This window comes from Castellaniella sp. UC4447_H14 (genome assembly GCF_052978285.1).
In genome coordinates this window covers 623,197-848,761 of record NZ_CM129666.1, presented here as the reverse complement: position 1 = coordinate 848,761, position 225,565 = coordinate 623,197, and the positions used below count along the sequence as shown (strand labels likewise).

The following is a 225,565-nucleotide window of genomic DNA, read 5'->3' as shown; positions in this document are numbered from 1 at the left end:
GCAGATTGGCCAGTTCACGCCGCAGACGCGCGGGCCCCAGACGCCAGCTGGCGTAGACGAGGAAAAAGAGAGTGGCCGCGAGCAGACGCAACGCCCCCACCCAATACGGTGAGAGGCCCGGCGAAAAGCTCTGGGCCGTGCCGGTGGTGCCCCACAGCAAGCCGGCGCACAGTACCAGCAGCACGCCATGCAAAGGACTGCCGGCAAAGGAGGAGTAAGGGGAGTTCGGCAATGTGCTCATGCTGCTACCGGGCTGGCGCCATTCCCCGGACATGTTCGTGTACCTGGACATTCGTCTGCCGGCCGCAGTGGCGCGGAGAACCGACCGGTTCGGTGAGGGCCATGGTGGGAAACTGGATTCGAGGCGATGGGTGGATATTACAGCGGCTGTTGTCAGGGAGGCTTGGGCAGGCCTGACAGCGGCAGGCGCCAGTTCGGTTGGCTTGCGAGTTGATCTTCGTCAAAGGAATGACATAGGAAGGCGAAGGGAGTCCTCGGCGCGTCCGTTCCAGGGCTATGATCGTGCATGACACGGGCAGCCCCGCCTCCAGGAGAGTTTCTTGAATATCAATACCATTCTCGTCCCAGTAGATGGCTCCGCTTCCTCGTTGCGTGCGGTTGAATTCGCCATTCGGGCGGCCCAGGATCGCGACGATATCACTCTGCATGTCCTGACGGTACAGGCCCCGATCATCTCGGGCAACGTCAAGCGATTCATCTCGGGTGAAATTATCGATGACTATTACCAGGATGAGGGGCGCCAGGCGTTGCGGATTGCCGAGACCATGCTGGGAAAGTCCGGGGTGGCCTACCAGACGCACATCGCGATCGGTCCGATTGCGGAAACCATCCATGGCTTTGCCAAAGAGAATGGATGCGGGCAGATCGCCATGGGCACGCGAGGACTGGGCTCTGTTGCGGGGCTGTTTCTGGGCTCGGTTGCGACCAAGGTGCTGAGCTTGGTCGACGTTCCCGTCACATTGGTGAAATAAGCCCGGCATGAATCAAGAGGTCAACGAGCGCGTTTCGTTTGCGTGGAACCGTAACACGAAAGCGTGGGAGCGTTAGCCGCGCCAAGTGCGCACGCGGCCGGTATCGACGTGCACGAAATTGCTGCCTGGATAATAGCCCACGCCGCCCGCTTTGAGCGCAAGAGCGGCGTCGCGCAGCTCCATGAGTGGAACGCCGGGAAGGCGCAGATCGATTGCCTTTCCATCCACATGCAGACTGTGCCGGGCAACGCCGCCGCCTCGCGTGGTGCGCAACCGCTCGTTGGTTTCCGGGGAGCGGTAGCCTGAAATGATTTCATACGGCGTATGCACCTTCAGCGCCGCGCGCAGCGAGTACATGATGTCGTAGAGGCCGGCGTCCATCCTGCCGATGTGTCCGGAGTAGTGATCGCGCAGAAAGTGGTTAAGATCGGTAAGCGCCTTTGGCACATATCGGGTACCCACCGCGTAGATCAGCTGGATTTTTTCGCGTGTGTGGGTGTTGTCCATCGCCAGATTCCTGGACGAGGACGTGGTTTGAAAGGTGGCCCGCGCGATTGTGGGCAGAGTGCCCAGGACGGCCAAGCCCGAGGCAGCCGAGAGAAAACGTCGGCGTGCGGCGCTGGGAGGAGTCGCCATTGGGAATACCGAAAAATGTGGATGCCCAGTGCGCGGCGCGAGATGGTACGTGTTGCCGCAACCGTCAGTGGGCGAGACCGACATTGCGCAGCGCGCGCTCAAGGCGTGCATCCTGCTGATAGATGTCGGGGTAAAAATACACTTTACCACCGTTTTTGACAACGGCTGTACTGTAGGCGATCAGAACGGGTATGGGTTGCTCGAGCCTTATGGTGCGTGATTGACCGCCTTTCATAGCCTCTTCTATCCGGTTTTCCGGCCATTGGGGGTTGCCGTGCAACACAAAGAGGGCGAGTTGCGCCGGGGACTCGATGCGGATGCAGCCATGGCTGAAGTCCCGGCGCACGCGTGAAAACAGCTCTGGCGCCGGGGTATGGTGAAGGTAGATGTTCTGATCGTTCGGGAAGATAAATTTGATGTCCCCCAGGGCATTACGTGGACCCGGGCGTTGCCGTATCCGCCAGTCCCCCCGCTGGACTTTGTCGATGGCCTCGCTGCTCAGCGAACTCACTATCTTGCCGTCCTGGGTGACAAACTCGAACCCCTGTTGTGCAAAGTACCCCGGGTCGCGGCGTAGCTTCGGCAATGTTTCGCCACGCGCGATTGATCGGGGTACATTCCAATAGGGACTGAATTCGATGAAACGCATGTCTTCCAGGAAAATGGGCGTGCGCGTATCCAGTGCCCGACCCACGATCACCCGCATCTCGAGGTCAAGCTCGACGCGATTGCCCTGAGTTTCGTAGGCGCGCAACACGAACTCGGGAATGTTCACCACAATCATGCGCTGGCCATAGAGCAGCGGCGTCCAGCGCAGACGTTCAAGCGTCAGCGCCATCTGCTTTGCGCGCTGCGCCGGAGTGACTTCAAGTTGGGCCACGGTCATGGGCCCGATCACGCCATCTCTATCCAGTCCGTGGCGGATCTGGAAGCGCTGGACCGCATCGACCAATTCGCCTTCATAGAGTGCAGGAATGATTGCGGAGGAGGGCAGATCGCCCAGCGCACGCAGGCGCGCGGCCAGGGTGGCAAGCCCTGTGTATGCATCGCCTGGCTTGAGTCCGCGGGCGGGCAATGCGGGAAGTGCTCTCTGCCAAGCGGGGGGCAGGCCCATGGCACGGTATGCATTCATGATCGCGCGCAAGGGTTCGTACATGGGCACTTTGGGCATCGCATCGTTCAGGGCCTGCGCGAGGTCGCCAGCGATGCGGGCGTTGGCGATGATGCTCCTGGGGTCGAACGTCGCCGGGGGCGGGACCTTGAAGTGATGTTGAAGGACGTCGGGGTTCAGTCGGCCCTGGTGCAGGTCGCGCAGATACCGGACCAGTGCCTCGGTGAGCTGGTCGTCGAGCCTGCCGGCTATCATGGCGGGCTCTGCGCGGTTGTGGGCAGCCTGCTGAAAGGCTTGCGAGATTTCCGCGACGTGGTAATCCTGCGGGTTCAGGCCCTGCGCCTTCGCATCGGCAAGTGTTTGGAGGGCAAGGAGCGCGTCTGCTCCCGGCCTGCCGCGCTCGAACCACGATGGCATGGGTGCATCTGATGATTGCGCGCCCTCGAAGAGGTCGGGATTGGCGACGTTGACGCCCGGGACCATAAGCGGAGCTTCCGCGTCAGCACGGTGCAAGGCGGAAACTCCGCCTGGTGTCTGGGCGCCGGATGAAAAGGTGACAAGCGCCAGCATGGCGCTACACAGCGCTGTGAATAGGGTTGGCCCCCGGTTTGACGGCGTCATGGGCTTTTCGTGGGTGATCGATGATTCATTGTCCCATAGCCATGCACCGCCTCACATGAAACAGCGGATAGGTGTACGTCTTCCCGGGGAGGCCTGGAAATGGCGACGTAGCCGGCAACAATTGGGCCACCCGTTCAGGTGGCCCAATTGTGCGGAAATCCGCATGAATATCTGGTGGAGACGAGGAGGATCGAACTCCCGACCTTCGCATTGCGAACGCGACGCTCTCCCAGCTGAGCTACGTCCCCGAAAGAGCAGCATTCTAGCATAGAAAATTCCAGCCAGCGGCGCCTTGCCGGCGAGAACCGAGGCGTGGGGCAGGGTGCCCTTCGCTGCGGCGATATAATGCCAGATTGTCTTTTCTCTGGCTATTTCGGAGCCCCATGAGCACAACCATACTCGAGAACCTGCCGGTCGGGCAGAAAGTCGGCATTGCCTTTTCCGGTGGCCTGGATACCAGTGCGGCGCTGCTGTGGATGAAGAACAACGGGGCGCTGCCCTATGCGTACACGGCCAATCTGGGGCAGCCCGATGAGGCCGATTACGACGAAATCCCTCGCAAGGCGCTGCGTTACGGGGCCAAGGGCGCGCGCCTGGTCGACTGTCGGGCCCAACTCGTCTCCGAGGGGATCGCTGCGCTGCAATGCAACGCCTTCCATGTCTCTACCGCCGGGGTGACCTACTTCAACACCACGCCGCTGGGGCGCGCCGTGACGGGCACCATGCTGGTGTCGGCCATGCGCGAAGACGACGTGCACATCTGGGGCGACGGCAGCACATTCAAGGGCAACGACATCGAGCGTTTCTATCGCTACGGGCTGCTGACCAATCCTGATCTCAAGATCTACAAGCCATGGCTGGACCAGCGCTTCATTGATGAATTGGGCGGGCGCGCGGAGATGTCCGTGTACCTGCAGGAAAACGGCTTCGACTACAAGATGTCGAAGGAGAAGGCCTACTCCACGGACTCCAACATGCTGGGCGCGACCCACGAGGCCAAGGACTTGGAACATCTGAATTCCGGCATCCATATCGTGGACCCCATCATGGGCGTGGCATTCTGGAAGCAGGCGACCGATGTCAAGGGCGAAGAGGTCACTGTCCGGTTCCACGAGGGACAGCCCGTGGCGCTCAACGGCGTCGAGTTTTCGGATCCGGTCGCGCTCATGCTGGAGGCCAATCGTATCGGTGGGCGCCATGGGCTGGGCATGAGCGACCAGATCGAGAATCGCATCATCGAGGCCAAGAGCCGCGGCGTGTACGAGGCGCCGGGCATGGCGTTGCTGCACATCGCCTACGAGCGGCTGGTGACCGGCATCCACAACGAGGACACCATCGAGCAGTACCGCATCAACGGCATCCGGCTGGGCCGCCTGCTCTATCAGGGCCGCTGGTTCGACCCGCAGGCCATCATGTTGCGTGAGACCGCGCAGCGCTGGGTCGCACGTGCCATTACGGGCGAGGTCGCACTGGAACTGCGCCGAGGCAACGACTATTCCATTCTGGATACCCGTTCACCCAATCTGACCTATCACCCGGAGCGCCTGACCATGGAGAAGGGTGAATCCATGTTTTCGCCGCTTGACCGCATCGGCCAGTTGACCATGCGCAATCTGGACATCGTGGATACGCGCGAGAAGCTGTTCACCTATACCCAGGTGGGGCTGCTGTCCAAGACCGGCCCGTCGGATATTCCGCAGCTCAAGCGGGACACCCCGAAGGATTGATTGGCGAGTGGCGACGGCCACGCAGGTACGGCGGACAACCTTCGGTCCGCCCGCCGTGCAGCACGGCCGGGGACATGCGGCGGGGCGATATCAGAAAGGAAAGGTCAGGGCGTTGGGGCGGATGCGGCACCGTCCCCGGTGGCGTCCTGCGCCGATTCATCCTGGCTCACGTCTGTGGTCTTCAGGCGATTGCTTTCGGCGAAGTCGCAAGCGAATTTCCAGGCCAGCGGCTCGAGCTGGCGCAGGCGATGGTCGACCAGAACGCAGGGCACGCCCTCTACGACTCGCGGCGTGGCGTAGGGCGAATAGGCAAATGGGTTATGGGTCGAGCCCGCCGGTTTGAATTGGGACAGCACGCCAGCCAGTCGCTCCGCCCAGTCACTGGGCCGGAATCGTTGGCCCTCCAGGGTCCTACCGTGGATGATCAAATGCTGGACAGGGTGGCTCATGTTGTTTCCAAAGGCGGGATGCACCCGGAATCGCCGTGTGGGCTCCTCCGAGGCTGGTGCACGTCTTCCCCTTCGCCGCGCATTGTATCCGATCGAGGTTTTGCGTGCGCCCTGGGCGCACGGTAAGATGAACGTTTTACACAGGGTTTCTCATGTCCAGCGCCAACGCTACCGGGCCTTTGCGGCATTTCCTGCAATTGCGTGATTTTTCCGAAGACGAGATCCATTACGTCATCGAACGCGCACGGCTCATCAAGGACAAGTTCAAGCGCTATCTGCCCCATCACACGCTGCACGACCGGAACCTCGCCATGGTGTTCGAGAAGGCCAGCACGCGCACGCGGGTGTCATTCGAGGCAGGCATGTATCAGTTGGGCGGATCGGTCATCTACTTGACCACCCAGGGATCCCAGTTGGGCCGCTCGGAACCGATCGAGGACACCGCGCGGGTGATTTCGCGCATGGTGGATCTGGTGATGATCCGGACTTTCGAGCAGACCCGCATCGAGCGCTTTGCGGCCCATTCCCGAGTACCGGTCATCAATGGCCTGACCAACGAATACCATCCGTGCCAGATTCTGGCCGATATCCTGACCTTTGTCGAACACCGCGGTCCCATTCGCGGCAAGACCGTGGCCTGGATCGGCGATGCCAACAACATGTCCTACACGTGGATCCAGGCTGCCGAATTGATGGGCTTCACGCTGCATGTGTCGGGGCCGGTCGGCTACAAGCTCGATCCCTTGCGGGTAGGGCCGCTGCCCGCTTCCGTGGTGCGTGAATTCGATGACCCGACCGATGCCTGCAGAGGTGCGGATCTCGTCACGACGGACGTCTGGACCAGCATGGGCTACGAGGCCGAGAACGAGGCCCGCCGGCTGGCCTTTGCCGACTGGTCGGTGGACGGGCGCCTGATGGCGGCCGCTCATCCCGATGCGATCTTCATGCATTGCCTGCCTGCGCACCGCGGGGAAGAGGTCACCGGCGAAGTCATTGACGGGCCCCAAAGCGTGGTCTGGGACGAAGCTGAAAACCGACTGCACGTGCAGAAGGCGCTGATGGAGTTCCTGCTGCTGGGGCGGCAGGGCGCCTGAGGCGCCACGTGCGTCCGCTGGCGGCTTCGCCGCTCGGCGCCGGGTACGGAAGACGGGCGGCTGATGGTGGTCAATGAAAAAGGACGCGCGAGGCGTCCTTTTTTCAGTTCAAGCCGCTCCCGATGATCAGGCAATGGCCTTGATCGCAGCCGACAGGCGGCTCTTGTGACGCGCGGCTTTGTTCTTGTGGATGATCTGCTTGTCGGCCACACGGTCGATCACGCTGCTGGCCTGCTTGAAGACGTCATTGGCGGCAGCCTTGTCGCCGGCGTCCACTGCCTGGCGCACGCGTTTGATCGCAGTGCGCAGCATAGAGCGCATGCTGGCGTTATGTTTGTTGTGGGCAACGGCCTGACGGGCGCGTTTACGAGCTTGTGCAGAATTGGCCATAGAGTGCTATTCGTTAACCTTGGTTGGAAACGGTCGCTTGAACTGAGAAGCAAAGACAAAAGATTCTATCTTAGGTCTGCCTGCGTGTAAAGTCTCTAGGCCGAAAACCGAATAAAAACAAGGTGCTGAAGTAAGCCAGTCCGGCGGCCAGCAGTACCGCCAGCAGCCATGCGACCCGCTCGCCCGGGTGATGTCCGAGCGCAATCCAGTCCAGATGGCGCTGCGCCCAGACGAGTACCAGCCCCAAGGCTGCCAGGGACGGCACGATGCGCATCACGAATCGCGTCCAGCCGGGTAGCGGGACGTACAGGCCGCGCCGGCGCAGAAGGATCACCAGGCAGAGTGCGTTGGCGGTGGCTCCCAGGCCGATCGACAGAGCGAGACCCGCATGGGCGAACCATGGGACCAGCACCACGTTCATGAGCTGGGTGAACGCGAGGACGGCGATGGCAATCTTCACCGGGGTACGGATGTCCTGTTTGGCATAGAAGCCGGGGGCCAGGATCTTGATGGCCAGAAGGCCCAGCAAGCCCACGGAGTAGGCCATGACGGCCAGGCGTGTCTGGGCCACGTCGCGCGCGGCGAAGGCGCCGTAGTTGAACAGCGTGGCAACCAGCCCGTCGGAAAGCAGGGCCATGCCCAGCGCCGCCGGCAGCCCCAGCAGCAGGACCAGGCGGAGTCCCCAGTCGAGCAGGGCGTTGTAGCGGGCCTGATCCTGGCTGGCGTGGGCGGCTGACAGGCTGGGGAGCAGGACGGTCCCCAGCGCTACGCCCAGCAGGGCGGTGGGAAACTCCATGAGCCTGTCGGCAAAGGACAGCCACGTGACGCTGCCGGGAGCCAGCCAGGTGGCAATGTTGGTGTTGATGAGCAGCGAGAGCTGGGCGACCGAAACCCCCAGTGTAGCCGGCAGCATCTGGCGCAGGATCCGGCGCACGGTGGGATCGTGCCAGGCGGTCCGCAGCCCGTCGCCCCAGCGCGGCAGCAGACCCAGCCCGCCGAGCGCGAGCCATTGCACGGAGAGCTGCAGTACGCCACCTATCATGACGCCTGCCGCGAGGGCGTGGATGGGCTGCGACAAGTGAGGCGCCAGCCACAGGCTGGCGCCTATCATGGCCAGGTTCAGCAGGATCGGCGTGACGGCCGGGACCGCGAAGCGGCTGAATGTATTCAGAACGCCCGAGGCAAACGCCACCATCGACATGCAGATGATGTAGGGAAACATCAGTCGCGTCATCCAGACTGCTTCCCGGAACTCATGGGCGCGCGAAGCCTCCCGCATGCCAGTGGCCATGGCGGTCACCACCCAGGACGCGCCCAGGATACCCAGCAGCGTCACCAGGCAGAGCGATGCGAACAGCACGAGCGCCACGCGGTCCAGCAGGCGCCTGAGGGCGGCGTGGTTGCCGCGCTGGCGCACTTCGCCCAGGATGGGAACGAAGGCTTGGGAGAAAGCGCCCTCTGCGAACAGGCGTCGCAATAGGTTCGGAATGCGGAACGCGACCCAGAAGGCGTCGGTGAGCGGCCCAGCCCCAAACACCCCTGCGATGAGCACGTCGCGCACCATGCCGGTGACGCGGGAAAACAGGGTCAGGCCGCTGATCGTGGCCGCCGATCGCAGCAGACTCATGCGGCCTTATCTGGGAGCCATGCGGATGGCCCCGTCCAGGCGAATGGTTTCACCGTTGAGCATCTCGTTGTCGAGGATGCTGAGCACCAGCTTGGCGTAGTCTTCGGGGCGCCCGAGACGGGATGGAAATGGCACGCTGGCGGCCAGCGAGTTCTGTACGTCCTGAGGCATGCCGAACAACATGGGCGTGGCGAAGATGCCGGGGGCAATGGTCATGCAGCGGATCCCCAGCTTTGACAGGTCGCGCGCGATCGCCAGCGTCATACCGACGATGCCCGCCTTGGAGGCTGCGTAGGCCGCCTGGCCGATCTGTCCGTCGTAGGCCGCAACGGACGCCGTATTGATCAGCACGCCTCTTTCCCCCGAGGATTGCGGCGGGTTGTCCGCCATGGCCTGCGCCGCCAAGCGCGCCATATTGAAGCTGCCCACCAGGTTGATATCGATCACACGCCTGAAGAGCGCCAGGTCGTGCGGTCCGTGTTTTCCCACGGTGCGCGAGGCCGGTGCGATGCCGGCACAATTCACCAGTCCCCACAACGGACCCTGGGCGAGCGCGGCATCGACGGCCGTCTGTGCGTCGGCCTCCGCCGTCACGTCGCAGCGAACGTAGGTGCCGCCGAGCTCCCGGGCCAGTGCCTGTCCCGCTTCGTCCTGGATGTCGGCCAGGACAACCCGCGCGCCGTGAGCGACCAGCGCGCGGGCTGTGCCGGCCCCGAGTCCCGAGGCGCCGCCCGTGATGATGAACTGCTTGTCCCGGATGTCCATTGTGTCGAGTTTCAGTCAGGCGGTGTGATAGGAGCGCAGGATATCGAGGATGCGTGCACGGATTTCGTCCACGGTGCCCACGCCCGATATTTTGGCGTAGTGAGGCGCATCCTGATCGCCGGTAGCGGCCCAGCTCGAGTAATAATCCACGAGCGGGCGCGTCTGGTCGCGATAGACCGCCAGGCGGTGGCGCACGGTGTCTTCGTGATCGTCCGCCCGCTGGATCAGCGGTTCGCCGGTCTCGTCGTCCAGCCCCTCGCGTTTGGGCGGGTTGAAGCGGATGTGATAGGTGCGGCCGCTGGCGACGTGGATCCGCCGCCCGCTCATGCGTTCGATGATCTGTTCTTCGGGAACGGCAATTTCGATGACGTAGTCCAGGGTGATGTGGGCTGTCTTCAGGGCATCGGCCTGGGGGATCGTGCGCGGGAAACCATCGAACAGGTAGCCGCGCTTGCAGTCGGGTTGCTGCAGCCGGTCGCGCACCAGTCCGATGATGATGTCGTCGGAAACCAGTCCGCCGCCGTCCATGATCTTTTTCGCCTCTATCCCCAGAGGAGTCTGCGCCTTGACGGCTGCGCGCAGCATGTCACCGGTCGAGATCTGTGGGATCCCGAAGGCCTCAGTAATGAATGCGGCTTGCGTGCCTTTGCCCGCCCCTGGGGGGCCCAGCAGAATCAAACGCATGATTTCCTCCGAAAGATGCTCATTTTTGAAATTTTTTCCGATTATGCCGCAAGGCCGCCGCCCCTGCATGGCATCAGGTCGAATGCCGGGCCTCTCCGTCCCGGAATAGTGCCCGAACACGGGCCAGGTCATTGGCCGTGTCCACGCCGAGTGCCGGCGTGGATGCGGCCTGATGCACCACGATTCGAAATCCCTGCTCGAGTGCGCGCAACTGCTCCAGGGATTCCACCTTCTCCAGTGCGCCTGATGGTAGCGTGGGGAACAGCCGCAGAAAGCCGGCGCGATAGGCGTAGAGCCCGATGTGATGCCAGGCGGGCAATCCCGGGGCCAGCCGTTGCCGACCGTCCGCAAGCGCGTTGCGGTGCCACGGAATGGGCGCCCGCGAAAAGTACAGTGCCTGGCCGCGCGCGTCACAGACGACCTTGACCGCGTTGGGATCAAAGAGCGTGTCCGGATCGTGGATCGGGCTTGCACAGGTGGCAATGGCCGCGTCGGGATGTTGCATCAGCAGCGCGGCGACGGCATCGATGAGCGTGGGGTCGATCAGCGGTTCGTCGCCCTGCACGTTCACGACGATGGCATCGTTCCCCAGCCCCAGCGTGGTGGCGACTTCGGCCAGGCGATCCGTGCCGGTCGGATGATCGGTGCGCGTGAGCAGAGCCTCGATGCCGTGCTGGCGCGCGGCCTGCGCGATGGCTTCGTGGTCGGTGGCGATCAGTACCCGGGTCGCGCCCGAACGGCCCGCCTGGCGAGCCGTACGCACGACCATGGGCAACCCTCCGATATCCAGCAGCGGCTTGCCCGGCAGCCGGGTCGAACCGGCGCGCGCCGGGATGACGACGACGAAGCTCATGCCTCGTGCGCGGATGCGGGATCCAGGGATCTGGCCTCGTCGGGCAGCATGACCGGGACGCCGTCGCGGATGGGGTACGCCAGCCTGTCCGCGGAGCAGCAGAGTTCCTGGTGTTCGCGGTCGAAGCGCAGCGGCCCCTTGCACACGGGGCACACGAGAATCTGCAGCAGGCGGTTTTCCATGGACGGGGCGTCGCAGTCAGTGGCAAAGCCCACAGTTTAATGCCTGCCGCCCGGCTTGTGGGCACTGTGTTCGAGGCCGCGCAGCGTTTCCCGGAGACTGTCCAGCCAGGAGGGGTTATCGAATGCCGGCCTGGCCTGCACGACCCATAGCCTGGGGTCGTGTGGGGCGGCGCATTTGACGGCGTCCTTGGGGGTGATCAGGATGGGCCCGTCGGGCCAGGACTGGAGTTGCGTGGCGGTCAGGCGGCCGTGGTCAGCCAGCCGTAGCGTGCGCGAAAGCACCAGACCGGCCGCTTCCAGCATGTCGAAAAACCGTTCTGGATGCCCGATAGCGGCCGCCGCGCTGCAAGGTCGACCGGCGTGCTTCTCGAACCATTCGGGCCAACCCATTCGGGTTCCCGTCGACAACTGGGTCAAGCTTTGTGGCAGCAGCCTCATGGTGACCCGTCTTTGCCCCGGCCCTTCATGTCCGGTCGCCCGGTCCGCAGCGCCCAGGTTCGTGATCACCCAGTCGGCTCGTTCCAGTCGCGCGGCCGGTTCACGCAGCGGACCGGCCGGCAACAACCGGCCATTGCCCGTGCCACGGCGGTCCTGCACGATGATTTCCAGGTCGCGCGCCAGCGCCCGGTGCTGGAGTCCATCGTCGGCAATCAGGACGTCGATTTCGGGATGGGCTTCCAGCAGCGTACGGGCTGCCAGGGCGCGCCGGGGGTGCACGCCTACCGGCACGCCGGTGGATTGATGCAGCAGGGCGGGTTCGTCTCCCAGGTACTGCGCTGAAGAGTCCTCGTCGCTCAGATGCGGGCCCGTGCCGATGCGGGCGCCGTATCCTCTGCTCACCAGCCCGGGACGCCAGCCGTGGTCCTGCAGGGCCGCGCAGACGGCGGTGCAGACTGGGGTCTTGCCGGTGCCACCCACGAGAATATTGCCAACAACGATGACGGGGACCGGCGCTCTCCATGCGGTGCGCGCCTGGGCGCGCATGTGCCATTCGGTGATCCGGCCGTAGACCCACGCCAGCGGGAGCAGGAGCGTGCTGAGAACGCCGCGCCGGTCCCAGAGGCGGAGCATGAAGTCCTCGGCCGCGCGGCTCATGGCCGGGTCTGCGTCAGGAAGTGCACACGGGCGATATGGGCCAGTCGAGCGGCCTGCAGCGCACGGACCACCGACGCATGGGTCGCAAGCGCATCGGCGTCGATCCGCAGTGCCGCCCCGGGCCGGGCCTGTTCCGCTCGCCGCAGCGCCTCTGCAAGGCTCTCGTCCGTGTCGGCGTCCACGTAGTTGTTGTCCAGCGCGTAGAGGCCGTCCCGGCTGATCGCGAGTGTCAGCACGGGGATCTGGTCGGGGGCATCGGCGCTCGCCTGCGGCAACGAGATGTCGAGCTGGCGCTGCTGGCTGAACGACGTCGAGGCAGCCAGGAAGATCAGGATCACGAGAAGCACATCGATGAGAGGGATCAGGTTGATCTCGGGGTCCTCATGCCCGGCATCGTGACGGAAGTTCATGATGGGCGGTGCCGGCTGATGAGGCGGTTCAGTGTTCCAGCCTCGCGTTCCATGGTGTGCAGGAAGTAGTCGACGCGGGAGCGGAAGTACCGATGAAAGGCCAGCGCAGGCACCGCAATCAGGATGCCGAATCCCGTGTTGTACAGCGCGATCGAGATTCCGTGCGCCAGGAGGCTGGGGTCCCCGCTGTTAGGGGTATACGCGCCGAAGATCTCGATCATGCCGACCACGGTACCGAACAGTCCCAATAGTGGGGCGATGACCGAGATTGTGGCCAGGGCGGGAAGATAGCGGTTCAGGCGCCACGAAATGTCGCGTCCGGTTTCTTCGATCGCCGACAGGCGCCAGGCATCGTCCTGCTGGCGCTGGACGGCGACTTCCGCCAGGATGCGCCCCATCGGGCTGCGCCGGGCGAGCCGCAGGATGGCGTCGGGCTCGTCCTGCTGGCGGCGCATGAGTTCGAGCACCTGCTCGGGCAGTCCCGGCGGCATGACTTGGCCGGTTCGCAGCGCGAGGAAACGTTCTATGATGATGGCCAGTGTGATGACTGAGGTGGCGACGAGCAGCCAGATGGGCCAGCCGGCCGCTTGGATGATATCCAGCACGATCCAGTTCCTTTGTGAGCGGTGCCGCGTTGAGGCGAAGCCCTATTCTAAAGCGACTGGGCCAGTGTTCGGGGTTCGCCGGGGCGCCTTTTGCGGCGCCGTTTTGGCGTCCATATGGTGGAAGTCCGTGGCGGGATTGGGTTTTCTCGGGGTATCCACAATTTCTGTGGATAATTCTGTGCACAAGACCGGCAAAGCGCATGATCCATGCCATCCAGCAGTCGATTGGCTATTTTTTGCACACCTCGAGGTTTCTGTAAATAATCATATAAATCAGTACGTTGCGACTTTTTTTTAATGTGAATTTCGATGTGTTGCGCCGACAGGCCGGAAAATAGGCGGGTTTGACAACGCGAGGCTTTCTGTGGATAGGTTTCAATGAGTTTTGTCCCGCAAAGCCCTTTGGGGTGCGGCGAAGCGACGTCCGAGGAGGTGTTGAGCGTGTCTGCGCTCAATCGCCGCGTGGCGGACGTGCTGGGATCTTCGATTCCGCGCCTGTGGGTCGCTGGAGAGGTCTCCAATTTCACGCGGGCGGCATCCGGCCACTGGTACTTTTCCATCAAGGACGACGCGGCGGCCGTGCGCGCCGTCATGTTCCGCGGGCGCGCCCAAACCGTCGGCTTTGTGCCCAGCGCGGGGGATCGTTTCGAGTTTCGCGTACAGGTGTCCCTCTACGAGCCCAGAGGAGACTATCAGGTACAGGTCGAGGCCATGCGCCGCGCCGGCCGCGGCGACCTGCATGAGGCCTTCCTCAAGTTACGGGACCGTCTGGTCCGCGAGGGGCTCATCGACGCTGCCCGCCGCCGGCCGCTGCCGGCCATGCCCCGCGCCGTGGGCGTCATCACTTCGCTCGCGGCAGCGGCGCTCCAGGATGTGCTCTCGGTCATGGCACGGCGCGCCCCGCACGTGCGTGTCGTCATCTACCCGGCGCAGGTCCAGGGCCGTGAGGCCGCCGGCCAGTTGTGTGCCGCATTGGATGCGGCACTGGACCGCGCCGAGGTCGACACGCTGCTGCTGGTGCGCGGCGGCGGCAGTCTCGAGGACTTGTGGTGCTTCAATGACGAGGTGCTGGCGCGCCGTATGGCGGCAAGCCCCATCCCCATCATCAGCGGCGTGGGCCACGAGACCGATTTCACCATCGCGGATTTCGTGGCCGACCTGCGCGCGCCGACGCCCACGGCGGCTGCGGAGCTGTGCTGTGCGCCCCGTGATCAGGCGCGCAGTCAGGTTCAGGCACTCGTCGAGAGGCTGGCCCGCGCCCAGCAGCGCCGCCTGGAACAGGCCGCACTGCGACTCGACAGGGCAGCGGCCCAACTCGTCTCCCCGGCCCAGCATGTACGGCTTCGCGGGCAGCGCCTGCAATGGGCGGCGCAGCAGTTGCAGTCCGGCTTCCAGCACCGGTTGCGCACGCAGTCGCAGCGCCTGCGGGCGGTACTGGGTACCTTGCAGGTCCTGGACCCCCGGGGCGTCCTTCAGCGAGGGTATGCCATCGTCCACCGAGCTGACGGGTCCATCGCCAAAAATGCGTTAGACTTGGAGGCGGAGGAACCGCTGGATATCGAATTGGCACAGGGCCGGACCATGGCCCGGGTCGTTCGACCCTAAGGCATGTTCCAGGCGTGGGCCCTTCGGGGCCGTCGCCTTTCAGTTCGTTCAATGCTTTTGAAGGAAATGTTATGGCTTTTACTCTGCCGCCGCTTCCCTACGCGCTGGATGCGCTTGCCCCGCATATTTCGAAGGAAACGCTGGAATACCACTATGGCAAACACCATGCGGGCTACGTCGCGAAGTTGAACAAGGCCATCGAAGGCACCGAGCTCGCTTCGCTCAGTCTGGAAGACGTGATCCGTAAATCCACCGGCGGCGTTTTCAATAACGCGGCCCAGGTCTGGAACCACACTTTCTACTGGAACTGCATGTCGCCCAATGGCGGGGGCGAGCCCAACGGTGCGCTGCGCAAGGCTCTGGAAGCCAAATGGGGGAGCGTCGACGCCTTCAAGAAAGCGTTCTCGGACGACGCCGGCGCCAACTTCGGTTCTGGCTGGACGTGGCTGGTGAAGAAACCCGACGGGTCGCTGGACATCGTCAACACCAGCAACGCTGGCACCACCGTCAACACCAACAACAAAGCGCTGCTGACCTGTGACGTGTGGGAACACGCCTACTACATCGATTACCGCAATGCGCGTCCCACGTATCTGGAGCACTTCTGGAAACTGGTGAACTGGGACTTCGCGGCGTCCAATCTGGGCTGATCGCGTTCCCACCTTCCGGGCCCGCCGCCGGGCGGGCCTTTTTATTGTGGCTGCGCGGCGGCCGGCATGGGCGGGATGCCTTGAACGGAATCGCCCACCTGAATCCCTGTGCGGGCGAACCAGCCTTGGGCCATCTCCAGTGCGGTGGTGATGGCGCTGGGGGGGCAGTGGGGCGTGAGGCTGAGGGGCTGCATGTCCTGGATCGAGACGATCCTGCCGCGCTCGTCAATAAAGGCGATCGATAGCGGGAGGAGGGTATTCTTCATCCAGAAGCAATACAGGTCGTCGGGCGGCCCGAGCATGAACAACATCCCGCTGTCCGCAGCGAGGTGCGTACGGTCCATCAGGCCGTCGCGCATGCGACCGGGCGTATCGGCCAGTTCGGCGCGTACGGTGTGCCCGCCGACTTCCAGCGGAATGGCCGGAAGCGGCGGCTGCGCTCCCGCCGGCGCGCCCAGCATACCCAGCACGAAGATCAGTGCTGTCAGCCGGAGGGCCGGTCGCCGACGACAAAATGCAGGGCGCCAACCGGGCCCTGCATCGCGGTAAAATCGCAAATGTGTCCTGCTCAGGCAGCCGTGATATTCAGGGCCTGTTTGCCTTTGGGCCCCTGCGCGATGTCGAACAGAACCTTTTGACCCTCTTTCAGAGTCTTGAAGCCGTTCATCTGAATCGATGAAAAATGCGCGAAAAGGTCTTCCCCCCCGTTGTCGGGAGTAATGAAGCCAAAGCCTTTGGCATCATTGAACCACTTAACCGTCCCGGTCAATTTCTGTGACGCTTCGGTACTTTCGATGGATTCCGACATGCAAACTGCCTCTCTCGACTATAGTGTAGGGTTCATACGTCCCCGGCCATCAGAGTTGACGACCGTAGGAATACGGTGATCATGCTGAATCTGATGTCGTTCAGTCAACTATGGAAACTACTAGGAAAGTCGCTGGCGATAAAGGCCACTTCCCTGTTTTTGATGCATGCCGACCGTCATTCAGACCCAGCGTGAACTGAGCAGCGAAACAACGCCGGTGCGTTTGGCGCCGCCGCCGATGTATCGGGTCATATTGCTCAACGACGACTATACGCCCATGGATTTCGTGGTCCGTGTGCTGGAAGTCGTCTTTCACAAGAATGGAGCCGAAGCGGAGCGCATCATGCTCGAGGTCCATCATCAGGGGCGTGGCGTGTGCGGCATCTATACTCGCGACGTGGCGGCAACCCGCGTCGACAGGGTGTTGCGCATGGCGCACGCCGACCAGCATCCCCTGCAGTGTTTGATGGAACCTGTTCCGGTTCCGTGAGTCTTACCCGGCGGGTAATCCCTGTGGGGAACCCGGTGGCCATTTAGTCATAGAATAGAAGCAACGGATTGGTTCATCCGCTCCGATATGCAATGGAGGAAGCGTGATTTCCGAAGAGCTTGAAGTCAGCCTGCATATGGCGTTCGTTGAAGCCCGCGCGGCACGGCACGAATTCATTACCGTCGAGCACTTGCTCCTGTCCTTGCTGGATAACGCGTCGGCGGTGGAGGTCTTGCGCGCTTGCGGCGCGGACGTCGAGTCGCTGCGCCAGGATCTGCGCAAATTCATTGCAGAGAACACGCCCGTATTCCCGGGCGAGGGCGAGGTCGACACACAGCCCACGCTCGGTTTTCAGCGTGTCATCCAGCGTGCCATCATGCACGTGTCATCCAACGGTTCCAGCAAGGCCGCCGTCACGGGAGCCAATGTGCTGGTGGCCATGTACGGCGAGAAGGACTCCCACGCGGTGTACTTCCTGGTCCAGCAAAGCGTCTCGCGGCTGGACGTGGTCAATTTTCTGTCGCATGGCATCACCAAGGCGCCCGAGGAACCCTCCGTGCCCGATGGCTCTCGCCAGGAGCCACCCGCGGCCGATCCCAAGATCGAGCAGCAGAAGTCGGCGCTGGAAACTTACGCCACCGACCTGAATGCGGAGGCCCTGAAGGGCAACATCGATCCGCTCATCGGCCGCGAGGACGAGGTGGAGCGCGTCATCCAGGTCCTGTGCCGCCGGCGGAAGAACAATCCGCTGCTGGTCGGAGAGGCCGGCGTGGGCAAGACGGCCATCGCAGAGGGCCTGGCGTGGCGCATCACACAGGGCGACGTGCCCGATGTCTTGCATGGCACGCAGGTCTATGCGCTGGACATGGGGGCGTTGCTGGCCGGCACCAAATATCGGGGCGACTTCGAACAGCGCCTGAAACTGGTCTTGAAGTCGCTGCGGGACAACCGCCAGGCGATTCTTTTCATCGACGAGATCCACACCCTGATCGGGGCAGGCTCTGCTTCGGGCGGGACGCTGGACGCTTCCAACCTGCTCAAGCCGGCGCTGTCCTCGGGGCAGCTCAAGTGCATCGGCGCCACCACCTATACCGAGTACCGAGGCATTTTCGAAAAGGACCACGCGCTGGCGCGGCGTTTTCAGAAGATCGATGTGCCTGAACCGTCGGTGGAGCAGACCATTCAGATCTTGCGCGGCCTGAAGGCCCGCTTCGAGGCTCACCATCAGGTGCGTTTCTCCGGCGCGGCGATTACGGCGGCGGCTGAACTGGCGGCGCGCCACATCAGCGATCGCTTTCTGCCGGACAAGGCCATCGACGTGATCGACGAGGCGGGCGCCGCGCAACGGCTGCTTCCGAGGTCGCGCCAGAAAAAACTCATCGGACGCGCGGAAATCCAGGCCACGGTCGCGCGCATTGCGCGCATTCCACCGCAAAACGTCTCTACCGACGACCGCCATCGGCTTGCGACGCTTGAGCGGGACTTGAAGGCGGTGGTCTTTGGTCAGGACAAGGCTATTTCGGCGCTGGCTGCTTCGATCAAGATGGCGCGCTCTGGCTTGGGACGGCCTGACAAGCCCATCGGCTGCTTCCTGTTTTCGGGACCGACCGGCGTGGGCAAGACCGAAGTCGCGCGCCAGTTGGCTTTCGTGCTTGGAATCGAACTGCTGCGTTTCGATATGTCCGAATACATGGAGCGACACACCGTTTCCCGGCTGATCGGTGCGCCTCCCGGGTATGTCGGGTTCGATCAGGGCGGGTTGCTGACCGAAGCCGTTGCCAAGCAGCCGCATTGCGTGCTGTTGCTCGACGAGATCGAAAAGGCCCACCCCGACGTCTACAACATCCTGCTGCAAGTCATGGATCATGGGACGCTCACCGACAACAATGGCCGCAAGACGGACTTCCGCAATGTGATCCTGGTCATGACCACGAACGCCGGCGCGGACACCCTCAACCGCAACGCCATCGGGTTCGCGACGACGGTGCACACGGGCGACGAGATGGCCGAGATCAGGCGTCTGTTCACGCCGGAGTTCCGCAACCGGCTGGATGCCATCATCGGTTTTGCGGCATTGCCGCGCGAAGTCATCATGCAGGTGGTGGACAAATTCCTGATGCAACTCGAAGATCAGCTTCACGAGAAGCGGGTCGAAGTCATCTTCACGCAGGCGCTGCGGGATTATCTCGCCCGCGAAGGCTTCGATCCGGCCATGGGCGCGCGCCCCATGCAGCGGCTGATTCAGGACACCATTCGCCGTGCACTGGCCGACGAATTGCTGTTCGGTCGGCTGACTCATGGTGGACCGGTTGAGGTCGATCTTGACGCCCAGGGCCAGGTGGTGCTGAATTTTCCGGATGCCTCCGCCGACCGCGGGGCTGTCCCCGCGCCGTCGCGCCCTGAGCCCGAGCTCGTGGATTGATGCGGGGCGGGCCTCTGATCGCCTGCGTGCACTGCGGTACCCTGCACCGCCGGGCGCCAGTGGCGCCCGGCGGTCGTGCTCTGTGCCGTTGCTGCCATGCCGAGCTTTATCGACGGGGCTGGCTTTCCCCCGACCAGTGGTATGCGATGGCGTGGGCGACCCTCGTCGTCTTCGTCCTGGCTCAGGCCTTTCCGCTTGCGGATATCTCGGTTCAGGGCGTGGACCTTCAGGTGACCTTCTGGGGGGCGCTCCGTCTGGCATGGGACCGGGGCTATTACGGTGTGTCGATTCTGACGGGGCTGGTGGGATTCTGGTTTCCCCTGATCTGTATCGTGCTCACGCTTCGCGGCATGGAACTCATCCTGTCCCAGGTCGGTACCGGCTCGCTGGCCCGGGCGCTGCGCTGGTTGGAGTGGCTGACGCCCTGGTCCATGGCGTCGGTGCTGGTGCTGGCCATGCTGGTCGCATTCGTGAAGCTGGCGGGGCTTGCCCATGTAGAGGGGGGCCCGGGGCTGTATGCGTTCTTCGTGCTGATCTTCCTGCTGGCCGGACTGGGGCGCTGGGATGCGCCGGCGCTCTGGCGTCTGGCCGAAGATGGGGGCGGTGTCATCGTGTCCGGCTCGCACGGGACCGGCTCGGTCTGTGATCGCTGTGGGTTCGTCCAGGCACCACAGGCGACGGGACGCTGCCTGCGTTGCGGTTCGCGCATTCCGCACTCTGCCGTTCAACACCGGGGCGAGGTCTGGGCCCTGGTGGTGGCAGCCGTCATCTTTTATATTCCTGCCAACGTTCTGCCGGTGATGCAGGTACAGACGTTCCTGGGAAGCAGCGAGCACACGATTCTGGGTGGTGTGGTCGAACTCTGGCGCGCGGGTTCGTGGGATCTGGCCGTGATCGTATTTGTCGCGAGCGTACTGGTTCCCCTGACCAAGTTGCTCGCGTTGGCCTCGCTGCTGCTTCGCGAACATTCCGGGGGCGGCGCCCCCGAGCAACGCCGGCGGACGCGTCTTTATGCCGCTGTGGAACGTATCGGGCAGTGGTCCATGCTGGATGTCTTCGTGGTGGTGCTGCTGGCCGCCATGGCGAACTTCCAGGGCTTGACGCGGGTCGTGATCGGGCCCGCCGCGCTGAACTTCGGCATGGTCGTGATCCTCACCGTGGCCGCCACCCTGCGCTATGATCCCCGCCGCGGATGGGATCCATTACGGGAGCCGATCGATGACTGAAGAAGAGCGCCCGGAAGGCCCTGCGGAGCCCGCTTCGCCGCCGGGGCCGATTCTTGTTCCCGGTCGAGGCCTGCATTGGTCCTGGGTGTGGCTGGTGCCGCTGCTGGCGCTGGCCGTCGGGGTGTCGCTGGTCGCCTCGGTCTGGATTCGTACCGGTCCGGTGATCACGATCAGTTTTCCGACGGCGGCGGGTCTGTCCGTCGGACAGACGAAGCTGCGCTATCGCAATGTCGATATCGGCGAGGTCAGGGACATCCGAGTGGCGCCGGACCGGCAGGAGGTATTGGTCGATGTGCAGCTCAAGCGTGAGGGTGCCGACTACATCACCCAAAAGGGCTCCAAATTCTGGGTAGTGCGCCCGCAGGTGAGTTTGGCCGGGGTCTCCGGGCTGAATACCCTGATCTCGGGGGAGTACCTGAGCGTGGATGCACCCACTCGTGTGGAGGGTCCCCCGGTCTACGAGTTTCAGGGGCTGGAAAACCAGCCCGAGGTGCTCAGCGGTCAAGGCGGCAGCCGCTACACGCTCCACGCCGATGACCTGGGGTCGCTCTCGGTGGGCTCTCGCGTCTATTACCGGCGTGTCGAGGTGGGGCGCGTGGTGAGCTACGCCATGGCCGATGATGGACGGTCCGTGCAGATACAGGTGTTCGTGCGCAAGCCCTATGATCGTTATGTGACTCCCGATACGCGGTTCTGGAATAGCAGCGGGGTGGACATGTCGGTCTCGCCCGACGGCGTGCGGGTGCGTACCGGTGGGTTGTCGGCCATTCTGAATGGCGGCGTGGCCTTTGCCCAGGCGGATGAATCGGCCTCCTATGACGGAGTGGCGGACACGACGCCCGCAAAGCCGGGCAGCGTCTACACACTGTTTGAGACCCGCGACGAGGCTCTTGCTGATCCGGATGGCAAGGCTTCACCCATCGAGTTGCATTTTGATCAGTCGGTCCGCGGGTTGCGGGTCGGCGCCGCAGTCGACTTTCGCGGTCTGGCGATCGGCAAGGTCGTCGACATTGACGTCGAGTACGACGCGGGTCGACGGCGCTTTTATGTCCGGGTGAGAGCGCTGATCTACCCGATGCGCTTCAGCGATGCCTATCGGGCGCTGGTGCGGTCCGAACATGGCAAAGAAGGCGCCGCTCTGCTGGAACCTCTGATCCAGCACGGTCTGCGGGCCCAGTTGCGCTCGGCCAGCCTTCTGACCGGGCAGCAATACGTCGCGATGGACTTCTTCCCCAACGAGAAAACCGTACCCCCGGGCGAGGCTGCCACCACCCAGGGTTACCTGGTACCCACGGTCCCGGGAGATTTCGACCGCCTGCAGGGTCAGTTGGCCAGCATCGTGACAAAACTGGACCGCGTTCCGCTGGACCAGATCGGGCAGGAATTGCAAGGCAACCTGGAGAGTTTGAAATCACTGTTGCAGCGCCTCGATGGCCAGGTGGCCCCTCAGGCCGCCCGGACGCTGCGCTCGGCGCAGCGCTCCCTGGATCGGGTCGGGCAGACACTGGATCCGAATGCGCCCCTCCTGGCCGGCATGCAGGGAACCTTGCAGGAGCTGGACCGCGCCGCCCGCGCCCTGAGGGTGCTGGCCAATGCCTTGCAGGCGCACCCGGAGACCCTGCTGCGCGGACATGCGACCGATCAATTGCACTAGGAGACCTTCATGATACGCACAGCCTGGGCGGCGTTCGGGGTGATGGCGCTGATGGCGGGGTGCGCGGCTCCGGCCATCCACTATTACAGCCTGGCCTCTTCCGCGCTCGGGTCCACGCCAGAAGTCCCGGCTTCGCGGCCAACGTACGGCCTTCGCCTGCAGGTGTCGGAGGTGCCGGCCGAAGTGGATCGGATGCAGCTTGTCGTCCGCGACCCCGCATCGGGTCCGTCGGTTCAGGTGCTCAATCAATCCCTATGGTCCGCGCCGTTGCGCGACCAGATTCAGGAGCGGCTGTCCGGGTCGGTGGCCGGCGCGCTGGGCGTGCCGGATCTGAATCGGATGCCGGGCATGGCAGGCCTTCGGGCGCGTACCGTGACCGTGCGCGTGACGCGTTTTGACCTCGTGTGGGACGAGCGCGCCGTGCTTGAGGCCGACTGGACGGACCATGGTCCTGGCGCGTCGGCGCCCCGGTTGTGCCGCGCGGGGGTTTCCCTGTCGGTCGGTGCCGGGATGGCGGCGCTGGTCGACGGCCAGCGCCGGGCGTTGCAGTCGCTGGGCCGCCTGATAGCCGGCCAGGGGTCCACGCCGGGTTCCACCGGCATCCCAGGGGTTCAATATTCAGGTTGCACCTGATAAGATAACGGGTTAACCATAATGGAAGGGTTGGGTACAACCCGGTAGCATACCCTTCGGGCCGGGACCCCTCCCGGCTCTGGTTTTCTGGCGAATCCTGATATGAGCACGGTTACCCTGGGTGTAAAGGTCGATGAGGCGCTGCGCGGGCGCCTGAAGCAACTGGCGGAATCAATGGGGTGCACGCCTCACTGGTTGCACAAGCAGGCGCTGGTGACTTACATCGAAGCGATCGAGCGGGGCCAGGTCCCTCAGGATATCGATCATCGACCAGGTTCTGACGCCCCTGAGGCATCCGGCGAGTCCGATTCGCAAATGCCTTTCTACGCGTTCGCCCAGGATATTCAGCCGCAATCCGTGCTGCGCTCGGCGATCACGGCCGCCTATAGACGGCCGGAGCCGGAATGCGTAGCCATGTTGCTGGACCAGGCCGAGGTCGAGCAGGCCGAGCCGGTGCGGGCGCTGGCGACGCGCCTGGTCGGGGCGTTGCGCGACAAGCGCACCGGTGGCGGTGTCGAGGGCGTCATCCAGGAGTTTTCCTTGTCCAGCCAGGAAGGCGTGGCCCTGATGTGCCTGGCCGAAGCGCTGCTGCGCATTCCGGATCGTGCCACGCGCGACGCTCTCATTCGTGACAAGATCAGCCGGGGAGACTGGAAGGCGCACATCGGCGAATCGCAGTCATTGTTCGTGAATGCCGCGACCTGGGGCTTGCTGGTCACCGGGAAACTGGTGGGCGTCCACAGTGAACAGAACCTGTCCCGGGCGCTGACCCGACTGATTGCCAAAGGCGGCGAGCCGCTGATCCGCCGCGGGGTGAACATGGCCATGCGGCTCATGGGCGAGCAGTTTGTGGCCGGGCAGACGATCGCCTCGGCGCTGGCCAATGGCCGCAAGCTCGAAGACGTCGGCTTCCGCTATTCCTACGACATGCTGGGCGAAGCGGCGACGACGGCCGAGGATGCTGCCCGCTACCACAAGTCCTATCAGCAGGCCATCCATGCCATCGGCAAGGCTGCCCAGGGGCGGGGCATCTACGAAGGCCCTGGAATCTCGATCAAGCTTTCGGCGCTGCATCCGCGCTATGCCCGTGCACAACGGGATCGTGCCATGGGGGAATTGCTGCCCCGCATGCTGGAGCTTGCCGTTCTGGCCCGCCATTACGACATCGGTTTGAATATCGATGCCGAAGAAGCCGATCGCCTGGAGCTGTCACTGGACCTGCTGGAGGCGATGTGCTTTGACGAGCGCTTGCGCGGTTGGAACGGCATCGGCTTCGTGGTCCAGGCCTATCAGAAGCGCTGTCCCTTCGTGATTGACTTCCTGATCGATCTGGCGCGCCGCAGCAAGCATCGCCTGATGGTCCGACTGGTCAAAGGCGCCTATTGGGACTCGGAGATCAAGCGTGCGCAAGTCGATGGCCTGGAAGGCTATCCGGTCTATACGCGCAAGGTTCACACCGATGTGTCGTATCTCGCCTGTGCCCGCAAGTTGTTGTCGGCTCCCGAGGCGGTCTTTCCGCAGTTTGCGACCCACAACGCGCAGACCATGGCGTCGATCTATTACCTCGCTGGCGAGAATTACTATCCCGGGCAGTATGAATTCCAGTGTCTGCACGGCATGGGCGAGGCGCTGTACGAGGAGGTCGTCGGTCCCGTCTCCAAGGGCAGGCTGAACCGGCCTTGCCGGATCTATGCTCCGGTGGGGACCCATGAAACGCTGCTGGCCTATCTGGTGCGCCGCCTCCTGGAAAACGGCGCCAACACGTCTTTTGTCAACCAGATCGGGGACAGGAGCATTCCGGTCGATGGGCTGGTGGCGGACCCGGTGACCAAGGCGCGCGCCATCCAGCCGCTGGGCGCGGCGCATGATCGGATTCCTCTTCCGCGCGACCTGTATCGGTCGCGAGGTGATCATCGCCTCAACTCGGCCGGCCTGGACCTCAGCAACGAACATCGCCTCGGCTCTCTGGCGGCCGCGCTCCTGGCCAGCGGCACTCAGGAGTGGCGTGCCGCGCCGGCCGGGGACTGGGACCCGGCCGGCGCCCGGCCGGTCCTGAACCCTGCGGATCACCGCGATCAGGTCGGAATGCTGATCGAGGCGAACGACGGCGACGTGCAGACCGCATTGCGCCGCGCCGAGTATGCCGCGCCCATCTGGGCGGCCACCCCCGTGTCCGATCGCGCCCAGTGCCTGCGGCATGCGGCCCAGATCATGGAAGCCGAGATGCAGACCACCATAGGGCTCATCGTGCGCGAGGCCGGGAAGTCCTATCCGAATGCGATTTCCGAAGTACGGGAAGCGGTGGATTTTCTGCGCTACTATGCCGCCCGCATCGAAGCCGAGTTTTCCAACGACACGCATCGGCCGCTGGGGCCGGTGCTGTGCATCAGTCCGTGGAATTTCCCACTGGCGATCTTCACTGGCCAGATCAGTGCGGCTCTGGCCGCCGGGAACGTCGTTCTGGCCAAACCGGCCGAGCAGACCAACCTGATTGCGGCGTACGGGGTATCGGTGCTGCATCGTGCGGGCGTCCCGGCGGCCGCCGTGCAACTGCTGCCCGGACAGGGCGAAACGGTGGGAGCCGCGCTGGTGGCGAGTCCAGCGATTCGCGGCGTCATGTTCACGGGCTCCACAGAGGTCGCGAAACTCATCGCGGCCACCTTGGCAAAACGCCTGGATCCTACAGGTCGTCCAGTCCCGCTGATTGCCGAGACGGGGGGCCAGAATGCCCTTATCGTGGATTCCTCGGCGCTCACCGAGCAGGTCGTCTACGACGTTCTCAGCTCCGCTTTCGATTCGGCGGGCCAGCGCTGCTCGGCCCTCAGAGTGCTGTGCGTGCAGGAAGACTGCGCCGATCGCACACTGACCATGCTGCGCGGCGCGTTGCAGGAGCTGAGGGTAGGGCGGCCGGATCTGCTGTCCACCGATATCGGCCCGGTCATCGATGCCCAGGCACAAAGCGTCATCGAGAAGCACGTGGCGGCCATGCAGACGTCCGGGCACCCCGTGGCGCGACGAGAACTGGAGGCGGAGCAGACGCGCCACGGCACGTTCGTCGCCCCCACCCTGATCGAAATCACCGACGTGGGGGAACTGGAACGCGAGGTCTTCGGCCCAGTGCTGCACGTGCTGCGCTATCAGCGCGAGGACCTGGATCGTGTCATCGATGAGATCAACGGACGTGGCTATGGCCTGACGTTCGGTGTGCATACGCGACTGGACGAAACCGTTCATCATGTGACCGATCGCATCCGGGCGGGAAACATCTACGTCAATCGCAATATCGTAGGCGCCACGGTCGGTGTGCAGCCATTTGGCGGCGAAGGCCTGTCGGGCACCGGCCCCAAGGCCGGCGGGCCGCTCTACCTGCACCGGCTGTTGGCCTCGGGACCGACGGATCTGCCGCTGGCGGGGGTTGGAGATTCCACAGCCGCGCTCGAATTGCCGGGGCCCACCGGTGAGAGCAACCTCTATCGCCTCAAGCCGCGCGGCGTCGTGCTGTGCCAGGCGGCCACACCGGCTGGCGCACGAGCACAGCGCGACGCCTGCCGCCGGAGCGGCAACAGCATGCTGTGTATGGACTCCGCGTCTGCCCGCGCGCTGTATCAGTTCGCGGATGCCGGGCCGACACCGGACTGGGTGGCGGCTGACGAGGTCGCCACGGCGGATTACCAGGCCGTGCTGTTCGAGGGCGATGGCGACGATCTGCTGCATCTGACGCAACACGTGGCCGATCGCGCCGGCCCCATCGTTCCTGTTGTCGCCCGGCGTTCCGACGAGCTGGCCGCCGGTGCGGTATACCCGCTCGAGATGCTGGTACGCGAGGTATCGGTGTGCATCAACACCGCGGCCGCCGGCGGCAACGCCACCCTCATGATGGTGGGGTGAGCCTGGACTAATGAAGGTCCCTGCGGACCTTCATTAGCCTGGCGAACGGGCCGGGCTTGCAAGCCCGGCCCCGGGTGCCTTTACGATCATGGCAAGCCGCTGGCCCTGCGGACCTTCATTAGCCTGGCGAACGGGCCGGGCTTGCAAGCCCGGCCCCGGGTGCCTTTACGATCATGGCAAGCCGCTGGCCCTGCGGACCTTCATTAGCCTGGCGAACGGGCCGGGCTTGCAAGCCCGGCCCTGGGCGCCTTTACCGTCTCGGCCAGCCGGTAGCGCCGCACCTTCAATGCCCCAGATACGCCGCCTGAATCTCCGGGGAGGCCAGCAACTCGCGGGCCGGGCCCTCGTGGGACAGCTTTCCGACTTCCAGCACGTAGCCACGGTCCGCGAGCTTCAGCGCCATGCGGGCGTTCTGTTCCACGATCAGGATGGTGACGCCCGTGTCGCGCACGTCGCGCAGCACCTGAAAAATGTTGCGCACGATAATGGGCGCCAACCCCAGGCTGGGCTCGTCCAGCAGCAGCAGACGGGGCTTTGTGACCAGGGCCCGGCCGATGGCCAGCATCTGCTGTTCGCCACCCGATAGCGTCCCGGCCAGTTGCGCGCGCCGTTCCTGCAGGCGCGGGAAGATCCTGTAGACGTGCTCGCAGCTTTCGCTGATCTCGGCGGGAGGGCGGGTGAAACCGCCCATGCGGAGGTTTTCTTCGACCGACAGCGTTCCGAAGACCCGGCGGCCCTCCGGGGATTGCCCGATGCCCAGCCGCACGATGCGATCAGCGCCCAGGTGCGTGGTCTCGTGGCCCGCAAAGGAAACCTTCCCTGATTTTGGCGCGATCAAGCCGCTCAAGGTGCGCATCAACGTCGTCTTGCCGGCCCCGTTTGCGCCCAGGATGGCCACGACCTCACGTTCATCCACGTGCAGCGAGATGCCCTTGAGTGCCTGAATATGGCCATAGTTGACCCGCAGGTCCTCGATTTCAAGCAAATGCGTCATGGCGTCACCTGGCCTTGATGTACGGCTGTCATCAGCGGATCGTCTTCGTCGTCGTCCTGGCCCAGATAGGCCTCGATCACCAGAGGGTTGGCGCGGATGTCTTCGGGCTTGCCCTCCGCGATCTTCTTGCCGAAATTGATGACCACGATGCTGTCCGTGACGCTCATCACCACGCTCATGTCGTGTTCCACGAGAATGACCGTGATCCCCGCATCACGAATCGCCCGGATCGTGTCGTTCAGGGCGGCAGATTCCAGTTCGTTCAAACCGGCGGCCGGCTCGTCCAGAATGACGAGTTCCGGTTTGGCCACCAGCGTGCGCGCCATCTCGACGCGGCGCTGTGCCCCATAGGGCAGGGAAGTCGCCATTTCATGCGCGACGTCCAGCAGGTCGAGCTGCTGCAGCACGGCATTGGCGCGCTCAATCAGCTCGCGTTCCTCGCGGCGCTGGGCCGCGGTGTTCAGCAGTCCCTGCCACCATTTCTGCCGGATCTGCAGATGTTCGCCGGCGACCACGTTTTCCAGCACGGTCATGTCCGAAAACAGCCGGATCGTCTGGAATGTCCTGCGCACGCCGGCCGCCGCGATCCGGTGCGGCGCCAGGCCGGTGATGTCCTTGCCGTGCCAGCGGATATGGCCGTCGGTGGGGCGGTAGACGCCTGTGATCATGTTGAAGACAGTCGTCTTGCCGGCACCATTGGGGCCAATGAGACCCACGATCTCGCCACGACGCACGCTGAAACTGAGGTCATCGACAGCTCTCAGCCCGCCGAAGCTGATACCGATACCGTCGAGTTCGAGCAGCGTCTCCGGCGCGGACGCCGTCGGGTTTCCGACCGAGGAGGGGGCTTTCATAAGGCCCCCTTGCGGGCGGGCCAGATGCCCTGCGGCCTGAGTATCATGACAAGAATCATGGCGATCCCGAAGGCAAGGTAGCGGTATTGGGCCAGATCGGTGAAGATCTGCGGCACCACGAACATCATGGCGGTACCGAGCAGCACGCCCGGCACGGATGCCTGTCCGCCCACCAGGACGATGGCGAAGAGGACGACCGAGTCCGTGAACTGGAACGAGCCCGGGCTGACGGCCGAGAGCTGCATGGCAAACAGGGTGCCGGCGAGCCCCGCGATTGCGGCCGCCAATGCAAAGGCCGCCACCTTGTAGCCGCGCGCGTTGACCCCCAACGTCGTTGCCGCCAGTTCGTCATACTTGATGTAGCGGAAGGTGCGGCCCAGCGCCGAACGGTCCAGATTTCGCATCAGCCACAGGACGATCGCCAGCACCACCCAATTCAGGTAGAACAGCTCGCTTTGGGAGCCGAACGTCTGGCCAAATACGGAAGGGCCGCTGACGCCGAAGAGGCCGTCGGCTCCGCCGGTGATCCCGAAGACGTTGTTCTGCATGGCCAGCACAAAGATCGCATTGAATCCAATGGTCACTACCAGCAGGTAGTCGCCTCGCAGCTTGACGATGGGTGCCGACAGGATGGCTCCCAGGGCCGCCGACAGGGCGATCGCCACGGGTATCGTCCACAGGATGGGCCAGTTGAAGCTCAGTGACAGGATCGCACTGGTGTAGGCGCCGATCCCGAAGAAGACGGCGTGGCCCATGTCGTACATGCCCGCCCGGCCCAGCACGATGTCCTGCGACAGCGCGACGATGGAATAGATGGCGAAGATGCCGCCGATGGTGATCCACGCGGGCGGAAAGAGCGAGGGAATCGCCAGACCCAGCAACCAGAGCAAAGGGCCGAGGATGCGCAGCGTCCGCGCGACGGTTGAAATCCTGGGGGCCGCGGAAGAGGCAGGGGTCTGGGAATTCACTGGAGTATCCATGACTTACACCTTTTCGGCCACGCGTTCGCCGAGCAGTCCGGAGGGCCGCACCAGCAGGATCGCGATCAGCAGCAGGAACGTGATGGCATCCTGCCAGGAACTGGAGATGTATCCGGCGCCGAAGGCGTTGAACAGGCCCAGGACCAACCCGCCCAGCATGGCGCCCGGGATGTTGCCGATCCCGCCGATGATGGCTGCGATGAAGGCGCTCAGGCCGTAGGACCAGCCCATCGTGAAGTAGGTCTGGCGATAGTAGAGGCCGACGAACAGTCCACCGATGGCACCCAGCACCGGCCCGATGATGAAGACCAGGGCAATCACGCGGTTCACGTTGATGCCCATGAGCCGTGCCGCGTCCTGATCGATGGCCGTGGCGCGGATGGCGGTCCCGAGACGGGTATGATGCACGAAGAAGTACAAGGCGGCCATCAGGATGAAGGCGCCGGCAATGATGACCAGCTGAACGAAACTCAGGTAGGCCCCGCCGATTTGCCACGTGGTCGTGGGCAGGATGTTGCTCGGAAACACCCGCACGTTCGGGCCCCAGATGAGCATCAGCCCATTCTCGATCAGCATCGACGCTCCCAGTGCGGACACGACGGCCGAGAGACGGTGAGCCTTGCGTAGCGGCTTGTAGGCGAGTTGGTCGAGCAGCGTGCCGGCCACACCCACCACGATCATTGCGATCAGGAAAGCCAGCGCCAGCAGTACTGGTGTGGGAAGCCCGCCGAAGACGCCGGAAGTCAGCGTCGTCAGCCCGATGAAGGCGCCCATGATGCAGAGATCACCGTGGGCGAAGTTGATCATCTTCAGCACCCCATAGACCATTGTGTAGCCAAGGGCAATCAGCGCGTAGATGCCGCCGACCGTCACCCCGTTGATGAATTGCTGGAGGACAAAGTCCATGGACGCGTTCCCATAGAGTGCTTGCGGGCCGCGTGGGCCCGGTCAGAGCTGTAGAAAACCGCGCCCGCAATCCGGAGCGGATGCGGGCGCAAGGTCAGGACGAAATCAGTTCGTCGGGTAGATGGTCCGGTAGGTGCCGTCGGATTCGACTTCGAACGCGGACATCGGGCTGCCGATCCGTTCGCCCTTCGCATCCCACTTGAAGGGGCCCGTGAGGCCGGCAAACGGTTCCTTCATGTCATGCAGCCACGGAATGAGCTTGGCCGTGTCGGTGCTCTTCGTGGCTTCGATGGCCGCAAAGACCGCGCGCAGACCGTCTGCGTTGGTGAAGGTGTAGATACTGGGAGGCGCCGAGCCAAAGGTCTTGGTGTAGTCCGCCAGGAATGTCTTGGCTTCCGGGTAAGGCAGGTTTTCCGGGGCGGGCACGTTGATGATCACTGCACCCTGGGCGGCGTTGCCGGCGATCTTGGCAAAGGCGGCGTTCTGATTGGCGTCGCCACCCACGAACACGGCATCCATGCCGAGCTGCTTCATTTGCGCACGGATCAGGCCGCCGTCCGTGTAGTAGCCCGAGAAGTACAGGATGTCGGGGTTCTTGGACTTGACCTTGGTCAGCACGGCGCTGTAGTCCTGAGTGCCCGCGTTGATGAAGTCGTTGGCCACGATGTTGCCATGCAGCGCCTCGATGGACTTCGTCGTGGCTTTTGCCAGACCTGTGGCGTAGCTGGAGTGATCGCTCAGGATGGCGATGCGCTTGTACTGCTTGACGTTGACCAGGTATTTGGCCGTGAATTCGGCTTCGTCGCTGTTGGGCGGCGCATTGCGGAAGAACGTCTTCCAGCCCTTCTGGGTGAGTTCGTCGCTGGTACCGTCGGAAGTCTGGATGACGTTGGCAGCCGAGTAGATCGGAGCGGCAGCCAGTGCCGCGCCGCTGGTATAGGTGCCGATCACGGCGATGACGCCTTCATTGACCAGCTTGCGGCCGCAGATGGCGGCTTGGGCGGCCTTGCCTTCGTCGTCGCATACGGTGACCTGGATCTTGCGCCCCAGCAGGCCGCCCGCTTTGTTCTGCTGGTCGACCAGCAGTTTCACGCCGTTCTGGATGCCCTGGCCTTCGGCCGCGTATTCGCCGGTGATGGGCGCTTGAACGCCGATCTTGATCGGACCGCTTGCGGCCGATGCGGTGCCGGCGCCCATGGCCAGCAAGACCGCTGCCGTCAGGGTCGTGAGTTGTGTCAGCCTGCTCATATTTGGATTCTCCTTTGAACGGATCCAGGAACAACAGATATACAACAAATATATCGGCATGTCGGTAGGCCTGCCATGATGGTCTTCCCGAAGCCGATCGCTAGGGTTAACCGGTTCAACCGGGACCGCGACATAGTGCGCCAGCGGAGTAGAACCTAAAGAACAACCCGGAGAATCCGCGAAGTATAACCAACAGCTAAAAATCAGTACAACCGGTGAAAATACCTAGTGCGTCGCCCCGACGGCCACCAAACGGAAACACGCGATGCCGGTTCGTTGCCGTGTGTCGGGCAGGCCGCGTCAGTGGCGACCGGTGCTGCCGAATCCGCCTTCGCCGCGCTGTGTCGGGGTGTCGAACTGCTCGACCACGTGCAGACGCACCTGGATCACCGGTTGAAAAAGGAGTTGTGCAATACGCTCGCCTGGCTGGATCTCATAAGCAGACGTCCCGTCGTTCGTCAACAGCACGCGGATTTCGCCGTGATAGTCGGCATCGATCACGCCGATACCTTGCGCGACGCGGATGCCGTGTTTCAGCGACAGACCGGAGCGAGAGGCCACGATGGCGACCAGGCCCGGATCGCGCATGTCCAACGCCAGGCCGGTAGGCACCGGCAAGCGCTCGCCCGGCGCCAGCGTGCAGGGCTGTTCCAGACAGGCGCGCAGATCCATGGCGGCCGAACCGTCGGTCGCATAGTCGGGCAAAGGAAGGGCGCTGGAGCCCAGCAGCGGGTTGACGATGCGGGCCTGGATGAGTCGTCGTTGCATGGCGGTGACTGTGCGGGAATAGAGAGGTGGCGGGTGGGCGCCCGGAACGGTCAGCGAGGCATGTGCCCGGCGATCCAGCCCACCAGATCGCGGGCGGCCTGACGTTTGGGCTGTAGCGGCAGCGGGTGTGCGCCTGCGTCGTCAAAGATGGTGAGTGCGGTGTTCTCGGCATTCATGGCCTGCTGCGCCAGATTGCCCACGATCACCGGAATACGCTTGCGCGCCCGTTTGGCTTGTGCGTGCTCGTGCAGGTGGTCCGTTTCGGCGGCGAATCCCACGCACCAGGGGGCGTGGGGAAGCGCAGCGACTTCAGCCAGGATGTCGGGGTTCTGCACGAAATCAATGTGCGGCGGGGTGGAGGCGTCCGATTTCTTCAGCTTGGTCGACGAGGGGTTGGCGATGCCCCAATCTGCCACGGCGGCGACGGCGACGAAGAGGTCCTGGTCTGTGATCCGGGCCATCACGGCGGCATGCATGTCGGTCGCACTGAACACTTCGATGCGCTGGACCTGGTCCGGGCTGGCGAGGGCCGTGGGTCCGGACACCAGCGTGACGCATGCGCCTGCCTCGGCAGCCGCCTGGGCGATCGCGTAGCCCATGCGCCCGGATGAGCGGTTGGTCAACACGCGTACCGGATCGATGGCCTCGCTGGTGGGGCCGGCCGTGATCAACATCCGCTTTCCCGCCAGGACCTTGGGCTGGAAAGAGGCAATGAGCGCCTGCAGGATCCGGTCCGGTTCGACCATGCGGCCCGATCCCGATTCACCGCAGGCCTGCATTCCCGCGGCCGGCCCGATGAGCGTCACGCCGTCGGCCCGCAGTTGGGCCGCGTTGCGCTGCGTGGCCGGGTGGGTCCACATCTCATGATTCATGGCCGGAGCCGCCAGCAGCGGTACCGCGCCGCGCGCCACGCACAACGTCGAGAGCAGGTCGTCGGCCAGGCCGTGGGCCAGCTTTGCCAGAAAGTCGGTGCTGGCTGGCACGATCAGGATGGCGTCCGCGCCCCGGCTCAGGTTGATGTGAGCCATGGCGTTGCCCATGCGCGTGTCGAAGGCGTCCTCCCAGACGGGGCGCCCCGACAGAGCCTGGAAGGTGACGGGAGTGATGAAGCGCGTGGCGGCGTGTGTCATGACCACGTCCACGATGGCACCCTCGTCCTGCATCCGGCGCAGCAGTTCCGCCGATTTGTAGCAGGCGACTCCGCCCGTCAGCCCCAGGATGATGCGTTTGCCGGTCAGCTCCGCCATGAAGCTCTCCTCAGGAAGCGGGTCTGTGCCGCCCGCGCAGGACTTCGTCCAGGATCAGCAGCCCGGCCCCGCAGGTGATGGCAATGTCCGCCACGTTGAATGCTGGAAAAAACCAGTCCCGCCAGTAGAACAGCAGGAAGTCGACCACGTGCCCATGGAGCATCCGGTCGATTCCGTTTCCCAGCGCACCTCCCATGATACTGGCCAGCGCGGTACATAGAAGCGGCTGGCGGGGATGGCGATACAGCCAGCCGGTGATGAAGACGGCCGCCGCCAGCGCCAGGCCGGTGAAGAGCCAGCGTTGCCCGCCTCCGCCGTCGGCCAGGAAGCTGAAGGCCGCGCCGGTGTTGAACAGCAGCGTGATGTCGAAAAACGGCAGCACCGGAATACGCTGAGCGTAACTCAGGGATTGCACGATGAAGAACTTGGCGATCTGGTCCAGGGCAATGACCGCCAGCGCCGCGCACAGCCAGCCCGCCAGACTGCGCAGGCGTTCACCGCGCCCTGGGCCATCCCGATCAGGCGTGCTCACGGGCCTCCCCGCGGCCGAACAGGTTGCTCACGCATCGTCCGCAGAGCTCGGGATGGTCGGCGTCGCGACCGACATCGGCGCGGTGGTGCCAGCAGCGTGCGCACTTTGCATGGGTAGTGGCATGCACGGCCGTGCGCAATGCGCCGTCATCGGCATGCACGTCCGCTCGGGATACCAGCATGACAAAGCGCAGATCGTCTGCCAGGCTTTGCAGCAACGCCAGATCGTCGCCGGAGGCGTAGTAATCAATCTCGGCCGCCAGTGAGGAGCCGAGCTCCCCGCGGCTGCGCACGGCTTCGATCTCGCGGGTGGTTTCGGCGCGAATGTCGCGCAGGCGGCTCCAGCGCCGGACCAGCGCCTCGCCGTCGTCCGGCACCGGAATCACGTGAAACAGCTCGGTGAAGATCGTCGCCGACGCCGGGGTTCCATTCAGGTCCGCCCAGGCTTCTTCGACGGTGAAGGACAAAATCGGCGCCAGCAGTTTCAGCAGAGCGTGTGTGACGTGGTACAGGGCCGTTTGCGCAGCCCGGCGCGCATGGCTGTCCTGGGCGGTCGTATAGAGCCGGTCCTTCAGGATGTCCAGATAGAACGCGCCCAGATCTTCCGAGCAGAAGATTTGCAGACGGTTGATGGCCGTATGGAATTCGTAATGTTCGTATGCAGCGAGAACCTCGGCCTGCATGGCAGCCGTCATCTGGAGCGCATACCGGTCTATTTCCAGCAGCGACTCGGGGGCCACCGCCTGCGACGCAAAGTCGAAATCGGCAAGGTTTCCCAGCAGGAACTTCAGCGTATTCCGGATGCGCCGATACGATTCCACCACGCGGTCCAGGATCTGCTTGGAGATCGAGAGTTCGCCAGAGTAGTCGGTAGATGCGGTCCACAGCCGCAGGATTTCCGCACCCAGTGAATTGGCGATTTCCTGTGGGTAGATCACGTTGCCCACGGATTTGCTCATCTTCTTGCCTTCGCCGTCGACCACGAAACCGTGGGTGAGCAAGGCCTTGTAGGGCGCCCGGCCGTAGAGCATGCAGCCTGTGAGCAGTGAGGAGTGAAACCAGCCGCGATGCTGGTCGGAACCTTCCAGGTAAAGGTCCGCCGGCCAGGCCAGTTGCCGGGCGTGCGAGCCCTTCAGGTCGTGATCCTGGCCCCCGAGCACGGTGGCGTGCGTGGTGCCGGAGTCGAACCACACGTCCAGCGTGTCGCGGTTCTTTTCGTACTGGTCCGCCTCGTCGCCCAGCAGGTCGTGGGGATCCAGGCGCTGCCAGGCCTCGATGCCCTCGCGCTCCACTCGATCGGCGACCTTTTCAAGCAGTTCGGGCGTGTGCGGATGCAGCGCACCGGTTTCTCTGTGTACGAAAAATGCCATGGGGACGCCCCATTGCCGCTGACGCGAGAGCGTCCAGTCGGGGCGGTTGGCGATCATGGCGTGCAGGCGCGCTCGCCCCCAGGCCGGGTAGAACGCGGTATCGTCCACGCCCTTGAGCGCCATTTCCCGCAGGGTCGGCCCGGAGGAGGGTCGGATGTCCATGCCGGCAAACCACTGACTGGTCGCGCGGTAGATGATGGGCGTCTTGTGACGCCAGCAGTGCATGTAGCTGTGGGTATGGGACTGGGCCTGTACCAGGGAGCCGGCCGCGCGCAGCGCATCCACGATGTGGGGGTTTGCCTTCCAGATCAGTTCCCCGCCAAAGAGCGGCAGGCTTTCCGTGTAGTGGCCGTTTCCCATGACCGGGTTCAGGATATCGGCGTCCGCCATCCCGTTTGCCTTGCAGGACTGGAAGTCTTCCACGCCGTAGGCGGGCGAGGAATGGACGACCCCCGTACCCGACTCCAGCGTGACGTAATCGCCCAGATAAACGGGCGAAAGACGCCGGTATCCGGGATCCACGTCATGGAGCGGGTGCCGGAAAGTCAGTCCGGCCAGCGCCTGGCCGGGGGCGCGGGCGATGATGTCCCCCTGGAGGTTCCAGCGCTTCAGGCACGATTCCACCAATTCGGCGGCGAGCAGCAGCAGCGGCCCCGTGGGCAACGGTTGCGCCAGCCGCACCAGCGCGTACTCGTGTTCGGGATGCAGGTTCAGAGCCTGGTTGGCCGGCAGCGTCCACGGTGTGGTAGTCCAGATCACGATGGCACCGGCATCGACTTCGCCGGGCAGGCCAAAAGCCCGCGCCACGGCCGCCCGGTCATCGAAGGCGAAGGCCACGTCCACCGAGGTGTCCTTGCGGTCGGCGTATTCCACTTCGGCTTCCGCCAGCGCCGAGCCGCAGTCGAAGCACCAGTTCACCGGTTTCAATCCGCGGAAGACGAACCCCTTTTCCATGATGCGCGCCAGCGCACGGAGCTCATCGGCCTCGTTGCTGTGGTTCATGGTCAGATAAGGGTTGTCCCATTCGGCCAGGACGCCCAGCCGCTTGAAGTCCTTGCGCTGGCGTTCGATCTGTTCGGATGCGTAGGCGCGGGCCTTGGCCTGCACCTCGGCAACCGGCAGGTGCTTGCCGAACTTCTTTTCGATCTGGATCTCGATCGGCATGCCGTGGCAGTCCCAGCCCGGAATGTACTGGGCGTCGAAACCCGCCATGTCGCGGCTCTTGACGATGATGTCCTTCAGGATCTTGTTCACGGCGTGGCCGATGTGGATGTCGCCGTTGGCATAGGGCGGCCCGTCGTGCAGCACGAATTTCGGGCGGCCGTGCGCGGCGGTCCGGATCGCGGCATAGATTCCGTTTTTCTCCCAGGCGTCGATCCAGCCAGGCTCCCGCTTGGCGAGATTGCCTCGCATCGGGAAGGGGGTATCGGGCAGGTTCAGTGTGTCTCTATAGTCCATGGGAGGCAAAATAGTCACGAGCGCCTTGCGCATCCTGGCGGATCGCGGCGGTCAGGGTCATCAAATCGGGGAATGATTCCTCGTCGCGCAGAAATTCGAGGAATTCGACGCATACCAGTTTACCGTAGGCGTCAACGGACCGATCCAGGATGTGCGTCTCCAGCAACAGGGCTCCATGATCGGCGATCGTTGGGCGCACACCTAGGCTGGCGACGCCGGGCAGGGCCTTCTCGCCCAGGCCGTGGACGCGTACGACGTAGATGCCCGAGCGTGCGGCGCAAGGAGCCGGGACCCGCATGTTCAGTGTGGGGAAACCCAGGTCGCGTCCCAGCTTGCGCCCGTGAATCACGTGGCCGCTGATTCGATAGCTGCGGCCCAACAGCTCCTGGCTGCGCGCCAGATTGCCGACCGCCAGGGCCGTCCTGAGTGCGGAACTCGAAATTCTCTGGCCGTGGACGTCGCCCACGTCGGCCAGCGTCCGGACGGCGAAGCCGCACTCATCGCCCAGGCGCCGCAGCAAGGCGATGTCGCCGGTGCGTTTGTGGCCGTAGCGGAAGTCTTCGCCCACCAGCAGCCAGCGGGTATTCAGGCCCCGGACCAGCAGCTTGCGAATGAAGTCCTCGGCGCTCATGTCGGCCAGGTGCTGATCGAATCGCTGGATCACGACCTGGCCGATTCCCTGTTCGGCCAGCAGCAGGATCTTGTCGCGCAGGCCGCTGATCTGAGTCGGAATGAGTTCGGGACGCTGGCCCCGGTGGGCGAAGAAGGCCCTGGGGTGCGGAGTGAACGTCATCACGGTCGGCAGCAGGCCTCGATCCGAAGCAGCTCGCCGGAGTTCGGACAGGATGGCCTGGTGGCCCCGGTGCACACCGTCGAAGTTGCCGATGGTGACGGCGCTGGGCGCCGTCGAGTCGTGGCGGGGCAGGGTGCGATACAAACGGGGAACGGTAGGCTTCACGCGCAACAGTTTACAATTTCAGCTTTCGTGTGAATTTTATGCCGGAGAGCCTGCGCATGGCGCATCCCACTGCAAACCATCTGGCTGGCGGGCCGTCCGGCCCCGACCGGTCTCGGGTGCGGGTGGCGATTCTGATTTCGGGACGAGGCTCCAACATGCAGTCGCTGGTCCAGGCTGCCCTGGCCGAGGACCTGCCGGTCGAGATCTGCACGGTTCTCTCCAATCGCGCCGATGCGGCTGGGCTGGCCTGGGCGCGCGAACGCGGCCTGCCGACCGATGTGCTGGCCCACGTCGGCTTTGACGGCCGTCCGGCGTTCGATGCGGCCTTGCGTGCCCGTCTGGAGCAGCTCGCGCCGGACTACATTCTGCTTGCGGGATTCATGCGGGTATTGGGCGACGAACTGGTGCGTCGGTTCGAGGGACGCATCGTCAATATCCATCCGTCGTTGTTGCCGGCTTTTCCCGGCCTGCATACGCATGCCCGGGCGCTGGCCCAGGGTGTCCAGTGGCACGGGTGCACGGTGCACTTCGTGACGCCGGAACTGGATCATGGCCCCATCATTGCGCAAGCGACGATTCCGGTGCTGGCTGACGACACGCCGGAGCGCCTGGCCGACCGCCTCTTGCCGGTCGAGCATCGAATCTACACCCAGGTACTGCGCTGGCTCGCCTGGCGGAGAGTGCGCCTGATGCCGGATGGCCGGGTGCTGGTCGAAGGCGAGCCGCATCGGGCCTGGCTGGGCCCCACACAGTTTCACGAACAGGATTGCCATGACCATGGATGACAAGCGAGCAGGCGGGCGACGCCGCGCGTCCTCGCCCCGAAGCTCCGCGAGCGGGGCCGCTTCCCGCCCGCGAACCGGCCCTCGCCCTCGGCCGGATGCGGATCGCCGCCTTTCGGCGGTGGTAGCGCAGGCGCCTGCCCGGCGGCCCTATATCGTGGCGGCCGCACGCATCGAACAGGTGCGGCAGGTGCTGGGCGAGATTCTGCAATGGCAGTATCCGGCCGATGCGGTCCTGTCGCACTGGTTTCGCGGGCACAGCAATGCCGGCCTGAGGGATCGCGGCGAAATCGCGGAGGCGGTATTCGACGTACTGCGGCACTTGCGGCGGTACCGCCACTTGGCCGAGAGCGGCACCGGTGCCGCCGCACGCCGCCTGGCGATACTCGGGCTGGCGTCGGTCTGGCCACGCGAGACGCTGGATACCGGGCTCGACGATCAGGAGCGCCACTGGCTGGACCACATCGAGGCGTTTTCACCGGCGGGTTTGCCTCGGGCCGTGCGCTACAGCGTCCCGGATTGGCTGGAGGCGCGGCTGGCCGATATCGAAAACGTGGAATCGCTGCTGCAGGCCCTCAATCAGCCCGCGCCGCTGGATTTGCGAGTGAATCCGCTGAAGATCGACCGGGCGGCGCTGCTGCAGGCCTGGGAGCAGGGCCCGGAGGCACGTTGGCATGCCCAGCCCACCCGCTATTCGCCCTGGGGGGTGCGCATCCAGGGACGTCCGCCGATCAATCGCTGGGGAGCCTTCGAACGCGGCGAGATTGAAGTCCAGGACGAAGGCAGCCAGTTGCTGGCCGCCCTGGTTTCGCCCCGGCGTGGCGAGATGGTGATCGACTTCTGCGCGGGCGCTGGCGGCAAGACCTTGCTGCTGGGCGCGCTCATGCGTTCGACAGGCCGACTCTATGCCTTTGATGTGTCGGCAGCCCGCCTGGCGCGCGCCAAGCCGCGCTTCGCGCGCAGCGGCCTGTCCAACGTGGTGCCGGTCGTGATTTCCGAACGTCACGATCAACGGGTGCACCGGCTGCGCGGCAAGGCGCATCGCGTCCTGGTGGATGCGCCCTGCAGCGGACTGGGAACGCTGCGGCGCAACCCGGACCTGAAGTGGCGCCAGCATCCTGAAGCGCTGACGCAGTTGTGCGCCACGCAGGCCGCCATCCTGCGCGAGGCGGCCGCCTGCGTGCGTCCGGGCGGGCGCCTGGTGTATGGAAGCTGCAGCGTCCTGCCGGAGGAAAACGAACAGCAGGTTGAAGCCTTTCTGGCCGAGCATCCGGAATTTTCGCTGCTGGATGCGGGCAAGGTGTTGGCCGAACGCGATATCCCGCTGTCGCTGGATGGAACCTATCTGCGCCTGCGTCCGGACGTCCATGGCACGGACGGTTTTTTTGCGGCCGTGATGCAGCGGGCGGAAGCCGCGCCGGTTCAGGCCGGCGGCGAGACCCCTGGCGAAACTCCGGAGGAGCGGTCCGCGGCGCCCGCTGAATCGGATCCCCAGACTGCCTCGGACCCTCAGGATTAACCCGTGCCGCCGTAACGAATCCTGACGGCCGGCTGTCGGCTACGTTAAACTGGAACGTGCATTTTCGAACTTCCTGGACGCTGGCCGGATGGCAATGAATACCTGGTTTTCTCTTCTTCAGGGCGGGGTGCTGCAATTGAGCCCCTGGGTGCTGGTGATCGTCACGCTGGTGCTCACGCACATTACGATCATCGCCGTCACGTTGTATCTGCATCGGTGCCAGGCGCATCGCGGGCTGGATCTGCACCCGGCGCTGGCGCATTTCCTGCGCTTCTGGCTTTGGTTCACCACCGGCATGGTCACCAAGGAATGGGTGGCCATCCACCGCAAGCACCATGCCAAATGCGAACGCGAAGGCGACCCTCACTCGCCGGCGGTCTTTGGCTTGTCCCAGGTATTCTTTCGGGGTGCCGAACTCTATCGCGACGAGGCCAAGAACCAGGAAACACTGAAGCGCTATGGCCACGGCACGCCCGACGACTGGATTGAACGGCGGCTCTATTCCAGGCACAACCTGCTGGGCATCCTTGCCATGTTGGTGATCGACATGGTGCTTTTCGGTGTGGTGGGGCTCACGATCTGGGCCGTGCAGATGGCCTGGATTCCGTTCTGGGCCGCGGGTGTGGTCAACGGCCTGGGACATGCCTGGGGTTATCGGAATTTCGCCTGTCCCGACGACAGCACGAATGTGGTTCCCTGGGGGCTGGTGATTGGAGGCGAAGAACTGCATAACAATCATCATGCCTATGGCACCTCGGCCAAATTCTCGTCCAAATGGTACGAAGTCGACCTGGGGTGGGCCTATATCCGCGTGCTGCGGGCCTTCGGGCTGGTCACCGTGCGCAAGGTCGCGCCGCGCCTGCGTCTCCAAGACAACGGGTCACCCATCGAATCGCTGGGTCCGGACCAGCTCCAGGGCATCATTGCGCATCGCTACGAGGTCCTGGCCCGATATTCCCGCATGGTGCGCGCGACCGTGACAGATGAACTCAAATCCCTCAAGCTGCCGGGCGGCCGGGGTGATCGCGCATTGCTGCGCCGCTGCCGCAAATGGCTGGCCCAAGGCGATGCGCGGCTGGCCCCCGGCGAGCGGGACCAGATGGCTCGCGCCTTGACGCTGGCGCCCGCACTGTTCACGCTGGTTCAGATGCGCCAGGACCTGACCGCTTTGTGGGAGTCTTCCAGCGCCAGCAGCGAGCAACTGCTGGCTGACTTGCGCGCCTGGTGTCAGCGGGCCCAGGCGAGCGGCATCGACGGGCTGGAGCAATTCGCGTATCGGTTGCGCCGCTACGCCCTATGATCGAAGGTCTGAACGAGCAACAGAAGGCGGCAGTCACGCTGCCTGCGGCCCATGCCTTGGTGCTGGCTGGTGCGGGCAGCGGAAAGACCCGGGTCCTCACCACTCGAATGGCCTGGCTCATCCAGACCGGCCAGATCAGCCCGTTCGGGCTGCTGGCGGTGACCTTCACCAACAAGGCGGCGCGGGAAATGCTCACGCGCCTGTCGGCGCTGCTGCCGATCCACACGCATGGCATGTGGGTGGGCACGTTCCATGGCCTTTGCAATCGGCTGCTGCGCGCGCATTTCCGGGAAGCCGGTTTGCCGCAGACGTTCCAGATCCTGGATAGCGCAGATCAGCTTTCGGCCATCAAGCGCATGCTGAAGGCGGCCGGCGTGGACGACGAGCGCTTCGCCCCACGTGACGTGCAGCGCGTGATAAACGGTGCCAAGGAAGACGGCCTGCGCCCCGGGGACATGGACGTGCGCGACGTCCACACGCGTCGCCTGGCGGATCTGTACCAGCGTTATCAGGACCAATGCGAGCGCGAAGGCGTGGTGGACTTCGGCGAACTGCTGCTTCGAGCCTACGAACTGCTGACCCGCGAGGCGTCCATCCGCGAACACTACCAGCGGCGCTTTCGGCATATCCTGGTCGATGAATTCCAGGACACCAACGTGCTGCAGTATCGGTGGCTGATGTTGCTGGCCGGGGCCGATACGCCGGTCTTTGCGGTGGGCGACGATGACCAGTCCATCTATGCGTTTCGCGGCGCCAACGTGGGCAATATGGCTGATTTCGAGCAGCGGTACGCTCAGGGCAATGTCATCCGACTGGAGCAGAACTATCGATCCTTCGGCCATATCCTGGATGCTGCAAACACACTGATCGCTCACAACGAGCATCGTCTGGGCAAGAACCTGTGGACCCAGGCTGGCGAAGGCGAACTGCTGCGGGTGGTGGAGCAGCCGTCCGACGCGCTCGAGGCGCAGTGGCTGGTGGATGAGATCCGCGCTCTGTTGCGCGAGGGTCGCGCGGCGCACCAGATTGCCGTCCTGTATCGCAGCAACGCACAGTCACGGCCCATCGAGCATGCGCTTTTTACGGCCAGCGTTCCATATAGGGTCTATGGTGGCCAGCGCTTCTTCGAGCGCCAGGAAATCAAGCATGTACTGGCGTATCTGCGGCTTGTCGACAATCCGCATGACGACACCTCATGGATGCGAGTGGTGAACTTCCCCACGCGAGGCATTGGCGTACGCACGCTGGAGCAGCAGGCGGATGCGGCTGCCCAGCATGGCATCAGCCTTGCGCAGGCGGCACCTTATGTGGCAGGCAAGGGCGGCGCCAATCTGGGCCGTTTTGCTCAATTGATCCAAGGCTTGGCCCATGATGCGCAGAGCCTGGACTTGCCGGAACTCATCGGCCAGGTCGTGCATTCCAGCGGACTGGAGGCCTTCTATCGCGCGGAGCGCGAGGGTCAGGAGCGGTTGGAGAACCTGCAGGAGCTGGTCAACGCGGCAGCGGCGTTCGTGGCCGAGGCGGGCTACGCCGGGCTGGTGGCGGGGCGCATTCCCGAAGGTCTGGCCGCAGCGGCTACCCTGGCGGCGGACGACCCGGCTGCGGGACCACCCGAGGTGATGTCACCGTTGGGCGCTTTCCTCAGCCACGCCTCTCTGGAGGCGGGCGACAATCAGGCACAGGCGGGCGAAGAGGCGGTGCAGCTCATGACCGTGCACGCCGCCAAGGGCCTGGAGTTCGATGCGGTCTTCATCACGGGCCTGGAAGAGGGGCTCTTCCCGCATGAGAACAGCCTGATGGATCCGGGCGGCCTCGAGGAAGAGCGCCGGCTCATGTATGTGGCCATGACCCGGGCGCGGGAGCGCCTGACGCTCACATTGGCGCAAAGCCGGTTGTTGCACGGCCAGACCCGATATCCCATGCGTTCGCGCTTTCTGGACGAGATTCCGGAAGAGCATCTGAAGTGGCTGACGCCCCGACAGCGCGCCGACCGTGAGCAGCCGGCATGGGCGGGCGCGTTCAGGCGCGGACTGGGCGGCTGGCAGGGAGATCGGGAAAGTGCGTTCGCCCCACGCGCTGTCCGTACGCAGTCGGCCGGGATTACCGTGGGCGGACAGTGTTTCCGCATTGGCGGCAATGTGCGCCACGGCCGCTTTGGCGAGGGCATCGTCGTGTCGCTGAGCGGCAATGGCAGCGAGGCTCAGGCCCGCATCGAATTTCGCGATGCGGGTGTCAAGACGCTGGCGCTCGGGGTGGCGAAGCTCGAGGTCCTGGACTGACCAGTCGTGCCGAACGGAGGTGGCCGCTCAGGCCCGCCCGCGTGCCCAGCGCCGGTGCAGGCGCTGCGCGGTGGCATCCAGCAGGAAGCCCAGGATGCCGATCAGGACGATGACGGCCATGAGCTCGGAGTAGGCGAGACGATCCCGGGTATCCAGGATGAAATAGCCCAGACCCGAGCTGACGCCCAACATTTCGCAGGGTACCAGGATGATCCAGACGATGCCGATGGCCAGACGCAGCCCCGTCAGGATATGGCCCAGCGACCCCGGGATGACGATCCGCCAGAGGATCTCTCGGCGCGTGGCGCTGAGGCTGCGCGCCAGCATGAGCCAGCGCGGGTCCAGAGAACGCACTCCGGCGCTGGTGTTCAGAATAATGGGCCAGACGGCTGCAAAGCTGAGCAGGAAGTAGATGGGTGCGTCGCCGATCCCGAACAGCATGACGGCGATCGGCATCCATGAAAGTGGCGAGATCATCCGCAGAAACTGGAACGCCCCCCCGGTGGCGCATTCCAGCCGGCGCGAGGCGCCCACGGCTAAGCCGATCGGGACTCCGAAGAACAGTGCCCAGAACAGGCCGACCGCCACCCGGCGGAGGCTCACGAGGGTATGTACCGTGAGCTGGTTGTCCGCCAGCAGATGAACGAGGCTGGGCAGCGCCTGGAATGGTGAGAATAGGCGCGCCATGGCAAGATTGTCGCCCAGCAGCGCAATGCCACCTCCCCACAGCAACAGCAGGGCGAGCACGCCGCTCAGGCTCAGTGCGAGCCGCCCTGTCGTGAGCTTCAACGCAAGGCCGCCCAGCCTGAAATGCCCGGCGGGTTTGTCCGGCGTTTCGCCGCCGACCGCCAGCGGGGATAGGCGCGCATCCATCAGGTCACCTCAAAGGTTTCGGTGCGGGTATAGCCGCCGGAGACGCCGAACGCCCCCAGGCCGCCGTGCGATTCGATGGCCTTGCGGACGTACCGCTCGTCCACCAGTTCACGCGCCGCCTGGGCTGGATCCAGCGTCTTGAGGAAATCGTTCTGGCCCAGCACATAAGTGGTCTTGAGGAGTTCCACGAGCTTTTCCGTGTAGCTGGGGAAGGGATACGGCTGAAAGTCGATGCGTTTTTCGTGCCACGCCGTGTGAACGATCGCACCGGTACGCGCGTATTCCGCATCCCGCTCGGGAGAGGGCAGCAGCACACGGGCCAGCGTGGAGCGGTTGTGCGGCGTGTAGGCGGAAGGGTTGTCGCGCGCCAGGATGTCGACCGTTTCCTCGCGATGGCCACGCACCCAGGATTGGGCCTGAACGATTGCATTGACGACCTTCTGGGACCATTCCGGGCGCTTCTGCAAGTCGCTTTCGTGCATGGTGACCACGCAGCAGGCGTGATTGCGCCAGATGTCGCCCGTGAAACGCCAGACTTTGCCGACGCCCAACTCCTCGGCCTTGGCGTTGAAGGGCTCCGCCACGATATAGCCGGAAATCTGTTTAGTGCCCAGCGCGGGCAGCATATCCCCTGGCGACATGACGACCAGCTTGACTTGCTTTTTGGTCGGGGTCCCCTCGCTGATGAATTCCAGGCCGGACTCCCGCAGCAGCGCCTGCAGCACGATGTTGTGCACGGAATACCAGAATGGGATGGCGACGGTGGTCCCGCCCAGGTCGGACACATTCTTCAGGTCCGGGAGGACCGTCAGGCAGGAGCCTTCCATGTGGTTCCAGGCGACGACCTTCGCCGGCGAATGGCTGCCGAAGCGTGACCAGACCGTCATGGGCATGAGCAGGTGCACCACATTGACCTGCCCGGCCAGGAAGGCCTCCACGATCTGCGACCAACTCCGGAAGCGGCGCGGCGTCTCGACCTGAAGGCCTTGTTGGGTGAACAGATCATTGTGGTGGGCCACCAGAAGGGGAGTCGCATCCGTGATGGGCAGATAGCCGATGCGCACGGGCGCATCGGGCTCCGCGGCGCGCGCCACGGAACCCATTTGGAGGAAAGGCAGCGCCCCGCCGGCCGTGAACAGCGCGGAGAGTTTGAGAAATTCGCGACGGCGCGTGCGTGGGCTGTCGTCGGTGGCGCAGCAAAGATCCAGCGGTTTGAATGTCATGATGCCAGTTTTGAAGTGCGTGCGGCCCGCAGGGCCTGGAGAATGTCCACGCGCAGCGTGGTCAGATGAGGGTCCGTTTCATCACGGGGATGGGGACGGTCCGGTTGCCATTGGCCGATCAGGCGGCCGGGCTGGCCGCCGATGAGCAGAATCCGGTCGGCGAGAATGAGAGCCTCGTCGATATCGTGAGTCACCAGGATCGCAGAGGTGTGGTGACGCGTGGTGATTTGCAGCAGCAGCGTCTGCATTTCGCTGCGGGTGACCTCGTCCAGCGCGCTAAAGGGTTCATCGAGCAGCAGAATCTCGGGGGCGCGGGCCAGGCTGCGCGCGAGCGACGTGCGCTGCGCCATCCCGCCCGACAACTCGTCGGGATAGCGTGTGCGCGCCGCCAGCAGTCCGACCTCGGAAATGGCGCGCTGGATCCGCTCGCCGCGTCGTGCCTCGTCCAGGTGGGGCTGATTGCGAAAGTCCAGCCCGAAGCCCACGTTTTCCTCGAGCGTGAGCCACGGCAGCAGGCAAGGGTCCTGGAAGACGAAGCCCAGCATGGGGTCAGGGCCGGTCAGCCGCCTTCCCTGAATGCGGATTTCGCCGCGTTGTGCCGGTTGCAATCCTGCCAGGGTACGCAGCAGTGACGATTTTCCTACCCCACTGGGGCCCAGGATGGCCACGATTTCCCCCGACTGCAGTTCGAGCGAGAAATCTCGCAGGATGCAGGTTGCAGGGGTCTTCCCGGCCCGTGCGTAGCCCAGAGACAGGTCCTGGGCGCTCAGCACGGCCGACAGGGAAGCATCATCCGCGTGCCCGGGCGTCGAAGGAATGGCGGCCATGCTCAGGCTGCCGCCCGGGCGTGTTCCAGCCCGTCGATTTCTTTGCGCAGATGCTTGAGCGCCGGTGTGACGATGGCCACGAACAAGGCTTCGCGCAGTCGCCGCTGCGAAGGGCTGCTCAGCAGGTAGCCGGCTGCGCCTGCGTGCAGCGCCGCCGACTGCGTAGCCCGCAAGGCAAGTTCAGACGACCGGGCGCGAACGCGCAGCACGTCCAGCGGCAGGGCAGCCTGGTCCTGGCTGGCCAGGCGGTCGATCTCACTGTACAAGGCATCCAGGTCATGCTGCAGGGTGTCGGCCTGATCGTCCAGGTAGCGGTTGACGTGAGCAAGGCGCGCGTTGCTGGCCGTGATCGCGTCCACGCTGGCCTGAATCAGGCCCAGTCCCATGCCGGCCTGGGTGAGCAGGAAGCCTGTCTTGATTCGCTTCATGTAAGCGTCGAATTCATCTGGATCGGCCAGGACGTCCTCAACCGGGATGTACGCGTTTTTCAGCCGGACGTTCAGGGTGCCCGTGCCCTCCATGCCCGAGAAGGACGGGCAGGGGCGCAGCGCGAGCGAAGGCGCGTGCGGCGGCACGGCGAACATGATGTAGCCGCCCTCGTCCAGTTCGGCGGCGACGATGAGCAGGTGGTCGTCTCCCAGGTTGGAGACCCAGGGCAGCGCCCCGTTGACGATAAAGCCGGTGCCTTCGCGGCGCCCGCGCAAATTGATGCGTTCGATGCCCGCCAGGTGTTTGACGGCGTTGGACATGCCTGTCCCGGCGAGCAGGGTGCCTGCCGCCACCGGCTTCAGATAGCGTCCGCGGGCCGCGGCATTGTGCGTCTGATGCAGATACCAGGCGCAGATGGCCTGACACCAGACCAGGAAGGCGGTCGAGCCGCAGGTGCGGGCCACCTGAGCCACGAGGTCGATCTGGACCGCCAGGCCCAGGCCCAGGCCGCCTTCAGAGGATGGCAGTGCCGCGGCGAATCCCCCCATCTGGCCTAGTGTGCGCAGGAAATCAGCAGGATAGAGGCCATGGTCGATGGCTTGCGTGCGCGGTGCGAGCTGCGTACGGATCAGCTCGTCCACCGCCTGCAACAGGCCGTCGGGTAATGCGGGGTACGTCATGATTCTGCGCCCATCAAGCCGCGTAGGCCGCCAGTTGCTCGTTGGCGTACGGCTGCAACTCCGCGTTGATCGGCGTGTGCGCCAGATTGTTGCTGTAGTTGCACAGCGATGCCAGGCTGACGCCCAACACGACTTCCAGGACCTGACCGTCGGTGTAGCCGGCCCCGCGGAAGGCGGCCAGGGCTGCATCGGAAACCTGCCCTTTGTGCTCCAGCACCTGCAACGTGAACTGCGCGAGAGCATTGAGTTTGGGGTCGGACAGCGCATGCGTGCCTCGCAGCGCGTCCACCAGTTCCTGAGGAAGCTGCAGCTTCTTGGTGGCAAGCTTGGTGTGTCCTGCGACGCAGAAACCGCAACCGTTGTAGGTCGCCGCGGTGATCTGGATCACCTCGCGTTCGGTTGCCGTGAGGCTGTTGCGGGCGTTGATTGCGCTGACGGTCTGGTAGGTTTCCAGTGCGGTCGGCGCATTGGCCAGCACGCCGAGCAGGTTCGGCAGGAAGCCATTGGCCTGGGCAGCGGCGCGCAGGCGGTCCTGGGCGGCGGAAGGGGCGGATTCGATCGACTGGATGGGGAGGCGGCTCATGGTGTTCAGATCTTCTGTGAGATAACTAAGACCTGAACATTCTAAGAAACCATTCATCTGACCCAAACGAATATAAGCTCATTAAATTATTCGAACGAGTCCTAATGCCTTTCGTTCATTAGTCTATACCGCATCGTCCTAATGACGCCTGCTCATGTAGACATTCCGGAAACCTTTCGAAGCGGCTGTGCCCTGTGGCGACGTCCATGCCCGTGCCGACCGTTGGCGTCGAATGGTCGACGGGGGCATTCGCGCCGATCCGGACGGCGCGGGTCAGACTTCCAGCGTTTCGATTTCAGCCTGCACCTGCAGCCATTCGTCCTCGCTGGCCTGAAGTGCCTTGGTGAGCTCGCCGTGCTCGGCGAGCAGCCCGGGGCGTCGATCGCGCCAGGCGTCGGTGTAGAAGTCCGCTTGGGCCATTAGCGCATTGATCTCCGCCAGGCGCGCCTGGGACTGCGCCATGGCGTCCTCGGCCTTCTTCAGACGTGTCTCCAATGGCTTGCGCCGTGCCGCCAGGAGCTGGCGCGCCTGCGCCTGTTCCCGTCTCTCGGCTTTACGATCCCTTTCAGGGGGCGCTGCCGTGCGGCGGTCCTGATTTCGGTCCGCTGTGCGCTGCTGCAGCCATTCCCGGTAGTCTTCCAGATCCCCCTCGAAGGGTTGTACCCGGCCGTCGGCCACGATCCAGAAGTCGTCCACCGTGGTACGCAGCAGATGGCGGTCGTGAGACACCAGCAGGACGCTCCCCGGAAATTCCGCCAGTGCGCGGGCCAAGGCTTCGCGGGTGTCCACGTCCAGGTGGTTGCTGGGTTCGTCGAGCAGCAGCAGATTGGGTTTGCGCCAGACGATGAGCGCCAGCGCCAGGCGTGCCTTCTCGCCGCCCGAGAACGGGGCGACGGGTTGAGTCACCATGCTGCCGCCAAAGCCGAAGCCGCCCAGCATGTCGCGCAGTTCCTGTTCGCGCGTGTCAGGCGCGATACGCATGAAATGCTGCAGGGGACTGAGTTCGGGATCGAGCAGGTCAAGCTGCTGCTGCGCAAAGTAGCCGACCTCCAGCCCGCGGGCCGGCTGGTAGTGCCCCGCGAGCGGGAGCAGTTCCCGGGCGAGCGTCTTGACCAGCGTGCTCTTGCCGGCACCGTTGACTCCGAGGATGCCCGTGCGGCTGCCTCCCCGCACCATCAAAGTCACGTTTTCGAGTATGGTGCGGGCCGGCGCACCGGCCCCGGCCGGATAGCCCATCGCGGCGTCTTCCAGGCGCAGCAGGACATCCGGCGTGTGATCCGGCTCGGGGAGACGGATGTCGATGCCTGACTCCACGGCCAGCGGGGCAAGGACCTGCATGCGGGCCAGTGCCTTGACCCGGCTCTGGGCCTGTTTGGCTTTGGTGGCTTTGGCTTTGAAGCGGTCGATGAAAGACTGCAAGTGTGCCGCTTCGCGCGTCTGGCGCTGCTGCGCCAGACGGTTCTGTCGCAGGCGCTCGGCGCGCTGCTCCAGGAATGCCTGATAGCCGCCCTTGTAGCGCACCAGCTTGCCCCCCTCGAAATGCAGGATGGCGCGAGCCACTGTGTCCAGAAATTCAGTGTCGTGGGAAATCAGCAGGATGGTGCCCGGGTACCCTGACAACCATCGCTCCAGCCAGAGCATGGCGTCCAGATCCAGGTGGTTCGTTGGTTCGTCCAGCAGCAGCAGATCCGAAGGCGCCATGAGCGCACGCGCCAACGCAATGCGCATCTGCCAGCCGCCTGAGAAGCTGACCACGGGTCGGCTCCATTCGCCGGGCGCAAAACCCAGCCCTGCCAGAAGCTGTTCGGCACGCGAAGGAGCGCTCCAGGCCTCTGCCTCCACCAGCGCCGCTTCCGCTTCGGCGATGGCCTGTCCCTGCTCGGGGCCAAGCGTCGCGCGATGCGCCTGCAATGCCCGCAGATGCCGGTCGCCGTCCATGACGAACTCGCGCGCCGGCCGGTCCGTGTCGTGCACAATCTGCTCGACGGCCGCCATGCGCCAGGAGGCCGGCAGATCCAGTGTGCCCGCGTCCTGGTCGATCTGGTGCTGCAGCAGGGCGAAGAGGGAGGATTTTCCGGCGCCATTGCGCCCGACGATGCCCACCCGTTCTCCGGCGTGCACGGTGAATTCCGCACTGTCCAGCAGAACCTTGACACCCCGCCTGAGCGTGAGACCGGAGGCGCGGATCATTCCGCAAGCTGCGCGCGGCGCAACAGCAGGATCTGGTCGGAGGCCGAATCCGTACTGAGCCAGGTAGGATCGAGCTCGGGGAAAGCCTGCTCGAAGTGTTCCTGTTCGTGGCCGACTTCCAGGACCAGCAGACCCTTGGGCGCCATGAATCGCGGCGCCTGGACAAGGATCTTGCGCACCAGATCCATCCCGTCCGATCCGCCCGCGAGCGCCAGACCCGGCTCATGCCGGTATTCGGCGGGCAGCTCGGCCATGGACCGCGCATTCACGTAGGGGGGGTTGCAGATGATCAGGTCGTAACGGCGGTCGCTCGGGATGCGGGCCAGCAGGTCGCTGCGCAGGAGCGTCACACGTTCCTGCAGGCGGTGCAGTTCAATGTTCGCCTGGGCGACCGTCAGCGCATCGGCTGAAACGTCGGAAGCATCCACACTGGCCTCCGGGAAAGCCAGGGCCGCGAGAATGGCCAGGCAGCCGGAGCCGGTGCACAGGTCCAGCACCTGGTGGACGGCCAGGGGATCCGGAATCCAGGGGGCGAGGTTTTCAGCGAGCAGCTCGGCAATGGGCGAGCGCGGCACGATGACGCGCTCGTCCACGAGAAAGCGTTGGCCTTGGAGCCAGGCTTCACCGGTCAGGTAGGCTGCCGGCTTGCGGCTGGTGACGCGCTCGTGGATCAGGTCCACGCAGCGTTGGCGTTCGCGTTCCAGGAGGCGGGCATCCAGAAAGGGCTCGAGGGTGTCCAGCGGCAGATGCAGACTGTGCAGCAGCAGGTACGCGGCTTCGTCCCAGGCGTTGTCGGTACCGTGCCCGAATACCAGGCCCGCCGCCTGAAAACGGGAAATGGCCCAGCGCAGCAGATCGCGCAGAGTCAGCAATTCGTTGTATGGGGAGGCCATGGCAGTCGCGATAAAAGAAAGAGGCAGGACCGGTGCGGCCCGCACCTGTGATCCTGCCGTGGATGCACTGGATTTTACCTTCTCCCCCGCGCCCTTGCAGATCTTTTGCTGCCGCTGGAGTAGTACCATGGGTCTTGGTCCCCCAGGGGGGTATTCATGGCCCGGTGTGTCTTGATGGTAGAATCGCCGGTCCCCGCGTTTTCAGACGCGCGGGCCGAATGCCTGCCATGCGCTCCGTCTTCGCCGATCAGGCGGTGGCTGCGGGACTTTTGGCACCATGCCCGGATGGTGGAATTGGTAGACACGCTGGTCTTAGAAGCCAGTGCGCAAGCGTGGGGGTTCAAGTCCCCCTCCGGGCACCACTTTCTGTCGCGAACAAGCACATGCCGGCCGCTGGCGCGGCGTCCCCGCCTTCCAGCATTGCGGGCCTGCGGCGGGGCGAATGGCGGCCCGGACCTGGCGCTGGCGGCACCGCGCCGGCTTCGGCGGAGTCACGCGGATTCCGCTAAAATGCCTCGTTTATTGTCTCTCATTTTCCAATAGGTTCCGAATGCAGCCCGTGGTTGAAAAATTGTCCGGCCTGGAGCGCCGCGTCGATCTGACCGTCTCGGTCGCCGATATCGAAAAGGAAGTCCAGGCCCAGCTCAAGCGCGTCGCCAGGACCGCGAAGATCCATGGTTTTCGCCCCGGCAAGGCGCCGCTCTCGGTCATCGAGCGCAGCCACGGACCGTCGGTACGCTACGACGTCATCAACAGCCAGATCGGCAAGACTTTGGACAAGGTCATCTCGGACGCGGAACTGCGCGTGGCCGGCACGCCGAACCTGGAGCCCAAGACCGAAGGCACGGATGAGGGTACTTTGGCCTTCTCGGCCACCTTCGAGGTCTATCCCGACATCCAGCTTCCGGATCTGGCTGGCCTGAAGATCACGCGCAGCACCGTGTCCGTCGGCGACGCCGAAGTACAGAAGACTGTCGACGTCTTGCGCCGCCAGCGTACGATCTTCAAGCCCGCGGCGGGTCGCGCCGCGCAGTCCGGGGACCGCGTGAAGCTGGACTTCAAGGGCACCATCGATGGCGTACCCTTCGAGGGCGGTTCGGCGGAAGACTTCTACTTCGTGCTGGGCCAAGGCCGCATGCTGCCCGAATTCGAGACTGCGACGACGGGGATGAAGGCCGGCGATTCCAAAACTTTCCCGCTCAACTTTCCGGACGATTACGGCAGTGCGGCCGTGGCCGGCAAACAGGCTGAATTCGCCATTACGCTGAAGGAAGTCTCCGAACCCGAGCTCCCGGCGATGGACGCCGATTTCGCCAAGTCGCTGGGTCAGGCCGAGGGCAATGTGGAATCGCTTCTCGCCGATATCCGGGCCAATGTCGAACGCGAGGCCGAGGCGCGTGCCAAGAACCGCACCAAGGCCAGCGTCATGGACGCCCTGGCCGCCGCGTGCACCTTTGATCTGCCCAAGGCGCTGGTCGACGGCGAGATCGCCAACCGTACGGCTGCCGCCCGCGAGGAACTCAAGCAGCGCGGTCTTCCCAATGCCGATACCGTTCCCATCCCCGAAGACACGTTCCGCACGGAATCCGAACGCCGCGTGCGCCTGGGTCTGGTGGTGGGCGAACTGATCAAGTCCAGCGATCTGACGGCCAAGCCGGAACAGGTGCGCGCCCGCATCGAAGAATTCGCCAAGAGCTACGAACAACCCGCCCAGGTGGTCACCTATTACCTGTCGGATCGCCAGCGACGGGCTGAAATAGAATCATTGGTGCTGGAGGACAACGTGGTGGATCACGTTCTGGCCGCCGCCCAGGTGACGGACGAAACCGTCGACTTCGATACCCTGATGGGAACGCATTGATGCCCAGGTTCACCGATTTCTATGCCTCTCTGTATGGTGGGGATTCGGTTGTCCCCACCGGCCTGGGCTATGTGCCCATCGTGATCGAGCAATCGGGCCGGGGTGAGCGGTCCTATGACATCTATTCCCGCCTGCTGCGGGAACGGGTGATCTTTTTCGTGGGACAGGTCAACGACCAGTCGGCCAATCTGGTCGTCGCGCAATTGCTGTTCCTGGAATCGGAGAACCCTGACAAGGACATCTCGCTCTACATCAACTCGCCCGGCGGGTCCGTGTACGCGGGGATGGCGATTTACGACACCATGCAGTTCGTCAAGCCGGCGGTCTCGACGCTTTGTACCGGTCTTGCAGCCAGCATGGGTGCGTTCCTGCTGGCGGCCGGGGCGAAGGGCAAGCGCTATGCCCTGCCCAATTCCCGCATCATGATCCACCAGCCCTCGGGCGGTGCCCAGGGGCAGGCCTCCGACATCCAGATCCAGGCCAAGGAAATCCTCAGCCTGCGCGAGCGCCTGAACGGCATTCTGGCCGAGCGGACGGGCCAGGATATCGAGCGCATCGGCGTGGACACGGAACGTGATAACTTCATGTCCGCCGACGACGCCCAGGCCTACGGGCTGATCGACAAGGTACTGGTTTCGCGCATCGACGAGACCCAATGAGTGGAACGCCATGACGGAAAAAAAAGGTTCCAGTGAGGACAAAACCCTGCACTGCTCCTTCTGCAACAAGAGCCAGCACGAAGTCCACAAGCTGATTGCCGGCCCTTCGGTATTCATCTGCGACGAATGCATCAGCCTGTGCAACGACATCATTCGCGAGGAATCGCAGGATGCCACGCGGGCCGCGGTCCGGACTGAACTGCCGACACCCCAGGAGATCAAGTCCTTCCTGGACGGTTATGTCATTGGGCAGGAAACGCCCAAGCGCAACCTGGCCGTTGCGGTCTACAACCACTACAAGCGCATCCGCTACGCGGACGCCAAGGACGGCGATGTCGAGCTGTCCAAGAGCAATATTCTTTTGATCGGCCCCACGGGATCGGGCAAGACGCTGCTGGCCCAGACGCTGGCGCGGATGCTGGATGTGCCATTCGTGATGGCCGATGCGACCACGCTGACTGAAGCGGGCTACGTGGGTGAGGACGTCGAAAACATCATTCAGAAGCTGCTCCAGAATTGCAACTACGAGGTTGAAAAGGCCCAGCGCGCCATCGTCTATATCGACGAAATCGACAAGATTTCGCGCAAGTCCGACAACCCGTCCATCACTCGTGACGTTTCTGGCGAGGGCGTGCAGCAGGCGCTGCTCAAGCTCATCGAGGGTACCGTGGCCTCAGTGCCGCCCCAGGGGGGGCGCAAGCATCCGAACCAGGATTTCGTCCAGGTCGACACCACCAACATCCTGTTCATCGTGGGCGGTGCCTTCGATGGGCTCGAAAAGATCATTCGTGATCGCAGCGAACGCTCTGGCATCGGCTTTTCGGCGACCGTACACACCCGGTCCGAGCGCGGGGTCGGCGAACTGTTCTCCGAGGTGGAGCCCGAGGACCTCATCAAGTTCGGTCTGATTCCCGAGCTGGTCGGGCGGCTTCCGGTCGTGGCCACGCTCGAGGAATTGGACGAGAGCATGCTGGTCCGCATTCTGACGGAGCCGCGCAATGCGGTCGTCAAGCAGTTCCAGAAGCTCTTCGAGATGGAGTCGGTGGCGCTGGACATTACGCCGGAGGCGTTGAAGGCAATCGCCACGCGGGCCATCAAACGCCGTACGGGCGCTCGTGGTCTGCGTTCCATCCTGGAGCAATCGCTGCTCGGGACCATGTACGAGCTGCCGTCGCGTACCGAGATCAATCGCGTCGTGCTGGACGAGGACGCGGTAAACGGCAAGACCACACCGCACCTCATCAAGGGACCGCGCGCGGCGCGCCGTCCGGAAGAGAAGCCACTCCATTCGGCTGCGGCCTGAACCGACCGCGCGGACATTCTATATACTGTGTCGGAGGCCTCCCGGCTTCCTCACGTCTGTGGGCTTGAAACGGCTGCGGGTGGCACCATATGGATGTCAGGCATCACAAAAAGGGAGCCTGTGCTTCCTTTTTTCATAGACTCAGTTCAAGGAAGCAACCATGTCTGCTAGCCAGATTCTCACTGCGGATCCTGTGGACCTGCCACTGTTGCCGTTGCGCGACGTGGTGGTGTTCCCCCACATGGTCATCCCCCTGTTTGTCGGGCGACCCCGTTCCATCAAGGCGTTGGAGTTGGCCATGGAAGCCGGCAGCAGCGTCATGCTGGTGGCCCAGAAGGCTGCCGGCAAGGACGAGCCGTCCGCCGACGACCTCTTCGACGTAGGATGCGCGGCCAGCATCCTGCAGATGCTCAAGCTCCCCGATGGCACTGTCAAAGTGCTGGTCGAGGGTCTGCAGCGTGCACGCGTCCACGCAGTGGTCGAGGCCGAAACCCACTTCATGGCTCGGGTCTCGGGCATTGCGGAGGATTCCGGTGACCAGGCGGAGGCCGAGGCATTGCGTCGCGCCGTGGTGGCTCAGTTTGACCAGTACGTCAAGTTGAACAAGAAGATCCCCCAGGAAATCCTGACCACGCTCTCGGGTATCGAAGGAGCGGGGCGGCTGGCGGATACCATTGCCGCGCATCTGCCGCTGAAGATCGAGCAGAAACAGACCTTGCTGGACATGCCCAGCGCGACAGGCCGCCTCGAGGCGCTGCTCTCGCAACTCGAATCCGAGATCGATATTCTGCAGGTCGAGAAGCGCATTCGCGGGCGCGTCAAGAAGCAGATGGAGAAGAGCCAGCGCGACTACTATCTGAATGAGCAGGTCAAGGCCATCCAGAAGGAGCTCGGCGAAGGCGAAGAGGGCGCGGATATCGAAGAACTCGAGCGCAAGATCGCCGATGCGCACTTGCCCAAGGAAGCCCGCAAGAAAGCCGAGGGCGAGTTGAAGAAGCTCAAGCTCATGTCGCCCATGTCGGCCGAGGCTACAGTGGTGCGCAACTACATCGATACTTTGGTGGGGTTGCCATGGCGCAAGAAAAGCCGCGTGAACAACTCGCTGGGGAACGCTGAAGAGATCCTGGATGCGGATCACTATGGCCTGGAAAAGGTCAAGGAGCGCATCGTCGAGTATCTGGCCGTGCAGCAGCGTGTGGACAAACTCAAGGCGCCGATTCTATGCCTGGTCGGGCCTCCGGGGGTTGGCAAGACCTCGCTGGGGCAGTCGGTGGCGCGGGCGACCAACCGGAAGTACGTGCGCATGGCGCTGGGCGGCGTGCGCGACGAAGCCGAAATCCGGGGCCACCGCCGGACCTACATTGGTTCCATGCCCGGGAAAATCCTCCAGAACATGGCCAAGGTGGGCGTGCGCAATCCGCTGTTTCTGCTCGACGAAATCGACAAAATGGGCGCGGACTTCCGGGGCGACCCCTCGTCAGCGCTGCTGGAGGTGCTGGATCCGGAACAGAACCACACCTTTCAGGATCACTACATCGAGGTCGATTTCGATCTTTCGGACGTGATGTTCGTCGCCACGAGCAACACGCTGAACATTCCGCCAGCACTGCTGGACCGTATGGAAGTCATTCGTCTGTCGGGCTATACCGAGGACGAAAAGGTCCACATTGCATTCGATCACCTGCTGCCCAAGCAGATGAAGAACAATGGCGTTCATGAAGGGGAGTTTTCGATCACCGAGGCGGCCGTGCGCGATATCGTGCGCTATTACACGCGTGAAGCGGGTGTGCGCGCGCTGGAGCGCGAGATCTCGAAGATCTGCCGCAAAGTCGTGAAGCAAATGCTGGCGGCCAAGGCTGCCACCCAGGCTCGGACCAAGTCCACCAAGCCTTCCGCAAGGGAATCGGTCACGGTCGATGCCGGCAACCTCAACGAGTTTCTCGGGGTGCGCCGATTCAGCTTTGGCATGGCCGAAAAGGAAGACAAGGTAGGGCAGGTCACCGGCCTTGCCTGGACCGAGGTGGGAGGCGATTTGCTGACCATCGAGGTTGCAGACATGCCGGGCAAGGGTGTGGTCCTGCGCACCGGCTCGCTGGGCGATGTCATGAAGGAATCTGTGGAGGCGGCGCGCACCGTCGTGCGCTCTCGGGCGCGGCGCTGGGGCATTGCCGACCAGGTCTTCGAAAAGCGGGATTTGCACGTGCACTTCCCCGAAGGCGCGGTTCCCAAGGACGGCCCATCGGCGGGGATTGCCATTACCAGCGCACTGGTTTCGGCGCTGACCGGCATCCCGGTGCGGGCAGACGTCGCCATGACAGGTGAAATCACGCTTCGTGGCGAGGTCCTGGAGATCGGCGGGCTGAAGGAAAAGCTGCTGGCCGCGCACCGTGGCGGCATCAAGACCGTGATGATCCCCGAGGGTAACGTCAAGGATCTGGCCGAGATCCCCGATAACGTGAAGAACCACCTGGAGATCATTCCGGTTCGCTGGATCGATCGGGTCTTGGAGGTCGCCTTGCAGCACATGCCTACCCCGTTGTCGGACGAAGAGGTCGCCCGACTGGCGGCTGACGCGGCCGCAGCGGCTGCGGCCAAACCGGCAGCCCCGGGCGCGGAAGGGCTGATGAAGCACTGATCAGTGCAGCCCTGAGCAGGCATAAGCTCCCATGCGTCGCCCGTGGAGGCATGGGAGCTGCTGAATCAGTCGTGGGTCAGTGCAGCGGGGTGGTGCGGATGAGCCCCACGGCGACGCCTTCAATGGCGAACCCGTCGCCCGCACCAACCTCGATCGGCTCGAAATCCGGGTTTTCCGGCAGGAGCCTGATGGTCTGGCCCAAATGTTCGAGCCGCTTTACGGTGACGTCGTCGCCCAGGCGGGCAACCACGATCTGGCCGTTGCGGGCTTCGGGCGTGCTGCGCACGGCCAGCAGGTCACCGTCGAGAATGCCCACATCGCGCATGCTGCTGCCGCGCACGCGCAACAGATAGTCCGGGCTGGAAGTGAACAGTTGTGGTGCCACTGCGACTTCGCGTTCCACGTGCTCCGCCGCCAAGATGGGGTGGCCCGCCGCGACGCGGCCGATCAGGGGGATGAGCAGGCTTCCGGTGGCCTCGAACCAGCCTGGTGTTTCGGAAGGTCGTTTCCCGGCGGATGCGCCCGACGGCTGTGAAGCCGCATCGTCCAGCAGCTGGATGCCGCGCGAGGTGCCGGCTGTCAGGCGGATGTGGCCCTTGCGCTCCAGCGCGCGCAGATGGTCCTCGGCGGCATTGGCCGAGCGAAATCCCAGCTCGTGGGCGATTTCCGCGCGGGTCGGAGGCCGGCCCGTCCGGCTGATGGCCTGGCGGATGAGATCCAGAATCTGGGATTGGCGTGCGGTGAGTTTCAGAGCCATGACACACTACTGGATGAAAAACCAGTTTGTATTGTCTCTGAAGTGGACACCGAAATCAAGGGGACCACGCCGGCACGCCACCGCAGCGCCTGCTTTACGTCCGCTTTATCCAGAGGGCTTCAGCGTATCGGCCGGCCCCGGACTGTTCCGGGGCCCCACGCACTAGGCTTTTTTCAGGACTTTGGCAATGGATTGCGCAACGTAGTCGATATTGCCGCTGTTCAGCGCCGCCACGCAGATGCGGCCGCTGCTCACGGCGTAGATCCCGAAATCGTCGCGCAGGCGGTCGACGTGCGCCTTGGTCAGGCCGGAGTAGGAGAACATCCCGCGCTGGGCCTCCACGAAGTGGAAGTCCTGCGCCACCCCCTGCGCGTGGAGTTTTTCCACGAGCTGGTGGCGCATTGTGCGAATGCGATCGCGCATGCCGGCGAGTTCATTGGCCCAGAGTGCCCGCAGTTCCGGCGTATTGAGCACGGTGGATACGATGGCTCCGCCATGGGTCGGGGGGTTGGAATAGTTGGTGCGGATGACGCGCTTGAGCTGGCTCAGGACGCGGGTGCTTTCCTCGTCGCCACTGGTGATCAGCGTCAGCGCCCCGACCCGTTCGCCATACAGCGAAAAGGATTTGGAGAAGGAGGAACTGATGAACATGGTCATGCCCAGCCCGGCAAACAGCCGCACCACGGCGGCGTCTTCTTCGAGGCCCGCACCGAAACCCTGGTAGGCGATGTCCAGGAAAGGAACGAGCCGGCAGGATTGCAGCGTCTTGGCGATTTCCCGCCATTGCTCCGTGGTGGGGTCCACGCCTGTGGGGTTGTGGCAGCAGGCATGCAACACGACGATGCTGCCCGCCGGCAGCGCGCGCAGCGATGCCAGCATGGCATCGAAGTTCAGGCCATGGGTGGCGGCATCGTAGTAGTCGTACTGGACGATCGGGAAACCAGCCGCTGAAAAAAGCGCCTGATGGTTGGCCCAACTGGGGTTGCTGATGGCCACCCGTGCGTCGGGCAGGATGCGCTTGAGGAAATCAGCACCGACCTTCAGTGCCCCCGTCCCGCCCAGCGCCTGCACCGTGACGGAACGGTGTTCGGCGATCAACGGCGAATCGGCCCCCAGCAGCAGGGCGCGCGCTCCGGCGTTGTAGCCCGGGAGGCCGTCGATGGGCAGGTAGCTTCGCGGCGCCGCCTGTTCGAACAGTTTCGCCTCGGCCTGCCGGACCGACTTCAGCAGCGGAATGTGACCATTGTCATCGTAGTAGATCCCCACGCCCAGGTTCACCTTGGTGGAACGGGTATCGGCCTTGAACTGTTCGTTCAGGCCCAAAATGGGATCACGGGGGGCAAGCTCGACGGAAGCGAATAGGGAGGACATGGAGGCAATGGGAGGAAAGGAAATGAGGTCTTGGTCTTGTCGGCCAACGATGGGATAATAAGGGGTTTACCCGTAGGGTGTCTAGCATCCGCTCCATGGCCGATACCAACGCGCGATTCATACAGTACCCTGATAGCCCGTTCCAGTTGTATGAACCCTATCCCCCTGCCGGCGACCAGCCGGCTGCGATCGCTGCGCTCGAGGAAGGCCTGCGTGATGGGCTCATGTCCCAGACCCTGCTGGGCGTCACGGGGTCGGGCAAGACCTATACCATGGCCAATGTGATTGCGCGACTGGGGCGCCCGGCCATCGTGCTCGCACCCAACAAGACGCTCGCGGCTCAGCTTTATGCCGAAATGCGCGAGTTCTTTCCGCGCAACGCGGTGGAGTATTTCGTCTCGTACTACGATTACTACCAGCCCGAGGCCTACGTGCCGTCGCGCGACCTGTTCATCGAAAAGGATTCGTCCATCAACGAGCATATCGAGCAGATGCGGCTTTCGGCCACCAAGAGCCTGCTCGAGCGCCAGGACACCGTCATCGTGGGGACGGTGTCCTGCATTTACGGTATCGGCAACCCTGGCGACTATCACGCGATGGTGCTCACCCTGCGCAACGGCGATCGGATGGCGCGCCAGGAAATCCTGGCCCGTCTCGTCTCCATGCAGTACGAGCGCAACGACATGGACTTTGCGCGGGGGACGTTTCGCGCCCGCGGCGAGATCATCGACGTATTCCCGGCCGAGCATGCCGAGTATGCGTTGCGTATCACGCTGTTCGACGACGAGATCGAGTCCCTGGACCTGTTTGATCCTTTGACGGGGAAGCTCGTGCAGAATCTGGTGCGGTTCACTGTGTTCCCAAGCTCCCATTATGTGACGCCGCGCGAGACGGTCCTCAGGGCCATCGGGACCATCAAGGAAGAACTGCGCGATCGACTGGAGGAACTGACCGCCGCCGGCAAGCTGGTCGAGGCGCAGCGGCTGGAACAGCGCACCCGATTCGATCTGGAGATGCTCCAGGAACTGGGCTTCTGCAAGGGGATCGAGAATTACTCGCGGCACTTGTCCGGCGCGGCGCCCGGTGAGCCGCCTCCCACGCTCATTGACTATCTGCCGGCGCGCTCCCTGATGTTCATCGACGAAAGCCACGTCACCGTCGGCCAGCTGGGCGGCATGTACCGCGGCGACCGGTCGCGCAAGGAAACGCTGGTGCAGTTCGGGTTTCGGCTACCCTCGGCGCTGGACAACCGGCCGTTGCGGCTCGAGGAGTTCGAAGCTCGCATGCCGCAGTGTGTGTTCGTGTCCGCCACGCCGGCGGCCTATGAAACCGAGCATGCCGATCAGGTGGTGGAACAGGTGGTCCGCCCGACGGGGCTGGTGGACCCCGAAGTCGACGTCAGGCCGGCCACCACGCAGGTGGACGACCTGCTGGGCGAGGCCAAGAAGTGCATCGCGCGCCATGAGCGGGTGCTGGTGACGACGCTCACCAAGCGCATGGCGGAAGACCTCACCGAATATCTGCAGGAAAGTGGCCTGAAGGTGCGCTACCTGCATTCGGACATCGATACCGTCGAGCGCGTTGAGATCATCCGCGACCTGCGGCTGGGCGCTTTCGACGTGCTGGTGGGGATCAACCTCCTGCGCGAGGGACTGGACATCCCCGAGGTCTCGCTGGTTGCGATCCTGGACGCCGACAAGGAGGGCTTCCTGCGGTCCGAACGCAGCCTGATCCAGACCATCGGGCGGGCGGCGCGCAATTTGCATGGCCGGGCAATCCTGTATGCGGATCGGGTGACCGACTCCATGCGGCGCGCCATGGACGAGACGCAGCGACGGCGGGAGAAGCAGCAGGCATTCAATGAGGCCAACGGGATTACCGCCCGCGGCGTCAGCAAGGCCGTTCGCGACCTGATCGACGGGGTGGGGATGGCTCCGGCCCCCGCGCCCTCCGAGGAACCGGCTTTCGACACGGCCGCTCTGCGGGACGAAAAAGCGCTGGCCCGCGAAATCCGCCGCCTGGAGCAGAAAATGAACGAACACGCGCGCAATCTGGAGTTCGAACAGGCCGCCGCGGCACGGGACGCGCTGCACGCGCTGAAGGACAGGGCACTATGGGCGGCAAACTTTTGACTGGGGGCCGTTTTTTCCGATTTCCCGCTGAAAATGCTTGCCAATTTCGGGGTTTTCCCGCACACTTTCACCTATCATGCATAAGGTACTTTTCGTCTGTACGGGCAATATCTGCCGGTCTCCCACCGCTCAGGGCGTGTTTCAGCATCTGGTTGACGAGGCCGGCCTCACCGACGTAGTCTGCGTCGATTCCGTGGCTACCCATCACTTCCATGTGGGCGAAGCGCCCGACGCGCGGGCGCAGGCTGCTGCCCGCAAGCGCGGTTACGACCTGTCCGGTCATGTGGCCCGCCAGATCGGCGCGGACGATTTCCGGGATGCGGATCTGATCCTGGCCATGGACTGGGAAAACCTGTCGGCCTTGCAACAGCAGTGCCCGAAGATCTACCAGCACAAGCTGATGCTGCTCATGCGCTTCTCCAACGAATTCGAGGAAGCCACGGTGCCGGATCCTTACTATGGCGGCCCCGAGGGCTTCGCAAAAGTCCTGGACTACATCGAGGACTCCTGCCAGGGCGTCCTCGAACTGGTGCGCAAGCGCGCCCTGCAGTATCAGGCTGCCTGACACGGGCCTCCTGCGGTGGTCCCGTACTGGCGCCTTCTCGGCGCCTTTTCATTGGCTTCAACGCCGGAATCCTCGCCGGCTTGACCTTCGTCAAGTTTCCCCGCTGCCCGAGCTGAGAACATCGGTCATTCGTTCGGGTACGTTGATATACTTGACTCAATTAGTCGGGTATCCGACCTGCTCAATGACTAGCATCGAATAGTGAGGCCTATCATGCGTTTGACGACCAAGGGACGTTTTGCAGTGACTGCGATGATCGATCTGGCTTTGCGGGCGCATAGCGGACCGGTCACGCTGGCCGCGATCAGCGAACGGCAGAACATCTCGCTGTCCTATCTCGAACAGCTTTTTGGCAAGCTGCGCCGCCATGAGCTGGTCGATAGCGTCCGGGGGCCCGGCGGGGGTTACACACTGGCGCGTCATGCGCGCAATATTTCCGTGGCCAGCATCATATTTGCGGTGGACGAGCCGCTGGATGCAACGAGCTGCGGCGGCAAGGAAAACTGCAACATCGGCCGCAACGGCCGTTCCGGAAAGTGCATGACGCATGACCTCTGGGCGACGCTGAGCCGAAAGATGGTAGAGTATCTCGATTCGGTGTCGCTGCAGGATCTGGTGGATCAGCAGCGTCTGCGCGAATGGCAGGAATCGGGTCAGCTGCGGACGGGTCTGAATTCCGCAGGCAGCAACGCGCCCGCGCGCCAGGCGGAGCCTCTAGCGGAGACCGTTTCGGCCTGATTGTCCGGCCCAAGGAGTCTGAATGTCGCTGCGCCCATCCGTCTATCTCGATTATTCCGCCACCACGCCGGTGGACGAGCGGGTGGTGCAGGCGATGCTGCCGTGGCTTGGCCAGCGGTTCGGCAACGCGGCCTCCACCAGCCACGCTTGGGGGTGGGATGCCAGCGAGGCCGTGGAGCAGGCCCGAACGCAGGTGGCGGATCTCATTCATGCCGATCCGCGCGAGATCGTCTGGACCTCGGGCGCCACGGAATCCGACAATCTGGCGATCAAGGGCGTAGCGCAGTTCCATGGCGGGCGCGGCCGCCACATCGTCACGGCGCGCACGGAGCACAAAGCCGTGCTGGATACCTGCCATGCGCTGGAGCAGAGCGGCTTCGAAGTCACCTATCTGGACGTGGATGCCGGCGGACTGGTCGCGCCGGATGCGCTGGCGGCGGCATTGCGCCCCGATACCATCCTGGCGTCGATCATGCTCGTGAATAACGAGATCGGGGTCATTCAGGATGTCGCGGCCCTGGCCGCCGTGTGTCACCGGCAAGGCGTCCTGTTTCACACGGATGCCGCGCAGGCTACCGGGAAGATTCCGGTCGATGTGCGCGCACTGGACGTGGACCTGATGTCCCTCTCGGCGCACAAGACCTATGGCCCGAAAGGCATTGGCGCGCTGTATGTGCGGCGCAAGCCGCGCATCCGCCTCGAGGCGCAGATGCATGGTGGCGGACACGAGCGGGGGCTGCGCTCCGGGACTCTGCCGACGCATCAGATTGTGGGCATGGGCGCCTCGTACGCATTGGCTGGCGAGCTCATGGAGACCGAAGTCCCCGCCATTCGCGCGCTGCGTGACCGCCTCTGGGAGGGTCTGCGAGAGCTGCCCGACGTTTTCCTCAATGGCGATCCCCGCCGGCGCGTCGCTCACAACCTGAACGTCAGCGTGGCGCACGTCGAGGGCGAGGCGCTGCTCATGTCCGTGCCGGAACTGGCTCTTTCGTCGGGCTCCGCCTGTACGTCGGCAAGCCTGGAGCCATCCCATGTGTTGCGTGCGCTGGGACGCAGCGATCTCCTGGCCCACAGTTCACTGCGCATGACGATTGGACGCTATACCTCTGCCGCCGATGTGGATTTGGCGCTCCGCGTGTTGCGGGCTCAGATCCAGCGCTTGCGCGAGCTGTCCCCTCTCTGGGAGATGCGCGAGCAGGGCACGCTGGGGGCCTGGATGGAGACTTGCTGATGGCCGGCCTGCCGTACGGTCCCGTGGTTCTGGATCACTACCTGCACCCGCGCAATGTCGGATCGCTGGACCCGGCGGATGCCCGGGTAGGGTCCGCAGTGGTCGGGTCGCCGATGCTGGGCGAGGTATTGAAGCTGCAGATTTTCCTGCACGGCGAAACCATCGTGCAGGCTCGCTTTCGCGCGTTTGGCGGCGGTTCGGCCATTGCCGCCGGTTCCTGGGTGACCGAGCGGTTGCAAGGCCATAGCCTGGGCGAGGCGTTGGACATCCGTAGCCAGGACATCATGAATGCGCTGGAGCTGCCGCCCGTGAAGATGCATTCCGCGCTGCTGGCCGAAGACGCCATCCGGGCGGCGGTCGCCGACTACACGCAAAAACACCTTCAATAACCCCCACAAGCGAGTTGCATCATGGGAATTACATTGACGTCTCAAGCCGCTGAACACATTCAGCGAAACCTGGAAAAGCGGGGCAAGGGCCTGGGGCTGCGCCTTGGGGTAAAACCCTCGGGGTGCTCGGGCCTGTCCTATCAGCTCGAATACGTGGACGATCCAGCCGCCGAGGACCAGGTGTTCGAGCAGTTCGGCGCGCGCATCTATGTCGGGCCGGACAGCCTTCAATATCTCCAGGGGACGGAGCTCGATTACGCCCGCGAAGGCCTGAACGAAGGATTCCGCTTCAACAATCCGAACGAAAAGGCGGCTTGCGGCTGCGGGGATTCGTTTACGGTCTGAGCTTCACGTTGTGAAAGAAGGGCCCGGGGATCGAACCGATTCCCGGGCCCTGGCCTTCGGGCGGTGTCGTCAGTCTTCGCGCCGCAGGTGCGGAAAGAGGATGACGTCGCGGATGTTGGCACTGTCGGTGAGCATCATGACCAGCCGGTCGATGCCGATCCCGCATCCGCCCGTCGGCGGCATGCCGTATTCCAGCGCGCGCACATAGTCGGCATCGTAGTACATGGCTTCTTCGTCGCCCGCGTCCTTGGCCGCGACCTGCGCCTGGAATCGCGCCGCCTGGTCCTCGGGATCGTTCAGCTCCGAAAAGCCGTTGGCGATTTCACGGCCGCAGGCGAACAGCTCGAATCGCTCCGTGATGCCCGCCTCGGTATCCGAGGCTCGAGCCAGGGGCGACACCTCGACCGGATAGTCGATGATGTAGGTGGGGTGCCACAACTGCGTCTCGGTCGTCTCCTCGAAGAGTGCAAGCTGCAGGGCACCCAGGCCCGCGTGGGCGAGCACCGGACCGTCGATTTCGGCCCCCAGCCGGCGCAATTCCGTCCGCAGGTAGTCGGCATCCCGCAGTTGGCTGTCGTCATAGGCCGGCGCATATTTGCGAATGGCCTGGGTGATGGTCAACCGGTCGAAGGCGCAGCCCAGTTCCAGCGGCTTGCCTTGATAGCTCAGGTTCGTGGTACCGCACACGCTCAGGGCGGTGTTCCGAATCAGCGCCTCTGTGTAGTCCATCAGCCATCGATAGTCGGTGTAGGCGGCGTAGAACTCCATCATCGTGAATTCGGGATTGTGACGCGGACTCACGCCTTCATTACGGAAGTTGCGGTTGATCTCGAAGACGCGTTCGAACCCGCCCACGACCAGCCGCTTCAGGTAGAGTTCCGGTGCGATGCGCAGGTACATCTCCATGTCGAGCGCGTTGTGGTGGGTGATGAAAGGCTTGGCCGAGGCGCCCCCCGGGATGGGATGCAGCATGGGCGTCTCGACCTCCAGGAAGTCGGCGTCCGACATGAGCTGGCGGATGGTCGAGACGATGCGGCTTCGCGCCAGGAACGTCTGCCGGCTTTCCTCGGTGACGATGAGGTCCACATAGCGGCGGCGGTAGCGGAGTTCCTGGTCGGCCATGCCGTGGAACTTGTCCGGCAGCGGCCGCAATGACTTCGCCAGCAGGCGCAAGGATCGCACTCGCAGCGAGAGTTCGCCCTTGTGCGTCTTGAAGACCTCGCCTTCGGCAGCGACGATGTCGCCGATGTCCCAGGATTTGAACGCTGCATAGGCCTCGTCCCCGAGAACGCTCCGGTCCAGGTAAAGCTGCAAGCGTCCGCTGGTGTCCTGCAGCGTCGCAAAGCTGGCTTTGCCCATGACGCGCTTGAGCATCATGCGTCCGGCCACTTTTGCGTGGCGGTTCAGCGCCTGCAAGGCCTCGTCGTCGAGCGCATCGCAGTCCTTGTGCAGGGCTGCTGCGTGGCTGTCGGGGCGGAAATCGTTCGGGTAGGCCGGGCCCGCCGCGCGCAGGGCGTCGAGCTTGCTGCGTCGTTCGGCAATGAGACGGTTCTCGTCCAGGGCTGGTGAATCGTTTTGAGCGGTCATGTCTTCGGGAATAGGGGCCTGGGATCAGTCGGTCTGCTTCAGGCTGGCGGTGATGAAAGCGTCCAGGTCGCCATCGAGGACCTTTTGCGTGTTCGAGATTTCCACCCCGGTGCGCAGGTCCTTGATGCGGCTCTGGTCCAGCACGTAGGAGCGGATCTGGTGGCCCCAGCCCACATCGCTCTTCGTGTCCTCGAGCTTCTGTTGTTCGGCCATGCGCTTGCGCATCTCGAGCTCATACAGGCGCGACTTCAGCATCTGCATGGCTTCCGCGCGGTTGCGGTGCTGCGAACGGTCGTTCTGGCACTGCACCACGATTCCGGTCGGGATGTGCGTGATGCGTACGGCCGAATCGGTCTTGTTGATGTGCTGACCGCCGGCGCCGCTGGCGCGGTACGTATCGATGCGCAAATCAGCCGGGTTGATTTCGATTTCGAAGGAGTCGTCGATTTCCGGGTACACAAATACGCTGGCAAACGAGGTGTGCCGGCCGTTGGAGGAGTCGAAGGGACTCTTGCGTACCAGGCGGTGCACGCCGGTTTCAGTGCGCAGCAGGCCATAGGCATATTCGCCCTCGAATTTGATCGTCGCGGATTTGATGCCGGCGACTTCGCCTTCGGAGATTTCCAGTACCTCGGTCTTGAATTCCTTGCGTTCCCCGTAGTGCAGGTATTGGCGCAACAACATCGAGGCCCAGTCCTGGGCTTCCGTGCCGCCGGCACCCGCCTGGATGTCCACGAAACAGTTCAGCGGGTCGGCCGGATTCGAGAACATGCGCCGGAATTCCAGCGCTTCGAGACGCTGACCCAGCGCGGCACAGTCCTTTTCGATCGCGGCCAGCGTGGCGTCGTCGTCGTCCTCGCTGGCCAGCTCATAGAGATCGTGCGCGTCGTTCAGGCCGCGCTCCAGCTCGCTCAGTGTGTGGACGACCGTTTCCAGGGATTTCTTTTCGCGCCCCAGTTCCTGGGCGTGTTGCGGGTTGCTCCAGATATCGGGGTTTTCGAGTTCCGCATTGACGACGAGCAGGCGTTCAGCCTTGGCATCGTAGTCAAAGATACCTCCGTAGCGCTGCCTGACGTTCCTGATAATCGTCGATGCAGGCGCTGATGTGGTTCTGGCGTTCGGCTTCCATGGTGTGATCCGCATTAATCTTGAAGACAATCCAGCATTCTAACGCGGCGCAGTGCAGCCGTGCGTGGGAATGCCGCACGACGCGGACTATAATGCTTGGCTGCGCAGCGCCGCCTATGTCCGCCCATACCGGATGCGGGCATCGCCAGTATCTGTCTGCGGTTTGACCCGCACCGTTGCACAAAACACTTATCGACTCTTTTCCCGGGCGGGATCTGGCCCCCGTCGGGAACCTGGAATTTGGAATGGCGAAACGCACCCCCGCAAACCCGACAGCATCGGTCATCACGTCAGGTAGCCCGGGTGCGGTTCCGATCGCCCCGGGGCTCGACGCCACGATGGACGAAGCGCACGTCGAGCGCAAATCGACCCTGATGAGCCACCGGACTGTCTGGATCGGATTGCTGTCCATCCTGCTGGGCGTGGTTGCGGCGGAGATCGCGCAGCTGCTGATGTTCATGATCAACATCATCACCGACATCACTTTCTACGGCCGGATATCCGACGTCACCGCGGTGAAACATACCGGTTCGTTCGTCCTGTCGCCCGCCGATCACCACCTGGGGCTCTGGGTGATCCTGATGCCCGCGATCGGCGGCCTGATTGCGGGTGCCATGGCGCGCTGGGGCTCGCGCGCCATCCAGGGGCACGGCATCCCTGAAGCGATGGAACAGATCCTCAAAAATGATGCCAACATTCCGCCCCGGATCACCTGGCTGAAGCCGGTGTCGTCGGCGTTTGCCATTGGCACTGGCGGCCCGTTCGGTGCCGAGGGCCCGATCATTTCCACCGGTGGTGCGCTGGGTTCCCTCCTGGGTCAACTGCTGTCGGTCACCGCCACGGAACGCAAGACGCTGCTCGCGGCGGGTGCCGCTGCCGGGATGGCGGCCGTCTTCGGCGCTCCCGTATCTTCCCTGACCCTGGCGGTCGAATTGCTGCTCTTCGAGTTGCGTCCCCGCTCACTGATCCCTGTTGCGCTGGCCGCGGTGTCGGCGACGGGGGTGCGCTATGCGACCTACGGCGCCGGCGCGGTGTTTTCCATGCCCGCGGTGCTCGAACCGGGGAGTTCGGCCCTTGCCAGCTTCATCCTGTTGGGAGCGATCGTCGGGGTGCTCAGCGTGCTGGTGACGAAGGCGGTGTATGGCATCGAGGACGCCTTCTCGAAGCTGCCGATCCACTGGATATGGTGGCCGGCCCTCGGTGGCCTCGTGGCCGGGGCCATCGGCTGGATCGAGCCTCGCACGATGGGCGTGGGGTACGACAATATCGACGCGATCATATCGGGCAGCTTCGGCGTGAAGATGCTGATTGTGATGTGCGTGCTGAAATTCGCGGCCTGGTCGATCGCACTGGGCAGCGGCACCTCGGGAGGAACGCTGGCGCCGCTGTTCATCATCGGAGGTTCCTTCGGCGCCCTGCTGGGCATGGGGGCGGACCATATCCTGCCTCAGCTCGGAATCGATCCGCGCATCGCGGCCCTGGTGGGGATGGCCGCGATCTTTGCCGGTTCGTCGCGTGCCCTCTTGACGGCGGTCGTGTTCGCCTTCGAAACGACCCGCCAGGCAGCCGTGCTGTTGCCGTTGTTGGGCGGATGTACCGCCGCCTATGTCGTGTCCGCCCTGATCATGCGCAACACCATCATGACGGAGAAGATCGTCCGCCGGGGGGTCCGGGTACCCCTGGAATATTCGGCCGATTTCCTTCAACGGGTGGCGGTCGGACAGGTGTACACCCGCGATGCGGTGACGCTGAAAGCCGAGGACACGCTGGAGCGGGTTCAACACTGGCTGCAGAGCGAATCCAGCGACCACCACCACGGCTATCCGGTCGTTGGAGCGGACGGTACCGTCAATGGTGTCGTGACCATGCGTGAACTGTTCAATCCGGCCTTCGTCCCCACGACTCCCATCGGCGAATTGGTGCAGCGGACGCCGGTCATGGTGACCGAGGACTATTCGGTGCGGGAAGCGTGCGACCTGATGGTCAATTCAAGTGTCGGGCAATTGCTCGTGATGAGCCGTACGCAGCCTCGCAAGCTTCTCGGCATCCTCACCCGTGGCGACGTATTCAAGGCAAATGTCTACCGGCTGCAAGAGAACCGGGATGCCCAGCGCCAGTTGCGCGTCAATCTGCGGCGTCCGCTCAGGCCGCTGCGGCCGGTGCGGCAGCACAGGGCGCGTCCACAACCCGGCAAGTCCCCCGTCCGGACGTCTTAAGTATCCGCCCCGGTCGGGGCCGATGGATGGACCTCGCACAGCGAGACTCTGCAAGCCCGGCCGAGTGCGTCCAGCGCTTCATCGTCCAGCAAGCGGGGGATCATCGGGAGCAGTTCATCGTCGATGCGCCGCAGGTGGCCCTCGAACGCGGAGATCCATGCCTGTAGCTCCGCGCCGCCGGATGCCCCCGTCGCCAGTTGCGGGCGCATCTTGGCGCGCCAGCAGCGGTCCAGCTGACTGCGTTCGTTTGCCAGTCTCTCGGCCAGATCCCTCAGACACACCGCGTCCGATCCGGCCATGGCCTCCACCAGCGCGGGCAGCACCCGGTCTTCCAGGAGGCACCGTTGTGCCTGGGCGGGACCCTCCAGCCAGTCGATCGCCGCCTGCATCGCGAGTCGCCCGGAGCGGTCGGCCGCCCCGCCAGTGCCTGCCCGAAGCCCACGCAAGTGGTTCCGCGTGGTGGCGTCGGCATCCAGCAACATAGAGGCAGGGTCGGTGACATCCGGGGGGACCATGGCTGTTCGCTCCACGAGGCAGACGGAGATCATGGTACGGCGATTCCGCACTGGATGCTGCATATTATTTTCAGAAATATAAAAATCGAAAATATATCGTTGTTCCTTATTTAAGGAAATCGTTAAAGTGCAGTCAGTGACATTACTTTCAGCTATGACGCGCAACGGCGGGCGTACGGGCACCGGGCCATGAATCTTTCCTTTCAGCATATACAAAAGCAGTTCGGCGACCTGCCTGTGGTTGCCGAATTTCAGCGCGAGGTGCAGGCTGGCGAACTCGTCGCACTGGTGGGGCCGTCGGGGTGCGGCAAATCGACCTTGCTGCACATCGCGGCAGGGCTGGAGCATCCCAGCCGGGGGCAGGTGCTGGCCGATGGAAAACCGGTCACACGGCCCGACCCCAGCCGCATGCTGATGTTTCAGGAAAACGCCCTGTACCCCTGGCTGACCCTTGCCCAGAACGTATCGATGGCGCTGGAGCTCCAGAAGGTCCGCAGCGCGCCGGCACGCGAGCAGGCCCGGATCTGGCTGGACAAGGTTCAACTGAAGGGATTCGAGGATTATTTCCCTCATCAGGTTTCGGGCGGCATGCGCCAGCGCTGTGCGCTCGCCCGCGCCTTCATCACGCATCCCGAGGTGCTTCTGCTCGACGAGCCGTTCGGGGCACTGGATGCGCTGACGCGCATGACGCTGCAAGATGCCTTGCGCGCGCTGATCCGGGAGACCCGGCCCACCGTGCTCCTGGTGACGCACGACGTGGACGAGGCGCTCTTTCTGGCCGATCGCATTCTGGTCTTCAGCCCGCGCCCGTCGCGCGTCTTGAAGGAATTCCATCTGTCGGCCGCCGACAAGACCCACGATCTGTCCAATTTCGCCAACATGCGGCGCGAAATCCTGGGCTTGCTGGGTATCGTGGCCGATGGCGCAAAACCCACTTTTGATATTGCCGAGGAACTCGCAGCATGAAATTGAATCGCTTTCTGATCCCTGTCCTGGCCGCCCTGACGGTGGCGTCCCAGGCCGTGGCCGCCGAACCCTTCAAGGTCGGCTATATCCGCGTGATGGACGATGCCCAGGCCATTGCGGCATACGAGGGCAAGCTTTACGAAAAGCAGGGGCTGGACGTCCAGTTGGTGGAGTTCAAGTCTGGCACGGATCTGATCAAGGCCATCGTCGGCGGGCAGCTCGATACGGGTGTGCTCGGGTTCACCAACGCCGCATCGTGGTCGTCACGCGGCGCCGATCTGAAGGTGGTGAGTGGCGCGCAGCGGGGCTTTCACGCCTTGGTGGTGCGCGATGATGCCGGCATCAACAAGGTGGCGGATCTGAAGGGCCACACGCTGGCGTCGCAGAAGGAGGGCAGTACCGCTGATGTGGTGCTCAAGGGTGTCGTGCTGAAGGACGCCGGAATCAAGCCCGATGACCTGTCGATCCTGGGTGTGAGCCCCCAGGTCGCCGTGCAGTCGTTGGTGGGCAAGCGAGTCGACGCGGCGTTCCTGTTCGAGCCGCAGGCCAGCATTGCCGAGCAGATCGCCCCGGTCAAGCAGATTTATGAAATCGGAGAGGTCTGGCCATTTCCGTGCATGGTGACCATTACATCCGGTGAAACCTTGAAGGCGAAGAAGGATCTGGTCTGGAAATCGCTGGATGCGCAGCGCCAGGCAATCGAGCTGCTGCAACAGAAGCCCGACGAGGCCGCCAAGCTGATCGCCGGCTACTTCATTTCCGAACCGACGCTGAAAACGCTCAAGCACGGCGACGTGCCGCGTGAGAAAATCATCGCCGATGCCATCCGGACCCAGACCTACAGCGCCGCGCTGACCCCCAAGGACTTGTCCCGCATGCAGGAGGTCGCCGACATCATGCAGTCCCAGGGAACGCTGAAGACGCGTGACGGCAAGCCGTTCAATGTGAGCACGATCGTGGATCTGGATTGGCAGCATGCGCGCAAGCTCTAGAATCGGCCGTGCATTCGCTCGGGCGCAAAGCCGGCGATCGATAGGTTGGTGACGTCTTCGTCTCACTCGTTGGCGGCCGGGTTTGCCCCGGCCGCCTCATTTCAGCGATCATGAGTAAAAAACAACGACTTTCGCCCGCTGCGCGCAAGCTGGCCATGCTGATTGCAGTGGCCGCCATCCTTCTGTTCTGGCAGTTGGCCGCCTGGACGCTGCCGGATTTCCTGATGCCCGGCGTTCCCAAGGTGCTGGCGCGAATCTGGCATGACATCCAGACCGCCCAGTTTCGCAGCATCCTGGCCGGCAGCATGGGGCGGCTGGGGGTGGGCTACGGATTCGCGCTGCTGTTTGGCATCGGATTTGGCCTGGCGGGGGGGCTGCTGACTTTCTTCCGCGAGATCCTGAAATCCGCCATCATCGTCCTGCAGTCGATTCCGTCGATCGCGTGGGTGCCGCTGTTCCTGATTCTGATGGGCTTCGGGAACCTGCCGATCGTCGTCGTCATCGCGCTGGCGGCCTTCTTTCCCGCGGCGCTTTCAGTCATGAACGCCACTGAAAGCGTGCTGCAGACGCATGTGTCGGCGGCAAGGGTCATGGGGGCCAATCCGTGGGACATGCTGCGTCGGGTGTATTTGCCGGCGGTCATGCCCGAACTCATCACGGGCGCGCAGCTTGCCTTCGGCAACGCCTGGCGTGCCCTGATTTCAGCGGAGATGCTGATCGGCTTCGGCCAGGGGCTGGGTCGGTCGCTTGCGTATGCCGGCGAGACCGCTGACATGATAGGCGTGATGGCCGACATCCTGACGATTGCCATCCTGGCCACGCTGATCGATCAAGTGCTGCTGGAAAACATCAAGCGCAAGGTGCTGCGCTATCAATATGTCTGAGTCGTTCTGGAGCGTGGCCTTCGCGGCATGCGCAGCCGTGGGGTTGGGAGTATCGATGCCCGCCCAAGCCGCTTCGGGGCCGGATGCCGCGTTGCATGTCGGGATTGCGCAACTTCCCGCGCCCCCGGTACCGGGGGCCAAGGTGCGTACACCTGTCCGGCTGGAAACTGTGGTGATACCGGCCGGTACGGACGGGATGCAGCTGCGAGAGGTGTCCGGCGATCAGGCGGCCGACCAGATTCAGGGCGGGGCGCTGGATGCCTGGGTCGGAGCCCTGCCGACACAGTCGCCTTTGCCCGCAGGTGTGGAGCGTGCGTCGCTGGGCTGGTCAGCCAGTCCCATGGCCATCATGCGGTCCGACACCCATGTGGCTGCCTGGGGCGAATTGAAAGACCGCACGGTGTGTCTGGCGGCCGATGGTCGCTATCGTGGCGAGTTGGCAGCGCGTTTTGGGGCCATCGAGCAGGTCTATCCGTCGGCGACCGACGCGCTTCTGGCGTTGCGCACGGGACGGTGCGATGCGACGGTGCAGGATGAGGGTTTTCTGCGCGAGCTATTGAAATTCCCGGAGTGGCACAAGTTTTCGGCCACTCTGGAGCCTTATCGGCACCAGGATCTGGTGCGCTTGGTGCGACCCGGCCTACCACCGGCGCAGAGGCTGGCGCTGAACCGGATGACGGGCATTGCGACGCTGCGGGCTGCCGTGAAGCAACAGGCTCGGGATATCGCTTTTGAAGTTTATCTGGATCAGACGGTTCCCGACTGTCACTAGAAAGCCGCAGGCACGAGAACGCTGCGGTGCCCCATGGCACCGCAGGATGATCAATGGCGCCGGCGTACGGGGCTGCTGGGCCCCGACGTGGGTCGGCTGTTCAGATGGCGGAAGGTGATGCGGCCTTTGGTCAGGTCGTAAGGCGACATCTCCAGAGTGACCTGGTCGCCCGCCAGGATGCGGATATGGTGCTTGCGCATTTTGCCGCCCGTGTATGCGATGACCGGGTGCCCGTTATCCAGCGTCACGCGGAAGCGCGAGTCGGGGAGGACTTCAGTCACCGACCCATGCATTTCGAGTAGTTCTTCTTTAGCCATTTTTGCTCCGTTCAATCAACGAGGGCCAGCCGGCGCGCGCCAATCGTGGGAACACTGGTGTGCTCCACGCGCGAGATCAATCGAAAATCAGGTAGGGCGAAGGCCCCAAAAGACAGAACACCGGAAAGACGCCCGGGTCTGCGTTGGCTGACCCGCAGGGCCAGATCTGAAAACCGCTGACTGACAACTGTTCCATGGTAATGGGTGGACCGTATTATGTCAATAAGCTTGGGTATCTGAGGGCTTTCCCCATCCGGATTAGAATGCGCTCTGATCAATGGAGCGGGCTCTGTCATGAAGAACCGGTTGACCACCGGCACGGTGGTGCTGCTGCTCGTCCCGCCAGCGATGTGGGCGGGCAACGCCGTGGTCGGGCGTGCCGTGGTCGGCATGGTGCCGCCGCTGACGCTGAATTTCCTGCGCTGGGCCATGGCGCTCTTGTTGTTGCTGCCCATGGGCTGGCGGATGCTGCGGCCTGGCAGCGGTCTTTGGTCGTCGTGGCGCCGCTACGCGATCCTGGGCTTGCTCGGAGTCGGACTCTACAACTCGCTGCAGTACCTGGCCCTGCATACCTCCACCGCGGTGAACGTGACGCTGGTGGCCGCCAGCATGCCGGTCTGGATGCTATTGGTCGGACGCCTCTTTTATAGTGCCGGCATCGACGTGATGCAGGTCGCGGGTGCCATCCTCTCGCTCGCGGGTGTCGCGGTGGTGCTCTCGCAGGGAGATTGGGCGCATTTGCTTGCCCTGCGCTTCGTGGCGGGCGATCTGCTCATGGTTCTGGCCACCATCCTCTGGGCGTTCTATAGCTGGCAACTGGTCCGTATTGCGGCGAATGCCAAGTCGCGCATGCCATGGGCCGATTTCCTTTTCGCCCAGGTCCTGTATGGTGTCGGCTGGTCGGGGCTGCTTGTGGCGGCGGAGTGGCAGGTGGGCGAGCCTGCCATCGCCTGGGGGTGGCCGCTTGCGTTGACGGTCCTTTTCGTGTCGGTGGGGCCCTCCGTTGTGGCGTACCGCTGCTGGGGTGTGGGGGTGCAGCGGGTAGGGCCGACCATCGCAGGCTTCTTTTTCAATCTCACACCGCTATTTGCGGCCGTGCTGTCCCAAGGAGTCCTGCACGAAAGTCCGCACCTCTACCATGCGCTGGCGTTCGCGCTGATTCTGGGAGGCATCGTGCTGTCGTCGCGTTCCGCTCCGGCATGAAGGCGTCGGGGGTGCGGGCCACAGGCCTGGCCGGCCTGGTACCGTACGGGTACCTTGCCAGCGCCATGTTCGTCGTGGGAGTCTACGTCGCACTGAGCAAGCCGCTGGCGGCCGCGTTTCCGGTGTTTTTGCTGGGGTGGCTGCGTTTTGGCATTGCCGGGGTCGTCACGCTGCGCTGGCTGCGCAAGCCATCGGCCGAACCCCGGTTGAGCTGGCGCCTGAAGGGCCTGCTCTTCTTGAGTTCCTTCATCGGCAGCTTTCTCTTCACCATCTGCATGGTGCTGGGTGTCAGCCGCAGCGGTGCCGTCGCGGCCGGAGTCATCATGTCGGCCGTTCCCGCGTCGGTGGCCATCCTGAGCCGCATCGTCCTGCATGAGGTGATTCGTGCGCGGGTGGTTGCGGCCATCGCCTGCGGTGTACTGGGAATCGCCCTGCTGGCCCTGGCGCAGCCCGCCGATGCGCAGGGCACCAAGGGCGACTGGATCGGCTATCTGCTGCTGAGCGCCACCGTGTTGTGCGAAGCCTGCTATGTCGTCATCGGCAAGCAGTTGACGGCCGTTCTGTCATCCAAGCGCATCAGCGCGCTCGTCAACCTGTGGGGGTTCGTGCTGATGCTGCCCGCGGGGGCCTGGATCGCCTGGCGCTTTGATTTTGGCGCGGTGGCGCTCTCGAGCTGGCTGCTGCTGGTGTTCTACGCGATGGCCGCCAGCGTATGGACCGTGTGGTTGTGGATGACGGGCCTGCGAAGCGTCCCGGCTTCCCGCGCAGGGGTATTCGCGGTCATGCTGCCGGTGGGTTCGGCCTTTATCGGTGTGGTCGCACTGGGTGAACCGTTCGGCTGGCAGCATGCCCTGGCCTTTGCGCTGGCGCTCATCGGGCTGCTGCTGGCGGCGTGGCCCTCGCGTGCTCGATCATGAGTTGCATCGTGGTTCGGCCGCCCCAGGTGTTGCGCTCGAGGCGATAGACGGCTTCGATGGTTTCCGGCAACGGCTCGGCGTGGTTGAACCAGATTGCATCCATTCTCTGCCCGTCGCGCTCCAGGAACAGCTTCAGGTGGCGGTCTTTCAGCAACCGCTGGTGCACGACCCGGAAGGTGTCCTGGAACGACGGCGCCGGGAAACCGGCCCCCCAGATTTGAGCGGCCAGCAACTCGGCGGTTTCCGCCGACAGGTAATCCGGTTCCAGCGAACCATCGGTCAGTATCGTCTGGTCGAATCCTTCACAGCCGGTGAGCGTGCGCACGGATTCATCGAATTGCCGCGAGAAGTCCTCGAAGGCCGCTGCGCGCAAGGTCAACCCGGCCGCCATTGCGTGCCCGCCAAACTGCAGAATGGCGCCAGGTAGCCGTTTGCTGACCAGATCCAGGGCATCGCGCAGGTGCGCGTCGGGAATCGAACGCCCCGAGCCGCGCAGCGTGTCGTGTGCGTCAGGCGCGAAGGCGATCGCCGGCCGCCAGTAGGTCTCTTTGAGGCGCGAGGCCACCAGGCCGACGATGCCGGGATGCCAGCCGGGCTGCCAGACGCACACGCTGGCGGCCTGGGCCAGCGGCTGCATGTCCAGCTGGGCCAGCGCCTCGTCACGCATGGTCGTTTCGCGCTCGCGCCGTTCGCGGTTGATGGCGTCCAGCGCCTGAGCGAGCGGCATCGCCTGCGCGGGATCGTCTTCGAGCAGGCAGTGGATGCCCAGGCTCATGTCGGACATGCGTCCCGCGGCATTGATGCGTGGCCCCAGGGCAAAGCCCAGGTCGGCGGCCGTGGCCTCGCGCGGGTCCCGTCCGGCGATCTGGAAGAGTGCGGCAATGCCGGCCTGCATGTGGCCCTGGCGAATGCGCTGCAGGCCCTGGCTCACCAGCAGCCGGTTGTTGGCGTCCAGCCGCACCACGTCGGCCACAGTTCCCAGCGCGACCAGGTCGGCGTAGTGGTCCAGCCTGGGGCCCCGGCCTCCCGAAAACGCCCCGCGCGCGCGAAGGACGGCCCGTACCGCGAGCAGCACGTAAAAGATCACCCCTACACCGGCCAAATGCTTCGACGGAAAGCTGCACCCCGCCTGGTTCGGGTTGACGATGGCCAGCGCCTGCGGCAATGCCGCTCCGGGCAGATGGTGGTCCGTGACGATCACGTCCATGCCGGCAGCCCGCGCGGCAGCCACACCGTCCACGCTCGCGATGCCGTTGTCGACCGTGATGAGCAGATCGGGCTTGCCGGCGGGATGCCGCAGCGCGAGATCCACAACCGCCGGCGAGAGCCCGTAGCCGGTCTCGAACCGGTTCGGTACCAGGAAATCCACGCAGGCGCCCATGTCGCGCAGGCCACGAACGGCTACGGCGCAAGCCGTTGCGCCATCGCAGTCGTAGTCCGCCACGATCATCAGCCGCTTGTGCGCCGCGATGGCGTCAGCCAGAAGCGCGGCGGCCTGCTCGACCTGGCTCAGGCGTTGCGGCGGAATCAGCGCATTCCATTCGGTGGACGAGGCCTGGCTGACGCCCCGCGCCGCCCACAGCCTCGCGAGAAGCGGATGGATGCCCGCGCCGATCAGCCCCAGCGTCCGGTCGGGATCGGGTTGCCGCGCCTGAATCAGCGGTTGCACCACCAGCGCCTCCAGTCGCGGGACTTCAGGCGCATCCACCAATGGGCTGGAACCGTCAGTGTGATGAACCGGTCCCGGCCCGTCAGCACCAGTATGGGTGCCGTCCTTGCGCTGGGGGCGAAGCAAGTCTCTTCCAGTTGGTCCAGTGCCTGGATCCATCCTCCCCAGTCCTGCCGAGTCGCGGCGTCCAGCAGCGCCGGTTCGATCACGCTGTCGGCGGGCAGCGGCCGGGTCAACTGGCTGGCGCGGGCTCCGCCGTAGAGCCACAGGCTATTGATGGGCGCCAGTCCCGCCTGTGCCCGTTGGAGGTTGACCGGATGTTCGAACCAGGCCATCTGCAGCGTGTTGACCAGGCGCCTCCACGGCCGTGCCGCAGCGTCCTGAGGCCACCAGTCGTTGACGGCGCTCGAGGCGACCAGGGCCGGGCTGGCGCAGCCAATCCCGGCCAGTGCCGGCGATCGGACGCGCCACGTCGTGGTCGAATCGGGGTCGAGCTCGATGCCGCTTTCGGCGGCAAGTTCGCGGGCGCTGCCCAGCAGCGCCGCAGACTGTTCTTCGGTGATGTCCAGCCGGTCGGCGGGCAGCAGCGCGGCGCCGTCGCGGGAAGGCGCCATATGGACGAGTTCGGCAAGCCAGACGGACTCGTCGCCAGAGGTCCGAGCGCGCAGCGGTCCCAGACCTGCGCTAACATGCTCGCCTTGTGCAGGCTGAAAGCCGCGCGCCTGCAGCAGCCAGTGTTCCAGGGGGGTGCACCAAGTCTCCGCAACAGGGCTGGACGTCAGCTGTGCCGTCGCGTACAGGAACCACCACGCCAGCGTGGGCGCATGTTGCGTGAGGTGCGGCGCCAGTTCGCCGGCAACCTCCGGATCGGGCAAAGCCCCGGGCAGTACGATGTGCATGGCCGGATTGTAGAGTCATTCAGACAGGGCGATGAATTGACATGAGTTATGAATGGTGGATTGGAGTCCGTTATGCGGGGCTCGCGCATGTGGGTCGAGGAGGGCGCCGCGGTGATCGCTTTGTGTCGTTCGTGGCTGCAAGCTCCATGGCGGGCATTGCGCTGGGCGTGGCAGCACTCATCATCGTGCTGTCGGTCATGAATGGCTTCCAGACTCAGGTCCGCGACCGCATGCTTTCGGTGCTGCCACACATCGAGCTCTATGTGCCGGGAGCGAACCACGAGCAGGTACTGGCCCATTGGCAGGATCTGGCCCAGGATGCCCGCCGCGATCCGGAAGTGCGCGGTGCTGCGCCGTTCGTCGCGGCGCAGGGGATGCTGGCGCGCGGTCAGGGGCTGAGCGGCGTGCAGGTGCGCGGGATCGATCCCTCCATCGAGCCGCACGTCTCTGATCTGGCCGGACAGATGCAGTCGGGTGCGCTGGACAGCCTGGTCCCAGGCTCGTTTCACATGATTGTGGGAAGCCAGATCGCCCAGTCGCTGGGCCTGGCGGTCGGAGATACAGCGCTGCTGCTGGCACCCCAGGGCTCGATTTCGCCGGCGGGCTTTGCGCCGCGCATGCGCCAATTCACGGTAACGGGAATCTTCTCAACCGGCTATTACGAGTATGACGCCTCGCTCGTGTTTGTCGACGACGAGGACGCGGCGCGCGTTTTCCGCGATAGCGGGGTGAGCGGCGTGCGGCTGCGCATCGCCGACATGCAGCGTGCCCCCGAAGTGGCGCGCAGCCTGCTCGGCCTGATGCCCCCCGGCGTGCAGGCGACGGATTGGACGCAGAACAATCGCACCTGGTTTGCCGCCGTGCAGACCGAAAAGCGCATGATGTTCCTGATCCTCGCGTTGATCGTCGCGGTGGCTGCGTTCAACCTCCTGTCTTCTCTGGTCATGGCGGTGAAAGACAAGCAATCGGACGTGGCCATCCTGCGCACGCTGGGAGCGACGCCCGTCGAAGTGGCGCGGATCTTCCTGGTTCAGGGGGCGCTCATCGGCGTGGTGGGGACGGCCGCCGGCGTCTTCCTTGGAACGCTGGCGGCCTACAACATCGACGTCATCGTGCCCTGGATCGAGCACCTGCTGGGCATCCATTTTCTGCCGCAACAGATCTATTTCATCAGCGAACTGCCTTCCAGTCCGGAGGTGGGCGACATCGTCACCATCGGGGTGACTTCCCTGGTCCTGTCACTGCTGGCCACCCTTTATCCGAGCTGGCGCGCATCGCGCCTGCAGCCCGCACAGGTACTGCGCCATGACTGATCATGTCTCCGGAGCCTCCGAGGTGCTGCGCGCCGAACACCTGGCCAAGACCTACGACGAAGGCGCCGACCGGGTCGAGGTGTTGCGGGACGTCAGCCTGTCGGTCAATGCGCATGAGATGGTGGCGGTGGTCGGCGCATCCGGCTCGGGGAAGAGCACCCTGCTGCATGTGCTGGGGCTGCTCGACCAGCCCGACGGCGGGCGGCTTTGGGTGGCCGGCGAACCGGCCGATCATCTGGGCGAGCGCAAGCGCAGCCGCCTGCGCAACCGGGCACTGGGTTTCGTCTACCAGTTTCACCACCTGTTGCCGGAATTTTCGGCGCTGGACAACGTGGCCATGCCGCTTATCGTGCGCCGGCTGACGCGCCGCGAGGCCCGCGCGCAGGCCCGCGACTTGCTCGAGCAAGTCGGCCTGAGCCATCGAGCCACCCATTTTCCGGGGCAGCTCTCGGGCGGGGAGCGGCAGCGCGTGGCGCTGGCCCGCGCGCTGGTGACGCAGCCGGCGTGTGTCCTGGCGGACGAACCCACCGGCAACCTGGACCGCCACACGGCGGATGCGATGTTCGAGCTGTTGCGGCGCATCAATTCGACGCTGGGAACGGCTTTTGTGATTGTGACGCACGATCCCGCGCTGGCGGCACTTGCGCATCGCCGTTTGAACATGGTCGCGGGGACTCTGACGGCCGGATAATCCGCCTGGGGCCGCCGGTGCCGGGCGAGTGATTGCCACGGAGACAACATGCTGGTCGATACCCATTGCCATCTGGATGCGAGCGAGTTCAACGACGACAGAGACCGGGTCATCCAGCGCGCCGCGGATGCGGGCGTGGGGTGCATCGTGATCCCCTCGGTGAGCCGGGGCAACTTCGAGGCCGTGCGCACACTGGCCCATGCCTTTCCCGGCGGAGCCTACGCGTTGGGGATTCACCCCCTCTATGTGGCGGACGCTTCCGAAGACGATCTGGATGCCCTGGATGCCTGCGTGCAGGCGGCGCGCGACGATTCCCGCCTGGTGGCCATCGGAGAAATCGGGCTGGACCACTTCGTCCCGGCCATCAATACGCCGGAACTGCGAACACGCCAGGAATATTTCTACACGCGCCAATTGGCGCTGGCGCAGCGCTATGGGCTGCCCGTCTTGCTCCATGTGCGCCGGTCCCAGGACGATGTGCTCAAGCATCTGCGGCGCCTTCCGGGGATAGGGGGCATCGCGCATGCATTCAACGGCAGCTTTCAGCAGGCCGGGCAGTTTCTGGAACTAGGCTTCGCGCTGGGTTTTGGGGGCGCCATGACCTTTGAGCGGTCGCTCCAGATCCGGCGGCTGGCTGCACGATTGCCATTGGCAGCGCCGGTGCTGGAGACCGATGCGCCCGATATTCCGCCCGCATGGCTGGGGCGCGACGGATCCGGGCGCAAGATCCGGGCTCGCAACGAGCCCGCCGAGGTGAGCGGCGTCGCGCGCGTGCTGGGAGAGCTGCGCCAGATGTCGCAACAGGCAGTCGCCGATGAGTGCCTGCGAAATGCCTGCCGGGTCCTTCCAAGGCTTGCGGCGCGCCTGGACGGCTGAGTCGTTCTTATCGCTGCTGGATTTCCCGGGCGGGCACAAGATGCATGCCTTCGCTCCCGCCAGCCTGCGGCTGCCTTACCGTGATGGGGTGCAAATTCGGGAGCAGCCATGTGGGGGCGCGGGCTGGTGGCGGCAGGTGTGCTGGGGGTGATGGCGGTCCATCGCCTGTCCGATCTGCCGGCCGCTCCCGCCCTGCTGGTGGGGACGCTCACGGCCCTCCTGGTGGGGGTCGCCGTGTGGCGGCTACGCGGACGCCGCTGCATCGGCTGGGCTCGCGGCGCGCTGCTGGCAGTCCTGGCCGGATGGGGCGCCTTTTGCGCGACGGCGCTTCAGGCGCACCATCGGCTGGACCAGATGCTGGCCGAACAAAATGTCGATCGCGTCACCCGGGTCGAGCTTCGGATCGAAAGCCTGCCAAAGCTGGAGCCGGACCGGGTGAGCTTCGAGGCGCGTGTCCTGCGAGCCCATCCTGCTGGGGTGCCCGAGCGCATCCGGGTGACGTGGGCCGCCAGCGGCTGGCGCGGTCCCTATGCGCCGCCAAGTCCCCCCGATCCGCCGTTTCCGGAACTGTACGCGGGTCAAGTCTGGTCAATGGCTTTGCTGCTGCGCCCCATTCACGCGTCCCGGAATCTTCATGGTTTCGACTTCGAGCGGCATCTGTTCGTCGACGGAGTTCGGGCCCAGGGCAGGGTGCGCGGCCAGCCCCAGTGGCTGCGCACCGACCGCTGGGCCAGCCTGTCGGTGCTCGCCGGGCGCGCGCGCCACGAAATCCGCAAAGCCATGGAGCCCCACCTTCAAGGGCTGCGATACGGTCCGGTGCTGCGGGCATTGGCCATCGGCGACCAGGATGGCGTGGACGATGCGGACTGGCTGGTCTTCAACCGGGCTGGACTCACACACCTGGTTTCCATTTCCGGCTCCCACATCACGATGCTGGCGGGGTTTGCGGCTCTGGCAAGCGCCGCGATCTGGCGGCGGCTGCGCTGGCAGGGCCGGCTCCTGGCCGAACGCTGGCCGGCACGGCGAGCCGCCGCGTGTGCGGCGCTTGTCGTGGCGTGGCTATATTGTCTCCTGGCCGGCTGGGGGGTGCCCGCGCAGCGCACCTTCATGATGCTGGCTGTGGTGGCCGCCGCGCAGGCCCTGCAGTTGCGGTTGAGCGGGTCACGTGTACTGGCACTGGCTGCGGTGGCCGTGCTGGTCCTGGATCCCTGGGCGGTCCTTACCAGCGGCTTTTGGTTGTCCTTCATGGCGGTGGGGGTGTTGCTGGCGGTGTCGGCCGGCGAGCGATCCCGCGACCTGTCCATGGAGCGTTCCGGCGCTGGCAGCTCGGGTGTCCCGGCCCCCGATAGCGTGCGGGCGCGATGGTGGCGGGGCGTCTGGCTCGCGGCGCGTCTGCAGTGGGCGGTGACGTGGGCGCTTGCCCCCGCTCTTGCTTGGCTGTTTCATGAAGTCTCGCTGGTGTCGCCTTTGGCCAATGCCTACGCGATACCGGTCGTCGAGCTGGTGGTGACGCCGCTGTCGTTGCTTCTGGCCGTCGCCGCTCTGGTCCCGGGGGGCGACTTGCCGGCGTCGGGCCTTGCCTGGCTGGCCCATGGCGCACTGGGCCTGATGATGCGGCCGACCGAATGGCTGGCCCGTTGGCCGGCGATCCCGGTGGCGGCCGCACCGGATTGGCTGTATTTACTGGCCGTCGCCGGCGTGGCGGCGGCGCTCTGGCCCGGCCCGCGTGGCCTTCGCGCCCGGATGCTCTGGGGACGGCGGCTGCCGCTGCCGCATCCTGCCTGGGGCTGGCTGGCGCTGGTCCCCCTGGTGTTCTGGGTTCCGGCCGCGCCGGCCGAAGGCGAGTGGGATCTGCATGCGTTGGACGTGGGGCAGGGCAGCGCGTTGCTGCTGCGCACCGCCCACCATGCGGTGCTGTTCGACGCGGGTGCGCGCCACACCCGCGAGTCGGATGAAGGCGCGCGGACCGTCGTGCCCGCACTGCGCGCTCTCGGCGTCCGGCGCCTGGATGCCTTGGTCGTGTCCCACGCGGACCTGGACCATGCGGGCGGAGTCCGCAGCGTGCTCTCGGGCATGCCGGTGGAGCAGACCTTCAGCTCTTTCGATCTGGCCTCGTGGCTGCGAAAGGAGGCGCGTCTGCTGGGTGAATCGCAGATCCCGGCGGCCCTGGCTGCCAGTCCTTGTCAGTTCGGCACCCGTTGGCGTATCGATGGCGTGAGTTTCGAGTTCCTGTGGCCCCTGGATGTGCAGCACACTCGCCGAACCCGGGAAACCAACGATGGCAGTTGCGTGCTGCGGGTCCGCGGGGCGCACCACAGCCTGTTGCTCACGGGCGACATCGAGGCAAAAACCGAGGCCGCCCTGGTGTCGCGCGGCCTGACACCCGTGGACGTGGCCGTCGCGGCCCACCATGGGTCGCGAACTTCGTCTTCGGCCGGCTTCACCCAGACGGTCGCTCCCGGGCATGTGATCGTGCAGGTGGGGCGATGGAACCGGCACGGTCACCCGCATGCGGGTGTGCTGGCGCGTTGGGATGAAGCCGGGGCGCGCCTCTGGCGCACCGACTGGCAGGGTGGAATCGGCGTCCATTCGCGTCCGGAGGGGCTGACGATGTACAGTGTCCTAGAGTCGTCCCGACGATACTGGCACGGGCGGCGCCCGTAGTGGTTTACGCGGTCTTGCGCGGCATGGCGGGATAGGCGATGATGCGGCACCCGTCCACAAGACGATCGCTGTTCCCCTATGGGGTTTGCCAAAAATCCACGAGATTTTTACGTCCATGACACAGACACCACTCGAGTTCTATGTGCCCGAACCGTCGGGCCGCCCTGGTCAGGCCACCGATTTTTCCTACCTGCGCCTGCAGCCGGCAGGCGAAGCCCGCAGACCACCCATCGACACAGTCCCCTACGACACCCGCGATCTGGCAATGGGCCTGATTCGCGTGCTCGACGACCAGGGCCAGGCTGTCGGCCCCTGGGCTGAGGTCCTGCCCGACGACGAAGTCCTCCGAAAGGGCATGCTGGCGATGATCAAGACGCGCATCCTGGATGCGCGCATGGTGATTGCGCAACGGCAGAAGAAGACATCGTTCTACATGCAGAGCCTGGGTGAAGAGGCCATCTGCATCGGGCAGTCGCTGGCGATGCTGCCCGGAGACATGCATTTCCCGTCGTACCGACAGCAGGGCTTGCTCGTCGTGCGCGACTATCCGCTGTTCGACATGATGTGCCAGATTTTCTCCAACGACAAGGATCCGCTCAAGGGTCGCCAGCTTCCCGTGCTGTACTCGGTGCCGGAGAAGGACTTTTTCACCTTGTCGGGCAACCTGGGCACGCAGATGCCGCAGGCGGTCGGTTGGGCCATGGCGTCGGCCATCAAAGGCGACACGCGGATTTCGGCGGCCTGGGTGGGCGACGGCGCCACAGCTGAATCCGACTACCAGACTGCGCTGCTGTTTGCCCACGTCTATCGGGCGCCGGTCATTCTGAACGTCATCAATAATCAATGGGCCATCTCCACCTTCCAGGGCGTGGCAGGCGGTGAAGGCATCACGCTTGCCGCGCGCGGCATCGGATCGGGCGTGGCGTCGCTGCGCGTCGACGGCAACGATTTCCTGGCTGTGTACGCGGTCTCGCGATGGGCTGCCGACCGGGCCCGCAACAACTATGGTCCCACCTTGATCGAGTGGGTCAGCTATCGAGCCGGCCCGCACTCCACGTCGGATGATCCTTCGAAATACCGGCCGGCGGACGACTGGTCTCGTTACCCACTGGGCGATCCCATCGCCCGCCTGAAGCAGTACATGATCCTGCGGGGCATCTGGTCGGAGGATGAGCACCAGGCCACCCAGAAGGCATGCGAGGCGGAGGTCGTCGCTGCCCAGAAAAAGGCGGAGGCGCACGGGACGCTGGCCACGGGACGTACCAGCAGTGTGGCCACCATGTTCGAGGACGTCTTCAAGGAAATGCCGGCACACCTGCGTCACCAGCGTCAGGAATTGGGAGTCTGATCATGGCAGAAGAAAAGCTCAGGACGAAGCCCATGACCATGATCCAGGCGCTGCGGTCGGCCATGGACATCATGCTCGAACGCGACGATGACATCGTCGTCTTCGGCGAGGATGTCGGCTATTTTGGCGGCGTCTTCCGTTGTACCGAGGGCCTTCAGGCGAAATATGGCGCCTCGCGCGTATTCGATACGCCGATCTCCGAGAGCGGCATTGTGGCGGCCGCCATCGGCATGGGCGCCTATGGCTTGCGGCCCGTGGTGGAGATTCAGTTTGCCGATTATTTCTATCCGGCAGCGGATCAGATCTACTCCGAAGCGGCGCGGCTGCGTTATCGATCGGCGGGCGGGTTCACCGCGCCGTTGACGATCCGCATGCCCTGCGGCGGGGGCATTTTTGGGGGGCAGACCCACAGCCAGAGTCCCGAGGCGCTCTTCACGCATTGCGCCGGGCTGCGTACGGTGATGCCGTCCAATCCGTATGACGCCAAGGGACTGCTGATCAGCTCGATCGAATGTGATGATCCGGTGATCTTCCTCGAACCCAAGCGTCTCTACAACGGGCCTTTCGACGGGCACCACGATCAGCCGGTGGTCCCGTGGTCCAAGCACCCGCTGGGCAACGTTCCGGAGGGCTACTACCATGTGCCGCTGGATTCGGCCTCGCTGTATCGCGAAGGCAAGGATCTGACGGTGCTGACCTACGGCACCATGGTCTACGTTGCCGAGGTTGCCGCGCGTGATGCGGGTATCGAAGCCGACATCATCGATCTTCGCTGCCTCTGGCCGCTGGACCTGGACACCATCACGGCTTCGGTGCGCAAGACGGGGCGTTGCGTGGTGCTGCATGAAGCCACGCGCACGAGCGGCTTTGGTGCCGAGCTCGCCGCGCTGGTCCAGGAGCACTGTTTCTATCATCTCGAAGCTCCCATCGAACGCATCACCGGTTGGGATACGCCATATCCGCACTCGCACGAGTGGGCCTATTTTCCGGGCCCCAAGCGGGTGGCAGAGGCGTTCAAGCGCGCATTTCGGGAGGCATGATGGGCATTCACATCATCAAGATGCCGGATATCGGAGAGGGCATCGCAGAGGTCGAGCTGGCGGAATGGCACGTCCAGGTGGGCGACGCAGTGGTCGAAGACCAGGTGCTCGCCGACGTGATGACGGACAAGGCTACGGTTCAGGTTCCCTCGCCGGTTCACGGGCGCGTCGTGGCGCTCGGTGGCAAGGCGGGCGATGTCATGGCCGTAGGGACCGAGCTCATCCGCCTAGAGGTCGAGGGCGCCGGGAACGAGGATACGGTTGCGGCCGCCCCGGCATCGCGCGCCGGCGTGGCCTCGGGGGCTGCGGCATCCGCCGAACCGTCGGCCGACAGTGCTGCGGCTGCGCTTGCGGAATCGGCTGAAACCGTCGTGAAGCAGACGCAGGTTCCGGCCAGAATGGCTGCGCCCGCGGCTTCCGCATCGCCAGCGCCCTCGGGTAACGGCCGCGGCCCGCAGCACTCGGCATTCCACACGCCGGCGCGCGCTGAAGGGCAGCGCCCGCTGGCATCGCCCGCCGTGCGTCGCCGGGCATGGGACCTGGGCATTACGCTGCAATATGTACCGGGCACCGGACCCGCGGGGCGCATCACGCACGGGGATCTGGATGCCTGGCTGGCGCGGGATCGCAACGAGACCTCGCACCGCACGACGGCATCGCTCTACACGGCCCACAGCGAAGAAACCCAGGTTCCTGTCGTGGGCCTGCGGCGCAAGATAGCCCAGAAGATGCAGGAATCGAAGCGTCACATCCCGCATTTTGCGTACGTCGAAGAAACCGATGTGACGGAGCTCGAGTCCCTGCGCGCACGCCTGAATGCACTTCATGGCACGGAGCGTGGCAAGCTGACGCTGCTGCCGTTCCTGGTGCGCGCGCTGGTGTTGGCGCTGCGCGATTTCCCCCAGATCAACGCCCGTTACGATGACGAAGCCGGGGTCGTGACCCGGTATGGCGCTGTTCACCTCGGGATTGCGGCGCAGACGCCTTCCGGTCTCATGGTGCCGGTCGTACACCACGCCGAAACGCTGGATCTGTGGTCCTGCGCCTCCGAGATCTCGCGGTTGGCCGATGCGGCCCGCCAGGGCAAGGCCGCGCGTGATGAATTGACGGGTTCCACGATCACGATCACCAGTCTGGGTCCTTTGGGGGGGATCGTCTCCACCCCGATCATCAATTGGCCCGAGGTGGCCATCGTCGGCATCAATCGGGTGGTCGAGCGGCCGGTCTTCCAGGGCAACCAGATCGTGGCGCGCAAGCTCATGAACCTGTCCTCGTCTTTCGATCATCGTGTGGTCGACGGCATGGATGCCGCCGAGTTCATCCAGTGCATCCGGCGCTATCTGGAATGCCCGGCGCTGCTGTTTGTGGAGTAAGCATGCCCAGTCCCATCAATACCACTTTGCTCATCATCGGCGGTGGACCCGGCGGCTATGTCGCCGCCATCCGGGCCGCCAAGCTGGGTGTGCCCACCGTGCTGGTCGAGGGCGCGACGCCGGGCGGCACCTGCCTGAACATCGGTTGCATCCCGTCGAAGGCGCTCATTCACGTCGCCGAGCAATTCCACGCGCTGCAGGGCTACGCCGGCGACTCCGAGCTGGGCCTTCGTGTCCAGGCCCCGGAGCTGGATCTGGCGCGCAGCGTGGCCTGGAAGGATGCCATCGTAAAACGCCTGACCGGCGGGGTGGCGACACTGCTGAAGCGCCACAAGGTCACTGTGGTCCAGGGCTGGGCCCACATCGTGGATGGCAAGACGGTGGATGTGTCCTCCGATGCGGTCAAGGGCAAGGCCGGCGCCCCGCAGCGCATCCGCTGCGAGCACCTGCTGCTGGCCACGGGCTCCGAACCGGTGGCTTTGCCTTTCATGCCTTTTGGCGGCAAGGTCATTTCATCCACCGAGGCCCTGTCGCCCGCCGCGCTGCCTGACTCGCTGGCGATCGTGGGGGCCGGCTACATCGGTCTGGAACTGGGTACGGTCTATCGCAAGCTCGGCGTCAAGGTGGATGTGGTCGAGGCCCAGGACCGCATCCTGCCCGCCTACGACGCTGATCTGACCAAACCCGTCGAGGCGTCCCTCAAGGCGCTGGGCGTGGGGTTGCATCTGCACACCAAGGTTCTGGGACTGTCGGAAGACGGCAAGGGCATCCGTATCCAGCCGCCAAAGTCCGAGGAGCATGTGCTGGCCGCCGATCAGGTGTTGGTGGCCGTCGGCCGCAAGCCGTGTAGCCGTGGATTCGGGCTCAGTTCCCTCGTGCTCGACATGAACGGCCTGGCCGTTCGCGTGGATGATCGCTGCCGTACCTCCATGAAGGGAGTGTGGGCCATTGGCGATCTGACGGGCGAACCGATGTTGGCTCATCGTGCCATGGCCCAGGGAGAATGTGTGGCCGAGCAAGTCGCCGGCCAGACGCGGCGCTTCATGCCGCAGGCGATTCCAGCCGTGTGCTTCACGGACCCCGAAGTCGTGACGGCGGGGCTCTCGCCGGAGCAGGCCGCAAAAGAGGGCGTGGATGCGATCGAGGGCGTGTTTCCGCTGGCGGCCAACGGCCGTGCCATGACGCTCGGGTCCACCGACGGCTTCGTGCGTGTGGTGGCCCGGCGTGACAATCATCTCATCGTTGGCTGGCAGGCGGTGGGGCGCGGAGTGTCCGAGTTTGCGGCGGCGTTTGGCCAGTCCATCGAGATGGGTGCGCGCCTTGAGGACGTGGGCCATACCATCCACGCGCATCCGACCCAGGGTGAGGCCATTCAGGAGGCCGCCTTGCGGGCGTTGGGCGAGGCCATTCATATCTGATCGACTGCCCTCCCGTGGAGGCCGACTCGTCGGGCGGCGGCATCCCGGGCAGCGACTACAATCAAGGCGTCAGTCGTCTTTTCGTTCGGAGTGCCGCATGCCCGCCATGGATTCCTCTGCCTCGCACCCGGCCGACGCGCCGCATCTGGGTTACGTCGCCTGTGCCGACCCCGCCGGCCTGCACCGCATGGCCTATTGGCAGTGGGGCGATCCGGATAATGACCGCGTGCTGGTCTGCGTTCATGGGCTCACGCGCACGGGGCGGGACTTCGATCGCCTGGCCCAGGCCTTGCAACATGACTATTGCGTGATCTGCCCGGACGTAGTGGGCCGGGGGCGATCCGATTGGCTCATCAACCCGGCCGGATACGCAGTCCCGCAGTACGTGGCCGACATGGTGACGCTGATTGCGCGGTTGCAGCCCGTGCGGCTGGATTGGGTCGGTACGTCCATGGGCGGGCTGATCGGGCTGGCGCTGGCCGGGACGCTGGCGGCGTCACCCGTCCTGCGTCCGCCGCGCGGCGCCTGGGGGCTGGGGGAAGCGGCGGATATTCCGTTGGGCCGGATGGTCTTCAACGACATCGGTCCCGAACTGGGTACGTCGGGGCTTGCTCGCATTGCGGGTTACGTGGGGCGGGATGAGCGGTTCAGCAATTTCCAGGATGCGGTTGCCTATGTGCGAGCCGTGTCTTCGGGCTTCGGGTCCCACGATTCGAGCGAGTGGGAGGACCTGACCCGCTTCGTTTTTCATGAGCAGGATGGGCAGTGGGTCAAGCACTATGATCTGCGCATTGCGCAACCTTTTGGCGCCCAGACACCCCAGGAGCTGGAGGCTGCCGAACAGCTGCTGTGGCGGGCCTGGGCTCACCTGCCGGGACCGGCACTGGTCCTGCGAGGGGCCCAGTCGGACATCCTGAGCCAACCTGCGCTGGCACGCATGATGGCGCGAAACCCCTCCGCCCGCAGTGTGGAATTCGCGGGAGTGGGCCACGCGCCGACGCTTCGCGGGGCCGACCAGATTGCAGCCGTGCGGGATTTCCTGCTGGCGGCTTAGTGACACCCTCAAGACGGATGACCATGGCGTTGAATGTAGACCTGCACAGCCACTCCACCCAATCCGACGGTGCGATCCGCCCGGCAGAGGTCGCCCGTCGGGCGCATGATCGGGGGGTCCAGGGGTGGGCCCTCAGCGATCACGACACGGTGGCCGGACTGGCGGAAGCGGCGGCCGCGGCCAGCGAGCTCGGGATGAAGTTCGTGCCAGGCGTCGAGATCTCGGTCAACTTCCTGGGGGCTAGCGTCCACATCCTGGGTCTTCACATCGACCCGGACAACACCCGGCTTCAGGCGGGGCTCGCCGGCATCCGGAGCGCGCGCCTGGGACGTGCCCGGGAAATCGGCGATCGGCTTCAGGCCTGCGGTGTCGGGGGCGCCTTCGAGGGTGCCCTGCGTCAGGCCGCCAATCCGAGCCTGGTCGGACGCGTGCATTTTGCGCGCTTTCTGGTGGACGGCGGCATTTGCGGGACGATGCAGCAGGCATTTGAGCGCTACCTGGGAGACGGGAAGCGCGCCTGTGTCGTCATGCCGGGCACCTCTCTCGAAGACGCCGTGGCGTGGATCCGGGGCGCCGGCGGCAAGGCGGTCATTGCGCATCCGGGGCGTTATCCCTACAAGCCCGCCCAGCGCAAATCGTTGTTCGGGCTCTTCAAGGATCTGGGCGGGCAGGGGATGGAAGTGGTCACTGGCAGCCATACGCCCGAACAGTATCGCCAATACGCCCGCGTGGCCCGCGAGTACGGCTTCGAGGCCTCGCGCGGGTCCGATTTTCATGCGCCGGGTGCCGGGCGTGTCGATCTGGGCGGCCTTCCCGATTTGCCGCCTGACCTGGTTCCCGTCTGGCATGATTGGGTAGGAGCTTGAGATGAACAAGGCTTTCGTCAAGGAAAACGATTCGGACGAGGACGAGGATCTGGAGCCGGCCAAAGCGCTTCCCGCAGGCACCAAGAACTACATGACGGTGCAGGGCTATCGGGCGCTGAACGATGAACTCATGCGCCTCATGAATGTCGAGCGCCCCGAAGTCGTATCTGTCGTCTCCTGGGCCGCCTCGAACGGCGATCGATCGGAAAACGGGGACTACATCTACGGCAAGAAGCGCCTGCGCGAGATCGATCGTAGAATGCGATTCCTGACCCGCCGCCTGGCGAGCGCCGAGGTGGTGGATCCCGCGCAGCAACCCAATCGCGACCAGGTGTTTTTCGGCGCCACCGTCCATTATTGTGACAGCCGCGGGCAGGAATTTACCGTGACCATCGTCGGGGTTGACGAGGCGGAGCCTCTTGCGGGGCGCATCAGCTGGATTTCACCCGTGGCGCGGGCCCTGCTCAAGGCTCATGAAGGCGACACCATCAGCCTGCACACTCCCGCCGGCGTCGAGGAACTCGACATCCTGGAAGTGCGCTATCCCGAGCCGTAACCCGCACTGATCCCACAGTTACTGGGCCGGTTCGGCCCCTGTTCCCGGCTAAAATGAACGCCTTTCAATCTGTCCGCGTTTAGGCCTGTACCGTCGTGACCACTGTCCTTCTCATTCCCGGCTCGTCCACCCTGTCCGACTTCCGGCGGGATCGCTTGTTGCACACACTGGAGGCGCGGCAGCTTCCCGTGGCGGACGTGCAGGCGTGCGCCTGCTATTTTGTGGCTGTGCGGGGCGAGCTCACGGCCGCGGAACACGACAGGCTGGTGGCACTGCTGGATGATGGTCGATCCGAGCCATGGGCCTCCCCGGAGCGCCATGCCGCGTCCTTCCTGGTCATTCCGCGTCCGGGCACCATTTCGCCATGGGCCAGCAAGGCGACCGACATTGCGCGGCATTGCGGCCTGTCGCAGATCATTCGAATCGAACGTGCCATACGCTACGTGATCATGCCGCAGCGCCATCTGCTGGCGGCGCGGACGCTGGATGCCCGGCAGGTACACGCGGTGGCCGCGCTCGTCCACGATCGGATGACACAGTCCGTGGTGGCGTCCGACTTCGACGGCCAGGCTCTGTTCGCGTCCGTGCCCGGGCAGCCAGTGCGTGGCGTGCCTGTCCTGGCCGAGGGCCGCGCCGCACTCGGCGCCTGCAACGAACGGCTGGGCCTGGCGCTGTCGGCCGACGAGATCGACTACCTGCTGCGAGCCTACCAAGACCTGGGCCGCGACCCGACGGACGTCGAGCTCATGATGTTCGCGCAAGCCAACAGCGAACACTGCCGCCACAAGATCTTCAACGCGCGCTGGACGATCGATGGCAAAGCGCAGGCGTCCACGCTGTTCGACATGATTCGTGCCACGCATGCCGCCCAGCCGGAAGGCACGATCATCGCGTATTCGGACAATGCCGCCGTGATGGAGGGGGGGGCGGCTGCCCTGTTTCATGCGGCGGCCACGGGGGAACGCGCTTACGGGCGTGATGACCGGTTGCTGCACACGCTGATGAAGGTCGAGACCCACAATCACCCGACGGCGATTGCGCCGTTCCCGGGGGCCGCGACCGGCTCCGGAGGAGAAATCCGCGACGAAGGCGCGACGGGCCGCGGGTCCAAGCCCAAGGCCGGGTTGACGGGCTTCACTGTCTCGAACCTGCGGGTGGATGATGCGCCAGAACCCTGGGAGGGCGCTCCCAGCGCGCCCGATCGCATCGCCACGCCGCTGGAAATCATGATCGAGGGGCCGATCGGGGCCGCCGCGTTCAACAACGAGTTCGGGCGGCCCAACCTTCTGGGGTATTTCCGCAGCTTCGAGCTGGCGGCGGGGGGCGTGCACTGGGGCTATCACAAGCCCATCATGCTGGCCGGCGGTCTGGGCCAGATCGATGCCGGACTGGTGCACAAGGACCCTTTGCCGCCCGGTGCGCTGCTGGTGCAACTGGGAGGACCGGGCATGCGCATCGGCATGGGCGGGGGCGCGGCCTCCAGCCTGGGGGCGGGGATCAATCAGGCGGAGCTCGATTTCGACTCCGTGCAGCGGGGCAATCCGGAGATGCAGCGCCGTGCCCAGGAAGTCATCGACCGGTGCTGGCAGCAGGGGCCGTCCAATCCCATCCTGGCGATCCATGACGTGGGCGCGGGCGGGTTGTCGAACGCTTTTCCGGAACTGGTCAATGATGCCGGCCGGGGTGCCGACTTCGAGCTCCAGCGGGTCCCGCTGGAGGCGTCGGGCCTGTCTCCCGCGGAAATCTGGAGCAACGAGTCCCAGGAGCGATACGTCCTGGCGCTCCTGCCGGAAGACCTGCAGCGATTCGCCGATATCGCCGACCGGGAACGCTGCCCGTACGCGGTGGTGGGCGTGGCTACCGAAGATCGCCGTCTGCGCGTGACCATGGGCGAGGGTCTGCCGGGGCTGGATGAGCCGTCCGCCGAACCGCCTTCGACAGCACTGCGGCCCGTCGATGTGCCACTGGATGTCATTCTGGGCAAACCGCCGCGCATGCAGCGCGACGTCCGGCGCAGCTCCACAGAGGGACAGCCACTGGAGCTGATCGATATCGAATTGGCCCAGGCCGTCGATCGGGTGCTGCGCCATCCCACGGTGGCCAACAAGTCGTTTCTCATTACTCTGGGTGACCGCACGGTGGGCGGCCTGACGGCCCGTGACCAGATGGTCGGTCCCTGGCAGGTTCCGGTGTCGGATTGCGCCGTGACCTTGCGCGACTACGAGGCAGTCGCGGGCGAAGCCATGGCGATGGGCGAGCGATCGCCGCTTGCCGTTCTGAACCCGGCTGCCTCGGGCCGGATGGCAGTGACCGAGGCCCTGACCAATCTGGTCGCGGCGGATGTCGCCCGGCTGGAGGACATCAAATTGTCCGCCAACTGGATGGCGGCGTGCGGCGTTCCTGGACAGGATGCGGCTCTGTTCGATACGGTGTCGGCGGTGAGCGACTGGTGCGAATCGCTGGGGTTGTCCATTCCGGTGGGCAAGGACTCCCTGTCCATGCGTACGGCATGGCGGGACGATCAGGGCGAGCATCAAGTGGTGTCTCCGATATCGCTGGTGGTGACGGCCTTTGCGCCCGTCGCCGATGTTCGCCGCACGTTGACGCCGCAGCTTCGGACCGATGCGGGAGACAGCATCCTGTTGCTGATCGATCTGGGCGAGGGTCGGCAACGGCTCGGCGGCTCCGTGCTGGGTCAGGTGTACGGCAGCATCGGCACCGAGACGCCCGACATGCGCGACGCCACGCTGTTGCGCACCGCTTTCCTGGCGGTGCGGAACCTGGCGCGCGAGGGGCTGGTGCTGGCCTGCCACGATCGGTCCGATGGCGGACTGCTGGCGACTGCCGCCGAAATGGCGTTTGCCAGCCGCATGGGCGTGTCCTTGAATCTGGACATGCTGACCTTCGATCCCCATACTGCCGATGCCGGCGATTACAAGATCCACATCGATCAGGTCGCGATCCAGCACCGTGAGCGGTGCCTGACGGCGCTGTTCAACGAAGAAGCCGGCTGGCTGTTGCAGATCCCGCGTGCCCGACGCGACGATGTGCTGCACGCCTTGCGCCAGGCGGGACTGTCCGCGTGCTCGAATGTGGTGGGCATGCTCAACAGCCAGAAGGAGCTGCAGATCTTTGCGGACGGCTCCATCATTTATCGCCGGGCATTGTCCGAATTGGGACAGGTCTGGAGCGAAACCACCCGCCGCATCCGGATTCGGCGGGACCGTCCCGACTGTGCCCAGGCGGAATTCGACACCTGGCTGGATACCGAGGCCCCCGGGCTGTCGGCGCGCGTGGCGTTCGATCCACAGGACGACGTGGCGGCTCCCTTCATTGCCACCGGTGTGCGCCCCCGGATCGCCGTGCTGCGTGAGCAGGGTTGCAACAGCCAGGTGGAAATGGCCTGGGCGTTCGACGTGGCCGGTTTCCAGGCCGTCGATGTCCATATGACGGATCTGCTGACGGGCCGGGCCCGCCTGTCCGACGTACAGGGATTGGTGGCGGTCGGCGGTTTCAGTTATGGCGATGTCCTGGGGGCGGGTGAAGGGTGGGCGCGTACCATCCGGTTCAATTCAGGCCTCGCGGACCAGTTTGCGGCGTTCTTTGCCCGACCCGACGTCTTTGCGTTGGGCGTATGCAACGGTTGCCAGATGATGGCCGCCCTGGCGGACATGATTCCCGGCGCCCAGGACTGGCCGCGCTTCACCCGCAATCGCTCGGAACAGTACGAGTCGCGTCTGTCGCTGGTCGAGGTTCTGGATTCGCCGTCGATCCTGTTGGCCGGCATGGCGGGCACGAGAGCACCCATCGCGGTTGCGCATGGGGAAGGTTTTGCGGACTTCACCCGCCAGGGCGACGCCGCGAAAGTGGTATCCGCGATGGCATTCACCGATCATGACGGCGCCCGCACCGAGGCCTATCCGGCTAACCCGAACGGCAGCCCGGATGGCCTGACGGCCGTCACGACGGCCGACGGCCGCTTCACGGCCATGATGCCGCATCCGGAGCGGGTCACGCGCAATGTCGCAATGTCGTGGCGCCCCGAACGTTGGGGCGCCGCCGATCGCGGGGGCGATGAGGTCGCGCACGGCGGTTTCACGCCGTGGATGCGGCTGTTCCGGAACGCCAGGGCCTGGCTGGGGTAGCGGGCCCGCTCCAAAAGACGGTACGGGCGCCCTGCGCGGCATTGGGGGTTGCCCGTATAATCTACTTTTGCCTGGAGCACAATCGTTTATGCGGCTCATCAAAAAAGCACTGACCTTCGACGATGTTCTGCTGGTCCCTGCCTACTCCCGGATTCTGCCCCGTGACGCTCAGCTGGCCACCCAGTTCACGCGCGGCATTCAGCTCAATATCCCGCTGGTTTCCGCCGCCATGGACACGGTCACCGAATCCGGCCTGGCCATTGCCATGGCCCAGGAAGGCGGGATCGGCATCATCCACAAAAATCTTTCCGCAGATGAGCAGGCGCGTGAAGTCTCCCGCGTCAAGCGCCACGAATTCGGCATCGTCATCGACCCCATCACGGTCACTCCCACGATGAAGGTGCGCGACGCGATTGCGTTGCAGCGCCAGCACGGGATTTCCGGTTTGCCGGTGGTCGAGGCGGGCAAGCTGGTCGGTATCGTCACCAACCGCGACCTGCGTTTCGAGGATCGCCTGGACGAGTCGCTGCGCGAGGTCATGACTCCCCAGGAGCGCCTGGTCACCCTGCACGAGGGTGCAACGCTGGAAGAGGCGCAGACGCTCATGCATCAGCACCGCCTGGAGCGCGTACTGATCGTCAACGACAAATTCCAGCTCCGTGGGCTGGCGACCGTGAAGGACATCGTCAAGAACACCGAACACCCGATGGCCTCCAAAGACGCCCAGGGCCAATTGCGCGTGGGCGCGGCTGTGGGGGTGGGCGAGGGTACCGACGAGCGCGTCGAGAAGCTCGCGGCGGCGGGCGTTGACGTGATCGTGGTGGATACCGCGCATGGCCATTCCGCCGGGGTGATCGAGCGCGTCCATTGGGTCAAGAAGCATTACCCGCACATTCAGGTCATCGGTGGCAACATCGCGACCGCGGCGGCGGCGCTGGCGCTCGTGGAAGCGGGTGCCGACGGCGTGAAGGTCGGCATCGGCCCGGGCTCGATCTGCACGACCCGCATCGTGTCCGGGGTGGGCGTGCCCCAGATGACCGCCATATCGGATGTGGCGGACGCTTTGCGCGGCACCGGTGTGCCGTTCATCGCAGACGGCGGGATCCGCTATTCGGGGGACGTGTCCAAGGCGCTCGCCGCCGGGGCGTCCGCCTGCATGATGGGCAGCATGTTCGCGGGCACCGAGGAGGCCCCCGGCGAGGTCGTGCTCTTCCAGGGCCGGTCGTATAAATCCTATCGCGGCATGGGCAGCCTGGGCGCGATGGCGGCTGGTTCGGCCGACCGCTATTTCCAGGACCCGAACAACAACGTGGACAAGCTCGTGCCGGAGGGCATCGAGGCGCGTGTTCCCTACAAGGGCAGCGTGATTGCCATCATCTTCCAGTTGATCGGCGGCATTCGCGCGTCCATGGGATACTGCGGCTGCGCCACCATTGCGGAACTTCACGAGAAAGCGGAATTCGTGGAGATTACCGCAGCCGGGGTTCGTGAATCGCACGTGCATGACGTGCAGATCACCAAGGAAGCGCCGAACTATCGCGCGGACTGATTCGCCTCGTGATCGTTGACGAGGCCCCGGTATCGGGGCCTCGTCGTTTAGTGAAGGCGCGGTGCGTGAACTCTATACCCGGCGCTCTGCGTCGGGTGCCAGGTATCGGGCTGTCAGCCCAGCGCCATCAGCGATTCGGCAACCAGGTCGGGAGCAGCCACCATGGCATCGTGGCCGCAATCCAGGTCCTTCCAGTCCCATTGTGTCCCGAACGTCGTCCACGCCCAGTCCCTGGCGTCCTGGACGGAGGGAAATATCGGCCGCACGCATCGCCAATAGCTGGCCGGCAGGCCATTGCCCAGCGGGTGCGCCAGCCGCATCGCCTCGCGGTACGTCCCCACGGGATGCGGCGTCAGCCTGCCTTGCACGAACGCGATGTCATCGGGTGCCTCCAGTCCCAGATTGGCAGGCCTGGGCGGTGCGATGCCGCCGGCCTTCGTCGTCTTTTCCTCCAGCTTGGCCACGACTGCGGCGGGCAGGGTATCGAAGGCTGATACCCCAGGGGGCAGGAGAAAGGCGTCCAGATAAACCAGTCGCCGGATCCGTTCGGGCATCCGGTCGGCAGCACCCGATATGGCCAGCCCCCCGAAGCTGTGACCGACCAGCACGACATCGCGCAAGTCCTCCCAGGTCAGCACGTTGCAGATGTCCTGCATGAAGGTTTCCAGGCCGATAGCGGGCGAGAGCAGGTGGCTGCGCTCGCCCAGGCCGGTCAGCGTGGGGGTATGGACGCGATGGCCGGCTGCACGCAGGCGTTCCGCTACCCGCGACCAGCACCAGCCGCCATGCCACGCGCCGTGGACGAGGACGTAAGTAGTTGGATTTTTCATTGCAGTCTCCGAATGGGTATTGCGCCGATCAGCAATCCCAGTGCGCCCAGAACGAGTGCGAACTCAAGCGGTGCCCCAAACCAGGTATGCGTCAGGCTGAAGAACAGCGGTCCAATCAATTGCCCCAGTGCAAACGAGGCCGTCATGGCCGCCATCTGCTGTTTCGCGCCCGCCGCGCCGGCCCGGTGCTGGGCCTCTTGCAGGCCCACCATCGTGATGACCATGAACGTGCTGCCCACGCAACAGGCCGCGACCAGAATGGCCGCCAAGCTATGCCAGACAGCGGGCAGGAAGACGCCCAGCGCCATGATCACCTGTGCGCTGGCCCACATCCCGGGCCGGCTGAAGCGCCGCGCCAGGCGGCTTGCGACCAGTGTGGAGACGGCCCCCGCGATTCCGAACAGTGGCCAGGCCAAGCTGAAGAGCAGGGGATCGGGGACCAGCAACCGCGCCTGCGCGGGGAGGAAAGTGGCGGGCAGGATATAGCCGAATCCATAGACCCCGTAGCACCAGATGAGCCCCCAGTGCAGCGGCGGGCTGACTTCCTGGCCCAGAGTGCCTGCGATCGTTGTCGTCTCCGTGCCGGGGTCGCCTGTGCCGGGCGCGCCCGGAGCACCGGTGGCTGGATTCGAGGGGATTTCGGCCGACCCCGGATTCCGCCAAAGCATGGAGGCGCCCATCAGCCCGAGGAGCGCGGCCAATGCCAGCCACAACCAGGCGTGGGGCGAAGAGGTGCCCGCGAGCGCCATTCCCATGCAGGCCAGCCCCGCAAAGGCAATCCCGCAGCCTACGCCCGCAAAGACAATGCCGCTGCGCTCGGACCGGCCCATTGCGTTCAGCCGTGCAATGCATAGCGCCGCAGTTCCGATGAGCACGAATGCGCTGGCGATGCCGGCCACCAACCGCCATACCAGCCACGCTAGCCACAGGTTCCCCAGTCCCATGGCCGCTGTCGTGATCACGACCAGCCACAGTCCCCGGCGCAGCAGCGTGGCCGGCGACCAGCTCAGATGCGTCACAACGAGCGCACCGACCAGATAGCCCAGGTAATTGGCGCTGGCGAGCCAGCCCCCCTGGGCCAGGCTCATGCCCTGATCGGCCTGCATCATGGGAAGAATCGGTGTAAAGGCAAAACGGCCAATGCCCATGGCAACCGCCAATGCGAGCAGGCCGGCCACCGGCAGCGGGACTAACGCGGTTCGTGACATGCAGATCCTGGTTTCTTGAGAGCTGTCATTTAACCACTTGGCGACTGCCCGGCCAATGCGGCTTCGCCACCCCATGGGTTACCATTACGCCTTGTCAGGCCAATCCCGATTTTTCGACCCATCATGCACGAACGCATCCTCATCCTGGACTACGGCTCCCAGGTCACGCAGCTCATTGCCCGGCGCGTGCGCGACGCCGGCGTGTATTGCGAGATCCATCCGGGGGACGTGAGCGACGACTTCATCCGCGCGCAGCAAGGGGTGAAAGGCATCATCCTGTCGGGCAGCCACGCGTCCGCCTACGCCGACGAATCGCCGAAGGTGCCGGGCATGGTTTTCCAGATCGGCGTGCCCGTCCTGGGCATCTGCTACGGCATGCAGTCCATGGCGCTGCAACTGGGCGGGCGGGTAGAGTTCTCCGACCACCGGGAGTTCGGCTACGCCGAGGTCCGCGCGCACGGCCATACCCGTTTGCTGGACGGTATCCAGGATTTCCAGACGCCGGACGGGCACGGGATGCTCAAGGCCTGGATGAGCCATGGTGATCGTGTCACGGCCTTGCCACCCGGCTTCAAACGCATGGCATCGACGCCGACGTGCGAGTTTGCCGGGATGGCGGACGAGACCCGGGGCTTCTACGCCTTGCAGTTCCACCCCGAGGTGACGCATACCGTCCAGGGGCAGGCCATCCTGCGGCGCTTCGTGACCGAAATCTGCGGGTGCGCGCAGGACTGGAACATGCCCGACTACGTGACCGAAGCCGTGGCGCGCATTCGCGAGCAGGTCGGTTCCGACGAGGTGATCCTTGGGCTGTCGGGCGGCGTGGATTCGTCCGTCGCGGCTGCCCTGATCCACAAAGCCATCGGTGATCAGCTGACCTGTGTGTTCGTGGACCATGGCCTGCTGCGCCTGAACGAGGCCGAACAGGTCATGCAGACCATGGCCGACAACCTGGGCATCCGCGTGATTCACGTCGATGCCAGCGCCCAGTTCATGGGCAAGCTCGCAGGCGTGGCGGATCCCGAGGCCAAGCGCAAGATCATCGGCCGTGAGTTCATCGAAGTTTTTCACGCGGAATCGGCCAAGCTGAAGTCTGCCAAGTGGCTCGCACAGGGCACGATCTACCCGGACGTGATTGAATCAGCCGCTTCGAAGACTGGCAAGGCAGTTGCCATCAAATCCCATCACAACGTGGGCGGCCTGCCTGATACTCTGAATTTGAAGTTGCTGGAACCCTTGCGCGAGCTGTTCAAGGACGAAGTCCGCAAGCTCGGCCTGGCGCTGGGCTTGCCGCCCGCCATGGTGTTTCGCCACCCGTTCCCGGGACCGGGGCTGGGCGTGCGTATCCTGGGCGAGGTCAAACAGGAATATGCCGATCTGTTGCGGCGTGCCGATGACATTTTCATCCAGGAGCTGCGCGGAACCGTGGATCCCGAGTCAGGAAAGTCCTGGTACGACCTGACCGCGCAGGCGTTTGCGGTGTTCTTGCCGGTGAAATCCGTGGGCGTCATGGGCGACGGCCGGACTTATGACTATGTCGTCGCGCTGCGTGCCGTGCAAACCACGGATTTCATGACGGCGGACTGGGCTGAATTGCCGTATTCGCTGCTGAAGAGGGTATCGTCGCGCATCATCAACGAGGTGCAAGGGATCAACCGAGTCACGTACGACGTGTCGAGCAAGCCACCTGCGACGATTGAGTGGGAGTGAAAAGACGTCCTTCGGGGACTATCGCCCACCCTGTCGGGAATTGTCCTCTGCATCTTTTTCAAGCTGCTGCGGCTGAGGGAGCCCCCACCATCACGACGCGATTGCCGCCCTGCTCCTTAGCCGTATACAGAGCGTGATCGACCCGCTGTAACGCGGTATCGAAGTCGTCTGCGCGGTCGAGCATCGTGGCGCCGAACGAGGCGGTGACCTGAGGCACCGGCGCCACCGATAGCTGCGCGACCGCCAGTTGCAGGCGCTCAGCCACCGCGTGAAGGCCAGCCGCGTCAATGCCGGGCACGAGCACCAGGAATTCTTCGCCACCCCACCGTGAGATGCATTCGTCCGGGCGCAGCAACGACTTGCAGCGTTCGGCGACCGCCTGCAGCACCAGGTCGCCGACCGGGTGGCCATGGGTGTCGTTGACAGCCTTGAAGTGATCCAGGTCCAGCATGATCAAGCCGGCCGGGCGCGCGCCGTTGAGCAGGTCCCTGAGCACACGCTCGCCCAGACGGCGGTTGTGGATACCGGTAACCGGGTCACGGTGCAGCATGATCTCCATGCGTACGCGCTCGGATGCCATCCGTTCGATCGTATCGGTCAGCCCGCGCTGCATCGGCAACAGCACCACCACCAGGATGCTCACCGGCCCATATGCCATCAGCAGGTCCATGCCGCGCGGCGTCCACATCTCATCGGTATGAACCGCCAGGTAAGTCAGTACCGGCAGTGCGATCAGCAGCCAGCACAGCAGCGCCACCATGAAAGCCCGGCGACCAGGGACGAAGATCATCACCATCGTCAGCAGTATCACGAACAGCGACCCTACCGGTGGCAATATGTCGATCAGGCGTAGGGCAGGCGTAGATGCCGCCTGCAAGGTATAGAGCCATGCCGGGGCGATCAACATCAACGCCCCGAACGCCAGCGACACGCGCACGATGGCCTGCAACCACCAAGGGCGTAGCATCAGGGCGATGATCAGGCCGGCAAAGATCACGGCGCCGGAGGGCGGCACGATCAGATCCATCAACTGATGGACCGGGCCAAGCCAGTGGATCAACGTGGCGCTGATAGACGCGAACAACGTCAGCCACAGCATGATCAGGACGGCAACGCGTACGTAACTGTCTTCGGACTCGTGCATGGGCAAGGTCAGGCGGCTGCGAAGCGGGGAGGCCAGTGTAGCATTCGGCCCAGCGGGGCTAGCCACGGCATAGGCCGCTCAAGGCTCAGGATTCCTGCAGCCGCAAGCGGCACCGCCTGGAATATCAATACCATCACAAAGCTCGCTGAACTCGCAGCCAAGATTTGGGGTGGGACCCTGCCTGCAATTACCTTACAAATGCAAGTCAGAGCCACATTCTAGACAACAAACAGTTGGGACATGCTGCACCCTGCCGAGTAAAATTTTGGGGCAGGGAGTCGTCAAGAAATGACGCTCCGCAAGGAGAAATAGCCTCTATGGATATCTGGAAAATCGCGGCGTTTACGGAAAATGGTGTGGGCGGAAATCCGGCGGGCGTCGTGCTTTGTGAAGCCTTGCCGGACAACAAGGCCATGCAGGAGATTGCCGCCGAGGTCGGCTACTCGGAAACCGCATTTGCCGCGCTTGATGGCGATCATTGGAAAACCCGGTATTTCTCGCCAGAATCCGAAGTACCTTTCTGCGGGCATGCCACCATCGCGCTCGGGTCGGTGTTGGCGCAGCAAAAAGGAGAAGGCCGGTATCGCCTCTCGCTGTCCAACGGCGACATCGAACTCGACGCGCGGCTAGTGGAGGGAGCGGGATACGTCGCCCTGCGCTCGCTGCCGACCAGCAATGCGCCCGTCTCAAGCTCCCTGGTCGATGAAGCGCTCGCGCTGTTTGGGTATCCCCACGACGCGCTTGATGAACGCCTTCCGCCGATACGGATGAACGCCGGCAACGATCACTTGTTCATTGCGCTGAAGAGCCGCGAGCTGCTACGCGCGATGTACTACGACCTTGATGAAGGCCGGTCGTTCATGCTCCGCCACGGTTTCGTGACCGTCGCCTTCGTATGGCGCGAATCGGACAAGCTGTTCCACGCGCGCAACGCTTTCGCCTCTGGCGGCGTGATCGAAGACCCCGCAACAGGCGCCGCAGCCGCTGCTCTGGCGGGAATGCTCAGGGATCAAGGATTTCTGACGAGCGGGCAATTGACCATCTTGCAGGGCTTCGACATGGGCCGCCCCTCACGCATCCTCGTGCGCTACGCCGAACCTGCGGGCAGCCCCGTGTGGGTGACCGGCTCATCCACTGAAATCGTCTAGAACGACAAGCATGGGTCGCCGAAGCCGGGTGGTGACCAGTGCAAGAAGCACCCCTCACCCCCGCCGTGCCGCCTCGATCGCAGCTACATCGATCTTTTGCATCTGCATCATTGCTTCGAATACCCGTTTTGCGGCAGCCCGGTCGGGATCGGAAAATGCATCGGTCAGGACAGTCGGTGTGATTTGCCAGGACAGGCCCCACTTGTCCTTGCACCAGCCGCACTCGCTTTCCTGGCCGCCGTTGCCGACAATCGCGTTCCAGTAGCGATCGGTCTCGGCCTGATTGATGGTCGCGACCTGGAACGAGAAGGCTTCGCTGTGCTTGAAGGCAGGTCCTCCGTTGAGCCCCAGGCATGGAATCCCCATGACAGTGAATTCGACGGTCAGCACATCGCCTTCCTTGCCGGATGGATAGTCCGCCGGGGCATGATGGACGGCGTCCACCGATGAGTCGGGAAAGATGCCGGCGTAAAAGCGTGCCGCCTCTTCCGCGTCGCCGTCATACCAAAGGCAGACAGTGTTCTTGGCGGGCCTCATTGCGCGGCTTCCATCACATTGACCATCCAGGGCGTGCCGAAACGATCCTTGACCATCCCGAAGCCCGCGGACCAGAACGTGGCCGCGAACGGCATGATCGTCTGTCCGCCTTCCGCAAGGGCATCAAACATCCGTCGGCCCTCGGCCACGTTGGCGGGCTGGACGGATACCCACAGGCCTTGTGCCGGCTGGTACCCGCCGCAGCTGGGGTCCGCGCCGGGCATGGCGTCCGAACCCATCAGCGACTGCTCGCCCGCCTTCAGATGCACGTGCATGATGCGCTGTCGGGCGGATTCGGGGATTGAAGGCGTGCCCTCGGAAGCCGGCATCTCGCCGTAGGTGCCTTGATAGTCGATGGTGCCGTTGAACAGCTTGGCGTAGAAGGCGAAAGCCTCGGCGCAGTTGCCGTCGAAATTGAGATAGGGGGTGAATTGCATCAGAGTCTCCCGTGTGTGCCGCTTTGTGGACGATGTACGGCTTGAAGGAAAAACAACGATCGGGCCCGTGGCCCTGGGCCCTTGTTCCGGCTTTCAATCCTGCGCGAAATCGCCGGTGCCCAGTTCGGTGACGCCATCCGTCGGCATATTCAGCGATTGCTCCACCGCGCGCACAATCCGGTCACGGCCGTGTTCGAATGCGTTGAGCAAGGCGGCGCCGGTGGCATCCGCAGCGCCAAAGGATTCCTGCAGCGCGTCGGCGGAAATCACGTAGGCTCGTTTTTCGTCCCCGTTATTCCAGTAGAAGCGAACATATCCGTCCGCATATTTGGCGTCGGTCATCTTTGCGAATGTGCTCATCCCTGCCTCATGGAAGTGGGTCACCAGACACTTCCATGGTAGGCCCAGGCTTGCATCGCAGAAGATAAGGAGTGAAAGCGCCGGTTACCGCACCTCTGCCGAGGGGCGTCGCGCTGCCACCGTCGGCTCGTACGCGCGGACTGTCCGACCTTCGAACCCGCTTGGTTACGCGCCGGCGCCGGCGGTGGGAAATGCCTGGCCGCGCCGCGTCATGATGCGGATGATGGCGTTCAGTGCCACGCCGTACATCGGCACGAACAGCAGCAGGCTGACGGTCAGTTTGATGGCGTAGTCCACCGCGGCGATTTCCACCCAGTGCTCCGCCATGAAGGGATTGCTGCTGTGCCAGAAGGCAATGCTGAAAAAGGTGACAGTGTCCAGCGCCTGTCCCAGGACAGCCGACGCGGCCGGTGCCGGCCACCACTGACGGCAACTGCGCCGCATGCGGTCAAATACCAGGATATCCAGCAACTGGCCCAGGGCATAGGCGGCAAAGCTGGCGAACGCGATCCGGAATACGAGGGTATTGAATTCGGCGAGAGCCGCTAGGTGATTGAATCGGCCTTCGTGGAACAGGACGGACACGATGTAGGAGACCACCAGCGCGGGCACCATGGCGCGCATGATCACACGGCGCGCGTTGGTTTTACCGATGAGACGAACGGTCAGGTCAGTGGCCAGGAAGATGAAGGGAAAACTGAAGGCCCCCCAAGTGCTGTGGAAGCCCAGCAGGTCGATCGGCAACTGCACCAAGTAATTGCTGGCGATGATGACCAGAATGTGAAAAGCGACCAGCAGCTTCAGGTAGAACGACGCCCGTGATGACGGGAGGGTGGCGGAGATCATGTGAGCCTTTTTGGTAAATGGGGTTAGGGAACCCATTGACGAAATATGCCGGCGGATTATACGCCGGCCTTTTGCATTGTATGCGGACTGCCCGACCGCCCGTTCGCCTTTCCGAAGCCGGAGTCAGGCTTCGCTGGATGCGGGACCCCAGCGACGCGGGTCGGCCTTTTGCAGGTCGCGCAGGCGGCCGAGCTGACTGACCGGGAGCGTGATGCCTGTACGGGCGATGCGGCCTACCGGCTCGAAATCCCAGTCGGGATTCAGGCCCTCGTGGCGCAGCCACCCGTACATGTCTTCCGCCTGCGGGCGGAATCCGGCGAAGAAGTTGTAAACGACTTTGCGGGGTTCGCCGCGCTTGTGGGTCGTCATGGTGGGTCCTCGGAATGCTGGATTCGATGCGCGGATCATAGTGCCGGCCGATCGGAAATTAGGGTAAACCCATACTCGCCGTAAGCCTTAACGACGGAGTTACAATTCCCCGCTTGAGCTTTCACCCTGTGCTAATTTCCAGCATGTTCCTTCCCCTGACCTCCGGCTCCCTTGATTCACGCTAGCCACCAGCCTCGAGCACGCCGCGCGATCATGGCCACGGGTCTGTTGGCGGTCATGCTGCTCGCGTTCGTCGCTGCTCCAGCGACCACCGTCACGGGCGACATTCCGCTATTTCTGCCGCTGCATTCGGCACTGGAAATCTTCTCGGTCGTCATGGCCGCGTTGATTTTTGCGGTCGTCTGGGCGTCTCGCCACGAGCATCCCGGAGACAATCTCATCATCCTGGCGACCGCGTTCCTGGGGGTGGCGCTGCTGGACTTTTCCCATGCCATGTCGGTTCGAGGCATGCCCGTGATGGTGACGCCCAGCTCACCCGAAAAGGGCATCCTGTTCTGGCTGGCCGGACGCATGCTGAGCGCCGCGGCCATGCTGGCGGCGGTTTGGCTGCGCTGGGGCGCTCGCCATTTGCGCTGGCCAGCGGGCCTGCAACTGACCGGAGTACTCGCCGTCGTGGCAGGCGTGTATGTCATGGTCTTGGGGCACCCGGAGGTCCTGCCTCGGATGTACGTGCCCGGCGAGGGCGTGACGCGATTCAGGGTCCTGACGGGGTGCGGGCTGATTGCCGCCTATCTGCTGGTGGCCGTCAGACTCGTCTGGTATTGGCGCCGGCCGCGCGAATTCGGTGCGAGCAGTCTGTTTGCATCAGCCTGCATCATGGCCCAGAGCGAGGTCTTCTTCATGCTCGACATGGGCGTCTCCGACTTCTACAACCTGTTGGGACATGCCTACAAGATGATCGCCTACCTGTATTTATACAGGGCGGTATTCATGGACTCGGTCCAGCGCCCTTACCGCCTGCTGGACAGGTCCCAGCGCCGGCTCAGCGCGACGCTGGACGCCGTGCCGGATTTGCTGTTCGAAATGGACGCCAAGGGCCGCTATCTGGAGGTTCATAGCGGACTTCTGGGCGGCATGACGACGCCGCTTCTGCAGTTGCTGGGGCGCACCGTGCATGACGTGCTGCCGGCCAAGGACGCCGCCGTGGTGCTGTCCGCGCTAGAGGAGGCGCAAGCGCGAGGCTGGTCCAGGGGCAAAGTCATCGCCTTCGACCTCGCGGACAAGGGGCGGCGCTGGTTCGAGCTGTCCGTTGCGCCGAAACCCGTGGAGAAGGGGGCCGAACCACAGTTCGTCCTGGTTTCGCGCGATGTCACGGATCGTTTCGAAAGCGAGCAGGCGTTGTATGCGCTTTCAAATTTCGATCAGCTCACCGGGCTGCCCAACCGCATGTCGCTGCTCAATACTCTGGGGCGCATGACGGCGACGAATGACAGGGTGGCGATTTTCTGGGTGGACCTGGACCGCTTCAAGGACATCAATGACGTCATGGGGCACTTGGCGGGGGACCAGTTGCTGCTCGAGACCGCCCGCCGCTTGCGTTCCCAGCTTCGCAGCCAGGACGTGCTGTCGCGCCATTCCGGCGACAGTTTCGTGGCGGTCGCGCATGGCTTCGGCCGCGCCCAGGCCGCGGCGCTGGCGGGGAACCTGCTGGCCGCGGTCTCGGAACCCGTCTCGCTCTCCGGCCATGAATTGTCGATCACGGCCTCCATTGGAGTGGCCATGTGTCCCGAAGATGCTCAGGCCCCGACTGCGCTGCTGAAGAATGCCGAGGCGGCCATGTATCGTGTCAAGGACGAGGGCCGCAATCACTACGAGTTTTATGTGTCGGAGGTGCAGACGCGTGTCACGCACGCGGCGGAGCTGGGCGCGGCGCTCAAGCTGGCGTTCCAGCGCCATGAGTTTCGGTTGGTGTACCAGCCGCAGGTGTCACTGGACGATGGCCGGGTCATCGGTGCCGAGGCGCTGCTGCGCTGGGACTCGCCGCAGTTCGGGGAAGTATCCCCGGCCGAGTTCATTCCACTGGCCGAAGCCAACGGCCTCATTGTGCCGATTGGCGAATGGGTGATTCAACACGCGCTGGTGCAACTGCGGGACTGGCTGGCGGCAGGCATGCCGAAGATGGTTCTGGCGATCAACCTTTCGGCCACGCAATTCATGCAGGCGGGATTCATCGAGCAGGCCGGCCGGATTCTGGATGCAACGGGAGCGCCACCGGACTGCGTGGAGTTCGAGATTACCGAAGCTGTCGCCATGCGGGCGCCCGAGGCCGCGGTCGCGACCATGCAAAAGCTGAGCGAGCGCGGGATCCGTTTCGCGATCGACGACTTTGGCACGGGCTATTCGTCGCTCAGCTATCTGAAACGCTTCCGGATCAACAAGCTGAAGATCGACCAGTCTTTCGTGCGTGATATCTTCACGGACGCCGACGATCAGGCGATCGTGATGGCCGTCATCCAGGTCGCACAGAGCCTGGGCATCACCACGATAGCCGAAGGCGTGGAAACCGTGGAACAGATCCGGTTCCTGAAGGCGCAGGGCTGCCACGAGGCGCAAGGCTATTATTTCAGCCGACCGCTGACGGCCGATCGGTTCGAGCATTACATGCGGGACCAGCGGTATGATTTCCCCCAACCCCAATCTTAAAGGAGACCACCCATGTCCACTCGTTCGATACCGCCGTTTCGCGCCGACCATGTGGGAAGCCTGTTGCGGCCCAGATTCCTGCTGGACGCCCGCGACCGGCACGCCCGGGGCGAGATCGATGCAGCGGCGCTGCGTCGGGTCGAGGACCGCGCGATTGCCGAAGCCGTGCGCTTCCAGGAGGACATCGGTCTGAAGTCCATCACGGACGGAGAGTTCCGCCGAACCTATTTCCACCTGGACTTCCTGCGGCACCTGGGTGGCGTGGCGACCGACGACCCGAAGCTCGTCGTCGGCGAGGATGGCAAGGAGCACTTGTTGCCTCCCGGTATCCGGGTGGTGGACAAGGTCCGGCATGTGCGTGATATCCAGCGCGCCGATTTCGAATATCTTGCCAGCCAGGTCTCGGCTGGCCATACGCCCAAGGTCTCGATCCCGTCGCCCACCATGCTGCACTTCCGCGGCGGGCGTGCCGGCATCAATGCGCAGGCCTATCCGGAGCTCGAACCGGAATTCTACGAGGATGTGGCCAAGGCCTACGGGCAGGAGCTCCACAGCCTGTACGAGGCCGGCTGCCGCTACGTCCAGATGGACGACACCAATCTCGCGTATCTGTGCGACGAGCACATGCGGGAAGCGGCCCGTTCGCGGGGCGACGACCCGAATGAACTGCCGCATCGCTATGCCAAATTCATCAATCGCGTCGTGGCCTACAAGCCCAAGGACATGGTGTTGTCCATGCACCTGTGCCGGGGCAACTTCAAGAGCACCTATGCGGCGGAAGGCAACTACGAGCCGGTGGCTGAAGCGCTGTTGTCCGAAATGCATCTGGACGCGTATTTCATGGAATACGACGATGACCGCAGCGGAGACTTCCGCCCCCTGCGCTTCCTGCCGGCGAACAAGATCGTGGTGCTCGGCCTGGTGACGACGAAGTTCAGCCCGCTGGAATCCAAGGACGATCTGAAGCGCCGTATCGATGAAGCGTCCAAATATGCGCCGTTGGAGCAACTCGCGCTGTCTCCCCAGTGCGGCTTTTCCAGCACGGTCCATGGCAACAAGATTTCGGTGGACGATGAGCGGGCGAAACTGCGCCTTGTCGTCGAAGTCGCGCGCGACGTCTGGGGTGACGCCTGAAACCTGGCAAACGTAGCCTCTGACCGGAAACCAACGCGGCCTTCGTGCCGGGAGCAGCAGCCATGCAGATCGGATTTGCCAGGCGGCACGCGGGACTCGTGCCGGGGCTTTTGTTTGGACTCGCGGTACTGTGTTCCGGTCTGGTGCCGCGGACCGTCCAGGCGCAGGATGCGGCGAAATCTTCCCCTATGACGCTGCAGGTGGGGCAGATCAGCGATTCCATCGCCTTCTTTCCGATCTTCGTGGCCAAAAAGCAGGGCTTCTTTGCCCGGCAAGGTCTTCAGGTCGGAGACATCCCGTTGCTGGGGACGGGCGCCAAGCTGGCGGCCGCGCTGCAATCGGGCAGCATCGACGTCGCTGGTGGAAACGGTACGGATCCGCTGAATCTGTACCGCGTCAACAAGAGCACCCGGATGATTGCACAGTTGGTGAACACCTACTATGTGGACGTCATCACGGGGCCGTCCTTTGCGGGGCCTTCGGAGACCGCGCCGCTGGCCGATCGGATCAAGGCGCTGCGAGGCAAGAAGATCGGCGTTACCGGCCCTGGCAGCGGTACCCAGGCACTGGTCGATTTTCTCCGCGGCACGCAGGGGATGCGATCCGCCACCGACGTCACGCTCGTGTCGCTGGGGTCCAACATGACCGGTGCACTGGGGGCGCTCAAGACAGGCCGCGTGGATGCGCTGTCCTTCCCGCAGCCGGTGGGTCAACAGGCCGAGGCTACACACTCCGGCAGCATCTATATTTCTCCCGCCCGGGGCGATATCCCGCAGCTCAAGCAGGTCGTCCACGGCGTGGTGTTCACCGCCCAGCCGGTGCTGGACCACAAGGGTCCGGCCGTTATCGCTTTCGTGCGCGGGATCGCGGATGCGGAGCAATTCATCCACAGCGCGGATGCATCATCCGTCCGTGCGTTGTTCAAGGCCTACCGGCCCACGATGGGCGACGCGACCGTGGACAGGCTCCTCACCATCCTGCGGGCCGAGATTCCAGCCGATCCTGGCATCAGCCAGGCAGAATTCGAGGGCGAGGTGCAATTCAATCTCAAGTCGGGGTTGATCAAGGAAGCGCCCCATTACGCCACCATGGTGCCGTCCCAGTGGCTGAATACGGCGCTGGGCCGGCATTGATGGCGACGGTCTATAGCGTAAGGGATGTCCATAAACACTTTCGCAAGGGCGATCAGGAACTCGTCGCTTTGCGGGGCGCCAATCTGAGGGTCGAGGAGGGCAATTTCCTCGTGCTGTTGGGGCGCAGCGGCTGTGGGAAGTCGACGCTGCTCAACCTGCTGGCCGGCCTCGCGGCGGTGACATCGGGAGAAATCCGCTATCGGGGCGATCCCGTGACGGGCCCCCAGACTCGTGTGGGTTACCTCACACAGCAGGACACCGTGATGCCGTGGCGCACGGTCTTGAACAACGTGGAAATGCCCCTGGAAGTTCGCGGCGTGGACAAGCCTGCACGCACGGCTGAAGCCATGCGCTTGATCGAACAGGTAGGACTCGGCGGCTTCGAGCACCATTATCCGCGTGAGTTGTCCGGAGGCATGCGCCGGCGTGTGAGCATCGCCCGCATGCTGTGCAGCGGGCCCGAGACGCTGCTGCTGGATGAACCATTTGGCGCGCTGGACGCGCAGCTTCGTGGCGACCTCCAGCGCCAGCTCCTGGACCTCTGGGCCGGCAGCGGCCGTACGGTGGTGTTCGTGACCCACGACATCGAAGAGGCGCTCATTCTGGCCGATCGGGTGGTGGTGCTGGGGCCGCTGGGCGCCATCATGCTGGACCTGGCCGTTGATCTGCCAAGGCCTCGCGATGGCGACGAGATCCGCATTCAACCCGGCTATCTGCACCTTTACCGTGCATTGGCCGACGCCATCCGGCAGGCCAGTCGATGACCGCCGACAAATCGCTTTCATCAAGCCCGCCTTCTCCGGGCCCCGAAGGCCCAGGCCGTGGGCTGGCCGCGCATGGGCCCCTGCTCCTCCCGCTCGAACAGACGTGGTGGGAACGCCATCGGCGCATGGTGGGGATCCACGGGGCCAGACTCGCAGTCCTCGCCGCCTTGCTCGGAATCTGGGCGGCGCTTTCGGGGAACGTGCTCGATCCGCAGTTCTTCGGATCGCCTGAAGGCGTCGCCAAGTCCTTGATCGATTGGTCGGTGGACGGCACCTTGTGGCGCAATTCCTGGATCACGATCCAGGAGGTGGTGCTGGGCTTCGTGCTGGGAGCCACCTCGGGAGCGATCCTGGCTTATCTGATTGCGGCCATCAAGCCTCTTTGGGAGGTGCTGATTCCCTACATGCTGGCGCTGTATTCAGTCCCGAAGGTCGCCGTTGCGCCCTTGTTCATCATCTGGTTCGGCATCGGTCTGAGCATGAAAGTGCTGCTGGCGGCGATCTCGGTGTTTTTCCTGGTGTTCCTGAGCACCGCCGCGGGCGTGCAGAACGTCGATGAAGGCTTGAAGAATGCCGTGCGCATGATGGGGGGTTCGCGCCGCGATGTGGCGCTGAAAGTCACGCTGCCGGCCTCCATGGCCGGCCTGCTCACGGGTCTGCGGATGTCGATCCCCTATGCGCTGATCGGCGCGGTCATTGGCGAACTGGTGGCGTCGAACAGAGGGCTTGGATTCTTGATCAGCGACTCGTCCGCGCAGTTCAATACCAGCGGCGTGTTCGCGGCCCTGGTCGTGCTGGCGGTGATCGCCGGCGTGCTGAACATGCTGGTCAATGTATTCGACCGCTGGGCCAATCGCTGGAAACCGCTGGATTCGGGCGACTAGCGGCGAAATCTGGTGGGCCCCCCGAGAGTCGAACTCGGCACCAATGGATTATGAGTCCACTGCTCTAACCAGGCATGAGCTAGAGGCCCGTACCCGCTGCGGGACGAGGATGCCCTGCGTCGGGAGAGCTCGGATTATCGCATAGGTTGCCTGTTGCACGGGCTTGCACTGTCGCGCGGGCATGCGCACCGGCGATGGGCCGACCGTGATAAGGTTCCTGCACGGCACTCTTGGAGATCCAGGGATGGAAATCGTCGATCGACTGCGCTTCTGGGGCCTCGCCCTGGTCCTGATGACCCTGGCGGGCTGCCAATCGGGGAGCTTTCCGGGGGGGCCCTCGTCCGGCATGGTGACGGCGCCCGGTGGTCGCGTCGCCCACGCTGGCCCTCGTCAGACGGTAGACGCCAGCCGCGAAGCCGAAAACATTCGCGTGTTCCTGGCGGATACCCGGCCGCGCGCCGGATGGACGCCCGTGCACCTCAAGCCGTCCGGGGTCCTGTATGTGCGCACGGAGGCGATCATCGACCGTCGCGACCTGATCGGCATTCAGTCGGCCACGGATCAATCGGGGGGCGGCATCCTGGTGCTGATCTTGAGCGACGCGGGATTTCGGAAGATGCGTGAGGCGACGGCCGCAAATCCGGGCTTGCGGCTGGCGCTTGTAGTGGGACAGACGATGCTGGCGGCGCCGGCGTACGCAGCGCCGGTCCGGGAGCACCAGCTGGCCTTTGGGGTGGGTTCCGCACGCAACGCGGAACTCGCCGCGCATGCCGTGGCCGGCGTGCGCTGATCGTCGACCCGCGCGGAGTTACTATAGGCGGTCAACAGAAAAGTCCGCCGCTCGCCCTCCGGCCATCCTGGCTTGCCGTGCGCAACAGACGGAGCACATCCCAAAGGAGCACCATTCATGTTGCCGTCATCCCCGCGCAGCTACGCAGACGCCTGCGAGCGGTTCCAATGGCAAATTCCGGAGCATTACAATATCGGCCACGATGTGTGTGGCAAGTGGGCCGACTCCGAGCCCGATCGCCTGGCACTGATCTTCGTCGATGATGAGGGCAGGGCGAAGCACTTCACGTTCGGTCAGATCCACGAGCGTTCCGGCCAGTTCGGGCGCCTGCTGCAGGCGCATGGCGTCCAGCCGGGCGACCGTGTCGGCATCCTGTTGCCGCAGGCACCCGAGACCGCGTTCGCGCATGTGGGAGCCTACCGCGCCGGCTGCATCGCATTGCCGCTGTTCACGCTGTTCGGTGCTGAGGCGCTTAAGTTCCGCCTGTCCGACAGCGGCACCCGGGTGGTCGTGACCAACGCAGAAGGGGCGGCGAAGATCGCCGGCATCCGCGAGGCGTTGCCGCAGCTGGAGGTGGTATTCACGATCGATGGTGCCCAAACCGGCACGCTGGATCTATACCGCGAGATGGACCGCCACAATTCTGATCTGAAGACGATCGACACGCGCGCAGACGATCCAGCCGTCATCATCTACACGTCGGGAACAACCGGCCAGCCAAAAGGCGCATTGCATGCGCACCGCGTACTGCTCGGACATCTTCCGGGGGTCGAGATCTCGCATAATCTGCTGCCCCAGGAAGACGACCGCCTGTGGACGCCGGCCGACTGGGCCTGGATTGGCGGGCTGTTCGACGTGCTGATGCCGGCCTGGCATCACGGAATACCCGTGGTGGCGCACCGCTTCAAGAAATTCACGCCCGAAGCTGCCTTCCAGCTGCTTCAGGACTTCGAGGTTCGCAACACCTTCCTGCCTCCTACCGCGCTGAAAATGATGCGCACCGTCGACAGCCCCGAAAAGCGCTGGAATTTCCGGCTCAGATCCGTCGCCAGCGGAGGCGAGTCGCTGGGTCACGAGCTGTTGGAGTGGGGGCAGCGTACGTTCGGCCTGACCATCAATGAGTTCTATGGCCAGACGGAATGCAACATGACAGTCTCGTCGTGTGCGGATCTCATGCCCATTTGCCCCGGTGCAATCGGCAAGCCGGTTCCAGGCCACACGGTGGCCATCGTGGACGACGAGGGAAGCCGGCTGGCTCCAGGTGAGCAGGGCCATATCGCGGTCCGTGCCCCCGACCCAGTTCAGTTCCTGCGCTATTGGAATAACGAGGCGGCCACGCAACGCAAATACATTGGTGACTGGCTCATCACGGGTGACACCGGGACGGTGGACCCCGAGGGTTACGTGCATTTCGTGGGGCGCAGCGACGATGTCATCACCTCGGCCGGTTATCGCATCGGCCCGGGAGAAATCGAAGATTGCATTTTGCAGCACCCGGCCGTGAAAATGGTCGCGGTGGTCGGCGCGCCGGATGCGCAACGCACCGAGATCGTGGTGGCTGTCGTGGTGCTGAAGGATGGTGTGAAGGGAGACCCCGCCTTGCGTCGGGAGATCCAGGATCACGTGAGGACACGGCTCGCTGCCCACGAATACCCGCGCGAGGTCTATTTCGTGGAAGAACTTCCCATGACGACGACCGGGAAGGTCATTCGCAAGGAACTGCGCACTTTGGTGACCCGCTGGCGCGAGAATGCCTGAGGTGCCCGCCGCATCGCGTGGTGCGGTGCGGCATGGCGCGCAACGACGGCGCGGTCGCCGGTGTCAGAACGCCTCTTTTACGCCGCTTCCGTCCGCTGCGTGGGTCCGCAGCAGTAAATGCTCGACCAGCCAGGCACAGCCCAATAGCGTGATGTTGATCGCCAGATAGAGCAGGCCGGCGACGACGAAGGTTTCCACAATCAGGAAACTCTGGCTCATGAGCCGTCGCGCAAAGCCGGTCAGTTCCATGACGGCAATGGTGGAGGCCAGACTGGTCCCCTTGATCGCGAGCACCAGTTCGTTGCTATAGGCTGGGAAGGCCTGGCGGATGGCGAGCGGGAAGTGCACGCGGCGGAATGCCTGGAAACGGCTCATGCCAAAGGTCCGCGCCGCGTCCAGTTGCCCGTCCGGCACGGATTGCAGGCCGCCTCGGATGGCCTCGCTCATGTACGCGCCACTGTTCAGCGCAATCGCCAGGACGGCGCACCGCGCCCCGTCACTGAACAGCCACCACAGCGCCGCATGATGGCGCACGGCTTCCAGTGTGCCGATCCCGTAATACAGCAGGAATAGCTGAATCAGGAGAGGTGTCCCGCGGAATACCGTGCTGTAGGCGAAAGCCAGCCACGACACGCTGCGATGGGATGACAGACGCATCAGCGCCGCGCCCAGCCCCAGCAACGATCCGAACAGGATGGCGAAAAGGCCGATGCGCAGGGTCACCCAGAAGCCCTGGACCAGCACGGGGAGCGCCTGCTCGATGAGCGGAATCATCGCTCGGCTCTCCGCATTCCCGGCCCCAACCGGCGTTCGGCCAGCGCGAACAATGCCTGGCTGCAGGCCCCGATGATGAAGTACAAAGCCCCCGCCAACGCGTACAGGAGCAGGGGAGCGCGGGTCGCGGCCGCCCCCAGTACGGCTGCACGCATGAGCTCCACCAGGCCCACCAGCGAGATCAGGGCCGTGTCTTTCAGCGCAGCCTGCCAGACGTTGTTTGCGCCCGGCAAGGCGTACCAGAAGAGTTGGGGCAAAGTGATTCGCCTCAGGCACTGGCTGCGGCTCATACCCACCGCGCGGGCGGCTTCGAGCTGGCCGGGGTCGATCGCCTTGAAGGCCCCCCGAAAAACCTCAACGCTGTACGATCCCGAGATCAGGGCGATGGCGAGGATCCCGACCAGCACCGGAAAGACCGTGCTCGTCAGGTCGTCCCACTCCAGCCAGTCGGCAGCGCCGGAGGCCAGCCCCACGGTTCCGAAAAACAGCAGGTAGATGATCAATAGCTCCGGCACGCTGCGAACGATCAGGGTATAGACGGCGACCGAACCGCGAACCAGAATGTTGCCTCTGGTTTTCAGCGTGGCGCCCGCAACCCCGATCGCCATGCCCAGACTGATGCCGCACAGGCTGATGAACACCGTCATGCCGGCGCCGCGCAGCAGCATGCCGCCCCAGCCGGCGCCCAGGATGTCAATCAAGGATGGATGCATGGCGGGAAACAGGCTGGGACGTGCGGCCGCCAGCCCGGGGATACGGAGTTATTTGCAGGCCTGATAGTTCGACAGATCGACGCCGAACCATTTCTCGCTGGAGGCCTTGATCGTCCCGTCGGCGATCAGATCGCAAAGGATCTTGTCGACCTTCTGCTTGAGCGGGGCGTTCTTCTGGTTGATGCCCACCCCGATGCCCTGTCCCAGCACGGCCGGATCAGCGCTGCTCTTGATCACCACGTGGGTCATTGCGAACTTGCCCTTGCCGGCGGTGTCCAGGAACTGGCTTTGCGGAGTGACTTCGGAGAAGCTCGCGTCCAGCCGTCCCGCCGACAGGTCCATCTGCATCTGGTCCTGCGTTTCGTAAGTCTTGAGCTTCAGGTCGGGCGCGTGCTTCTGCAGAAAGGCACCCTGCGTGGTGCCGCCCTGGACGCCCACGGTCTTGCCGGCCAGACCTTTGAAGAGCGTCGCCTGATCCGCAACCGTGACGAGCGGGCTGCCGGCCGGCACGACGAATGCCGAGTCTTCCGTCGCATAAGGAATGCTGAAGGCAATCACCTTCGCTCGCTCGGCGGTGACCGACAGGCCGGAAATCACCAAATCGAAGCGATCGGCTTGTAGCGAAGGAATCAGGCTGTCGAACGCCTGCACCACGAATCGGCACTTCGTGGCAAGTTTTTGGCAGATCGCATGGCCCACGTCGGCATCGAATCCGGTCACCTTGCCGCTGGCGTCCACCATGCTCCAAGGCGGGTAGCCGCCCTCGGTGCCGATTTTCAGGGTTGCGGCGGTTGCGGCGGTGGCCGCGCCGGCAAGCGCCAGGGCAGCGCAGCAGGCCGCCTGACGTGCAATGGAAATCACCATGGACTGAATCCTTGTGAGAAACGAACCGGGAAGCGGCAATTATTGCACGAGGTCCCGAATTCCCAGCCGAGAGTAGGGAGAACGCTTGAGCCTGCACTCCGCCTGTGGCATAGTCATCCTGTTGAAAATCTGGTAAAAACCCTGATGGATTTTCTTTAATTTTCGATGTTGCGGTTGTGCGTTGCAACAAAATTTGCGCGGGCGTGCCGTTTCTTCCTTGTTTTCACCGCATGATATGACAAGTTTGCTTGACCCGTTGCAGATGGGCGATGTGAAGATGAGCAATCGCATCGTCATGGCACCGACGGCCTGTTCGCGAGCCGTCCGGCGACGCGTCCCGGGCGATGAGGCGCGAGTGTATTACGCGAGGCGTGCCTCCGCCGGTCTGATCATCACCGATGCCACGTCGGTGTCGCCTTTGGGCATCGGATACCCGGATACCCCCGGAATCTGGAACTCCGCCCAGGTTCAGGGATGGCGCGCCGTCACTGATGCGGTCCACGACCATGGCGGCCGGATTTTTCTCAGGCTGTGGCATGCCGGACGGGTATCCGATCCGGAGTACCTGTGTGGCGAGATGCCGGTGGCCCCGAGCGCCATTGCCTGCTCAGGCCCAGGCGCCTTCGTAGTCCCTCGCAGCCTCCATCCGGCCGAGATCCACCGGGTCGTGGCCGATTTCGACCAGGCCGCCCGCCACGCCCGGCAGGCGGGCTTCGATGGCGTGCAGATTCATGCGGGAGATGGTTATCTGATCGACCAGTTTCTGCACGATGGTTCCAACCGGCGCCAGGACGAATACGGCGGGACGGTAGCCAATCGGTCTCGCTTCCTGCTGGAAATCGTGGACGCCTGCATTGGCGTCTGGGGCCCCGGCTGCGTGGGCCTGCACCTATCCCCGCGGGGGGACCGCCACGACATGCGCGACTCCGATCCGCAGGCGCTCTTCCGGCATGTCGCCCAGGAGCTGGGTCGCCGCCAGGTTGCATTCGTGTGCGTGCGCGAGCATAGCGGGCAGGACGCCCTGACGCCGGTGATTCGTGAGTCCTTTCGTGGACCGCTGGTGCTCAATGAAGGCTACGACGCGGATTCGGCCTTGCGAGCCATCGATGCGGGGCGCGGGGAGGCCGTCGCGTTTGGCAAGGCGTTTGTCAGCAACCCGGATCTGGTGGAGCGGCTGCGCATCGGAGAGCCGTTGCGCCCGAGCGAACTGCACGAGGCAGTTGCCGGGTAACATCAGGGGTCCTCGGTCGGTGCAGGATCACCTCGTGACCGGTGGCTCGTCCGAAAGGGCTCATTGAGCCAATCGCTTCTTCACCTGCGCGGACACGGCGGCCATATCCACGCGGCCGGCGAGCGCAGCCTTGAGCTGCCCCATGATGGCCCCCATGGCCGGGCCGCCCTGCAGCCCCTTGCCCCGCGCCTGTTCGATGGCGCCGTCGATGGCAAGGTCGATCTCTTCCGCACTGGCCGCTAGCGGCAGAAATTCCTTCAGGATCTCCAGTTCCGCCTGTTCCTGCGCCACATGATCGGGCCGCCCAGCTGCTTCATACGCGGCGATGGATTCGCGCCGCTGCTTGGCTTGCTTTTCGATGATGGCCAGAATGGCGGTATCGTCGGGATCAACCCGTTCGTCCACCGCTTTCTGTTTGATGGCCGCCTGGAGCAGCCGCAACGTACCCAGGCGGGTGCTGTCGTGTGCCCGCATGGCGGATTTGACGGCTTCGGTGATGCGGCTGGCAAGGCCTGCGCTCATGGCGATTTCCTAATGGTCAGTAAGAGTGCCATTCTAATCCGCTGGCGGATTCGGTCGGCGCACGGATCCGGTGTTTCAGGCCTGCAGGCGCCAGTCGTGGCGCTCGTGGGGACGGCCATCCGGGTCGTAGCTTTGTTCGCAAAGCAGCGTTTCGCCCGTCCTCGCCATCGCGACGATTGTCGAGCAGCGCGTGCCATAGTCCGGACTGATGATGAAAGGGCTGCTGAGCAGTCGCTCGAAGTCAGGCGCCAGGCCTGTCCGCGGCAGTTCATCTTCCGAGGCCTGGGTGGTATCTTGCAGTGCAGCAAAAACAGCATCCGGATCCGCGACCCATTGCCCCGGCGGCAGTGCATCCAGTCGGGCGCGCACGCGCCTGGCCTTGGGCCAGGGCGTGTTCAACAGATGGTTGGACAGCACATGCTGTCCCGCAGGCAAGCGGTGCGCGTCGCCGCTCGGATCGCGGTTGCTGAGATACCAGACGCCCTCGATGTCGCCCACGACGAGATTGAAACCCGCCCAATCCTGCGCGTGGGTGGCGAGATCCTGCAGATAGTCCTGGGCGGTGTCGCGGCCGAGCAGAAAATCGCGCACCAGCGTACCGCGAGAGGGTGTGTGGGGCAGCGGAACAGCGCCGGGCTCCCGGTAATTGGTCAGGAAGCCGAAGCGGCCCGGCTGGGACCAGCCCAGCCAAGTGCCGCCGGCCATCAGGTCCCGCCCCGCCATGACCTCCGGATGGCCCGGCCAGGGAGCCAAGGCGGCGCTGGCCCGGTGGTGGAATTCGTCGCGATTGGCGGCAATCAGCACAGGCCATTCAGGATGGCCGACGGACAGGTAGGCAATGCACATCGCTTTCAAATGATAAATTGAGATGAACGGCGGATTTCAAGGAGACGGGCTATCGTGGGCCGAGTACCCCAAACAAGGATGCAAGGTCTCAGGGCAGCACTCTCATTGTGCCTGATGCTGACGGGGACGGCAGCGGCGGCCGGTGGCAACCGCCTCGCCTGGACCCGCGACGTGACCAGCACAGGCCTGCAATCGGCCGGGACACCGGTCGCCGTTGCCTTCGGGCCGGCACGCCATTCCGTCGTGCCGACGGGTGCGGTCATTACCGGCGTTTACGCATCGCGCCAATATGATGGAGCGGCGGTGGTGGCGACCGATCTCTGTTGGGGGTCGCCGGACGGGCCCTGCGTACCTGTGGGCGGCGCCAGCCTCAATACGCACGCTTTCGATGGGCGCCGGGCCGCCGGGCCCATGTGGCTGGTGCACCGGGTTCTGAACTGGAGGTCGGGTCATGCACCCCTTTTCGTCCGCGGCACCGTGACGGTCTGGTTCTCCCGTCTCCCCCATCCATGATGGGGATATCACGAAGGGGGGCGACCGATTCCGACGGGTTATACTTGTCGGCTTACTATCATGGATAGCAGGAGGGGAGCCATTGATCTCCCCCATTTTGACGGGAAACCATGGAAAAGAACAGCTATAGCTACGATGAACTGCTGGCATGTGGCCGGGGGGAACTCTTTGGCCCCGGCAATGCGCAGCTACCGCTGCCACCCATGTTGATGTTCGACCGGATTGCCCATATCGACGACAAGGGTGGTTCACACGGAAAGGGCGAAATCATCGCCGAACTCGACATCCGCCCCGACCTGTGGTTTTTTGGGTGCCATTTCCAGGGTGACCCCGTCATGCCGGGCTGCTTGGGCCTGGATGCCATGTGGCAACTGGTGGGTTTCTTTCTCGGGTGTTGTGGGGGACAGGGACGGGGACGCGCACTGGGCGTCAGCGAAGTCAAATTCACCGGCCAGGTTCTACCCACGGCGCATCTGGTCCGGTACCGGATCGACATGAAGCGCGTGATGATGCGCAAACTCGTGATGGGGTTTGCGGATGCCAGCATGGAAGTCGATGGCCACGAAATCTACGTGGCCCATGACCTGCGCGTCGGGCTGTTCACGCGCACCGACAATTTCTAGGAGGTTCGATCATGCGTCGTGTGGTCGTCACCGGCATGGGTATCGTGTCCAGCCTGGGCAACAATCAGGCTGAAGTTCTCGATAGCTTGCGCCATGGCCGATCCGGCATCACGTTTCAGCCGGAATACGCCCAGCAGGGGTTGCGCTCGCAGGTTGCGGGGTCCATCCACCTGAATGCCCTGGAACTCATCGATCGAAAGCTGGCACGCTTCATGGCGAATGGCCACGCGTACGCTTGGCTCGCGATGCAGGAGGCCATCCGGGAAGCCGGGTTGACTCCCGACCAGGTCTCCAATCCCCGAACGGGGCTGATCGTGGGGGCAGGGGGAGCTTCGCATTCCTCGATCCACGATGGCATCCAGACGCTGCACGACAAGGGCGTGCGCCGCGTAGGGCCCTATATGGTGACGAAGGCCATGGCCAGCGGCGTGTCGGCGTGCCTGGCCACGGGCGCGCAGATCAAGGGCGTCAATTACTCGATCAGCTCGGCCTGCTCGACCAGTGCGCACTGCATCGGAAATGCCGTGGAACAGATCCAGCTGGGTCGCCAGGACATCGTTTTTGCGGGCGGCGCCGAAGAAGAACACTGGTCGCTGTCTTTCATGTTCGATGCCATGGGTGCGCTCTCCACGCGGTACAACGACACGCCCGAACGAGCCTCTCGCCCTTATGATGCCGACCGCGATGGCTTCGTGATCTCCGGTGGCGGCGGCATCGTGGTGGTCGAGGACTACGAACACGCCAAGGCGCGGGGGGCCCATATTCTGGCCGAGATCGTGGGCTACGGCGCCACTTCCGATGGCTATGACATGGTGGCGCCGTCCGGCGAAGGCGCGGTACGTTGCATGCGCGAGGCGCTGAGCACCGTGCACACGAAAATCGACTATATCAATACACACGGCACCAGCACACCGGTCGGCGACGTCAAAGAACTCGAAGCCATTCGGGAGGTGTTCGGGGAAGACCAGCCGTGGATAGCTTCGACGAAATCGCTGTCCGGCCATGCCTTGGGGGCCGCTGGCGTCAACGAGGCCATTTACTCGCTTCTCATGATGAACCATGGCTTCGTAGCCGCTTCCGCCAACATCGAAAGGCTCGATCCCGTTGCAGAAGGCATGAACATTCTTAGCGAGCCGGTGGCACAGGCCGACGTTCAGACGGCGTTGTCCAACAGCTTCGGCTTCGGCGGCACCAACGCCACCTTGGTATTTTCGCGCGCGGGTCTGTAGGGGGCGGCGAAGCGCCCGGGCCTCCGCAGGCATTTGGCAGGCGGGGGCACGGCCAGGTCGGTGCAGCCCCGTTGCGCCGCATCAGCGGGGTGATGGGCCGGGCGCGTTCCTGGTGGCCGGTGCGCGGGGTTCGACAACCTGAGCATTGACGAGGGCATTGCGGCCCGCGAACCATCCCGCCACGCCCGAAACGGCTCCCAGGACGCCCATCAGGATCGACGCCCCGTGAAAGCCGCCTGTCCATTGATGCAGCAGCCCTATCAACAACGGTCCCAGGCACGCCAGGAGATAGCCGCTGGTCTGCGACATGCCTGACAGGTGCGCGGCGACGTGGGAATCCCGTGACCGCAACACGATCAGCATCACCGCAAGCGCAAACATGCCGCCTTGGCCGATGCCCTGGAGGAAAGCCAATGGCCAGACCAGCGACAGTGGCCCCACCGTCATGCCGATCAGCGACAGGGTTGCGATCAGCGTCAGCAGGACTGCAAGCAGGCGCTGATCCCGGAAGCGGCCTGCCAGGATCGGGACCAACAAACAGGAGAGAACCTGTACCACGATGGAAATCGAGGTCACCAGGCCAGCTTCCGTGCCGCTCAGCCCACGATCCCGCAGAATCGGCGCCATCCAGCCCATGACGCTATAGGCCAGGGCGGACTGCAGCCCCATGAATACCGTGACGGCCCACGCCAGGCCGTCACGATACAAGCCGCGCACTGGCAGGATGCGCTGGACGCTGCTCGTGCCGGAATTCCCGGCGCAGGCAGCCACAGGCGCCCAGGCGAGCAGTGCGAGAAGGGCGGGAATCGCCCACAGCGCCAGGCCGCCGGCCCAGCTCAGACCCAGACCGTGCACCAGCGGCAGTGTGGCAGCGGCGCCCAAGGCGGCTCCGCCGACCAGACTCATGGTGTAGAGGCCCGTCATCAGGGCGGCATGGGACGCGTAGTCGCGCTTGACCAGGCTAGGCAGCAGGACGTTGCCGAGTGCGATGCCGGCGCCTGCCAGCGCCGTCCCCGTAAACAGCCCCGCGACGCCTATGGAACCGCGTAGAGCCGTCCCCAGCCAAATGCAAATCAGAACCAGAAACAGCGTGCGCTCGATGCCGATGCGCCAGGCCAGGCGAGGGGCGAGCGGGGCGAACAGCCCCATGCACAGGACCGGCAGCGTTGTCAGGTAGCCCGCCTGTGCGTTGTTCAGGCCGAGTCCTCGTGTCAGGTCGGGCAGCAGCACCGACATGCTGGAGAACAGCGGGCGGAGGTTGGCCGCCAGCAGCAGCAGGCTGGCTGCTGTCAACCAGAGCGCGAGACGCGCAGGGTGTCGGCCGCCGCTCATGCCCGGGCTTGGTGCTGTCGCATATCAGGCAACAGGAAGGCGGCTAGACCGAGCAATGGCAGGAATGCGCAGACGTGGTAGACGAAGGTAATGCTGGTCGCGTCGGCCAGCTTGCCGAGGATGGCTGCGCCAATCCCGCCCAGACCGAACGCCAGACCAAAGAACAGGCCGGAAACGGTGCCCGTCTTGCCTGGCATGAGTTCCTGCGCGTAGACGATGATGGCCGGGAAAGCCGATGCGATCATGAAGCCGGCGCAAAAGACCAGGATCAGCGTCCATTGCAGACTGGCGTAGGGCAGAATCAGCGAAAAGGGCGCCGTGCCAAGAATGGACCATAGGATGACGCGCTTGCGGCCCAGATGGTCGCCGATCGGCCCGCCCACCAACGTCCCGATCGCCACGCCGGCGAAGAAGACGAAAAGGGCGTATTGAGCCTGCTGGATGCCCAGTGCGAAGCGCTCCATCAGGAAAAAGGTGAAATAGCTGCCCAGGCTGGCCAGATAGAAGTATTTGCTGAAGAGCAGCACCATCAGCACGCTCATGGCGCGGCGAACTTCGCGGCTGCCCAGGCCGTTATCGGTCCTGCGCAACGAACTGCGCCCGCGCGCGCCGTTCAGGTTGGCTGCATACCAGCGGCTGACGCCCACCAGGATGCAGATTCCGACCAGCGCCGCCAGCGCCACCCAGGCGACGCTGCCTTGACCGTGCGGCACGACGAGGAGGGCGGCGATGAGCGGTCCGATTGAGGTTCCCACGTTGCCCCCGACCTGGAAGAGGGCCTGCGCCAATCCCGGATGTCCGGAAGAAGCCATGCGCGCCACGCGCGATGATTCCGGATGAAATACGGACGACCCCGCACCCACCATCATGGCAGCCAGCAGGACGGCCGGGAAACTGCCCGCCAAGGACAGCAGAATCAGCCCGCAGCACGTCGAACTCATGCCCACCGGCAGCGAATACGGTAGCGGGCGCCGGTCGGTATAGCGCCCCACCAGGGGCTGAAGCAGCGACGCCGAGAACTGGTAGGCCAGCGTGATGAGGCCGACCTGGACGAAACTGAGATCGAAGTTTCCCTGGAGGACCGGATAAATCGCCACCAGCACCGACTGCATCATGTCGTTGATCATGTGGGTCGCGCTGATGGCGCCCAGTACCCGGAAGGCGACGCCCTCCTGATGGGGCGTCGCGCGCCCAGGCGTTGGTGGCAGCGCGGCCCCAGGGTCCTGGGCAAGACTGTCTTTCATGGTTCCGAACGGGCAAATGGCGTTGAGGGGATTGTACGCTGTGGTCCGCACGTCCGCGGCTTTGGGCTACTCGATGTTCTGCGCCTGCTCGCGCATTTGTTCGATGAGGAGCTTCAGGTCGATGGCGGCTCGCGTGACGCTCAGCGAAGCCGCCTTGGATCCCAGTGTGTTGGCCTCGCGGTTCATCTCCTGGAACAGAAAATCCAGCCGCTTGCCGCTGCCGCGCGAATGCTGGGAACGGGGATCGGACAGGATGCCCTCCAGCTCCTGCAGATGAGAACGCAGGCGTGTGAGCTCCTCGGCGACGTCCACCCGCAATCCGAAGAGACTCGCTTCCTGTGCGATGCGGGCGGTGAGCTCGGCGCCGCTGATCGACGAGAAGCCCTCGGGGCTCGCAGCCAGCAAGGCCTCGCGCAGCCGCTGCGCCACCCGCTCCTGGTGTTGGACCACCAGCGACGGCAGCTCGGCATCCACCTGATCGACGATGCGACGAACGGATGCGGCCAGTTCGAGCATGGCCTGAGCCAGGCGCGCGCCTTCGCGTTCCCGGTTGTCCGAGAATTCGCCCAGCGCCTGGGTGCAGGCCCGCTCGCACAGCGGCAGCCAGACCTCTGGATCGAGGCCGCTGCGCAAGGTGCCTTCGCGCGGCAGGTCGGCCAGGGAAGGCGCCGGGATGTCGGGGATGATCGCCCTGGCCTGGGCGAGCTGCTGAGACAATGAGCGCAGCCCCTGGAGATCAAAAGGACGCAGTCCCTGGGTTTCGGGCACGGCGTAGCTCAGTTTCAGCTCGATCTTCCCTCGGACCACGTGCTGGCCCAGCAATTCCCGGATCCGCGATTCGGCGAAGCGCAGGTCTTCCGGCACGCGCAGATTCAGGTCCAGATAGCGATTGTTGACGCTGCGGATCTCCGCACTCAGCGCGCCAGCTTCGGAGTCCAGGCGGCTTGCGCCGAATGCGGTCATGCTGCGGATCATCGGGCTGGCCTCGCGTTGTTCTCTACAATAGAGCCGTATTGTAGTCTGCCGTTTTTCTGGAAAAACCCTATGTCTGAAGCTTTTTCTCCACGGAGCGGATACCGCCCCAGCGGGCGCTCTGTGGATGCCTTGCGCCCGGCCCAGCTTGTCACGGGCTATACCCGCCATGCCGAGGGCTCCGTGCTCGCCTGCATGGGCGACACAAAAGTCCTTTGCAATTGCAGTGTCCTGGATCGGGTGCCGCCCTTTCTCAAAGGGCAGGGAAAAGGCTGGGTGACGGCCGAGTATGGAATGCTGCCCCGCGCCACCCATACGCGGGGGGACCGTGAGGCCGCGCGCGGCAAGCAAAGCGGCCGCACGCAGGAAATCCAGAGGTTGATCGGCCGCAGCTTGCGGGCCGTCTTCGACCTGTCGCTGCTGGGCGAGCGTACGCTGCAGATCGATTGCGATGTGCTGCAGGCCGACGGTGGAACACGCTGCGCCAGCATTACCGGCGCCTGGGTGGCAGCCGCTCTGGCCGTACGCACCTTGAGACACCAGGGCGTGCTGGCCGCCGACCCGCTGATCGGGCAGGTCGCCGCCGTTTCGGTCGGAATTTTCAAGGGGACTCCGGTCCTGGACCTGGATTATGCCGAAGACTCGGCGTGCGACACCGACATGAACGTGGTCATGACGGCTGCGGGCGACTTCGTCGAAGTGCAGGGGACCGGAGAGGGCGGCAGCTTCCAGCGCAATGAACTGGATGCCCTGCTGGATCTGGCGGGGGCCGGTATCGACCGGCTGATCGATCTGCAGCAGCACGCGTTGGAGGCGGCATGAATCGGCGCGTCGTACTGGCCTCGAACAACGCCGGCAAGCTACGGGAGTTTTCGGCCATCCTCGGGACCGCGGGCATTGAAATGGTGCCCCAGGGCGCCCTGGGTGTCCCGGAGGCGCCGGAGCCCTACCTCACGTTTGTCGAGAACGCGCTGGCCAAGGCCCGGCATGCGAGCCAGGTCACCGGTCTGCCCGCACTGGCCGATGATTCGGGTTTGTGCGTCAGTGCACTCGGCGGTGCGCCTGGCGTACATTCGGCGCGCTATGCCCAGAGAGCCGATGGCACGCGTTCCGATGCGGACAACAACGCAAAACTGGTGGCGGCGCTGTCGGGCGTGGCCGATCGGCGCGGTTCCTATGTCGCGGTCCTGGTCTATGTGCGCAGCGCCGATGACCCCCGCCCCATCGTGGTCGAAGGGATCTGGAATGGCGAAGTACTGGATACTCCCAGGGGTGACCAGGGGTTTGGCTACGATCCGTATTTTTTCCTCCCCGACTTGGGCAGGACCGCGGCCGAATTGTCGCTGGCGCAGAAAAACCGGGTGAGCCACCGGGCGCGGGCGCTGCAAAGCCTGCTGCGTTCGTTGCATGATCTGATGGAATGAAGGACTCGTGAGAAAGCTGGTATCCGTGCCCATGCCGGGCGACGAAATCTCCACGGAGGGCCGCCCGGGCGTGCGCGGTCGCCCCGGTCTTGTGGCGTTGCCGCCGCTTTCCTTGTACGTGCATGTGCCCTGGTGCGTGCACAAGTGCCCCTATTGCGATTTCAACTCACATGAGAGAACCGGCGAGGTCCCGGAGGCCGAGTACCTGGCCGCCCTGGAGGCCGACCTCGAACAGGCCGTCCCGGACGTGTGGGGCCGGCCCATCACCACCGTGTTCTTCGGGGGCGGAACGCCCAGCCTTCTGTCCGCCGATGCGGTGGATCGAATCATCACTTTGTTCCGGGCCTATCTGAACTTGCCGCCGGGGGTGGAGATCACCCTGGAAGCCAACCCGGGCACCGCCGAGGCTGCGCGCTTCCACGGCTACGCTCAGGCGGGTGTGAACCGCATCTCTCTTGGGATACAGAGTTTCAATGACGCGAAGCTCAAACGCCTGGGACGTATTCACGATGCGGACCAGGCGCGTGCGGCCATCGCCATGGCCCAGGAAGCGGTAAGCCGGGTGAATCTGGACCTGATGTTCGCACTGCCGGATCAGACGCTGGATCAGTGTGAGCGCGACGTGCGCGAGGCACTGTCATACGGCACCGGTCATCTGTCGCTCTACCACTTGACGCTGGAACCCAACACCGTTTTCGCCAAGTTTCCGCCGCGGGTACCGGATGATGACCTCAGCGCCTCCATGCAGGACCGTGTCGCAGAGCTTGCGGAGTTGGCCGGGTTCGAGCGCTACGAGGTCTCGGCTTATGCCAGGCCGGGCCAAGCCTGCCAGCACAATCTGAACTACTGGCAATTCGGCGACTATCTGGGGTTGGGGCCCGGTGCGCACTCCAAGATCTCGTTCCAGCACCGGATCACCCGGCAGGTGCGGGCCCGGATGCCGGATTCCTGGATGCGGCTCGCCGGTCAGAGGGATGGATCGCATATCGTGGAGCGGCGGGAACTGACTCACGGCGACCTGGGCTTCGAGTTCATGCTGAACGCCTTGCGTCTGAAGAATGGAGTGGACGGCGGGTTGTTCATCGAACGCACCGGCTTATCGCTGATGTCATTGCTACCGACCATGCGGCGCGCGTCGGAGCGGGGTCTTCTGGAACCAGGACTGGAGCGCATCTGCGCGACTCCGCAGGGTTGGCGTTTCCTCAATGAGCTCCAGATGGAGTTCCTCCCCTCCTGAAGGGGTTCCCGCCGCCTCCTCACTGCACTACACTGGTGCGTCATGCACTGTAGTGGTGCTTGATCGCTCCGGCACGCCGGCCCGGTGCAGTTCCTGCACCGCTTCGTGCCAAACCCGCCGCGCTGCCGTCCCGCCCTCAGCCTAGAAGCTGGCATGGTCTTTGCTTAGCTGTGAGGGACGGCTCGCGAAATCCGGAGCCACCCATGAATCGTCATTCGCCAAGAGCAGACACAGGAGCTTTTATGTCCACCCCTGAAAATGTTGTACATATGATTGCGGAGCGGGAAGTCGCCTTCGTCGACTTCCGTTTTACCGACACGCTGGGCCGTGAGCACCACCTGACGGTGCCGGCCGGGTTGGTGGACGAGGATCGGATGGAGTCGGGGGTGGCTTTTGACGGCTCGTCGCTGCCGGGCTGGAAGGGCATCGAGGCGTCCGACATGCTGCTGGTTCCGGATGCATCCACGGCCCGCATGGATCCGTTCCGCGAGGAAACCACGCTGGTGCTCACCTGCGACGTCGTGGAGCCTTCCGATCTCAAGGGCTACGATCGCGATCCGCGTTCGCTGGCGCGCCGGGCAGAGGCCTATCTGAAATCCAGCGGGCTGGGAGATACGGCCTATTTCGGTCCGGAGCCGGAGTTCTTCGTCTTTGACGGCGTGAGCTGGCAGAACGAAATGTCGGGCTGCTTCGTCAAGATCAATTCCAACGAAGCCGCGTGGTCCAATGCGGACGATGCCAACGGTTCGAACCATGGCCATCATCAGTCGGTGAAAGGCGGCTATGTTCCCGTTCCGCCCGTCGATTCGCTCATGGACATCCGTTCCGAAATGTGCCTGCTGATGGAGCAGATGGGCGTTCCCGTCGAGGTCCATCACCACGAGGTCGGGAACGCCGGCCAGCTCGAAATCGGTACGCGGTTCAGCACATTGGTGCAGCGTGCGGACTGGACCCAGACGCTGAAATACGTCGTACGGAACGTGGCTCACACCTATGGCAAGACGGCTACGTTCATGCCCAAGCCCATCGTCGGCGACAACGGCTCGGGCATGCACGTGCACCAGTCCATCTGGAAAGGCGGCCAGAACCTGTTCTCCGGCAATGGCTACGGCGGACTTTCCGAATTCGCCCTGTACTACATCGGCGGCATCATTCATCATGCGCGTGCGTTGAATGCCATTACGAACCCGGGCACGAATTCGTACAAGCGTCTGGTTCCGCACTATGAGGCTCCGGTCAAGCTCGCCTATTCGGCGCGCAACCGGTCCGCATCGATCCGTATCCCGTACGTCGGCAACCCCAAGGCGCGCCGCGTCGAGACCCGCTTCCCGGACCCCCTGGCCAATCCGTATCTGGCATTCTCGGCGCTCATGATGGCCGGGCTGGACGGAGTGCAAAACAAAATTCACCCGGGCGATCCCGCCGACAAGAACCTCTACGACCTGCCGCCCGAAGAAGACGCGAAGATTCCGACCGTGTGTTCCTCGCTGGATCAGGCGCTGGAAGCCCTGGATCGGGATCGTGAGTTCCTGACGCGCGGGGGCGTATTCAGCCATGAGCTGCTCGATGCGTACCTGGAGTTGAAGGCGCGCGAGCTGGACCGTCTGCGCGTGGCGCCTCACCCGGTCGAGTTCGACATGTACTACACGCTGTAGGGCGCCTGCGCCATGGATACGTCCGGCTTCGACTTGCTGCAGACGGCCGTTCTGCTGCTGGACGACGCGTTCTGTATCCAGCACGCGAATGCCGCTGCGGAAGAGCGGTTGGGGACCTCCCTCAAGCAGTTGGTCGGGCGTTCGGCTGTCCCTCTCCTGGCCGACATCCCCAGCGCGCTGAAGACGCCGCTGCACAGCCTGCCCTGGGCGTGGCTGCTTGAGATTCCGGTGCACCAGGCGGGGCGGCTGGACGATCTGCAGCAGGCGAGTTCGGACCAGGCTGCGCAGCGTGAGACGCTGCGTAACCTGGCCCACGAGGTCCGCAATCCCCTGGCGGGTTTGCGTGCCGCCGCCCAGTTGCTCGAAATGGAACTGCCGCGGGAAGACCTGCGGGAGTACACCCGGGTCATCGTCGCGGAATCGGACCGGCTGGCGCACCTGGTCGACCGGCTGGCCTCGCCAGGCCCCGCAGCCATGACGCTGCAGACGTTCAACGTCCATGAAGTCTGTGAGCGCGTGCTGGCGCTGGTCGGCATGGAGTTCGGTCAGGACCTGATCCTGGTCCGGGACTATGACGCGTCCGTGCCCGACGTCCGGCTGGATCGGGACGGCCTGCTGCAGGCGTTGCTCAACGTGGCGCGCAACGGCGCCCAGGCTTTGATGGAAGCCGGGCTCCAACGATCGCCGACCCTGACGCTGCGGACCCGGATCCTGCACCAACCCGTGCTGATGCGGGGCCAGCCGCGCATGGGCCTCCTGATTGCAGTCGCGGACAACGGTCCCGGGGTTCCGCCGGGATTGCGCGACAAGCTGTTTCATCCGCTGGTGACGGGGCGCCCCACAGGCACCGGGTTGGGGCTGAGCCTCGCGCAAGAGTCCTTGCAGCACATGGGAGGGCTGCTGGAGTTCGATTCCCGGCCGGGCCACACGGAGTTCCGCCTGCTGCTGCCTCTGGGGGCGTCATGAGACCGGTCTGGATCCTGGACGATGAGCCCGGCATGCGCTGGGTGCTTGAAAAGGCGCTGGGCAAAGAGGGTTGGGCGGTGCGCTGTTTCGCGGAGAGCAGTGCGCTGATGGAGGCGCTGGAGGCCTTGGACGAGTCCGACATCTCGCAAGTTCCGGCGGTGCTGGTGTCCGACGTGCGGATGCCGGGGCTGGATGGCCTGGGCGTGCTGACCGCGGTGCGGGAGCGGCTGCCGCGAATGCCGGTCATCATGATGACCGCCTTCACGGATCTGAAAACCACCGTGGCCGCGTTCGAACAAGGCGCTTTTGATTATCTGGCCAAGCCGTTCGACATTCGCACGGCAGTGGACCTGATCAGTCGGGCCGCACAGTTCGGGACACAGGCGGCGGCCGACCCGGCCGTACCAGCGAGTGAAGAGCCGGGCGTGGAAGCCGGCATGGTGTTGTCGCATTCACCCACCATGCAACCGGTATTTCGGGCGATTGGCCGCCTGTCTGCTTCCAGTGCCACCGTGCTCATCACGGGGGAATCGGGCACCGGCAAGGAGCTCATTGCCCGCGCGCTGCATCATCACAGCCGGCGGGCGTCCCGGCCTTTCGTCGCCGTCAACGCCGCCGCCATCCCCCGGGACCTGCTGGAGGCGGAACTTTTCGGTCATGAACGGGGCGCTTTCACCGGCGCGGTGCAGGCCCGCCGGGGGCGATTCGAGGAGGCGGAAGGCGGCACTCTGTTCCTGGACGAGATTGGCGACATGCCGGCAGAACTGCAGACGCGCCTGTTGCGGGTCCTGGCCGAAGGCTGTTTCTACCGGGTAGGCGGCACGCGGCCGGTCCAAGTGGACGTGCGCGTGATCGCTGCGACGCACCAGCCGCTGGAACAGCGTGTGACCGATGGCCTGTTTCGGGCCGACCTGTTTCATCGGCTGAATGTCATCCGCCTGAGGCTGCCGGCATTGCGCGAGCGACGCGAGGACATCGCTGCGCTGGCGCAGCACTTCCTGCGATCGAGCGCTGCGGAATTGGGCGTTCCGGTACGTCAGTTGAGACCTGCCGCCCTGGAGGCCTTGCAGCGCTTCGACTACCCCGGCAACATTCGTCAACTGGAGAACATCTGCCAATGGCTGACGGTCATGGCGCCGAGCCCGCGTGTCGAGCCGGACGACCTCCCACCGGAATTGGGCTCGGGAAGAGCGGCGCCTCCTCCAGAGAAGAGGCGCTTGCTCGCCGACGACAGGCTGAACGATGCCGATCCGTCGGTCGCGCAGCCCGAGCGGGCACCCGACGCCGAGCCCTGGCGTGAAGCGCTGTCCCTCGAAGTCGCCAGCCGCCTTCGGCGGGGCGAGCCGGGCCTCATGGAGACGTTCCAGCGCGACTTCGATCGCGTGCTGGTCCAGGCCGCGCTGGAGGCATCGCGGGGGCGCCGGGGCGAGGCCGCATCGCGTCTGGGTATCGGCCGCAACACCTTGACCCGGAAATGTCACACGCTCGGTATCAGCGAAGCCGACATGGACGGGCCGGATTGACCTCCAACGGCGATCGCGGGGTTTCCTCGTCATCGCGGGCAGACTTTACCGTGAACCGTGGTTGAACCGCGTACAATGACAAGTTTGACCGATTTTCCGCCAGGCTTTCTCCGCCGGGCCGAATTCATGTGATGGCTGCCTTCCTTTCCGAACAAGTTCTGAGTGTCCGACACTGGAACGACACGCTGTTTTCCTTCAAGACCACGCGCGACCCGGGCCTGCGCTTCCATAATGGCCACTTCGTGATGCTGGGCCTGGAGGTCGACGGAAAGCCGCTCATGCGCGCCTACAGCATTGCCAGCGCCAATCACGAGGACAATCTCGAGTTTTTCAGCATCAAGGTCCAGAACGGGCCATTGACGTCGCGCCTGCAGCATTTGCAGCCCGGGGATTCCATCCTCATCAGCCGCAAGCCCGTGGGGACCCTGGTCACGGATGACCTGAAGCCGGGCAGGCACCTCTATCTGTTTGCCACCGGCACCGGCCTGGCTCCGTTCCTGAGCATCGTCAAGGACCCGGAGGCCTACGAGCGCTTCGACCGCATCGTCCTGATGCACGGGGTGCGATTCGTCAGTGAACTGGCCTACGGCGACTATCTGCGGGACGAACTGCCGAAGAATGAATACCTGGGCGACCTGGTGCGCGAGAAGCTCATTTACTATCCGACCGTCACACGGGAACCCTTTGAGCACCAGGGCCGGCTGACCACGTTGATCGAAACAGGGCAGGTTTTCCGCGACGTCGGACTGCCGCCCCTCGATGCGGCGTTCGATCGCGCCATGATCTGCGGCAGTCCCGCCATGCTGGTTGACCTGCGCAAACTGCTGGATGCCCGCGGTTTCCACGTGTCACCCAGTGTGGGCGAACCGGGGGATTATGTCTACGAACGAGCGTTCGCCGACAAGTAGCGCGGCTTTACTTTCTGCTATTGATCGGTAAACTCTGATAGTTCGAGCAACTTTCTTCAGGGAAGCGCATCATGAGCAAGGCAATCATCCGCACCGATGCCGCACCGGCAGCCGTGGGCCCGTATTCGCAGGCCGTTGGCGCCCAAGGCGGCCGCCTCGTATTTCTTTCGGGGCAGATCGGGCTGGAGCCCGGTACCGGCGAGCTGGTGTCGGAGAATTTCGAAGGCCAGGTCCGTCAGTCCTTTGCCAACATGAAGGCGGTGGTCGAGGCTGCCGGGGGGACGCTGGACGACGTCGTCAAGCTCACGCTCTTCCTGACGGATCTGAGCAAGTTCGCGAGCGCCAATGCGATCATGTCGGAGATCATTCCTCAACCCTATCCGGCGCGCTCCACGCTGGGAGTGGCGAGCCTGCCCAAGGGCGCTCAGTTCGAGGTCGAAGCTATCCTGGCTTTGTAATCTCTGGCGGGATACGGGGCCGTGGCTGCCAAAGCAGGCGCTCGATCGGACGTGCATGCCCGGACGAGCGCAATCACGCGGGCCTTTGAACGCCTCGGGTTGCGCACACCCGACGATTTCGTGGTTCATCTGCCGTTGCGCTACGACGACGAGACGCATGTCACGCCCGTGGTTGACGCTCACCCCGGGCAATGGGGGCTCTTCGAGGGCGAGATCGTTGAGGCGCAGTCCCACTTCCGGCCCCGCCGCGAGCTTCAGGCCACGCTGCAGGATGCGACCGGTCGTCTGAATTTGCGCTGGCTGCATGTCTACCCGGGCCAGCAATCCAGAATCTCCGTGGGGCGCAGGATCCGGGCACGGGGCGAAGTCCGTCCCGGATACCGGGGTCTGGAACTCGTCCATCCGCTCGTGACTGAGCCTGACGGGGCGCTGCCCGATACGTTGACGCCGATCTATCCGACCACGCAGGGGTTGTCCCAGGCGAGCCTGCGCAAGGCCATTGGACAGGCCCTTGATGAGGTCGATCTGACGGATACGCTTCCGTCGGCCATTCGCCAACGCTACGATCTGGCCGAATTTTCATCGTCCTTGCGCCTGCTGCACCATCCCACGCCGGATATTTCGCTGGAGTCGCTGGCGCGGCACGACCATCCGGCCTGGCGGCGCATCAAATTCGATGAGCTTTTGGCTCAGCAGCTGGCGCTGGCGCAGGCTCGCGCGGCTCGCCGCGCGCAGCACGCCCGGCCGCTTGCCCCCGACAGCGCCCTGGTGGCCCAGCTGCTTGCCGCCTTGCCGTTCTCGCCCACGGGTGCACAGCAGCGCGCCGCTGGAGAGATCCGCGCGGATCTGGCGCAATCCCACCCCATGCACCGGCTGCTGCAAGGCGACGTGGGCAGCGGCAAGACATTGGTTGCGGCGCTGGCGGCCGCCCAGGCGCTCGAGGCGGGGGTGCAGGTGGCCGTCATGGCCCCCACCGAAACGCTCGCCGAACAGCTTTGGCGCAAGCTCTCGGAATGGCTGGAGCCCCTGGGCGTGACCGTGGTCTGGCTCGGCGGCAACATGGGGGCCGGAGCGCGCCGGGAGGCCGCTCATGCCATCGCAACGGGACGGGCCAAGCTGGCAGTCGGCACGCAGGCCCTGATTCAGGACAAGATCGTCTTCGACGAGCTGGGGCTGGTCATCAGCGACGAGCAGCACCGGTTCGGAGTCAACCAGCGGTTGGCCCTGAACCGCAAGGGTGACCAGGACGGCCTGCATCCCCATCAACTGAGCATGAGTGCAACACCGATTCCCCGGACCTTGGCGATGGCGTTCTTTGCCGATATGGATGTTTCCGTACTGGACGAATCGCCGCCGGGCCGCTCGCCGGTCCGGACCCGGCTTTTCGACGATCGCCGACGTGAGGATGTGCTTGCCCGCGTGGCCCGGGCGGTACGTGCCGGCGAGCAGGCCTATTGGGTATGCCCGCTGGTCGAGGAAAGCGAGGCGCTGCAGCTCCAGACGGCGGTCGATACCTGGGAGCATCTCTGCGAATCCCTTCCGGATCTGCACATCGGCCTCATGCATGGGCGGCTGCCTCACCAGGAAAAATCCTCGACCATGCAAGCCTTCCGTTCGGGAGAACTGGACGTGCTGGTCAGCACGACGGTGATCGAAGTGGGTGTGGATGTCCCCAATGCCAGCCTGATGATCGTCGAGCATGCCGAGCGCTTCGGTCTCGCACAGCTTCATCAGTTGCGCGGGCGGGTAGGGCGCGGTCCCCGGGCCTCCACCTGCGTGCTGCTGTATCAATCCCCTTTGTCGGCTGTCGCGCGCGAGCGTCTACGGGCGATGTTCGAGACCTGTGACGGATTCGAGATCGCGCGCCGCGATCTGGCGCAACGCGGTCCGGGTGAATTGCTGGGGCTGCGCCAGTCCGGCCAGTCCCTGCTGCGTTTTGCCGACCTGAATACCGACAGTCACCTGCTGGCCCAGGCGCGCGACGCTGCCGCCCTGATGGCCAGCGATTATCCGGATCAAGCCCGGCTGCACCAAAGGCGCTGGATGGCGGGTGCCTCCCAGTATCTGCGGATCTGATCGGTCCGATTGCGCTGACCCTTTCATGGAGTTGAGTTCATGACCCTCACCGAGTTGAAGTACATCGTCGCTGTTGCCCGCGAACGCCATTTCGGCCGGGCTGCGGAGGCGTGCTTCGTGAGCCAGCCGACGCTTTCGGTGGCGATTCGCAAGCTCGAGGACGAACTGGGCGTGGTCCTTTTCGAGCGCGGCGGTGTCGAGGTCGGCATCACCCCCATTGGCCTGCGAGTCGTGAGCCAGGCCCAGAGAGTCCTCGAAGAAGGCGCCAAGCTGCGCGAGATCGCGCATCAGGGCCATGATCCTCTGGAAGGGCCGCTGCGGGTCGGTGTCATTTATACCGTGGGGCCGTATCTGCTGCCCTATCTGGTGCCCGAACAGATCCGGAGCACGCCCCAGATGCCATTGCTGCTCCAGGAAAATTACACGACGCGCCTGCTGGAACTGCTGCGCCAGGGCGAAATCGATTGCGCCATCGTGGCCTTGCCCTTGCCCGAAAGCGGTTTTGTGCAATGTGGGCTGTTCGATGAGCCGTTTTTCGTGGCGCTGCCGCGTCATCACCCCTGGGCCAAGGAAAAGGAAATCGACTCGCGACGACTGAAGGAAGAAACCATGCTGCTGCTGGGTGCCGGCCACTGCTTTCGCGATCAGGTGCTGGAGGTGTGTCCCGAATTGTCCCGCTATTCCGCGTCCAGCGAAGGCATCCAGCGCACCTTCGAGGGCTCCTCTCTCGAGACCATCCGGCACATGGTGGCGGCAGGAATCGGCATTACGGTGCTTCCGGCCAGCGCGCTTGGGATCCAGGGGGCCGAGAGCAAGCTGCTGAAATTCATCCCGTTCAAGCCGCCGGCGCCGGACCGGCGGGTCGTTCTGGTATGGCGCAAGAGCTTTCCGCGCCTGGCAGCCATCGAGGCGCTGGTTCATGCCGTGGTCCGATGCGGCATGCCCGGTGTCACCATGCTTGAGGACGCCGTTCAGGCCGCTGACTGAAGCGCGGGCCGACCCTCCGTCCGCGCCCGTCCAGCCTTGCTGGCAGCCATCCATCGGGAAAACCCCTGTGCGGCCATGGACCCCATTCAGAAATGTTTCGTGTATTCTTTTCTAGGTCTTTCACAGGAGGTTCTATGAACATTCGCTTGACGCCGATGGCAGCCGCACTAGGCTTGGCCGCCGGCATGGTGCTTTCTTCCGCTGCGAACGCTGCCACAATCAAGATCGCAATCGCGGGGCCCTTTACCGGGGCTTTGACCCAGTACGGTGACATGGTCAAGGAAGGCGTGGACACGGCCATCGAAACCATCAACGCCAAAGGCGGCGTGCTGGGGAACAAGCTTCAGGCCGTCATCATGGACGATGCCTGCGAACCCAAGCAGGGCCCGGTAGTGGCGAATCGCGTGGTCAATGAGAAGATTCATTACGTCGTGGGCCACGTGTGCTCCGGCGCGACGATTGCGGCCACGCCCATCTACAACAACGAAGGTGTGGTCATGGTGTCGCCTTCCGCCACGTCGCCGCTGGTGACCGACGGCAAGAACTACGACACGATCTTCCGCACCATCGGTCGCGATGACCAGCAAGGTCCCGCCGCCGCGAAGTTCATCGAGCAGCATATTCATCCCAAGGCGGTTGCCGTGCTGCACGACAAGCAGTCTTACGGTCAGGGTATCGCCACTGCCGTCAAGAACGACCTGGAAAAGGCGGGCGTGAAAATCGTGATGTTCGAAGGCATCAACGCCGGTGACAGCGATTATTCCGCCGTCATCACCAAGCTCAAATCCTCCGGCGCCGACTTCGTGTACTACGGCGGCTATCATCCCGAAATGGGTCTGCTGCTGCGCCAGGGCGCCGAACAGGGCCTGAAGGCCAAGTTCATGGGCCCGGAAGGCGTGGGCAACCCCGACATCAACGCCATTGCCGGTCCTTCAGTCGAGGGCATGCTGGTCACGTTGCCGGCAGACCATACGAATGATCCGGGCAACGCCGCGGTCGTGAAGGCCTTCAAGGACAAGAAGCGGAATCCGGGTGGCGCGTTCCAGTTGACGGCCTACTCGGCGGTCGAGGCAATCGCCGCCGGGATCAAGGGCGTCGGCAAGGATGACCCGATCAAGGTCGCCGCGTGGCTGCACAGCCATTCGGTCGAGACCCCAATCGGCGATCTGGCCTGGAACAAGCAGGGCGACCTGAAGTCGTTCAAGTTCGACGTGTTCACCTGGCACGCGGACGGCAGCAAGACGGTATTCAAGTAAACCGTTTTGCGGCGGTGGCGCCCGTGCTGGCGCCACCAAAGAGGCACCCCAAAGGCCGGAGTGGCATCCAGCCTTTGGGGTGCAGTGCTATACAGCGCTGTCTTTTATGGCAGTGCCACAGCTTCCCGATAGGCCGCGCTGTCGTCGATGCGCCGGCCGGTCTGCGGCTCGAACCAGTGCGCCCGATGCTCTCCATCGAGCCCCACAACGATTCTGTCGCCGATGGCCAAAGGCCTGTCGCGCGTCTCCGAAACCGTGCAACGCAGCACCAGGGGCTGTGGTCCCCAGCGCATGTGGATGAGCTGTTCGGATCCCAGGATTTCGATCATCTCGACGCTCGCGTTCAACCCGTTGGCAGCGTGCAGGCGCAGATGCTCGGGGCGCAGGCCGAGAATCAGTTTCCCGACGCGATTCTCCGGCGTCAGGAAGGGCAGCGTGCGCCCCTCGGGATCCAGCGGGCGCCCCTGTGCGTCGATGGTGACCTCGAGCAGATTCATGGGGGGCGCGCCAATGAAGCCGGCGACGAAGAGCGACGCAGGGCGCTCGAAGACCTCCGCAGGAGTCCCGATCTGCTCTGGAATGCCCTGATTCATCACGATCATGCGATGGGCGAGCGTCATCGCTTCGATTTGGTCGTGCGTGACGTACAGGCTGGTGGTGCCCAGGCGCTGGTGCAGTTTCTGTATTTCCAGGCGCATCTGCACCCTCAGTTTGGCATCCAGATTGGATAGCGGCTCGTCGAACAGGAAAACGGCGGGCTCGCGTACGATGGCCCGGCCCATCGCGACCCGCTGACGCTGGCCGCCGGAGAGCTGGCGTGGGCGCCGTTCCAGTAGCTGTTCCAGCTCCAGGATGCGAGCGGCATCCTCGACTCTGCGCCGGATTTCGGCGCGGCCCAGCTTACGGATCTTCAGCCCATAGGCCATGTTGTCGAAGACGCTCATGTGCGGATAGAGCGCGTAATTCTGGAACACCATGGCGATGTCGCGCTCGGCGGGCTCCAGATCATTGACCACACGGTCACCGATCCGGATCTGACCGCCTGTGACGGATTCCAGGCCCGCGACCATGCGCATCAAGGTGGATTTTCCGCAGCCCGAGGGCCCCACGATGACGACGAACTCGCCATCCCGAACGGCCATGGAGATGCCGTGGATGACTTCGGCGCCGCCGGGGTAGGTTTTGCGGACATCCTGGAAGCTCAGTGTAGCCATGAAAAGCGATTTCCTATTTCTCGGTGTCGACCAGACCCTTGACGAACCACCTTTGCATCAGGATCACCACCGCAGCCGGCGGCAGCATGGCCAGTATCGCGGTCGCCATGACCAGGTTCCATTCCGTCACGCTGTCACCGCCCGCGATCATGCGCTGGATGCCGACCACGATGGGATACATGTTTTCGTGCGTGGTGATGATGAGCGGCCAGAGGTATTGGTTCCACCCGTAGATGAACTGGATCACGAACAGGGCTGCAATGCTGGTCCGTGACAAGGGCAGCAGAATGTCCTTGAAAAAGCGCATGGGGCCGGCGCCATCGATCCGGGCGGCCTCCACCAGCTCGTCAGGCACTGTGAGAAAGAATTGGCGGAAGAGGAACGTGGCGGTCGCTGAAGCAATGAGCGGCAGGGTGAGCCCGGCGTAAGTATTCAGCATGCCGAGATTGGCGACCACCGCATAGGTCGGCGCGATGCGGACCTCGACGGGCAGCATCAGCGTGACGAAAATCATCCAGAAGCACAGCATGCGGAAGCGGAAGCGGAAGTACACCACCGCAAAGGCCGACAGCATTGAGATGAAAATCTTGCCGACTGCGATCGCCAGGGCCATGAAGCTGCTGATCCACAGCATGCGACCCACCGGCGGGGCGTTGCTGCCCCCACTGGTCAGCACGGCCCAGTAGTTGTGCAGAAAATGCCCGCCAGGAAGTAGTGACATGGGGGCTTGGGCGACCTCCTGTGCGGTCTGCGTGGAGGCGATGATGGCGACGTAGATCGGGAAGGCCACGACCACTACCCCCGCGATCAGCACCACGTGCGTCACGAGATCCAGCAGGGGACGGCGTTCAACCACGATCGGGGCTCCGGCGAGACAGGGTGCGCAGCATCAGTAATTCACCTTGCGGTCCACGTAGCGGAACTGCAGCGCCGTCAGGACGATGACGATCAGCATGAGCACGACGGATTGAGCTGCCGAAGACCCCAGGTCAAGCCCCTTGAAGCCGGCGTTGTAGACCTTGTAGACCAGGATATCGGTGGCGTGGCCCGGGCCGCCCTGGGTCACTACGTCGATGACGGCGAAGGTATCGAAGAACGCGTAGATGAAATTGATGATGAGCAGGAAGAACGTCGTGGGCGACAGCAGCGGAAAGACGATGGTCCAGAAGCGTCGGCCCGGGCCCGCGCCGTCGATGGAGGCGGCCTCGATGAGCGAGCGCGGGATGGATTGAAGGCCAGCCAGGAAGAACAGGAAGTTATATGAAATTTGTTTCCAGACCGAGGCGAAGACAACCAGCGCCATCGCGTCAGTCCCGTTCAGCCGCGGATTCCACTGCAATCCGGCCTTCACCATGAAGACCGCCAGGATACCCACCGACGGCGAAAACAGGAACAACCACAGCACCCCCGCCACGGCAGCCGCCACCGCGTAAGGCCAGATGAGGAGTGTCTTGTAGAAGGCGGCCGCACGCATCACGCGATCGGCCATCACCGCCAGCAGCAACGAAATCGACAGGCCAAAGAACGCTACCAGGGCCGAGAACCAGGCCGTGGTGCGAAACGAATCGAGATATTCGGAATTGGAGAACAGATCAATGAAATTGGCCAGTCCGACGAACTGCGACGATAGCCCGAAAGGATCTTCCAGGCGAAAGGACTGCCACATGGCCTGGCCGGCCGGCCAGAAGAAGAAGATCAGCGTAATGGCGAGCTGTGGCGCAAGCAGCAGCCATGGCAGGGTCCGGTGATGAAAGACAACGCGTTTTTCCATGGGCGACAAAGGTTCTGCGAGATGGACTGCCGGCCGTCCCTCGAAGCCACCGGCAGTCCGGACCCGCGATCGGGGACGCGGCGTTAACGCACGCTCTTCTGGAATCTCCCCAGCAGTTCGTTGCCGCCGCTGACCATCTTCTTCAGTCCGTCCTCGGGGCTGACCTTGCCGGCGAAGATCTGTTCCATCGTGGCGTCCTCGATGTCGCGGATCTGCGGCAGGTAGCCCAGACGAATCCCGCGGGAGCTTTCGGTCGTCGTCGCGTCGAGCTGCTTGACGGCGATTTCCGTGCCCGGGTTTTTATCATAAAAACCGGACTCCTTCGTGAGCTGATAACCGGCCTTGGTCACCGGCACGTAGCCTGTGCCCTGATGCCAGGCGGCAGCCTGCTGGGGACTGGAAAGATATTTGAAGAACTTGATGACGCCCTTGTAGACGGTGTCCGATTTGCCTGCGAATACCCACAGAGATGCGCCGCCAATAATGGAATTTTGTGGAGCGCCTTTCACATCCGGATAATAGGGAAGGGTGGTGGTGCCGAATTTGAACTGCCCGGTCTTCAGGATCGTCGAACGCAGGCCGCTGGAACCCGTATACATGCCGCATTTTCCGGTGGTGAACAAGGCATTACCGGCATCGCCGCGCCCACCGTAGGTAAAGGTCCCCGCCTTGGCCATATCCGCCAGGAAGGTCATGTGCTTCTTGAAGAGGGGAGTGTCCAGTTGCAAACGCGCATCCAGACCGCCGAACCCGTTGTTTTCGGAGGCATAGGGCACATTGTGCCAGGCCGCGAAGTTCTCCAGTTGTACCCACGAAGGCCACGCCGTGGAGTAACCGCACTCCATACCGGCCGCCCGCAGCTTCTTGGCGGCGTCGGCCACTTCCGGCCAGGTCTTGGGCGGCTGATCAGGGTTCAGTCCCGCTTTCTGGAAGGCGTCCTTGTTGTAGTACATGACCGGGGTGGAGCTGTTGAACGGCATCGACACCAGCTTGCCCGAGCTGGACGAATAATATCCGGCCACGGCGCCCAGAAAGTCGGACGGTTTGATCGGATCGCCCACCGCCTCGGACAGGTCCTGGACCGGCTTGATGGCGCCCTTGGCGTACATCATGGTGGCTGTTCCGACCTCGAAGACCTGCAGGATGTCGGGCGCGTTTCCCGCCCGGAACGCCGCGATGCCCGCGTTCATGGACTCCCCATAGTTGCCTTTGTAGACGGCATGCACCACATAGTCGGACTGACTGGCGTTGAAGTCCTGGGCGATCTTGGTCACGCGCTCGCCCAGAGGGCCTTCCATGGAGTGCCAGAACGTGATGTCCGTGGCGGCCTGTGCGACGCCGGCGCCGGCGATCATGGCGGCCAGGACGGTCAGACGGGGAATCATGTGAGTCATCAGTCTTCTCCTGTGAGGATCGCCCGAGCGAAACGGGCGATTGCGGCGGGATTGTACGGAACCCGCACGACCGTTCCGTGAACCCTGAAACCCGACGTTTCGTTTGCCGAGGATACCCGCTTGGCGCCGTTCCGGATATCCGTTTCAATCCTTATTCACGCGGCGGTCACTGCCCACGGCACGCCGTCTGATCGTACAATGTTGCCCCATGAAAGAACGACTGACTCTTGCACTCATTGGCGGCGGAAACATGGCGAGCGCCCTGGCCAGCGGGCTGATCGGGCGGCGCTGTGCCGCAGCCGATGTCCATGTGATCGACCCGGGCGCGGAAAAACGCGCGCACTGGGAAGAACTCGGGACCACCGCCGCAGGCGCTCCCGACGCGCGGCTGTCGGACTGCCGCGTCTGGTTCTTCGCGGTGAAGCCCCAGGTCATGCCCGAGGTCGTCCGGCAATGCCGCCCCTGGCTGCGGCCGGACACGCTGATCATCAGCATCGCGGCCGGCATCCCTGGGGAGGCCATCGCCCGATGGCTGGGCGACGATGCCCGGCCCTACACGCGCGTCGTGCGGTGCATGCCCAATACGCCCGCCCTGATCGGCTGCGGGATCACCGGCATGACTGCACTGGCGGGAGTCGATGAAGCGGATCGCGCCCAGGCCGAGGAATTGCTGCGGGCGGTGGGCGATGTGCTCTGGGTCCCGGACGATGCGGCGATCGATGCGGTGACGGCCGTATCCGGAAGTGGCCCGGCCTACGTATTCCTGTTCATCGAGGCACTGATGGCCGCCGCCCAGGAGCAGGGCCTGTCGGCCGAACAGGCGCGCCAGCTCGCGTTGGGCACCTTTCATGGTGCCACGCAGCTTGCGACCCTGTCGCCGGACGCCCCCTCGGTATTGCGTGAACGCGTGACCTCGAAGGGCGGCACGACAGCCGCGGCGTTGTCCGTGTTTCGGGATAAGCACCTGAGCGACACCATAGGCAAGGCTGTCGCAGCCGCCGCGCGCCGCGCCAAGGAACTGGCCCGCGAATTTTCGACCTGATTCCCGCCATAGGGATTAACCGTAGTGACAGGGGTGGGGTGAGTCGTCAGAATACGGCCTGCCGCTCAGGGTGGAGGCGCACAACCTGCGCCCGGTGCCCTTGCCAACTGACCCCGACAGGGGGTCATCGTCACCATCAGCCAGCGGCGCCTCTACCGGAGACTTTTTGAATGAATCTGAAATTGCGTATCATCCCCGCCGCACTGGCGCTGGGGGCGTTGTCCTTGGCCACCGCCGCACAGGGGAACACCCTGAAGATCGGCATCCCCCAGCCAATGACCGGCCCCAACACTCAATACGGCGACCAGATCCAGGCCGGCGCACTGACGGCCATCGATGCGCTCAACGAGAAAGGCGGCATCAAGGGCATGAAGATCGAGCCCCTGTTGATCGATGACGGCTGCGAACCCAAGCAGTCGGTACCGGCCGCCAACCGCGTGGTGAATTCGGGCGCCCGGTTTGCCGTGGCGCATGCCTGCTCGGGCACGACGGTGCCAGCCGTGAACGTCTACGAACAGGAAGGCATCGTCGCGATCACCCCGGGTGCAACGTCGCCGCTGGTGACCGACACGATCAAGCCGCACTATTTCTTCCGCACCATAGGGCGCGACGACCAGCAGGGTCCGTTTGCCGCCGACTACATCGCCCAGCAACTCAAGCCGAAGAAGGTCGCAATCCTCCACGACAAGCAGACCTACGGTTCGGGGGTGGCCACACAGGTTCAGAAGTCCCTGCAGAAGGATGGGGTGAATGTCGCCCTGTTCGAAGGCATCAATGTCGGCGACAGCGATTACTCGGCGGTGATTTCGAAGCTGAAGGCGCTGGGACCCGACCTGATCTATTTCGGAGGCTATCATCCCGAGCTCGGCTTGCTGCTGCGCCAGGCGCGCGAGCAGGGTCTGAAGACGCAGTTCATGGGGCCGGAGGGCGTGGCCAACAAGGATCTGCTCGCCATTGCCGGTCCCGCCGTGGACCATCTGTTGGTCACGCTGCCGGCGGATTTCACCAAGCGCAAGGGCAATGAACATATCCTCGAGGACTTCAAGAAGTACAAGCGCAGTCCGGACGGCGCCTTTACCATCACGTCTTACGCCGCCGTTCAAGTGCTGGCCGACAGCATCAATGCGGTAGGTCCGGACGCTGACAAGGTCGCCGATTACATGCACTCGCATACGTTCAAGACGGCCATTGGCGACGTGGATTACGACGCGAAGGGAGACCTGAAGCACTTCGAGTTTGCCGTGTTCCGCTGGGATGCCAACGGCAACATGACCCAGATCCAGCCCTGACCGGCTGGCCGGCCCCGATGCCCGTCGGGGCTCCGCCTGCCCGGGTGGCCGCACCCGGGCCCTCTTCAGAAACATCTTCGATTATGTCCGACCTGCTTCCTCTACTGACGCAACAGTTGTTCAACGGCTTGTCGCTCGGTGCGATCTATGCCTTGATCGCCATCGGCTACACCATGGTCTACGGCATCATCGGCCTCATCAATTTCGCGCACGGCGAAATCTACATGATCGGTGCCTATACCGGCTTGGTGACGCTGTCGGCCATCGGGCTTGGCAGCGGCCTGCCGTTGCCGATGATGGTGCTGGCCATGCTGGTCGTGGCCGCAGCCGTGACGGCGGTCTATGGCTACGCGGTCGAGAAGATCGCCTATGCCCCGCTGCGCAGCAGCCCGCGGTTGGTGCCGCTGATCTCCGCCATCGGAATGTCGATTTTCCTGCAGAACTGGGTCGCGACGGGGCAGGGGGCCCGCGACATGGCCGTCCCCGCGCTGATCACCGGTTCCATCGATTTCACGCTAGGCACCAGCAATTTCACGGTCACCGCGCCTTATTCGCGCATCATGATCATTATCGTCACGGTCGTGGCCATGGTCGGACTGTGGATGTTCATCAAGTATTCCCGCACGGGGCAGGCATCCCGCGCCTGCGCGCAGGACATCCACATGGCCAACCTGCTCGGGATCAATACTGACAGGATCATCTCCTTCACCTTCATGATCGGCGCCATGCTCGCGGCCGTAGGCGGCGTGCTGATCGCGCTGGCGATCGGCAAGCTCAATCCCTTCATCGGGTTCATGGCGGGCATCAAGGCCTTCACGGCGGCCGTACTGGGCGGTATCGGGAGCATCCCGGGCGCGATGCTGGGCGGGATTCTCCTGGGGCTCGCCGAAACCTTCGCTGCCGCCTTCATTTCGTCGCAGTACAAGGACATTGTCGCCTTCCTGCTGCTTGTCTTCATCCTGCTGTTCCGGCCCACAGGGCTGCTGGGCAAACCCGAAGTGGAAAAAGTCTGATGGCAACCAATATCAAGAATGCGGTGATCGCAGCCCTGATGGCTGGCGTCATCATTGCCCCCGTCTACGGCCTGCAGATTCTGCGCCGAGGCCAGGAAACCTATCTGCAGCCCGACTGGAAGATGATCCTGGGTGGCATGCTGGTGGTGTTCGTCGGGCACCTGCTGCGGCCGCTGCTGCATCGCCGCAAACCGTCGACACAGCGTTTCAAGATTCCGCCCATGACGGATAAAGTGCGCCAGAAAGTCATCCTGGTGCTGATCCTGTTCGCCGTCGCCTGGCCGTTCTTCACGGGCCGCGCGCAGGTGGATATCGCGACGCTGGTGCTCATCTACATCATGCTGGGCCTGGGCCTGAACGTCGTGGTCGGGTACGCGGGCCTGCTGGACCTGGGATTCGTGGGCTTTTACGCCACCGGAGCCTACACCTATGCGCTGCTGTATCACTGGGCCGGGTGGGGATTCTGGGAGGCACTGCCATTTTCGGGCATGATGTCGGCTCTTTTCGGGTTCCTGCTGGGCTTTCCCGTGCTGCGGCTGCGGGGCGACTATCTCGCCATCGTGACGCTGGGCTTCGGTGAAATCATCCGCCTCATGCTGATCAACCTGTACGGCCTCACCGGCGGGCCGGACGGCATCTCGGGGATCCCCAAGCCTTCATTCTTCGGCTACCAGATGGCGCGGCGCTCAACCAACGGCCTGCCGACCTTCCATGAGCTCATGGGCTGGAGTTTCAACAGCGACGACGTGGTGATCTACCTTTACCTCACGGCGTTCGTGCTGGTCCTGCTGACGCTGTTCTTCACCAGCCGACTCATCCGCATGCCGATCGGGCGGGCCTGGGAGGCCCTGCGCGAAGACGAGATTGCCTGCCGTTCGCTGGGCCTGAATCCCACGACAATCAAGCTCTCGGCCTTCACCATGGGAGCCATGTTCGCCGGCTTCGGCGGAGCCTTTTTCGCGGCCCGCCAGGGCTTGGTGAATCCAGAGTCCTTCACCTTCATCGAGTCGGCGCTGATCCTGTCCATCGTCGTTCTGGGAGGCATGGGCTCGCAGGTCGGGGTGATCCTGGCGGCGACCCTGCTGACTGTCGTACCGGAACTGGCGCGTGAATTTGCCCAGTACCGCATGCTGATCTTCGGTCTGGTCATGGTCGTCATGATGGTGTGGCGCCCGCAAGGTCTGCTGCCGATGAAACGTCCGCAAGTGGAATTGGAATCATGAGTGATGTGTTGCTGACGGTCAGCGGACTGACCATGCGCTTCGGCGGCCTGCTGGCCGTCGACCAGGTGGAATTCGAAGTGGGACGCGACGAGGTCTTTGCCATCATCGGCCCCAACGGCGCCGGCAAGACCACGGTCTTCAACTGTGTCGGCGGCTTCTACAAGCCCTCCACAGGGACAATCCGCCTGGAAGGGACGGACATCACGGGTCAGCCCAGCCATAAAGTCGCGCGGCATGGCCTGGTGCGGACATTCCAGAACGTCCGGCTGTTCAAGAACCTGACGGTGCTCGAAAACCTGCTGGTTGCCCAGCACACTCAGATGAAGACCGGGCTGATCAGCGGCGTGCTGCGGCTGCCGTCCTTCCGCCGTTCGGAATCCGAGGCCAAGAAGCGCGCCGCCCAGTGGCTGGACTTCATGGGGATCCGCCAATATGCCAATCGCGAAGCAGGCAATCTGGCGTACGGCCACCAGCGCAGGCTGGAAATCGCACGCTGCATGATCACCAAGCCGCGGCTCCTCATGCTGGACGAACCGGCCGCCGGCCTGAATCCGCAGGAGAAGCGTGATCTCCAGGCCCTCATTGACCAGTTGCGGCGCGAATTCGGCGTGGCCGTCCTGCTGATCGAACATGACATGAGCCTTGTGATGGGAGTGTCCGACCGCATCCTGGTCATGGAACACGGCAAGCCCATCACCACCGGGCTGCCCGAGGCGATTCGCACGGATCCACGCGTCATCAAAGCTTATCTGGGGGAATGACCGTGCTCAAACTGGAAAACATCAGCACGTTCTATGGTGCGATTCAGGCGTTGAACAACGTCTCGGTGGAAGTCAACGAAGGCGAAATCGTCACCCTGATCGGCGCCAACGGTGCCGGCAAAACGACGCTGCTCATGACGACCTGCGGCAACCCCAGGGCGCGCTCGGGCAAGATCAGCTTTCTCGGCCAGGACATCACAGGCGCTCCGACACACGACATCATGCAGCGCGGGATCGCCATCTCCCCCGAAGGGCGCCGCGTCTTTTCGGATCTGACCGTCACGGAAAACCTCAACATGGGGGCGTTTTTCCTGGACCGGGCGCAGACCGAAGAAAGCATGGCGCACGTGTTCGAGCTGTTTCCGCGACTGAAGGAACGCGCGGCCCAACGCGCCGGCACCATGTCGGGCGGCGAGCAGCAGATGCTGGCCATCGGTCGGGCACTCATGACGCGCCCCAAGCTCCTGCTGCTGGATGAGCCTACACTGGGCCTCGCGCCGCTCATCATCGCCCAGATTTTCGACATCATCCGCACTATTCGGGATGAGGGCGTCACCGTATTTTTGGTCGAACAGAATGCGAACAAGGCCCTTCAGGTGGCCGACCGGGGCTACGTGCTGGAAACGGGCAAGGTCGTGCTGCATGACAGTGGCGCCAACCTGCTGAAAAACGACGACGTCCGCAAAGCGTATCTTGGGGGGTGATCCAGGACATGCAAGGGTCCCTGCGGACCCTTGCGTGCCTGGATCACCGGCGTCGCCTGCAGGCGACGCCGTGGGCAAGGTGTTCCGACCCAAGACGGACCCGTGCCTGGATCACCGGCGTCGCCTGCAGGCGACGCCGTGGGCCACTCAGGCCAGCCCTTGCGCCTTCAAGGCGGCCTGGACGCCTTTGTCCGCGGCCATCTTTTTCTGGAAACGACGCAGGTCATCCATCCCGGAGAGGTCCAGCTTCTTCGCATCTGCCCATGTCAGCAGCACGAACAGGTAGGGGTCGGCGACCGACCGCTGGCCCGTGAGCCAGTCACGCCCCTTCAGGTCGTCGTTGACGATCTTGAAAAAGGTCTTCAGCTTCGCGAGCGCATTGTCGGTCAGGACCTTCGCAAGGGATTCATCTCCGCCGGCGAAGTACGAGGCGGCGAACACCAGCCCGAACGTGCGGTGAATGTCGGAGTTGCACATCGACAGCCAGCGGCGCGTCTCCGCGCGGCCTCGGACGTCCGATCCCATGAGCTTGGCTTCGGGATGCAGTTCGGCCAGATATTCCAGAATGGCGGCGCTCTGGGTCAGGACAAAGTCACCGTCGACCAGCGTCGGAACGGCACCGGTGGGGTTGAGCGCCAGATAGGGCGGTTCCTTCGTCTGCTCCCATGTCAGGCGCTCTGTTTCGTAGGGTTTGCCAATCCATTCGAGCACAATATGGGTTGCCAGCGGGCAGGCACCCGGACAGTAATACAGTTTCATGTTGTTCCTTGAATGAGGACTGAAGGTCTTTGTCCGTTATAACACCGGAGCGGCCCTGGCCGATGCCGGCAATTCGGCAGAGTGCCGCCTTTCCTCGCTGAATCCGGACCCCCGATGCATGCGGTAGACTATGAGCCGACAAATCAGTGGAGAAGCCTGCATATGGATACGCGGCGCGTCGTCTTTCTCGATCGTGAAGCTTTGCCCGACTGGCTGGATTTCGACGGGCTTTCGGTGCCGCACGAATTCGTATTCCATCCGCACACTGCACGTGAAGAGGTCGCCGAGCGCATCCGTGATGCCGATATCGTCATCGTGAACAAAGTGAAGATGGACGCTCCGGCCCTGCAGCAAGCCCGCCACCTCGGCATGATCGCACTGGCCGCCACGGGTTCCGACAACATCGACCTCGAGACCTGCAACCGACTGGGAATCATCGTCTCCAATGTGCGGGACTATGCCAGCCACGCGGTTCCCGAACACGTATTTGCGCTCATACTGGCATTGCAGCGCAGCCTGCTGGCGTATCGCCAGTCCGTCCGGGACGGCCGCTGGCAGCAAAGCGGACAGTTCTGCTACTTCGATTTTCCGGTGCGCGACCTGGCGGGTTCCACGCTCGGTATCGTGGGACGAGGGGCGCTCGGAGAAGCCGTCGCCCAGATCGCCCGGGCCTTCGGCATGAAGGTCCAGTTCGCGGCGCGGCGCGATGCCGGCGCCCCGGCCGAGGATTACACCGACTTCGGGCACTTTTTGCGCAGCAGCGACGTCATCAGCCTGCACTGCCCGCTCAATGAGCAGACACGCGGCATGATCGGTGCTCCCGAGTTCGCGCTGATGGAGCGCCAACCCTTGCTCATCAACACGGCACGCGGTGGACTGGTGGATGAGTTGGCGCTGGAACAGGCGCTGCGCTCGGGCCAGATCTGCGGTGCGGGCTTCGATGTGGCATCCCAGGAGCCGCCCGGCCGGGACCATCCGTTGATGCGCCTGCTGGCCTACCCGAACTTCATCCTGACGCCGCATGTCGCCTGGTCCAGCCGGGACGCCGCCCAGGCCATGGCCCGTCAGGTCATCCATAATATCGAGGCTTACTGCCGCGACGAGCCGCGCAACGTGGTGGCCGGTTTCCGCAGCTGAGCTTTCCTGAATATCTGGATCATCATTCATGTCCCGCTGCCTGCGCGTTGCCATCAATGGCTATGGCCGTATCGGCCGCTGCGTCCTGCGCGCATTGATGGAATCCCCCCATAGGGAGTCCATCAAGATCGTGGCCATCAACGAGCCAGCCGACCTGGAATCCATGGTTTACCTGACCCAGTACGATTCCACGCACGGGGTATTTCCGGGCCGGGTTGAGGCGGGGGAGGGCGGCCTGTCCATCGAGGGCTGCGACATTCCAGTCTTCCATGCCAGCGAGCCCGCCAGAGGCCCGTGGGCGGCACTGGACTTTGACCTGCTGCTGGAATGCTCCGGCGCATTTTCGACTCGGGCAAGCCTGCAGCCGTTCATCGATGCGGGATGTCCCCGCGTTCTGGTATCACACCCGGGGCGAGGCGCCTCCGAGGTGGATTTCACCGTCGTCTATGGCGTCAATGACGCGGGTCTGAAGGCGGACCAGCACATCGTCTCGGCCGCGTCCTGCACCACCAATGCGATCGTGCCGATTCTGGACGTGCTGGACCGGAACCTGGGGGTGTCCAGCGCGTTCTTGACCACGTTGCATTCTGTCATGAATGATCAGCCCATGATCGATGGCTACCATCATGCCGACTTGAGGCGCACGCGCTCCGCGATGCAGTCCATCGTGCCGGTGGCGACAGGACTCGCGCAAGGCGTGGAGCGCCTGTTGCCGGGCTTGGCGGGAAGGATCCAGGCAAAGGCCGTCCGCGTCCCCATCCTGAACGTGTCGGCCATCGATGTATCGGTCAACCTGAGTCGGTCGACCGACCCTCAAGCTCTGAAAGCGCTGTTTCTGGCGGCTGCCCGCGCCCAGCCGTCGCTGCTGGCCTGCACGGATCAGCCCCACGCTTCGGTGGACTTCAACCACAACACGCACTCAGCCATCGTGGATCTTGAGCAGATCAGGGTCAACAATCAGAACTTTGCCAGTCTGCTGGTCTGGTTCGACAACGAATGGGGGTTCGCCAACCGCATGCTGGACGTGGCGCGCGCATGGTACGACCAATTCAGCGATAATCCACCCGCGCGGGTTGCGGGAACCCCCGAATTTCATTCTTAGGAGCATGACTCATGGCCGACAGCCGCACTGAAACCGATTCCATGGGCGCCATCGAGGTGCCCGTGTCTCATTACTGGGGGGCTCAGACGCAGCGTTCGATCCAGAACTTCCCGATTGGCGTGGACCGCTTTCGCTGGACCGCACCCATCATCCGCGCGCTGGGAGTCCTGAAGAAGGCCGCCGCTCAGGCCAATTCCGAACTCGGCGAACTGCCGGCCGATATTGCACAGCTCGTCGTGCGAGCCGCTGACGAAGTCATCGAGGGCAAGCACAACAGCGAATTCCCGCTGGTGGTGTTCCAGACAGGCTCGGGCACCCAGTCCAACATGAACGCCAACGAAGTGATCTCCAATCGGGCGATCGAACTGGCTGGCGGAGCCATGGGAACGAAAAAGCCGGTACACCCCAACGATCACGTCAACCGCGGGCAATCATCGAACGACACCTTTCCGACCGCCATGCACATTGCGGTGGCCACGGAACTTTCGCGTCGGCTCTTCCCGGCAGTGGGGCGCCTGCGCGAAACGCTGGACGCCAAGGCCCGCGCCTACCAGGGGATCGTGAAGACCGGTCGCACGCACCTCCAGGATGCAACACCCATCACGGTTGGACAGGAAATCAGCGGCTGGGTGGCACAGCTCGATTTCGCGCTGGACGCCGTGCAAGCGGCGCTGCCCGGAATCTACAGCCTCGCCATCGGTGGCACGGCCGTGGGCACGGGGCTGAACGCCCATCCGCGATTCGGCGAACTGGCAGCGGCGCGCATCGCCGACATCACGGGCCTGCCGTTTCGCAGCGCCGAGAACAAGTTCTTCGCGCTCTCGGCTCACGATGCATTGGTGAACCTTTCGGCCGCGTTGCGCACGCTGGCGGCGGCACTCATGAAGATCGCCAACGACGTCCGCTGGTTGGCGAGCGGGCCGCGCTGCGGCATCGGCGAGCTGACCATCCCCGAAAACGAGCCGGGTTCTTCCATCATGCCGGGCAAGGTCAATCCCACGCAATGCGAGGCGATGACCATGGTGTGCGTCCAGGTGTACGGCAACGACACCGCGGTGGCGTTTGCAGGGTCCCAGGGCAATTTCCAGTTGAACGTCTACAAGCCCGTCATGGTGCACAATGTGCTCGAGAGCATCGGGCTGCTGGCCGACGCGTGCCTGTCCTTCGACGAGCATTGCGCTGCCGGAATTGAACCCAACCTGCCGCGCATCCAGGAGAACCTCGAGAAGAACCTGATGCTGGTGACTGCGCTGAATCGCCACATTGGCTACGACAAGGCGGCGGCCATCGCCAAGAAGGCGCACCACGAACACACCACGCTGCGCGCGGCCGCGCTGGCGCTGGGATTCCTGACTGATGCGCAGTACGATGAATGGATCATCCCCCTGGACATGACGCATCCCAGCAAAGGCTGAACCATGACTGTCTCTGTGCACATCAAGCGCGCCTATGAGGCATCCGCCGATAGCGACGGGTTTCGTGTGCTCGTGGACCGGCTCTGGCCGCGTGGCCTGTCCAAGGCCACGCTTAAGTACGACAGATGGTGCAAGGACCTGGCGCCCAGCTCGGAGCTGCGCAAATGGTTCGGGCACCAGACCGACCGGTGGGAAGATTTCCGGCGAGACTACGTGACCGAGCTGAAAAGCGAGCAGGCACAGGCCCTGATGGGTGAAATCCTGGACGAGGCGCAGGGCAGGCCCATCACACTGGTGTATGGGGCCCGCGATCCGGAGCACAACCAGGCGGTCGTGCTCGCGGAGCTCCTGGCAGCCCGCGCCAGACACCACTGATCCTGAACGGGCGGACAGCCATGCTGCTGGTCTACTTCAGCTCCCAATCGACCTGGGCGTTGATCATGCTGGGCCTGATCATCCTGCTGGCGGTCGTGCTGGCGATTCAAGCGCATCGCCACCGTGCCCGCGCCGGCAACGAAGAGCTTCCGGGCATGACGGGTGAAGTCACGCAAGCATCCGACTCGCGGGGCCGGGCCTGGGCACAAGTCCGGGGCGAGGCCTGGCAGGTACGTGCCGATCAGCCGCTGGCAATGGGCCAATCCGTACGGGTCCGATCGGTGCACGGCCTGATCCTCGAAGTCGCCCCCCTTCCGGAACCTGAAGGTTCCACTGGAGAACCACCATGATGTTTCTCGATCTGGGCTCGGGCGTGAGCCTTCTGGTACTCATCTTCCTGCTCGTCGTGCTCTTCCGACTGTTTCATGTCCTGCGGGAATACGAGCGTGCCGTGCTCTTCACCTTGGGCCGGTTTTCGGGCTCCAAGGGGCCGGGCCTCATCGTGGTCATCCCGTTCCTGCAGCATGTGGTGCGGGTGGACATGCGGGTCGTGACGCTGGACATCCCCCCACAGGCGGTGATCTCCCGCGACAACGTGTCGGTGCAGGTCAACGCGGTCGTATATTTCCGCGTCGTGGACCCCGGCAAGGCCATCATCCAGGTAGAGCACTTCCTGGAGGCCACCAGCCAGCTTGCGCAGACCACGTTGCGAGCGGTGTTGGGCAAGCACGAACTGGACGAGATGCTGTCCGAACGCGAGAAGCTCAATCTGGATATCCAGACCATCCTGGATGCGCAGACTGACGGCTGGGGGATCAAGGTCACCAACGTCGAAATCAAGGACATTGGTCTCAATGACACCATGGTTCGGGCCATGGCGCGCCAGGCGGAAGCCGAGCGCGACCGGCGGGCGAAGGTCATTCATGCCGAGGGCGAGCGGCAAGCCGCACAGGCGCTGGCCGATGCGGCGCGCACGCTGGCGCAGGAACCCACATCCATGCAGCTTCGGTACCTGGAAACCCTGACTCAGGTGGCCGGCGACAAGTCGTCCACGCTGGTATTGCCCGTCCCCATTGATCTGTTGACCAACCTCATGGGACAGTTGCCGAAAAGCCCGCGTCCGCCTCAGCCATGAGCTGACCGATGACTGCGCCCGTGCGCAGATCGTCGAGCTGGCCGAAATGCTGCAAGCGGATGCGACCTTGCGCGTCCAGGATGAGCAGCGTCGGCGTACCCTCCAGATGCCAGGCCTGCATGGTGACGGGCAACGGGTTGCCGCGCGGGTCAGGTCGGTCGATGCCGACAGGAAACCGGATACGGTACTCGTACAGGAACGCCTTCAGCGCCGTCTCGTTCATGGATTCGTGGTGTTCGAACACCGTATGCAGTCCGACGACTTGGACCCGGCTCGGCGGAAAGGCCTGCTGGATGGCCTTCGCTTGTGGAATGCCGTGCGAGACGCATCCCGGGCAAAGCATCTGGAAAGCGTGCATGACCACGACACGGCCGCGCAAGTCGTCCAGCGAAAGCGGGTTGTCGGTATTGAGCCAGGCCTGCACGTCCCACGCGGGCGGCTGGTGACCATTGATCATGATGCAAGACTCCAGAATCTGATCGCCTCATGATAGGCCTATTTGACGCCAGTGCCCGACGCCAGCGATCAGTATAATCGGCCATCCCGCTTCCCCCACTGTGAAAAGCGCCTTCTGCGGGGCCGGGGGCATGGACCGAGACATGACGCTGCTGGCGCTGAGCATTTTCATCTTCACGCTCGCACTCGTGATCTGGCGCCCGGCAGGTCTGGGCATTGGCTGGAGCGCCACCCTGGGGGCGACGCTGGCACTCGCCACCGGCGTCGTTCATCTCTCCGACATTCCCATCGTCTGGGACATCGTCTGGAACGCCACCGCAAGCTTCGTGGCCGTGGTCCTCATCAGTCTGCTGCTGGATGCCGCGGGCTTCTTCCAGTGGATCGCGCTATGGGTCGCCCATTGGGGCGCGGGCGACGGGCGGCGATTGTTCGGCCTGATCGTATTGCTTGGGGCCGCCGTCTCGGCACTTTTCAATAACGACGGCGCGGCCCTCATTCTCACGCCCATCGTGGTGGCCATGCTGGCGGCTCTCCGATTTTCGGCGCCAGCCATGCTCGCGTTCGTAATGGCTGCCGGCTTCGTGTCCGATGCGGCAAGCCTGCCGCTCGCGGTCTCCAATCTGGTCAATATCGTGACCGCCGACTTCTTCTCCATCGGCTTTGCACGCTTCGCCGCCGTCATGGTGCCTGTCGACCTGGTCGTCGTCTTCACGGCCCTGATGCTGCTGTCGTGGCTTTTTCGGCATGAGGTGCCCGCCCGCTACGAGAGGCAACGGCTCCAGGCGCCCGCCACGGCGATCCGCGACCGGCCGACTTTTCGCGCCGGCTGGTTTGTCATGGGTTGGTTGCTGGTGGGATTCTTCGGTCTGGAACCGCTGGGAATCCCGGTGAGCCTGACGGCGGCCGCAGGAGCTGCCGTCCTCACGACTGTGGCCGCCGCCGGCGGTAGGCTGCCGATTCGCAGGATCCTGCGCGGAGCGCCCTGGCACATCATCGTCTTCGCGCTGGCGATGTACCTGGTCGTCTATGGACTGCGCAACGCCGGACTGACGCAGTTCCTGACCGGCGCACTGAACTGGCTGGCGGGGCAGGGAATCTGGACCGCAACACTGGGTACGGGCCTGATCAGCGCCGTACTGTCGTCACTGATGAACAACTTGCCCACGGTGCTGGTTGGAGCGCTGGCCATCGACGCGTCCGCCGCCACGGGAGCCGTCCGGGAGGCCATGGTCTACGCCCACATCGTCGGATGCGATCTCGGCCCCAAGTTGACTCCCATCGGCAGCCTGGCGACGCTGCTATGGCTGCATGTCCTGGACCGTCGGGGCGTGCATATAGGTTGGGGCCGATATTGCCGCGTCGGACTGGTGTTGACAGTTCCTGTGCTGCTGGCCGGCCTGTCGGCGCTGGCCTGGCGCCTCGCGGGCCCCATGGCGTGACGCGCCGAAATGCCATCATTGTGTCCCGCCGGCCGCCACGTCGCCGCGGGCCGGGACTTATACTCGACCTGTTATTGATCCAAAGATGAAAAGGAGTTGCATGATGACGATTGCCCAGCGGCTTGACATCCGGAAGGTGGATCCTGAAGCCTACAAACCCATGATGGCGCTCGAAAAGTACGTCCACTCGGGTTCTCTCGGAGAGGCCCTGATCGGTTTGATGAAATTCAGGGCCTCCCAGATCAATGGCTGCGCCTACTGTCTGGACATGCATGGGCAGGAGGCCCGCGCTGCCGGAGTGGATCAGCGCAAGCTCGATGTCGTCTCGGGATGGCACGAAGCGCCGGCGCTGTATTCGGCCCGCGAGCAGGCCGCCCTGGCGCTGACCGAGGAAGTCACCCGCATTGGTGAACAGGGTGTGACCGATGCGACCTGGCAACGGGTGCAATCCGCCTTCAGTGAACAGGAAACGGTTCAGCTTTTGATGGGAATCTGCGCCATCAACGCATGGAATCGCTTGGCGATCACGGTCCATCTGGAGCTGCCGCCCGCGGCGAAGGCCTGACCTCGACGCGTCACAGACAACAACGGGCCGGCCCCCGTTCCAGCGAGACCGGCCCGTTTCCGGTCAGACGTTCGGGTCAGGAGTAGGACACCAGGCTCTTGATCTTGTCCTGGTCGTAGCCCGACCAGATGCCATGGTCGGTTTCCACCACCGGGGCGCTGCGGTATCCGAGCGCGGTCAGACGCTGCAGTTGCTCCTGGTGCTGCGTGATGTCGACGCTCTCGTATTCGATGCCGAGAATGTCCATGTCGCGTTTGGTCAGTTCGCATTGGGGGCAGTTAGGCTTCGAATAGACGGTCACTGGCATAAAGGTGTCCTTGAGGTTGGTTGCTGCAAAAGAGTGGAGCGTACGAACCTGGCCGATGGCCTGGAGCCGCACCGAAGGCCGGCTGGGAAAGATCCCGGCCGGGCATTGCGTCAGAAGTCCACCGCGAAGATCTCGTTCTCGTCGTCGCGCTTCATCACGCCGACCTTGTACTGGGCGGTGTCTTCTTCCTGGTTGGAGGCCTGGACCTTGCTCATGTTGAGCCAGTTCTCCATGTATTTCAGCGGGTTTTCCTCGATGATGGGGAACGCGACCGCATCTTCCAGGCCGAAGAACTTGGCCACGTCGGTGGAACTGAAGTGGACCCAGTCCTTCATCATGTCGGACGTCACGCCGGTCAGTTCGCGCCCTTCTGAAAAGGCGTAGTCGGTCCACTCGATTTCGCTGGCGTTGACCTCGTTCAGGATCTGGACGATCTTTTCCCGGTTCTGCTCGAACGCCACGCGCCCGCGCTCCGTCTTGAACATGGCGCGCAGCACTTCCTTGCCATATTGCACGTGGACCTCGAATTCGTCCTGCGCGATCTTCTGGATCGCTTTGCCAATGGGCTGGAAGAGGCCCGTCCCATCGCAAATACCGAAGGTCACCGCAAACGATGCCAGGAACTGGACGCGCTCCATGCACAGCATGGCGACGATGAACAAATAAATTGCGTTGTACGTGTCCTGGTCGTTGGCACGCTGGCCGCGCGCATAGTCGAGGCTGACTTTGGATGCCCGATGGAAAACTTCGCTGACCACCCGCAAGCGGCTGATGGCTTCCTTGACCGAGAGAATCTCGGACAAGATGTCGTCCGGATTGTCAAAGCTGTTGCGCACAATCTCGGAATAGGTCGCCGCGTGAACGATTTCGTTCTTGGTGATCTCCACCCAACCCGACCAGGCTTCGGAGCTGGTGCAGACCGGCGCCATCACGGCAGCCAGCGAACGGGAGGCCACGCTGTCTGCCTCCCACTGCCAGGCCAGCGTCTTCACCATCATGTCGTAGGTGTGCCGGTCGCAGATCTTGAACTGCACATTGCAACTGGAGTAATCGAATTCGTTCTCGTCCCAGTCCTGGTTCTTCAGCGTTTTATACAGTTTCCAGATCTCGGGGTAGAACTTATTGATGGTATCGAACAGGCCAAGATCCTGGCCCAGAATGATTTCGGGGAAGGCGTAATCGGTCTTTTCAGTGTTGAAGATCTTGGAGGGAAGTGGGGCGCTCATTGTGCGGTGGTACCAGTGCAATCGGGAAGGAAAGCCACGGCGGACGACCGCCGCGACCCGTGGAAATCACATCGTGCAGGCTTCGCACTCGACCTTGTCGACGCCGCCGTTGATGCTGCCGGCGTTTTCGAGCGACTTGTCTGAAGCGACGTTCGAGTTGTAGTAGTAGCGCGTCTTCATGCCGTACTTCACCATGGTGAAGTAATGGGTGAGCAGCTCGCTGCTGGAAACCTTGTCGTCGTCCTTGATGCGGCGCCAGAGGTCGGCCGAAATCCCCTGATCGGTGAATTTCTGGAACACGGCATAGGCCTTGATCATGTCGACCTCCGAGACGTCCCAGGCCGATTGATAGTGGAAGCTCGGATCGTCCCCGCCGGGTGCGGCCCAGCGGATGGTGACGGAGCCGTCGGTCTTGTTCAGGGTGACGTCGCGAACCGGATAAATGGAGTTGGGCTTGCCCAGCGCCTTGGATGAAGATTCACCGGGCATGTAGGCGATCAGGCACGAGTGTCCGATGCCGCCGTTTTGCACGATCTCGGCACGCAGGGCCTCCCAATCGTACTGGTAGTGGAAGTCGCCCAGCTCGTCCACGTTTCGGTTGTAGGTGTCGATGGGCAGCCAGCCGTCCGGCCACCGGGTCTTGTGCATCCAGCGAGCGACGCCTCGTTCCTTCGCGATCCGAAGCGATGCCCGGATGGCATGGTACATGTGGCGCTCGGCGATGCGATGCAGCTCCTCGCGGCCTTCCTTGGTGTCGTAGCGCAGTCCTTTCCGGGCCATGTGGGTGGCCACCCCCATGAGGCCCACCCCCGCGTTCATCCGCGCCTTGGCCGTCACGGCCACGTGCGGCAGCACATAATGGGAATTCTCGATGCAGTAATCGATCATCTTCAGCGTCAGGTACATCGCCTCCTGGTAGGCCTCGTCGTCATGCTCGCCAATGGCGTCGTACGCAATGGCTCCCAGCGAGCAGAGCGCGATTTCCGGTTCCCCATGGACCTCGACGACCTTTCGAACCCGGCCGCCGCCCGCGTCGGCCACGACCACGTCGCCTGCCTTGAGTTCACCGGCAAAGACGGTCCGCGGCACCATCGAATCCACCACGGCCACAGTGAGCGGCTCATTGAAGCTGAAGGTCTTGAGGCTGCCATCTTCGTCGTACTGGACGGTGATGAAGCCCACTTCCTGGTCCGAATACAGATCACGCATGTCCTCGTAGGGACGGTTCGGCTCGCTGATTTCCAGGCACAGATTGCTGGAGTGGATGGGCTCCTTGAAGGGGGTGTGGCGATTCATCTCGTCGACGTTGGCGAGATACGCCACGCCGGTCTCCAGCGCCTCGTTCAACGACGTGAGGATCAGGTCGCGCGGCTTGAAGTATTCCTTCTTGAAGGCAGGATCCGCTTCGAGCCGCAGGTATTCCCGCTTGAATGCATCGGTATCCGGGCTGAAGAACAGCCGCGTGAGTTCCGGGGCGGTCCATACGTTGAAGGAGAACGCCGATTCATTGCGAGCTACTTTTTCGGCAAAGAACTTGTTCGTGACCAGCGCATAGTGGAGGTCGCGGTTCTTCCGGTCTTCGGTGCTGCGCGGATTGCGCAGGTAAGCGATGACCTCGGCCTCCGGATCGAAGCCGGAGTAGTAGGTCGTGCAGGCTCCGCCGCGGCCCGCCTGCATGTTGGCGTGAACCGCCTTGCCCAGCGAGGCCAGATAGGGCAGCTTTCCCTGGTGCTGAATGAGACCACCGCGCACCGGATTGCCCTTGCTGCGGGTGATGAGGTGGCTGCCGATGCCGGCGGAGGCGGCCGTCATGCGATAGGCGATGTGGTCGCCCACCGCCAGCGACGCCTCATTGTCGTCGACGACATAGACGCAGCACGACGCGAAGCCGCGCAGTGTGGTGCCGAGGTTCACATAATTGGGCGTAGGCGCCGACATGCGCTTGGCGGAAAACTCGGTATAGAACCGCCGCACCAGGTCGATGCGCTTGTCCCTGGGTTCGGTTTCAGCCAGCGCCATGGCCATGCGCATGTAGACGAATTGCTGGGTTTCGTATTCCTGGCCGGTCGCTCGATTCTGCAGGCTGTACTTCTTGCGGATGTAATGCAGCGAAAAGTGCGGCGTGTCGTAGTCGAGCTCATGATTGATGAAGGACTCGACCCGCGCATAGTCTTCATCGTCGTAGTCCATGCGAACCATCACGTGGTCGGCGACCATGCGATCGTGCAGCGCGCGAACGGACGGAATGGATTCCCCGTGGATGATCTTGTGCAGGTGGGAGGCATACAGCCGACCGGCCATCAGATAGTAGGACCACGTGCCCTTGTCCAGGCAGTTCTGAATCAGTTTTTCCTGCAAATCGGAGGTGGCCACCGTGTCCGGCATCGTGCTGACAGCCTGGATGACGATGCTGCTCCAATCGACCTTGTGGCCCAGGGTGGCCGCGGCCCACCGGCCCCATCCGTTCAGCTTGCTGGGGATATAGGGTTCGATCCTGCCGTCCCGCTTGACGATATTCTTAATCATGATCCATCCTCTGGTTGTCGAATTCGCATGACCCGAATCGCGCCGTCCGTCGTTAGGCGGGGCAGTCAGGTGCAGGGGCAATCAGACACTGATTACATTGCATCAACTACATGTAGTGTCCGGAGCCGATTGTAGACACAATGGATGGTACCGTAAAGCGATTTGCGCGTTCAAGGGCGGGGTGGCGTGAACGTCTGTCATCGTGCCGTTTCCAGCGGCGAAATCGGCCGTCTGGGGGATAGCGCGATTATCACGGCACGACAGGTCCCGACACAAACTGAAGCGACCGGATCAGTGCCGCCCTGTGAGCGGGTGACATACAATGGATAGTAGAAATTCGATCAGCGACCACTACTGGTTGTGTGTGTCGCCTCTCTTGCTGAGGAGCTTTCATGAAGCGAGCAGACGCCATCGCGGGCCTGGAGCCGCAATCCATTTCCACCGAAGTCCTGTTGGAAAAGTACGCCAAGGGCACCGAAACCACCATTGACGAGATACAGCGGCGGGTGGCCCACGCTCTGGCCGCCGTCGAACCCGCCCGCAAACGGGCCCACTTCGAGACACTCTTTCGGGACGCCCAACGGCGTGGCTTCATTCCTGCGGGACGCATCAATTCGGCGGCGGGCACGGACCTCGAGGCCACACTGATCAATTGCTTCGTGCAACCCGTGGGCGACTCCGTGTCCAGCGTGGTGGACGGCCGGCCGGGCATCTACGATGCGCTCCAGAAGGCTGCGGAGACCATGCGCCGTGGGGGAGGGGTGGGCTACAACTTCAGCCACATCAGGCCGGCCGGCGCCAAGGTAAAGGGCACGGCTTCCAAGGCATCGGGACCCGTCTCCTACATGCGCGTTTTCGACCGTTCCTGCGAAACCGTCGAATCGGCCGGCGCACGGCGCGGCGCCCAGATGGCGGTCCTGTCGGTCACGCACCCCGACATCGAGGCGTTCGTCCAGGCCAAGCAGACGGCCGGCGAACTGACCAACTTCAACGTGTCCGTGAGCGTGACCGACGCGTTCATGCAGGCCGTGGAGGAGGACGCGGCATTCCCGCTGACGCACCCGGCTGAGCCCTCTGAGGAGCTCAAGGCCGCAGGCGCGCGGCAGCGCGAGGACGGGCTGTGGGTATATCGGGAAATCCGCGCGCGGACGCTCTGGGATGAGATCATGCGCTCGACCTACGACTATGCGGAGCCGGGCGTGCTGTTCCACGACCAGATCAACCGTGAGAACAACCTGCACTACATGGAAACGCTGGAGGCTACCAATCCCTGCGGCGAGCAGCCGCTGCCGGCTTATGGGTGCTGCTGCCTCGGGTCCATCGACCTGACACGCTTCGTGCAGCACCCCTTCGGCCTGCAGGACACCCCCGAAGTTGACTGGCAAGGGCTGGCCGAGGTCACGGCCATCGCCGTCCGCATGCTCGACAACGTACTGGAGGCCACGGTGTGGCCATTGCCTGAACAGGCGGCGGAAGCCGCCCTGAAGCGACGCGTCGGACTGGGCGTCACCGGACTGGGCGATGCCCTCATCATGCTGGGCATGGCCTACGACAGTGACGAGGCGCGTTCCTTGGCCTCGCGGTTTGCCCGCGAAGTGGCCCACGCCGCCTATCGCGCGTCAGTGGACCTCGCCCGCGAACGCGGGGCATTCCCGGGGTTCAAGGCAGAACAATACCTGAAGAGCGGATTCGCCCAGCGCCTGCCGGAAGACATCCGCGCGGCGATCGCCGAGCACGGCATTCGCAACAGCCACCTGACGTCCATCGCGCCCACTGGCACCATCTCGCTTGCCTTCGCCGACAACGCCTCCAATGGCATCGAACCGCCGTTCTCCTGGACCTATACACGCACCAAACGCATGGCCGACGGCACCCGCCAGGACTATCCTGTGGAGGACCACGCGTACCGTCTCTACCGGTTGATGGGCGGCGACGTGTCCGGCGCATTGCCGCCGTACTTCCGCACGGCGCTGGAAATCTCCGCACGGGACCACGCACTGATGGTAGCGGCCGTCAAGGACCATGTCGACGCCGCCATTTCCAAGACCGTGAACGTCGCCGTCAGCTATCCGTACGAGGACTTCAAGGACCTGTACATGCAGGCCTGGAGACTCGGACTGAAAGGCATCACGACCTATCGGCCCAGCGGCAAGCGGGGAGCTGTGCTGTCGGCCGCCCCGGCGCAGGACGACAGGCTTTCGCAGCCCGAGGCCATATCGCTGTCCGAAGCGGACCGCCGTCTCGTGCTCGAGCGCACCATCGAGCCCGTGCTCAATAGCCTGCGCTGGCCCAATCGACCGCGCCTGCCGCGCGGTGCATCATGCTGGGCGTCGGATGCCATCGAGACGCCGGAGGGCAGCTTCGTGGTCTTCGTGTCCGATCTGCAGAACCGGCCCTTCGAGATCTGGGTCAATGGGGCACGGCCGCCACGTGGTCTGGGATCAGTGGCCAAGATGCTCAGCCTCGATATGTACACCGACGATTTCCCATGGCTCAATCGTAATCTGCAGGTGCTGGCGGCCACCAACGGCGGGGCGGAGTTCCAGATCACTGATCCGGAGACGGGCGATCCCCTCTGGATGCCGTCGACCGTTGCCGCCATGGCACGCCTGGTGGCGTTTCGCCACCGCACCCTGGGCATCGCCGCATCGGCTGACTCCCGTTCGGCCATGATGGAGGCGCTGATTGCCCCGCGAGAACCCAAGACAGGCACGGACGGGACGATGGGCTGGATCTGCGATGTCCTCAATCCGGTGACCGGGGACGATTTTGTACTCATGGTCAAGGAACTGAGAATGCCCGACGGTTCCACGCGTCCGTACTCTGTGTGGGGGGCCGGGAAGTTCCCGCGGGCCTTCGAAGGTCTGTTCAAGCTGCTCAGCCTGGACATGCGCATCGTGGATCCCGCCTGGATTGCCATGAAACTGCGCAAGCTCATGAACTACGCCGAGCCTCAGGGCGACTTTCTGGCCCGAATCCCCGGCAGCGACAAGTCCCGGGCGTTCCCGTCCACCGAGGCCTACATCGCCAGGCTGCTCATCCACCGCTACGCCATGCTGGGCATTCTGGACGAACAGGGCGATCCGATCGAACAAATGGGTGTGGTGCAGGCGGAAACCGCGCAGCCGGCCGTGCCTGAATCGGGCGGAAGGAACGCGGCGCTGGCCATGGAAGGTGCCGAATGCCCGGAATGCCACCTGCACCGCATCATCAGGAAGGACGGCTGCCAGTTCTGCACAAACTGCGGCTACCAGGGCTCCTGCGGCTGAAGCGCCATTTGCCGGTGACGAGCGGCGCGACGATGGGGCGGTACCCCATCACACCGCCGTCAACCCCACGAACAGCGCGAAGACGCCGTAGAGGCCACCCACGGACGCCAGGACTCTGGCATCCGCGGCACCGCGGTGGAACAGGAGCAGCAGGAATGCAATCGCGGCCATGGTGACGAGTCCGGACACAATCAAAGGTCCGTCGAAATGCCATGGCGTGAAGAAGATGCCGAGCGCGCTCGGGATGGTGGCCTGGATCATCATGGCCCCGGAAATGTTCGCCAGCGCCAGCCGTTCCTTGCCCTGACGCACCCAGATGAGCGCGTTCATGGTCTCCGGCAGTTCCGTTGCCACGGGGCTCAGAATCAGGGCGACCAACTGAGGCGACCAGTGGAATGCCCGACCCAACGCCCCCAGCTGCGCGACGAACGTGTGCGACGCAATGGCGATGACGATCACCGCCAGTACCGTCTGCAGGGCGGCCCAGCCCAGGGAAGGTTCCGCTACCGACGGCCGGATCTTCAGCGGCTCCAAGGCGTCCTCGCCGGGCGCCGTGTCGGCGCTTCGAATTTCGCGCAAGACGTAGATCCCGTACGCGGCCAAAAACAGCACGCCTAGCCACGGTTTGAAGGTGAAGACGACGAGGCCGAGCCCCACCTTGAGCGCGAAAACGAGCAGGAAATCCACTTGGTCCCTGCGTAGACGCCTGTAATTGACCTCTACCCGATACGAGGTCCGCTTCAGGCGCCCGTGGTTGGCCATCAACGCCAGTCCGACCACGGCGTAGGCGAGGGTGGAGAGCACCAGAGGGCCGCCCATGGCAGCACCGACCCCCAGGTTCTTCTGGGCGGGATCGTCGCCAAAAGCGACCGCGAAAAGAGTCACCGCGCTTTCAGGGAGCGCTGTGCCAAACGCGGCCAGCACGGAACCGACCGCAGTGGCGCCCAGATTCAGGCGCCGCCCGAACCACTCGATGCCATTGACGAAATATTCGCTGGCAACGTAGATCGCGCCCGCCGAGAGGAAAAAAAGGCTGAAAGTGAGCAGCATGCAGACAAGGGGCCGGGCAAGCGAGATCTCATGGCGCAGCGACACGGCTTGCCCGGCTGGCAAAGCACGTCGCGGCCAAAGGTCTTGCCTGGCCGGCCCGTTGCTCGCGCAGCGGCGGCTGTCCACACCATGGGGTGGAACCCCAAGCATGTTGGTATGGACTCCCCGGGGGGCCCGGGAATAGCTACTCCCCTATGACAGGTGGGCCGTATTCTATCAAGATGTGGAGCAGGAAGGAACTCCATGGTGATCGGGCGCAGGGACCGGGATTTCCTTCCAACGTCCCGTTCGATCCACGGCTTCAGCCATCGCCTGGGCACGCCGTTTGCTGCCTCCGCTCGGAACCGGATGGACAAAGGAGTGGTCGCAGAAATGGACGATCCGCACAATGCGCCGCAAGTCGAAGCACGCAAGGCCCCCAACATGATCGATCTGGCCGGCCAGTCCGCCCTGGTGACAGGCGCCAACTCGGGGATTGGCCGGGCCATCGCATTGGGGCTTGCACAGGCCGGTGCCGATGTGGCGGTCAATTTCATCGATCACCGCGAGGCGGCGGACGAAGTGGCCGGACTCATCGAGCAGATGGGCCGCCGGGCCATGGTCATCCACGGCGACGTGAGCCGTGAGGAAGACGTCGAGAGCATGTACGCCCTGGCCATCCAGCATTTCGGCACGCTGCATATCTCGGTGAGCAACGCGGGCCTGCAACGGGATGCGCCCTTCGAGACCATGACGCTGCGAGATTGGAATACCGTCATCGGGGTCAATCTCACCGGACAGTTCCTCTGCTGCCGTGCGGCCATCCGAGAATTTCTGCGGCGTGGTGTCGTCCCCTCGGTGTCTGCCGCCGCGGGCAAGATCCTCTGCATCAGTTCGGTGCACCAAGCCATCCCATGGGCGGGCCACGCCAACTATGCCGGTTCCAAGGGCGGAGTCATGCAGCTCATGCAGAGCATCGCGCAGGAATTCGCTCCCCGCCACATTCGCGTCAATTCCATTGCTCCCGGGGCGATACGCACCCCGATCAACACCTTGGCATGGAGCACCGAAGAAGCCTACCGGAGCCTGATGACGCTGGTGCCCTACAAGCGTATCGGCGAACCATCGGATATCGCGTGCGCGGCTGCCTGGCTGGTCTCCGACTCTGCCGATTACGTGACCGGGACCACATTGTTCGTGGATGGGGGGATGATGCTGTATCCGGGGTTTTCTTCAGGAGGCTGAACCATGATGAGACATTGTTCCGCAGAGTTTCCTTTGGGCGAAGCACGATGATGACGACGTCCAGACTCACCGGCTGTATGGCATGGCAGTCATGACGGCGGCCCATTCGTCGCCGGAAGCGGTGGAACAGCGCGAAATGTCCCCCATCAAGGGCGCGGGCATTGAAGACTACGCGATCATCAGCAATTCGCAGACGCTGGCCTTGGTGTGCCGCAGCGGCTCCATTGACTGGCTTTGCTTGCCTCGATTCGACTCGGATGCCTGCTTCGCGAGCCTGCTGGGGACGCCGGCCAATGGCTGCTGGCGTCTCGCCCCCGTCGACGAAGTAGTGCATTGTGCCCGTTCATACCGCGACGGGACGTTGGTGCTCGAGACTGAATTGACCTGCGCCGAGGGATGCGTGCGGCTGATCGACTGCATGCATACGGAAGAGGGCGGATATCCCCAGCTTCTGCGCCTGGTTCAGGGCGTGGAAGGCCAAGTGCGGATGCACATGCACCTCTGTTTTCGCTTTGGCTACGGCCATATCGTCCCCTGGGTGACCCACGCGACGGACAATCGCCTGCAGGCGATTGCCGGACCGGATCGGGTCGTCCTGGACACGCCGATTGAACTCGTCGGGAAGGATCTCACGACCCAGGCGGACTTCACCGTTTCACCGGGCGACAGCGTGCCCTTCGCGCTGACCTGGACGCCGTCGTGGTCGCCCCGACTCCCGTCCGTGCCGGACGTTCCAGCCGCCATAGAAAGTGAAACGGGGGTGCTTCGCTCATGGTCCGACCGCTGCCGCAAGGCCGGACCCTGGACCGATCTGGTCAAACGCTCGCTGATCACGCTCCGGGCACTGACCAATCGGGACACCGGAGGCATCGTGGCGGCCGGCACGACCTCGTTGCCGGAGGAAATCGGCGGAACGCGCAACTGGGACTATCGCTATTGCTGGCTGCGCGACGCAACCTTGACGCTGCGCGCACTGGTCGAAGCAGGGTTTACGGGCGAGGCGGGGGCGTGGCGGGACTGGCTGTTGCGCGCTGTGGCGGGTGACGCGACACAGCTGCGCATCATGTATGGCATTGCGGGCGAACAACGGCTGGCCGAATACGAACTTCCCTGGCTGCAAGGTTATGAGGGAAGCGTACCGGTGCGCGTCGGCAACGCCGCCAGCAATCAGTTGCAGCTCGATGTTTACGGCGAGGTCATCAACGCCCTCCATCTGGCGCGGCGACATGGGCTGGCAGAAAGCGCCGACGGGTGGCGGCTGCAGTGCCTGCTGGTCCGTCATCTGGAGAAGATATGGGGGGAACCGGACGAGGGCATCTGGGAAATTCGAGGTCCGCGACGCCACTTCACCTATTCGAAGGTCATGGTATGGGTGGCCTTCGACCGCATGATCCGCAGCGCCGAACAGTTCGGCCTCGAAGGGCCATTGGACCACTGGCGCGAGATCCGCAGCAATATACATGAAAATGTTTGCCAAAACGGCTTCAATGCCGCTCATGGCAGTTTCATGCAGTACTACGGTGCCAAGGACGAGCTCGATGCGAGCCTGCTGCAGATACCGCTCGTCGGCTTCCTGCCGATCACGGACGAAAGGGTCATCGGAACGATCGCAGCCATCGAGAAAGGCCTGACCAGAGACGGGTTCGTGCGCCGCTACGCCAACGAATCGGATGTGGACGGCCTGGCTGGCATCGAGGGCGTGTTCCTGGCCTGCAGCTTCTGGCTGGTGGATTGCATGGTTCTGCAGAAGCGTCTGGGCGAGGCACGCACGCTGTTCGAACGGCTGCTGGCGCTCTGCAATGACGTCGGGTTGCTGTCCGAGGAGTACGACACGGGGCTGCGCCGCCATGTGGGGAATACGCCGCAGGCCTTTTCCCACGTGGGGCTGGTCAATGCAGCGTACAACCTGAGCGAAGCCTTGTGGCCGGAACAGTACCGGCGCAAGTCGCCACATCGCGACCGATGATCGGCCCGCTGCCCGTCTCTCTGAACCGCTCACACAGTTGAAAGTAATCGATCGTGCTGCCGAATCCATCCATTGAAGCCGGGTTGGTGGGAAAGCTCGGAACCAGTAGACCTTCCCCCCGTGTCAACGGATAGGCTGTGGGCGTTGTTGTCCGGGAATCGTATCGGCACTCTGTGCAGCTTGGGCGGGGCGGCTCATGATGACATCAGATGTACTGGGGCATTGTCCTCTTTGTGAAAGGTGGCCGCCGTTGGGCTGCTGTCCGGCAGTGCGCGGGCACAGGTGATGCAGGGCTCGATGATGGGCGGAGGACGGGCTGTTTTGGGCTGCCCATCGTCGCTGCGCCCGTGCTTGCAAGTGCAGGAATTGTTAAAAATCTCTTCAAGAAGTAATGGCCGTTCAGGCCTGTCTGTTCTACGTTCAGGAGCGAACTATGACTGCGAAAACGATACTTGTGGCCTCCCTTGCTACGCTGGCGATCGGTGTGGCCGCACCCGGCGTTGCCGCCACCGCAACCCAGAGCGATTCCGGGGGCTCGGGCATGATGCAACAGGATGCTGGATCAGGCCAAAATTCATCCACGATGGGAGATGCCGGCGCGCAAGGTGCCACGGGCGGTGGCATGATGGGAATGCACGGTGGCGGGCAGGGCGATGAAGGTGCTTCTCATGCAGGCATGAGGGAGGGCTGGCGTATGCACGGCGGCATGATGGGCATGATGGGTAGAGGGGGCGCCATGGGCAGTGGCATGATGGGCATGATGGAGGGTTGCTCGATGGCAATGGACGCGGGCCTGGATCGCAAGACCGCGATGAAGATGCACGGCGAAATGATGCGCGCGATGGGAGACATTCTCATCAAGTACGCAGACAAGGTTCAAGAGCCGGCGACAAAACAGTGAGCGCCTCAAGGCATAAACACGATCCCATCAACTGAACAGGGCCCGGCCCAGCTCAAACTATGACATTTCTTCAATTCAATAAAGATTGAGCTGTGGCAGCCGCCGGTGCTGGAGCGTCAACTGGAGCTGCTTCCATGTGAAGGAGTAGCGCCTCGGCAGGCGCGTGTGCCGAAAGGCACTCGGGCTTGCCGGTATACGCATCAGAGCCTCTTTCAGTAACTTTACATAATATACATTATGCGAATTACTGACAGGAAGATCCGAGCCGAAAACCCCTGTTGTTCTCGCGGTGGCAAGCACGCCTCCACGGTAAGATGCATCATCGTTCCAGCTCCGGTTTTCTGCAATGACCGTTCGCGTCAATCCATCCACTCTGATCGGCATCGTCGCCAGCATCGTCCTGCTCGGAATCGTCCTGATTTTTTCGGCGCAGGACGCCAGCCTGTTCGTGGATCTTCCGGGTCTGGGCATCGTACTGGTGGGCACTGCAGCCGCCACGTTCATCGCCTATCCTTTGCGCGAGGTCACGCGAATCTTCGGATCGATCCGCAACGTGCTGCACAGCGAGCGGCTGCCGATTGACCAGGATCTCGAAGATCTGAGCGAGATCGCCCGCATCTGGATGCAAAGCGACATCCATGCCGTCGAAAAAGTACTGGAGAAGGTGTCCAATCCATTCCTGCGCAACGGAGTGCAGTTCGTCATCGACAACGTGCCCGAGCAGGACATCATGGATCTGCTGCAATGGCGTATCGCCCGCATGAGAGCCAAGGAGCATGCCGAGGCCCAGCTTTTCCGCGTGATGGCAGGCTTCGCTCCCGCTTTCGGCATGGTCGGGACGCTGGTCGGCCTGGTCAACTTGCTGTTCCTGCTCGGAGACGGCGACATCACGGCGATCGGCCGCCAGATGGGGCTAGCCTTGATGACGACCTTCTATGGCGTGCTGCTGGCCAATCTGATTTTCAAGCCGGTCGCCGTCAAGCTCGAACGGCGCACGGAGCAGCGGTTGATCCTGATGAATACCCTGATGCAGGGCATTTCCATGATGAGCCAGAAGCGCAGCCCGGCCTTGATGCGCGAAACGCTCAGAGCGTTCGTGGCCGAGGTGCGTGATGAAATACGCGACCGGGACGGCGCGGATGCCCGCTCCGCACCCGGCGCCGAGCCCGGAACGCCGTGAGACGGATTACCGCCGAACTGCAACCGGCTCAGGCCGTTGCACAACGCATGCAGGCGCTTCAGGTCGACCTGCAGCGAGCGCGACAGCACCTGCGCCGCGAACGTCGCGGCCACGGCGGTGTGACAGACCGATGGGGACTGGAGCAGGCCGGAACCGCACCCCAGGACGAGGACTGGCTCATCACTTATCTGGACATGATCACGCTGTTGATGGTGGCCATGATCGTGATGCTTGCCTTCGCGGGTCCTATCAGCAAACAGATCAAGGCTGCGGCACACCGCGAATCCACAGCCACCGAAGCGGCGCCCCTTGCTGCGCTTGACCCGCCGCGCCCCGCCGCCGCCGTACAGATTCCGGCCCCCGAAGGACCCGCCCCTTATCCGGCGGCCACTGCCGAGGAATTCGAGCGCTCCGCCCTGACTTCCGCCCCCGCCCGGGCACCCCTGGCCGGCACATTCCCGGAACCGGCCGTCGTGCCGGTGCCCAGCGCGACGACACCCTTCCACGCTCCGCCGACACAGACGCCGGAACCGGCTTTGCCGGGCACTGGAGCAAGGCGGCCTGCCGGGGCGCCCGGGACGGAAGCCGCCTCTGGGGAAGCTCCGTTCAGCCAGAAGGACATTGCCCTGTCCACACGGTTGGACAGTGCCCGTGTCGCCGGCATGCGGTCGCGCACCGCATCTGCCGCCCTGGCGCCCGAGGTCGCTCCCGCGGATGCGCCACGATCGCCCGCGATACCAATCCACAACGTCCCCATCGACACGCCCGCGACCCCACCCGCATCCGGGGGCTCGCCTTCGGAAGGCGAAGCCATGGCTGCTTCGCTGCCGTTGGCCGAACTGGGCAAGGACGTCGAGGTGATCGTCAACAAGCGGTCCGTGAGCTTCCGCGTGAACAGCGAGATCCTGTTCGACACGGGCCAGACGGAGCTCAGTCGCGAAGGCCTGGCGCTCCTCAAGCGCATGGCCCGCGTACTGGTCAGCGCGGGCTACGACATCACTGTCGAAGGCCATACGGATTCAGTGCCCGTGCGAAGTTCGGCTCCCTACCCGTCGAACTGGGAGCTTTCCAGCGCGCGCGCGGGAAGCGTCGTACGCTACCTCCAGGCCAACGGCATTCCAAAGTCTCACTTGAGGGCTGTCGGCTTTGCCGATTCGCGGCCGATCGCGGACAACGGCACACCGGAAGGCCGCGCCCGTAATCGCCGCGTAGAGCTGGTAGTATCCAAGCACCACGAAGAGTGAGGTCCAGTTCCGCGCGGTTGCGGTCACACCTGCTCGAAACGATCGAAGAGGCGCCCGGTGGAGACCTCTTCGTGAGAGACGCCGGTGACGTTTGCCATCGGAGGCCCCCGCAACAGCCAGGAGAGCATGCGGTCCACTGCGTCGTGCTCTCCCTGCAACAACACCTGCACCCGCCCATCGGACAGGTTGCGGACCCAGCCGCCCAGCTTCAGCAGATGGGCTTGCCTGACGGTGGCCGCCCGGAACCCCACTCCCTGGACCTTTCCCGAAACGACGGCTGAAAGAGTTTCGACGGATTGTCTGGCGGAAAGCGATTTCATGGTTAGGACATCAGCGGCTCGATATCACGCGCCGCCGCAGCGGTTGTGGTAGATTTTGATCATGATAGCCTGAGGTTGGGCGCGCTGCAGGGCCTCCGGCATTGCGCATGACACAGCAAAAACGACCACCTCGACTGGATGACGATGATTCATTTCGCACTCCCCTTCCCCTCACGGCCGGTCATGGCTGCGTTGGCGGCCGCACTGCTTCTGAGCGCATGCGCCAGCGGCCCAAAAGGCGACCTGAGCCTGGTTCCCGCCGAACTCAATGCGCAGACCCAGAAGGAAGGACTGTTTTCGCAGCCCATCAAGTGGAACCTGAAAAAGCCGGGCTGCAAAGGCGAATGCCCGATCCTGGTGGTGAATTCCCTGGTGTTTCCCGGGCACCAGCGCCTGACTGAGCTGGTGGATCACGCACTCGCCCTCATGACGTGGCTGGACAACGAACGTCCTGCCCCGTACGACACCGTCGCCGGGCTGCGGGACTACTTCTGGAAAACGGCCGCGCCCCGCGACGAAATCGACCTGAACGCGAAAACGCGCTACCGGAACACGCACCTGACGGTGGTCGAACTCGAGGCCGGTCAATACCGGACCGGGATGGCCCACGGCCTGTCAGGCTCGCAGTTCCTGATCTGGCGCAATGACCTGCAAAAGGCGCTTACCCTCGACAGTCTGCTGCAGCCCGGCGCACGCCCGGCCTTCGACGCTGCCGTGCGGAAAGTCCACGCCCATTGGGTGAACACCAACGAGGCGGTCCGTGAAGACCCGGAAAACTTCCGCCGCATGTGGCCGTTTGTCCCGAGTGACAATGTAGGCCTCACGGACACAGGCATCGTCGTGAAATACCAACCCTATGAAATCGCTCCGTATTCCTTTGGCCAGCCCGAATTGCTGGTCCCCTACTCTGACCTGCAAGGCATTCTCAGGCCGGAATACCTGCCGCCCGCCTGAACCCCCGGGCGCGATGGCTTCTACCGAGCGGGCTGATCAAATCGCCCCAGGTCGAAGTAGCGGGAAAATGAACCCTGGTCGTCGGCCTGCGGGGCCTTTGGCTGCGACGAAGCCGCGGGCGTCGGCGCTGCGGCTGGAGCGGGCGCACCGGACGGGCTTGGCGATGCCGGCGCAGGGGAGCCGCTATCCACACCCAGCTGACGCTCGGCCGCGCGCTGGGAAGCCGCGTCGTCCAGCCGCTCGGCAATGGCGGTGTTCTTGCGTTTGCGGGCCCAGTCAGCCGCCGTCTCATGAGCGAGGTTGAACATGGTGGGGTCTGCCCCGTGTGCCAGCAGCAAGTCCACCATGGGTTGGCTGCCGGCCAGGGCAGCCATCATGAGCGGCGTAGTGCCATCCGGCCCGGGAGCGTTGATGATCGCACCGTGGCTGATCAGGAGCTTGGCAGTCTCGACGCGGGCCTTGGACGCGGCATAGTGCAGCGGCGTCCAGCCCAGCCGATTGACCTGCGCGCCCGCTGAAATCAGATCAGCCGCCCGCTCGGTCTGCCCGACAATGCACAGGTACATGAGGGCCGTTTCGTTATGCGCGTTGGGCTCGTCGATCCGCACTCCCGGTGCTGCTCGCAAGGCGTCGAAGACTTTCCAGGATTGATCCCGGGCGGCTTGGACCAGAGCCGGGTTGCCCTTTTTGTTGAAGGCGTTGGGATCCACATTGCGCAGCAGCAAGCCCCGCACGGCGGAAGCATCGTCGCGGTCGATGGCCGACCACCAATCCGCTTGGGGCGCCTGCTGCGCCCAGGCGGCACCGCCGGGGACCAACAGCGACGCACCCAGAGCGAATACCAGCAGCCACGCACGCAGCACAGAGGGGGCCGAATCGATCTTGACCATGATGGTGCTCCTTCAGGAATGGGGGGTATTGGCCTTGGCGAACAGCGAGAAGTAATTTTCTTCGGTTGCATGTTCTATGGCGGACACTGGCACGCCACGCAACTCGGCAATCTTCTCCGCCACGTGAATCACCCGCGACGGGTCATTGAGTTTTCCACGGTACGGGACTGGAGACAGATAAGGCGAATCCGTCTCGATGAGCATGCGGTCCAGGGGAACCTTGCGGGCCACGTCCTGAAGCGCCGCAGCGTTCTTGAAGGTGACGATTCCCGAAAACGAGATATGGAATCCCAGGTCCAGGGCAGCCTGAGCGATTTCCCACGATTCGGTGAAGCAATGCATGACGCCGCGCGCGGCGCCTTCTTCGCGCATGATGCGAATGGTGTCCTCAGCGGCTGCCCGGGTGTGAATGATGAGCGGCAGCCGGCTGTCATGTGCCGCGCGGATATGGAGCCGGAACCGATCCCGCTGCCATTCCAGCGGCTCTGACTGTCGTGAATAGTCGAGCCCGGTCTCGCCGATGGCGACGACTTTCGGGTGTTGCGTCCGCGTGAGCAGGTCCTGCAGCATCGGTTCCACGCCGTCATCATCGAAGGGGTCATTATCAGGGTGCACCCCGACAGACGCGCGCAAATGCGGATGCTGTTCCACCAGCTCGATCAACCCGGGCCAATCCCTAAGGTTGACCGCCACCACGAGCGCGTGCCCGACTCCGGCTGCCTGCATGCGCGACAGCACATCCGGAAGCTGAGCAGCCAGCTCCGGCAAATTCAGATGGCAGTGGGAGTCAATATACATATCAGAGCGGAAATGAAAAAGGCGCGGTATCGCTCAACGAGCCGCCCGGGCGGGCTAGCCAAACGTCCCCAGCAGCACCCGGGCCGCATGGTCGGCCAGGAACTTGGGATTCAGGGTATGTTGGGCAAGACGCCGCTGGTCCTGCAACCAGTGCGCAGTCCGCGCCAGGCGCGCCGGGTTCGAGGCCCGGCTCAGCCGCTGGATGGCGGATGCCTGCGAAGGATAATACCGCAGCGGCAAGCCGTTGGCAGCGAGACTCAGGTCGGTCCAGAGGCGCTGTGCGGCATCGATCCACACCGGGGGGTCCTGAGCGAGCAGCGCATCGGCCAGCACCGCCGGCGCACCGCCTTGACAGGCGAGGTCCAACAAGGCGGCCAGCCAATAGGGCAACGGTCTGCCGCCCTCTTGCGCCGCTTGCAGCGCCAACAGGGGAGCACCACCTGCGGCGGCCAGCCGGGCGGCGGGATCATCCACGCCTTGTTGCGAGAGCCAGCTCAGCGCCTCATCGCGGGCCGGGGTGGGCAACGGCAGACGGCGGCAGCGCGAGACCAGTGTCGGAAGGAGCCGATCCGGAGCCTGCCCCACCAACAGAAACACGGTGCGGCCCGGCGGCTCCTCCAGAATCTTCAGCAAGGCGTTGGCCGAAATCGTATTGAGCGTCTCGGCGGGATAAAGCAGCGCGACTCGCCATCCTCCGCGATGCGGAGCCATATTGAACCAGGGCATCAGCCCACGGATCTGCTCGACGCGGATCTCTTTGGAAGCCTGTTTCTTGCTGCCGCCCTCCTCCTCGCTTTCGCCTTCGCGAAGAGCGATTGCGTCGGGCCGCAAGCGGCGCAGATCAGGATGATTGCCGGCTGCGAACCAACGGCAGGCCTGGCAATGGCCGCAAGCCAGCCCCATCTCGGGTGTTTCGCACAGCAAGCTGGCGGCTCCTGCCTGTGCGAACTCCAGTTGCCCGACGCCGGGCATCCCATGGATCAGCCAGGCGTGCGCGAAGCGGTCCTTCTCGTTCAGCCAGTGCTGCGCCAGGGCGATCTGCCAGGGCAAAGGTCTGGGGAAGACGCTCACGACAAAGCCCCTGTCCTTCCGTGAGAACGCAGGAGGCCCTGGAAAAAGTCGGCGAGGTCTGTCCGAATCTCGGATAGGCTGCGGGAGGCATCCACGACATGAAAGCGCCCGGGGTCGGCCGCCACGCGGTCCAGATAAGCTCGTCGCGTACGCTCGAAGAACGCGGAGCCCTCCCGTTCGAAGCGGTCGGCCTGATCGCGCGTCCTGCCCAGCCGCTCGCGGGCGATCTCGAGGGGCACGTCGAAGAGCACCGTGCAATCCGGGCCCTGGCCTCGTTGCACCCAGTCTTCGAGGATGGCGACGGCCGCGCCGCCCAACTCGCGACCACCGCCCTGGTAGGCGTACGACGCATCCGTGTACCGATCACACAGTACCCACTGCCCCCGTTCCAGGGCCGGAAGAATGCGGGTCTGCCAATGCTCGTTGCGGGCCGCAAACATCAACAGCGCTTCGGTGCGGAGGTCCATGGTCCGATGCAGCAGCAAGTTGCGCAGCTCCTCGCCCAAGGGCGTACCACCGGGCTCCCGGGTGCACAGAAGCTCGACGCCGGCCGAGCGCAGGATTTCTTCGATCCAGGAGATGTGCGTGCTCTTGCCCGCGCCATCCAGGCCTTCCAGAGTGATGAAGCAGCCGCGCGCCGTCATGAAATCAGTTCCGGTTCAGGATGTATTTGCCCACCGCGCGATTGTGGTCGGACAGCGTAGTGGAAAACTCGCTGGTGCCGTCGCCCCGGGACACGAAGTAAAGGTATGGATGATGATCTGGGTGTAGCGCCGCGAGCAGGGCCGCCTTGCCAGGGTTGGCGATAGGCGTGGGCGGCAGGCCCGGGCGCGTATAGGTATTCCAGGGCGTATCGCGCTCCAGATCCTTTTTGCGTAAACGCCCCTGGTAGTCCGTCCCCAGCCCGTAAATTACTGTGGGATCCGTCTGCAAAGGCATGTTTTGGCGCAACCGGTTGATGAAGACCCCCGCGACCTTGGCCCGGTCCGCCCCATGCCCGGTTTCCTTCTCGATGATGGATGCCAGAATCAGCGCTTGATACGGGTCGGTGAACGGCAGATCAGGGGATCTTTGTGCCCACGCCTTTTCCAATATCTGGTGGGCGGCGAGTGCCGCGCGGCGGAGGATCTCGAGGTCCGAGGAGCCCGGCGCGAAAACGTATGTGTCGGGATAGAACAGACCTTCCAGATGACTGGTGTCGAGGCCCAGACGCAAGGCGATGGCCGCGTCGCTCATGCCCAGCGTGTCGTGGCGGAGCTGAGGATCGGCATCCAGTGCCGCTCGCATCTGTGCCACTGTCCAGCCCTCGGGGAAGGTCAGCCGCGTCTGCGTCATGTCGCCATTGGCCATGCGCTCGAGCAGCAGCCATGGCGTGTCGCCAGTCCGGGCTTCATAGGCGCCGGCCTTCAGGAGCTTGTCGCGGCCGCTGAGCCGGGCCAGCCAGACAAAGCCGCGTGGCGAAAGATCGATGCCGGCCGACTGCATGGCCAGTGCAATCTGGCGCGGTGAACTGCCCACATCAATGGTGTAGTCCACGACAGGCGCCTGCATGGGGACGGGGCGCTTCCACCCCCACCATGCCGCCCCGGCAATGGTGACCGCCACAGCCGTCAGGCCGAGGATCAGCAGCCAGAGCAGCCATCGCAGAGATTTTTTCATGCCCGCCAGTTTAACTGGAACAGCCCGCGAAGAGCCGCATCGGTTGTTACTTTTCGCACGGCTCCCGGCGGGAACGCCATTCCCCTCCTCCTCTCTGCGGCCGCCGGTTCACCCGGCCGGAAAGAAGCGCGTGGAGATTCGCCTGAGGGTCAGAGGCTCCCCAGCAGAAGCTGCATGCCCAGGCTGCTGAGCGACACCGCCACCCACACACCCAGCCCCAGCAGGATCGGGCGCGCGCCCGCCGCGGCCATGCGGCGCAGATCGGACGACAGCCCAATGGCGGTCAGGGCCATGACGATGAGAAATTGCGACACGGCATGCAAGGGCTCGAGCAATATGCCAGGGATCAGATCCAGACTGCGGATTCCAGAGGCCACGAGAAACCAGAGAATGAACCACGGAAAGACCCGGGCCAGGGATATTTCCGTCGCACCCCGCCGATTCCGCCCCGCCACCCAAAGCGCGATGATGATGCAGACCGGAATGATGAGCGTCGCACGTGTGAGCTTCACGATGGTGGCGATGTCGCCAGCGGCGACGCTGTAACTGTAACCCGCCGCGACCACGGAAGACGTGTCGTTGATGGCGGTGCCCGCCCACAGGCCGAAGCCTTGATCACTCAGTCCCATCCAGTGGCCCAGCAGGGGAAACAGCAGCACGGCAATCACATTGAAGAGGAAGATCGTCGAAATCGACAGCGCCGTCTCGTGGTCATCGGACCTGATGATGGGTGCGACCGCGGCGATCGCCGAACCGCCGCAGATGGCCGTCCCCACGCCGATCAGGGTACACAGCGATCCGCGCAGCTTCAGCCAGCGCCCCAGCAGCCAGGCCGCCATGAACGCGGTACCGAGCGTAACCAGCGTCACGGCGAGCGACGACGCACCCGTTTTCAACACCTGGCCGAGGCTCAAGCCGAACCCCAGGCCCACGATGGAAGCCTTCAAGACCTGACGGCTGCTGAAGACGACTCCCGGAGTGAAGACCGGCGAGAGCCCGACTCCATTGCGCCAGGCCATGCCGATCACAATGCCGAAGACCGGACCGCCAATCAGCGGAACCCGGGTTCCCAGCCACCACGCCGCGAGACCCAATCCTCCCGCCAGCAACATGCCGTACCAGACGGAGGGAGTACGCGGCGCGCCCGCGCGGCGCGCACGCAGTTCACGCCCGGAGATCGAGGATGGAAGCGGAATGGCGGACGATGGCGGCATGACGAGCTTGCGAGCACATGGAAGAGTCCGATCATTCTAAGAAGAAGTTATAAATAAATAAATTCAAGTGATTTTAGCTGTCACATAAGAAAAATTGAATTGGTCGGCGCGAATTGCGACCAAAGCGCGCCACGCCGGGCTGACCGATCCCTGAAGCGAACGTGGCGTGCAGTATCATTCCATAGGCAACCTTCAGCAATGGACTGTCTCTTCGATCCATGACCAAGATACTCCGCATTGGAATCGCCGGCGCCGGCGTCCTGGGCCGTCTGCTGGCGTGGCGGCTCGGCCGCGCCGGGCATCAGGTCACGGTGTTTGACCCCGCCAGCGGTCCGCTGGGTCGAGGCGCCGCTGGCTGGACGGCCGCCGGCATGCTGTCGCCCTCGGCAGAACTCGAGTGTGCGGACCTGCAGGTGTTCCAGGATGGCGTCGATTCCATCCCAATGTGGGATGCCATCATTCGGGAACTGCCGGGAGCCCCGGATTTCGACAATAGAGGCAGCCTGCTGCTCGCCCACCGCAGCGATGCAGGCGCGGCCCACCGCCTGGTGGATCTGATTGCCCATAAGGCGCCTGACGGGTACCGGCCGCAGAGCCTGACACCCGAGGCGCTGGCCGACCTGGAGCCGGACATTCACGGGCCCGCTCTGGCGTGGTTCCTGCCCTATGAAGGCGCCGTGAATCCGGTGCAGCTGATGCAGGCGCTGCAGGAAGGCGCGGCTGGAGTCAACTGGGCTTGGGGCCGGCGCGTGGACACCCTGGGACCGGGCCGCATCGAGTGCTCCGACGGGACCTACGATTTCGACCATGTCTTTGATGCTCGCGGCCTGGGTCAGCGGCCCGCCGGGGCCCAGGGTGTGGGATGCACCGATGTGCGGGGCGTACGCGGCGAGATCTTCCTGGTGCAGGCGCCCGACGTGAACCTCGGGCGCCCGATGCGGCTGCTGCACCCCCGCCATCGCGTCTACGTCGTGCCGCGCCGGGATCATCACTTCATCATTGGGGCCAGCGAAATCGAAAGTGAAGACCGTTCACCCGTCTCGCTTCGCACCACGGTGGAACTGCTGGCAACTGCACACAGCGCCCTGCCCGGCTTGGCCGAGGCCCGCTTGGTACACACGGAAACGAACCTCAGGCCGGCTCTGCGTGACAATCTGCCTCGCATCGAACAAACGCCCGGGTTGACCCGGATCAATGGCCTCTTTCGCCACGGCTGGATGATCGCGCCCGCCATGACGGCGCGCGCCATCCAGGGCTCAGGAATCGCAGGATGACCACCACTCTCACGGACACCATCATCGTCCACATCAACGGTCGGCCACTGGCGGTGCCTGCCGGCTGTTCACTTCAGGAGGCGTTGGCGCTTCCGGCCGCCGGAATGCAACCGGATGGACCTGGCGTGATTGCCACTGCCCTGAACGGCCAGCACATCGCACGCGGGACGCGCGGACAGACCGTGCTGTCCAGCGGAGACCAGATCACCACATTCGAACCCATCACGGGAGGTTGACAGCATGACGTGGCAAGTCGCCGAGACCGAGCTGAGCAGCCGCTTTCTGCTCGGCACAGCCGGTTACCCTTCTCCCCAAATCATGATGGACGCCGTACGGACCTCCGGCACGGAAGTCGTGACCGTCAGCCTCCGGCGCCAGGCAGCCGCACGCCCCGAGGAAGGTGGCGGCAAGTCCTATTTCTCCATCCTGAAGGAAGCGGGATGCCATCTGCTGCCCAACACGGCCGGCTGCCACACGGCGGCGGAAGCCGTGACGCTGGCCCATATGGCGCGAGAGGTATTCGATACCCCCTGGATAAAACTCGAAGTCATCGGCGATGCACACACGCTCCAGCCGGATGTCTTTGAACTGGTTGCCGCAGCGCGTACGCTGGTGCGGGACGGCTTTCAGGTCTTCCCTTACTGCACGGACGACATGATCGCGTGCCAGCGATTGCTGGACGCCGGCTGCACGTTGCTCATGCCTTGGGCAGCTCCCATAGGCTCCGGCCAGGGGCTGATCCATTTGTCGGCCCTTCGCACACTGCGAGAACGTCTCCCGGATGTCCCACTCATCATCGACGCCGGTATCGGTTCGCCGATGGACGCGACGCAAGCCATGGAGCTGGGCTTTGATGGCGTGCTGCTCAACTCGGCCGTGTCCCGGGCGCTGGATCCCGTCCGCATGGCGGAAGCGTTCCGATGGGCTATTTACGCCGGTCGCCTGGCCTGGGAAGCGGGAATCATGGCTGAGCAGGAAATGGCCGTGGCGACCACCCCCGTGACCGGCCGGCCGTTCGTGTTGGGTTAGAAAATGGCAGTCCCCGCAACGGAAGGCTGCTGGCCTCTGTCCCAGGCTATCGTACGGGTCCAGGGTGCCGACGCCAGGGCCTTTCTGCATGGCCAATTCACGAATGCCGCCGTCGGTCCGGATCCGGCATCGGCCCGGCCTGCCGCCTGGTGTACGGCACAAGGACGGCTGCTGGCCAGCGGCATACTCTGGCAAACGGGCGATGAACAGTTCGAATGGATGGTGTCGCGTGATCTGGTTGAACCGCTGACGCGCCGGTTGCGCCTGTTCGTGCTGCGCGCGCGAGTTTCGATCTCCGATGCGCCGCGCGATCGCGTGCTCGGAGCGTTGGGCGCCCCCCACGTACCCCGGTCCCTGCATTCACGCGTCCCCTGGTCGATGGCCGTTGTGGAGGAGCGCCACTGGATCGTCGCCCCGATGTCCACGGCCAGCCGGCCAGCCGCATGGTGCGTGACCCGGGAGGCTGCCGAAAAAGCCGCCGAGGAAGCCCCGGACGCCGGTGCGTGGGCGGCGGCGCGCCTGGCCAGCGGCTGGCCCTGCATTGACGCTTCCACCACCGGCCTGTTCCTGCCCAGCACGCTGGACATGGACCTGAACGGCACCATCGACTTCAGGAAAGGCTGTTACCCTGGGCAGGAAGTCATTGCCCGGAGCCACTATCGCGGCATCGTCAAGCGACGGCTCGCATATGGGACGCTGGCGTGGCGCTCCGACGCACCGGTCGACCGCAACGCCCGGGACATCCATGCCGCGGGAGAGCCGGACCGCGGCCCCGTCGGCCGGGTGATCGAATCGGCCCTGCATGCACAGACCCTGCACGTTGCGGCGGAAATCACGCTGTCCGACTGGCCCGGCACCCGCTACGCTCTGGGAAGCGCCGCCGGACCCTTGGTGGATCTGCGACCCCTGCACCCGCAGGCGGCTCCTGCCTGACGCCCGGTCCGCAACCGCCCGCGAACCAGGACTGCAGGCCGGGAGCGAGTCAGTTTCCCTGGCGATACAGCTTCAGAATGCTGGAGAAATCCAGCTTCCCGTTGCCCTGAGCGCTATGCAAGGCAAACAGATTGCGGGCCAGCTCGCCCAGCGGCGTGGTGGCCCTGACCTGCATGGACGCCTCGGTGGCGAGCCCAAGATCCTTGAGCATCAGATCCACGCCAAAGCCGCCGGCGTAGTCGTGCGATGCCGGTGCATTCTCCATGACGCCGGGCCAGGGGTTGTAGAGTTCGGTCGCCCAATTGCGGCCTGAACTTTTGGCAATGATGTCTGACAGGGTCCTGGGATCCAGCCCATTGGCCACGCCGAGCGCCAGGGCTTCCGCCGTACCGGCCATCTGGATGCCGAGAATCATGTTGTTGCAGATCTTCGCAACCTGCCCCGCCCCGGCGGCGCCAGCATGAAAGATGTTCTTGCCCATCACCTCCAGATAAGGCCGCGCGGCTTCCAGATCCCTGGATTCACCGCCGACGATGAATGTCAGCGTGCCGGCCGCCGCGCCGCCCGTCCCGCCGGACACCGGCGCATCGAGCATGGAAATGCCGCGCTCCGCCGCAGCCCGGGAAACCTTGCGTGCGGACTCGGGAGCGATGGTGCTGCATTCAAGCACCAGTGTGCCCTCGGCGATCGACTCCAGCAGGCCCCCCCCGCCCAGATACAGGTTCTCGACGTGCCGGCTGGCTGGCAACATAGTGACGACCAGATCGACGCCAGCCACGGCTTCGGCCGCCGATGGTGCGGCCGAAGCCCCCGCATCGGTCAGCGACCGGAGGGCCTCCGGCACCAGATCGAAGACCTGCAGGCGGTGTCCCGCCTTCAAAAGGTTTTTGGCCATGGGGCCGCCCATGTGGCCCAGTCCGATGAATCCTACCGTGCTGCTCATTGATTGTCTCCTGGTGATATTTTTGAAAAGCGGTGCGTAGTACTCAGGTAGCCAGATCGGCCAGCGGGTGAGGCTGCCCCGCCGGCCACGGCGCCACCAGAAACCGCTGCACCCATTCCGCGGATGCCTGACCGAGCGTGGCCGGATTCCAGCGGGGGGCCTTGTCCTTGTCTACGAGCAGGGCGCGTATGCCCTCGCGGAAATCCGGCTCCGCGCAGCAATGCAGGGAGGCGATGTATTCCGCCTGGAAAGCCTCCGCCAGGGATCGATTGCGCGCGAGCGACACCAGGGTATGGCCCAGACGCGCCGACCCGGGGGAGCCAGCAAGAAAGGTCGCCGCCGCGTGTGCAAGCCAGGGATCGTCATGCGTCTTCCAACTGGCGATCGCCTGGCCGACCCGTTCAAAGTCCGCCTGGCCACATGCGGCCCTGATTTCGCCGCAATGGCGCTGGAGAGGACCGCATTCAGGGTCCGGCACCCGAAGCGCTCGCAGCACCGCGTCGACCTGGGCGCCATGGCGTTCCGGATCGGCAGCCCAGTCAGTCTCGGTCAGGCCGGTCAGTACCGCATCCAGGTCAGAGGGCTTGCACAGCCAGTCGGCCAGCCCGAAATGCAGGCAGTCCGCCGCACCCAGTGGCGCCCCCGTCATGGCCAGAAACGTGCCCAGCCCCCGCGGCAGTCGGCTCAGCATCCAGGTACCTGCCACATCAGGATAAAGGCCGATCGTGACTTCCGGCATGGCGAAGCGTGTCGTGCTGGTGGCGATCCGATGGCTGGCTCCCAGCATCAGGCCCACCCCTCCGCCCATCACAATGCCGCTTCCCCAGCACAGGACAGGTTTGGGATAGCCATGGATGCGAAAGTCCAGGCGGTACTCGGCCTCGAAAAACTCGCGCGCAGGAACGTTGGCCCAGGCATCCCCCGAGGGATATGCCAGCATGCTGCGATAGAGGGCATGCAGATCGCCGCCCGCACAGAAGGCCTTTTCTCCAGCTCCGTGCAGCACGATGGCCACGATCCGGCGATCGTCCGCCCAGTCGGCCAACCTGGGCTCGAGCAGTTGGCACATGGGCAGCGACAGGCCGTTCAACGTCTGGGGGCTGTTGAGCATCGCCACGCCGATGCACCGCCCTTGGCGGGCGGGGATCTCCCGGAAAAGAACGGGATCGCTCATCGCAAATCCGCCCCGTGGGCCAGGATGTGGCGCGCGACGATGAGGCGCATGATTTCGTTGGTGCCTTCCAGGATCTGATGGACACGCGTATCTCGCACGAGCCGCTCCAGCGGGTAGTCTTTCAGATAGCCATACCCGCCGTGAATCTGCTGGGCATCCAGGCACGATTGGAAGCACAGATCGGTCGCCAGGCGCTTGGCCATGGCACAGTAGGCCGACGCCTGAGGATCGCCATCGTCCAGCTTGCAGGCCGCCAGCCGGACCATTTGACGAGAGGCCACGACGTTGCTCAACAAGTCGACCAGCTTGAACTGCAGCGCCTGGAAGTCCGCCAGCGGTTTCCCGAACTGTCGGCGTTCCCCCATGTAGCGGCGCGCCGCGTCGTAAGCGCCCTGCGCGGCGCCCACCGAGCAGGTGGCGATGTTGATGCGCCCGCCGTCCAGGCCCTTCATCGCGAAGCGGAAACCTTCGCCTTCCTCGCCCAGTCGGTTTTCCACCGGAACACGGACGTTCTCGAAAGTAATGGAACGTGTGGACTGGCTGTTCCAGCCCATCTTGTTCTCTTTGCGGCCATAGGTGATGCCCTCGCTATCGGCGGGAACCAAAAGTGCGGAAATGCCGCGCGGACCCGAATCACCCGTGCGGGCCATCACCACCAGAACATCGGTATCACCAGCGCCCGAAATGAAAGCCTTCGAGCCGTTGAGGACGTAGGTGCCACCCTCTCGTCGCGCACTGGTCGCCAGGGAGGCCGCATCCGAACCCGAACCGGGTTCCGTCAGGCAGTAGGAAGCCAGCTTTTCGCCGGTCGACAGCAAAGGCCCCCAATGATCCCGGACGGCGGGCTGTGCCCAGCTCCCGACCATCCAGGTGGCCATGTTGTGAATGGTGATGAAGGCCGTGGTGGATGGATCGACCGCCGCCATTTCCTCGAAGACCAGCGTGGCGTCGAGCCGGGGCAGCCCAAGGCCCCCAATGGATTCTGGCGCATACATCGCGCAGAAGCCGAGTTCCCCGGCCCTGGCGAAAGCCGTGCGTGGAAAGATATGTTCCTCGTCCCATTGGGCCGCATGAGGAGCGAGTTCGCCCTGGGCGAATTCGCGGGCGGCCTGTGCAAAAGCCTGTTGTTCTTCGCTGAGGCGAAAATCCATGGTGCAAAGTCTCCGGACTGGGAACATGGCGATCGTGCCCGCTTGTGGCATGGCACGACGCAGTATGACTGGGGTAGCGGTCAACCGAAACGCTGCTGCCCTACTGTAGCACCACCGGATGCCGCTCGACGCCCCACCTTAGCGCAGCCTGCAGGTCCCGGGCTGTCGTGCACGCGACAATCAGCCGTCTCCCCGGGCGTGCCCGGCCCGGCTCTTGCGATGCACGGCCCGACGCCGGCGCGATTCCTGTGGATCGAACACCAGCGGGCGGTAAAGCTCCACGCGATCCGCCTCGTGGAGCACGCGGGAGGGCTCACAGCGTTCGCCGTAGACCCCCAGCACAGGCAAGTGGTCGGTGAACTCCGGAAACTCGCGTGCAAAGGCGCTGAGCGACAGCGCCTCGCCGACGGTGGTGCCCGCCGGGACTTGCAGCTGCTGGCGCCACGGCCCCGAAGGGGCGGCAAAGGCGATCGTCACCTGCATCAATGTCGCACCGTTCCGACCGGAAAATCAGCGTGGGCTGCCATATACGGCGCGCGCCCGCTGGGTGAAGGAATCGATGAAGCTGGTCGCAATACGATTGAAGACGGGGCCGATCACCGCCGACATGGCCCGGCTGGAAAATGCGTATTCCATGGTATAGACAACCTTGCAGCCGTCCTCTCCGAGCGCCTGGAAATCCCAGTCGCCCGTCAGACTGGAGAAGGGCCCGTCAACCAGGTGAAACACGATTCGATGCGGGTAGCTATGGTCGTTGCGGGTCGTGAAGCTCTGGCGGATTCCCGCAAAGCGGATCTGCACGGTGGCCTGCATGCCGTGCTCGTTCTGCCATTGCACGTCGGTCCCGCCGCACCACGGCATGAACTCCGGATACCGCGCCACGTCGGCGACCAGGTCGAACATCTGCTCACAGCGATAGGGCACGAGGACGGAACGTTGGATCGAATGCATGGGCAGGTCGGGAGGATAAGATAGAATTGTTGGATTTTACTGACCCTGACATCAGCAACCCATGAGTATTGTAGAGAATCGCAAGGCCACGCACGATTACTTCATCGAAGATCGTTTCGAGGCGGGCCTTGTGCTGGAAGGCTGGGAAGTCAAGGCAATCCGTGCGGGCCACGTCCAGATCAAGGAAAGCTACGTCATCGTACGCGATGGTGCCCTATGGATACTGGGCATGCACATCAGCCCGCTGCCCACCGCATCCACACACATCCACCCCAGCGCTACCCGCACCCGCAAGCTGCTGCTGCATGGTGAGGAAATCAGCAAGCTGATCGGCAAGGTGGAACAGCGCGGCTACGCTTTGGTGCCGCTCAACCTGCACTACAAGAACGGGCGCATCAAGCTGGATTTCGGACTGGGCCGCGGCAAAAAACTGCACGACAAGCGAGATAGCCAGCGTGACAAGGACTGGGCTCGCGAAAAAGAGCGCTTGATGAAGCACGATACCCGGCAGCCTGCCAAAGAGTGACGGCGCCGGTCGCCGCTACCGGATATCGAAGCCTTCGAGCTGCAGCAAGCGCACCTTGCGGGGCAACCCGCCGCCGTAGCCGTTCAGTGTACGGTTGCGGGCCAGAATCCGATGACAGGGGATGATGATGCTGATGGGGTTGCTGCCCACAGCGGTACCGACTGCCCGTCCATGGCCGGCACCCAGGCCGGCCCGCTCGCCCAGCTCGCCGTACGACAGAGTCGATCCGAATGGGACCGCCAGCAGCGCAGCCCAGATCTTCCGTTGAAAGTCGGTGCCACGAGGCGACAGCGGAACGTCGAACGACCGCCGATCGCCCCGCCAATAGTCCTGCAGTTCATGCTGCGCCTGGCGCAGGATCCGTCGGGCTTCCGAAGGGCTGTCACCCTGTAGAAACCGCGGAAGGTCGAGGTCGGCAGACGGCCGGGCGTCGGGCGGCTTGGGCGCCCCGCTCGCGAAGAGATCGCCACTGGCTCCGTCTCCCGACCGCTGGGCCTTGAACAAGCGGATGGGCCGCCCGCTCTGCCGCCCGGCGGACGGATCCGAAACAATCGCCACAGTGGCTTCCAAGCCCGCAACGCGGGGGCAATCCCGCTGGTCCGTGAAGTACAGCCCGGCCAAGCCGGCTTCTTCGGCCGCCAGGAGAATGGGGCCGAGGGGGGAACCGATGATCGCATGAAACAGCATCGTGTCCCCGCCCCCGCTCACCGCTTCCAGTCCCGATCAGGCCGCGAGGGCCGTATCCGCCAGCCGCTGCCAGGTGTCCACCACAGTGTCAGGGTTCAGCGATATCGAAAGAATACCCTCGTCCCGCAGCCACTGCGCCAGGTCGGGATGATCGCTGGGGCCCTGTCCGCAGATGCCGACGTACTTGCCGGCCTTCAGGCAGGCCTGGATGGCACGGCGCAACATGAATTGCACTGCGGCATCGCGCTCGTCGAAATCGGCGGCCAGCAGTTCCAGGCCCGAATCCCGATCCAGCCCCAGGGTGAGCTGCGTCATGTCGTTCGAGCCGATCGAGAAGCCGTCGAAAAACTGCAGGAACTCGTCAGCCAGAATGGCGTTCGAGGGAACCTCGCACATCATGATCAACCGCAAGCCGTTCTCGCCGCGCTTCAGGCCGTGCTCTGCCAGCAGTTCGACCACGCGGCGCGCCTGTTCCAGCGTGCGTACGAAAGGCACCATGATTTCGACATTGGTCAGGCCCATTTCGTCACGGACTTTCTTCAGCGCTTCGCATTCCATGCGGAAGCATTCGGCGAAGTCATCCGAGATATAGCGCGACGCACCGCGGAACCCCAGCATCGGGTTTTCCTCGTCGGGCTCGTAGCGTGAACCGCCCACCAGCTTTCGGTACTCGTTCGACTTGAAGTCGGACAGGCGCACGATGACGGACTTGGGATAGAAGGCGGCGCCGATGGTGGCAATGCCTTCGGCCAGTTTCTCGACAAAGAATGCACGCGGGCTGGCGTACCCGCGCGCCGCCGACTCCACCGCCTTCTTCAGATCGCCGTCCACGTTGGGGTAGTCCAGAATCGCCTTGGGATGGACGTTGATGTTGTTGTTGATGATGAATTCCAGACGCGCCAGCCCCACGCCCGCATTCGGGATCTGCGAGAAATCGAAGGCAAGCTGGGGGTTGCCGACGTTCATCATGACCTTGAGCCCGATGTCGGGCATCTGACCCCAGCGCACTTCTTCGACTTCGGTTTCGATCAGGCCGTCGTAGATCCGGCCCTCGTCGCCCTCGGCGCAGGATACCGTCACCTCGCGCCCGTTGGTCAGAACGTCGGTCGCATCCGCGCACCCCACGACCGCGGGGATGCCGAGTTCGCGCGCGATGATGGCCGCGTGGCAGGTACGGCCCCCCCGGTTGGTGACAATGGCCGAAGCGAGCTTCATGACCGGCTCCCAGTTGGGATCCGTCATGTCGGTCACCAGGATGTCGCCGGAGCGCACACGATCCATCTCCGAGGCGTCGCCGACGATACGGACCGTACCCGAGCCGATTTTCTGGCCGATGGCCCGACCGCGAACCAGGACTTCGCCGGTCGCCTTCAGCCGATAGCGCTCCTGAACATCGTGGTGGCCTTGTTGCGACTTGACCGTCTCGGGGCGCGCCTGAAGGATGTAGAGCTTGCCATCGATGCCATCCCGTCCCCATTCGATGTCCATGGGCCGCTTGTAGTGAGTCTCGATGATGGTCGCGTAGCGGGCCAGTTCGATGATCTCGCTATCGGTCAGCGAATAACGGTTGCGTTCGGAAGCCGGGACCTCGACGGTGCGCACGGCGTGCCCCGACGCGCGGCTCGCGTCGAACTCCATCTTGATGAGCTTGGATCCGATCCGGCGGCTGATGATGGGATAGCGGCCGGAAGCGAGCGTAGGCTTGAAGACGTAGAACTCGTCCGGATTGACCGCGCCCTGCACTACCGTTTCGCCCAGCCCGTAGGACGAGGTGATGAAGACCACGTCCTTGAAGCCCGATTCGGTGTCGAGCGTGAACATCACCCCGGCGCTGCCCTTGTCGGAGCGCACCATTCGCTGGATCCCGGCCGACAGCGCGACCTCGGCATGGGCGTAGCCTTTGTGGACGCGATAGGAAATCGCACGGTCGTTGTAGAGCGACGCGAACACATGGCGGATCTTTTCGAGCACGTCATCGATGCCGACGACGTTCAGGTAGGTTTCCTGCTGACCCGCGAACGACGCATCGGGCAGATCCTCCGCCGTGGCGGACGAGCGCACCGCGAAAGAGCCCTTGCCATCCTCGTCGAGCTCGGCAAAGGCGGTGCGCACGGCGGATTCGAAATCAGCGGGAAACGGCGCGTCGATTACCCACTGGCGGATCTCCGCGCCCGCGGCGGCCAGCTCGCGCACGTCTTCGGCGTTGAGTGTGGCGAGGCGGGCGTTGATCCGATCGTCCAGGCCAGAAGCCTTCAGGAAGGCGCGGAACGCCTCTGCCGTCGTGGCAAAGCCGCCCGGCACCCGGACGCCTGCGCCCGTCAACTGACTGATCATTTCCCCTAGGGAAGCGTTTTTACCTCCGACCGAGTCCACGTCCGTCATGCGGAGCTGCTCGAATGGTACAACGTAAGACATGGTGTCACCTTTGAGATAGAGAAAGCGTGTTTGCCCGACGCACGAATTTCAGACCGGAAACGCGGCCATGCCGCAGTCTGAGAATGCGTCCGGCAAACCAGCCTTGCCTTGCTGGGCAGGTGACTGGTAACCTTTGCGGATTGTACCGTTTCTGATGCTCGATGGCGTAACAGTTCATGGATGTCACCCCCCCGGAACGCACCGTTTTCATCGTTTCCGACAGCACCGGCATTACGGCTGAAACCTTCAGTCACGCCGTCCTTTCGCAGTTTGAAACCATTGTCTTTCAGGCCATTCGGCTGCCCTTTATCGACTCCATCGAAAAGGCGGATGCCGCTGCCCACAAGATCGCGCAGAAGTCCCTTCTGGGGGGGCCCCCGCCGCTGGTCTTCAGTACGCTGGTGGACCCCGAAATCGCCAGCCACATCCGCTCGGCCCCCTGCATCTTCCTGGACCTGTTCGGCGCCTTCGTCCATCGCCTGGAAAAGATCCTGAACGCCAGCGCCAACCGATCGGTCGGGCGCTCGCACACCAATGGCCTGAGCAAGCAGTACAACAATCGCATCGAAGCAATCAACTTCAGCCTGGCGCACGATGACGGCCAATACGTCCAAGGCCTGGAACAGGCGGACGTGATCCTGGTGGGCGTGTCGCGTTGCGGAAAGACGCCAACCAGCCTTTATCTGGCCATGCAATATGCGGTCAAGGCCGCCAATTTTCCGCTGATCCCCGAAGACTTCGATCGCGCTGCGCTGCCGGCCACGCTGGTGCCCTTTCGCCACAAGCTCTTCGGGCTGTCCATCCAGCCCGAGCGTCTGGCCGAGGTCCGCAACGAACGCAGACCCAACAGCATCTACGCCTCACTGAAACAGTGCCGCGACGAGGTCGCCAACGCCGAGCGCCTGATGCGAATGGAAAATATTCCGTGGCTATCCACTACCACCCGCTCCATCGAGGAAATCTCGACCAAGATCATGGATGAAGTGGGGCTGGACCGGCTCAGCTACCAGTAGCCCAACGCCAGACAGAGGTCAGAGTCCCTGGACCCGCTGCTGGCGACGCTGTTCGAACAAGCAGATGGCAGCCGCGGCGGCCACGTTCAGAGACTCGACGGCCCGATCTTGAGGAATGCGAATCCGGGTCGTCGCACACGCCAGCAGATCGGCGGCGACGCCCTGCCCTTCGTTCCCGAAAAGCCAGACACAGGGCCTGCGCAGGTCGACGTCGTACAGCGATCGGCCACGCTCCAGGGTCGTGACGGCCAGCGGCACGTCCAGTCTCTGGACCAGTGACGCAAGATCAGCATGTTCGTGGACCCGCAGTGCAAAATGGGCCCCCTGGCCACTGCGCAAGACCTTGGGCGACCATGCCTGCGCACAGCCCTGAGATAGCATGGCACAGCCCAGGCCGGCGGCGGCTGCCGTGCGCAACAGAGTCCCCAGGTTCCCGGGGTCCTGCACGCGATCCAGCCAAAGGCAGGCCTGCGCAATCCGGTCCGGCAAGGCGGGTCGCGGGGGTGCCACCACACAATAAACCGCCGGTCCGTGTTCGACCTGCGACAACAGGCGCGCCAGGGCATCCTGCAGCACGATTCGGCGAGAGGGTTCGCAGGCCTGCCAGAGCTCACGCACCCACTGTTCGGCCTGCATGGACTCGCCCACGATCAGCACCAGAGGTGGTCCGTTGTGGTCGTACCAGGCCTCGCACAAGTGCTGTCCTTCGAGCAGCACGCGGTCCACGTCGGTGCGGCCGACCCTCGCCTGGGCCAGGCGCAGCCAGAAGCGGAAATCGGGATTTTCGCGCGATGTGATGGTGCGAATAGGGATGTTCACATAGATTCCCGAGTCGAATGGACCTCATACCAGGTCCGCACCGGGGCAAAGTTGCGGCGGTGCGCCAGGCATGGCCCGAACGCTTCCAGACGGGCCAGGTGAAGTGCCGTTCCATAGCCCTTGTGCTGATCAAACGCATAGTGCGGATAACGGGCGTGCAGTTCCAGACAGTAGGCATCCCGCGATGTCTTGGCCAGGATGGAAGCGGCTGAAATGGCGGGCTCCCGCGCATCTCCGCCGACAATGGCCCTGGCCGGGGCTGACAGCCGCCGTGGCAGGCGGTTGCCATCGACCAGAATCATCCGGGGTGTCCGCTGCAACGATCGACAAGCCCGTTCCATGGCAAGGAAGGTGGCCTGCAAGATGTTCATGCGATCGATCTCTTCGACGGTGGCGCTGGCCACCGCCCAGCCCAGCGCATACTCCCGGATCTGCAGGGCGAGTTCTTCGCGGCGGGATGGGCTGAGCTTCTTCGAATCATCCAGCCCGGCGATCGGATGCCCGGGGTCCAGAATGACTGCGGCCGCAAAGACAGGACCCGCCAGCGGCCCGCGGCCAGCCTCGTCCACACCGGCCAGCCACGCTTCGGCCGGGCGGGCCGACAAGAACAGGTCCGGCTGCTCAAAAGAGGTATCCAATGTGATCTTAGACACCCGACACCTCCCGAATGGCCTGCGCGGCGAGCCGGGGAGTGTCGCGGCTCAACAGCGCGTGCAGCGCCGCGAAGCGGCCGGATACCCGGGACGCCAGTTCGGCGTCCGTGAGGGCCCTCCAGGTATGCTCAGCCAACGCCTCGGGCGTGGCGGCTTCCTGCAAGAGCTCCGGTACCACGAAATCGCGCGCCAGGATATTGGGGAGGCCAACCCACGGAAGGCTGGGTGCGCTTTGCCCCGACCGCCACGCCATGAGCCGCCGCATCCAGGGTGTGATGGCATACGAAATGACCATGGGTCGTTTGAACAACGCAGCCTCCAGCGTCGCCGTCCCGCTGGCGACCAGCACCGCATCGGCCGCTTCCATCGCATGCCAGGCGATGGGCCACCGTGCATTGTCCATGCCGTCGGCACGCCCCGCCACCGCCGCTGGAGGGTTCACAGGCAGATCCTGGAGGACCCTGCAGTTCGCCAGCGGCTGCTGCGAGAGAATCGCCTCGAACTGCCGCCGCCGCTGCTCATTGACGACCGGAACGATTACCTGGAGCGTGGGATCCTGTTCGATCAGGAGTCGTACCGCCTGGAGAAAGCGGGGCGCCAGCAAACGGACTTCGGATTCGCGGCTGCCGGGCAGCAAAGCGAGCACGCGCCGTCCCAGTTCCAGTCCAAGCGCAGCCCGGGCCGCATTCCGATCAGGCACTGCGGGAATCAGCTCAGCCAGCGGGTGCCCCACGTAAGTGACCGGTACGCCCTGCTCTCGATACAGATCTTCCTCAAAGGGGAACAATACCAGCATGTGTGACACCGCCCGGCGGATCTGATGAATGCGCGCAAAGCGCCAGGCCCAGATCGACGGACTGACGAAATGCACCGTCGGGATGCCGGATGCGCGCAACCGCTCCTCCAGCCGCAGGTTGAAATCTGGAGCATCCACGCCGACGAAGACGTCGGGCCGCTCCGCAAGCACGCGCCGGCGGGTATCCCGCCAGATCCGGATCAGGCCGGGAGCCCGACGCAGGGCATCCGCATATCCGAATACCGCCAGGGCGTCCATGGGGTGCCAGGCCTGAAAGCCCGTGCGAGCCATGGCCGGCCCCCCGACGCCCACGGTACGGACATCGGAATCATGTGCCTTCAGCCCCTGAATCATGCGGGCCGCCAGCAGATCTCCAGATGGCTCGCCCGCCACGATGGCGGCGCGCAACGTCATGGGCGGGCGATGCCGCGGCTGGCGCCACGCAGAAATTCGACCAGTGTCTGCACGGCTTGATGCTCGGCAGGGTGCTCCCGCTGCAGCCCGATCAACGCTTCGATGGCCTGGTCGATCTGGAGCTTGCGCCGGTAAACGATTTTGTAGGCCTCCCGGAGGACCTGCACATCCTGTTCGGTAAAGCCCCGCCGGGAGAGCCCTTCCGAATTGATGCCGATGGGCCGGAACGAATCGCCCGCACCGATCATGTATGGCGGCACGTCCTGACGCACCGAGCTGGTGCCTCCGATCATCACGTGCGCACCGATATGCACGAACTGGTGCACCGCCGTCAGGCCCCCCAGAATGGCCCAGTCGCCAATCTGCGTATGGCCTCCCATCTGGACGCTGTTGGCGATCACGACATGGCTGCCCACCTGGCAGTCGTGCGCGACGTGGACATACGCCATGATCCAGTTATCGTCGCCGATCCGCGTCGTGCCGACATCCTGGACCGTTCCGGTATTGACGGTGACAAATTCCCGGAATGTATTGCCCTGGCCGATGGTGAGCGCCGTGGGTTCCCCGGCGTATTTCTTGTCCTGGGGAATGCCGCCTATGGAACAGTATCCGTAGAAATGATTGTCCGGGCCAACGGTCGTATGACCGTCGATCACGCAATGCGGTCCGACGCGGGTGCCGGCTCCCAGGAGAACGTGTTCACCGATGATGCTGTAAGGCCCCACGGTGACGCCGTCTTCCAGTGTGGCCCCTGGCGCGACGATCGCGGTGGAATGGATCTGCGCTACCGCCATCATTCCTCCAGAATGCGGACCGCACACATGATCTTGGCTTCGGCGGCGATCTGGTCACCGACCTTGGCCACCGCCGTGTACTTGCAGATCGACCGGCTCAGCTTGTCGGCAGACACTTCCATGCGGAGTTGATCCCCAGGCACGACCGGACGGCGAAACCGGGCGCCGTCGACGCCAACCAGATAGTAGGCGATCTTGGTGCTGGCCAGATTGGGTGCGCCGGCGTCCGCGAAGGAAAACAGAGCCGCAGCCTGCGCAAGCGCCTCGATGATCAGAACACCCGGCATGACCGGGTGGTGGGCAAAGTGACCCTGAAAGAACGGCTCGTTGTAGGTGACATTCTTGATGGCCACGATGCTCTTGCCGGGGTCCATTTCCAGGACGCGGTCCACGAGCAGCATCGGCTGCCGGTGTGGCAACCGCTCCATGATGTCCTTGATATCGAGTTCCATTATTTGTCCTGCTTGTTGTTCGCCGGCTCATCGGCGGCATCCGAAGGGCCCTGCCGTTCTGTCGCGCGCACGCGCCTGCGAAGCTGCGCCAACTGGCCAATCACCGCTGCATTATGTTGCCAGGCGGAATGCTCGGCCACCGGAAACACCCCGGTATAGCGGCCCGCCTTCAGAATATCGGAAGTGACGGCCGTGCCGCCCGAAATATGCACATCGTCGCCCAGCGTGAGATGGCCGCCGAACATGGCGGCGCCACCGATCACACAGCGCTGACCCATGGTGGTGGAACCCGCAACTCCGACACAGGCCGCCATCGCAGTATGATCGCCGATGCGGCAATTATGGCCGATCATGATCTGATTATCGAGCTTGACACCATTACCTAGAACCGTGTCCTCGACGGCGCCCCTGTCCACGGTGGTATTGGCGCCGATTTCCACGTCATCGCCAATGCACACGCCTCCGAGCTGCGCGATCTTCGCCCAAGCGCCAGGCGTGCGCGGATCAGGCGCGAAGCCGAAGCCATCCGCACCCAGCACCACCCCCGAGTGGAGAATGGCCCGCGCGCCGACCCGGACGCCATGATAAAGCGTGACATGCGCGTGCAGCAGGCTGTCGCGCCCGATCCTGCAATCCGGCCCTATGGTGCAGCCCGCACCGATACGCACTCCCGCTTCCAGGTGCACTCTGGCCTCGATGACGGCCAGAGGGCCTATGGTGACGTTCTCGTCCAGCACGGCATCCGCAGCGACCACCGCGCTGGGATGGACGCCGCCCGGCAGCCCGGACAGTCGGTGCCGGTCGAACCATTGCGCCAGCAGCGCATACATCAGATAGGGCTGCGGGCACAGAACCGCGACCCACGGTACCGACGCAGGATGCCGCTCACGAAACGATTTCCAATCCTGAGGCCGCAGAATCACGGCCGCCGCCTGGCAATCATCCAGCTGAGCGTGCAATTTCGGATTGGACAGGAAGCTGATCTCGCTGGCACCCGCTGCCGACAGCGAGCCGATGCCGGCGATGCGAGGATCGATGCCGCCATCGGGCGCCTGGAGCGTGCACCCCAGGCCGACGGTGTCAGCGGTTTTGAGAAGTTGCGAGAGTGCAGGAGCCCTCTCGGGCGCGAGCAGCACAGGCATCGGCGATCAACTGCCCAGGGCTTTGATGACCTGGTCGGTGATATCGACGCGGGGGCTCACGGTCACTGCGTCCTGGATGATCAGATCGTAGTTCTGCTGCTGCGCGATTTTCTTGATGGCGGCGTCCGCCTTTTCCACGATCGCCGAGAACTCTTCGTTCCGGCGGCGATTGAAGTCTTCCTGGAATTCGCGGCGTTTGCGCTGGAGCTCCGAATCCATGTCCTGAAGCTGGCGCTGACGCTTGATGCGATCGGCCTCGGACAGCACCGGGGCGTCCTTGTCCAGCTTTTGGGCCTGGGCCCGCAGATCGTCGGAGAGCTTCTGCAGATCCTGGTTACGCTTCTTGAATTCGGCCTCGATCTTGGCCTGCGCGGCCTTCGCAGGCTTTGAATCGCGCAGGATGCGCTCGGTGCTGACGAACCCGATCTTGGTGCCTTGTGCATAAGAGGGCGCGACTGGCAGCGCCCCGAGGCCGATCACAGCCGCCACTGCGATGACAAGCGGCCCGCGCACAACGCGACGGGTCATAACCGAAACATTCAAACCTGAGAGAAACATGATGTGGAATCCACCTGGGACGAGCTGCTACAAAAGGGGTTATTGTGCCATCAAACGGCGCGACCGGGTTCAGAAACCGGTACCAATCTGGAACTGGAAGACCTGTTTCTGGTCGCCTTCCTTGGCGTTCAGCGCCTGGCCGAACGACAGTTGCAGCGGTCCCAGCGGGGATTCCCAGGACAGCCCCAGGCCGGCGGAATATTTCCAGCCGCAGGGGTCGACCGATGGCGACGAGGCGTATCCGGCCGGGCAGCCAAACCCGTCGGTCGTGGAAATCTGGCCGGCATCCGTGAAGATGAACCAGCGCAGCGTGCGATCACGCGAGGCGCCCGGGAACGGCAGATAGAGCTGCGCGTTGGCCACCATCCGGCGCGAGCCGCCCAGATTGGTGCCGGTAACCGTGTCCACCGGGCCCAGGGACGCGCCCCGGAAGCCGCGCACTGATCCAATGCCGCCGGCATACATGTTCTTGATGACAGGGAATGGCTTGCCGGCCTCGCCGTACGTCTTTTCCCAATCGACCTGCCCGTTCAAAGCAAACGTGAAGGCGCGCCCAAGGGGCCAGAAAAACTGCTGCTGGCCGCTGAGCTTGTAGTATTTCAGGTCGATCGTGGACACGTCGCTGGACACGCGGGTGTAGCTGCCTTTGTGCGGCGCCAGCGCGCTGTCCCGGGTGTCCTTGGCCCAGCCCAGGCTGAAGATTGCCGAATTCGTCGTGTCGCCGTAAAACTTTTGCACATAATCGACATAGGCCTGAGGGGCCTGGAAAGGCCCCGAGAGGTTGATGTCGTTGATGGAATTGTGCTCAAACGTGACGCCGGCAAAAACGCGGTCGGTCTCGGAGATCGGAACGCCGAAGTTCAGGCCTGCGCCCAGCGACTCCACCGAATACCATCCCAGGGAACCGCTGCCATCCACGTTGTACGGCGTGGTGCGCCGGTAATACAGCGACGTGGTCTTGCTGATGCCGTCCTGGGTCCAGTACGGGTTGGTGTGCGACAGGACCGCCGCCCGGTTCGTGGCGCTGGTGTTGACATTCAACGACAGGGAATTGCCGCTGCCAAAGACATTGTCCTGGCTGATTCCGGCTGACAGCATGAGCTTGTCGGTCGTGCCGTAGCCAATCCCCAGATTGACCATCCCGGTGGGCTTTTCCTTCACACCGACGTTGACGTCCACCTGGTCGGGCGTGCCCGGCACTGGCTCGGTCTTCACGTCGACATCCGTGAAGTAGCCCAGGCGATCGATGCGTTCCTTGGATGTCTTGATGCTCGAGGCGTCATACCAGGCGGCCTCCTGCTGGCGCATCTCCCGGCGCACCACCTCGTCCCGGGTGCGTGTATTGCCGCCCACGTTGATCCGGCGCACATAGACTCGCCGGCCGGGATCCACGTAGAAAGTCAGGCTTGCAACGTGATGGTCCCGATCCAGTACGGGATTGGGGTTCACGTTGGCAAACGCATAACCCAAGGTGCCCAGATAATCAGTGATGGACTTGGCTACCGCGTTGGTCTTCTCGGCCGAGAACGTCTGGCCTTCCTTGACGGTCACGAGCGGCTTGAGCTTGTCGTCCAGCCCCAGCAGGTCGCCCGCAAGATCGACCTTCCCCAGCTTGTAGGGTTGGCCCTCGTGCACCGTCATGGTGATGTAGATGGACTTGCGATCCGGCGAAATCGTGACCTGGGGCGACTCCATGGAAAACTCCAAGTAGCCGCGGTCCAGGTAGTAGGAACGGATGCGTTCCACATCGCCTTCGAGTTTCTCCCGGGAATACTTGTTGGTGCCGGTGTACCAGGTCATGACGCCACCGGTCGTCAGTTCCATCTGGTCTTCCAGCGTCCCGGACGAGAACGCCTTGTTGCCGATGAACTCGATCCTGGAGATCGTCGCCACGCCACCTTCGAAGATGTCGAAGCTCACGCCCACGCGGTTGCGCGGCAGCGGCGTGATGACGGGATTGATCTGTACCCCGTACTTGCCCTTGGACAGATACTGCTGCTTGATCTCGAAGACCGCTCGGTCCAGCATGGCCTGGTCAAAGACGCGCCCCTGCCCGAAGCCTACCTGGGACAACGATTTCGACAGCGCTTTCACGTCGAATTCGCGCATGCCGTTGAAATTGATCGACGCGATGGTGGGCCGTTCCTGGACCGATACCACCAGCACATCGCCGCGCGCGTCGATCTTGACGTCGTTGAAGAACCCGGTTCCGTAAAGTTTCTGGATGGCGGTGGAGGCCTGTTCTTCTGTAAACGTCTGGCCGATCTTGACGGGCAGATAGGTGAAGATAGTCCCTGGATCGACACGCTCCAGTCCCTGAACCTGAATGTCATGCACCACGAAAGGCGTAAAGGCCGCTGCCACGGCCGGTGCCAGCAAGGTTGCCAGCATCAGCGAAATGGCACGCTTGGACAAACGAAACTTCCGGGGAGACGACATCCTGGCAATCCTTTTCAAGCCGCGAGGGGATAAGGCATCAACGATGCGCGATTGTAAGTCACAACGTCGTCAACTGAAAAGCCGCTCAAAATCGTTGAATAGCGCCAGAACCATCAGTCCCATCACCGTCGCGAGCCCCAGGCGGAAGCCCACGTCCCGGATGCGCTCCGGAACGGGCCGCCCCCCGCGCAACGCCTCCGCCACATAGAACAACAGGTGGCCCCCATCCAGCATGGGAATGGGCAGCAGATTCAGCACACCGATGCTGATACTGATGAGGGCCAGGAAATCCAGATAAGCCTCCAGGCCGATACGAGCCGTTCGTCCCGCATATTCCGCGATGGTCACCGGCCCGCTGATGGTCCGCCAGGAAGCCTCGCCGACCAGCATGCGCCCCAGCATGCGCAGCGTGAACACACTCATGTCCGCGGTTCGCCCGATCCCCGTGACAAGGCTGTCCACCAGCCCCTGCCTCACCAGTACCCGCTGCTGCCGTCCCCGGACCAGAGCGCCAATTCGCCCGACTGACGTGCGCGCGGCATCCGCCTCCGGCCGGGGGGTGACCACCAGAGAGATCTCGGCGCCCTGGCGCGAGACGACCAGGGTCAGAGGCCGGCCAGCATGATCCTGGATGATCGACACGAATTGCTGGATCGACGGGTGCTCGACGGCAGCAATGGAACGAACCTCGTCCCCCGGCCGCAACCCGGCTTGCTCGGCTGCCCCACCGGGCGTGAGCGTCCCGATGACCGGAACCGGAGGGGCAAGGCCCAGTCCGGCGGCGGACAACGGATCTGTCTGGCTCGAGGAACTCGTCTCAGGCGCAGGAATTTGCAAGGTGACGCTCCGGAGGCCACCGCTCGGTGCTTGCACTCCGAGCGAAACCGTGCCCCCCACGGTCGCCGGCTGCATGAGATGCCAGCGAGCCTGTGTCCACGACGCGACGGGCTGGCCATCCACGGATTTCAGGATCTCGCCCGCAGACAATCCGGCCACTGCGGCAGGCGTGTGCGCCGCCGGTGCCGCCAGCACCGCCACTGGTTGCTGGGTGCCCCACACTCCCAGAAAGGCATAGAGGATCGCGGCCAGCACGAGGTTGGCGAACGGCCCGGCGAGCACGATGGCCACCCGGCGCACGAGCGGTTGTTGATTGAAGGCCTGGCGGCGTGTTGCCGCGTCAGCACCGGCGGGTGCATCGTCCAGCATCTTCACGTACCCACCCAACGGTATGGCGGACAACGCCCATTCCGTGCCATGCCGATCGACATGGCGCAGCAGCACCGGACCGAATCCCACTGAAAAACGCACGATGGGCACGCCGCACAGGCGCGCAACGGAATAATGCCCCCATTCGTGAAAGGTCACGAGCAGGCCCAACGCGACGGCAAACGCAAGCAGGGTCAGCAGCATGGGCGAAGCATGTCAAACAGGAAATTGGCAGAAACCAGCCGCCAGGCGGCGGGCTTCCGCATCGATCGCCAGCACATCGTCCAGCGATCCTGGCGACGTTGCTTTCCGCCGGACGGAATCGTTCAGGCAACGCTCGATGATACGGGCAATCTGGGTGTAACGCAGCCGGCCCTTCAGGAATCCGTCGACCGCGACTTCATTGGCCGCGTTCAGGGTGATGCAAGCGGCTTGTCCCTGGCCCAGCGCATCCAGGGACAGCCGGAGGCAGGGAAACCGCAACAGGTCCGGCGCCTCGAAGTCCAGGTGCCCCAGCCGGGTGAGCTCCAGCAGCCCTACCCCGCTGGCAATGCGGTCCGGAAAACCCAGTCCGTACGCAATGGGCGTGCGCATGTCCGGCTGTCCCAACTGGGCCAGCACCGATCCGTCATCGTATTCGACCATGGAATGCACCACGCTCTGGGGATGCACGACCACCTGAATCCGATCCATGGGCATGGAAAACAGCCAGTGTGCCTCGATGACTTCCAGGCCCTTGTTCAGCATGGTGGCCGAATCCACGGATATCTTCCGGCCCATTCGCCAGTTGGGATGGGCGCAGGCCTGGTCCGGCGTCACGGAATCAAGCTGATCCAGCGCGGTACGTCGAAACGGGCCGCCGGAAGCCGTCAGGAGCAGACGCCGGACGCCGGGCGCCGGATGGTCGGGCGCCAATGCACGGTCGGCGGTCTGGGGCAGGCACTGGAAGATCGCGTTGTGCTCACTGTCGATCGGCAAAAGCTGCGCTCCGCAGTCTCGCACCGCGCGCATGAACAGGCCCCCTGCCGCCACCAATGCCTCCTTGTTGGCGAGCAGCACCCGTTTGCCGGCACGGGCGGCAGCCAGTGCCCCCGGAAGGCCGGCGGCGCCCACGATGGCCGCCATCACGGCAGTGACTTCCGGGTCCGCCGCCGTGTCTGCCAGGGCCTGTGCCCCCTGCCGGATTTCCGGCAGCGGCCGGCCCGCCGGCCAGGCGGCGACGAACCGGCCGCGGGCGGCGTCGTCCGGGACGATCACGACACGGGCGGAATGCCGCGCAGCCTGCGCAGCCAAGGCCTCGATACGGGTATGGGCGCTCAGCGCATGCACGACGAAACGATCCGGATGTCGTGCCACGACATCCAGGGTGCTGGCACCGATGGACCCCGTCGAACCGAGGATGCAGAGATGATGCAGAACAGCCATGAACAGTGATCAGAGAAGCAAAAGAAGGACAGCGGCCGGTGCGACCGGCAGCACTGCGTCGATCCGATCGTACACCCCGCCATGGCCGGGCAACAGACGGCTGGAGTCTTTCACCCCGGCACGGCGCTTGAGCAGCGACTCGAACAGGTCCCCCACGATGGACCACGCAGCCAGCACAACACCCGACAGAAGCAGCCCGGGCCACCCCAGTCGATTCAGCAGCAGCGCGCCAAAACTGTCGGGCCACCACACGGCCGTGGCCGCCAGCCACAGGACGGCGGCCACGACGCCGCCCACGGCGCCCTCCCGGCTCTTGCCGGGACTGACCTGGGGCGCGAGCTTGTGCCGCCCCAGCGTACGCCCGACCGCGTACGCGGCAATGTCGGCGCACCAGACCAGCGCCCAAAGGCTGATCAATGCACCCGCGCCGTGCGTCAGGAACACCCATGCCAGGGCGTACCAGGTGGCTGCGAGCAGCCATGCCCCGAGCACCGCCAGCGGCAGGGCCCGCCAATACCCCGGCAACCCGGCGCGGACCACGGCCCGGGGCGCGCCCATCACCCAGAAGAGAACCGCCAGTGGCAGAACAACGGCCCTCATCCATGGATACGCCCCAGCCGGGCCCTGCAGCAAACCAGCCGAGGCGGCCAGCATCACGACGGCGGCCGCAACGGCCAGCCAGCCCGCGGATCGCGATTCGCAGGGCACCAGGCGGAGCCATTCCCACCAGGCGCAGGCGCACATGACGGCCAGAAGGGCCAGCATGGGCCACGGGCTGGCCACCGATACCGCTGCGGCGACGATCAGCAACAGCACCAGTGCCGTGAGAATGCGCGTGCGCAGCATGGAGATCCCTGTCAGGTTCCGGTCCGGATTTCAGGTAGGCGAGGCCAATTGCTCGCTGGTGCGGCCAAAGCGCCGTTCGCGGCCACGATACCACGCGAAGGCCTGCTCGACATCGTCCGCCCCGAAATCGGGCCAATAGCGATCGGTGAAGTACAGCTCGGTGTAGGCAAGCTGCCAGATCAGGAAGTTGGAGATGCGCTGCTCGCCGCCGGTGCGGATGAACAGGTCCGGCTCTGGCGCGTAAGCCATCGCCAGCCAGGGATCCAGGGCCTTCTCGTCGATCCGCTCGGGCTCGGCGGCGAGACTGGGGTGCGCGGCGAGCAAGGCGCGCATGGCCTGCAGGATATCCCACCGGCCGCCATAGTTTGCAGCGATGGTCAGGACCAGGGTGGACTGGCCGGCGGTGCGCGCCTCGGCGGATTCGATCAGCCCGCGCAGCTTGGCGTCGAAGGCGCCCAGATCGCCCACCACCCTGAGTCGAACGCCTTGTGCCACCAGGCGATCCACCTCTTTTTCGAGGGTGCGCACGAACAGGCGCATCAGCAGCGAGACTTCCTGAGCCGGGCGGCGCCAGTTCTCGGAGCTGAAGGCAAAGAGGGTGAGGTACTCGACGCCACGTCGGCCGCAGGCCTCGACCACGCGCCGCACGGCCTGAACGCCCCGGACATGTCCTGCAGTCCGCGGCAATCGCCGCTGTGTCGCCCAGCGCCCATTGCCATCCATGATGATGGCCACATGGCGAGGCGTCTGACTGGTCGCCGGAATCGTGAGAGTGGAACTGATCGGACTCATGCCGCCTGTGCCGACTCCGGTCGTCAGACCGTCATGATCTCGGCTTCTTTCTGGGCGACGAGCTTATCGATGTCGGCCACAAAGCGGTCCGTGAGCTTCTGGACTTCGTCCTGGCCGCGACGCTCTTCGTCCTCGGAAATATCCTTTTCCTTCAGAAGCTTCTTCAGCGTTTCGTTGGCCTCTCGGCGAAGATTGCGCACCGCGATCTTGGCGTCCTCGCCTTCCCCGCGCACGACCTTGGTCAGATCGCGGCGGCGCTCTTCCGTGAGGGCCGGCATCGGAACCCGGATATTGTCGCCCATGGCAATGGGATTCAAGCCCAGATCGGACTCGCGAATGGCCCTGTCAACGGCGCTCGCCATGGTTTTTTCCCAGACCTGGACGCTGAGAGTCCGGGCGTCGATCACCGTCACGTTGGCGACCTGGCTCACCGGAACCGGAGAACCGTAGTATTCCACCATGACGTGATCCAGAATCCCCGCATGGGCGCGGCCGGTACGGATCTTGCCCAAGCTGGTCTTCAGGGATTCGATGGTCTTGCCCATGCGCTCGTCGGCCGAGCGGCGAATGTCGGAGAGACTCATACAGGCTCCTATACCTGGACCAGGGTGCCCTCGTCTTCACCGCAGACGACGCGTCGAAGAGCTCCCGGCTTGTTGATTGAAAAGACCTTGATCGGCAGCTTCTGATCGCGGCACAGTGCAAAAGCTGTCGCGTCCATGACTTCCAGGCGACGAATGATGGCTTCGTCGAAACTGATGTGGGAGTAGCGCGTGGCGTTCGGATCCTTGTTGGGATCGGCGCTGTAGATGCCGTCAACCTTGGTCGCCTTCAGGACCACCTCGGCCCCCACCTCGGCGCCGCGCAATGCGGCCGCCGTATCCGTCGTGAAAAACGGATTGCCGGTGCCTGCGGCAAAGATCACGACCTTGCCCTCTTCCAGGTACCGCAAAGCCTTGGGGCGAATATAGCGTTCCACCACTTGATCGATGTTCAAGGCCGACTGCACGCGGGCGTCCACCCCGTGGTTCTTCAGGGCGTCCTGCAGGGCAAGGCCGTTCATTACGGTCGCAAGCATCCCCATGTAGTCCGCCGTCGCCCGATCCATGCCCTGGGCGCCAGGCGCCACGCCCCTGAAGATGTTTCCGCCGCCAATGACGACCGCCAGCTGCACCCCCAGCGACACCACACCATGAATTTCCTCGGTCATGCGAAGAATGGTCGCACGGTTGATGCCAAACGCGTCGGAGCCCATCAGGGCCTCGCCTGACAGTTTCAGGAGGACACGCTTGTAGGCCGGATGAGTCATGCAGAAGATTCCTGGAAGGTGGGGAGCACAGGATGGGGTCCTCCGTGCGTCGGCAGGCACCTGCACCGATCCGGTGCGGATGCCATCGTACCTGAATCGCGAAAGGTCAGGAGCCGCTGGCGGCGGCAGCAACCTCGGCGGCGAAATCTTCGGACTTCTTCTCGATGCCTTCGCCCACGACGTACAAGACAAAGCGATTCACGCGAGCGCCATTCGCCTTGAGCATCTGTTCAACGGACTGCTTGTCGTTCTTGATGAACGGCTGGGACAACAGTGTCACTTCCTTCAGGAATTTCTGCACGGAACCTTCGACCATGCGGGTCACGATGTCGGCCGGCTTGCCGGACTCGGCAGCCTTCTGCTCGGCCACGGAACGTTCCGTGGCGATCAGGGCCGGATCCACACCGCCGGCGTCGAGCGCCTTGGGCTTGGAAGCCACGACATGCATCGCCAGGTCCTTGCCGATTTCTTCGCTGCCGGCGAAGTCCACGAGCGCACCGATGCGCCCGCCATGCACATAGCTGTTCAGGCCGTCGGCCGTCTCGAACCGCTGGAAGCGGCGCACCGACATGTTTTCGCCGATCCTGCCCACCAGAGCAGTCCGGGTGGATTCAACGGTGCCCTCGCCCAGGGTCAGCGCGCTCAAGGCCGCGACATCGGCCGGATTGCGCTCCGTCACGAGCCGGGCGAGCGTGTCGACAAAACCGATGAAGTCCTGGTTCTTGGCCACGAAGTCGGTTTCGCAATTGACTTCGACCAGGGCGCCGGAGCGACGATCAGCCGCAATATACACGCCGACCAGGCCTTCGGCCGTGATGCGACTGGCCGCCTTGGAGGCCTTGCTGCCGAGCTTGACGCGCAGCAGTTCCTCGGCATGCGCCATATCGCCAGCCGCTTCGGTGAGCGCCTTCTTGCACTCCATCATGGGCGCGTCCGTCTTTTCGCGCAGTTCCTTCACCATGGAAGCAGTAATTTGAGCCATCAGATTCTCCTGTTCAATCAATGCGCACACCGGCAAAAGCCGGTGCACGGCGGGCGCCCGCATCGCGGGCACCCGGGTCTGGGCCAAGCCGGAAGCGGATTTACTCCTGCTCCTGGTCCTGCTCGACTTCGATGAATTCCTCGTTCTCGGCCAGTTCTTCAGTCAGGCCATTGAGAGCCTGCTCACGACCGGCCAGGACAGCATCCGCCATGCCACGGGCGTACAGCGCGATGGCCTTGGACGAGTCGTCGTTTCCGGGAATGACATAGTCGATCCCCTCGGGCGAGTGATTGGTATCCACCACCCCTACCACGGGAATGCCCAGCGTACGCGCCTCCGCCACGGCGATCTTGTGATAACCCACATCGATCACGAACAAGGCGTCCGGCAGCGTGGTCATTTCCTTGATGCCGCCGATGGACTTGTTGAACTTGGCCATTTCGCGCTCGAACATCAGCGCTTCTTTCTTGGTCATGTGCTCGGTGGCACCCTCGGCCTGCTGGGCTTCCATGTCCTTCAGGCGCTTGATCGAGGTCTTGACCGTCTTGAAGTTGGTCATCATGCCGCCCAGCCAGCGGCTATCCACGAACGGCATGCCGCAGCGTTGAGCCTCGGCGGCCACCAGTTCACGAGCGGACCGCTTGGTGCCCACGAAAAGCACGGTTCCACGGCGGGCGGCGACCTGGCGCAGATACTGGCTGGCTTCGAGATATTTCTCGACCGTGCGCTCCAGATTGACGATGTGGATCTTGTTGCGCTGACCGAAGATGTACTCGGCCATCTTCGGGTTCCAATACCGGGTCTGGTGGCCAAAATGGACACCGGCCTCTAACATTTCGCGCATGAGTGACATGAAGTTCTCCTGAGGGTTCGGTCTTGTACAGGGCCAGTATCCAGGTCTAACATGGGCGCAAACCCAAACCCCAGACACCCTTTTAGTGGCCAAGCACGCGATTTTCAAAACAAAAGTAAGCCTATAATTCTACTATTCTTTTCATAGACACATCAAGCCTCACCCATGAGCCAAATCGTCACCAATCCTCAGGACCTTGACCGGATGCGTGCCGCCTGCAAGGACGCCGCCAGTATCCTGGACTACCTCACGCCCTTCGTTCAACCAGGCGTCACGACAGGCGAACTGGACCGTCTCTGCATGGAGTACCTGACCGACGAGCTGAATGTCAAATCAGCGACGGTCGGCTACGCCCCTCCGGGCTATCCGCCCTATCCGGCGTCCATCTGCACCTCGGTGAATCACGTGATCTGCCACGGCATCCCAGGCGACAAGGTCCTGAAGAATGGGGACATCCTGAACATGGACGTCACCATCATCAAGGACGGATGGTTCGGCGACACCAGCCGCATGTACTGTGTCGGCGAGCCTTCCATCCTGGCGCGCCGCCTGATCGACACGACCTACGAATGCATGTGGCTGGGCATTGAACAGGTCCGCCCGGGTGCCACTCTGGGCGACGTGGGGCATGCGATCCAGAAGCACGCCGAAAACGCGGGCTTTTCCGTCGTGCGCGAATATTGCGGTCACGGCGTGGGACGCAAGTTCCACGACGACCCGCAAGTCCTGCATTACGGTCGGGCAGGAACCGGCGTGCGTCTGGAGCCCGGCATGATGTTCACCATCGAGCCCATGATCAACGCCGGCCGCCGTGAAATCCGGACACTGGCCGACCAATGGACCGTCGTCACGCGAGACCACAGCCTGTCGGCTCAATGGGAACACAGCATGGTGGTCACCGAGACGGGCTGCGAGGTCCTGACGGTCTCGCCGGGCATGCCCGCTCCTCCCGACTTCGCGACGGCGGCTCTTGCCTCTGTATGAGCGTTCCCCGTCTGGGTAGTGTCGCTGCGCTGCGCGCCCATCTGCAGCAGCGCCGCACCCAGGCCATTCAATCGTACCGGGGGCATCTGCGCCCCGAAGTCCTGCTGGCGTCGTTGTGCCAGGTTGCCGACGAACTGGTACTGGCGCTGCTGCGCCTCTACCCGGCCCCCGAGGGGGCCTGCATCGCCGCAGTGGGCGGATACGGACGCGGGGAACTCTATCCGGGGTCCGACCTGGATATCCTGATTCTCCTGAGCGCTCCCCCGGACGCCGCCAGCCGCGAACGCATCGAACAATTCATCGCCGCGCTCTGGGATGCCGGCCTTGAGCCGGGCCACGGCGTACGTACGCTGGAACAGTGCCGCCATGAGGCTGCCGCCGACATCACCGTACAGACCTCTCTGCTGGAGGCTCGCTGGCTGGCGGGCGACAAGGCACTGTTCGGGCAGTTCCAGGAACAGATGCAGGCGGACCTCAATCCGCGAGAATTTTTTCTGGCCAAGCGCACCGAGATGCAGCAGCGCCATGCACATCACCAGGACACTCCCTACGCGCTGGAACCGAATTGCAAGGAGGCTCCCGGCGGGCTGCGCGATCTGCAGGTCCTGCTTTGGCTGGCACGAGCCTCCGGCCTGGGCAGCGACTGGCCTACCGTGGCCCGGACAGACCTGCTCACCGCGGCGGAATTCCGTTCGCTGCGCCGCGCGGAACTGGCGTTCAAACGTCTGCGTATCGAGCTCCACCTGCTGACGGGTCGCCGCGAGGATCGGCTCCTGTTCGACCTGCAGCCGCGGCTGGCCCGAGTCTACGGCTTCGTCGACCAACCGCATCGTCGGGCCAGCGAATTGCTGATGCAGCGCTATTACTGGGCCGCGCGCGTCGTGTGCCAGATGAACCGCCTGCTGATGCAAAGTCTCGAAGAGCGCCTGTTTCCGCAGCCTGAGGCCGCCACCGTGTCCATCGACGCGGATTTCTGTGCGCATCGCGACCGGCTGGCGCTGGTGCACCCCGATGGATTCGAGCGGACGCCGGCGCTCCTGTTGCGTGTATTCCTTGTCAAGCAGCAACACCCGGAATTGCAGGCCATGGCAGCCGGCACGCTTCGCGCGCTCTGGCATGCCCGGCGCAGGATAGACCGCGCCTTCCGGGACGATCCGGTCAACCGCCGCCTGTTCCTGCAGATCCTTCAACAGCCCCAGGGAGTCGTGCATGCGCTGCGCGACATGACCATGTGGAACATCCTGCCGCGATATCTCCCGGTGTTCAGACGCATCGTCGGGCAAATGCAGCACGATCTCTTCCATGTGTACACGGTGGACCAGCACATCCTGATGGTCATCCGCAACATCCGGCGCTTCACCATGCCGGAACATGCGCAGGAATATCCGCTCGCCAGCCAGTTGATCGCCGGCCTGGACAAACACTGGCTCCTCTACATCGGCGCCCTTTTCCACGACATTGCCAAAGGCCGCGGGGGCGACCATTCCCAATTGGGTGCGCGCGAAGTACGCCGGTTCGGGCAGGCCCACGATCTGCCTCGTGAGGACGTCCTGTTCCTGGAATTCCTGGTACGGGAGCATCTGACCATGTCACAGGTCGCCCAGAAGCGGGACCTGAGCGACCCGAAGGTCATCCATGAATTCGCGACGCGGGTGTCCTCTCAGCGCCGGCTGGCTGCCCTGTATCTGCTGACGGTCGCCGATATCCGGGGAACCAGCCCCAAAGTCTGGAACGCCTGGAAGGGCAAGCTGCTGGAAGATCTGTACCATCTGACGCTGGCGGCACTTGGTGGCGAGCAGCCCGACACCGGCACGATCCTGGCCCTGCGCAAGGAAGCGGCCGCCGCGGAGACGCGGCGAATGGGGCTGCGGGACGAAAGCCGCGAGGCGTTCTGGGCGCAGCTCGACGTAGCCTACTTCCTGCGCCACGATGCCAGCGAAATTGCCTGGCATACGCGAGTGCTGTACCACCGATTCCAGGGACCGGACCCCGTGGTCCGGGCGCGCGTTCTGGCGCAAAGCGAAGCGTTGCAGGTACTGGCCTACGCACCGGACCGTGTCGACCTGTTCATGACCATCTGTGCCTGCTTCGACAATCATGGACTGAGCATTCAGGATGCGCGCATCCACACGACCCGCCAGGGGCGGGCTCTGGACAGCTTCATTGTGCTGCTGCCCGATCACGAAACCGATTACCGCGCCCACGCGACGCTCATTGAACATGAGCTGTTCGCAGCGCTGGCGTCTCCGGGGGCGCCCGCGCAGAGGCGCCCCTATGCCTCTCGCAGCTCGCGGCGCTCGCGGACGTTCCCGATCCTCCCTACGGTCGCTCTCCAGGCTGATGAACAAGGCGGCAACTGGCGCCTGTCGGTCACCACCGCCGACCGGGTCGGTTTGCTGCGCGATCTGGCACAGGTCTTCACTCGCCATGGGATCGACCTGAAAATGGCCAAGATCATGACGCTCGGTGACCGTGTCGAGGACATCTTCATCCTGGAAGGCGAGGTGCTGAGCCACGTCCGGGGTCAATTGCAGTTCGAGCGGCACGTGCTCGACGCACTGGCAACCCCGGCCTCCCAGGTTTCTCCGCCCACTCTTCTCCCTCAGTGACCACACTCATGATGAAAACCACCCGCTCCGACCGCTTGCTTCGTTTCATTGCCTTCCTGTCCCTGGCGGCGGTGTTCATTGCGCTGATCTCGCAACACATCTTCGGCATGGAGCCCTGCGCCTGGTGCGTGCTGCAGCGCCTTATCCTGCTGGTGATTGCGGTGGTTTGCCTGGTCACGGGCGCCGGATGGGGGACGGCTGCAATACGTCGTCTCGGAGCAGTACTGGCGCTGCTGCTGTCGGTCTCCGGCGTCGTGGCGGCGTGGTATCAGTACAGCGTGGCGTCCCACTCCTTTTCATGCGCGCAGACTTTTGCCGACCGCTTCATTTCGGGCATCGGCGCCGACGCAACCATGCCGTGGCTCTTTGGCATCTACGCGAGCTGCATGGACGCCCGCCGGACGCTGCTCGGCATCGAATACAGCCTCTGGGGCCTCATGACGTTCGTGGCCTGCGGCCTGCTGGCCCTGTGGGCCCTGATGCGCGCCAAGCGCCAGTAGCGCCTACAGGGCGCCCAATGGCGCTCTCGGTCCGCGGGCACGGGCCCCGGAGGGGGAAGCCGGTCCCTCAGGCCTCTTCCGCAGGCGCCACCATGGCTCCCGAGCGGGCGGCGAGCCCACGGGTTTGGCCCAGTCGCTCCAGGTAGGCGGCGTCAATGTCCCCTGTCACGTACTGGCCATTGAAGCACGACGATTCGAACGCCGTCAGCGCCGGGTTCAGGTCCTGCAACGAACGCTCCAGATCGCCGAGATCCTGGTACACCAGCCCGTCGGCGCCGATTTCCCGGGCGATCTGTTCGGTATCCCGCCCGGTGGCAATCAGCTCGGTTTGGGTGGGCATGTCTATCCCGTACACATTCGGGTAGCGCACTGCGGGGGCCGCCGAAGCGAAGTAGACCTTGTGCGCACCCGCGGCACGGGCCATTTCCACGATTTCTCGGCTCGTGGTGCCGCGCACGATGGAATCATCGACCAGCAGCACGTTCTTGCCGCGAAATTCTCGTTCGATGGCACTCAGCTTCTGCTGCACGGATTTTTTGCGCACTGCCTGGCCCGGCATGATGAAGGTGCGGCCCACATAGCGGTTCTTGATGAAACCTTCCCGATAGTTCAGGCCCAGGTGGGAAGCCAGTTGCATGGCCGACGGGCGCGACGAATCAGGGATGGGCATCACGACATCCACATCGCCCAGGCGCAGGGACCGGGCCACCCGATCAGCCAGGTATTCGCCCATGTGCAGCCGAGCGTCATAGATGGAAATGCCGTTCATCACCGAATCGGGGCGCGCAAAATAGACATACTCGAAGGTGCAAGGCGTCTGTGCGAGCCCGGGTTCGGCGCAGAATGCCTGGCAGAGTTCGCCGCCCTCGGTGATGACGATGGCTTCCCCGGGCGCCACGTCGCGCACCAGCGAGAAGCCATTCCCCGTCAGCGCCACGGACTCCGAGGCCAGCATCCATTCGGCGCCCGCCTCGGTGTCCCGCCGCCCCAGGCATAGCGGGCGAATGCCGTGCGGATCCCGAAAGCCGATCAGACCAAAGCTGCTGATGTCGGCAATCACCGCGTATGCGCCTTTGGCTCGATGGTGAACCGCCCGAACGGCCTGGAATACCGCCCCGGCATCCAGCGTACCGCCATTGGCGGCCTGCTGCAGCTCGTGCGCAAAGACATTCAGCAGGACTTCGGAGTCCGAGTTCGTATTGATGTGGCGCCGATCATGCTTGAACAGCGACTCCCGAAGCTCTCGCCAATTGGTCAGGTTGCCGTTATGCACGAACGTGATCCCGAACGGCGCGTTCACGTAGAACGGCTGCGCCTCGTCCACGCTGGCGCTCGATCCGGCAGTGGGATAACGCACCTGGCCCAGGCCGCTGTTCCCCCGAAGGGCTCGCATGTTGCGCGTGCGGAACACATCCCTCACCAGGCCGTGGGCCTTGTGCATGCTGAAGAACTGATCATGCGCCGTAGCGATGCCGGCAGCATCCTGTCCTCGGTGCTGCAGCAGCAGGAGGCTGTCATAAATCAGTTGATTGACGGGGCTTCGCCCCATCACGCCGACGACACCACACATAAATGAAAATCCCGCCCAAGGGCTCAATAGGGAAGCAATTCCGCCACCCCTGCGGGCAGCACCGATTTGATATGTTGAAAGCCCTTGACGAAAGCTTCAGCCGTCTTGGCCTGCCGCCACCAGGGCTCCTGGGGAAGCTGGGTGTAACCGGCCATGCCGACCAGCACCATCGCCAGGAGAAGTCCACGCACTGTGCCGAAAACCGCGCCCAGTCCATGGTCGGCCGGCGTGAGGCCGGTCCTGTCCACCAGGGCTCCCAGCGCCATGTTGAGCAGCCCCACCCCCACGAGCGCCACGATGAAGACCGAGCCATACGCCGCCAGCGTCCGCAGCAGACCGTTATCGATCAGGCCGGCCAGCCAGTTCGATACCGTCGGCCCCCACCAGACTGCGGCAACAAAGGCCACGAGGTACGCGATCAGCGACAAGACCTCGCGCAAAAACCCGCGCAACAGTCCGATGAGGGCGGAGATTGCCACGACCGCCAGCATGATGTAATCGAAACTGGTCACTGGATGGATGAAGGCTCAGGAATAATCAGTTGGCGGAAATAAGTCCGTTCTGATAGCCAAGGGCCCGCAGGCGGGCTTGTGCTGCCTGGGCAGCCTCGTGGGACTCGAACGGCCCGACCCTCAGACGATAGACGGTGCGGCCAGCCGACTGGCCCTTTTCCACGTATGCATCCGTCACGCCGGCCTGCCGGAGACTGCCTCGCCGGGATTGTGCGTCCTGCTCGGTGGTGTAGGCAGCCACCTGGAGGAAATAACGGCCCGCGCCCGACGCCGCTTTGGCTGGAGCGGCCGACTTCGCAGGCGCCTTTCCGGCGAGCAGCGCGAGCGCCACCGAGCCATCGTCCGTACGCCCCGCGGGCTTTTTGGCGGGCTTTGGAGTCGGCGCGGGCTCCGCCGCCCGTTCCTCGGTCGCGGGTGTCCTGGGTGCCGGCTTCGCGGCAGCAGGTTCGGAGTCATGCATGGGAGGCTGAGGCGCGGAAGTCTCCGAGACAGCACCAGACGACTGCTGGGAACCGGACGGAGCGACCGGCTGCGGCGGCTGCATCGGTCCTTGGGCGGCCGAAGTGCCCTCCCCCGGCGCCGGTGCCGTGATGGTACCCGAAGATGCCACGGAATCCGTCGGCGACGAGCTACCGGAAGCCGAGGCAGCCACTGGCGGAAGTCCCGCCGGCGTCGCGGGGACGACGACGGGCGCCTTCAGGTCGTCCCTCACCGGTTCCTGAAACAGCCATGGCACGACGATGACAGCCGCCAGCACCAGCGCCAGCGCACCGATGAGGCGACGGCGGGCCTTGGCGCGCAACTCCTTGAGCTGGGCTTCGTTGGTTCCGCGGGTGCGTACTGGCGCACGCTTTTCAGAATCGGCCCCATGGCGAAAAAACATCGTGCCCAACCCCCTGAGAAGGCGGGTCAGCGGCCCCGCCCGACATACGCTGCGGTGTCCCTGCCTTCCTGGCGCAGGACCTCGAGAACCGGGCCTACTGTTGCAAAGGACCCGAAAACGAGAATTCTATCATTGTCGGTTGCCTGCTTACGCGCTTCTGCAAAGGCTTGCTGCGGAGTGTCAAATGTTGAAACCTGCACGTCACGATGCGCAACCGCCGGGCGTGGCGCCGTGCGCACGCCCGGCTTTTTGGCCCGGGTGATTTCGCTGGTATGCTCGATAAAGGCGTCCGCGGGGACCTCTCCACCGCTGACCCGGCGCGCCACCTCGGCCAGCTCCTGGGCGCTCGTGCCGCGCGGCCCCCCGAGCGATGTACACATCCAGCGGTCAATGCGCCGCGCCATGCGCTCCAACGTGTGTTCTATGTCCTTGTCATGCAGCATGCCCACGACCGCGTATGTATGCGGATAATGCCCCATGGCGTCCAGGCTCTGCCCCAGGGCGGCAGCTGCGTGGGGATTGTGTGCCACGTCCAGGATGATGTGCGGCAGCCCGGGGAGAATCTGTACCCGACCGGGCAGGTTCACGTTCAGGAGTCCCTCCCGCACGTCCTGCTGGGTGACCACCAACCGATCCCCCAACGCCTCGAGGGCGGCCAGCGCGGCGGACGCATTGATGAGCTGATTGGCGCCGCGCAGGGCCGGATAGCCGAGTGCCGCGCGCCGCTGGCCGCGCCCACCATACGCCCACTGCTGGCGATCGCCCGAGTAGTTGAAGTCCACCGCAAAGCGCCACAGATCAGCGCCGATGTCCCGCGCGTGATCGAGCACAGTCTGCGGGGGCAGCGGATCGGCGCAGATCGCCGGACGGCCCGGGCGAAACACGTGGGCCTTTTCGAAACCGATCGCTTCACGGGTGTTGCCCAGCCACTGCATGTGGTCCAGGTCCACGCTGGTCAGAATGGAACAGTCGGCATCGATGATGTTGACCGCATCCAGGCGCCCCCCCATGCCGATCTCGAGTACCACCGCGTCCAGGCGCGCCGACTGAAAGAGCAGGAACGCCGCCAGGGTTGTCGTTTCGAAATAAGTAAGCGAAATGTCACCGCGCGCGGCCTGCACCCGCTGAAGCTGCTCGATGATGGCTTCGTCGCTGGCTTCTTCGCCGTTGATGCGAATGCGTTCATTGAAACGCAGCAAATGGGGTGAGGTATAGAGACCGACGCGGTAACCGGCGGTGCGCAGGATGGAGTCCAGCATGGCGCACGTCGAACCCTTGCCGTTGGTGCCCGCCACCACGATCTTGACGCAATCCAGCGAGATGCCGAGCCGTTCGGCCACGGCTCGGACACGATCCAGACCGAGGTCGATGGCCTTGGGGTGCAGGGTTTCCAGGTAATGCAGCCAGTCCGCCAAACAGGCGTCCCCGGCGGGAGCAGTTCGAGTCATGAGCGTACGTCAAATCCAGACATGAAAATGGCAGGTGCCGATGTTAGCACCTGCCATCGCTCGTCAAGCCGGCATCCCTGTCCGCCGTAACGGTACTGGCCTATTTGCGCCGGGCCGGCGGGACGTCCGTGCAGTGGCCGTCCGCAATTTCGGCCGCCATGCCCACCGACTCGCCCAGCGTCGGGTGAGGGTGGATCGTCCGGCCGATGTCCACGGAATCCGCGCCCATCTCGATGGCGAGGGCCACCTCGCTGATCAGATCGCCGGCATGGGTGCCGACGATGCCGCCCCCCAGGATGCGCCCCGTTTCCGCGTCGAACAGCAGCTTGGTGAAGCCCTCGTCCCGGCCATTGGCAATGGCGCGGCCAGACGCCTGCCACGGGAACAGACCTTTCTTGACGGCGATACCTTGCTGCTTGGCCGCGTCCTCCGTCAGCCCAACCCACGCGACCTCCGGGTCCGTATAAGCCACCGAGGGGATCACGCGTGCATCAAAGAAGGACTTCTCGCCCGCGATCACTTCAGCCGCCACGTGCGCTTCATGCACGGCCTTGTGCGCCAGCATGGGCTGTCCGACGATGTCGCCAATAGCGTATATGTGGGGCACATTGGTGCGCATCTGTCGGTCCACGGCGATGAAACCGCGATCACTGACCGCGACCCCTGCTTTTTCAGCACCGATCTTCTTGCCGTTGGGGGAGCGCCCGACTGCCTGCAGCACCAGATCGTAGCGCTGGGGATCCCGGGGTGCCGACTCGCCCTCGAAGCGCACCCAGATGCCATCGTCCTTGGCTTCCGCACCCACCGTCTTGGTATTCAACATGACATGATCGAAGCGCCGCGCATTCATCTTGTCCCAGACCTTGACCAGGTCGCGGTCGGCGCCCGTCATGATCGTGGGCAGCATCTCGACCACGTCCAGGCGCGCGCCCAGCGCTGAGTACACCGTGCCCATCTCGAGCCCGATGATGCCACCGCCAATGATCAGCATCCGCTGAGGAATGGCCGTCAAGGCGAGCGCACCCGTGGAATCGACGATGCGCGTATCATCGGGCAGGAAAGGCAGTTTCACGGACTGGCTGCCCGCCGCAATGATTGCCGAAGCGAACTTCACGGTGGTCTGGCCGCCATCCGCCTGCGCGACCGCCAGGTGATGCGGATCGGCGAACGTTCCGACTCCCCGGATGACCGTGACCTTCCGTGCCTTGGCCATGCCAGCCAGACCGCCAGTGAGTTTCCCGACCACCGAATCCTTGAAGCCGCGAAGCTTGTCCAGATCGATCGAGGGCTCGCCAAAACTGATGCCGTGCGCCGCCAGGGATTTCGCCTCCTCGAGCACGCTGACCGAATGCAGCAGGGCCTTGGACGGGATACAGCCCACGTTCAGACACACCCCGCCCAGAGTGGCGTAGCGCTCGACGAGCACGACACTGAGCCCCAGGTCGGCAGCCCGGAAGGCTGCCGAATAGCCGCCAGGGCCGGCGCCCAGCACCAACACGTCGCATTCCGCACCTGCCTCGCCCGAGAATACGGCGGCCGCCGGGGCTTGCGCCGATGGCGCGGCGGACGATGATGGCGCTTTGCTCGCAGGCGCGGCAGCCCGGGCCGGTTCGGCCGGCGCAGCAGGCGCGGCCGCATCGGCCGGTTCGACGGTCAGAATCACGGAACCTTGCGAAACCTTGTCGCCCACCTTCACCTTCAGCGACTTGACGACGCCGCCCTGCTCGGCCGGAATCTCCATGGAAGCCTTGTCGGACTCCACCGTGATGAGGCTCTGCTCCGCCTGAATGGTATCGCCCTCGCCCACCAGGACCTCGATGATCTCGACTGCATCGAAATCGCCAATGTCGGGAACCTTCAGTTCGACGGTAGCCATGCGCGCCCCTTACAGAATGATGCGGCGGAAATCCGCCAGAAGACCGGTCAGATAAGCATTGAACCGCGCGGCCGCCGCGCCATCGATGACCCGATGATCGTAGGACAGCGACAAGGGCAGCATCAGCCGCGGCTGGAACGACTTGCCATCCCAGACAGGCTGCATGGAGGACCGCGACACCCCCAGGATGGCGACCTCGGGCGCGTTGATGATGGGTGTGAAGTCCGTCCCTCCGATGCCTCCCAGCGACGAGATCGAGAAGCACCCACCCTGCATCTGGGAGGGCGAAAGCTTGCCCTCGCGGGCCACTTTGGCCAGATCAGCCGTTTCAGCCGCGAGTTCCAGCACGCCCTTGCGATCGGCATCGCGAATCACCGGCACGACCAGCCCGTTGGGCGTATCCGCGGCAAATCCAATATGGAAGTAATGCTTGTAGACGAGATTGTCTCCATCCAGTGAAGCATTGAACTCCGGGTACTTCCGAAGCGCCGCCACCACGGCCTTTATCAGGAAGGCCAGCATGGTGACCTTGGGGCCGCCCGCCTTCTTGTTTTCGCTGTTGAGCTGCTGACGAAGCGCCTCGAGTTCGGTGATGTCGGCCACGTCATTGTTGGTGACGTGAGGAATCATAACCCAGTTGCGATGCAGGTTCGCGCCCGAAATCTTCTTGATCCGCGACAAGGGCTTGGCTTCGATATCCCCGAATTTGGCGAAATCGACTTTTGGCCACCCCAGGACGCTGAAGCCCTCGCCGGAAGGCAACGCGGAGCCCACCGGACTTGCCCCGCCCGTGGCCAGGGCCTGCTTGACGTAGCCGCGGACATCGTCGGCCGTGATCCGGTTCTTGGGTCCGCTGCCTGTCACCTGGGCGAGGTTCACGCCCAATTCCCGTGCGAATCTGCGCACCGATGGCGAGGCATGCGGAAGGTTGCGCAAGGGCACATCGGACTCGGCGAACGCGGCCGTCGGAGACGTGCGCGTCGGGGACGCCGGCGCCACCGGAGCGGCCTTTGGCGCGGGCGCCGCAGCTGCAGGAGCGCTAGCAGGCGCTTGCGCCGCTGGCGCAGCGGGAACGGATGCCGCGGCAGGCGCCGGTGCTGGTGCGGCTGGGGCGGATGCCCCCGACGTCTGCACCACCAGGATTGCGGCTCCCTGGGAAACCTTGTCGCCGACCTTCACCTTCAGCGATTTCACCACCCCCCCCACGGACGCCGGAATTTCCATGGAGGCTTTGTCGGATTCCACCGTGATCAGGCTTTGCTCGGCCTGAATGGTGTCGCCCTCGGCCACCAGCACCTCGATGACTTCGACAGCATCGAAATCACCGATATCCGGCACCACGACGGTCTGCTCGCCGCCCGAGGCGGGCGCCGTATCCGGCGCGGGAGCGGCCGTCTCGGGCGCGGGCGCAGCCTGGGGCGCTGACGCCTGTTCAGCGGGAGCCGGAGCCGGTGCCGAAGCCTCGGCATCGACCCCCGAATCGGTGGATTCAACCTCGAGGATCACGGAACCCTGCGACACCTTGTCGCCGACCTTGACCTTCACGGACTTGACGACGCCACCGTGAGAGGCGGGGATCTCCATGGACGCCTTGTCGGATTCCACCGTGATCAGGCTCTGCTCGGCCTGAATGGTGTCGCCCTCGGCCACCAGCACCTCGATGACTTCAACGGCATCGAAATCGCCGATATCCGGAACCTTGATTTCCACGATATTGCTCATGTCGGTCGCCTTCCTCAGTCGTGATGCGGGTTGGCCTTTTCGGGATCGATCCCGTACTTGGCGATGGCCTGCTTGCATTTCTTCATGTCGATGCTGCCTTCGTCGGCCAGGGCGCGCAGCGCCGACAGCACGACGAAGTGGCGGTCGATCTCAAAGAATTCGCGAAGCTGCGAGCGGTAATCCGAACGGCCGAATCCATCGGTTCCGAGCACACGGTAATCACGGCCCTTGGGCAGGAAGGGCCGGATCTGCTCCGCCCAGGACTTGACATAGTCCGTGGACGCCACGACGGGACCCCGCGTGCCCTTCAGCATGCCGGTCACGTAGGCCTCGCGCTGCGGCTCATCCGGATGCAGCAGATTCCAGCGCGCCACGTCCATGCCGTCGCGGCTGAGTTCGCTGAAGCTGGTCATGCTCCAGAGATCCGAAGAAACGCCCCAGTCCTTTTCCAGCAACTCCTGCGCTTCCATGACCTCGCGCAGAATGGTGCCCGAGCCCATCAACTGGACGTGCGCCTTGTTCTTGGCCTTGCCCAGGGAGCGCAGTTTGTACATGCCGCGGCGGATGCCGGCTTCGTCTCCCGGCGTCAGACCCGGCTGAGCATAGTTCTCATTCATGACGGTCATGTAGAAGAACACGTCTTCCTGATCCTGCACCATGCGTTGCAGGCCGCTCTGGATGATGACTGCGACTTCATGCGCGAACGTAGGGTCATAGGCGACACAATTCGGGATCAGCGATGCGTGCACCAGGCTGTCACCGTCCTCGTGCTGCAGGCCTTCACCATTCAGCGTGGTGCGCCCGGCGGTTCCGCCCAGCAGGAAGCCGCGAGCGAGCATGTCGCCCGCCGCCCATGACAGGCCGCCAAACCGCTGGAACCCGAACATCGAGTAATAGATGAAGAACGGGATCATGATGCGGTTGCTGGTGGAGTACGACGTGGCCGCCGCAATCCAGGAGCACACGCCGCCCGCCTCGTTGATGCCTTCCTGCAGAAGCTGGCCATCGGCCGCTTCGCGGTAGTACATCACCTGTCCCTTGTCCACGGGAACGTATTTCTGGCCACCCGGCGCGTAGATCCCGATCTGGCGGAACAAGCCCTCCATGCCGAAGGTGCGTGATTCGTCCACCAGGATGGGGACCACGCGGGGAGCAAGGGTCTTGTCGCGCAGCAGTTGATTGAGCACCCGCACGAAGGCCTGAGTCGTAGAGATCTCGCGCCCTTCGATGGTGGGCTCCAGCACTGCCTTGAACGTATCCAGGCTGGGCGCAGGGAGATGCTCGTCGGCCTTTTGCCGGCGATGGGGCAGGTAGCCGCCCAGCGCCTTGCGCCGCTCGTGCATGTACTTCATTTCCGGCGACTCTTCAGCCGGCTTGAAGAACGGAATCTCGTCGACCTTGTCGTCCGGAACGGGAATATTGAAGCGATCGCGGAATTCGCGCACCGACTCGGTATCCAGCTTCTTCTGCTGGTGCGTCGGATTCTTGGCCTGGCCTACGTGGCCCATGCCGTAGCCTTTGATGGTCTTGGCCAGGATCACGGACGGCTGGCCCGCGTGATTGGCGGCCGACGCGAATGCAGCGTAGACCTTGTGGGGATCATGTCCCCCGCGGTTCAGGCGCCAGACGTCCTCGTCGCTCATGCGGCTGACCATTTCCAGCAGCTTCGGGTGCTTGCCGAAAAACTTTTCACGCACGAATTTGCCGTCATTCGCCTTGTAGGCCTGGTATTCCCCGTCGACGGTTTCCTCCATGACGCGCCGGAGGATGCCTTCCTTGTCCCGCGCAAAGAGCGGATCCCAATAACCGCCCCAGATGAGCTTGACGACATTCCAGCCGGCACCGCGGAAACTGCCTTCCAGTTCCTGGATGATCTTGCCGTTGCCGCGCACCGGGCCGTCCAGGCGCTGCAGGTTGCAGTTGACGATGAAGATCAGATTGTCGAGATGCTCGCGGGCGGCCAGGCCGATCGCGCCCAGCGACTCGGGTTCGTCGATTTCGCCATCGCCCAGAAACACCCAGACCTTGCGCTGGCTGGTGTCGGCGATGCCTCGGGCGTGCAGATATTTCAGGAACCGAGCCTGGTAGATCGCCATCAGGGGCCCCAGGCCCATGGACACGGTCGAGAACTGCCAGAAATTGGGCATCAGCTTGGGGTGGGGATAGGAAGTCAGTCCCTTGCCCTTGCCGCCCACATCCTGACGGAAATAATTGAGGTTTTCCTCGGTCAGCCGACCCTCGAGGAAGGCGCGGGAATACATCCCCGGAGACGAGTGCCCCTGGAAGAACACCAGGTCCCCGCCATGATCGGGCGTCTCGGCATGCCAGAAGTGATTCTGGCCGCATTCGACCATGGTCGCCTGCGAGGCAAAGGACGCGATGTGCCCCCCCAGGCTCCCGCCGTCGGCCGGCGTATGCTTGTTGGCCCGCACCACCATGGCCATGGCGTTCCAGCGGATGTAAGAACGGATGCGTTCCTCGAGCACCAGGTTGCCCGGATAGACGGGTTCCAGCCCGGGCGGAATGGTGTTGACGTACGCCGTATTGGGCGAATAAGGGATATGGGCGCCACTGCGGCGTGCCTTGTCGATAAGGCTTTCGATCAGATAGTGGGCGCGTTCGGCGCCCTCGCGATCCAGTACGGCCTCCAGGGCGTCCAGCCACTCCTGAGTTTCCTGTTGATCGACATCCGCCGGCGCGAGGCCGGTTGGTTCAAGAGAGGACATGGCGTGTCTCCTGTGAGGTGATTCGGGGGGCAGGACCGTCGAGTGTCCCGCCTGTGACTGAGCCGTGCATTCAGAAACCCGGATATCCCCGGGCGCCGGCGACTGCCGACATTCTAGGTAAGTCCCGCCCGGGAGCACAAGCAAAATTTCATTCTGTGAACTGTATTTTTACTATGTGAAAAATTGACCTCTACATTCGCGTCTAAAATGGCCAGATCGCGATATCCTCCCGTCTATGGCAACTCCCAACCGCAAGTCCCTGATTCCAACGACGTTCTATGAGCATGCCCGCCATAGCCGCCGCGGTCTGTACTGGTTGACGCCGGCCATCGTCCTGGTGCTGTATCTCTGCGTCATGGGGGCTTTCATCTGGCTGCAGCGCCTGCAGAGCGACAGCGTGATGTTTGTCACGATCGACCAGGAGACCCGTCAGCAGCGGCTGATGATGGTCGTGTTCGCCTTGTCGCTGGTCATTGTATTCAGTTTGCTGGCTCTCTGGCGGTACACCCGGTTTCGCACCCAGGCGGAAGCCGCACTGCTCGCCGAGACCGGGTTCAGGCGCGCCATGGAAAACTCCATGTCCACCGGAATGCGGGTCTTCGACATGCAGGGCCGTATCGCCTATGTGAATCCCGCCTTCTGCCGCATGATTGGCTGGAACGAGGCCGACCTGATCGGACGCACTGCTCCCTTCCCCTACTGGTTGCCGGGCCGCCATGACCACCACCGCGAGACCCTGGCTCAGCTTCTGTCGGGACGCACTCCCAGCAGCGGGCTGGAAATCGAGGCCCAGCGCCGGGACGGCTCCCGATTCACCGCGCGGATGTATGTATCGCCGCTGCGCGACCCCAAGGGCGAGCAGATCGGCTGGATGACGTCCATGACCGACATCACGGAGCCCAAGCGCATCCGCGAAGCGCTGACCGCCGCGCACGAACGGTTCATGACCGTGCTCGAAGGCCTCGATGACGCAATTTCGGTGGTCGCGGACACTCCCGAAGGACTGGAGCTGCTGTTCGCCAACCGCACCTACCGGCGTCTGTTCGGTGCCCAGACCAACGGTCACGCCGAGCTGCTGGGCGGCCGCCTGGGACGCTTTACCGACGAGACCATGGAAATCTTTTCGCCGTCGGCACAGCGCTGGTTCGAGGTCCACCACCGGATGCTGGCATGGACGGATTCGCGGCGCGTGCGGCTTCAGGTTGCCCGCGACATCACCGAACGCCGGCGCCATGAGGAAGAATCCCGTGTCCAGCAGGAGAAGGCGCAACTCACAAGCCGCCTGACCACCATGGGCGAGATGGCTTCGTCGCTCGCTCACGAACTGAACCAGCCGCTGACAGCCATCAGCAACTACAACATGGCGGCAGTGGCCATGCTCAAGTCGGGCAAGGCGCCCATGGAGTCCCTGTTGCAGGCGCTGGAGAAAGCCTCCCGGCAGGCCGAGCGCGCCGGGAAGATCATCAGCCGCATCCGGGAATTCGTCAAACGCAGCGAACCGCGCCGCCAAGCGGTCGGGCTCGCACGGATCGTGGAAAACGCCGTAGGCTTTGCGGACATCGATGCTCGCAAGCGCCAGATCGATATTGCGCTGGATGTGCCCGATCCTATGCCGGCGGTGCTCGCCGACCCCATCCTCATCGAACAGGTATTGCTCAACCTTCTGAAGAACGGCGTCGAGGCCATGGAGCACAGCGAATACCGTACGCTGCACGTCAGGATCGTGGACCAGGATCCGCAGGTCGAGATCGAGGTCGTCGACCGGGGCCACGGTCTGCGCAATCCGGACCGGTTGTTCGAGCCGTTCTACAGCACCAAGTCCGAAGGGCTGGGGATGGGGCTGAACATCTGTCGTACGATCATTGAATCGCACCACGGGCGCCTGTGGGCCAGTGCCAACCCCGAAGGTGGCACCATCTTTCGTTTCACGCTGCCCAAGGCCGTGCCTGACGCGCAGTCCCAAGAACTTACGGAGGTACACACCGCATGATCGATCATCAAGCTTCCAGCATGATCTACATCGTCGACGACGACGAAGCCGTCCGCGACTCGCTGCGCTGGCTGCTCGAGGCCAACGGCTACACCGTCCGCAGCTACGCCGGTGCCGAGGAATTCCTGTCCGCGTATGACTCCGACCAGGTGGGCGTGCTCATCGCCGACGTGCGCATGCCGGGTATGAGCGGGCTCGAATTGCAGGAAACCTTGATTGCCCGCAAGGCGCCATTGCCCATCGTGTTCATCACCGGCCACGGAGATGTTCCCATGGCGGTCTCCACCATGAAAAAGGGTGCCGTGGACTTCCTGGAAAAGCCTTTCAATGAGGCCGACCTGCGCAATATCGTGGCCGGAATGCTGAATGAGGCCTACGAGCGCGTGCACGAGGCGCAGATGCAGCGCGACCAGCAGGCCGTGCTCAGCCGCCTGACGGCGCGCGAGCAGCAAGTGCTGGAACGCATCGTGGCCGGCCGTCTGAACAAGCAGATCGCGGGCGATCTGAACATCAGCATCAAGACAGTGGAGGCCCACCGCGCCAACATCATGGAGAAGCTGGAGGTCACCACGGTAGCGGACCTGATGAAGATCGCGCTCACACGTGCCGAGGAAGCCTGACATGGCCGCCCACATCATTGACGGCAAGATTCTTTCCGCAAAGGTCCGCACCGAGATCGCCGAGCGCGTCCAACGGCTGAAGTCCAGGAACATCACGCCGGGCCTGGTCGTGGTGCTGGTCGGAGAAGACCCTGCCTCCCAGATCTACGTCCGCAACAAGGCTGCGGCTTGCGAAGCCGCGGGCATGCTGTCGCGCATCATTCCAATGGGAACCGACACCGCCGAGGACGAATTGCTCGACGTCATCGACGCCCTGAACAACGATCCGGCGATTCACGGAATCCTGGTGCAGCTGCCGCTGCCCGGCCACATCGATACGGGCTCGGTGATCGAGGCGATTTCACCCGACAAGGATGTGGACGGCTTCCACGTCAGCAACGCCGGACTGCTGATGACCGGACGCCCCCGGTTCCGGCCTTGCACGCCCTACGGCA

At 63.9% G+C, this 225,565-nt stretch carries 205 protein-coding genes, 3 tRNA genes and 1 riboswitch (2 of these 209 running past the window's edge); of the genes, 103 read left to right on the top strand and 105 right to left on the bottom strand.

Annotation, left to right across the window (positions count from 1 at the left end; all coding sequences use genetic code 11):
- On the bottom strand, positions 1 to 241 hold the beginning of the coding sequence (locus tag ACVCMJ_RS04130) for a DMT family transporter (RefSeq protein ID WP_447080180.1). It extends 686 nt beyond the left edge of the window; 241 of the gene's 927 nt are visible here — the first part of the coding sequence; it begins with the start codon at positions 239 to 241; its stop codon lies off the left edge, out of view.
- 319 nt (positions 242 to 560) lie between these two features.
- Here ACVCMJ_RS04130 and ACVCMJ_RS04125 point away from each other — a divergent pair, with 319 nt between their 5' ends.
- Positions 561 to 992: a universal stress protein gene (locus ACVCMJ_RS04125; RefSeq protein WP_447080179.1), complete on the top strand. Its 432-nt coding sequence runs from the start codon at positions 561 to 563 to the stop codon at positions 990 to 992.
- A 72-nt stretch (positions 993 to 1,064) separates the two neighbouring features.
- Here ACVCMJ_RS04125 and ACVCMJ_RS04120 read toward each other — a convergent pair whose 3' ends face one another.
- The 3 genes from ACVCMJ_RS04120 to ACVCMJ_RS04110 form a co-directional block, all read right to left on the bottom strand.
- Complete coding sequence (locus ACVCMJ_RS04120) at positions 1,065 to 1,628, bottom strand: YcbK family protein (protein WP_447080178.1); 564 nt, start codon at positions 1,626 to 1,628, stop codon at positions 1,065 to 1,067.
- A gap of 64 nt (positions 1,629 to 1,692) precedes the next feature.
- Positions 1,693 to 3,309, bottom strand: a complete 1,617-nt coding sequence (locus tag ACVCMJ_RS04115) for a L,D-transpeptidase family protein (RefSeq protein WP_447080177.1) — start codon at positions 3,307 to 3,309, stop codon at positions 1,693 to 1,695.
- Between the two features lie 223 nt (positions 3,310 to 3,532).
- Positions 3,533 to 3,608: transfer RNA gene (locus tag ACVCMJ_RS04110), tRNA-Ala, on the bottom strand.
- Positions 3,609 to 3,743: 135 nt separating this feature from the next.
- Between ACVCMJ_RS04110 and argG the strand changes: the two genes are divergently transcribed.
- Positions 3,744 to 5,087, top strand: coding sequence for an argininosuccinate synthase (argG, locus tag ACVCMJ_RS04105; RefSeq protein WP_447080176.1), 1,344 nt, complete (start codon positions 3,744 to 3,746; stop codon positions 5,085 to 5,087).
- A gap of 104 nt (positions 5,088 to 5,191) precedes the next feature.
- Here the strand turns inward: argG and ACVCMJ_RS04100 are convergent, their stop codons facing one another.
- Positions 5,192 to 5,536 carry a DUF3579 domain-containing protein gene (locus tag ACVCMJ_RS04100; RefSeq protein ID WP_447080175.1) on the bottom strand — a complete coding sequence of 115 codons (345 nt, stop codon included), beginning with the start codon at positions 5,534 to 5,536 and terminating at the stop codon, positions 5,192 to 5,194.
- A gap of 152 nt (positions 5,537 to 5,688) precedes the next feature.
- Between ACVCMJ_RS04100 and argF the strand changes: the two genes are divergently transcribed.
- Positions 5,689 to 6,630, top strand: a complete 942-nt coding sequence (gene argF / locus ACVCMJ_RS04095) for an ornithine carbamoyltransferase (protein WP_447080174.1) — start codon at positions 5,689 to 5,691, stop codon at positions 6,628 to 6,630.
- Positions 6,631 to 6,756: 126 nt separating this feature from the next.
- Here the strand turns inward: argF and rpsT are convergent, their stop codons facing one another.
- From rpsT to ACVCMJ_RS04050, 9 genes are all read right to left on the bottom strand, one after another.
- Entirely contained in the window at positions 6,757 to 7,020 is a 264-nt protein-coding gene (gene rpsT, locus ACVCMJ_RS04090; RefSeq protein WP_447080173.1) for a 30S ribosomal protein S20, read from the bottom strand.
- 70 nt (positions 7,021 to 7,090) lie between these two features.
- Positions 7,091 to 8,647, bottom strand: a complete 1,557-nt coding sequence (murJ, locus tag ACVCMJ_RS04085) for a murein biosynthesis integral membrane protein MurJ (RefSeq protein ID WP_447080172.1) — start codon at positions 8,645 to 8,647, stop codon at positions 7,091 to 7,093.
- Between the two features lie 6 nt (positions 8,648 to 8,653).
- Complete coding sequence (locus tag ACVCMJ_RS04080; RefSeq protein WP_447080171.1) at positions 8,654 to 9,412, bottom strand: 3-hydroxyacyl-CoA dehydrogenase; 759 nt, start codon at positions 9,410 to 9,412, stop codon at positions 8,654 to 8,656.
- Between the two features lie 15 nt (positions 9,413 to 9,427).
- Positions 9,428 to 10,096, bottom strand: coding sequence for an adenylate kinase (gene adk / locus ACVCMJ_RS04075; RefSeq protein ID WP_447080170.1), 669 nt, complete (start codon positions 10,094 to 10,096; stop codon positions 9,428 to 9,430).
- Positions 10,097 to 10,169: 73 nt separating this feature from the next.
- Positions 10,170 to 10,949, bottom strand: coding sequence for a 3-deoxy-manno-octulosonate cytidylyltransferase (gene kdsB, locus ACVCMJ_RS04070; RefSeq protein WP_447080169.1), 780 nt, complete (start codon positions 10,947 to 10,949; stop codon positions 10,170 to 10,172).
- The gene (locus ACVCMJ_RS04065) at positions 10,946 to 11,131 is read right to left on the bottom strand and encodes a Trm112 family protein (protein WP_447080168.1); all 186 of its coding nucleotides are present in this window, start codon (positions 11,129 to 11,131) and stop codon (positions 10,946 to 10,948) included. Before ACVCMJ_RS04065 ends, kdsB begins: the two co-directional genes overlap by 4 nt.
- Before the next feature lie 36 nt (positions 11,132 to 11,167).
- Positions 11,168 to 12,226 (bottom strand): tetraacyldisaccharide 4'-kinase, encoded by a 1,059-nt coding sequence (gene lpxK / locus ACVCMJ_RS04060; RefSeq protein WP_447080167.1) that lies wholly within the window; start codon positions 12,224 to 12,226, stop codon positions 11,168 to 11,170.
- Positions 12,223 to 12,636, bottom strand: a complete 414-nt coding sequence (locus ACVCMJ_RS04055) for an ExbD/TolR family protein (protein ID WP_447080166.1) — start codon at positions 12,634 to 12,636, stop codon at positions 12,223 to 12,225. Before ACVCMJ_RS04055 ends, lpxK begins: the two co-directional genes overlap by 4 nt.
- On the bottom strand, positions 12,633 to 13,241 hold the full coding sequence (locus ACVCMJ_RS04050) for a MotA/TolQ/ExbB proton channel family protein (protein ID WP_447080165.1): 609 nt from the start codon (positions 13,239 to 13,241) through the stop codon (positions 12,633 to 12,635). Before ACVCMJ_RS04050 ends, ACVCMJ_RS04055 begins: the two co-directional genes overlap by 4 nt.
- 378 nt (positions 13,242 to 13,619) lie before the next feature.
- Between ACVCMJ_RS04050 and xseA the strand changes: the two genes are divergently transcribed.
- Together xseA and ACVCMJ_RS04040 are read left to right on the top strand one after the other, a co-directional pair.
- Positions 13,620 to 14,846 (top strand): exodeoxyribonuclease VII large subunit, encoded by a 1,227-nt coding sequence (gene xseA, locus ACVCMJ_RS04045; protein WP_447080164.1) that lies wholly within the window; start codon positions 13,620 to 13,622, stop codon positions 14,844 to 14,846.
- 71 nt (positions 14,847 to 14,917) lie between these two features.
- A complete protein-coding gene (locus ACVCMJ_RS04040; RefSeq protein ID WP_447080163.1) occupies positions 14,918 to 15,496 on the top strand; it encodes a superoxide dismutase in 579 nt (192 codons plus the stop codon).
- Between the two features lie 41 nt (positions 15,497 to 15,537).
- Here the strand turns inward: ACVCMJ_RS04040 and ACVCMJ_RS04035 are convergent, their stop codons facing one another.
- Both ACVCMJ_RS04035 and ACVCMJ_RS04030 read right to left on the bottom strand, forming a co-directional pair.
- Positions 15,538 to 15,957 carry a DUF192 domain-containing protein gene (locus tag ACVCMJ_RS04035; protein WP_447082668.1) on the bottom strand — a complete coding sequence of 140 codons (420 nt, stop codon included), beginning with the start codon at positions 15,955 to 15,957 and terminating at the stop codon, positions 15,538 to 15,540.
- Between the two features lie 107 nt (positions 15,958 to 16,064).
- On the bottom strand, positions 16,065 to 16,304 hold the full coding sequence (locus tag ACVCMJ_RS04030) for a cold-shock protein (RefSeq protein WP_447080162.1): 240 nt from the start codon (positions 16,302 to 16,304) through the stop codon (positions 16,065 to 16,067).
- 166 nt (positions 16,305 to 16,470) lie between these two features.
- Between ACVCMJ_RS04030 and clpS the strand changes: the two genes are divergently transcribed.
- The 6 genes from clpS to putA all read left to right on the top strand — a co-directional run bounded on the left by clpS (position 16,471) and on the right by putA (position 26,617).
- Positions 16,471 to 16,794 carry an ATP-dependent Clp protease adapter ClpS gene (gene clpS, locus ACVCMJ_RS04025; RefSeq protein ID WP_447080161.1) on the top strand — a complete coding sequence of 108 codons (324 nt, stop codon included), beginning with the start codon at positions 16,471 to 16,473 and terminating at the stop codon, positions 16,792 to 16,794.
- Positions 16,795 to 16,897: 103 nt separating this feature from the next.
- On the top strand, positions 16,898 to 19,216 hold the full coding sequence (gene clpA / locus ACVCMJ_RS04020; RefSeq protein WP_447080160.1) for an ATP-dependent Clp protease ATP-binding subunit ClpA: 2,319 nt from the start codon (positions 16,898 to 16,900) through the stop codon (positions 19,214 to 19,216).
- 146 nt (positions 19,217 to 19,362) lie between these two features.
- Entirely contained in the window at positions 19,363 to 20,442 is a 1,080-nt protein-coding gene (locus tag ACVCMJ_RS04015; protein WP_447080159.1) for a paraquat-inducible protein A, read from the top strand.
- On the top strand, positions 20,435 to 22,096 hold the full coding sequence (locus ACVCMJ_RS04010) for a PqiB family protein (protein ID WP_447080158.1): 1,662 nt from the start codon (positions 20,435 to 20,437) through the stop codon (positions 22,094 to 22,096). The genes ACVCMJ_RS04015 and ACVCMJ_RS04010 overlap by 8 nt, the downstream gene beginning before the upstream one ends.
- 9 nt (positions 22,097 to 22,105) lie before the next feature.
- Positions 22,106 to 22,729 carry a PqiC family protein gene (locus ACVCMJ_RS04005; RefSeq protein WP_447080157.1) on the top strand — a complete coding sequence of 208 codons (624 nt, stop codon included), beginning with the start codon at positions 22,106 to 22,108 and terminating at the stop codon, positions 22,727 to 22,729.
- 102 nt (positions 22,730 to 22,831) lie between these two features.
- A complete protein-coding gene (putA, locus tag ACVCMJ_RS04000; protein ID WP_447080156.1) occupies positions 22,832 to 26,617 on the top strand; it encodes a trifunctional transcriptional regulator/proline dehydrogenase/L-glutamate gamma-semialdehyde dehydrogenase in 3,786 nt (1,261 codons plus the stop codon).
- A gap of 283 nt (positions 26,618 to 26,900) precedes the next feature.
- Here the strand turns inward: putA and ACVCMJ_RS03995 are convergent, their stop codons facing one another.
- The 10 genes from ACVCMJ_RS03995 to ACVCMJ_RS03950 form a co-directional block, all read right to left on the bottom strand.
- Entirely contained in the window at positions 26,901 to 27,611 is a 711-nt protein-coding gene (locus ACVCMJ_RS03995) for an ABC transporter ATP-binding protein (protein WP_447080155.1), read from the bottom strand.
- Positions 27,608 to 28,465, bottom strand: a complete 858-nt coding sequence (locus ACVCMJ_RS03990; protein ID WP_447080154.1) for an ABC transporter ATP-binding protein — start codon at positions 28,463 to 28,465, stop codon at positions 27,608 to 27,610. Before ACVCMJ_RS03990 ends, ACVCMJ_RS03995 begins: the two co-directional genes overlap by 4 nt.
- Entirely contained in the window at positions 28,462 to 29,445 is a 984-nt protein-coding gene (locus ACVCMJ_RS03985; RefSeq protein WP_447080153.1) for a branched-chain amino acid ABC transporter permease, read from the bottom strand. The genes ACVCMJ_RS03990 and ACVCMJ_RS03985 overlap by 4 nt, the downstream gene beginning before the upstream one ends.
- A 3-nt stretch (positions 29,446 to 29,448) precedes the next feature.
- Positions 29,449 to 30,351, bottom strand: coding sequence for a branched-chain amino acid ABC transporter permease (locus tag ACVCMJ_RS03980; protein ID WP_447080152.1), 903 nt, complete (start codon positions 30,349 to 30,351; stop codon positions 29,449 to 29,451).
- Positions 30,352 to 30,456: 105 nt separating this feature from the next.
- Positions 30,457 to 31,599: a branched-chain amino acid ABC transporter substrate-binding protein gene (locus ACVCMJ_RS03975; RefSeq protein ID WP_447080151.1), complete on the bottom strand. Its 1,143-nt coding sequence runs from the start codon at positions 31,597 to 31,599 to the stop codon at positions 30,457 to 30,459.
- A gap of 300 nt (positions 31,600 to 31,899) precedes the next feature.
- Positions 31,900 to 32,367, bottom strand: coding sequence for a dUTP diphosphatase (dut, locus tag ACVCMJ_RS03970; RefSeq protein ID WP_447080150.1), 468 nt, complete (start codon positions 32,365 to 32,367; stop codon positions 31,900 to 31,902).
- A gap of 50 nt (positions 32,368 to 32,417) precedes the next feature.
- Positions 32,418 to 33,614, bottom strand: a complete 1,197-nt coding sequence (gene coaBC, locus ACVCMJ_RS03965; protein WP_447080149.1) for a bifunctional phosphopantothenoylcysteine decarboxylase/phosphopantothenate--cysteine ligase CoaBC — start codon at positions 33,612 to 33,614, stop codon at positions 32,418 to 32,420.
- A gap of 10 nt (positions 33,615 to 33,624) precedes the next feature.
- Complete coding sequence (gene lspA / locus ACVCMJ_RS03960; protein ID WP_447080148.1) at positions 33,625 to 34,146, bottom strand: signal peptidase II; 522 nt, start codon at positions 34,144 to 34,146, stop codon at positions 33,625 to 33,627.
- Positions 34,133 to 36,973 (bottom strand): isoleucine--tRNA ligase, encoded by a 2,841-nt coding sequence (ileS, locus tag ACVCMJ_RS03955; RefSeq protein ID WP_447082667.1) that lies wholly within the window; start codon positions 36,971 to 36,973, stop codon positions 34,133 to 34,135. The genes lspA and ileS overlap by 14 nt, the downstream gene beginning before the upstream one ends.
- The gene (locus tag ACVCMJ_RS03950) at positions 36,963 to 37,931 is read right to left on the bottom strand and encodes a bifunctional riboflavin kinase/FAD synthetase (protein WP_447080147.1); all 969 of its coding nucleotides are present in this window, start codon (positions 37,929 to 37,931) and stop codon (positions 36,963 to 36,965) included. Before ACVCMJ_RS03950 ends, ileS begins: the two co-directional genes overlap by 11 nt.
- A 155-nt stretch (positions 37,932 to 38,086) precedes the next feature.
- Between ACVCMJ_RS03950 and purN the strand changes: the two genes are divergently transcribed.
- From purN to ACVCMJ_RS03930, 4 genes are all read left to right on the top strand, one after another.
- Entirely contained in the window at positions 38,087 to 38,716 is a 630-nt protein-coding gene (purN, locus tag ACVCMJ_RS03945; protein ID WP_447082666.1) for a phosphoribosylglycinamide formyltransferase, read from the top strand.
- Between the two features lie 187 nt (positions 38,717 to 38,903).
- Positions 38,904 to 40,232, top strand: coding sequence for an RsmB/NOP family class I SAM-dependent RNA methyltransferase (locus ACVCMJ_RS03940; protein ID WP_447082665.1), 1,329 nt, complete (start codon positions 38,904 to 38,906; stop codon positions 40,230 to 40,232).
- A 94-nt stretch (positions 40,233 to 40,326) separates the two neighbouring features.
- The gene (locus ACVCMJ_RS03935) at positions 40,327 to 41,532 is read left to right on the top strand and encodes a DesA family fatty acid desaturase (protein ID WP_447080146.1); all 1,206 of its coding nucleotides are present in this window, start codon (positions 40,327 to 40,329) and stop codon (positions 41,530 to 41,532) included.
- Positions 41,529 to 43,811, top strand: a complete 2,283-nt coding sequence (locus tag ACVCMJ_RS03930; protein WP_447080145.1) for a UvrD-helicase domain-containing protein — start codon at positions 41,529 to 41,531, stop codon at positions 43,809 to 43,811. Before ACVCMJ_RS03935 ends, ACVCMJ_RS03930 begins: the two co-directional genes overlap by 4 nt.
- A 27-nt stretch (positions 43,812 to 43,838) precedes the next feature.
- Here the strand turns inward: ACVCMJ_RS03930 and ACVCMJ_RS03925 are convergent, their stop codons facing one another.
- The 7 genes from ACVCMJ_RS03925 to prmB form a co-directional block, all read right to left on the bottom strand.
- Positions 43,839 to 44,684, bottom strand: a complete 846-nt coding sequence (locus tag ACVCMJ_RS03925) for an ABC transporter permease (protein ID WP_447080144.1) — start codon at positions 44,682 to 44,684, stop codon at positions 43,839 to 43,841.
- Complete coding sequence (locus ACVCMJ_RS03920) at positions 44,684 to 45,907, bottom strand: ABC transporter substrate-binding protein (protein WP_447080143.1); 1,224 nt, start codon at positions 45,905 to 45,907, stop codon at positions 44,684 to 44,686. Before ACVCMJ_RS03920 ends, ACVCMJ_RS03925 begins: the two co-directional genes overlap by 1 nt.
- Positions 45,904 to 46,734 carry an ABC transporter ATP-binding protein gene (locus ACVCMJ_RS03915; RefSeq protein WP_447080142.1) on the bottom strand — a complete coding sequence of 277 codons (831 nt, stop codon included), beginning with the start codon at positions 46,732 to 46,734 and terminating at the stop codon, positions 45,904 to 45,906. Before ACVCMJ_RS03915 ends, ACVCMJ_RS03920 begins: the two co-directional genes overlap by 4 nt.
- 2 nt (positions 46,735 to 46,736) lie before the next feature.
- Complete coding sequence (locus ACVCMJ_RS03910; RefSeq protein ID WP_447080141.1) at positions 46,737 to 47,843, bottom strand: acyl-CoA dehydrogenase family protein; 1,107 nt, start codon at positions 47,841 to 47,843, stop codon at positions 46,737 to 46,739.
- Positions 47,844 to 47,856: 13 nt separating this feature from the next.
- Complete coding sequence (locus ACVCMJ_RS03905) at positions 47,857 to 48,426, bottom strand: carboxymuconolactone decarboxylase family protein (RefSeq protein WP_447080140.1); 570 nt, start codon at positions 48,424 to 48,426, stop codon at positions 47,857 to 47,859.
- A gap of 273 nt (positions 48,427 to 48,699) precedes the next feature.
- On the bottom strand, positions 48,700 to 50,616 hold the full coding sequence (locus ACVCMJ_RS03900; RefSeq protein WP_447080139.1) for an ABC-F family ATP-binding cassette domain-containing protein: 1,917 nt from the start codon (positions 50,614 to 50,616) through the stop codon (positions 48,700 to 48,702).
- Positions 50,613 to 51,509, bottom strand: coding sequence for a 50S ribosomal protein L3 N(5)-glutamine methyltransferase (gene prmB / locus ACVCMJ_RS03895; RefSeq protein ID WP_447080138.1), 897 nt, complete (start codon positions 51,507 to 51,509; stop codon positions 50,613 to 50,615). The genes ACVCMJ_RS03900 and prmB overlap by 4 nt, the downstream gene beginning before the upstream one ends.
- Positions 51,510 to 51,788: 279 nt before the next feature.
- On the opposite strand from prmB, the gene ACVCMJ_RS03890 reads away from it, so the two are divergent.
- The 5 genes from ACVCMJ_RS03890 to lon all read left to right on the top strand — a co-directional run bounded on the left by ACVCMJ_RS03890 (position 51,789) and on the right by lon (position 57,967).
- A tRNA-Leu gene (locus ACVCMJ_RS03890) sits at positions 51,789 to 51,871 on the top strand.
- Between the two features lie 188 nt (positions 51,872 to 52,059).
- The gene (gene tig / locus ACVCMJ_RS03885) at positions 52,060 to 53,370 is read left to right on the top strand and encodes a trigger factor (protein ID WP_447080137.1); all 1,311 of its coding nucleotides are present in this window, start codon (positions 52,060 to 52,062) and stop codon (positions 53,368 to 53,370) included.
- The gene (gene clpP / locus ACVCMJ_RS03880; protein WP_447080136.1) at positions 53,370 to 54,029 is read left to right on the top strand and encodes an ATP-dependent Clp endopeptidase proteolytic subunit ClpP; all 660 of its coding nucleotides are present in this window, start codon (positions 53,370 to 53,372) and stop codon (positions 54,027 to 54,029) included. The genes tig and clpP overlap by 1 nt, the downstream gene beginning before the upstream one ends.
- Before the next feature lie 10 nt (positions 54,030 to 54,039).
- Positions 54,040 to 55,332, top strand: a complete 1,293-nt coding sequence (gene clpX / locus ACVCMJ_RS03875) for an ATP-dependent Clp protease ATP-binding subunit ClpX (protein WP_447080135.1) — start codon at positions 54,040 to 54,042, stop codon at positions 55,330 to 55,332.
- 160 nt (positions 55,333 to 55,492) lie between these two features.
- Positions 55,493 to 57,967, top strand: coding sequence for an endopeptidase La (gene lon, locus ACVCMJ_RS03870; RefSeq protein ID WP_447080134.1), 2,475 nt, complete (start codon positions 55,493 to 55,495; stop codon positions 57,965 to 57,967).
- Positions 57,968 to 58,043: 76 nt separating this feature from the next.
- Here lon and lexA read toward each other — a convergent pair whose 3' ends face one another.
- Both lexA and ACVCMJ_RS03860 read right to left on the bottom strand, forming a co-directional pair.
- Positions 58,044 to 58,724, bottom strand: coding sequence for a transcriptional repressor LexA (gene lexA, locus ACVCMJ_RS03865; protein ID WP_447080133.1), 681 nt, complete (start codon positions 58,722 to 58,724; stop codon positions 58,044 to 58,046).
- Positions 58,725 to 58,886: 162 nt separating this feature from the next.
- Positions 58,887 to 60,095, bottom strand: a complete 1,209-nt coding sequence (locus ACVCMJ_RS03860) for an amino acid aminotransferase (RefSeq protein WP_447080132.1) — start codon at positions 60,093 to 60,095, stop codon at positions 58,887 to 58,889.
- A gap of 95 nt (positions 60,096 to 60,190) precedes the next feature.
- Between ACVCMJ_RS03860 and uvrB the strand changes: the two genes are divergently transcribed.
- The 6 genes from uvrB to iscA all read left to right on the top strand — a co-directional run bounded on the left by uvrB (position 60,191) and on the right by iscA (position 65,495).
- Positions 60,191 to 62,227, top strand: a complete 2,037-nt coding sequence (uvrB, locus tag ACVCMJ_RS03855) for an excinuclease ABC subunit UvrB (RefSeq protein WP_447080131.1) — start codon at positions 60,191 to 60,193, stop codon at positions 62,225 to 62,227.
- Between the two features lie 73 nt (positions 62,228 to 62,300).
- The gene (locus tag ACVCMJ_RS03850) at positions 62,301 to 62,792 is read left to right on the top strand and encodes a low molecular weight protein-tyrosine-phosphatase (protein ID WP_447082664.1); all 492 of its coding nucleotides are present in this window, start codon (positions 62,301 to 62,303) and stop codon (positions 62,790 to 62,792) included.
- A 213-nt stretch (positions 62,793 to 63,005) separates the two neighbouring features.
- Positions 63,006 to 63,530 (top strand): Fe-S cluster assembly transcriptional regulator IscR, encoded by a 525-nt coding sequence (iscR, locus tag ACVCMJ_RS03845; RefSeq protein ID WP_447080130.1) that lies wholly within the window; start codon positions 63,006 to 63,008, stop codon positions 63,528 to 63,530.
- Between the two features lie 22 nt (positions 63,531 to 63,552).
- Positions 63,553 to 64,761 carry an IscS subfamily cysteine desulfurase gene (locus ACVCMJ_RS03840; protein WP_447080129.1) on the top strand — a complete coding sequence of 403 codons (1,209 nt, stop codon included), beginning with the start codon at positions 63,553 to 63,555 and terminating at the stop codon, positions 64,759 to 64,761.
- Between the two features lie 8 nt (positions 64,762 to 64,769).
- Complete coding sequence (locus ACVCMJ_RS03835; RefSeq protein ID WP_447082663.1) at positions 64,770 to 65,150, top strand: iron-sulfur cluster assembly scaffold protein; 381 nt, start codon at positions 64,770 to 64,772, stop codon at positions 65,148 to 65,150.
- 21 nt (positions 65,151 to 65,171) lie between these two features.
- Entirely contained in the window at positions 65,172 to 65,495 is a 324-nt protein-coding gene (iscA, locus tag ACVCMJ_RS03830; RefSeq protein ID WP_447080128.1) for an iron-sulfur cluster assembly protein IscA, read from the top strand.
- 69 nt (positions 65,496 to 65,564) lie between these two features.
- On the opposite strand, the gene lysS is transcribed toward iscA, so the two are convergent.
- Both lysS and prfB read right to left on the bottom strand, forming a co-directional pair.
- Positions 65,565 to 67,082: a lysine--tRNA ligase gene (gene lysS / locus ACVCMJ_RS03825; RefSeq protein ID WP_447080127.1), complete on the bottom strand. Its 1,518-nt coding sequence runs from the start codon at positions 67,080 to 67,082 to the stop codon at positions 65,565 to 65,567.
- Positions 67,083 to 67,106: 24 nt separating this feature from the next.
- A protein-coding gene (gene prfB / locus ACVCMJ_RS03820) for a peptide chain release factor 2 (RefSeq protein ID WP_447080126.1) occupies positions 67,107 to 68,211 on the bottom strand; the annotation gives its coding sequence in 2 pieces (ribosomal slippage) (positions 67,107 to 68,129 and positions 68,131 to 68,211; 1,104 coding nt in all).
- Positions 68,212 to 68,455: 244 nt separating this feature from the next.
- Here prfB and ACVCMJ_RS03815 point away from each other — a divergent pair.
- Positions 68,456 to 70,426 (top strand): chloride channel protein, encoded by a 1,971-nt coding sequence (locus ACVCMJ_RS03815; protein WP_447080125.1) that lies wholly within the window; start codon positions 68,456 to 68,458, stop codon positions 70,424 to 70,426.
- Here the strand turns inward: ACVCMJ_RS03815 and ACVCMJ_RS03810 are convergent.
- Entirely contained in the window at positions 70,423 to 70,974 is a 552-nt protein-coding gene (locus ACVCMJ_RS03810) for a hypothetical protein (RefSeq protein WP_447080124.1), read from the bottom strand. The two genes, ACVCMJ_RS03815 and ACVCMJ_RS03810, sit on opposite strands and share 4 nt — an antisense overlap.
- A 156-nt stretch (positions 70,975 to 71,130) precedes the next feature.
- Between ACVCMJ_RS03810 and ACVCMJ_RS03805 the strand changes: the two genes are divergently transcribed.
- The 4 genes from ACVCMJ_RS03805 to ACVCMJ_RS03790 all read left to right on the top strand — a co-directional run bounded on the left by ACVCMJ_RS03805 (position 71,131) and on the right by ACVCMJ_RS03790 (position 74,555).
- Entirely contained in the window at positions 71,131 to 71,907 is a 777-nt protein-coding gene (locus tag ACVCMJ_RS03805) for an ABC transporter ATP-binding protein (RefSeq protein ID WP_447080123.1), read from the top strand.
- Entirely contained in the window at positions 71,904 to 72,899 is a 996-nt protein-coding gene (locus ACVCMJ_RS03800) for an ABC transporter substrate-binding protein (RefSeq protein WP_447080122.1), read from the top strand. The genes ACVCMJ_RS03805 and ACVCMJ_RS03800 overlap by 4 nt, the downstream gene beginning before the upstream one ends.
- A gap of 110 nt (positions 72,900 to 73,009) precedes the next feature.
- Entirely contained in the window at positions 73,010 to 73,783 is a 774-nt protein-coding gene (locus ACVCMJ_RS03795; protein WP_447080121.1) for an ABC transporter permease, read from the top strand.
- Between the two features lie 55 nt (positions 73,784 to 73,838).
- Positions 73,839 to 74,555 carry an ABC transporter substrate-binding protein gene (locus ACVCMJ_RS03790; protein WP_447080120.1) on the top strand — a complete coding sequence of 239 codons (717 nt, stop codon included), beginning with the start codon at positions 73,839 to 73,841 and terminating at the stop codon, positions 74,553 to 74,555.
- 50 nt (positions 74,556 to 74,605) lie between these two features.
- Here the strand turns inward: ACVCMJ_RS03790 and infA are convergent, their stop codons facing one another.
- Entirely contained in the window at positions 74,606 to 74,872 is a 267-nt protein-coding gene (infA, locus tag ACVCMJ_RS03785) for a translation initiation factor IF-1 (RefSeq protein ID WP_447080119.1), read from the bottom strand.
- Positions 74,873 to 75,166: 294 nt separating this feature from the next.
- On the opposite strand from infA, the gene ACVCMJ_RS03780 reads away from it, so the two are divergent.
- Together ACVCMJ_RS03780 and ACVCMJ_RS03775 are read left to right on the top strand one after the other, a co-directional pair.
- On the top strand, positions 75,167 to 76,075 hold the full coding sequence (locus ACVCMJ_RS03780) for a DMT family transporter (RefSeq protein ID WP_447080118.1): 909 nt from the start codon (positions 75,167 to 75,169) through the stop codon (positions 76,073 to 76,075).
- Positions 76,076 to 76,140: 65 nt separating this feature from the next.
- On the top strand, positions 76,141 to 76,992 hold the full coding sequence (locus tag ACVCMJ_RS03775) for a DMT family transporter (protein WP_447082662.1): 852 nt from the start codon (positions 76,141 to 76,143) through the stop codon (positions 76,990 to 76,992).
- Here the strand turns inward: ACVCMJ_RS03775 and recJ are convergent.
- Positions 76,946 to 78,664 (bottom strand): single-stranded-DNA-specific exonuclease RecJ, encoded by a 1,719-nt coding sequence (gene recJ, locus ACVCMJ_RS03770; protein ID WP_447082661.1) that lies wholly within the window; start codon positions 78,662 to 78,664, stop codon positions 76,946 to 76,948. The two genes, ACVCMJ_RS03775 and recJ, sit on opposite strands and share 47 nt — an antisense overlap.
- On the bottom strand, positions 78,649 to 79,560 hold the full coding sequence (locus tag ACVCMJ_RS03765; protein ID WP_447080117.1) for a hypothetical protein: 912 nt from the start codon (positions 79,558 to 79,560) through the stop codon (positions 78,649 to 78,651). The genes recJ and ACVCMJ_RS03765 overlap by 16 nt, the downstream gene beginning before the upstream one ends.
- A gap of 41 nt (positions 79,561 to 79,601) precedes the next feature.
- Here ACVCMJ_RS03765 and ACVCMJ_RS03760 point away from each other — a divergent pair, with 41 nt between their 5' ends.
- From ACVCMJ_RS03760 to guaB, 13 genes are all read left to right on the top strand, one after another.
- Positions 79,602 to 80,873 (top strand): lipoprotein-releasing ABC transporter permease subunit, encoded by a 1,272-nt coding sequence (locus tag ACVCMJ_RS03760; protein WP_447080116.1) that lies wholly within the window; start codon positions 79,602 to 79,604, stop codon positions 80,871 to 80,873.
- Positions 80,866 to 81,564, top strand: coding sequence for an ABC transporter ATP-binding protein (locus tag ACVCMJ_RS03755; protein WP_447080115.1), 699 nt, complete (start codon positions 80,866 to 80,868; stop codon positions 81,562 to 81,564). The genes ACVCMJ_RS03760 and ACVCMJ_RS03755 overlap by 8 nt, the downstream gene beginning before the upstream one ends.
- A 48-nt stretch (positions 81,565 to 81,612) precedes the next feature.
- The gene (locus tag ACVCMJ_RS03750) at positions 81,613 to 82,440 is read left to right on the top strand and encodes a TatD family hydrolase (protein WP_447080114.1); all 828 of its coding nucleotides are present in this window, start codon (positions 81,613 to 81,615) and stop codon (positions 82,438 to 82,440) included.
- Between the two features lie 108 nt (positions 82,441 to 82,548).
- Positions 82,549 to 85,104 (top strand): DNA internalization-related competence protein ComEC/Rec2, encoded by a 2,556-nt coding sequence (locus ACVCMJ_RS03745; RefSeq protein WP_447080113.1) that lies wholly within the window; start codon positions 82,549 to 82,551, stop codon positions 85,102 to 85,104.
- A 115-nt stretch (positions 85,105 to 85,219) separates the two neighbouring features.
- Positions 85,220 to 86,452, top strand: coding sequence for a thiamine pyrophosphate-dependent enzyme (locus ACVCMJ_RS03740; protein ID WP_447080112.1), 1,233 nt, complete (start codon positions 85,220 to 85,222; stop codon positions 86,450 to 86,452).
- Positions 86,453 to 86,454: 2 nt separating this feature from the next.
- Positions 86,455 to 87,492, top strand: coding sequence for an alpha-ketoacid dehydrogenase subunit beta (locus ACVCMJ_RS03735; RefSeq protein ID WP_447080111.1), 1,038 nt, complete (start codon positions 86,455 to 86,457; stop codon positions 87,490 to 87,492).
- On the top strand, positions 87,492 to 88,865 hold the full coding sequence (locus ACVCMJ_RS03730) for a dihydrolipoamide acetyltransferase family protein (RefSeq protein ID WP_447082660.1): 1,374 nt from the start codon (positions 87,492 to 87,494) through the stop codon (positions 88,863 to 88,865). The genes ACVCMJ_RS03735 and ACVCMJ_RS03730 overlap by 1 nt, the downstream gene beginning before the upstream one ends.
- A gap of 2 nt (positions 88,866 to 88,867) precedes the next feature.
- Entirely contained in the window at positions 88,868 to 90,283 is a 1,416-nt protein-coding gene (gene lpdA / locus ACVCMJ_RS03725; RefSeq protein WP_447080110.1) for a dihydrolipoyl dehydrogenase, read from the top strand.
- A 106-nt stretch (positions 90,284 to 90,389) separates the two neighbouring features.
- Complete coding sequence (locus ACVCMJ_RS03720) at positions 90,390 to 91,337, top strand: alpha/beta fold hydrolase (protein WP_447082659.1); 948 nt, start codon at positions 90,390 to 90,392, stop codon at positions 91,335 to 91,337.
- Positions 91,338 to 91,360: 23 nt separating this feature from the next.
- Positions 91,361 to 92,203 carry a PHP domain-containing protein gene (locus tag ACVCMJ_RS03715; RefSeq protein WP_447080109.1) on the top strand — a complete coding sequence of 281 codons (843 nt, stop codon included), beginning with the start codon at positions 91,361 to 91,363 and terminating at the stop codon, positions 92,201 to 92,203.
- Position 92,204: 1 nt separating this feature from the next.
- Complete coding sequence (greB, locus tag ACVCMJ_RS03710) at positions 92,205 to 92,759, top strand: transcription elongation factor GreB (protein WP_447080108.1); 555 nt, start codon at positions 92,205 to 92,207, stop codon at positions 92,757 to 92,759.
- A 95-nt stretch (positions 92,760 to 92,854) separates the two neighbouring features.
- Positions 92,855 to 96,904, top strand: a complete 4,050-nt coding sequence (purL, locus tag ACVCMJ_RS03705; RefSeq protein WP_447080107.1) for a phosphoribosylformylglycinamidine synthase — start codon at positions 92,855 to 92,857, stop codon at positions 96,902 to 96,904.
- An 88-nt stretch (positions 96,905 to 96,992) separates the two neighbouring features.
- Positions 96,993 to 98,453 (top strand): IMP dehydrogenase, encoded by a 1,461-nt coding sequence (guaB, locus tag ACVCMJ_RS03700; RefSeq protein WP_447080106.1) that lies wholly within the window; start codon positions 96,993 to 96,995, stop codon positions 98,451 to 98,453.
- 113 nt (positions 98,454 to 98,566) lie between these two features.
- Here guaB and ACVCMJ_RS03695 read toward each other — a convergent pair whose 3' ends face one another.
- Both ACVCMJ_RS03695 and ACVCMJ_RS03690 read right to left on the bottom strand, forming a co-directional pair.
- Positions 98,567 to 99,283, bottom strand: coding sequence for an alpha/beta fold hydrolase (locus ACVCMJ_RS03695; RefSeq protein WP_447080105.1), 717 nt, complete (start codon positions 99,281 to 99,283; stop codon positions 98,567 to 98,569).
- The gene (locus ACVCMJ_RS03690; RefSeq protein ID WP_447080104.1) at positions 99,280 to 100,491 is read right to left on the bottom strand and encodes a YbfB/YjiJ family MFS transporter; all 1,212 of its coding nucleotides are present in this window, start codon (positions 100,489 to 100,491) and stop codon (positions 99,280 to 99,282) included. The genes ACVCMJ_RS03695 and ACVCMJ_RS03690 overlap by 4 nt, the downstream gene beginning before the upstream one ends.
- A gap of 123 nt (positions 100,492 to 100,614) precedes the next feature.
- Between ACVCMJ_RS03690 and guaA the strand changes: the two genes are divergently transcribed.
- Positions 100,615 to 102,201, top strand: a complete 1,587-nt coding sequence (guaA, locus tag ACVCMJ_RS03685) for a glutamine-hydrolyzing GMP synthase (RefSeq protein ID WP_447080103.1) — start codon at positions 100,615 to 100,617, stop codon at positions 102,199 to 102,201.
- 58 nt (positions 102,202 to 102,259) lie between these two features.
- On the opposite strand, the gene ACVCMJ_RS03680 is transcribed toward guaA, so the two are convergent.
- Positions 102,260 to 103,345: a diguanylate cyclase domain-containing protein gene (locus ACVCMJ_RS03680; RefSeq protein ID WP_447080102.1), complete on the bottom strand. Its 1,086-nt coding sequence runs from the start codon at positions 103,343 to 103,345 to the stop codon at positions 102,260 to 102,262.
- A gap of 317 nt (positions 103,346 to 103,662) precedes the next feature.
- On the opposite strand from ACVCMJ_RS03680, the gene ACVCMJ_RS03675 reads away from it, so the two are divergent.
- A complete protein-coding gene (locus tag ACVCMJ_RS03675) occupies positions 103,663 to 104,493 on the top strand; it encodes a PhzF family phenazine biosynthesis protein (protein WP_447080101.1) in 831 nt (276 codons plus the stop codon).
- Positions 104,494 to 104,547: 54 nt separating this feature from the next.
- Here ACVCMJ_RS03675 and ACVCMJ_RS03670 read toward each other — a convergent pair whose 3' ends face one another.
- From ACVCMJ_RS03670 to ACVCMJ_RS03650, 5 genes are all read right to left on the bottom strand, one after another.
- On the bottom strand, positions 104,548 to 105,030 hold the full coding sequence (locus ACVCMJ_RS03670; RefSeq protein WP_447080100.1) for a VOC family protein: 483 nt from the start codon (positions 105,028 to 105,030) through the stop codon (positions 104,548 to 104,550).
- Entirely contained in the window at positions 105,027 to 105,467 is a 441-nt protein-coding gene (locus ACVCMJ_RS03665; protein ID WP_447080099.1) for a VOC family protein, read from the bottom strand. Before ACVCMJ_RS03665 ends, ACVCMJ_RS03670 begins: the two co-directional genes overlap by 4 nt.
- 93 nt (positions 105,468 to 105,560) lie before the next feature.
- Positions 105,561 to 105,827, bottom strand: coding sequence for a DUF1488 family protein (locus ACVCMJ_RS03660; protein ID WP_447080098.1), 267 nt, complete (start codon positions 105,825 to 105,827; stop codon positions 105,561 to 105,563).
- Positions 105,828 to 105,992: 165 nt separating this feature from the next.
- On the bottom strand, positions 105,993 to 106,673 hold the full coding sequence (locus tag ACVCMJ_RS03655; RefSeq protein ID WP_447080097.1) for a 7-cyano-7-deazaguanine/7-aminomethyl-7-deazaguanine transporter: 681 nt from the start codon (positions 106,671 to 106,673) through the stop codon (positions 105,993 to 105,995).
- A 123-nt stretch (positions 106,674 to 106,796) separates the two neighbouring features.
- A complete protein-coding gene (locus tag ACVCMJ_RS03650) occupies positions 106,797 to 107,042 on the bottom strand; it encodes a hypothetical protein (protein WP_447080096.1) in 246 nt (81 codons plus the stop codon).
- Positions 107,043 to 107,255: 213 nt separating this feature from the next.
- Between ACVCMJ_RS03650 and ACVCMJ_RS03645 the strand changes: the two genes are divergently transcribed.
- From ACVCMJ_RS03645 to ACVCMJ_RS03625, 5 genes are all read left to right on the top strand, one after another.
- Positions 107,256 to 109,706 carry a bifunctional diguanylate cyclase/phosphodiesterase gene (locus tag ACVCMJ_RS03645; RefSeq protein WP_447080095.1) on the top strand — a complete coding sequence of 817 codons (2,451 nt, stop codon included), beginning with the start codon at positions 107,256 to 107,258 and terminating at the stop codon, positions 109,704 to 109,706.
- A 12-nt stretch (positions 109,707 to 109,718) separates the two neighbouring features.
- Positions 109,719 to 110,840 carry a 5-methyltetrahydropteroyltriglutamate--homocysteine S-methyltransferase gene (locus tag ACVCMJ_RS03640; RefSeq protein ID WP_447080094.1) on the top strand — a complete coding sequence of 374 codons (1,122 nt, stop codon included), beginning with the start codon at positions 109,719 to 109,721 and terminating at the stop codon, positions 110,838 to 110,840.
- Positions 110,841 to 110,902: 62 nt separating this feature from the next.
- On the top strand, positions 110,903 to 111,973 hold the full coding sequence (locus tag ACVCMJ_RS03635; protein ID WP_447080093.1) for an ABC transporter substrate-binding protein: 1,071 nt from the start codon (positions 110,903 to 110,905) through the stop codon (positions 111,971 to 111,973).
- The gene (locus tag ACVCMJ_RS03630; RefSeq protein WP_447080092.1) at positions 111,973 to 112,737 is read left to right on the top strand and encodes an ABC transporter ATP-binding protein; all 765 of its coding nucleotides are present in this window, start codon (positions 111,973 to 111,975) and stop codon (positions 112,735 to 112,737) included. Before ACVCMJ_RS03635 ends, ACVCMJ_RS03630 begins: the two co-directional genes overlap by 1 nt.
- Positions 112,734 to 113,621: an ABC transporter permease gene (locus ACVCMJ_RS03625; RefSeq protein ID WP_447080091.1), complete on the top strand. Its 888-nt coding sequence runs from the start codon at positions 112,734 to 112,736 to the stop codon at positions 113,619 to 113,621. The genes ACVCMJ_RS03630 and ACVCMJ_RS03625 overlap by 4 nt, the downstream gene beginning before the upstream one ends.
- Before the next feature lie 10 nt (positions 113,622 to 113,631).
- Here ACVCMJ_RS03625 and ACVCMJ_RS03620 read toward each other — a convergent pair.
- Positions 113,632 to 113,710, bottom strand: a tRNA-Ile gene (locus ACVCMJ_RS03620).
- Between the two features lie 155 nt (positions 113,711 to 113,865).
- Here ACVCMJ_RS03620 and ACVCMJ_RS03615 point away from each other — a divergent pair.
- Positions 113,866 to 114,411, top strand: a complete 546-nt coding sequence (locus ACVCMJ_RS03615) for a hypothetical protein (protein WP_447080090.1) — start codon at positions 113,866 to 113,868, stop codon at positions 114,409 to 114,411.
- A 117-nt stretch (positions 114,412 to 114,528) separates the two neighbouring features.
- Positions 114,529 to 116,169, top strand: coding sequence for an acyl-CoA synthetase (locus tag ACVCMJ_RS03610; protein WP_447080089.1), 1,641 nt, complete (start codon positions 114,529 to 114,531; stop codon positions 116,167 to 116,169).
- Between the two features lie 63 nt (positions 116,170 to 116,232).
- On the opposite strand, the gene ACVCMJ_RS03605 is transcribed toward ACVCMJ_RS03610, so the two are convergent.
- The 3 genes from ACVCMJ_RS03605 to ACVCMJ_RS03595 are packed head-to-tail and all read right to left on the bottom strand — an operon-like array spanning position 116,233 to position 118,520.
- Complete coding sequence (locus tag ACVCMJ_RS03605) at positions 116,233 to 116,943, bottom strand: ABC transporter permease (protein ID WP_447080088.1); 711 nt, start codon at positions 116,941 to 116,943, stop codon at positions 116,233 to 116,235.
- A complete protein-coding gene (locus ACVCMJ_RS03600; RefSeq protein ID WP_447080087.1) occupies positions 116,940 to 117,656 on the bottom strand; it encodes an ABC transporter permease in 717 nt (238 codons plus the stop codon). Before ACVCMJ_RS03600 ends, ACVCMJ_RS03605 begins: the two co-directional genes overlap by 4 nt.
- 48 nt (positions 117,657 to 117,704) lie before the next feature.
- The gene (locus ACVCMJ_RS03595; protein ID WP_447080086.1) at positions 117,705 to 118,520 is read right to left on the bottom strand and encodes a transporter substrate-binding domain-containing protein; all 816 of its coding nucleotides are present in this window, start codon (positions 118,518 to 118,520) and stop codon (positions 117,705 to 117,707) included.
- A gap of 235 nt (positions 118,521 to 118,755) precedes the next feature.
- Here ACVCMJ_RS03595 and ACVCMJ_RS03590 point away from each other — a divergent pair, with 235 nt between their 5' ends.
- Entirely contained in the window at positions 118,756 to 119,751 is a 996-nt protein-coding gene (locus tag ACVCMJ_RS03590) for an alkene reductase (RefSeq protein WP_447080085.1), read from the top strand.
- Positions 119,752 to 119,811: 60 nt separating this feature from the next.
- Here ACVCMJ_RS03590 and ACVCMJ_RS03585 read toward each other — a convergent pair whose 3' ends face one another.
- The gene (locus ACVCMJ_RS03585) at positions 119,812 to 120,273 is read right to left on the bottom strand and encodes a GatB/YqeY domain-containing protein (RefSeq protein WP_447080084.1); all 462 of its coding nucleotides are present in this window, start codon (positions 120,271 to 120,273) and stop codon (positions 119,812 to 119,814) included.
- Between the two features lie 75 nt (positions 120,274 to 120,348).
- Entirely contained in the window at positions 120,349 to 121,119 is a 771-nt protein-coding gene (locus tag ACVCMJ_RS03580; protein WP_447080083.1) for an NRDE family protein, read from the bottom strand.
- A gap of 78 nt (positions 121,120 to 121,197) precedes the next feature.
- On the opposite strand from ACVCMJ_RS03580, the gene ACVCMJ_RS03575 reads away from it, so the two are divergent.
- From ACVCMJ_RS03575 to fabB, 3 genes are all read left to right on the top strand, one after another.
- Positions 121,198 to 121,632: a hypothetical protein gene (locus tag ACVCMJ_RS03575; RefSeq protein WP_447080082.1), complete on the top strand. Its 435-nt coding sequence runs from the start codon at positions 121,198 to 121,200 to the stop codon at positions 121,630 to 121,632.
- A gap of 110 nt (positions 121,633 to 121,742) precedes the next feature.
- Positions 121,743 to 122,255 (top strand): 3-hydroxyacyl-[acyl-carrier-protein] dehydratase FabA, encoded by a 513-nt coding sequence (gene fabA / locus ACVCMJ_RS03570; protein ID WP_447080081.1) that lies wholly within the window; start codon positions 121,743 to 121,745, stop codon positions 122,253 to 122,255.
- An 11-nt stretch (positions 122,256 to 122,266) separates the two neighbouring features.
- Positions 122,267 to 123,484, top strand: coding sequence for a beta-ketoacyl-ACP synthase I (gene fabB / locus ACVCMJ_RS03565; RefSeq protein WP_447080080.1), 1,218 nt, complete (start codon positions 122,267 to 122,269; stop codon positions 123,482 to 123,484).
- An 81-nt stretch (positions 123,485 to 123,565) separates the two neighbouring features.
- Here fabB and ACVCMJ_RS03560 read toward each other — a convergent pair whose 3' ends face one another.
- The 3 genes from ACVCMJ_RS03560 to ACVCMJ_RS03550 all read right to left on the bottom strand — a co-directional run bounded on the left by ACVCMJ_RS03560 (position 123,566) and on the right by ACVCMJ_RS03550 (position 127,035).
- On the bottom strand, positions 123,566 to 124,816 hold the full coding sequence (locus ACVCMJ_RS03560; protein ID WP_447080079.1) for a CynX/NimT family MFS transporter: 1,251 nt from the start codon (positions 124,814 to 124,816) through the stop codon (positions 123,566 to 123,568).
- Complete coding sequence (locus tag ACVCMJ_RS03555; RefSeq protein ID WP_447080078.1) at positions 124,813 to 126,060, bottom strand: MFS transporter; 1,248 nt, start codon at positions 126,058 to 126,060, stop codon at positions 124,813 to 124,815. Before ACVCMJ_RS03555 ends, ACVCMJ_RS03560 begins: the two co-directional genes overlap by 4 nt.
- Positions 126,061 to 126,126: 66 nt before the next feature.
- Positions 126,127 to 127,035, bottom strand: a complete 909-nt coding sequence (locus tag ACVCMJ_RS03550; RefSeq protein ID WP_447080077.1) for a YicC family protein — start codon at positions 127,033 to 127,035, stop codon at positions 126,127 to 126,129.
- 69 nt (positions 127,036 to 127,104) lie between these two features.
- Between ACVCMJ_RS03550 and rph the strand changes: the two genes are divergently transcribed.
- The 11 genes from rph to ACVCMJ_RS03495 all read left to right on the top strand — a co-directional run bounded on the left by rph (position 127,105) and on the right by ACVCMJ_RS03495 (position 139,522).
- On the top strand, positions 127,105 to 127,854 hold the full coding sequence (rph, locus tag ACVCMJ_RS03545; RefSeq protein WP_447080076.1) for a ribonuclease PH: 750 nt from the start codon (positions 127,105 to 127,107) through the stop codon (positions 127,852 to 127,854).
- Positions 127,851 to 128,456: an RdgB/HAM1 family non-canonical purine NTP pyrophosphatase gene (rdgB, locus tag ACVCMJ_RS03540; RefSeq protein ID WP_447080075.1), complete on the top strand. Its 606-nt coding sequence runs from the start codon at positions 127,851 to 127,853 to the stop codon at positions 128,454 to 128,456. Before rph ends, rdgB begins: the two co-directional genes overlap by 4 nt.
- A gap of 31 nt (positions 128,457 to 128,487) precedes the next feature.
- Positions 128,488 to 129,693 (top strand): radical SAM family heme chaperone HemW, encoded by a 1,206-nt coding sequence (gene hemW / locus ACVCMJ_RS03535; protein WP_447082658.1) that lies wholly within the window; start codon positions 128,488 to 128,490, stop codon positions 129,691 to 129,693.
- A gap of 242 nt (positions 129,694 to 129,935) precedes the next feature.
- Positions 129,936 to 131,348, top strand: coding sequence for a type I glutamate--ammonia ligase (gene glnA, locus ACVCMJ_RS03530; RefSeq protein WP_447080074.1), 1,413 nt, complete (start codon positions 129,936 to 129,938; stop codon positions 131,346 to 131,348).
- 12 nt (positions 131,349 to 131,360) lie between these two features.
- Positions 131,361 to 132,314, top strand: a complete 954-nt coding sequence (gene glnL, locus ACVCMJ_RS03525; RefSeq protein WP_447080073.1) for a nitrogen regulation protein NR(II) — start codon at positions 131,361 to 131,363, stop codon at positions 132,312 to 132,314.
- Positions 132,311 to 133,837 (top strand): nitrogen regulation protein NR(I), encoded by a 1,527-nt coding sequence (gene ntrC / locus ACVCMJ_RS03520; RefSeq protein ID WP_447080072.1) that lies wholly within the window; start codon positions 132,311 to 132,313, stop codon positions 133,835 to 133,837. Before glnL ends, ntrC begins: the two co-directional genes overlap by 4 nt.
- Before the next feature lie 131 nt (positions 133,838 to 133,968).
- Positions 133,969 to 134,745, top strand: coding sequence for a ferredoxin--NADP reductase (locus tag ACVCMJ_RS03515; protein ID WP_447080071.1), 777 nt, complete (start codon positions 133,969 to 133,971; stop codon positions 134,743 to 134,745).
- 71 nt (positions 134,746 to 134,816) lie between these two features.
- On the top strand, positions 134,817 to 135,203 hold the full coding sequence (locus ACVCMJ_RS03510; protein ID WP_447080070.1) for a Rid family detoxifying hydrolase: 387 nt from the start codon (positions 134,817 to 134,819) through the stop codon (positions 135,201 to 135,203).
- Positions 135,204 to 135,302: 99 nt separating this feature from the next.
- On the top strand, positions 135,303 to 137,279 hold the full coding sequence (gene recG, locus ACVCMJ_RS03505) for an ATP-dependent DNA helicase RecG (protein WP_447082755.1): 1,977 nt from the start codon (positions 135,303 to 135,305) through the stop codon (positions 137,277 to 137,279).
- A 39-nt stretch (positions 137,280 to 137,318) separates the two neighbouring features.
- Entirely contained in the window at positions 137,319 to 138,266 is a 948-nt protein-coding gene (locus ACVCMJ_RS03500) for a LysR substrate-binding domain-containing protein (RefSeq protein ID WP_447080069.1), read from the top strand.
- Between the two features lie 134 nt (positions 138,267 to 138,400).
- A complete protein-coding gene (locus ACVCMJ_RS03495; RefSeq protein ID WP_447080068.1) occupies positions 138,401 to 139,522 on the top strand; it encodes a branched-chain amino acid ABC transporter substrate-binding protein in 1,122 nt (373 codons plus the stop codon).
- A gap of 104 nt (positions 139,523 to 139,626) precedes the next feature.
- Here the strand turns inward: ACVCMJ_RS03495 and ACVCMJ_RS03490 are convergent, their stop codons facing one another.
- The 4 genes from ACVCMJ_RS03490 to ugpB all read right to left on the bottom strand — a co-directional run bounded on the left by ACVCMJ_RS03490 (position 139,627) and on the right by ugpB (position 143,904).
- A complete protein-coding gene (locus ACVCMJ_RS03490) occupies positions 139,627 to 140,736 on the bottom strand; it encodes a sn-glycerol-3-phosphate import ATP-binding protein UgpC (protein WP_447080067.1) in 1,110 nt (369 codons plus the stop codon).
- A gap of 13 nt (positions 140,737 to 140,749) precedes the next feature.
- The gene (ugpE, locus tag ACVCMJ_RS03485; protein WP_447080066.1) at positions 140,750 to 141,592 is read right to left on the bottom strand and encodes a sn-glycerol-3-phosphate ABC transporter permease UgpE; all 843 of its coding nucleotides are present in this window, start codon (positions 141,590 to 141,592) and stop codon (positions 140,750 to 140,752) included.
- Between the two features lie 33 nt (positions 141,593 to 141,625).
- On the bottom strand, positions 141,626 to 142,507 hold the full coding sequence (ugpA, locus tag ACVCMJ_RS03480) for a sn-glycerol-3-phosphate ABC transporter permease UgpA (protein ID WP_447080065.1): 882 nt from the start codon (positions 142,505 to 142,507) through the stop codon (positions 141,626 to 141,628).
- A gap of 83 nt (positions 142,508 to 142,590) precedes the next feature.
- A complete protein-coding gene (gene ugpB, locus ACVCMJ_RS03475) occupies positions 142,591 to 143,904 on the bottom strand; it encodes a sn-glycerol-3-phosphate ABC transporter substrate-binding protein UgpB (protein ID WP_447082656.1) in 1,314 nt (437 codons plus the stop codon).
- 205 nt (positions 143,905 to 144,109) lie between these two features.
- On the opposite strand from ugpB, the gene proC reads away from it, so the two are divergent.
- The 6 genes from proC (at position 144,110) to ACVCMJ_RS03445 (ending at position 149,933) form a co-directional block, all read left to right on the top strand.
- Positions 144,110 to 144,943, top strand: coding sequence for a pyrroline-5-carboxylate reductase (gene proC / locus ACVCMJ_RS03470; protein WP_447080064.1), 834 nt, complete (start codon positions 144,110 to 144,112; stop codon positions 144,941 to 144,943).
- 170 nt (positions 144,944 to 145,113) lie between these two features.
- Complete coding sequence (locus ACVCMJ_RS03465; protein ID WP_447080063.1) at positions 145,114 to 146,232, top strand: high-affinity branched-chain amino acid ABC transporter substrate-binding protein; 1,119 nt, start codon at positions 145,114 to 145,116, stop codon at positions 146,230 to 146,232.
- Between the two features lie 83 nt (positions 146,233 to 146,315).
- The gene (locus ACVCMJ_RS03460; RefSeq protein ID WP_447080062.1) at positions 146,316 to 147,245 is read left to right on the top strand and encodes an ABC transporter permease subunit; all 930 of its coding nucleotides are present in this window, start codon (positions 146,316 to 146,318) and stop codon (positions 147,243 to 147,245) included.
- Complete coding sequence (locus tag ACVCMJ_RS03455) at positions 147,245 to 148,468, top strand: high-affinity branched-chain amino acid ABC transporter permease LivM (RefSeq protein WP_447080061.1); 1,224 nt, start codon at positions 147,245 to 147,247, stop codon at positions 148,466 to 148,468. Before ACVCMJ_RS03460 ends, ACVCMJ_RS03455 begins: the two co-directional genes overlap by 1 nt.
- Positions 148,465 to 149,229: a high-affinity branched-chain amino acid ABC transporter ATP-binding protein LivG gene (gene livG, locus ACVCMJ_RS03450; protein ID WP_447080060.1), complete on the top strand. Its 765-nt coding sequence runs from the start codon at positions 148,465 to 148,467 to the stop codon at positions 149,227 to 149,229. Before ACVCMJ_RS03455 ends, livG begins: the two co-directional genes overlap by 4 nt.
- A 2-nt stretch (positions 149,230 to 149,231) precedes the next feature.
- A complete protein-coding gene (locus tag ACVCMJ_RS03445) occupies positions 149,232 to 149,933 on the top strand; it encodes an ABC transporter ATP-binding protein (protein ID WP_447080059.1) in 702 nt (233 codons plus the stop codon).
- Between the two features lie 147 nt (positions 149,934 to 150,080).
- Here the strand turns inward: ACVCMJ_RS03445 and ACVCMJ_RS03440 are convergent, their stop codons facing one another.
- Positions 150,081 to 150,692 carry a glutathione S-transferase family protein gene (locus ACVCMJ_RS03440; protein ID WP_447080058.1) on the bottom strand — a complete coding sequence of 204 codons (612 nt, stop codon included), beginning with the start codon at positions 150,690 to 150,692 and terminating at the stop codon, positions 150,081 to 150,083.
- 162 nt (positions 150,693 to 150,854) lie between these two features.
- On the opposite strand from ACVCMJ_RS03440, the gene ACVCMJ_RS03435 reads away from it, so the two are divergent.
- Genes ACVCMJ_RS03435 through ACVCMJ_RS03410 form a run of 6 tightly spaced genes read left to right on the top strand, consistent with a single transcriptional unit; the run spans position 150,855 to position 155,856 of the window.
- Entirely contained in the window at positions 150,855 to 151,829 is a 975-nt protein-coding gene (locus ACVCMJ_RS03435; RefSeq protein WP_447080057.1) for a D-2-hydroxyacid dehydrogenase, read from the top strand.
- 28 nt (positions 151,830 to 151,857) lie between these two features.
- Positions 151,858 to 152,931 carry a type I glyceraldehyde-3-phosphate dehydrogenase gene (locus ACVCMJ_RS03430; protein ID WP_447080056.1) on the top strand — a complete coding sequence of 358 codons (1,074 nt, stop codon included), beginning with the start codon at positions 151,858 to 151,860 and terminating at the stop codon, positions 152,929 to 152,931.
- Positions 152,932 to 152,942: 11 nt separating this feature from the next.
- The gene (gene fumC / locus ACVCMJ_RS03425; RefSeq protein ID WP_447080055.1) at positions 152,943 to 154,346 is read left to right on the top strand and encodes a class II fumarate hydratase; all 1,404 of its coding nucleotides are present in this window, start codon (positions 152,943 to 152,945) and stop codon (positions 154,344 to 154,346) included.
- A gap of 3 nt (positions 154,347 to 154,349) precedes the next feature.
- Positions 154,350 to 154,721, top strand: coding sequence for a DUF488 domain-containing protein (locus tag ACVCMJ_RS03420; RefSeq protein ID WP_447080054.1), 372 nt, complete (start codon positions 154,350 to 154,352; stop codon positions 154,719 to 154,721).
- Positions 154,722 to 154,741: 20 nt separating this feature from the next.
- On the top strand, positions 154,742 to 155,071 hold the full coding sequence (locus ACVCMJ_RS03415) for an NfeD family protein (RefSeq protein ID WP_447080053.1): 330 nt from the start codon (positions 154,742 to 154,744) through the stop codon (positions 155,069 to 155,071).
- Positions 155,071 to 155,856 (top strand): slipin family protein, encoded by a 786-nt coding sequence (locus ACVCMJ_RS03410; protein WP_447082655.1) that lies wholly within the window; start codon positions 155,071 to 155,073, stop codon positions 155,854 to 155,856. The genes ACVCMJ_RS03415 and ACVCMJ_RS03410 overlap by 1 nt, the downstream gene beginning before the upstream one ends.
- On the opposite strand, the gene ACVCMJ_RS03405 is transcribed toward ACVCMJ_RS03410, so the two are convergent.
- Positions 155,813 to 156,313 (bottom strand): redoxin domain-containing protein, encoded by a 501-nt coding sequence (locus ACVCMJ_RS03405; protein ID WP_447080052.1) that lies wholly within the window; start codon positions 156,311 to 156,313, stop codon positions 155,813 to 155,815. The genes ACVCMJ_RS03410 and ACVCMJ_RS03405 overlap by 44 nt on opposite strands.
- 130 nt (positions 156,314 to 156,443) lie before the next feature.
- Here ACVCMJ_RS03405 and ACVCMJ_RS03400 point away from each other — a divergent pair, with 130 nt between their 5' ends.
- Together ACVCMJ_RS03400 and ACVCMJ_RS03395 are read left to right on the top strand one after the other, a co-directional pair.
- Positions 156,444 to 157,751, top strand: a complete 1,308-nt coding sequence (locus tag ACVCMJ_RS03400) for an arsenic transporter (RefSeq protein ID WP_447080051.1) — start codon at positions 156,444 to 156,446, stop codon at positions 157,749 to 157,751.
- Between the two features lie 100 nt (positions 157,752 to 157,851).
- Positions 157,852 to 158,316, top strand: coding sequence for a carboxymuconolactone decarboxylase family protein (locus ACVCMJ_RS03395; RefSeq protein WP_447080050.1), 465 nt, complete (start codon positions 157,852 to 157,854; stop codon positions 158,314 to 158,316).
- A gap of 76 nt (positions 158,317 to 158,392) precedes the next feature.
- Here ACVCMJ_RS03395 and ACVCMJ_RS03390 read toward each other — a convergent pair whose 3' ends face one another.
- The 3 genes from ACVCMJ_RS03390 to ACVCMJ_RS03380 form a co-directional block, all read right to left on the bottom strand.
- On the bottom strand, positions 158,393 to 158,623 hold the full coding sequence (locus ACVCMJ_RS03390; protein ID WP_447080049.1) for a glutaredoxin family protein: 231 nt from the start codon (positions 158,621 to 158,623) through the stop codon (positions 158,393 to 158,395).
- 110 nt (positions 158,624 to 158,733) lie between these two features.
- The gene (locus tag ACVCMJ_RS03385) at positions 158,734 to 159,849 is read right to left on the bottom strand and encodes a ribonucleotide-diphosphate reductase subunit beta (protein WP_447080048.1); all 1,116 of its coding nucleotides are present in this window, start codon (positions 159,847 to 159,849) and stop codon (positions 158,734 to 158,736) included.
- A 66-nt stretch (positions 159,850 to 159,915) separates the two neighbouring features.
- Positions 159,916 to 162,375, bottom strand: a complete 2,460-nt coding sequence (locus ACVCMJ_RS03380) for a ribonucleoside-diphosphate reductase subunit alpha (protein ID WP_447080047.1) — start codon at positions 162,373 to 162,375, stop codon at positions 159,916 to 159,918.
- 392 nt (positions 162,376 to 162,767) lie between these two features.
- Between ACVCMJ_RS03380 and ACVCMJ_RS03375 the strand changes: the two genes are divergently transcribed.
- Positions 162,768 to 165,644 (top strand): adenosylcobalamin-dependent ribonucleoside-diphosphate reductase, encoded by a 2,877-nt coding sequence (locus ACVCMJ_RS03375; protein WP_447080046.1) that lies wholly within the window; start codon positions 162,768 to 162,770, stop codon positions 165,642 to 165,644.
- Positions 165,645 to 165,692: 48 nt separating this feature from the next.
- Here the strand turns inward: ACVCMJ_RS03375 and ACVCMJ_RS03370 are convergent, their stop codons facing one another.
- On the bottom strand, positions 165,693 to 166,694 hold the full coding sequence (locus ACVCMJ_RS03370; protein WP_447082654.1) for a sodium:calcium antiporter: 1,002 nt from the start codon (positions 166,692 to 166,694) through the stop codon (positions 165,693 to 165,695).
- Between the two features lie 90 nt (positions 166,695 to 166,784).
- Positions 166,785 to 166,899: riboswitch (yybP-ykoY riboswitch) on the bottom strand.
- 167 nt (positions 166,900 to 167,066) lie between these two features.
- Here ACVCMJ_RS03370 and ACVCMJ_RS03365 point away from each other — a divergent pair.
- The 5 genes from ACVCMJ_RS03365 to ACVCMJ_RS03345 all read left to right on the top strand — a co-directional run bounded on the left by ACVCMJ_RS03365 (position 167,067) and on the right by ACVCMJ_RS03345 (position 173,209).
- A complete protein-coding gene (locus tag ACVCMJ_RS03365) occupies positions 167,067 to 167,918 on the top strand; it encodes a glucose 1-dehydrogenase (RefSeq protein WP_447080045.1) in 852 nt (283 codons plus the stop codon).
- Positions 167,919 to 168,054: 136 nt separating this feature from the next.
- Positions 168,055 to 169,884, top strand: a complete 1,830-nt coding sequence (locus ACVCMJ_RS03360; protein ID WP_447082653.1) for a glycoside hydrolase family 15 protein — start codon at positions 168,055 to 168,057, stop codon at positions 169,882 to 169,884.
- 433 nt (positions 169,885 to 170,317) lie between these two features.
- Positions 170,318 to 170,785: a hypothetical protein gene (locus ACVCMJ_RS03355; RefSeq protein WP_447080044.1), complete on the top strand. Its 468-nt coding sequence runs from the start codon at positions 170,318 to 170,320 to the stop codon at positions 170,783 to 170,785.
- A gap of 346 nt (positions 170,786 to 171,131) precedes the next feature.
- On the top strand, positions 171,132 to 171,965 hold the full coding sequence (locus tag ACVCMJ_RS03350) for a motility protein A (RefSeq protein ID WP_447080043.1): 834 nt from the start codon (positions 171,132 to 171,134) through the stop codon (positions 171,963 to 171,965).
- Positions 171,962 to 173,209: an OmpA family protein gene (locus ACVCMJ_RS03345; protein ID WP_447080042.1), complete on the top strand. Its 1,248-nt coding sequence runs from the start codon at positions 171,962 to 171,964 to the stop codon at positions 173,207 to 173,209. Before ACVCMJ_RS03350 ends, ACVCMJ_RS03345 begins: the two co-directional genes overlap by 4 nt.
- Before the next feature lie 23 nt (positions 173,210 to 173,232).
- Here ACVCMJ_RS03345 and ACVCMJ_RS03340 read toward each other — a convergent pair whose 3' ends face one another.
- Positions 173,233 to 173,529: an acylphosphatase gene (locus ACVCMJ_RS03340; RefSeq protein ID WP_447080041.1), complete on the bottom strand. Its 297-nt coding sequence runs from the start codon at positions 173,527 to 173,529 to the stop codon at positions 173,233 to 173,235.
- Between the two features lie 144 nt (positions 173,530 to 173,673).
- Here ACVCMJ_RS03340 and ACVCMJ_RS03335 point away from each other — a divergent pair, with 144 nt between their 5' ends.
- Entirely contained in the window at positions 173,674 to 174,483 is an 810-nt protein-coding gene (locus tag ACVCMJ_RS03335; RefSeq protein ID WP_447082747.1) for an RsiV family protein, read from the top strand.
- A gap of 20 nt (positions 174,484 to 174,503) precedes the next feature.
- On the opposite strand, the gene ACVCMJ_RS03330 is transcribed toward ACVCMJ_RS03335, so the two are convergent.
- The 6 genes from ACVCMJ_RS03330 to ACVCMJ_RS03305 form a co-directional block, all read right to left on the bottom strand.
- Positions 174,504 to 175,373 carry an ankyrin repeat domain-containing protein gene (locus tag ACVCMJ_RS03330; RefSeq protein ID WP_447080039.1) on the bottom strand — a complete coding sequence of 290 codons (870 nt, stop codon included), beginning with the start codon at positions 175,371 to 175,373 and terminating at the stop codon, positions 174,504 to 174,506.
- Between the two features lie 12 nt (positions 175,374 to 175,385).
- Positions 175,386 to 176,171, bottom strand: coding sequence for a TatD family hydrolase (locus ACVCMJ_RS03325; RefSeq protein WP_447080038.1), 786 nt, complete (start codon positions 176,169 to 176,171; stop codon positions 175,386 to 175,388).
- 54 nt (positions 176,172 to 176,225) lie between these two features.
- Positions 176,226 to 177,242, bottom strand: coding sequence for a DNA polymerase III subunit delta' (holB, locus tag ACVCMJ_RS03320; protein ID WP_447080037.1), 1,017 nt, complete (start codon positions 177,240 to 177,242; stop codon positions 176,226 to 176,228).
- Entirely contained in the window at positions 177,239 to 177,886 is a 648-nt protein-coding gene (gene tmk / locus ACVCMJ_RS03315) for a dTMP kinase (protein WP_447080036.1), read from the bottom strand. Before tmk ends, holB begins: the two co-directional genes overlap by 4 nt.
- A 4-nt stretch (positions 177,887 to 177,890) precedes the next feature.
- Positions 177,891 to 178,901 (bottom strand): endolytic transglycosylase MltG, encoded by a 1,011-nt coding sequence (gene mltG / locus ACVCMJ_RS03310; protein ID WP_447080035.1) that lies wholly within the window; start codon positions 178,899 to 178,901, stop codon positions 177,891 to 177,893.
- A gap of 149 nt (positions 178,902 to 179,050) precedes the next feature.
- Positions 179,051 to 180,115 (bottom strand): YeiH family protein, encoded by a 1,065-nt coding sequence (locus ACVCMJ_RS03305; protein ID WP_447080034.1) that lies wholly within the window; start codon positions 180,113 to 180,115, stop codon positions 179,051 to 179,053.
- Between the two features lie 218 nt (positions 180,116 to 180,333).
- On the opposite strand from ACVCMJ_RS03305, the gene ACVCMJ_RS03300 reads away from it, so the two are divergent.
- From ACVCMJ_RS03300 to ygfZ, 4 genes are read left to right on the top strand one after another with little or no spacing between them, the layout of a single operon-like run.
- Positions 180,334 to 181,389 (top strand): FAD-dependent oxidoreductase, encoded by a 1,056-nt coding sequence (locus ACVCMJ_RS03300; protein WP_447080033.1) that lies wholly within the window; start codon positions 180,334 to 180,336, stop codon positions 181,387 to 181,389.
- The gene (gene thiS, locus ACVCMJ_RS03295) at positions 181,386 to 181,625 is read left to right on the top strand and encodes a sulfur carrier protein ThiS (RefSeq protein WP_447080032.1); all 240 of its coding nucleotides are present in this window, start codon (positions 181,386 to 181,388) and stop codon (positions 181,623 to 181,625) included. The genes ACVCMJ_RS03300 and thiS overlap by 4 nt, the downstream gene beginning before the upstream one ends.
- Before the next feature lie 4 nt (positions 181,626 to 181,629).
- Positions 181,630 to 182,418, top strand: a complete 789-nt coding sequence (locus ACVCMJ_RS03290) for a thiazole synthase (RefSeq protein ID WP_447080031.1) — start codon at positions 181,630 to 181,632, stop codon at positions 182,416 to 182,418.
- Positions 182,419 to 182,421: 3 nt separating this feature from the next.
- Entirely contained in the window at positions 182,422 to 183,351 is a 930-nt protein-coding gene (gene ygfZ / locus ACVCMJ_RS03285; protein WP_447080030.1) for a CAF17-like 4Fe-4S cluster assembly/insertion protein YgfZ, read from the top strand.
- A gap of 49 nt (positions 183,352 to 183,400) precedes the next feature.
- On the opposite strand, the gene mmsB is transcribed toward ygfZ, so the two are convergent.
- The 5 genes from mmsB to ACVCMJ_RS03260 form a co-directional block, all read right to left on the bottom strand.
- Positions 183,401 to 184,294: a 3-hydroxyisobutyrate dehydrogenase gene (gene mmsB, locus ACVCMJ_RS03280; protein ID WP_447080029.1), complete on the bottom strand. Its 894-nt coding sequence runs from the start codon at positions 184,292 to 184,294 to the stop codon at positions 183,401 to 183,403.
- Between the two features lie 43 nt (positions 184,295 to 184,337).
- A complete protein-coding gene (locus tag ACVCMJ_RS03275; protein WP_447080028.1) occupies positions 184,338 to 185,468 on the bottom strand; it encodes an enoyl-CoA hydratase/isomerase family protein in 1,131 nt (376 codons plus the stop codon).
- Positions 185,465 to 186,619, bottom strand: coding sequence for an acyl-CoA dehydrogenase family protein (locus ACVCMJ_RS03270; RefSeq protein ID WP_447080027.1), 1,155 nt, complete (start codon positions 186,617 to 186,619; stop codon positions 185,465 to 185,467). Before ACVCMJ_RS03270 ends, ACVCMJ_RS03275 begins: the two co-directional genes overlap by 4 nt.
- Positions 186,620 to 186,799: 180 nt before the next feature.
- Positions 186,800 to 187,102, bottom strand: coding sequence for an RnfH family protein (locus tag ACVCMJ_RS03265; protein ID WP_447080026.1), 303 nt, complete (start codon positions 187,100 to 187,102; stop codon positions 186,800 to 186,802).
- A 27-nt stretch (positions 187,103 to 187,129) separates the two neighbouring features.
- Complete coding sequence (locus ACVCMJ_RS03260) at positions 187,130 to 187,570, bottom strand: type II toxin-antitoxin system RatA family toxin (RefSeq protein ID WP_447080025.1); 441 nt, start codon at positions 187,568 to 187,570, stop codon at positions 187,130 to 187,132.
- A 61-nt stretch (positions 187,571 to 187,631) separates the two neighbouring features.
- Between ACVCMJ_RS03260 and smpB the strand changes: the two genes are divergently transcribed.
- The gene (smpB, locus tag ACVCMJ_RS03255; protein WP_447080024.1) at positions 187,632 to 188,096 is read left to right on the top strand and encodes an SsrA-binding protein SmpB; all 465 of its coding nucleotides are present in this window, start codon (positions 187,632 to 187,634) and stop codon (positions 188,094 to 188,096) included.
- Between the two features lie 15 nt (positions 188,097 to 188,111).
- Here the strand turns inward: smpB and ACVCMJ_RS03250 are convergent, their stop codons facing one another.
- Both ACVCMJ_RS03250 and ppsA read right to left on the bottom strand, forming a co-directional pair.
- Positions 188,112 to 188,783 carry a methylated-DNA--[protein]-cysteine S-methyltransferase gene (locus tag ACVCMJ_RS03250; RefSeq protein ID WP_447080023.1) on the bottom strand — a complete coding sequence of 224 codons (672 nt, stop codon included), beginning with the start codon at positions 188,781 to 188,783 and terminating at the stop codon, positions 188,112 to 188,114.
- A gap of 36 nt (positions 188,784 to 188,819) precedes the next feature.
- Positions 188,820 to 191,198, bottom strand: a complete 2,379-nt coding sequence (gene ppsA, locus ACVCMJ_RS03245) for a phosphoenolpyruvate synthase (RefSeq protein WP_447080022.1) — start codon at positions 191,196 to 191,198, stop codon at positions 188,820 to 188,822.
- A gap of 176 nt (positions 191,199 to 191,374) precedes the next feature.
- Between ppsA and ppsR the strand changes: the two genes are divergently transcribed.
- The gene (gene ppsR, locus ACVCMJ_RS03240; RefSeq protein ID WP_447080021.1) at positions 191,375 to 192,211 is read left to right on the top strand and encodes a posphoenolpyruvate synthetase regulatory kinase/phosphorylase PpsR; all 837 of its coding nucleotides are present in this window, start codon (positions 191,375 to 191,377) and stop codon (positions 192,209 to 192,211) included.
- 18 nt (positions 192,212 to 192,229) lie between these two features.
- Here ppsR and ACVCMJ_RS03235 read toward each other — a convergent pair whose 3' ends face one another.
- The 16 genes from ACVCMJ_RS03235 to rpsB form a co-directional block, all read right to left on the bottom strand.
- Complete coding sequence (locus tag ACVCMJ_RS03235; RefSeq protein WP_447082652.1) at positions 192,230 to 193,018, bottom strand: TrmH family RNA methyltransferase; 789 nt, start codon at positions 193,016 to 193,018, stop codon at positions 192,230 to 192,232.
- An 8-nt stretch (positions 193,019 to 193,026) separates the two neighbouring features.
- Positions 193,027 to 193,683, bottom strand: a complete 657-nt coding sequence (gene rnhB / locus ACVCMJ_RS03230) for a ribonuclease HII (RefSeq protein WP_447080020.1) — start codon at positions 193,681 to 193,683, stop codon at positions 193,027 to 193,029.
- On the bottom strand, positions 193,676 to 194,893 hold the full coding sequence (lpxB, locus tag ACVCMJ_RS03225; protein ID WP_447080019.1) for a lipid-A-disaccharide synthase: 1,218 nt from the start codon (positions 194,891 to 194,893) through the stop codon (positions 193,676 to 193,678). The genes rnhB and lpxB overlap by 8 nt, the downstream gene beginning before the upstream one ends.
- On the bottom strand, positions 194,890 to 195,690 hold the full coding sequence (lpxA, locus tag ACVCMJ_RS03220) for an acyl-ACP--UDP-N-acetylglucosamine O-acyltransferase (protein WP_447080018.1): 801 nt from the start codon (positions 195,688 to 195,690) through the stop codon (positions 194,890 to 194,892). The genes lpxB and lpxA overlap by 4 nt, the downstream gene beginning before the upstream one ends.
- Complete coding sequence (gene fabZ, locus ACVCMJ_RS03215) at positions 195,687 to 196,139, bottom strand: 3-hydroxyacyl-ACP dehydratase FabZ (RefSeq protein WP_291768721.1); 453 nt, start codon at positions 196,137 to 196,139, stop codon at positions 195,687 to 195,689. Before fabZ ends, lpxA begins: the two co-directional genes overlap by 4 nt.
- Positions 196,139 to 197,281, bottom strand: a complete 1,143-nt coding sequence (gene lpxD / locus ACVCMJ_RS03210) for a UDP-3-O-(3-hydroxymyristoyl)glucosamine N-acyltransferase (RefSeq protein ID WP_447080017.1) — start codon at positions 197,279 to 197,281, stop codon at positions 196,139 to 196,141. The genes fabZ and lpxD overlap by 1 nt, the downstream gene beginning before the upstream one ends.
- Positions 197,282 to 197,287: 6 nt before the next feature.
- Complete coding sequence (locus ACVCMJ_RS03205) at positions 197,288 to 197,809, bottom strand: OmpH family outer membrane protein (RefSeq protein WP_447080016.1); 522 nt, start codon at positions 197,807 to 197,809, stop codon at positions 197,288 to 197,290.
- Between the two features lie 99 nt (positions 197,810 to 197,908).
- The gene (bamA, locus tag ACVCMJ_RS03200; protein WP_447080015.1) at positions 197,909 to 200,278 is read right to left on the bottom strand and encodes an outer membrane protein assembly factor BamA; all 2,370 of its coding nucleotides are present in this window, start codon (positions 200,276 to 200,278) and stop codon (positions 197,909 to 197,911) included.
- A 69-nt stretch (positions 200,279 to 200,347) separates the two neighbouring features.
- On the bottom strand, positions 200,348 to 201,688 hold the full coding sequence (gene rseP / locus ACVCMJ_RS03195) for an RIP metalloprotease RseP (RefSeq protein ID WP_447080014.1): 1,341 nt from the start codon (positions 201,686 to 201,688) through the stop codon (positions 200,348 to 200,350).
- Between the two features lie 12 nt (positions 201,689 to 201,700).
- A complete protein-coding gene (gene ispC, locus ACVCMJ_RS03190; RefSeq protein WP_447080013.1) occupies positions 201,701 to 202,909 on the bottom strand; it encodes a 1-deoxy-D-xylulose-5-phosphate reductoisomerase in 1,209 nt (402 codons plus the stop codon).
- Between the two features lie 9 nt (positions 202,910 to 202,918).
- Positions 202,919 to 203,755 (bottom strand): phosphatidate cytidylyltransferase, encoded by an 837-nt coding sequence (locus tag ACVCMJ_RS03185; protein ID WP_447080012.1) that lies wholly within the window; start codon positions 203,753 to 203,755, stop codon positions 202,919 to 202,921.
- Positions 203,756 to 203,785: 30 nt separating this feature from the next.
- Positions 203,786 to 204,547 (bottom strand): polyprenyl diphosphate synthase, encoded by a 762-nt coding sequence (gene uppS, locus ACVCMJ_RS03180; RefSeq protein WP_447080011.1) that lies wholly within the window; start codon positions 204,545 to 204,547, stop codon positions 203,786 to 203,788.
- Positions 204,548 to 204,570: 23 nt separating this feature from the next.
- Positions 204,571 to 205,131, bottom strand: coding sequence for a ribosome recycling factor (frr, locus tag ACVCMJ_RS03175; protein WP_447080010.1), 561 nt, complete (start codon positions 205,129 to 205,131; stop codon positions 204,571 to 204,573).
- A gap of 8 nt (positions 205,132 to 205,139) precedes the next feature.
- The gene (gene pyrH / locus ACVCMJ_RS03170) at positions 205,140 to 205,856 is read right to left on the bottom strand and encodes a UMP kinase (RefSeq protein WP_447080009.1); all 717 of its coding nucleotides are present in this window, start codon (positions 205,854 to 205,856) and stop codon (positions 205,140 to 205,142) included.
- Between the two features lie 106 nt (positions 205,857 to 205,962).
- The gene (gene tsf, locus ACVCMJ_RS03165) at positions 205,963 to 206,838 is read right to left on the bottom strand and encodes a translation elongation factor Ts (protein ID WP_447080008.1); all 876 of its coding nucleotides are present in this window, start codon (positions 206,836 to 206,838) and stop codon (positions 205,963 to 205,965) included.
- 100 nt (positions 206,839 to 206,938) lie between these two features.
- A complete protein-coding gene (rpsB, locus tag ACVCMJ_RS03160) occupies positions 206,939 to 207,691 on the bottom strand; it encodes a 30S ribosomal protein S2 (RefSeq protein WP_447080007.1) in 753 nt (250 codons plus the stop codon).
- Positions 207,692 to 207,856: 165 nt separating this feature from the next.
- Between rpsB and map the strand changes: the two genes are divergently transcribed.
- From map to ACVCMJ_RS03145, 3 genes are read left to right on the top strand one after another with little or no spacing between them, the layout of a single operon-like run.
- The gene (map, locus tag ACVCMJ_RS03155; protein WP_447080006.1) at positions 207,857 to 208,675 is read left to right on the top strand and encodes a type I methionyl aminopeptidase; all 819 of its coding nucleotides are present in this window, start codon (positions 207,857 to 207,859) and stop codon (positions 208,673 to 208,675) included.
- Positions 208,672 to 211,284 carry a [protein-PII] uridylyltransferase gene (locus ACVCMJ_RS03150; RefSeq protein WP_447080005.1) on the top strand — a complete coding sequence of 871 codons (2,613 nt, stop codon included), beginning with the start codon at positions 208,672 to 208,674 and terminating at the stop codon, positions 211,282 to 211,284. Before map ends, ACVCMJ_RS03150 begins: the two co-directional genes overlap by 4 nt.
- A gap of 8 nt (positions 211,285 to 211,292) precedes the next feature.
- A complete protein-coding gene (locus ACVCMJ_RS03145; protein WP_447080004.1) occupies positions 211,293 to 211,784 on the top strand; it encodes a disulfide bond formation protein B in 492 nt (163 codons plus the stop codon).
- A gap of 67 nt (positions 211,785 to 211,851) precedes the next feature.
- Here ACVCMJ_RS03145 and purF read toward each other — a convergent pair whose 3' ends face one another.
- From purF to aceE, 7 genes are all read right to left on the bottom strand, one after another.
- Positions 211,852 to 213,354, bottom strand: a complete 1,503-nt coding sequence (gene purF / locus ACVCMJ_RS03140) for an amidophosphoribosyltransferase (protein ID WP_447080003.1) — start codon at positions 213,352 to 213,354, stop codon at positions 211,852 to 211,854.
- 23 nt (positions 213,355 to 213,377) lie between these two features.
- Entirely contained in the window at positions 213,378 to 213,866 is a 489-nt protein-coding gene (locus tag ACVCMJ_RS03135) for a CvpA family protein (protein ID WP_447080002.1), read from the bottom strand.
- Between the two features lie 25 nt (positions 213,867 to 213,891).
- Complete coding sequence (locus ACVCMJ_RS03130) at positions 213,892 to 214,749, bottom strand: SPOR domain-containing protein (protein ID WP_447080001.1); 858 nt, start codon at positions 214,747 to 214,749, stop codon at positions 213,892 to 213,894.
- Positions 214,750 to 214,775: 26 nt separating this feature from the next.
- Positions 214,776 to 216,197, bottom strand: coding sequence for a bifunctional tetrahydrofolate synthase/dihydrofolate synthase (gene folC, locus ACVCMJ_RS03125; RefSeq protein ID WP_447080000.1), 1,422 nt, complete (start codon positions 216,195 to 216,197; stop codon positions 214,776 to 214,778).
- A 100-nt stretch (positions 216,198 to 216,297) separates the two neighbouring features.
- Entirely contained in the window at positions 216,298 to 218,073 is a 1,776-nt protein-coding gene (lpdA, locus tag ACVCMJ_RS03120; RefSeq protein ID WP_447079999.1) for a dihydrolipoyl dehydrogenase, read from the bottom strand.
- Between the two features lie 9 nt (positions 218,074 to 218,082).
- The gene (gene aceF, locus ACVCMJ_RS03115) at positions 218,083 to 219,795 is read right to left on the bottom strand and encodes a dihydrolipoyllysine-residue acetyltransferase (protein WP_447079998.1); all 1,713 of its coding nucleotides are present in this window, start codon (positions 219,793 to 219,795) and stop codon (positions 218,083 to 218,085) included.
- A gap of 14 nt (positions 219,796 to 219,809) precedes the next feature.
- Positions 219,810 to 222,521, bottom strand: a complete 2,712-nt coding sequence (gene aceE, locus ACVCMJ_RS03110) for a pyruvate dehydrogenase (acetyl-transferring), homodimeric type (protein ID WP_447079997.1) — start codon at positions 222,519 to 222,521, stop codon at positions 219,810 to 219,812.
- Between the two features lie 235 nt (positions 222,522 to 222,756).
- Here aceE and ACVCMJ_RS03105 point away from each other — a divergent pair, with 235 nt between their 5' ends.
- The 3 genes in view from ACVCMJ_RS03105 to folD are tightly spaced (at most 1 nt apart) and all read left to right on the top strand, a layout consistent with a single transcriptional unit that may run on beyond the window.
- Complete coding sequence (locus ACVCMJ_RS03105) at positions 222,757 to 224,511, top strand: PAS domain-containing sensor histidine kinase (protein ID WP_447079996.1); 1,755 nt, start codon at positions 222,757 to 222,759, stop codon at positions 224,509 to 224,511.
- Positions 224,508 to 225,131, top strand: coding sequence for a response regulator transcription factor (locus ACVCMJ_RS03100; RefSeq protein ID WP_447079995.1), 624 nt, complete (start codon positions 224,508 to 224,510; stop codon positions 225,129 to 225,131). The genes ACVCMJ_RS03105 and ACVCMJ_RS03100 overlap by 4 nt, the downstream gene beginning before the upstream one ends.
- A 1-nt stretch (position 225,132) precedes the next feature.
- A protein-coding gene (gene folD / locus ACVCMJ_RS03095; protein ID WP_447079994.1) for a bifunctional methylenetetrahydrofolate dehydrogenase/methenyltetrahydrofolate cyclohydrolase FolD crosses the window boundary here: on the top strand, positions 225,133 to 225,565 show its 5' portion. 422 nt of this gene lie beyond the right edge of the window; 433 of the gene's 855 nt are visible here — the first part of the coding sequence; its start codon is at positions 225,133 to 225,135; the stop codon falls past the right edge of the window.

What these genes read in the sequence shown, in the direction of transcription:
- ACVCMJ_RS03980 (WP_447080152.1), bottom strand. Translation starts at nt 30,351, where the DNA reads ATGGACTTTGTCCTCCAGCAATTCATCAACGGGGTGACGGTCGGCGGC.
- ACVCMJ_RS03350 (WP_447080043.1), top strand. Translation starts at nt 171,132, where the DNA reads ATGACCGTTCGCGTCAATCCATCCACTCTGATCGGCATCGTCGCCAGC.
- ACVCMJ_RS03275 (WP_447080028.1), bottom strand. Translation starts at nt 185,468, where the DNA reads ATGAGCGATCCCGTTCTTTTCCGGGAGATCCCCGCCCGCCAAGGGCGG.
- ACVCMJ_RS03590 (WP_447080085.1), top strand. Translation starts at nt 118,756, where the DNA reads ATGACAAGTTTGCTTGACCCGTTGCAGATGGGCGATGTGAAGATGAGC.
- ACVCMJ_RS03755 (WP_447080115.1), top strand. Translation starts at nt 80,866, where the DNA reads ATGACTGATCATGTCTCCGGAGCCTCCGAGGTGCTGCGCGCCGAACAC.
- ACVCMJ_RS03460 (WP_447080062.1), top strand. Translation starts at nt 146,316, where the DNA reads ATGTCCGACCTGCTTCCTCTACTGACGCAACAGTTGTTCAACGGCTTG.
- ACVCMJ_RS03515 (WP_447080071.1), top strand. Translation starts at nt 133,969, where the DNA reads ATGGCTGCCTTCCTTTCCGAACAAGTTCTGAGTGTCCGACACTGGAAC.
- ACVCMJ_RS03760 (WP_447080116.1), top strand. Translation starts at nt 79,602, where the DNA reads ATGAGTTATGAATGGTGGATTGGAGTCCGTTATGCGGGGCTCGCGCAT.
- xseA (WP_447080164.1), top strand. Translation starts at nt 13,620, where the DNA reads ATGAGTTTTGTCCCGCAAAGCCCTTTGGGGTGCGGCGAAGCGACGTCC.
- prmB (WP_447080138.1), bottom strand. Translation starts at nt 51,509, where the DNA reads ATGGCCTCCCCATACAACGAATTGCTGACTCTGCGCGATCTGCTGCGC.
- ACVCMJ_RS03810 (WP_447080124.1), bottom strand. Translation starts at nt 70,974, where the DNA reads ATGATCTCCGTCTGCCTCGTGGAGCGAACAGCCATGGTCCCCCCGGAT.
- rpsB (WP_447080007.1), bottom strand. Translation starts at nt 207,691, where the DNA reads ATGTCACTCATGCGCGAAATGTTAGAGGCCGGTGTCCATTTTGGCCAC.
- ACVCMJ_RS03630 (WP_447080092.1), top strand. Translation starts at nt 111,973, where the DNA reads ATGGCGACGGTCTATAGCGTAAGGGATGTCCATAAACACTTTCGCAAG.
- ACVCMJ_RS03500 (WP_447080069.1), top strand. Translation starts at nt 137,319, where the DNA reads ATGACCCTCACCGAGTTGAAGTACATCGTCGCTGTTGCCCGCGAACGC.
- ACVCMJ_RS03935 (WP_447080146.1), top strand. Translation starts at nt 40,327, where the DNA reads ATGAATACCTGGTTTTCTCTTCTTCAGGGCGGGGTGCTGCAATTGAGC.
- glnA (WP_447080074.1), top strand. Translation starts at nt 129,936, where the DNA reads ATGTCCACCCCTGAAAATGTTGTACATATGATTGCGGAGCGGGAAGTC.
- ACVCMJ_RS03260 (WP_447080025.1), bottom strand. Translation starts at nt 187,570, where the DNA reads ATGCATTCGATCCAACGTTCCGTCCTCGTGCCCTATCGCTGTGAGCAG.
- ACVCMJ_RS03775 (WP_447082662.1), top strand. Translation starts at nt 76,141, where the DNA reads ATGTTCGTCGTGGGAGTCTACGTCGCACTGAGCAAGCCGCTGGCGGCC.
- bamA (WP_447080015.1), bottom strand. Translation starts at nt 200,278, where the DNA reads ATGTCGTCTCCCCGGAAGTTTCGTTTGTCCAAGCGTGCCATTTCGCTG.
- ACVCMJ_RS03695 (WP_447080105.1), bottom strand. Translation starts at nt 99,283, where the DNA reads ATGAAAAATCCAACTACTTACGTCCTCGTCCACGGCGCGTGGCATGGC.
- ACVCMJ_RS03410 (WP_447082655.1), top strand. Translation starts at nt 155,071, where the DNA reads ATGTTTCTCGATCTGGGCTCGGGCGTGAGCCTTCTGGTACTCATCTTC.
- ACVCMJ_RS03655 (WP_447080097.1), bottom strand. Translation starts at nt 106,673, where the DNA reads ATGATCTCCGCCACCCTCCCGTCATCACGGGCGTCGTTCTACCTGAAG.
- ACVCMJ_RS04055 (WP_447080166.1), bottom strand. Translation starts at nt 12,636, where the DNA reads ATGAACTTCCGTCACGATGCCGGGCATGAGGACCCCGAGATCAACCTG.
- ppsR (WP_447080021.1), top strand. Translation starts at nt 191,375, where the DNA reads ATGGATGTCACCCCCCCGGAACGCACCGTTTTCATCGTTTCCGACAGC.
- ACVCMJ_RS03625 (WP_447080091.1), top strand. Translation starts at nt 112,734, where the DNA reads ATGACCGCCGACAAATCGCTTTCATCAAGCCCGCCTTCTCCGGGCCCC.
- ACVCMJ_RS03250 (WP_447080023.1), bottom strand. Translation starts at nt 188,783, where the DNA reads ATGCTGTTTCATGCGATCATCGGTTCCCCCCTCGGCCCCATTCTCCTG.
- ACVCMJ_RS03580 (WP_447080083.1), bottom strand. Translation starts at nt 121,119, where the DNA reads ATGTGCATTGCCTACCTGTCCGTCGGCCATCCTGAATGGCCTGTGCTG.
- ACVCMJ_RS03995 (WP_447080155.1), bottom strand. Translation starts at nt 27,611, where the DNA reads ATGACGCATTTGCTTGAAATCGAGGACCTGCGGGTCAACTATGGCCAT.
- ACVCMJ_RS04030 (WP_447080162.1), bottom strand. Translation starts at nt 16,304, where the DNA reads ATGTCGGAATCCATCGAAAGTACCGAAGCGTCACAGAAATTGACCGGG.
- uvrB (WP_447080131.1), top strand. Translation starts at nt 60,191, where the DNA reads ATGGCCGATACCAACGCGCGATTCATACAGTACCCTGATAGCCCGTTC.
- ACVCMJ_RS03385 (WP_447080048.1), bottom strand. Translation starts at nt 159,849, where the DNA reads ATGAGCGCCCCACTTCCCTCCAAGATCTTCAACACTGAAAAGACCGAT.
- ACVCMJ_RS03305 (WP_447080034.1), bottom strand. Translation starts at nt 180,115, where the DNA reads ATGCCGCCATCGTCCGCCATTCCGCTTCCATCCTCGATCTCCGGGCGT.
- guaA (WP_447080103.1), top strand. Translation starts at nt 100,615, where the DNA reads ATGCACGAACGCATCCTCATCCTGGACTACGGCTCCCAGGTCACGCAG.
- thiS (WP_447080032.1), top strand. Translation starts at nt 181,386, where the DNA reads ATGACCACCACTCTCACGGACACCATCATCGTCCACATCAACGGTCGG.
- argF (WP_447080174.1), top strand. Translation starts at nt 5,689, where the DNA reads ATGTCCAGCGCCAACGCTACCGGGCCTTTGCGGCATTTCCTGCAATTG.
- iscR (WP_447080130.1), top strand. Translation starts at nt 63,006, where the DNA reads ATGCGTTTGACGACCAAGGGACGTTTTGCAGTGACTGCGATGATCGAT.
- fumC (WP_447080055.1), top strand. Translation starts at nt 152,943, where the DNA reads ATGGCCGACAGCCGCACTGAAACCGATTCCATGGGCGCCATCGAGGTG.
- ACVCMJ_RS03730 (WP_447082660.1), top strand. Translation starts at nt 87,492, where the DNA reads ATGGGCATTCACATCATCAAGATGCCGGATATCGGAGAGGGCATCGCA.
- ACVCMJ_RS03645 (WP_447080095.1), top strand. Translation starts at nt 107,256, where the DNA reads ATGGCCACGGGTCTGTTGGCGGTCATGCTGCTCGCGTTCGTCGCTGCT.
- lexA (WP_447080133.1), bottom strand. Translation starts at nt 58,724, where the DNA reads ATGGCTCTGAAACTCACCGCACGCCAATCCCAGATTCTGGATCTCATC.
- ACVCMJ_RS03800 (WP_447080122.1), top strand. Translation starts at nt 71,904, where the DNA reads ATGAAATTGAATCGCTTTCTGATCCCTGTCCTGGCCGCCCTGACGGTG.
- ACVCMJ_RS03930 (WP_447080145.1), top strand. Translation starts at nt 41,529, where the DNA reads ATGATCGAAGGTCTGAACGAGCAACAGAAGGCGGCAGTCACGCTGCCT.
- ACVCMJ_RS04100 (WP_447080175.1), bottom strand. Translation starts at nt 5,536, where the DNA reads ATGAGCCACCCTGTCCAGCATTTGATCATCCACGGTAGGACCCTGGAG.
- ACVCMJ_RS03615 (WP_447080090.1), top strand. Translation starts at nt 113,866, where the DNA reads ATGGAAATCGTCGATCGACTGCGCTTCTGGGGCCTCGCCCTGGTCCTG.
- ACVCMJ_RS03365 (WP_447080045.1), top strand. Translation starts at nt 167,067, where the DNA reads ATGGACGATCCGCACAATGCGCCGCAAGTCGAAGCACGCAAGGCCCCC.
- lpxK (WP_447080167.1), bottom strand. Translation starts at nt 12,226, where the DNA reads ATGAGCCGCGCGGCCGAGGACTTCATGCTCCGCCTCTGGGACCGGCGC.
- ACVCMJ_RS03375 (WP_447080046.1), top strand. Translation starts at nt 162,768, where the DNA reads ATGAAGCGAGCAGACGCCATCGCGGGCCTGGAGCCGCAATCCATTTCC.
- fabZ (WP_291768721.1), bottom strand. Translation starts at nt 196,139, where the DNA reads ATGGAACTCGATATCAAGGACATCATGGAGCGGTTGCCACACCGGCAG.
- ACVCMJ_RS03920 (WP_447080143.1), bottom strand. Translation starts at nt 45,907, where the DNA reads ATGACATTCAAACCGCTGGATCTTTGCTGCGCCACCGACGACAGCCCA.
- ACVCMJ_RS03145 (WP_447080004.1), top strand. Translation starts at nt 211,293, where the DNA reads ATGATGAAAACCACCCGCTCCGACCGCTTGCTTCGTTTCATTGCCTTC.
- ACVCMJ_RS03985 (WP_447080153.1), bottom strand. Translation starts at nt 29,445, where the DNA reads ATGGATACTCCAGTGAATTCCCAGACCCCTGCCTCTTCCGCGGCCCCC.
- ACVCMJ_RS03675 (WP_447080101.1), top strand. Translation starts at nt 103,663, where the DNA reads ATGGATATCTGGAAAATCGCGGCGTTTACGGAAAATGGTGTGGGCGGA.
- ACVCMJ_RS03400 (WP_447080051.1), top strand. Translation starts at nt 156,444, where the DNA reads ATGGACCGAGACATGACGCTGCTGGCGCTGAGCATTTTCATCTTCACG.
- ACVCMJ_RS03370 (WP_447082654.1), bottom strand. Translation starts at nt 166,694, where the DNA reads ATGCTGCTCACTTTCAGCCTTTTTTTCCTCTCGGCGGGCGCGATCTAC.
- mltG (WP_447080035.1), bottom strand. Translation starts at nt 178,901, where the DNA reads ATGAAAAAATCTCTGCGATGGCTGCTCTGGCTGCTGATCCTCGGCCTG.
- ACVCMJ_RS03360 (WP_447082653.1), top strand. Translation starts at nt 168,055, where the DNA reads ATGTCCCCCATCAAGGGCGCGGGCATTGAAGACTACGCGATCATCAGC.
- ACVCMJ_RS03635 (WP_447080093.1), top strand. Translation starts at nt 110,903, where the DNA reads ATGCAGATCGGATTTGCCAGGCGGCACGCGGGACTCGTGCCGGGGCTT.
- ACVCMJ_RS03495 (WP_447080068.1), top strand. Translation starts at nt 138,401, where the DNA reads ATGAACATTCGCTTGACGCCGATGGCAGCCGCACTAGGCTTGGCCGCC.
- murJ (WP_447080172.1), bottom strand. Translation starts at nt 8,647, where the DNA reads ATGAGTCTGCTGCGATCGGCGGCCACGATCAGCGGCCTGACCCTGTTT.
- ACVCMJ_RS03915 (WP_447080142.1), bottom strand. Translation starts at nt 46,734, where the DNA reads ATGGCCGCCATTCCTTCGACGCCCGGGCACGCGGATGATGCTTCCCTG.
- ACVCMJ_RS03490 (WP_447080067.1), bottom strand. Translation starts at nt 140,736, where the DNA reads ATGGCTACACTGAGCTTCCAGGATGTCCGCAAAACCTACCCCGGCGGC.
- ACVCMJ_RS03150 (WP_447080005.1), top strand. Translation starts at nt 208,672, where the DNA reads ATGAGCGTTCCCCGTCTGGGTAGTGTCGCTGCGCTGCGCGCCCATCTG.
- smpB (WP_447080024.1), top strand. Translation starts at nt 187,632, where the DNA reads ATGAGTATTGTAGAGAATCGCAAGGCCACGCACGATTACTTCATCGAA.
- ACVCMJ_RS03405 (WP_447080052.1), bottom strand. Translation starts at nt 156,313, where the DNA reads ATGATCAATGGTCACCAGCCGCCCGCGTGGGACGTGCAGGCCTGGCTC.
- livG (WP_447080060.1), top strand. Translation starts at nt 148,465, where the DNA reads ATGAGTGATGTGTTGCTGACGGTCAGCGGACTGACCATGCGCTTCGGC.
- ACVCMJ_RS03340 (WP_447080041.1), bottom strand. Translation starts at nt 173,529, where the DNA reads ATGAAATCGCTTTCCGCCAGACAATCCGTCGAAACTCTTTCAGCCGTC.
- mmsB (WP_447080029.1), bottom strand. Translation starts at nt 184,294, where the DNA reads ATGAGCAGCACGGTAGGATTCATCGGACTGGGCCACATGGGCGGCCCC.
- ACVCMJ_RS03790 (WP_447080120.1), top strand. Translation starts at nt 73,839, where the DNA reads ATGCCCGCCCAAGCCGCTTCGGGGCCGGATGCCGCGTTGCATGTCGGG.
- ACVCMJ_RS03455 (WP_447080061.1), top strand. Translation starts at nt 147,245, where the DNA reads ATGGCAACCAATATCAAGAATGCGGTGATCGCAGCCCTGATGGCTGGC.
- lpxD (WP_447080017.1), bottom strand. Translation starts at nt 197,281, where the DNA reads ATGCCTGTGCTGCTCGCGCCCGAGAGGGCTCCTGCACTCTCGCAACTT.
- ACVCMJ_RS03805 (WP_447080123.1), top strand. Translation starts at nt 71,131, where the DNA reads ATGAATCTTTCCTTTCAGCATATACAAAAGCAGTTCGGCGACCTGCCT.
- argG (WP_447080176.1), top strand. Translation starts at nt 3,744, where the DNA reads ATGAGCACAACCATACTCGAGAACCTGCCGGTCGGGCAGAAAGTCGGC.
- ACVCMJ_RS03815 (WP_447080125.1), top strand. Translation starts at nt 68,456, where the DNA reads ATGGCGAAACGCACCCCCGCAAACCCGACAGCATCGGTCATCACGTCA.
- rdgB (WP_447080075.1), top strand. Translation starts at nt 127,851, where the DNA reads ATGAATCGGCGCGTCGTACTGGCCTCGAACAACGCCGGCAAGCTACGG.
- adk (WP_447080170.1), bottom strand. Translation starts at nt 10,096, where the DNA reads ATGCGTTTGATTCTGCTGGGCCCCCCAGGGGCGGGCAAAGGCACGCAA.
- ACVCMJ_RS04005 (WP_447080157.1), top strand. Translation starts at nt 22,106, where the DNA reads ATGATACGCACAGCCTGGGCGGCGTTCGGGGTGATGGCGCTGATGGCG.
- ACVCMJ_RS03745 (WP_447080113.1), top strand. Translation starts at nt 82,549, where the DNA reads ATGTGGGGGCGCGGGCTGGTGGCGGCAGGTGTGCTGGGGGTGATGGCG.
- ACVCMJ_RS03430 (WP_447080056.1), top strand. Translation starts at nt 151,858, where the DNA reads ATGTCCCGCTGCCTGCGCGTTGCCATCAATGGCTATGGCCGTATCGGC.
- lpxA (WP_447080018.1), bottom strand. Translation starts at nt 195,690, where the DNA reads ATGATGGCGGTAGCGCAGATCCATTCCACCGCGATCGTCGCGCCAGGG.
- tmk (WP_447080036.1), bottom strand. Translation starts at nt 177,886, where the DNA reads ATGACGGCGCGCGGCTGCTTCATCACTCTGGAAGGCCTGGATGGCGCG.
- ACVCMJ_RS03325 (WP_447080038.1), bottom strand. Translation starts at nt 176,171, where the DNA reads ATGTATATTGACTCCCACTGCCATCTGAATTTGCCGGAGCTGGCTGCT.
- ACVCMJ_RS04010 (WP_447080158.1), top strand. Translation starts at nt 20,435, where the DNA reads ATGACTGAAGAAGAGCGCCCGGAAGGCCCTGCGGAGCCCGCTTCGCCG.
- clpX (WP_447080135.1), top strand. Translation starts at nt 54,040, where the DNA reads ATGACGGAAAAAAAAGGTTCCAGTGAGGACAAAACCCTGCACTGCTCC.
- ACVCMJ_RS04035 (WP_447082668.1), bottom strand. Translation starts at nt 15,957, where the DNA reads ATGCTGGGCGCGCCGGCGGGAGCGCAGCCGCCGCTTCCGGCCATTCCG.
- ACVCMJ_RS03585 (WP_447080084.1), bottom strand. Translation starts at nt 120,273, where the DNA reads ATGAGCGCAGGCCTTGCCAGCCGCATCACCGAAGCCGTCAAATCCGCC.
- putA (WP_447080156.1), top strand. Translation starts at nt 22,832, where the DNA reads ATGAGCACGGTTACCCTGGGTGTAAAGGTCGATGAGGCGCTGCGCGGG.
- lpxB (WP_447080019.1), bottom strand. Translation starts at nt 194,893, where the DNA reads ATGACGTTGCGCGCCGCCATCGTGGCGGGCGAGCCATCTGGAGATCTG.
- ACVCMJ_RS03265 (WP_447080026.1), bottom strand. Translation starts at nt 187,102, where the DNA reads ATGCAGGTGACGATCGCCTTTGCCGCCCCTTCGGGGCCGTGGCGCCAG.
- rpsT (WP_447080173.1), bottom strand. Translation starts at nt 7,020, where the DNA reads ATGGCCAATTCTGCACAAGCTCGTAAACGCGCCCGTCAGGCCGTTGCC.
- ACVCMJ_RS03905 (WP_447080140.1), bottom strand. Translation starts at nt 48,426, where the DNA reads ATGAGCCGCCTCCCCATCCAGTCGATCGAATCCGCCCCTTCCGCCGCC.
- ACVCMJ_RS03595 (WP_447080086.1), bottom strand. Translation starts at nt 118,520, where the DNA reads ATGGTGATTTCCATTGCACGTCAGGCGGCCTGCTGCGCTGCCCTGGCG.
- ACVCMJ_RS03735 (WP_447080111.1), top strand. Translation starts at nt 86,455, where the DNA reads ATGGCAGAAGAAAAGCTCAGGACGAAGCCCATGACCATGATCCAGGCG.
- ACVCMJ_RS03660 (WP_447080098.1), bottom strand. Translation starts at nt 105,827, where the DNA reads ATGAGCACATTCGCAAAGATGACCGACGCCAAATATGCGGACGGATAT.
- ACVCMJ_RS03185 (WP_447080012.1), bottom strand. Translation starts at nt 203,755, where the DNA reads ATGCTGCGCACGCGCATTCTCACGGCACTGGTGCTGTTGCTGATCGTC.
- ACVCMJ_RS03690 (WP_447080104.1), bottom strand. Translation starts at nt 100,491, where the DNA reads ATGTCACGAACCGCGTTAGTCCCGCTGCCGGTGGCCGGCCTGCTCGCA.
- ACVCMJ_RS03420 (WP_447080054.1), top strand. Translation starts at nt 154,350, where the DNA reads ATGACTGTCTCTGTGCACATCAAGCGCGCCTATGAGGCATCCGCCGAT.
- ACVCMJ_RS03680 (WP_447080102.1), bottom strand. Translation starts at nt 103,345, where the DNA reads ATGCACGAGTCCGAAGACAGTTACGTACGCGTTGCCGTCCTGATCATG.
- ygfZ (WP_447080030.1), top strand. Translation starts at nt 182,422, where the DNA reads ATGGCAGTCCCCGCAACGGAAGGCTGCTGGCCTCTGTCCCAGGCTATC.
- ugpA (WP_447080065.1), bottom strand. Translation starts at nt 142,507, where the DNA reads ATGGAAAAACGCGTTGTCTTTCATCACCGGACCCTGCCATGGCTGCTG.
- folC (WP_447080000.1), bottom strand. Translation starts at nt 216,197, where the DNA reads ATGACTCGAACTGCTCCCGCCGGGGACGCCTGTTTGGCGGACTGGCTG.
- ACVCMJ_RS03510 (WP_447080070.1), top strand. Translation starts at nt 134,817, where the DNA reads ATGAGCAAGGCAATCATCCGCACCGATGCCGCACCGGCAGCCGTGGGC.
- glnL (WP_447080073.1), top strand. Translation starts at nt 131,361, where the DNA reads ATGGATACGTCCGGCTTCGACTTGCTGCAGACGGCCGTTCTGCTGCTG.
- rseP (WP_447080014.1), bottom strand. Translation starts at nt 201,688, where the DNA reads ATGCTGCTGACCCTGCTTGCGTTTGCCGTCGCGTTGGGCCTGCTCGTG.
- ACVCMJ_RS04065 (WP_447080168.1), bottom strand. Translation starts at nt 11,131, where the DNA reads ATGGAAAACCGCCTGCTGCAGATTCTCGTGTGCCCCGTGTGCAAGGGG.
- aceF (WP_447079998.1), bottom strand. Translation starts at nt 219,795, where the DNA reads ATGAGCAATATCGTGGAAATCAAGGTTCCGGATATCGGCGATTTCGAT.
- ppsA (WP_447080022.1), bottom strand. Translation starts at nt 191,198, where the DNA reads ATGTCTTACGTTGTACCATTCGAGCAGCTCCGCATGACGGACGTGGAC.
- ACVCMJ_RS03330 (WP_447080039.1), bottom strand. Translation starts at nt 175,373, where the DNA reads ATGGTCAAGATCGATTCGGCCCCCTCTGTGCTGCGTGCGTGGCTGCTG.
- ACVCMJ_RS03670 (WP_447080100.1), bottom strand. Translation starts at nt 105,030, where the DNA reads ATGAGGCCCGCCAAGAACACTGTCTGCCTTTGGTATGACGGCGACGCG.
- ACVCMJ_RS03355 (WP_447080044.1), top strand. Translation starts at nt 170,318, where the DNA reads ATGACTGCGAAAACGATACTTGTGGCCTCCCTTGCTACGCTGGCGATC.
- frr (WP_447080010.1), bottom strand. Translation starts at nt 205,131, where the DNA reads ATGAGTCTCTCCGACATTCGCCGCTCGGCCGACGAGCGCATGGGCAAG.
- ACVCMJ_RS03290 (WP_447080031.1), top strand. Translation starts at nt 181,630, where the DNA reads ATGACGTGGCAAGTCGCCGAGACCGAGCTGAGCAGCCGCTTTCTGCTC.
- fabA (WP_447080081.1), top strand. Translation starts at nt 121,743, where the DNA reads ATGGAAAAGAACAGCTATAGCTACGATGAACTGCTGGCATGTGGCCGG.
- hemW (WP_447082658.1), top strand. Translation starts at nt 128,488, where the DNA reads ATGCCGGGCGACGAAATCTCCACGGAGGGCCGCCCGGGCGTGCGCGGT.
- ACVCMJ_RS03550 (WP_447080077.1), bottom strand. Translation starts at nt 127,035, where the DNA reads ATGATCCGCAGCATGACCGCATTCGGCGCAAGCCGCCTGGACTCCGAA.
- proC (WP_447080064.1), top strand. Translation starts at nt 144,110, where the DNA reads ATGAAAGAACGACTGACTCTTGCACTCATTGGCGGCGGAAACATGGCG.
- ACVCMJ_RS03395 (WP_447080050.1), top strand. Translation starts at nt 157,852, where the DNA reads ATGATGACGATTGCCCAGCGGCTTGACATCCGGAAGGTGGATCCTGAA.
- ACVCMJ_RS03465 (WP_447080063.1), top strand. Translation starts at nt 145,114, where the DNA reads ATGAATCTGAAATTGCGTATCATCCCCGCCGCACTGGCGCTGGGGGCG.
- purN (WP_447082666.1), top strand. Translation starts at nt 38,087, where the DNA reads ATGCAGTCGCTGGTCCAGGCTGCCCTGGCCGAGGACCTGCCGGTCGAG.
- ACVCMJ_RS03795 (WP_447080121.1), top strand. Translation starts at nt 73,010, where the DNA reads ATGAGTAAAAAACAACGACTTTCGCCCGCTGCGCGCAAGCTGGCCATG.
- ACVCMJ_RS03575 (WP_447080082.1), top strand. Translation starts at nt 121,198, where the DNA reads ATGCAAGGTCTCAGGGCAGCACTCTCATTGTGCCTGATGCTGACGGGG.
- ACVCMJ_RS04040 (WP_447080163.1), top strand. Translation starts at nt 14,918, where the DNA reads ATGGCTTTTACTCTGCCGCCGCTTCCCTACGCGCTGGATGCGCTTGCC.
- ACVCMJ_RS03100 (WP_447079995.1), top strand. Translation starts at nt 224,508, where the DNA reads ATGATCGATCATCAAGCTTCCAGCATGATCTACATCGTCGACGACGAC.
- ntrC (WP_447080072.1), top strand. Translation starts at nt 132,311, where the DNA reads ATGAGACCGGTCTGGATCCTGGACGATGAGCCCGGCATGCGCTGGGTG.
- pyrH (WP_447080009.1), bottom strand. Translation starts at nt 205,856, where the DNA reads ATGACTCATCCGGCCTACAAGCGTGTCCTCCTGAAACTGTCAGGCGAG.
- lysS (WP_447080127.1), bottom strand. Translation starts at nt 67,082, where the DNA reads ATGACCGCTCAAAACGATTCACCAGCCCTGGACGAGAACCGTCTCATT.
- ACVCMJ_RS03650 (WP_447080096.1), bottom strand. Translation starts at nt 107,042, where the DNA reads ATGACGACCCACAAGCGCGGCGAACCCCGCAAAGTCGTTTACAACTTC.
- ACVCMJ_RS03910 (WP_447080141.1), bottom strand. Translation starts at nt 47,843, where the DNA reads ATGACGTACCCCGCATTACCCGACGGCCTGTTGCAGGCGGTGGACGAG.
- ACVCMJ_RS03390 (WP_447080049.1), bottom strand. Translation starts at nt 158,623, where the DNA reads ATGCCAGTGACCGTCTATTCGAAGCCTAACTGCCCCCAATGCGAACTG.
- ACVCMJ_RS03860 (WP_447080132.1), bottom strand. Translation starts at nt 60,095, where the DNA reads ATGTCCTCCCTATTCGCTTCCGTCGAGCTTGCCCCCCGTGATCCCATT.
- ACVCMJ_RS03740 (WP_447080112.1), top strand. Translation starts at nt 85,220, where the DNA reads ATGACACAGACACCACTCGAGTTCTATGTGCCCGAACCGTCGGGCCGC.
- ACVCMJ_RS03665 (WP_447080099.1), bottom strand. Translation starts at nt 105,467, where the DNA reads ATGCAATTCACCCCCTATCTCAATTTCGACGGCAACTGCGCCGAGGCT.
- ispC (WP_447080013.1), bottom strand. Translation starts at nt 202,909, where the DNA reads ATGGCTGTTCTGCATCATCTCTGCATCCTCGGTTCGACGGGGTCCATC.
- clpS (WP_447080161.1), top strand. Translation starts at nt 16,471, where the DNA reads ATGCCGACCGTCATTCAGACCCAGCGTGAACTGAGCAGCGAAACAACG.
- ACVCMJ_RS03610 (WP_447080089.1), top strand. Translation starts at nt 114,529, where the DNA reads ATGTTGCCGTCATCCCCGCGCAGCTACGCAGACGCCTGCGAGCGGTTC.
- map (WP_447080006.1), top strand. Translation starts at nt 207,857, where the DNA reads ATGAGCCAAATCGTCACCAATCCTCAGGACCTTGACCGGATGCGTGCC.
- ACVCMJ_RS03335 (WP_447082747.1), top strand. Translation starts at nt 173,674, where the DNA reads ATGATTCATTTCGCACTCCCCTTCCCCTCACGGCCGGTCATGGCTGCG.
- infA (WP_447080119.1), bottom strand. Translation starts at nt 74,872, where the DNA reads ATGGCTAAAGAAGAACTACTCGAAATGCATGGGTCGGTGACTGAAGTC.
- ACVCMJ_RS03720 (WP_447082659.1), top strand. Translation starts at nt 90,390, where the DNA reads ATGGATTCCTCTGCCTCGCACCCGGCCGACGCGCCGCATCTGGGTTAC.
- tig (WP_447080137.1), top strand. Translation starts at nt 52,060, where the DNA reads ATGCAGCCCGTGGTTGAAAAATTGTCCGGCCTGGAGCGCCGCGTCGAT.
- ACVCMJ_RS03600 (WP_447080087.1), bottom strand. Translation starts at nt 117,656, where the DNA reads ATGCATCCATCCTTGATTGACATCCTGGGCGCCGGCTGGGGCGGCATG.
- ACVCMJ_RS03750 (WP_447080114.1), top strand. Translation starts at nt 81,613, where the DNA reads ATGCTGGTCGATACCCATTGCCATCTGGATGCGAGCGAGTTCAACGAC.
- ACVCMJ_RS03715 (WP_447080109.1), top strand. Translation starts at nt 91,361, where the DNA reads ATGGCGTTGAATGTAGACCTGCACAGCCACTCCACCCAATCCGACGGT.
- lon (WP_447080134.1), top strand. Translation starts at nt 55,493, where the DNA reads ATGTCTGCTAGCCAGATTCTCACTGCGGATCCTGTGGACCTGCCACTG.
- ACVCMJ_RS03130 (WP_447080001.1), bottom strand. Translation starts at nt 214,749, where the DNA reads ATGTTTTTTCGCCATGGGGCCGATTCTGAAAAGCGTGCGCCAGTACGC.
- ACVCMJ_RS04080 (WP_447080171.1), bottom strand. Translation starts at nt 9,412, where the DNA reads ATGGACATCCGGGACAAGCAGTTCATCATCACGGGCGGCGCCTCGGGA.
- ACVCMJ_RS03990 (WP_447080154.1), bottom strand. Translation starts at nt 28,465, where the DNA reads ATGAAAGCCCCCTCCTCGGTCGGAAACCCGACGGCGTCCGCGCCGGAG.
- ACVCMJ_RS03925 (WP_447080144.1), bottom strand. Translation starts at nt 44,684, where the DNA reads ATGGATGCGCGCCTATCCCCGCTGGCGGTCGGCGGCGAAACGCCGGAC.
- uppS (WP_447080011.1), bottom strand. Translation starts at nt 204,547, where the DNA reads ATGAGTCCGATCAGTTCCACTCTCACGATTCCGGCGACCAGTCAGACG.
- tsf (WP_447080008.1), bottom strand. Translation starts at nt 206,838, where the DNA reads ATGGCTCAAATTACTGCTTCCATGGTGAAGGAACTGCGCGAAAAGACG.
- ACVCMJ_RS03415 (WP_447080053.1), top strand. Translation starts at nt 154,742, where the DNA reads ATGCTGCTGGTCTACTTCAGCTCCCAATCGACCTGGGCGTTGATCATG.
- guaB (WP_447080106.1), top strand. Translation starts at nt 96,993, where the DNA reads ATGCGGCTCATCAAAAAAGCACTGACCTTCGACGATGTTCTGCTGGTC.
- ACVCMJ_RS03975 (WP_447080151.1), bottom strand. Translation starts at nt 31,599, where the DNA reads ATGAGCAGGCTGACACAACTCACGACCCTGACGGCAGCGGTCTTGCTG.
- ACVCMJ_RS03205 (WP_447080016.1), bottom strand. Translation starts at nt 197,809, where the DNA reads ATGACCCGTCGCGTTGTGCGCGGGCCGCTTGTCATCGCAGTGGCGGCT.
- rph (WP_447080076.1), top strand. Translation starts at nt 127,105, where the DNA reads ATGTCTGAAGCTTTTTCTCCACGGAGCGGATACCGCCCCAGCGGGCGC.
- clpP (WP_447080136.1), top strand. Translation starts at nt 53,370, where the DNA reads ATGCCCAGGTTCACCGATTTCTATGCCTCTCTGTATGGTGGGGATTCG.
- ileS (WP_447082667.1), bottom strand. Translation starts at nt 36,973, where the DNA reads ATGGACTATAGAGACACACTGAACCTGCCCGATACCCCCTTCCCGATG.
- ACVCMJ_RS03560 (WP_447080079.1), bottom strand. Translation starts at nt 124,816, where the DNA reads ATGAGCGGCGGCCGACACCCTGCGCGTCTCGCGCTCTGGTTGACAGCA.
- ACVCMJ_RS03435 (WP_447080057.1), top strand. Translation starts at nt 150,855, where the DNA reads ATGGATACGCGGCGCGTCGTCTTTCTCGATCGTGAAGCTTTGCCCGAC.
- dut (WP_447080150.1), bottom strand. Translation starts at nt 32,367, where the DNA reads ATGCAACGACGACTCATCCAGGCCCGCATCGTCAACCCGCTGCTGGGC.
- aceE (WP_447079997.1), bottom strand. Translation starts at nt 222,521, where the DNA reads ATGTCCTCTCTTGAACCAACCGGCCTCGCGCCGGCGGATGTCGATCAA.
- ACVCMJ_RS03640 (WP_447080094.1), top strand. Translation starts at nt 109,719, where the DNA reads ATGTCCACTCGTTCGATACCGCCGTTTCGCGCCGACCATGTGGGAAGC.
- ACVCMJ_RS04015 (WP_447080159.1), top strand. Translation starts at nt 19,363, where the DNA reads ATGGCGTGGGCGACCCTCGTCGTCTTCGTCCTGGCTCAGGCCTTTCCG.
- lpdA (WP_447079999.1), bottom strand. Translation starts at nt 218,073, where the DNA reads ATGGCTACCGTCGAACTGAAGGTTCCCGACATTGGCGATTTCGATGCA.
- ACVCMJ_RS03555 (WP_447080078.1), bottom strand. Translation starts at nt 126,060, where the DNA reads ATGAAAGACAGTCTTGCCCAGGACCCTGGGGCCGCGCTGCCACCAACG.
- ACVCMJ_RS03840 (WP_447080129.1), top strand. Translation starts at nt 63,553, where the DNA reads ATGTCGCTGCGCCCATCCGTCTATCTCGATTATTCCGCCACCACGCCG.
- ACVCMJ_RS03440 (WP_447080058.1), bottom strand. Translation starts at nt 150,692, where the DNA reads ATGAAACTGTATTACTGTCCGGGTGCCTGCCCGCTGGCAACCCATATT.
- kdsB (WP_447080169.1), bottom strand. Translation starts at nt 10,949, where the DNA reads ATGAGCTTCGTCGTCGTCATCCCGGCGCGCGCCGGTTCGACCCGGCTG.
- ACVCMJ_RS03900 (WP_447080139.1), bottom strand. Translation starts at nt 50,616, where the DNA reads ATGATCCGCGCCTCCGGTCTCACGCTCAGGCGGGGTGTCAAGGTTCTG.
- coaBC (WP_447080149.1), bottom strand. Translation starts at nt 33,614, where the DNA reads ATGGCGGAGCTGACCGGCAAACGCATCATCCTGGGGCTGACGGGCGGA.
- ACVCMJ_RS04115 (WP_447080177.1), bottom strand. Translation starts at nt 3,309, where the DNA reads ATGCTGGCGCTTGTCACCTTTTCATCCGGCGCCCAGACACCAGGCGGA.
- ACVCMJ_RS03105 (WP_447079996.1), top strand. Translation starts at nt 222,757, where the DNA reads ATGGCAACTCCCAACCGCAAGTCCCTGATTCCAACGACGTTCTATGAG.
- ACVCMJ_RS03300 (WP_447080033.1), top strand. Translation starts at nt 180,334, where the DNA reads ATGACCAAGATACTCCGCATTGGAATCGCCGGCGCCGGCGTCCTGGGC.
- ACVCMJ_RS03605 (WP_447080088.1), bottom strand. Translation starts at nt 116,943, where the DNA reads ATGATTCCGCTCATCGAGCAGGCGCTCCCCGTGCTGGTCCAGGGCTTC.
- ACVCMJ_RS03780 (WP_447080118.1), top strand. Translation starts at nt 75,167, where the DNA reads ATGAAGAACCGGTTGACCACCGGCACGGTGGTGCTGCTGCTCGTCCCG.
- ACVCMJ_RS03765 (WP_447080117.1), bottom strand. Translation starts at nt 79,560, where the DNA reads ATGCACATCGTACTGCCCGGGGCTTTGCCCGATCCGGAGGTTGCCGGC.
- greB (WP_447080108.1), top strand. Translation starts at nt 92,205, where the DNA reads ATGAACAAGGCTTTCGTCAAGGAAAACGATTCGGACGAGGACGAGGAT.
- iscA (WP_447080128.1), top strand. Translation starts at nt 65,172, where the DNA reads ATGGGAATTACATTGACGTCTCAAGCCGCTGAACACATTCAGCGAAAC.
- ACVCMJ_RS03380 (WP_447080047.1), bottom strand. Translation starts at nt 162,375, where the DNA reads ATGATTAAGAATATCGTCAAGCGGGACGGCAGGATCGAACCCTATATC.
- purF (WP_447080003.1), bottom strand. Translation starts at nt 213,354, where the DNA reads ATGTGTGGTGTCGTCGGCGTGATGGGGCGAAGCCCCGTCAATCAACTG.
- lpdA (WP_447080110.1), top strand. Translation starts at nt 88,868, where the DNA reads ATGCCCAGTCCCATCAATACCACTTTGCTCATCATCGGCGGTGGACCC.
- ACVCMJ_RS03270 (WP_447080027.1), bottom strand. Translation starts at nt 186,619, where the DNA reads ATGGATTTTCGCCTCAGCGAAGAACAACAGGCTTTTGCACAGGCCGCC.
- ACVCMJ_RS04120 (WP_447080178.1), bottom strand. Translation starts at nt 1,628, where the DNA reads ATGGCGACTCCTCCCAGCGCCGCACGCCGACGTTTTCTCTCGGCTGCC.
- fabB (WP_447080080.1), top strand. Translation starts at nt 122,267, where the DNA reads ATGCGTCGTGTGGTCGTCACCGGCATGGGTATCGTGTCCAGCCTGGGC.